The sequence below is a fragment of the Winogradskyella ludwigii genome (assembly GCF_013403985.1).
Classification (GTDB): Bacteria; Bacteroidota; Bacteroidia; order Flavobacteriales; family Flavobacteriaceae; genus Winogradskyella; species Winogradskyella ludwigii.
In genome coordinates this window covers 461374-692059 of the sequence record NZ_JABFDF010000001.1, presented here as the reverse complement: position 1 = coordinate 692059, position 230686 = coordinate 461374, and the positions used below count along the sequence as shown (strand labels likewise).

176 protein-coding genes, 2 tRNA genes and 1 riboswitch (2 of these 179 running past the window's edge) are annotated in these 230686 nt (G+C 32.9%); of the genes, 89 read left to right on the top strand and 89 right to left on the bottom strand.

The features are described from left to right. Positions 1-444, top strand: partial view of a metallophosphoesterase family protein gene (locus HM981_RS02880; RefSeq protein WP_179337075.1) — the 3' portion only. Its footprint begins 288 nt before the window's first position; only the last 444 of its 732 coding nucleotides appear in the window; its start codon lies beyond the left edge, outside the window; it ends in the stop codon at positions 442-444. Here the strand turns inward: HM981_RS02880 and HM981_RS02875 are convergent, their stop codons facing one another. The 13 genes from HM981_RS02875 to HM981_RS02815 form a co-directional block, all read right to left on the bottom strand. Beyond that, the gene (locus tag HM981_RS02875) at positions 445-1212 is read right to left on the bottom strand and encodes a TIGR04283 family arsenosugar biosynthesis glycosyltransferase (RefSeq protein ID WP_179337074.1); all 768 of its coding nucleotides are present in this window, start codon (positions 1210-1212) and stop codon (positions 445-447) included. A gap of 33 nt (positions 1213-1245) precedes the next feature. Beyond that, positions 1246-2115, bottom strand: a complete 870-nt coding sequence (locus HM981_RS02870) for a DUF547 domain-containing protein (RefSeq protein WP_179337073.1) — start codon at positions 2113-2115, stop codon at positions 1246-1248. A gap of 30 nt (positions 2116-2145) precedes the next feature. Continuing rightward, the gene (locus HM981_RS02865; protein WP_179337072.1) at positions 2146-3054 is read right to left on the bottom strand and encodes a sterol desaturase family protein; all 909 of its coding nucleotides are present in this window, start codon (positions 3052-3054) and stop codon (positions 2146-2148) included. Positions 3055-3118: 64 nt separating this feature from the next. Further along, a complete protein-coding gene (locus HM981_RS02860; RefSeq protein ID WP_179337071.1) occupies positions 3119-3931 on the bottom strand; it encodes a purine-nucleoside phosphorylase in 813 nt (270 codons plus the stop codon). Continuing rightward, a complete protein-coding gene (locus HM981_RS02855; protein WP_179337070.1) occupies positions 3924-4553 on the bottom strand; it encodes a TIGR04282 family arsenosugar biosynthesis glycosyltransferase in 630 nt (209 codons plus the stop codon). The genes HM981_RS02860 and HM981_RS02855 overlap by 8 nt, the downstream gene beginning before the upstream one ends. Beyond that, on the bottom strand, positions 4546-5040 hold the full coding sequence (locus HM981_RS02850) for a rhodanese-like domain-containing protein (protein ID WP_179337069.1): 495 nt from the start codon (positions 5038-5040) through the stop codon (positions 4546-4548). Before HM981_RS02850 ends, HM981_RS02855 begins: the two co-directional genes overlap by 8 nt. A gap of 30 nt (positions 5041-5070) precedes the next feature. Further along, positions 5071-5898, bottom strand: coding sequence for a metallophosphoesterase family protein (locus HM981_RS02845; protein ID WP_179337068.1), 828 nt, complete (start codon positions 5896-5898; stop codon positions 5071-5073). Positions 5899-5923: 25 nt separating this feature from the next. Continuing rightward, positions 5924-7264, bottom strand: a complete 1341-nt coding sequence (locus tag HM981_RS02840; protein WP_179337067.1) for a sodium:solute symporter family transporter — start codon at positions 7262-7264, stop codon at positions 5924-5926. Between the two features lie 6 nt (positions 7265-7270). Then, complete coding sequence (locus tag HM981_RS02835; RefSeq protein WP_179337066.1) at positions 7271-8713, bottom strand: SusD/RagB family nutrient-binding outer membrane lipoprotein; 1443 nt, start codon at positions 8711-8713, stop codon at positions 7271-7273. A 9-nt stretch (positions 8714-8722) separates the two neighbouring features. Further along, complete coding sequence (locus tag HM981_RS02830) at positions 8723-11917, bottom strand: SusC/RagA family TonB-linked outer membrane protein (protein ID WP_179337065.1); 3195 nt, start codon at positions 11915-11917, stop codon at positions 8723-8725. Between the two features lie 89 nt (positions 11918-12006). Further along, positions 12007-12687 (bottom strand): TIGR04282 family arsenosugar biosynthesis glycosyltransferase, encoded by a 681-nt coding sequence (locus HM981_RS02825; RefSeq protein WP_179337064.1) that lies wholly within the window; start codon positions 12685-12687, stop codon positions 12007-12009. Between the two features lie 35 nt (positions 12688-12722). Continuing rightward, complete coding sequence (arsS, locus tag HM981_RS02820; protein ID WP_179337063.1) at positions 12723-13778, bottom strand: arsenosugar biosynthesis radical SAM (seleno)protein ArsS; 1056 nt, start codon at positions 13776-13778, stop codon at positions 12723-12725. Between the two features lie 56 nt (positions 13779-13834). After that, positions 13835-14170: an arsenosugar biosynthesis-associated peroxidase-like protein gene (locus tag HM981_RS02815; RefSeq protein ID WP_020895861.1), complete on the bottom strand. Its 336-nt coding sequence runs from the start codon at positions 14168-14170 to the stop codon at positions 13835-13837. Between the two features lie 175 nt (positions 14171-14345). Here HM981_RS02815 and xdhC point away from each other — a divergent pair, with 175 nt between their 5' ends. Continuing rightward, positions 14346-15125: a xanthine dehydrogenase accessory protein XdhC gene (gene xdhC / locus HM981_RS02810; RefSeq protein WP_179337062.1), complete on the top strand. Its 780-nt coding sequence runs from the start codon at positions 14346-14348 to the stop codon at positions 15123-15125. 160 nt (positions 15126-15285) lie between these two features. Here xdhC and HM981_RS02805 read toward each other — a convergent pair whose 3' ends face one another. The 14 genes from HM981_RS02805 to HM981_RS02740 all read right to left on the bottom strand — a co-directional run bounded on the left by HM981_RS02805 (position 15286) and on the right by HM981_RS02740 (position 38482). Then, entirely contained in the window at positions 15286-16719 is a 1434-nt protein-coding gene (locus tag HM981_RS02805; protein WP_179337061.1) for a DUF6986 family protein, read from the bottom strand. Between the two features lie 89 nt (positions 16720-16808). After that, positions 16809-17678 carry a 2-oxo-4-hydroxy-4-carboxy-5-ureidoimidazoline decarboxylase gene (gene uraD, locus HM981_RS17405; RefSeq protein ID WP_218846253.1) on the bottom strand — a complete coding sequence of 290 codons (870 nt, stop codon included), beginning with the start codon at positions 17676-17678 and terminating at the stop codon, positions 16809-16811. A 5-nt stretch (positions 17679-17683) separates the two neighbouring features. After that, positions 17684-19087 (bottom strand): urate hydroxylase PuuD, encoded by a 1404-nt coding sequence (locus tag HM981_RS02795; protein ID WP_179337060.1) that lies wholly within the window; start codon positions 19085-19087, stop codon positions 17684-17686. Positions 19088-19092: 5 nt separating this feature from the next. Continuing rightward, entirely contained in the window at positions 19093-20091 is a 999-nt protein-coding gene (gene alc, locus HM981_RS02790; RefSeq protein ID WP_179337059.1) for an allantoicase, read from the bottom strand. Next, complete coding sequence (gene allB, locus HM981_RS02785) at positions 20088-21428, bottom strand: allantoinase AllB (protein WP_179337058.1); 1341 nt, start codon at positions 21426-21428, stop codon at positions 20088-20090. The genes alc and allB overlap by 4 nt, the downstream gene beginning before the upstream one ends. Positions 21429-21441: 13 nt before the next feature. Beyond that, positions 21442-22017, bottom strand: coding sequence for a GNAT family N-acetyltransferase (locus HM981_RS02780; protein ID WP_179337057.1), 576 nt, complete (start codon positions 22015-22017; stop codon positions 21442-21444). Positions 22018-22026: 9 nt separating this feature from the next. Beyond that, positions 22027-24351 carry a xanthine dehydrogenase molybdopterin binding subunit gene (locus HM981_RS02775; protein ID WP_179337056.1) on the bottom strand — a complete coding sequence of 775 codons (2325 nt, stop codon included), beginning with the start codon at positions 24349-24351 and terminating at the stop codon, positions 22027-22029. Next, complete coding sequence (locus HM981_RS02770; protein WP_179337055.1) at positions 24344-25753, bottom strand: FAD binding domain-containing protein; 1410 nt, start codon at positions 25751-25753, stop codon at positions 24344-24346. Before HM981_RS02770 ends, HM981_RS02775 begins: the two co-directional genes overlap by 8 nt. A gap of 164 nt (positions 25754-25917) precedes the next feature. Beyond that, positions 25918-26391, bottom strand: a complete 474-nt coding sequence (locus HM981_RS02765; RefSeq protein ID WP_179337054.1) for a nucleoside deaminase — start codon at positions 26389-26391, stop codon at positions 25918-25920. Positions 26392-26549: 158 nt separating this feature from the next. Next, positions 26550-28835 carry a translocation and assembly module lipoprotein TamL gene (tamL, locus tag HM981_RS02760; RefSeq protein ID WP_218846250.1) on the bottom strand — a complete coding sequence of 762 codons (2286 nt, stop codon included), beginning with the start codon at positions 28833-28835 and terminating at the stop codon, positions 26550-26552. Between the two features lie 2 nt (positions 28836-28837). Then, the gene (locus tag HM981_RS02755; RefSeq protein ID WP_179337053.1) at positions 28838-33916 is read right to left on the bottom strand and encodes a translocation/assembly module TamB domain-containing protein; all 5079 of its coding nucleotides are present in this window, start codon (positions 33914-33916) and stop codon (positions 28838-28840) included. A gap of 264 nt (positions 33917-34180) precedes the next feature. Next, positions 34181-35188 (bottom strand): alpha/beta fold hydrolase, encoded by a 1008-nt coding sequence (locus tag HM981_RS02750; protein ID WP_179337052.1) that lies wholly within the window; start codon positions 35186-35188, stop codon positions 34181-34183. 79 nt (positions 35189-35267) lie between these two features. Then, entirely contained in the window at positions 35268-36566 is a 1299-nt protein-coding gene (locus tag HM981_RS02745; protein ID WP_179337051.1) for an O-acetylhomoserine aminocarboxypropyltransferase/cysteine synthase family protein, read from the bottom strand. A gap of 142 nt (positions 36567-36708) precedes the next feature. After that, a riboswitch (SAM riboswitch) is annotated at positions 36709-36832 on the bottom strand. A gap of 102 nt (positions 36833-36934) precedes the next feature. Continuing rightward, entirely contained in the window at positions 36935-38482 is a 1548-nt protein-coding gene (locus HM981_RS02740) for a hypothetical protein (RefSeq protein WP_179337666.1), read from the bottom strand. A 147-nt stretch (positions 38483-38629) separates the two neighbouring features. Between HM981_RS02740 and HM981_RS02735 the strand changes: the two genes are divergently transcribed. The 5 genes from HM981_RS02735 to HM981_RS02715 all read left to right on the top strand — a co-directional run bounded on the left by HM981_RS02735 (position 38630) and on the right by HM981_RS02715 (position 45689). Next, positions 38630-39805 (top strand): 2-isopropylmalate synthase, encoded by a 1176-nt coding sequence (locus tag HM981_RS02735; protein WP_179337050.1) that lies wholly within the window; start codon positions 38630-38632, stop codon positions 39803-39805. A gap of 76 nt (positions 39806-39881) precedes the next feature. Next, positions 39882-41270 (top strand): 3-isopropylmalate dehydratase large subunit, encoded by a 1389-nt coding sequence (leuC, locus tag HM981_RS02730; protein ID WP_179337049.1) that lies wholly within the window; start codon positions 39882-39884, stop codon positions 41268-41270. A gap of 81 nt (positions 41271-41351) precedes the next feature. Continuing rightward, positions 41352-41942, top strand: coding sequence for a 3-isopropylmalate dehydratase small subunit (gene leuD, locus HM981_RS02725; RefSeq protein WP_179337048.1), 591 nt, complete (start codon positions 41352-41354; stop codon positions 41940-41942). Positions 41943-41983: 41 nt separating this feature from the next. Further along, positions 41984-43102 (top strand): 3-isopropylmalate dehydrogenase, encoded by a 1119-nt coding sequence (gene leuB, locus HM981_RS02720; RefSeq protein ID WP_179337047.1) that lies wholly within the window; start codon positions 41984-41986, stop codon positions 43100-43102. 4 nt (positions 43103-43106) lie between these two features. Next, entirely contained in the window at positions 43107-45689 is a 2583-nt protein-coding gene (locus tag HM981_RS02715) for a phosphoenolpyruvate carboxylase (RefSeq protein WP_179337046.1), read from the top strand. 436 nt (positions 45690-46125) lie between these two features. Here HM981_RS02715 and HM981_RS02710 read toward each other — a convergent pair whose 3' ends face one another. Together HM981_RS02710 and HM981_RS02705 are read right to left on the bottom strand one after the other, a co-directional pair. Continuing rightward, entirely contained in the window at positions 46126-47325 is a 1200-nt protein-coding gene (locus HM981_RS02710) for an ammonium transporter (RefSeq protein ID WP_394351700.1), read from the bottom strand. Between the two features lie 140 nt (positions 47326-47465). After that, positions 47466-48494: an outer membrane beta-barrel protein gene (locus tag HM981_RS02705; protein WP_179337044.1), complete on the bottom strand. Its 1029-nt coding sequence runs from the start codon at positions 48492-48494 to the stop codon at positions 47466-47468. Between the two features lie 440 nt (positions 48495-48934). Here HM981_RS02705 and gltB point away from each other — a divergent pair, with 440 nt between their 5' ends. Next, positions 48935-53449: a glutamate synthase large subunit gene (gene gltB / locus HM981_RS02700; protein ID WP_179337043.1), complete on the top strand. Its 4515-nt coding sequence runs from the start codon at positions 48935-48937 to the stop codon at positions 53447-53449. Positions 53450-53453: 4 nt separating this feature from the next. After that, on the top strand, positions 53454-54917 hold the full coding sequence (locus HM981_RS02695) for a glutamate synthase subunit beta (protein ID WP_179337042.1): 1464 nt from the start codon (positions 53454-53456) through the stop codon (positions 54915-54917). Positions 54918-55063: 146 nt separating this feature from the next. On the opposite strand, the gene argH is transcribed toward HM981_RS02695, so the two are convergent. The 16 genes from argH to ilvD all read right to left on the bottom strand — a co-directional run bounded on the left by argH (position 55064) and on the right by ilvD (position 73711). After that, on the bottom strand, positions 55064-56338 hold the full coding sequence (gene argH, locus HM981_RS02690; RefSeq protein WP_179337041.1) for an argininosuccinate lyase: 1275 nt from the start codon (positions 56336-56338) through the stop codon (positions 55064-55066). Between the two features lie 97 nt (positions 56339-56435). After that, entirely contained in the window at positions 56436-57497 is a 1062-nt protein-coding gene (locus HM981_RS02685; protein ID WP_179337040.1) for a M20 family metallo-hydrolase, read from the bottom strand. Then, entirely contained in the window at positions 57494-58270 is a 777-nt protein-coding gene (argB, locus tag HM981_RS02680) for an acetylglutamate kinase (RefSeq protein WP_179337039.1), read from the bottom strand. Before argB ends, HM981_RS02685 begins: the two co-directional genes overlap by 4 nt. A gap of 62 nt (positions 58271-58332) precedes the next feature. Beyond that, positions 58333-59268 carry a Rossmann-fold NAD(P)-binding domain-containing protein gene (locus HM981_RS02675; RefSeq protein WP_179337038.1) on the bottom strand — a complete coding sequence of 312 codons (936 nt, stop codon included), beginning with the start codon at positions 59266-59268 and terminating at the stop codon, positions 58333-58335. A gap of 61 nt (positions 59269-59329) precedes the next feature. Beyond that, positions 59330-60472 carry an aspartate aminotransferase family protein gene (locus HM981_RS02670; RefSeq protein WP_179337037.1) on the bottom strand — a complete coding sequence of 381 codons (1143 nt, stop codon included), beginning with the start codon at positions 60470-60472 and terminating at the stop codon, positions 59330-59332. Next, on the bottom strand, positions 60469-61269 hold the full coding sequence (gene proC / locus HM981_RS02665; protein ID WP_179337036.1) for a pyrroline-5-carboxylate reductase: 801 nt from the start codon (positions 61267-61269) through the stop codon (positions 60469-60471). The genes HM981_RS02670 and proC (HM981_RS02665) overlap by 4 nt, the downstream gene beginning before the upstream one ends. A gap of 76 nt (positions 61270-61345) precedes the next feature. After that, the gene (argC, locus tag HM981_RS02660; RefSeq protein WP_179337035.1) at positions 61346-62329 is read right to left on the bottom strand and encodes an N-acetyl-gamma-glutamyl-phosphate reductase; all 984 of its coding nucleotides are present in this window, start codon (positions 62327-62329) and stop codon (positions 61346-61348) included. A 54-nt stretch (positions 62330-62383) separates the two neighbouring features. Then, on the bottom strand, positions 62384-63565 hold the full coding sequence (locus HM981_RS02655; protein ID WP_179337034.1) for an argininosuccinate synthase: 1182 nt from the start codon (positions 63563-63565) through the stop codon (positions 62384-62386). Further along, entirely contained in the window at positions 63558-64187 is a 630-nt protein-coding gene (locus HM981_RS02650) for a GNAT family N-acetyltransferase (RefSeq protein WP_179337033.1), read from the bottom strand. Before HM981_RS02650 ends, HM981_RS02655 begins: the two co-directional genes overlap by 8 nt. A 427-nt stretch (positions 64188-64614) precedes the next feature. Beyond that, complete coding sequence (locus tag HM981_RS02645; RefSeq protein WP_179337032.1) at positions 64615-66207, bottom strand: NADP-dependent glyceraldehyde-3-phosphate dehydrogenase; 1593 nt, start codon at positions 66205-66207, stop codon at positions 64615-64617. A gap of 81 nt (positions 66208-66288) precedes the next feature. Continuing rightward, positions 66289-67557, bottom strand: coding sequence for a threonine ammonia-lyase (gene ilvA / locus HM981_RS02640; RefSeq protein WP_179337031.1), 1269 nt, complete (start codon positions 67555-67557; stop codon positions 66289-66291). Positions 67558-67582: 25 nt separating this feature from the next. Beyond that, the gene (locus tag HM981_RS02635) at positions 67583-67885 is read right to left on the bottom strand and encodes an antibiotic biosynthesis monooxygenase family protein (RefSeq protein ID WP_179337030.1); all 303 of its coding nucleotides are present in this window, start codon (positions 67883-67885) and stop codon (positions 67583-67585) included. An 85-nt stretch (positions 67886-67970) separates the two neighbouring features. Next, the gene (gene ilvC / locus HM981_RS02630) at positions 67971-69473 is read right to left on the bottom strand and encodes a ketol-acid reductoisomerase (RefSeq protein ID WP_179337029.1); all 1503 of its coding nucleotides are present in this window, start codon (positions 69471-69473) and stop codon (positions 67971-67973) included. 108 nt (positions 69474-69581) lie between these two features. Continuing rightward, entirely contained in the window at positions 69582-70112 is a 531-nt protein-coding gene (gene ilvN / locus HM981_RS02625; RefSeq protein ID WP_179337028.1) for an acetolactate synthase small subunit, read from the bottom strand. A 68-nt stretch (positions 70113-70180) separates the two neighbouring features. Next, entirely contained in the window at positions 70181-71917 is a 1737-nt protein-coding gene (gene ilvB / locus HM981_RS02620) for a biosynthetic-type acetolactate synthase large subunit (protein WP_179337027.1), read from the bottom strand. 114 nt (positions 71918-72031) lie between these two features. Further along, entirely contained in the window at positions 72032-73711 is a 1680-nt protein-coding gene (gene ilvD / locus HM981_RS02615; RefSeq protein ID WP_179337026.1) for a dihydroxy-acid dehydratase, read from the bottom strand. 535 nt (positions 73712-74246) lie between these two features. Here ilvD and HM981_RS02610 point away from each other — a divergent pair. The 11 genes from HM981_RS02610 to HM981_RS02560 all read left to right on the top strand — a co-directional run bounded on the left by HM981_RS02610 (position 74247) and on the right by HM981_RS02560 (position 93898). Further along, complete coding sequence (locus HM981_RS02610; protein WP_179337025.1) at positions 74247-77054, top strand: helix-turn-helix and ligand-binding sensor domain-containing protein; 2808 nt, start codon at positions 74247-74249, stop codon at positions 77052-77054. A 250-nt stretch (positions 77055-77304) separates the two neighbouring features. Further along, positions 77305-80331 carry a SusC/RagA family TonB-linked outer membrane protein gene (locus tag HM981_RS02605; protein ID WP_218846244.1) on the top strand — a complete coding sequence of 1009 codons (3027 nt, stop codon included), beginning with the start codon at positions 77305-77307 and terminating at the stop codon, positions 80329-80331. Between the two features lie 12 nt (positions 80332-80343). After that, positions 80344-81879 carry a RagB/SusD family nutrient uptake outer membrane protein gene (locus tag HM981_RS02600; RefSeq protein ID WP_179337024.1) on the top strand — a complete coding sequence of 512 codons (1536 nt, stop codon included), beginning with the start codon at positions 80344-80346 and terminating at the stop codon, positions 81877-81879. A 6-nt stretch (positions 81880-81885) separates the two neighbouring features. Beyond that, positions 81886-83598: a LamG-like jellyroll fold domain-containing protein gene (locus tag HM981_RS02595; RefSeq protein WP_179337023.1), complete on the top strand. Its 1713-nt coding sequence runs from the start codon at positions 81886-81888 to the stop codon at positions 83596-83598. 110 nt (positions 83599-83708) lie between these two features. Then, on the top strand, positions 83709-85091 hold the full coding sequence (locus tag HM981_RS02590) for a glucoamylase family protein (RefSeq protein WP_179337022.1): 1383 nt from the start codon (positions 83709-83711) through the stop codon (positions 85089-85091). Positions 85092-85095: 4 nt separating this feature from the next. Next, entirely contained in the window at positions 85096-86454 is a 1359-nt protein-coding gene (locus HM981_RS02585; protein WP_179337021.1) for a glucoamylase family protein, read from the top strand. A 17-nt stretch (positions 86455-86471) separates the two neighbouring features. Further along, positions 86472-87275 (top strand): carboxylesterase family protein, encoded by an 804-nt coding sequence (locus HM981_RS02580; protein ID WP_179337020.1) that lies wholly within the window; start codon positions 86472-86474, stop codon positions 87273-87275. Positions 87276-87277: 2 nt separating this feature from the next. Then, positions 87278-89620: a beta-glucosidase BglX gene (gene bglX / locus HM981_RS02575; RefSeq protein WP_179337019.1), complete on the top strand. Its 2343-nt coding sequence runs from the start codon at positions 87278-87280 to the stop codon at positions 89618-89620. 38 nt (positions 89621-89658) lie between these two features. Next, positions 89659-90600: an alpha/beta hydrolase gene (locus HM981_RS02570; RefSeq protein ID WP_179337018.1), complete on the top strand. Its 942-nt coding sequence runs from the start codon at positions 89659-89661 to the stop codon at positions 90598-90600. 2 nt (positions 90601-90602) lie between these two features. Beyond that, the gene (locus HM981_RS02565; RefSeq protein ID WP_179337017.1) at positions 90603-92450 is read left to right on the top strand and encodes a family 43 glycosylhydrolase; all 1848 of its coding nucleotides are present in this window, start codon (positions 90603-90605) and stop codon (positions 92448-92450) included. Between the two features lie 71 nt (positions 92451-92521). Next, entirely contained in the window at positions 92522-93898 is a 1377-nt protein-coding gene (locus HM981_RS02560; RefSeq protein WP_179337016.1) for a sugar porter family MFS transporter, read from the top strand. 215 nt (positions 93899-94113) lie between these two features. Here HM981_RS02560 and HM981_RS02555 read toward each other — a convergent pair whose 3' ends face one another. Together HM981_RS02555 and HM981_RS02550 are read right to left on the bottom strand one after the other, a co-directional pair. Beyond that, positions 94114-94263, bottom strand: coding sequence for a hypothetical protein (locus HM981_RS02555; protein WP_179337015.1), 150 nt, complete (start codon positions 94261-94263; stop codon positions 94114-94116). A 297-nt stretch (positions 94264-94560) separates the two neighbouring features. Then, positions 94561-94636: transfer RNA gene (locus tag HM981_RS02550), tRNA-Phe, on the bottom strand. A gap of 288 nt (positions 94637-94924) precedes the next feature. On the opposite strand from HM981_RS02550, the gene HM981_RS02545 reads away from it, so the two are divergent. The 7 genes from HM981_RS02545 to HM981_RS02515 all read left to right on the top strand — a co-directional run bounded on the left by HM981_RS02545 (position 94925) and on the right by HM981_RS02515 (position 102869). Next, positions 94925-95653: a type III pantothenate kinase gene (locus tag HM981_RS02545; RefSeq protein ID WP_179337014.1), complete on the top strand. Its 729-nt coding sequence runs from the start codon at positions 94925-94927 to the stop codon at positions 95651-95653. Further along, positions 95653-96975, top strand: coding sequence for an outer membrane protein transport protein (locus HM981_RS02540; RefSeq protein WP_179337013.1), 1323 nt, complete (start codon positions 95653-95655; stop codon positions 96973-96975). Before HM981_RS02545 ends, HM981_RS02540 begins: the two co-directional genes overlap by 1 nt. Positions 96976-96990: 15 nt before the next feature. After that, a complete protein-coding gene (locus HM981_RS02535; protein ID WP_179337012.1) occupies positions 96991-98391 on the top strand; it encodes a hypothetical protein in 1401 nt (466 codons plus the stop codon). Then, a complete protein-coding gene (lptC, locus tag HM981_RS02530) occupies positions 98391-98960 on the top strand; it encodes an LPS export ABC transporter periplasmic protein LptC (protein WP_179337011.1) in 570 nt (189 codons plus the stop codon). Before HM981_RS02535 ends, lptC begins: the two co-directional genes overlap by 1 nt. Before the next feature lie 19 nt (positions 98961-98979). Beyond that, a complete protein-coding gene (locus HM981_RS02525; RefSeq protein WP_179337010.1) occupies positions 98980-99168 on the top strand; it encodes a hypothetical protein in 189 nt (62 codons plus the stop codon). 3 nt (positions 99169-99171) lie between these two features. Then, positions 99172-100461: a hemolysin family protein gene (locus HM981_RS02520; protein WP_179337009.1), complete on the top strand. Its 1290-nt coding sequence runs from the start codon at positions 99172-99174 to the stop codon at positions 100459-100461. A gap of 260 nt (positions 100462-100721) precedes the next feature. After that, complete coding sequence (locus HM981_RS02515; protein ID WP_179337008.1) at positions 100722-102869, top strand: peptidylprolyl isomerase; 2148 nt, start codon at positions 100722-100724, stop codon at positions 102867-102869. A gap of 108 nt (positions 102870-102977) precedes the next feature. Here the strand turns inward: HM981_RS02515 and HM981_RS02510 are convergent, their stop codons facing one another. Continuing rightward, positions 102978-103907, bottom strand: coding sequence for a GYDIA family GHMP kinase (locus HM981_RS02510; RefSeq protein WP_218846241.1), 930 nt, complete (start codon positions 103905-103907; stop codon positions 102978-102980). A 38-nt stretch (positions 103908-103945) separates the two neighbouring features. Next, positions 103946-105262 (bottom strand): hydroxymethylglutaryl-CoA reductase, degradative, encoded by a 1317-nt coding sequence (locus tag HM981_RS02505; protein ID WP_317167166.1) that lies wholly within the window; start codon positions 105260-105262, stop codon positions 103946-103948. Between the two features lie 225 nt (positions 105263-105487). On the opposite strand from HM981_RS02505, the gene HM981_RS02500 reads away from it, so the two are divergent. From HM981_RS02500 to HM981_RS02485, 4 genes are all read left to right on the top strand, one after another. Further along, on the top strand, positions 105488-107689 hold the full coding sequence (locus HM981_RS02500; RefSeq protein ID WP_179337006.1) for a S9 family peptidase: 2202 nt from the start codon (positions 105488-105490) through the stop codon (positions 107687-107689). Between the two features lie 56 nt (positions 107690-107745). Next, positions 107746-109308: a peptide MFS transporter gene (locus HM981_RS02495; protein ID WP_179337005.1), complete on the top strand. Its 1563-nt coding sequence runs from the start codon at positions 107746-107748 to the stop codon at positions 109306-109308. A gap of 72 nt (positions 109309-109380) precedes the next feature. Next, complete coding sequence (locus tag HM981_RS02490) at positions 109381-111501, top strand: peptide MFS transporter (protein ID WP_179337004.1); 2121 nt, start codon at positions 109381-109383, stop codon at positions 111499-111501. Between the two features lie 83 nt (positions 111502-111584). Then, positions 111585-112139 carry a thioredoxin family protein gene (locus tag HM981_RS02485; protein ID WP_394351693.1) on the top strand — a complete coding sequence of 185 codons (555 nt, stop codon included), beginning with the start codon at positions 111585-111587 and terminating at the stop codon, positions 112137-112139. 7 nt (positions 112140-112146) lie between these two features. Here HM981_RS02485 and HM981_RS02480 read toward each other — a convergent pair whose 3' ends face one another. The 4 genes from HM981_RS02480 to surE are packed head-to-tail and all read right to left on the bottom strand — an operon-like array spanning position 112147 to position 116675. Continuing rightward, positions 112147-114177 carry a ComEC/Rec2 family competence protein gene (locus tag HM981_RS02480; RefSeq protein WP_179337003.1) on the bottom strand — a complete coding sequence of 677 codons (2031 nt, stop codon included), beginning with the start codon at positions 114175-114177 and terminating at the stop codon, positions 112147-112149. 31 nt (positions 114178-114208) lie between these two features. Next, positions 114209-114718, bottom strand: coding sequence for a C40 family peptidase (locus tag HM981_RS02475; protein ID WP_179337002.1), 510 nt, complete (start codon positions 114716-114718; stop codon positions 114209-114211). A gap of 24 nt (positions 114719-114742) precedes the next feature. Continuing rightward, complete coding sequence (gene lpxB, locus HM981_RS02470; RefSeq protein WP_179337001.1) at positions 114743-115873, bottom strand: lipid-A-disaccharide synthase; 1131 nt, start codon at positions 115871-115873, stop codon at positions 114743-114745. Positions 115874-115901: 28 nt separating this feature from the next. Then, positions 115902-116675 carry a 5'/3'-nucleotidase SurE gene (surE, locus tag HM981_RS02465; RefSeq protein WP_179337000.1) on the bottom strand — a complete coding sequence of 258 codons (774 nt, stop codon included), beginning with the start codon at positions 116673-116675 and terminating at the stop codon, positions 115902-115904. A gap of 261 nt (positions 116676-116936) precedes the next feature. On the opposite strand from surE, the gene HM981_RS02460 reads away from it, so the two are divergent. Together HM981_RS02460 and HM981_RS02455 are read left to right on the top strand one after the other, a co-directional pair. Next, positions 116937-119114 carry a carboxy terminal-processing peptidase gene (locus HM981_RS02460; RefSeq protein ID WP_179336999.1) on the top strand — a complete coding sequence of 726 codons (2178 nt, stop codon included), beginning with the start codon at positions 116937-116939 and terminating at the stop codon, positions 119112-119114. An 8-nt stretch (positions 119115-119122) separates the two neighbouring features. Beyond that, entirely contained in the window at positions 119123-120217 is a 1095-nt protein-coding gene (locus HM981_RS02455) for an ABC transporter permease (protein WP_179336998.1), read from the top strand. A gap of 1 nt (position 120218) precedes the next feature. On the opposite strand, the gene yihA is transcribed toward HM981_RS02455, so the two are convergent. Continuing rightward, positions 120219-120836, bottom strand: a complete 618-nt coding sequence (gene yihA / locus HM981_RS02450; protein WP_179336997.1) for a ribosome biogenesis GTP-binding protein YihA/YsxC — start codon at positions 120834-120836, stop codon at positions 120219-120221. A 191-nt stretch (positions 120837-121027) separates the two neighbouring features. Then, positions 121028-121792 carry an alpha/beta fold hydrolase gene (locus HM981_RS02445; protein WP_179336996.1) on the bottom strand — a complete coding sequence of 255 codons (765 nt, stop codon included), beginning with the start codon at positions 121790-121792 and terminating at the stop codon, positions 121028-121030. A 285-nt stretch (positions 121793-122077) separates the two neighbouring features. Here HM981_RS02445 and mraZ point away from each other — a divergent pair, with 285 nt between their 5' ends. From mraZ to HM981_RS02370, 15 genes are all read left to right on the top strand, one after another. Next, on the top strand, positions 122078-122545 hold the full coding sequence (mraZ, locus tag HM981_RS02440) for a division/cell wall cluster transcriptional repressor MraZ (RefSeq protein ID WP_179336995.1): 468 nt from the start codon (positions 122078-122080) through the stop codon (positions 122543-122545). After that, positions 122532-123428: a 16S rRNA (cytosine(1402)-N(4))-methyltransferase RsmH gene (rsmH, locus tag HM981_RS02435; RefSeq protein WP_179336994.1), complete on the top strand. Its 897-nt coding sequence runs from the start codon at positions 122532-122534 to the stop codon at positions 123426-123428. Before mraZ ends, rsmH begins: the two co-directional genes overlap by 14 nt. A 100-nt stretch (positions 123429-123528) precedes the next feature. After that, positions 123529-123849 carry an FtsL-like putative cell division protein gene (locus HM981_RS02430; RefSeq protein ID WP_179336993.1) on the top strand — a complete coding sequence of 107 codons (321 nt, stop codon included), beginning with the start codon at positions 123529-123531 and terminating at the stop codon, positions 123847-123849. 57 nt (positions 123850-123906) lie between these two features. After that, positions 123907-125865, top strand: coding sequence for a penicillin-binding protein (locus tag HM981_RS02425; RefSeq protein ID WP_179337662.1), 1959 nt, complete (start codon positions 123907-123909; stop codon positions 125863-125865). Continuing rightward, positions 125862-127325, top strand: coding sequence for a UDP-N-acetylmuramoyl-L-alanyl-D-glutamate--2,6-diaminopimelate ligase (locus tag HM981_RS02420; protein WP_179336992.1), 1464 nt, complete (start codon positions 125862-125864; stop codon positions 127323-127325). The genes HM981_RS02425 and HM981_RS02420 overlap by 4 nt, the downstream gene beginning before the upstream one ends. A 13-nt stretch (positions 127326-127338) precedes the next feature. Further along, positions 127339-128580: a phospho-N-acetylmuramoyl-pentapeptide-transferase gene (gene mraY, locus HM981_RS02415; RefSeq protein WP_179336991.1), complete on the top strand. Its 1242-nt coding sequence runs from the start codon at positions 127339-127341 to the stop codon at positions 128578-128580. A gap of 96 nt (positions 128581-128676) precedes the next feature. Continuing rightward, positions 128677-130008, top strand: coding sequence for a UDP-N-acetylmuramoyl-L-alanine--D-glutamate ligase (gene murD, locus HM981_RS02410; RefSeq protein ID WP_179336990.1), 1332 nt, complete (start codon positions 128677-128679; stop codon positions 130006-130008). A 74-nt stretch (positions 130009-130082) separates the two neighbouring features. After that, on the top strand, positions 130083-131288 hold the full coding sequence (locus HM981_RS02405) for an FtsW/RodA/SpoVE family cell cycle protein (RefSeq protein ID WP_179336989.1): 1206 nt from the start codon (positions 130083-130085) through the stop codon (positions 131286-131288). After that, on the top strand, positions 131288-132382 hold the full coding sequence (gene murG, locus HM981_RS02400; protein WP_179336988.1) for an undecaprenyldiphospho-muramoylpentapeptide beta-N-acetylglucosaminyltransferase: 1095 nt from the start codon (positions 131288-131290) through the stop codon (positions 132380-132382). Before HM981_RS02405 ends, murG begins: the two co-directional genes overlap by 1 nt. Next, positions 132382-133728 carry a UDP-N-acetylmuramate--L-alanine ligase gene (gene murC / locus HM981_RS02395; protein WP_179336987.1) on the top strand — a complete coding sequence of 449 codons (1347 nt, stop codon included), beginning with the start codon at positions 132382-132384 and terminating at the stop codon, positions 133726-133728. Before murG ends, murC begins: the two co-directional genes overlap by 1 nt. Beyond that, on the top strand, positions 133721-134443 hold the full coding sequence (locus tag HM981_RS02390) for a cell division protein FtsQ/DivIB (RefSeq protein ID WP_179336986.1): 723 nt from the start codon (positions 133721-133723) through the stop codon (positions 134441-134443). Before murC ends, HM981_RS02390 begins: the two co-directional genes overlap by 8 nt. Positions 134444-134446: 3 nt before the next feature. Next, a complete protein-coding gene (gene ftsA / locus HM981_RS02385; protein WP_179336985.1) occupies positions 134447-135778 on the top strand; it encodes a cell division protein FtsA in 1332 nt (443 codons plus the stop codon). Between the two features lie 111 nt (positions 135779-135889). After that, on the top strand, positions 135890-137833 hold the full coding sequence (gene ftsZ, locus HM981_RS02380) for a cell division protein FtsZ (protein ID WP_179336984.1): 1944 nt from the start codon (positions 135890-135892) through the stop codon (positions 137831-137833). 163 nt (positions 137834-137996) lie between these two features. Next, a complete protein-coding gene (locus tag HM981_RS02375) occupies positions 137997-138446 on the top strand; it encodes a GatB/YqeY domain-containing protein (protein WP_179336983.1) in 450 nt (149 codons plus the stop codon). A 39-nt stretch (positions 138447-138485) separates the two neighbouring features. Continuing rightward, positions 138486-138559, top strand: a tRNA-Arg gene (locus HM981_RS02370). A 237-nt stretch (positions 138560-138796) separates the two neighbouring features. Here HM981_RS02370 and HM981_RS02365 read toward each other — a convergent pair. The 3 genes from HM981_RS02365 to HM981_RS02355 all read right to left on the bottom strand — a co-directional run bounded on the left by HM981_RS02365 (position 138797) and on the right by HM981_RS02355 (position 143833). Further along, positions 138797-139717, bottom strand: coding sequence for an SdiA-regulated domain-containing protein (locus HM981_RS02365; RefSeq protein WP_179336982.1), 921 nt, complete (start codon positions 139715-139717; stop codon positions 138797-138799). A gap of 125 nt (positions 139718-139842) precedes the next feature. Next, the gene (locus tag HM981_RS02360; protein ID WP_218846237.1) at positions 139843-141981 is read right to left on the bottom strand and encodes an FUSC family protein; all 2139 of its coding nucleotides are present in this window, start codon (positions 141979-141981) and stop codon (positions 139843-139845) included. A 262-nt stretch (positions 141982-142243) separates the two neighbouring features. Then, on the bottom strand, positions 142244-143833 hold the full coding sequence (locus HM981_RS02355) for an FMN-binding glutamate synthase family protein (protein WP_179336981.1): 1590 nt from the start codon (positions 143831-143833) through the stop codon (positions 142244-142246). A gap of 365 nt (positions 143834-144198) precedes the next feature. Between HM981_RS02355 and HM981_RS02350 the strand changes: the two genes are divergently transcribed. Together HM981_RS02350 and HM981_RS02345 are read left to right on the top strand one after the other, a co-directional pair. Then, on the top strand, positions 144199-146577 hold the full coding sequence (locus HM981_RS02350) for an outer membrane beta-barrel family protein (protein ID WP_179336980.1): 2379 nt from the start codon (positions 144199-144201) through the stop codon (positions 146575-146577). A 58-nt stretch (positions 146578-146635) separates the two neighbouring features. After that, positions 146636-147430 carry a gluconate 5-dehydrogenase gene (locus HM981_RS02345; protein ID WP_179336979.1) on the top strand — a complete coding sequence of 265 codons (795 nt, stop codon included), beginning with the start codon at positions 146636-146638 and terminating at the stop codon, positions 147428-147430. A 103-nt stretch (positions 147431-147533) separates the two neighbouring features. On the opposite strand, the gene HM981_RS02340 is transcribed toward HM981_RS02345, so the two are convergent. The 6 genes from HM981_RS02340 to HM981_RS02315 all read right to left on the bottom strand — a co-directional run bounded on the left by HM981_RS02340 (position 147534) and on the right by HM981_RS02315 (position 157865). Then, entirely contained in the window at positions 147534-148118 is a 585-nt protein-coding gene (locus tag HM981_RS02340) for an outer membrane beta-barrel protein (RefSeq protein WP_179336978.1), read from the bottom strand. A 224-nt stretch (positions 148119-148342) separates the two neighbouring features. Then, the gene (locus tag HM981_RS02335; protein ID WP_179336977.1) at positions 148343-149383 is read right to left on the bottom strand and encodes a nucleotidyltransferase family protein; all 1041 of its coding nucleotides are present in this window, start codon (positions 149381-149383) and stop codon (positions 148343-148345) included. A 31-nt stretch (positions 149384-149414) separates the two neighbouring features. After that, entirely contained in the window at positions 149415-150551 is a 1137-nt protein-coding gene (locus tag HM981_RS02330; protein ID WP_179336976.1) for a hypothetical protein, read from the bottom strand. Between the two features lie 15 nt (positions 150552-150566). Then, the gene (locus HM981_RS02325; RefSeq protein WP_179336975.1) at positions 150567-150728 is read right to left on the bottom strand and encodes a hypothetical protein; all 162 of its coding nucleotides are present in this window, start codon (positions 150726-150728) and stop codon (positions 150567-150569) included. Between the two features lie 421 nt (positions 150729-151149). Further along, positions 151150-153426 carry a T9SS type A sorting domain-containing protein gene (locus HM981_RS02320; RefSeq protein WP_179336974.1) on the bottom strand — a complete coding sequence of 759 codons (2277 nt, stop codon included), beginning with the start codon at positions 153424-153426 and terminating at the stop codon, positions 151150-151152. Positions 153427-153632: 206 nt separating this feature from the next. After that, positions 153633-157865 carry a beta strand repeat-containing protein gene (locus HM981_RS02315; RefSeq protein WP_179336973.1) on the bottom strand — a complete coding sequence of 1411 codons (4233 nt, stop codon included), beginning with the start codon at positions 157863-157865 and terminating at the stop codon, positions 153633-153635. Positions 157866-158625: 760 nt separating this feature from the next. Between HM981_RS02315 and gmd the strand changes: the two genes are divergently transcribed. The 7 genes from gmd to cysQ all read left to right on the top strand — a co-directional run bounded on the left by gmd (position 158626) and on the right by cysQ (position 164847). After that, complete coding sequence (gene gmd, locus HM981_RS02310; RefSeq protein ID WP_179336972.1) at positions 158626-159741, top strand: GDP-mannose 4,6-dehydratase; 1116 nt, start codon at positions 158626-158628, stop codon at positions 159739-159741. Between the two features lies 1 nt (position 159742). Next, on the top strand, positions 159743-160693 hold the full coding sequence (locus tag HM981_RS02305; RefSeq protein WP_179337660.1) for a GDP-L-fucose synthase family protein: 951 nt from the start codon (positions 159743-159745) through the stop codon (positions 160691-160693). Positions 160694-160697: 4 nt separating this feature from the next. Beyond that, on the top strand, positions 160698-161138 hold the full coding sequence (locus HM981_RS02300) for a DUF2061 domain-containing protein (protein ID WP_179336971.1): 441 nt from the start codon (positions 160698-160700) through the stop codon (positions 161136-161138). Continuing rightward, positions 161135-161734 carry an adenylyl-sulfate kinase gene (gene cysC / locus HM981_RS02295; RefSeq protein WP_179336970.1) on the top strand — a complete coding sequence of 200 codons (600 nt, stop codon included), beginning with the start codon at positions 161135-161137 and terminating at the stop codon, positions 161732-161734. The genes HM981_RS02300 and cysC overlap by 4 nt, the downstream gene beginning before the upstream one ends. Then, positions 161731-162636, top strand: coding sequence for a sulfate adenylyltransferase subunit CysD (gene cysD, locus HM981_RS02290; RefSeq protein ID WP_179336969.1), 906 nt, complete (start codon positions 161731-161733; stop codon positions 162634-162636). Before cysC ends, cysD begins: the two co-directional genes overlap by 4 nt. Before the next feature lie 84 nt (positions 162637-162720). Next, positions 162721-163977: a sulfate adenylyltransferase subunit 1 gene (locus tag HM981_RS02285; RefSeq protein ID WP_179336968.1), complete on the top strand. Its 1257-nt coding sequence runs from the start codon at positions 162721-162723 to the stop codon at positions 163975-163977. A gap of 81 nt (positions 163978-164058) precedes the next feature. Further along, complete coding sequence (gene cysQ / locus HM981_RS02280) at positions 164059-164847, top strand: 3'(2'),5'-bisphosphate nucleotidase CysQ (protein ID WP_179336967.1); 789 nt, start codon at positions 164059-164061, stop codon at positions 164845-164847. Positions 164848-165068: 221 nt separating this feature from the next. On the opposite strand, the gene HM981_RS02275 is transcribed toward cysQ, so the two are convergent. Then, entirely contained in the window at positions 165069-165746 is a 678-nt protein-coding gene (locus HM981_RS02275) for a DUF1919 domain-containing protein (RefSeq protein ID WP_179336966.1), read from the bottom strand. A gap of 576 nt (positions 165747-166322) precedes the next feature. Between HM981_RS02275 and HM981_RS02270 the strand changes: the two genes are divergently transcribed. From HM981_RS02270 to HM981_RS02160, 23 genes are all read left to right on the top strand, one after another. Beyond that, positions 166323-167609 (top strand): MATE family efflux transporter, encoded by a 1287-nt coding sequence (locus HM981_RS02270; protein WP_179336965.1) that lies wholly within the window; start codon positions 166323-166325, stop codon positions 167607-167609. After that, complete coding sequence (locus HM981_RS02265; protein WP_179336964.1) at positions 167602-168177, top strand: acyltransferase; 576 nt, start codon at positions 167602-167604, stop codon at positions 168175-168177. The genes HM981_RS02270 and HM981_RS02265 overlap by 8 nt, the downstream gene beginning before the upstream one ends. Positions 168178-168180: 3 nt before the next feature. Further along, on the top strand, positions 168181-169164 hold the full coding sequence (locus tag HM981_RS02260) for a hypothetical protein (RefSeq protein ID WP_179336963.1): 984 nt from the start codon (positions 168181-168183) through the stop codon (positions 169162-169164). A 309-nt stretch (positions 169165-169473) separates the two neighbouring features. Continuing rightward, entirely contained in the window at positions 169474-170724 is a 1251-nt protein-coding gene (locus tag HM981_RS02255) for a lipopolysaccharide biosynthesis protein (protein WP_179336962.1), read from the top strand. A 5-nt stretch (positions 170725-170729) separates the two neighbouring features. Further along, complete coding sequence (locus HM981_RS02250) at positions 170730-171773, top strand: polysaccharide pyruvyl transferase family protein (protein WP_179336961.1); 1044 nt, start codon at positions 170730-170732, stop codon at positions 171771-171773. A 147-nt stretch (positions 171774-171920) separates the two neighbouring features. After that, positions 171921-173066: a glycosyltransferase family 4 protein gene (locus tag HM981_RS02245; RefSeq protein ID WP_179336960.1), complete on the top strand. Its 1146-nt coding sequence runs from the start codon at positions 171921-171923 to the stop codon at positions 173064-173066. A gap of 13 nt (positions 173067-173079) precedes the next feature. Then, positions 173080-173796: a hypothetical protein gene (locus tag HM981_RS02240; protein ID WP_179336959.1), complete on the top strand. Its 717-nt coding sequence runs from the start codon at positions 173080-173082 to the stop codon at positions 173794-173796. Then, positions 173793-174815: a glycosyltransferase family 4 protein gene (locus tag HM981_RS02235; protein WP_179336958.1), complete on the top strand. Its 1023-nt coding sequence runs from the start codon at positions 173793-173795 to the stop codon at positions 174813-174815. Before HM981_RS02240 ends, HM981_RS02235 begins: the two co-directional genes overlap by 4 nt. Next, positions 174799-176115: a hypothetical protein gene (locus HM981_RS02230; protein ID WP_179336957.1), complete on the top strand. Its 1317-nt coding sequence runs from the start codon at positions 174799-174801 to the stop codon at positions 176113-176115. The genes HM981_RS02235 and HM981_RS02230 overlap by 17 nt, the downstream gene beginning before the upstream one ends. Further along, positions 176115-177314, top strand: coding sequence for a glycosyltransferase family 4 protein (locus tag HM981_RS02225; protein WP_179336956.1), 1200 nt, complete (start codon positions 176115-176117; stop codon positions 177312-177314). Before HM981_RS02230 ends, HM981_RS02225 begins: the two co-directional genes overlap by 1 nt. Continuing rightward, positions 177295-178293, top strand: a complete 999-nt coding sequence (locus HM981_RS02220; protein WP_179336955.1) for a glycosyltransferase family 4 protein — start codon at positions 177295-177297, stop codon at positions 178291-178293. The genes HM981_RS02225 and HM981_RS02220 overlap by 20 nt, the downstream gene beginning before the upstream one ends. Before the next feature lie 2 nt (positions 178294-178295). Next, positions 178296-178970 (top strand): acyltransferase, encoded by a 675-nt coding sequence (locus HM981_RS02215; protein ID WP_179336954.1) that lies wholly within the window; start codon positions 178296-178298, stop codon positions 178968-178970. A 4-nt stretch (positions 178971-178974) separates the two neighbouring features. Beyond that, positions 178975-180120 carry a glycosyltransferase gene (locus tag HM981_RS02210; RefSeq protein WP_179336953.1) on the top strand — a complete coding sequence of 382 codons (1146 nt, stop codon included), beginning with the start codon at positions 178975-178977 and terminating at the stop codon, positions 180118-180120. A 320-nt stretch (positions 180121-180440) separates the two neighbouring features. Then, positions 180441-181298, top strand: a complete 858-nt coding sequence (locus HM981_RS02205) for an NAD-dependent epimerase/dehydratase family protein (RefSeq protein ID WP_179336952.1) — start codon at positions 180441-180443, stop codon at positions 181296-181298. Between the two features lie 2 nt (positions 181299-181300). Further along, the gene (locus HM981_RS02200; RefSeq protein WP_179336951.1) at positions 181301-182662 is read left to right on the top strand and encodes a hypothetical protein; all 1362 of its coding nucleotides are present in this window, start codon (positions 181301-181303) and stop codon (positions 182660-182662) included. Beyond that, a complete protein-coding gene (locus HM981_RS02195) occupies positions 182659-183180 on the top strand; it encodes a putative colanic acid biosynthesis acetyltransferase (RefSeq protein WP_179336950.1) in 522 nt (173 codons plus the stop codon). The genes HM981_RS02200 and HM981_RS02195 overlap by 4 nt, the downstream gene beginning before the upstream one ends. Continuing rightward, the gene (locus HM981_RS02190; protein WP_179336949.1) at positions 183173-183994 is read left to right on the top strand and encodes a glycosyltransferase family 2 protein; all 822 of its coding nucleotides are present in this window, start codon (positions 183173-183175) and stop codon (positions 183992-183994) included. The genes HM981_RS02195 and HM981_RS02190 overlap by 8 nt, the downstream gene beginning before the upstream one ends. Then, on the top strand, positions 183994-184935 hold the full coding sequence (locus HM981_RS02185; protein WP_179336948.1) for a UDP-glucuronic acid decarboxylase family protein: 942 nt from the start codon (positions 183994-183996) through the stop codon (positions 184933-184935). The genes HM981_RS02190 and HM981_RS02185 overlap by 1 nt, the downstream gene beginning before the upstream one ends. 264 nt (positions 184936-185199) lie before the next feature. Then, entirely contained in the window at positions 185200-185955 is a 756-nt protein-coding gene (locus tag HM981_RS02180; protein WP_179336947.1) for a glycosyltransferase family 2 protein, read from the top strand. A 77-nt stretch (positions 185956-186032) separates the two neighbouring features. Next, a complete protein-coding gene (locus tag HM981_RS02175) occupies positions 186033-187142 on the top strand; it encodes an MraY family glycosyltransferase (protein ID WP_179336946.1) in 1110 nt (369 codons plus the stop codon). Between the two features lie 115 nt (positions 187143-187257). After that, a complete protein-coding gene (locus HM981_RS02170; protein ID WP_246286091.1) occupies positions 187258-187995 on the top strand; it encodes a polysaccharide biosynthesis/export family protein in 738 nt (245 codons plus the stop codon). 106 nt (positions 187996-188101) lie between these two features. Continuing rightward, positions 188102-190333: a GumC family protein gene (locus tag HM981_RS02165; protein ID WP_179336945.1), complete on the top strand. Its 2232-nt coding sequence runs from the start codon at positions 188102-188104 to the stop codon at positions 190331-190333. 93 nt (positions 190334-190426) lie between these two features. Continuing rightward, positions 190427-190846 (top strand): CBS domain-containing protein, encoded by a 420-nt coding sequence (locus tag HM981_RS02160; RefSeq protein ID WP_179336944.1) that lies wholly within the window; start codon positions 190427-190429, stop codon positions 190844-190846. A 101-nt stretch (positions 190847-190947) separates the two neighbouring features. Here HM981_RS02160 and rpe read toward each other — a convergent pair whose 3' ends face one another. From rpe to tamL (HM981_RS02090), 14 genes are all read right to left on the bottom strand, one after another. Next, a complete protein-coding gene (gene rpe / locus HM981_RS02155; protein WP_179336943.1) occupies positions 190948-191610 on the bottom strand; it encodes a ribulose-phosphate 3-epimerase in 663 nt (220 codons plus the stop codon). Positions 191611-191643: 33 nt separating this feature from the next. Beyond that, positions 191644-192048 (bottom strand): BLUF domain-containing protein, encoded by a 405-nt coding sequence (locus HM981_RS02150; RefSeq protein ID WP_179336942.1) that lies wholly within the window; start codon positions 192046-192048, stop codon positions 191644-191646. Between the two features lie 268 nt (positions 192049-192316). After that, complete coding sequence (locus HM981_RS02145; protein ID WP_179336941.1) at positions 192317-193180, bottom strand: sigma-70 family RNA polymerase sigma factor; 864 nt, start codon at positions 193178-193180, stop codon at positions 192317-192319. A gap of 95 nt (positions 193181-193275) precedes the next feature. Then, on the bottom strand, positions 193276-193650 hold the full coding sequence (locus HM981_RS02140) for a hypothetical protein (RefSeq protein ID WP_179336940.1): 375 nt from the start codon (positions 193648-193650) through the stop codon (positions 193276-193278). Positions 193651-193727: 77 nt separating this feature from the next. Continuing rightward, positions 193728-194927, bottom strand: a complete 1200-nt coding sequence (locus HM981_RS02135) for a glutamate-5-semialdehyde dehydrogenase (protein ID WP_179336939.1) — start codon at positions 194925-194927, stop codon at positions 193728-193730. Positions 194928-194949: 22 nt separating this feature from the next. After that, the gene (proB, locus tag HM981_RS02130; protein WP_179336938.1) at positions 194950-195729 is read right to left on the bottom strand and encodes a glutamate 5-kinase; all 780 of its coding nucleotides are present in this window, start codon (positions 195727-195729) and stop codon (positions 194950-194952) included. A gap of 3 nt (positions 195730-195732) precedes the next feature. Beyond that, the gene (gene proC, locus HM981_RS02125) at positions 195733-196539 is read right to left on the bottom strand and encodes a pyrroline-5-carboxylate reductase (RefSeq protein ID WP_179336937.1); all 807 of its coding nucleotides are present in this window, start codon (positions 196537-196539) and stop codon (positions 195733-195735) included. A 274-nt stretch (positions 196540-196813) separates the two neighbouring features. After that, positions 196814-198250 carry a glycosyltransferase gene (locus HM981_RS02120; RefSeq protein WP_179336936.1) on the bottom strand — a complete coding sequence of 479 codons (1437 nt, stop codon included), beginning with the start codon at positions 198248-198250 and terminating at the stop codon, positions 196814-196816. A 224-nt stretch (positions 198251-198474) separates the two neighbouring features. Next, positions 198475-200727 (bottom strand): polyribonucleotide nucleotidyltransferase, encoded by a 2253-nt coding sequence (locus HM981_RS02115; protein ID WP_179336935.1) that lies wholly within the window; start codon positions 200725-200727, stop codon positions 198475-198477. Between the two features lie 232 nt (positions 200728-200959). Beyond that, positions 200960-201229: a 30S ribosomal protein S15 gene (rpsO, locus tag HM981_RS02110; protein ID WP_179336934.1), complete on the bottom strand. Its 270-nt coding sequence runs from the start codon at positions 201227-201229 to the stop codon at positions 200960-200962. Positions 201230-201600: 371 nt separating this feature from the next. Then, the gene (locus HM981_RS02105; protein WP_179336933.1) at positions 201601-202140 is read right to left on the bottom strand and encodes a hypothetical protein; all 540 of its coding nucleotides are present in this window, start codon (positions 202138-202140) and stop codon (positions 201601-201603) included. A gap of 130 nt (positions 202141-202270) precedes the next feature. Next, on the bottom strand, positions 202271-203128 hold the full coding sequence (gene accD / locus HM981_RS02100) for an acetyl-CoA carboxylase, carboxyltransferase subunit beta (protein WP_179336932.1): 858 nt from the start codon (positions 203126-203128) through the stop codon (positions 202271-202273). 282 nt (positions 203129-203410) lie between these two features. Next, positions 203411-204478, bottom strand: a complete 1068-nt coding sequence (fbaA, locus tag HM981_RS02095) for a class II fructose-bisphosphate aldolase (protein ID WP_179336931.1) — start codon at positions 204476-204478, stop codon at positions 203411-203413. 189 nt (positions 204479-204667) lie between these two features. Further along, complete coding sequence (gene tamL / locus HM981_RS02090; RefSeq protein ID WP_179336930.1) at positions 204668-207214, bottom strand: translocation and assembly module lipoprotein TamL; 2547 nt, start codon at positions 207212-207214, stop codon at positions 204668-204670. Between the two features lie 192 nt (positions 207215-207406). Here tamL (HM981_RS02090) and HM981_RS02085 point away from each other — a divergent pair, with 192 nt between their 5' ends. Further along, complete coding sequence (locus HM981_RS02085; protein WP_179336929.1) at positions 207407-208135, top strand: TrmH family RNA methyltransferase; 729 nt, start codon at positions 207407-207409, stop codon at positions 208133-208135. Here HM981_RS02085 and porT read toward each other — a convergent pair. Beyond that, positions 208129-208845: a type IX secretion/gliding motility protein PorT/SprT gene (gene porT, locus HM981_RS02080; RefSeq protein ID WP_179336928.1), complete on the bottom strand. Its 717-nt coding sequence runs from the start codon at positions 208843-208845 to the stop codon at positions 208129-208131. The genes HM981_RS02085 and porT overlap by 7 nt on opposite strands. A gap of 1 nt (position 208846) precedes the next feature. Beyond that, a complete protein-coding gene (gene ubiE, locus HM981_RS02075; RefSeq protein WP_179336927.1) occupies positions 208847-209578 on the bottom strand; it encodes a bifunctional demethylmenaquinone methyltransferase/2-methoxy-6-polyprenyl-1,4-benzoquinol methylase UbiE in 732 nt (243 codons plus the stop codon). Positions 209579-209808: 230 nt separating this feature from the next. Here ubiE and trkA point away from each other — a divergent pair, with 230 nt between their 5' ends. The 4 genes from trkA to HM981_RS02055 all read left to right on the top strand — a co-directional run bounded on the left by trkA (position 209809) and on the right by HM981_RS02055 (position 213483). Further along, on the top strand, positions 209809-211158 hold the full coding sequence (gene trkA / locus HM981_RS02070) for a Trk system potassium transporter TrkA (protein WP_179336926.1): 1350 nt from the start codon (positions 209809-209811) through the stop codon (positions 211156-211158). A 9-nt stretch (positions 211159-211167) separates the two neighbouring features. Continuing rightward, entirely contained in the window at positions 211168-212670 is a 1503-nt protein-coding gene (locus HM981_RS02065) for a TrkH family potassium uptake protein (protein WP_179336925.1), read from the top strand. A gap of 161 nt (positions 212671-212831) precedes the next feature. Then, on the top strand, positions 212832-213080 hold the full coding sequence (locus HM981_RS02060) for a hypothetical protein (protein ID WP_179336924.1): 249 nt from the start codon (positions 212832-212834) through the stop codon (positions 213078-213080). 133 nt (positions 213081-213213) lie between these two features. Continuing rightward, positions 213214-213483: a hypothetical protein gene (locus HM981_RS02055; RefSeq protein ID WP_179336923.1), complete on the top strand. Its 270-nt coding sequence runs from the start codon at positions 213214-213216 to the stop codon at positions 213481-213483. A 71-nt stretch (positions 213484-213554) separates the two neighbouring features. Here the strand turns inward: HM981_RS02055 and HM981_RS02050 are convergent, their stop codons facing one another. Both HM981_RS02050 and HM981_RS02045 read right to left on the bottom strand, forming a co-directional pair. Next, a complete protein-coding gene (locus HM981_RS02050) occupies positions 213555-214739 on the bottom strand; it encodes a pyridoxal phosphate-dependent aminotransferase (protein ID WP_179336922.1) in 1185 nt (394 codons plus the stop codon). Positions 214740-214774: 35 nt separating this feature from the next. Continuing rightward, positions 214775-215869 carry a fatty acid desaturase family protein gene (locus HM981_RS02045; RefSeq protein WP_179336921.1) on the bottom strand — a complete coding sequence of 365 codons (1095 nt, stop codon included), beginning with the start codon at positions 215867-215869 and terminating at the stop codon, positions 214775-214777. A gap of 144 nt (positions 215870-216013) precedes the next feature. Between HM981_RS02045 and rsmG the strand changes: the two genes are divergently transcribed. Further along, entirely contained in the window at positions 216014-216640 is a 627-nt protein-coding gene (gene rsmG / locus HM981_RS02040; protein WP_179337658.1) for a 16S rRNA (guanine(527)-N(7))-methyltransferase RsmG, read from the top strand. 79 nt (positions 216641-216719) lie between these two features. Here the strand turns inward: rsmG and HM981_RS02035 are convergent, their stop codons facing one another. From HM981_RS02035 to pruA, 3 genes are all read right to left on the bottom strand, one after another. Further along, positions 216720-216965: a T9SS type A sorting domain-containing protein gene (locus HM981_RS02035; RefSeq protein ID WP_179336920.1), complete on the bottom strand. Its 246-nt coding sequence runs from the start codon at positions 216963-216965 to the stop codon at positions 216720-216722. Between the two features lie 13 nt (positions 216966-216978). Continuing rightward, complete coding sequence (locus HM981_RS02030) at positions 216979-218670, bottom strand: T9SS type A sorting domain-containing protein (protein ID WP_179336919.1); 1692 nt, start codon at positions 218668-218670, stop codon at positions 216979-216981. 150 nt (positions 218671-218820) lie between these two features. After that, entirely contained in the window at positions 218821-220446 is a 1626-nt protein-coding gene (pruA, locus tag HM981_RS02025) for an L-glutamate gamma-semialdehyde dehydrogenase (RefSeq protein ID WP_179336918.1), read from the bottom strand. A 144-nt stretch (positions 220447-220590) separates the two neighbouring features. On the opposite strand from pruA, the gene HM981_RS02020 reads away from it, so the two are divergent. Beyond that, the gene (locus HM981_RS02020; protein WP_179336917.1) at positions 220591-221625 is read left to right on the top strand and encodes a DUF6695 family protein; all 1035 of its coding nucleotides are present in this window, start codon (positions 220591-220593) and stop codon (positions 221623-221625) included. Between the two features lie 124 nt (positions 221626-221749). On the opposite strand, the gene apaG is transcribed toward HM981_RS02020, so the two are convergent. The 3 genes from apaG to HM981_RS02005 form a co-directional block, all read right to left on the bottom strand. Beyond that, on the bottom strand, positions 221750-222136 hold the full coding sequence (gene apaG, locus HM981_RS02015) for a Co2+/Mg2+ efflux protein ApaG (RefSeq protein ID WP_179336916.1): 387 nt from the start codon (positions 222134-222136) through the stop codon (positions 221750-221752). Positions 222137-222197: 61 nt separating this feature from the next. Beyond that, complete coding sequence (locus tag HM981_RS02010) at positions 222198-223574, bottom strand: pyridoxal phosphate-dependent decarboxylase family protein (RefSeq protein WP_179336915.1); 1377 nt, start codon at positions 223572-223574, stop codon at positions 222198-222200. Between the two features lie 69 nt (positions 223575-223643). Next, positions 223644-224894, bottom strand: coding sequence for a type IX secretion system plug protein (locus HM981_RS02005; protein ID WP_179336914.1), 1251 nt, complete (start codon positions 224892-224894; stop codon positions 223644-223646). Positions 224895-225330: 436 nt separating this feature from the next. Between HM981_RS02005 and HM981_RS02000 the strand changes: the two genes are divergently transcribed. Together HM981_RS02000 and HM981_RS01995 are read left to right on the top strand one after the other, a co-directional pair. Beyond that, the gene (locus HM981_RS02000; RefSeq protein ID WP_179336913.1) at positions 225331-228681 is read left to right on the top strand and encodes a hypothetical protein; all 3351 of its coding nucleotides are present in this window, start codon (positions 225331-225333) and stop codon (positions 228679-228681) included. A gap of 186 nt (positions 228682-228867) precedes the next feature. Next, a protein-coding gene (locus HM981_RS01995; protein ID WP_179336912.1) for a T9SS type A sorting domain-containing protein crosses the window boundary here: on the top strand, positions 228868-230686 show its 5' portion. Its footprint extends 1382 nt past the window's final position; 1819 of the gene's 3201 nt are visible here — the first part of the coding sequence; it begins with the start codon at positions 228868-228870; the stop codon falls past the right edge of the window.

Genomic DNA, 230686 nt, shown 5'->3' with positions numbered 1-230686 from the left:
GATGGGTTTTCTAAAGACCAAAAATTAAAGCATCTCGATTTTTTTGAAAGCATGCCTTTATATCATATAGATACTGAAAACCGATTATTTGTGCATGCAGGTTTTACCTCTATGTATGGTGTTGAAAAGGAAATTGATATAAGAAATTTCTATTTCGATAGAACGCTTTGGGAAATGGCATTAACCATGGATAAACATATCAAGAAAGATTCAAAAATTTATCCAAATCGCTTAAAGCATTATTCTGAAATTTATATTGGTCATACTCCAACTATTAATTTTGGAGAAGACAAACCGATGAATTGTGGTAATGTTTGGAATGTAGATACAGGAGCAACCTTTACAGGAAAATTATCTGCTATAGATATTGATACAAAAGCAATTTTTCAGAGTGATAAAGTAATGGATTTGTATCCTGATGAATTGGGACGAAATAAGAAATAGTTAACAAACATACTTCTTATAATAAGCCAATAGCTCATCAGCCGAAGCACCAAACCATTTTTTTACATAAATAGTCCAAAAATGATATTGTAGTTTCCAAATACCATGTTTTCGGTAAAGTCTTGCTGAAGTTGTTAGTTTTTTATTGATGACTGAAAATTGATTACGAGCGTACAATTCATTAATCAACATGTTGTCTTCATAGATAATATAACTTTCGTTATAACCACCAATTTCGTCGAATAAGTCTTTAGTGAGAAACTGACTTTGGTCTCCGCCTCTACAAGCTCGCCAATGAAATTGTGTTAACCAACCTGCTGTTTTTAACCACCAATGATTACTATCAAACTGCATTCTAAAGCAACCTGCTTTTTGTCCGTTTTTAACTTCGTTAATTATAAGTTGATCAAAATTTTGAGGTGGAAAAGAGTCTGCATGAAGAAAATATAAAATAGTTCCTTTAGCGTATTTTGCGCCAGAATTCATTTGTTTTGCTCTTCCTTTTTCTGAACGTATTAAGTTTATACGAGTTTGAGCTAAGTTTCTTTTTAAGAAATCGGTGTCAAGCGGAATCACTTTTGGTACCGCATTCTCAACGTTGTTAGAGCTAATAAATTTAGAAACAATGGCTTCAGTATCATCTGTACTTCCTCCATCAACAACTGTAATGTCAACAATATTTGTTGCTGTTGAGTTTGTTGTAAGGTGTTGTAATAGAGACCCGATTGTTTCTGCTTCGTTAAATACCGGAATAATTATACTTATCATATATCTACTTACGTAAAACAAATAGAAATAGTTTTATTCATTCAAATTCCAATCGTAATCTTTAAAACTCTTTTTAGCTGAATTTGATATTTTCACATCAGAATATTGGTTAAGAAAATCAATTAAACTTCCGTTAGTTTCAAAATCTTTTTTAAACCATTTAAAGATTCTAGAGATTTTTATTTGTTCTTCTGAAAGTTCATTTTTTGTAGTATCGGCTAAAAACTCTTTGGTGGCATTAGTTAATTGATCCTCTAATTTTGAAGCTGTAAAAGCCGTATTTTGTAATTTAGGACATGATATTGAAGCGCACACAATAGCAAAATGAATTCTAGGTTCATCCATACTTCTAAGTATTTTATGCTCAATATCATTTAAATTTTGCCAATTATCACCCAATTTCCATAGACGCTGATCCCAAGGGTCTTTAATATCTTTAATACTTTTTGTTGGGTAATTTCTGAGGATTAAATCGATGGTTAAAGCGTTGTATGCGTTAATCCAATAAGCTAGTTTATCATTCTTAGTCCAATCGTCCTTAGGCTGATTGGTTTTTAATAATTCAATATAACTTTGAAGTGTTTTATAATCGCCTTTTAGACCTTTATAATCAACATTTCCATTAGCTGAAACGAATTTCTGAAGTAGATTATTTAAAATAGAATGATCAAAAGCTTCAGTGTAAATAGTTTCTGTGGTCTCAGTAATGCCATTGTCGCTTATGGTTCCATCTTCGCCTAAACTGATTTCGATAGCATTATTTGCGTTAGTTGTAGTCGAAGGAATTTCAATCGTATTTCTAACTTCTACATTACCATTAGAATCATTTTGTAGGGTTTTTTGCGCAGCAGAACAAGATGACGTAAATATTATAGTGATAATTAATGCTGATAAATATTTCATATATAAAATGTGTTTAATAATAAGCTTAAGTTATTCTGAAGCTTTAGATTTTCGCTTCTTTGAAAATGCAGGATATACAGATTGTCCAATAAAATCTTTAGGGAAAATATCATCGTCTTCAAATCCTAGTTCTATATCTCTTCCATCATGCGGAATGTAATCTGTTTTAAAAAGATAATCCCAAAGACTAAGTGTAATACCAAAGTTAACTCCAAAGCGTTCTCCTTCTGGTAATTCTTTTACATGATGCCAAATATGCATTTTAGGATTGTTAAATACGTATTTCAAAATCCCATAATCCCAACCTAAATTGGCATGATTAAGATGGCCAACAGCAATACTAAAGAAATGAACAATAGCAACATCTTGTGCGTCAAAACCACCAATAATGGCAATAGGGATATATAGCATTGATTTATACATAATAGGTTCCATCCAATGGTAACGTAAATGTCCTGCAAATCCCATTTCTTTTATGCTGTGATGTACTTTATGGAAATTCCAGAGCCATTCAAAACGATGTAATAAGCGGTGTGTATTCCATTGTACAAAATCTGAAACGATAAAAAAGATAAAGAGCCCTAACCATCTTGGTAATTCATCTACATCAAATAATTGAAAGCTAGAAACGGATAATCCTACCAGGCCTAAAACATCATTAAATAATTCTGAAACTGTATTGGTTAAAGAGATTAAGACAATAAGGTTTAACAAAAAGAAATTGAAAAACATGTAAAATGTATCTAACCAAAAATCTTTTCTAAAAAGGGCTTGTTCCTTTCTCCATGGAAAAGCAATTTCTAAGATCCATACTAAAACAGAAATAAGAATTAGTCCATAAAAAAAGTTGTCCCAATGGTAAATGTCAATTAGCTCATATTTGAGATAATTCCAATAATCGGAATAAGATTTTGTAAATATGTCTAGGTATTTTTCCATTCAAGTCTAAAAAAAAAAGGGGCTTTTAATTCTTTACTCTTTTGTTGCTAAAATCTGTTTGAGCTTACAAATCTTTTATTAATTTTTTAAATAAGGTTATCATATTGGGCTCTGCTTTACCTGCCATAGCAATTATTTCAGAGATATCAACTGGTTTTAGATTATTTGGGTCACACTCATCAGTTAAAACAGAAACGGCAGCCACTTTTAAGTTAAGATGATTGGCAACAATAATTTCTGGAACGGTACTCATTCCAACAGCATCTGCTCCTATAATTTTAAGCATTCTATATTCAGCACGTGTTTCTAATTGCGGTCCAACAACACTAGCATAAACACCTTTATGTAATCTAATATTATTTTCTTTTGCGATATTTTCAAATTTAGAATTGATATCTGCATCATAAGGTGCACTCATGTCTGTAAAACGTTCTCCTAATTCTGAAACGCCTTTAAAAGCTAAAGGTGAACTTCCTTGGAGATTAATATGATCGTCAATAAGCATTAACTCTCCTTTTTTATAATCGAGATTTATAGCGCCAGAGGCATTAGAAACCAACAGAGTTTTAATGCCTAGTTTTTCCATAATTCTAACAGGAAATGTAACGTCTTGTAAGCTGTAACCTTCATAAACATGAAAACGGCCTTGCATAACCACTACTTTTTTACCTTCTAAAATGCCATAAATAAGTTTGCCTTTATGAAACTCTACTGTGGCAGTTGGGAAATTAGGAATGTCATTGTAGCTTGCCTCGGCAAGAATTTCAATCGCATTCACCAACTGCCCTAAACCTGTTCCTAAAATGATACCAACTTCAGGATTATTAAAACCTTTACTCTTTAAATATTCGGTGCTTTCTGATATTAATTTAATCATTGAGTTGTTGTATTTTTTCTTGTAATTCTATGTTAGATTTATAAAATTCTGAAGCAATTAAATCTTCATAAGTATCAATATCGTTTAAAATATCTAAGGTACTAACTGTAACGTTATTTTTATGTAACTCTTGTAACGTACTTTTTAATAAATGAGGTTGACTCCAAGGTTTATTGGTAAAAATAGAAGTGTTTAATTTAGACATTCCTACTAGATAATAACCTCCATCTTCAGCAGGTCCAAAAACAACTTCGCTTGTGTTTAAAGCATCTATTCCTTTTGTAATGTGAGTGGAATTAATATCTGGTAAATCAGAACCAATAAGTACTATTTTTTCATAACCAGCAGCAAAGCCTTCCTTAAAAGCATTGAGCATACGCTCACCTAAATCGGATCCATGCTGAACTGTTTTAAACTCATTTTTCCATTGCGTATCTACAACAGCATTAGAAAAATAAATGCGTTTATCAAAATCTAGTGTTTCTGTGGCTTTTTCTGTGATTTTAACCAACTCCGTGTACACATCAAAAGCACCATAGTCACCAATAGTTTTTGCGAGTCTAGTTTTAACAGTTCCTAGTTTTATGTTTTTTACAAAAACAATAACGAGTGATTTATTCATAGATTTTAGTGCCTTTTAATAACCATTTACTCCAGTCTTCAGAGTAAGCATGTATAAGTTCTGTTTCCTTTTCTTCGGAATTAAATACGGAGAAATTATTATTTTTCCATTCAAAAATACCACCAAATAAATTGTAAACATTGGTGTAGCCTTTCTTTTTGAGTTGTTCTGCAATGTCTTCTGAACGAATGCCTACAGAACAATATACTACAATTGTTTTTGATGTGTCTGGTATTGCTTTTAACACGGTGTTTAAATCAAAATGATCATAGCCAACATGCATTGCGTTTTTTATGTGACTTACTTTGTATTCTGCAATTTCTCTTGCGTCTAATAAAATGGCCTCTGTTTTAGGCATCGCCAATTCTTGAGCAGAAATATAAGGAACACTTTCTTTATTATGAGTTTTTAATAACTCATGAAGTGTTTCTTGGCTATTTCCAAAAAATCCTAAAAGTAAAAATATTAATATTAAGAAGTTTCGCATTGCTGTTTAGTGTGCGTAATTTGATTAACCTTACAATTCTATTGTTTTGCCTTGTTGTCGTTTTTCTAATTCAGGCAAAATTTCCATATTGTCCCAAATTCCCGAAATAATAGTTTTTGCATAGGATTCGGGTAATAATCCGTTTAGCATTAATTTATTAGTGAGCAAATGATTATAATCTAACTTACGAAAATTTACCTGCAAAGGTTTTACCGAATCCTCCAAAATAGCAAACCAAACATTCGGTTTTCCATCATTAGCAGGCATGCCAATGACACCAGGATTTATCCAACGTTTATCATTGTTTTTATGTTCGTAAGGTAGACCACAATGACCAGCAATAATGACGTTAGTTTCTGTAGCTTCAAAATTAGAGTTTTTAGTAGCCCACGGTGTCGATTTAAAAATAAATTCTGAAACATTAAAATACGAACCATGTACGACGGTTACCTTCTGATTCCCAATGGTGAATTTTATATGGTCTGGAATCGTTTCAAGATAGTCAAGAGAATCTTTTGAGAGTTTGCTCTTAGCATACGGATACCATTGTTGCGAAAAACTATCGCATCGCGACCCTTCTCTAAAATCGCAACCACAATCGTCTTCATCATCACGTAATTGTATTTCTACATTACCAACAATGCTTTTAGCATTCCAATTTTTAAAAGTTTGAATGGTTTCTTCGGGTTGTGCGCAATAGCCAATAATATCACCAGTGCAAATACAATTTTCAGGTGGAATACCTTCAGATTCTGCCACAGCAATTAGTGCTTCAAGGGCTTGAAGATTACTGTAAACACCACCAAAGAGTAGTACTTTACCTGATAATTTCCCTATGTCAATTATGTTTTTATCCATAACATTTTCCACGAAAGTGGACATCTTATTTATTTGATTTTAACCATTTCGGTATGAAATATAAAATATTACAACTTAAAATTCCCCAAATATTCACCCAAAGTAAATCGGCATACTTGCCTTCTGTAAAAATTAAGGCTTCCGGAAACACATTAAAAACCAATGTAAATCCAAATACTAATCCGGTAATAACGCTCAGGTAGAAACTCATTTTGGGCACTTTGATATTCCAAAACAGAAAGATGGGTGTTAAACCAATAACCATGGTGCCAGATATGGTGGTTGCTGATAAAATTTCGGCTTCAAGAAAAACAGGAAGTGTGCCTAAAATCGCTATGGCAGCCATAGATGCTCTTCCAAAAGTTAAATCGTTAACCATGCCTAAATCAATCGCTAATAATTTTGAAAAGGATGAAAATGTTGAGTCTAGTGTTGAAGCGGCTGAGGTAATCATTATAAAATTAATGACTAATAAAATAATCACACCAAAGGCTTTACCAACTTCTACGGCGGCTTGTCCTTTAAAACCTTGGGTTTGCGCATAGACACCAATGACGCTAAATAGTATAATGCAAATAGCACCTAATAAACTCGCCCATAAAAAACTTTTACGCGTGACTTTTGGAGAACTAATAAAGGCTCTGTCGGTTAAAACTGGGTCGTGAAATGGATAACTAAACGATTGGATAATGGCTGCGAAAAATAGGTTTAAACCTAACTCAAAACTCCAAGTTCCAGAAGTGACGACATCATTGACGCTAAAAGTTTCTATTGAAAAGATATTCCATAGAATTACCATAAGTAGAATACTAAATAATACCATCTGAATCACATCAGTAAAAATAGAACTACTCAAACCGCCTTTTATCGCATAAGCTAATGTCAATATGGTGAAAACTATTATTGCTTTGTAATAGTTAGAACTTCCTGTTTCACCAAAATAACTACCAATAACCATGGTATTACTCCAGACTTCATTAAATAAACGAATAGCAATTAAAATTGAAAACAAAGCCATAGCTCCTTTTCCGAATTTGGTAATTAAAAATTGATGAATACTTTTAAATCCACCAACAACGCGCATTTTGTAAATCAATAAACCAGCGACAGCAAAGGATAGGTAATAACCAGCATACGCAACACCACCAACAATACCAAAGCTTAAGCCTAAATTGGCTGCATTGGTAATGCTCTTGGCAAAAATCCAAGAAATAATAAGGCTTCCGGTAAGCACTAAAGCGTTTGGTGCTTTCCTTTTATGAACCGCCTTAAAAAATTCGTCTGTAGTTTTTGCTAATGGCGATAATACAAAGAGTAGTAAACTCGATGCAATTATCAATGTCCATTGCCAGTTAATTATATCCATGTATGTTTATTCATTCCACCAAACTGGCACGTTTATACTATTGTTATTGGTTGCATTGGCAGCAACACTGTAATTTTCGAAATTTAAAGCGGTTTCTTCTGCAGGATAAGGCATTCTTATTGGAATTATATCGTTGTTTAAACTTGCGGAAATAGTTTGCAATTCAGGGAAACCTGTTCTTCTGTACTCTATCCATCCTTCGTAACCATTAATAATATTTGCAATCCATTTCTGTGTTAAGATTTGTTCTATTGGGTTTGACCCAAAAGCATTATAAGCGGCAGGGCCAGAAAGGTAATCTGTAGGTAATTCCGTGTGCCAATACTCAAACGCTAAAGTAACTCCAGCGTTGTATAACATCTGTGCATCTGCATTGATAAAACCTTTGGCAGCCGCTTCGGCTAAGGCAAATTGTACTTCCCAAGCGGTTATAAAATTAGCATCTAAAGTTGACGTATCTTCTCTGAAAGCTGTGCTTGCTAAAGAATAATCTGCTAAAGCAATAGAGGTCGAAGATGCATCAATACCATTTAATAAACCATTAAATTCATTAGTGCTTGAATTTGAGAACGGACGAAATAAACTTGAAAGTCTCGTGTCATTTAGACCCACTAAAATATCTTCCATAGTTTCGGACAATACAAAATTGTTAAAATCTCCAATTCTTAATTGTGCCAATCTAAAACTGTTTGGGTCTGTGTTTGTAAAATTGAAAATAGCATTTTCACTGTTTGAAGTGATATAATTGCCTTCATCAAAAAGCGTTTGTAAATCACTAGAAACATCTACTTTATCTGAAATACGAACTAAATTTTTGATTTTTAAAGCATTCGCAAATTTTATCCAAGCGTCTAAATTGCCATCAAATAAAATATCGCCTTCCAATGGAATCACATCAGTATAGGCTTCAATAGCCGCAATGCCTTTATCTAAATTATCTAATATACCATTTTCATTAAGATAGATGTCTTCTTGTGAATCGTATGCTGGTGTTACCGTGCCTTCAACACCATTGAACGCTTCAAAATAGGGAACGTCTCCAAATAAATCAGTTAAACCAGCAGCCATATAGGCTTTTAAAATTAATGCAGGACCTTCATAAACAGCAAAGGTTTCTGTTGTTCTAGCTTGATTTAGGATAATTTCATTATCTCTCAAATTGGTATAAAAAATAGGCCAAGGATTACCTCCTAATTGTGGTGATTTTAAAGCATGTCTATCAAATAAATTGAAATCTAAAGCGGTTCTATGTTGTGCTAATAAATCGCCGGCAACAAAGCCTTCGTAACTCATGTTTTCTCCAAAATCGTAAATAACCTGTCTTAGCAACAAACTCGGTTGGACCGAACTGGGTTGGTTTGGGTTGGTATTTATGTCTTCAAAATCTTTGGTACAACTCATCGTTGTTGCAATAAATAAAACAGAAAGTATATATGTGAAATTTTTCATGTTGCTTTTTTAAAAATTAAATCCGGCTTTAAAACCAATACTTCGTGTTGTAGCATAACTCATGTCTTCAACACCATTTACAAATCCATTACCTTGAACGGCTAATTGTTCTGGGTCAAAATGCGGATTTTCGGTAATTGCAAATAAGTTGTTTCCAACTAAGGAAAGACTAATGTCAGCACCTTCTTTCAAACCTAAAAAGTCATCTTTTATATTAAAAGTATAGCCAATAGCGAATTGGCGTAGCTTCAAAAAGGAAGCGTCATAAACATTATTTTCTTCATGATTTCTATCGTAAAATTGTCGGTAATAACTTTCTGCAGTAATCGCAACGGTATTTGCTTGTCCTGTATTTACATTGACACCTTGTGCAACAATTCCGGCATCTGGTCGGTAACTCGTTTCTGCTAGTTGACCACCAACATTTCCTAAAGCGCGTGTTCTAGATACAATTTCGCCTCCTTGTCGCCAATCGAATAAAAAGCTCATATTCCAATTTTTATAATTGAAATTGTTACTCCATCCTAATGTAAAATCTGGATTATAATTTCCTAGTTTTTTTAAGTTGTCATCGGCAATGTAGTTACCATTATCATCAATTAAAAATTCATCATTTTCATTTTTTAGATAACCAGTTCCGTAAAAATCTCCAACACGTCCACCTTCTTCCACCTGAAACCAAACCGTTTGGTTGGCGCTATCATAAATTCTACTATAAGCAAGTGTTAACCTTCCGTCCGACTGTGGCAAGTTTTTAATAACAGAGCGATTAGTGGCGAAGTTAAACGTGCTATTCCAATTGAAATTATCCGTTTGAATTGGTGTAATCCCTAAAACAATTTCTACACCTTGTGTGTTTACATTTCCGCCATTAACTACTTGTTGGCTGTAACCAGAAGAAATGGCAACAGGTAAAGAAATAATTTGGTCCTTTGTATTGGCATTGTAATACGTAAAATCGAATCGTAATCTATTATCTAAAAATCGTAAATCTGTACCAAACTCATAAGAGGTGGTGCTTTCTGGTTTTAAATTGGCATTGGGAATAAAATCTTGGTCGCTAAAAGTAGGTTCGCTATTGTATGGTGTTTGTGATACAAAAGCACCAGAAGTTTGGTAAGCACTTGTGTCGTTTCCTACTTGTGCCACACTCGCTCGCAGTTTTGCAAAAGATATGGCAGTTGGTAATTCCACAACATTAGATAGTATAAAACTTGATGACATTGAAGGGTAGAAAAACGAGGTTCCATCTACCGAAAAAGGTGTGGCTAATGCACTAGACCAATCATTCCGTCCTGTAATATCTAAGAATAAAAAGTCTTTATAACCCAGTTTTGTAATACCGTAAAATGAGTTGATACGCTTTTCACTTTCAAATTGAAAGACTTCAATAGGTGAAGCTGCATTGTTTAAATTGTAAATTCCGGGTTGTGCCAAACTAACCGTTTGTGATTGTTTAGTGGTTGCGATTTGATTCAATCTATTTCCACCTAAAAACACATCTACAGAAATATTATTAAACTGATTTTTATAGTTGATTAAAAAATCGGTATTCACTTCTCTAAACATGACATCGTGCTCTGCATAAGCACCATTACTGAAGCGATTACTACTATACGCTCTGCGTAATTCACGCTTTTCAGTACTATAATCCATTCCTGTTCTTAAGGATATGCTTAAATTTTTAGTCAGTTCTTTTTTAATGGATAGATTTCCAAAAATACGGTCGCGATTAAAGGAATTTGTATTCTCATTTAAAATGAAATACGGATTATCAAAAAATGTGTAATTAAATGAATATTGTTGTGTCCCTTCTAAACCAGGTTGCCAATAATTTTTAAGATTTTCTATATTTAAAGAGCGTGGTCCCCAAGCAACAAGCGAATAATTGGCATTTTCACTTCCATAACCATTAGCAGGTCTATTGTCACTATTAGAATTTATATAACTGAAAGATGAATTAATTTCCGTATTGTCACTTGGTTGAAAGTTTAATTTAGCAGAAATGGTTTGTCTATCTAAATTAACACCAGGAATAATTGATTCACTTCTTAAATCGGTGAAAGATAATCGGTAATTTCCAGAATCGAACCCATTAGAAACTGAAATATTATTAATGGTTGTAACACCAGTTTCGTAGAAATCTTTTAAGTTATCTGGATTCGATTTAAAAGGTGTTGCTGTGATGTCTAAACCATCGTAAAGCGCAGTATCTCCACCTCTTACAAAAGTGCCGTTTGGTAATTGCACAGGACTATCAAATTGCGCAATCAACAAACCAGCATCTAAACGTGGTCCCCAAGAATAGGTAATATTATCATTGATACCACCACCAAGACCGTCAACATATTCAAACTGACCAGAATTACCTTGACCATATGAATTTTGAAATTCAGGTAATGTAAAAGCTGTGTCTACAAAAAGCGAGGAATTAAAACTAACGCCTAAACCTCTTTTGTTTTTTCCGTTTTTGGTTTCAATAACAATAACACCATTAGATGCTCTTGTGCCATATAATGCTGCAGCACTTGGCCCTTTTAAAACGGTAACAGAACCAATATCATCAGCATTCACTTCCATACCACCATTTCCAAAATCAATTTCTTGAAATCCGGCTGCAGCTTCATTGGTGAAATTAAAAACCGTTTCGTTGTTAATCGGCACACCATCAACCACAAATAAAGGGTTGTTATTAGAAAAAGACGCTTCGCCTCTAATCGTAATTTTAGATGAAGATCCAACGCCTGTGGCACCTTGTGTAACCGTTACTCCAGCTAATTTACCTTGTAAGTTGTCTAGGAAGTTCACTGTTTTTACTTCCGTTAATTTTTTAGAAGAAATGGCCTGGACAGCATAACCTAATTCTTTGGTATCTCGCTCTAAACCTAATGCGGTAATTACGACTTCATCTAAAGCAGCAGAATCTTCTTGTAATTCAATATTGATAATTGTTTGATTTCCTATTTCAATAGTTTGTGTTTTAAAGCCTAAAAATGTGTAGGTGAGTTTATCTGTAGTTGAATGAACGACTATTGTGTAGGTGCCATCATCGCTTGAGATAGTTCCATTGCCGTTGCTAGATGAAATGTTTACAAAGGGCAAAGGTGTTTTAGAATTGGCTTCGGTAACTGTTCCGGTAATTGTAATTTGAGCATTACTGAAAAAGCAAAAGCATAACAGTAAGCATAGGTAAATGTGCTTCATATGTAGACCACAAAACGTGGCTATTTTTTAAAATGAGAGATTATTTAATTGAAAAAATCTTTAGGTATTAATGACATTAAAACCCAATTCTAAATATGAAGTAAGGCAGGTGAGCCTTTATTGTAGTGTTTGTTTAAAACGGTATTGCCTTGAAAAACAGAGGCGACTATTGCAATTGTTTTTATTTTTTTTAGAATTTTTAAAAGCAGTTTTCTAATATTGAAATCTAAAGATTTAAAACTTTTTAAGACCAATTCTATATCTGAAGTGTCATCAATATCTGTTAGCGTTTCTAAATAGGAAACACTTTCATTTTGTTGTTGTAATTCTTGATGCAAACAGCGTCTTAATTTAGACGTCTGCCAAGGTAAATTTTGGATGTCTGTTTTACTGAAATGTGCTTTTTTGAAACCCATTAAATAGAATCCTCCATCGGTTGAAGGTCCTAAAACATAATCTGAATTCTCTAATTTATCTTTGGCTTTTACTATAAGATTAGCGGTAAGGTTGGGGATATCATTACCAAGTGTTATAACATTTTGAAACCCTTGGTTAAAAACGGTTTCAATAGCATTGGTAAAACGTTCTCCAAATGAATGTCCTTTTTGCGCTTTCTCAGAAATATGAAAATAAGGTAAACCCGCTTTTTTTACTGTTTTTACAGTATCAGAATCAAGCAAATTAAAGAAGTCAGAAGAAACAACTGATTTTGACGTCAATTGTTTTTCTGCTGAATTTGCAAAGATTAATATGGCGGTTTTGTTCTTCATTATTTATTCCTGCGAAGGCATGAATCTTAATTTGTTTATGCAACAACCCCTTGGCAACTACTTCCTGCTCCAGCAGTACAACCATAGCAATGTTGAGAAATAACGATGTTTCTTCCTTCTAATAATTCTTCGTTAAAATCTGAAATATGTCTCGATTTGCTATTTACGGGTAACTCTAGCATCTGATTAAAATCACAATCAAATAAATAACCATCCCAACTAATCGATAAGGTATTGGTACACATCACATTTTCTACGGCAGCCGGATTATAAGCCTCGACTAAAGAATACATATAATCTTCGTAGTTTTCTGAAGCGATTAAGTAATCTAAGAATCTAGCAATTGGTAAATTCGTAATCGCAAATAGATTATGAAATTCAATTCCAAAATCGTCCATCAATGCCTTTTTAAAATCCTTTTCCATAGCCACTTGGTCACCAGGTAAAAAAGCTCCAGACGGATTGTAAACTAAATCTAGTTTTAGATCACTTCCTGGCATTCCGTAACCCACGGCATTTAATTCTTGTAAAGCTTTTATAGATTTATCAAAAACACCATCACCACGTTGTTTATCCGTTTTTCCACGTGTCCAGTGTGGCATAGAACTTACCACATGTACATTATGTTTTTTAAAGAATTCTGGCAAGTCATAATATTTTTTGTTTGCTCTAATAATGGTAAGGTTAGAACGTACAATGAAATCTGTAATACCAACTTTAGCAGCTTCTTCTACAAACCATCTAAAATCAGGATTCATTTCTGGTGCTCCACCAGTTAAATCTAGCGTGTGCGCACCTGAGTTTTTTATGACTTCAAGACATTGTCTCATGGTATCTCTGGTCATTATTTCTTTTCGATCCGGACCAGCATCTACATGGCAATGGTCGCAAACTTGATTACACATGTAGCCAACATTAATCTGTAGAATTTCTAGTTTTTTAGCTTTAATTGGAAATTGACTCGTTTCTGAAATCTTATCTTTAAAGGTTGGTAATTCACCACTTTTAAAGATACCATTAGAGAGTATTTCTATTTGTTTATTGCTTTGCGCTAAATCGTTTCCGAGTTTTTTTAGGGACTTTGTTGCCATTAATCGTTTCTCTTGTTTGTAATTCTTACGAAATTAATGCGGTTGAGGTTTTTATCTTAACCGTCTAATTTGTTGACTTTATTCATCATTTGTACACCATGTACTAAAGTGGCGCCGCTTTTTATGGCTGCACCAACATGTATGGCTTCCATCATTTGCTCTTTAGTAATGCCACGTTGTAATGTGTCTTTTGTATAGGCATCAATACAATATGGACACTGTTCTGTATGCGCTACAGCTAAAGCTATGAGTGATTTTTCACGAGCAGTTAAAGCGCCTTCTTCAAAAACTTTTCCGTAATAATCGAAGAATTTTGTTCCTAATTCTTCACTCCATTCTGTGATTTTTCCAAATTTGCGTAAATCCGCAGCATCGTAATATGGTTTTGACATATAGTTGTATTTTGATTAAAAAAATCAATATACAATCTTATGTCGAAGTTAAATCCTAAAGATTACAGAAAATTTTAAAAGTTTGATTGCTATTAAAAGGTTTGACTCTAGTTTTAGAGGATAATACCATTTATATCAAAAAAACCTTACTTTTAAATTCTCTTTTTTATTAGAAATGCAAAACTGGATTGAATTACTTTTTGAATTTAAACAAAAGCAAATACCTGTTGCCTTTATAACGGTGACCAAGTGTTTAGGGTCAACTCCTTGTGTGGTAGGTTCGCGTATGCTTGTGACTGAGAACAAACATATTCACGGAACTATAGGAGGTGGGAAACTTGAATTTAAAGCCATAGACGAAGCTATCGTTGCTTTAAAAGAGAATAGAATTATTGAATCGACTTATACTTTGGGACCCGAATTTGAACAATGTTGTGGAGGAAAAGTGGAATTTATTATAGAACCTATGAATCAATCACCAGAATTATTTTTATTTGGAGCAGGCCATATTGGTGTAGAAATCTGTAAGCTTTTAGTCGATACGCCTTTTAAAGTGAACTTAATAGATTCGCGTGAAGAATGGTTTTCTAATTTAGAATTAGATAAAATTGTAACGACGCATCAAGTCAATGAAACTGATTTTAAATCTTTTAAAGAAGTGGTTAAATGGGGAAGCAATTGTTATGTGTTAGTGCTCACACATAATCACGCCATTGATTTTGATTTGATAACTATGGCTTTGCAAAATGAAACTAAATTTTTAGGACTAATAGGAAGCAAAACAAAAAAAGTGCGATTCAATACTATGTTGATTAATGAGATGCATATTCCTGAAGGAATGATAAATGTGGTGTGTCCAATAGGATTAGATATTGGTGGAAATACACCAAAAGAAATTGCGATTAGTGTAGTAGCACAATTACTTCAAGTGCATTATAAAGCAACTGCGGAATAGTTGGTTTCCAATAGGTATTCTCGCGACTTGTTATTACTGAATCGATATTATTATATCACTATATAAAAATATTCCACATCATACAATTACATTTGTAACTCTAGTCTGTGGAATACCTATTTTGAAATTGAAATGAGATTCCTGTTTTCACAGGAATTTGTTATTTTAATTTAGCTCTTCTATCTTTTAAGATTTTCGCAAAAGAACGTGTTCTTATTTCGTCTAAAGTTAAACCTGTAGCTAATACTTCATCGACAGTTATAGCACCACTATTCAATGCTTTTAAAAAGTAATTTAAAAGACCTTGTCCAGTTGCAGCATCATCAAACGTATCACCAATTAAAGTGGCTTGTGCAGCTTTTTCAACAAAAGTTCTTAAACGTATAACAGCTTCATCATAACTCTCTAAAAAGAAAGCATAAACAGCAGTGTAACGCATTGGTAATTGTGCAGGATTTAAATCCCAACCTTGATATAATCCTTTGTATAACGAATGACGAATATGTCCATAACCTTTTAACCAAGCACGATGTACAACTTTTTTGTTTTCTTTCTCTTCGGCTTTAGTTAAATCTCCACGATGTGGTCCAATAGGCATTGTGTTTGTTGCACCATCAGATAACCAAATACCTGTATGAGCTAACGCCACTTTTGTTGTGTAATGTGCAAAATCACATACGTCGTGATCCATTTCTTGGTAAGATGCTGTAATGTTATTTGAAGCTGTATAATCATAAGTCCCAAAATGTGTAGCGATACAACGGCCTTTACTTGCAGCTATAAATCTGAATAATGGGTTAGTTCCATTATGATCCATTATAGATTGCGTAGTTTCTACCATCATTTCCATTTTAAGTGTTCCAGATTCTAAATTGAATTTTTCTTCAATTAATTCGAAAAACGATACTAAGGCTATGATTTGTTCTGGAATAGTCACTTTTGGTAACATCACCACAAAATTGTTTGGTAATTTTCCGTTTGATTCTGTTAATAATGTGGTTAAGAATAAATCGAGTGTACGTTGTCCACGGTATTTTAATTCTTCTGTAAAAGGTTTAATTCGAATACCAATAAAAGGAGAAAGTGTTTGATCGTTAATACCAATTGCGACTTGTTTTGCAGCGAAAACAGCAGTTTCATCTTCTTCTTGATCTGAACGATTTCCAAAACCATCTTCAAAGTCGATTCTGAAATCTTCAACTCCTTCAGATTTTAATTTAGCAATAACTTTTTGGTAGATGTTATATGAAAATCCTGCTGGATGGTTTTTAATTTCATCTTTTGATAGGCTTTCTAATTCCTTTATCAGTTTTTCTTGCTTTTTAGTTTTTGAGGGTAATTTTTTACTTCCTTTTAATTCAAAAGCTTTACCGAATTCTATGAAATTAGGTGCATAATGTAATAATGATTTTAAAGCAATACCACCTAAAACATCTGTAGTATTAGATTTGAAAAGATTGGCACCACCATAAACCGTATGAATAGGTTGACGATCTTCTCTGTCTCCTCTGTATATTTTATTGAATGCTTGGTTTGCCGTTTTTAAATCGTTAAATATGGCGGCTTTTTTGTCTTCTGAAATACTTGTATTCATAATTTTATGTTTTAATATCATTGCGATGTCGAAGGCCTTTGTAATCTATTTTATTGTGTCTTCGATATATTAACAACGACGTCTTTATTTTAACTTCCTCTATAAGTTGAATACCCAAAAGGATTTATTAGTAATGGAATATGATAATGGCTACCATCTGTAACTTCAAATTGAATTGAAGCTTCAGGATAAAAACCATTTTGATTATTGTTTTTATAGTAGTCTGCGGTATTAAAAGTCATGGTGTAATATCCAGGAACTAAAAGTTGTCCTGGAGGCAATACATCTGGAATACGACCATCATTATTTGTAATACCAACACTCATTGGAGTCCATTGGTTATTGCGTAAACCTTTTAAAGTAATGAGCATGTGTTTTGCAGGAATACCTATAGAAGTGTCTAAAGCATGTGTGGTTAAATGACTGCTTAAATCTGCTTTTTCGGAAAGACCTTCAATCAGTTTTACTAAACGAATTACAGTGATTTTATGTTGCTCGTTCATAGCTAAATAAATTTCATCATCTGTAGAATTGTTTAATCTTGCATTTACTATTGCTAACATTTCTTTTGCCGATTTTCCGCTAGCACTAACAATAAAAATATACCCAAATTTAGCTTCGTACAATTCATTAGCCTTGGCTAAGGCTTCAATCGTTTCTATAGTAGCTTCAGCAACTTTAGATTGTTCGTTTCCTGCCCATTCAGCTGTATGTGCAAATTTTTCTTTTAAACTCTCAACATTTCCTATTTTAGGATGCCCTGTAAATGCTTCTTTAAAGTCGTCAACAGAACAGTCGTTATACCAAATAGATGCTGTTTGTTTGATGAGATCATTTTCAGAAGAAAAAGGTCTATGTTCAATCATTTTATGGACCCAAGTTTTAGAAACACAACATTGCTCTAACTTTGAAAAGGCCTCTTGTTCTGAAAGTGAATTAAGTTCTTTTAGTGTTATCATAATCTCTATTTTGGTGCTCCTTGATTCATCCAGCAATTAATCATATCGCGCTCTTCTTGAGTCATTCCTGTTTGATTATTATTAAAAGGCATATTCTTACTCACCACAGCACGTTGAAAAATCTTGTCTTTCAAATTGTAAATCTGTTCAGGTGTATCGTATTTTATGCCATTAGGTGCTACTTTCCAGACATCGTCTGTTGGGTTTGCGGAATGACAAACGGCACATCGGTTGTTAATAATGGCTTGTATTTCTGTAAACGAAACATTCTCTTGGCAGTTTTCATATTTAGGAGGTGTAGGTGCCGTCATAAATGCCATTCCAAATAAAATAACGACAGCAATTGGCATCACCCAAACTGAGAGCTCACCTTTTTCTCTAAGGTTTAGATAATGTTTTACACCAGCGGTTCCTAGAGTTATACCAATAAGTACGAGCCATTGATAGGTGTTTCCAAAAGTACTTGGAAAATGATTACTTATCATCACAAACAAAACAGGAAGCGTAAAGTAATTATTAGTGTACGAGCGTAAACCGGCTGCTTTGCCATCTTCAGGATTTGGTAATAACCCTTTTTTTGCTGCAGCGACCATGCGTTTTTGCCCAGGAATAATGGTGAAAAATACATTGGCTGCCATTAAAGTTCCTAGAAAAGCACCAAAATGAATATAAGCCGCTCTGCCACTAAATACTTGTGCATAAAACCAAGCAAATAAGAAAACTAAAGCTGTTATAGCTATCGTAAAAATTGTTTTGTTTTTGTTTAAACGTTTACATATTTGGTCGTATAAAACCCAACCAATAATTAAAGAACTGATACTAATTGTTATTGCTGTTGAAGGCAGAATATCTAAAACTTCAGGATCTATTAAATAAGAACTAGCATTAAAATAATAAACTATAGAAAGCAAGCAAAAACCAGACAACCATGTAAAATAAGCTTCGTATTTAAACCAATGTAAATGTTTTGGAATCTCTTTAGGTGCTAGTTTATATTTTTCGACATAATAAAATCCACCACCATGAACAGCCCAAAGATTTCCCGCTAATTCATCTCTTACGTTTTCAGTTCTGTTAAGTGCGTTTTCTAAAAAGACAAAATAGAATGAAGCTCCAATCCAAGCAATACCAAAAGTAATATGGATAAGTCTAACCGTTAAGTTTAGCCATTCAAAAAAGTGACTTTCGTAAATGCTTCCTTTTAAGAATAGATATAAAATTCCTATTCCACAAACTGAACCAACCACAATTAAAGCATAAAACCAATTTTGGGAGGTTTGAATGGTTTCAGCCTTTTCATAATCTCCTTTGGCATTAAGCGCTTTAATAGAATGGTTTAATTTGTAGGTCGCGGTAACAATTACCGTGAAAATTACAACCCAAGCTATAAGTAAAAATACTTCAATCATTCAGTTTATTTAATTGTTCCTAAAACACGTAACCTGCTAATGCCACCATCAGGATATATTTTTAATTTAACGTGTGTAACTGGTTGTTCTGTTGGTATAATTTCTTTTTCGAAATGATGCTCTTTATCGGCCTCCAATTTTTGTTGTGGTAATAAAGGTTTCCAATTATGCTTGCCACTTAAAACGTCAGCATCACTATCACAATTACAAACGTCAATAGCACAAGAATCTGGATAGTTGCCTTTAAAATGTTTAGTGTCTACGATGATTTTATGAATTATTCCTGAGTGTCCTAATTTTAAGATCACAAAATCCTCATTATTAGGTGTGCGGTTACGTTTGGTTTCCCAACCGTCTCCCATGTTTTTTCCAGTGGTTGGAGAAATAAGATTATCCATAACACTAAAAAACATATCGTTGCAATGCAATGCTTTTCCGCAATTGTTAACCAGGGCTAAATCAATAAGTTCGTCAGATTTTATTTTAGACCAATCTTTGTATACTTCACCATAAACTCTAAAACGTGCCACTCCACCATCAGGATAAATATGAAGACGAACATGAGTAAAGATTTTATCAGAATTAATTTCGAAAAAATGTTCACTTCCTGGATCTAAAGGCGATTTTGGTAAAATTTCTTCCCAAGGTAAATCTTCTGAATTGCTCCAGTCAGAAACATCTTCACCTAAATTAACAGCTTCAACAGAAGCAAAAGGAGGATGATTTCCTAAAAAGTGATTGGTATCGATATCAAAACCTTTAATCTTTCCTGCTGCTCCTAATTTTATAATAGCCCAATCGTGACCTGGTGTTCTTTTACGTCTAGATTCCCAGCCGTCCATCCATTTACCTCGATCTGTATATTTATCTGCAATAAAAATACCTCGACCTTCTTTAATTAGATTTTCTTTTTCAGCAAAAAAATCATCAGTTGAATATAATACTTGTCCACCGATTTTTTCTGAAGCAAGATCTGTATATTGTTTTAATGTATCTTCTATCATCTATCTTTTAATAATAATTGTCCTTGTTGAAGTGTTTTTAATGTTGAATTCTCAACCACCTGAACACCATTAACAAATGTATGAATTACTTTTCCAAAAACCGCTTCGTTTAAATATGGTGTTGCTTTATGTTGATGCTGAATTGAATCTTCTGAAATTGTAAATTCCTCAGTATCATCCCAAATAGTGATGTCTGCATCAAATCCAACAGCTAAGTCTCCTTTTTTATCATCAATTCCTAAAAACTCTGCTGGTTTCTTTGTTAATAATGGGATGAGCTTTTCAGTTTGTAATCCTCTTTTCTGACCTTCAGAAAATAAAACAGGAAGTGTGAATTGTAATCCCGAAATACCTCCCCAAGCTTTAAAGAAATCTCCACTTTCTAATTGTTTACGTTCCGGTGGAGCAGGTGAGTGGTCTGAGGCCAGAAAATTAAAACCATCGTCTAATAAAAAGTCCCAAAGTTTATTATTGTTAGCTTTTTCTCTAATTGGAGGAGCACATTTAAAAATGGGAGATTCATCAGGAATGGCTTCAGCATTAAAGTATAAATAATGCGGACACGTTTCTACGGTCAGCTTATTGGTTTCTTTTTTGCGCTTCTTAATACGTTCAATACCTTCTGAAGCCGAAAGATGAACAATATGTACTTTTATATCAAACTTTTCTTGAATCGCTATGGCTAAATCAATGGCATTAGTTTCCCAATGTTGAGGTCGTGAATGTAAATATTCTTGATAGCTTTTTGGGTTTGTAACTTCAGGAACATCATCATCAGTTAATTCACAATGAAGCAATAAAGGCATATCATATTGTTTTAGAATAGGCGCAATAGCTTCTAAATCTAGTTTTGAGACATTAGGGAATTCATCAATTCCTGAATGTGATAAAAAACCTTTAATTCCAAAAACACCCGCTTTAATTAAGTCTTCAATATCCTTTTTATTTGTTGGAATAACACCTCCATAAAAGCCACAATTGACATGAAGTTTTCCCTTAGAAGCGTCTTGTTTTAATAGAAAGGATTTTATGTTTGTAGTAACTGGACTTGCATTTAAGGGCATTTCAATTAATGTAGTCACTCCTCCTATGGCAGCAGCTTTGGTCGCTGTATCAAAACCTTCCCAATCTTCTCGTCCAGGTTCGTTAATATGAACGTGAGCATCAATAATTCCAGGCATAACGATGAGGTTATTGTAATCTAGAAAAGGAATGGTCACAGCATCATGATACCCTAAATGGATATTATGGATTTTATTATTTTTAATATGAAGTGTCGCTTCAGTAAATTGATGATCAATAAAACAACGTTTGCTGTGTATTAAAAACTCTGTCATAAGCTATATTTAATTAGGCGATATCTGATTTTAATAAACAATAAATTTCACTATCCAAAAATTGGCCATCATAATAGAAGTTCTCTCTAAAAAGCGCTTCTAGTTTAAATCCAAATTTAAGTAATAGCGATTTTGAATTACTGTTTTCGGTGTTTACATTAGCTTCGTAACTATGAAGATTGATGTTATCAAACCCAAAACGAATTATAGTATTTAAAGCTTCTGTCATATAGCCTTTACTCCAGGAATCAGGATGTAAAACATAACCGATTTCACCTCTAGAATTTTGCTTGTCAATTCTCCAAATTCCGAAATCACCTATTTGTGTGTTCGTGCTTTTTTCTATAATAACCCAAGTAATTCCGCTTTTTTCTTGAAATGCTTTAATATAACCTTCAATTCTATGTGCTGTATCCGTAGTGCTTTTTGGAATAGCGCTATCCATATATTTAGATACGTCTTTATGACTTCTAATACAAAAAAGTACTTTCGCGTCAGATTTTCTATAGGCTCTAAATATTAATCTTTCACTTTCTAATTCAGGAAATGTTTCAAAAATGCGCGTGTTAATTCGTGTTTCTTTATCCATTTAAATCCTTTAGTTATTATATAAGCCCATCAGCACTTTTTCAGGAGTCATTGGTGCATGAAATTCTAAATCATAATTAGAATTAAAAGCTTTTATGGCATTTTGAAGTGCAAAATAAGCGCCAATACCATACATTAAAGGTGGCTCACCAACGGCCTTAGATTTTAAAATGGCCATATCATTTCCTTCGGTTTCTACAGGAATGACTTCTACACTTTTTGGAACAGAAAATATATCAGGTATTTTATAAGTTGAAAGCGCGTTTGAGAGTAATTTACCTTCGTCATTATAAGCAATTTCTTCCATGGTCATCCAGCCGATACCTTGTATTAAAGCACCTTCTACCTGACCCAAATCAATACCTTCACTCATGCTTTTTCCGTAATCGTGCACGATTTTAACGGAGTCAAATTCGTAAGTGCCACGTGTGCAATCTACAGTCACCGTTGTAATTGCTGTGCCGTAAACATGATAGGCAAAAGGATGTCCTTTTTCTTTCGTTTTATCAAAGTGAATTTCAGGTGTGGCGTAATGTGCATTTTCAGTTAAAGCAACACGTTTTAACATGGCACTACTAATAAGTTCTGTCCAGGATAATTCTGATGGTTTATCATTTATAAAGACAGATTCATCTTTTAAATTAATGTCCTTTTCTGACACATTTAAGTCTTCTGAAGCTACTAGTTTTAAGCGTTCCACTAAAGCATTACAAGCCATTAAGGTGGCTTTTCCGTTTAAATCGGCTGTAGAACTCGCAGCAGAAGGCGATGTATTAGCAACACGCGTAGTATTGGTGGTTTCTATTTTGATTTTATCAATAGGAATCGAAAATACATCTGCAGCAATCTGCATCATTTTGGTATTCACTCCTTGTCCCATTTCAACAGCAGCAGTACTTATGCCAACACTACCATCTAAATAAATATGAACCAAAGCACGCGCATGATTCATTGGAGTGTTGGTAAATGAAATACCAAAGGTAATTGGCATAAACGACAACCCTTTTTTAAACGCTGTATTGTTTTTGTTGAAATCAGCAACCTCTTGTTCTAAAGCTTCACTATTAAATATGTTTTTAGCCGAATGCCATGTGTTTTTGGCTTCTACTTTTTTAGCAATTTGTCCATAGGAGAACGTATCATTTTCATCTAACAAATTCGCTTCCTGAATTTGTCTAGCTGAAACCCCAATTTCAGAAGCGGCTTTTGCAATCGCAGACTCAATAACAAACATACCTTGTGGTCCACCAAAGCCTCTAAACGCTGTGTTTGGTGGTAAATTGGTTTTACAACTCAGCACTTTGGTTGTTACGTTTGGCACATAATAACTGTTTGTGGCATGAAACAAAGTCCGTTCTGCAATCGCAGGAGATAAATCTGCTGCAGCACCAGAATTTTGTAAAAATTCCGTTTGATAAGCTAAAATTTTTAAGTCCTTAGATAAGCCAATTTTATAAGTGCTTTCATAAGGATGACGTTTACCTGTCATGCGTAAATCATCATGCCGATTCAGTATCAATTTTACCGATTGGTTTAAGTGATGAGTTGCTAAAGCTGCCATGACTGCCCAAGGTGTTGCTTGATCTTCTTTTCCGCCAAAACCACCTCCAAGTCGCGTGACATCGACTTCAATTTTGTGCATAGCAATACCTAAAACTTGTGCAATTGTTTTCTGTACAGAAGTTGGTCCTTGTGTAGAGGACGTCACTTTTATATTGCCATTTTCTAAAGGTTCTGCATAAGCTCCTTGTGCTTCGATATATAAATGTTCTTGACCGTTAGAAAAAGTTTCCCCTTCAAAAACATAGTCACAGTCTGTAAATGCTTTTTCGGTATCTCCTAAACTAAAAGAACGTGGTGCATTGATAAAACTACCTTTTGCTTTGGCTTCTTTTGCCGTGGTAATTACGGGTAAGTCTTCGATTTCAATTTCGATTAAACCTCTAGCTTTTCTGGCAATAAATTCTGATTCGGCAACAATTAAAGCAATTGGCATGCCCCAAAAATGGACGTCATGTTCTGCAAATAAAGGTTCGTCTGGAATAATACCACCAATTTCATTTTCACCAGGAACATCTTTATAAGTAAAAATACGTTCTACACCTTCCAGAGCTTCTGCTTTAGAATAATCGATGTGTTTTATTTTTCCGTGTGCTTTTGGTGAGTCAAAAACCACGGCGTGAAATGTGCCTTGTCTAATATTAACATCATCAACATATAACGATTCACCACGAACGTGTGTGTAAGAATCTAAGTTTTTAATGCTTTGTTTTAATGACAGTGAAACCGCGTCTAACTTAGTGTTTAAGATTTTATTTGATTTGTTTTTATGCATGCTGAATAAAATCGTTTAAGGTGAAATTATTGGGGAACAACTCTGTAAAATGTGCAAAAAACAATTGTCTTGCGAGCAAACGCTTATAATCACTAGTTCCGCGAACATCACTAATTGGAGTGATTTCCTTTTGAAGTTGATTGCTAGCGTCTAAAATTGTTTCTAACGTTAATGGTTTTCCTGTTAAGAAAGTTGATGTATTATGCAAGTATTTTGGAATTGCCGCAACACCACCAATAGAAACGTGTGCTTCTGAAAAGGTCTCGTTTTCTACAGAAAAATGTACGGCAGAATTGACACTTGCAATATCTAAATGTGTTCGTTTACACACTTTTTCAAAATTGAAAGAGGATGCTTTTGTAGGTAATTTAAAGCTGATTTCTTTTAGAAGTTCATCGCTCTTTAAATCGTATGTTTTATAACCTTGATAAAAGTTTTTAAGCGCAACGGTTCTTTCTTGTTGTTTAGAATTTAGGATTGTAATATCACTATTAAGTGCCAATAAAAATATAGTCATATCACCAATAGGTGACGCATTAACTAAATTTCCTCCTAAAGACGCCATATTTCTAATCTGCTCAGAAGACACCAATTTTAAGTGCTTTTTTAAATTGGGTAAACTATGGTTTAGGGCTTTATGATTCCATAAATCTGAAACTGTAGTGTTGGTACCAATCATGCAAATGCCATTTTCAATAGTGATGCCTTTTAAATAATCTTTCTCGGCAATGAGATGCACGTCGTTATCCGCTAAGTGATCTGCTTTTTGAACGTATAAATCTGTTCCTCCAGAAACATATTTTCCTTTGGGTTGATTTAAATATCGACCTTCAATGTCCTTTAGTCGTTGTGGAATGGTTTCAAAATACTCAGGAATAAATTCATTGTCAATTAACCATTTTAAAGAAGTTTTTTCTTGATGTTCTAGTTTTTCAACGACTTGGTGTGCTGCTTTTTCAATGGCTTTATAACCTGTGCATCTGCAAATATTTCCACTAATGGCATCAATAGCATTATTGTAGTTGTTTTCAGAATTTAATAACGCAAAACCTGTTAAAGCAACCACAAAACCAGGTGTGCAAAATCCGCATTGTGTTGCGTAATTTGCTCTCATGGCTTCTTGAGCTGTGGTTAATTTATTTTTAAGATTTGTGCCTTCAACCGTTACAATGTGTTTGCCATGCGCATTTCCCAATGGAGAAATACACGATGTAATACTTTGGTATTCGATGATGTCGTTGGTTAATGTGCCAACTAAAAGGGTACAAGCACCACAATCGCCTTCACGACAACCAATTTTGGTTCCTGTGAGACGTTGCTGGTAACGCACAAAATCTAATAAAGTCATTCCAGAATGTTCTGAAGTTTTTATGATTTTGTTATTTAGGATGAAGGTGATCATGTTAGTTATTTCAATTATAAATGAATTAAAAATGTAACGATAGCGTCACTTCTAATGAAATTCCTTTTTCAGAATTTTCTATCGAGAAGCTTTTTTTAGTAACAAAAGTTCTCGATACATTTCGACCCAAAAGTCGAAACACTCGAACTGACGTATTGGATTATTTAGTATTCCGTTTTATCTAGCTTTTTAGTCCATTCCTGAAATGGTTCTAATGCAACCTCACGAGCTAATTGTTCAAAAGGAATACTTCGTTCTGAATATGGTAATGGAATTTCTTTATAAATAAATTCGTCATCAAAGCCAATATTAGCAGCATCTACTTGGTTACTTCCATAATATACCTTGTCTGGTCGTGCCCAATAAATAGCGCCTAAACACATTGGGCAAGGCTCGCAAGAGGTGTAAATTTCACAACCATCTAACTGAAAAGAATCTAGGTTTTTACAAGCATCTCTAATGGCTGTAACTTCAGCATGTGCTGTTGGATCGTTGGTAGAAGTTACTTTATTATTTCCGCGACCTACTATTTTTCCATCCTTTACAACGACGCAACCAAATGGTCCACCTTCGTTGTTATTCATTCCTTTTAGCGCTGCGTTTACAGCTTCTTTCATGTATTGTTCTTTATCTGACATATAAATATGATTCTGTGTTTTTAAAAATTGGGAATTAATAAAGATATAATAATTTTAGGAATTAGATGCGAGTCGGATAGGCTTTTAGAAATCAAACCTGAGGTATATTTCTTTAAAACGTAAAACGAATTTGTCGATTTTGGTTATCTATAAAGGATTTAAAATGAATAGCCAATAGCAAAATTCAGTACAGGTTCATCTGCTTTAAAGTCCCATCGTTTCCCCTCTTCTAAGGAAGGGTCATGAAATGGTGCTGCCAAATCAAAACGAATAACAAAGCCCTGAATATCAATGTGTAATCCGACTCCAGTTCCCATTCCAAATTCATTTATAAAGTTAGATGTAAATTTATCTTCGCCATCAAAAACAGAATTGGCTTTAGAGTTCCATATATTTCCTGCATCTGCAAATACTGCACCTTTAAAAAATGAGAATAACGGAAAACGATATTCGATATTGGCTTCTAATTTAATATTTCCTGTTTGGTCCCAATATGTAGCATCACTATCATCATCGCTATCGTCATCATAAGTTCCAGGTCCTAAGGATCGTGTTTTAAAAGCTCTAACACTATATGGTCCTCCAGAAAAATATTGTTTTACATACGGAATAACTTCAGAATTCCCGTAAGGCATACCATAACCAGCGAATAGTCTTGTAGCTAAAGTTTGTGCTCTATCTTTACCAAAGTTAAGGTGAAATCTAAAATCTAGATCTGCTTTTGCATACTGTGCGTATTCTAACCCTAAAAATTCTTTGGGTTCTCCAGACGTGGTTTCTTGTCCTAACAAGCTAATAGAATTACCTGCAACATCTAAAGTAGTGTTTAGATAAAACTGATTTGGATCGTTGGTATCTACCATTTCATTATACGTGAATGAAAATGTCATTCCTGATATAAATTGTTGATCGAAACTTTGTTGCAGGTATAAATTGTCATCTAAAATAGCTTCAAATTCATCGGTTGTATTTGATAGTCTCGTGTAGCTTACAGAAATAGGATTAAACTGATAAGTAATAAATTTATTAGCATTCCAAGAATATCCAAACTGCCCACTTCCTGAAAGCAATGTGTACAATTCGCTTCTATTTAGATAATTAAGGCTGAGACTTGTTTTTGTTTTGGGAATTGAATATTTAAAGAAATCCGTGTTGATTTTTACAGGAAATAAAACACGAGGAAAAATGAGTTCGGTTGTTAATCCTAATTCCACACTGCTAAGTCCTGCATCGTCATCGCTACCAAATTGCGATTCGTAACCTAAATTAGTACTAATGTTTAATGTTTCTCCTCCTTTAAAAACATTTCGATTACTATAAGTTAATGCTAAATGAGGTCCTGTGTAATTATTAGATTTTGTAACCGCTTGTAACTCTAAACGTACGGCACGGTTGGTTAATGGTGATAGAAAAATATTAGCTTCGAGAATTCCTAAACTATCTGTGAGTAGCGAGTCTATTTCTTTATATTGAATATTAACATATTTATAGGCTCCAATTTTTGATAAGCGTCTAGCAGTGTTTTTTGACGTTTCAGGACTGTAAAGTTCACCTTCTTTTAAAGTGATGAATTCATCTAGATATTTAGGTTCTATAAAGAGTGAATCTTGTATGTAATTTTTGTTGTTGAACCGTTCTGGTTTAATGTATGTGGAATCTTGTATGTCGTAATTTGCAAGGACATTTATTTTTGAAATTCGGTAAGGAATAGTCGCTTTCTCTGGAACTTCGGCTTTTAATTTTAAAAATAAATCGAAACGTTTGTTGTCATATTGATTTGTGTCAGCTTCAAAAATGAAGAAATCTGGATTGAGGTTATAATAGCCTTTTTGCTTTAGTCGCGTATCAATACGTTGGCGTTCTAATTTCATATTAGACAAATCGAAGCGCATATTCTCTTGAAAAGGGGAACTTTTTATGACCTTTTTTATGTCTTTATAAAGTTGTGTAGGCATAGAGTCTACTTGGAAACGCTCCATTTTATAAGGTTCCGTGATTTTTAACTGATAATTAGCGGAAGCTTCATTTTCTTTTTCTTCAAAAGAAGATGTTGCAGTACTGTAGAAAAATCCTTTGTTTTCTAAACGATTTCTTAACACCGCCTCAACCTCAAAAGCGTTTACACTAGATTGATAAACGGGTTTTTCTCCAACTTGTTTATAGAGCCATTTATTAATGAATCCTGGATTCTCTTTTTGGTTTTTGTAATAATAATATAAACCCAAATGCATTCCTAAAAACTTAGAATTGGGTTCGGGTCTTAAAATGGTTTCTAATTCCGTTTTTAAATCCTCTTCGTTTTTTATGATCGAATCAGATTCAATTTCAATTTTAGCACCAGTATATAAACGTTCACCTTCAGGAATGTGTTTTGTTATACTGCATGAGTATAAAATTAGTCCGAAGAAAATAAAAGAAATACTATGTTTTAAAGTTCTATTCAAGTTTAATTCTTTTTCTGTTCAATACTTTTATCTGTAGCGTCTTGTTCCTTTTGTTGCGCTTCTTTTTCAGCTTTTGCTTTCTCTTCTTTATTAGAACGTAAAATAGCATCCCAAAGTTCGCTAAATTGGTTAAATTCTTTAGTAAATATTAAGCTAATACCACTTACTATAGTTTGACCATCTATTACATTTTCAAATTCACTTTTTCTAAAGCCTTTTAGTCGGTATCTTCCGTCTTCTGTCAATGCATATTCTAAACTTACATTACCAATTATAGGTGTTGCTTCGTCAGTACTACTGCTGCCTTGTATGTCTACATCGCTACCTACACTAACGGTTAACTTGTCGTTAAATAGCTTTTTCTTTGCAGCAATTTCTAACTCTGTACGATCTGTTGGAGAGTCTCCTTGATAATCAGTATAACTATTAAGTCCAAAATCGAGTTCAATACCAGAACTGCCTAATAATTTGTCTGAAAACGCATTAAGCTGATCAGAAACCGCATCATTTAAATTGTCTCTCGCAATCGTTGCAAAACCACCATCACTACCATCGCTACCAGAATCTGGGTAAAATCGATTAAGGACTAATAACGAAAAGACCTGTCGATTAAGTTCTCCTTCCTGCTGGCTAATTTGTTGTACTCTGGTATAAACTTGTCCGCTAATTGCTCCTTGTTCTTCTTCTGGCATATCTAAACCAAATGAAATTTTAGGTTGTAAGAGTTCTCCATCAATGTTAAGGTAAACATTAAAAGGTAATACTTCTTGGTATTTGCTTTTTACAGATGAATCTGCACCAGAAATTTGAGATGCCATTAATCCATAAGCTGAGGTTTCTAAATTATATATGGCACGTACATCTAATTTGGCATCAAAAGGATCGCCAGACCAAGTAACGCGACTTCCTTTGGCTATTAGGAATTTTCGGTTAACTAAATTGTAAAGGTTAAGTTCATAATGGCCTTCCGAAATTTCATAAGCACCAGTTAGTGTTGTTCTTCCATTAGGTTTCATGGTGAACACAAAATCTCCTTCTCCCGAAATTTTAAAATTATCACCAGTTTCTTCATCTATAATTATAGTGACTGCAGCATCTTTTCCGACGTTGAATAACGCCCTAATATCAAAACCTTTAATCGTTGCTGTTTGTTCTTCTGTTTGGGTGAGAATTGCATCTCTGTTTTCTCGATTTACAAATACAACCACACCATCACGTTCTTCTACACTAGCTACAGATGAAGGTAATACATAGGTGAAATCCGTATCTGAACCTAAAGTCAATTTAGCATCTAATTTTGGGATTTGTAAATCACCAGTGAGTTTTGCATTAGCGTCAAAAGTAACTTTGCCGTAAAATTCTTCGTTATCTTCTTTAGTGGCATTTAAGACTTGAAAATTGGTGGTTTTTACACTTAAATCGAATGTTGGATTAATAAAACTTTCGGTGCCAACTTTTCCTGAAACGACCAAAGCATTGTTGTTTTCATCACGAATGGTGAAATTAGTCATGGACAAACCTTGGTTATTAATGTTTAGTGTTTCATTAGCCATGCTAAACTTCGTGTTCAATTTGGCAACATTAAAACCGGCCTTTTTAAATGTTAGGCTGCCATCATATTTAGGATCTGACGTTGATCCTGTAACTTTAAATACACCAGAGAAACTACCTTCAGTGTCTTTAATTTCGCCCAACGATAAGGTGTTGAGGGCTTTCATTTTGAAATCGTTGATGTTAAAATCTAGATCGAGATTTGCGTTGTTGTTACTTACAGTGTAATCTCCAACGAGATCAAAATCAATATCACCACCTTTTAGTCCTGCATTAAACGCATAACTATTATCACCAAGTGAATTTCCATTAATACTCAAAGTGCCTAAATCGGTTTTAAGCATTTTAAATTGTTCAATATTTAAATTGGCTAATACACCAGCATTAGTAAAAGGATCTTCAAGAATAAAATTACCTTTTAGCAAACCTGTTGCTAATTTATATTCTGGATTTAAATAATTGAAAACCGCACTGATATCAAAATTTTCGAACTCAACAGCGATATGATCTTTTGAAACAGTCTCTAATTTATCTGTTATTTCAATAGACTGATTGTTTTTGTTGATTTTAAACTCATTGAATTCAAGGCTGTTGTTGGCAAAAATTATTTCATTGTTTTCAGGAATTGTCCAGTTTTCTTTGTTTAAAACTAAACTATCCGGATTTATGTTGAATCTTAAACGCTCACGATTACCTGTTATTTTGGTACTGACGTTCATGAGCTGTTCATCTTTATAATAACCTAAAAAGTTAAGCGCTAATTCATGGTTAGCTTGTTTACCTGTTATTATAGTTTTAGGAACATCTAAAGGACCAGCACTTATATTTTTAAACCCAAGATTGAAGCTGAAATTTTCTTTGTCTGTAAGCATAGAAAAGGCAAGACTGTCTAATTTATTACCACTATAATTAATATGTGGTGCTGTAATATTTGCTTCAAGTTTACGCGCTTTTTCATTGAAATCTATAGCAACAGCAATGGTGTCTAAATCTTGCACATTAACTAAAAAAACGTCTTTTAGTAAAGGCGACTGTGCAACTTTACCTTTCAAATTTAAATTTACAAAATCACTAATGGTATCCGAGACTACTTCATCTCTATAAAAATAACTTAAAACGTGACGTTGAACAGCTTTGCTAAAGGTTTGCGGATTGGCATTGGATTTTAAATCAATACCTAAAATCTTGTTTTTAACTGACACTGAAGTTGTGTCTTTATCCACATGAGCCAAAGCCTTTAAGCTACCAATGAGATAACTTCTATTATCATAAACTACAACGCCATCTTCGATGTTAGCACTAGCATCGTATATATCTTGGTTGCCTTTAAAATCTACCGTAATATTCATGGCCGTTTTAATATTTCGACTCATTAAACCAAGCGATTGTAGGTTGGCTCCGATAACGTTAATTTGGACATTTGCTTCAGGAGAAATAGAATCTAAAACAACATACGTATCTAGGTTTATATTCAGATTACTGTCTTTGTATTCCGAATGAATATTACCAGTTCCATTTTTAACTTCGCCATTAAGTTTAAGGTCTTTTATGGCATAATTATTAAGCTTAAATTCAGAAATTGTAGCATCTAAGGTTGCATCTAGCGTGTTAATGTTGTTTCCGCTTCCTTGAGATTTTATTTGAAGACTTAATGCTCCAAATTGCGAATCGTTAAGTAATTCGTTTACTTTATAATCGTCAATATCAATTGTGGCATCATAAGAAATTTGGTCCTTATTTTTAAAGCTACCATCAATAGTTGCTATCCCTTGAGTACTTGTTAATTTTGCTTTTGCAGAAATATCTTCAAGATTTCCTTTAAACTGAGCAGTAAGTTTAACCGCTTTAGGTAAGCTGACACCTAAATCGGCTTCATTTACAAATTGAATTAAATCAGATCGTTTTGTTACTGCTGTAAATTTCGGAATATTGAATTGAAGTGTTTCAGGGTTTGTAATATTTTGAAGTGATCCGTTGGTTGAAATTGTTGTTGTGTTTCCCCAATTTAATTTTGCGTTTGTTAAATCAATTGACGCTAAAGTACCAGAAGCATTAATGTTTCCTGTAAGTTGTTTTTTACTGAGTTTATTAAGGTATTCGTTATTTTTTAAATCGGGTTGAAATCTGAATATTTCAGATAAGGATAAACTAAGTGACGGTAAATTTACATTTACAGTGGTTGTTTCTGGACGATCTATTAGTTTTGAAAGTGAACTGTAATCTAATTGTGCAGCACCAGAAATACTGTTGTTATTTAATTTGAATTGGAAATCATCCAATTGCATTTGCTTATCTGTAGCCTTAAAGTTGATCGCTAATTGTTTAAGGTTTAATCCTGAAAATTCGTTAAAATTAAATTGTTCTAAATCGAGTGTTGCGTTCTTATCTTTTAGTGTAATATCTTTAGCTTGAAACGTAAATTCTGATAAAGCAATAGCATTTGGATTAAAAACACCGTTTTTTGGTTGCGCATTGCCAACACGATAATCGATTTGGTTATTTTCGAAATCAATTGCAGCAATATCAATTTTTAGTTGAGGCCATTCAAAAGCAATGCTTTCTGTTTTTGTGTCCTTTGGTGTGACTACTATTTGTTGAGTCATTCCATTAATTTCAGCTTCGGTTGTTAAGCTGATTTTAGAATTTTTAAGTGTAATATTTTTAAGGCTAAAATCGCTATCTGCTAAATTTATAATTGGAGATTCTGTTGAGAATTCTGAAATATTAATATCGGAAATTAATCGTTCGGGTTGTGATTCGTAATAAGCAACTACATTGTTTAATGCAATAGTTTCAAAAGCTAATTTTGGTAGAGGAGTCTCTGAAATCGTAGTGTCAATCGCTACAGGTTTCTGAATAAACTTAATGTTGGAGTCGCTAAGTTCAATGGTTGAAGCGTCAAAAATCATGTCTTCCAAATTGGTAGTTTCCATTTGGGCTTTTAACTTGCCAATTTTAAATCTAGAATCGATGCCAGCAACGGCATCATCAAAAACAATATCAAAATTGTTAAAATTTAAGTTGCCTAAAACTAGATTTAGTGGAGTAGACGTGGTGTCTGTTTCAACGGTTGTCGTATCTGTTGAGGCAAAAGCATCAATAAGAAATTGAAAATTATAACCTGTAATACTATCTTTTCTAATAATATTGGCACGTAAACCATCCCAATCTAAAGCGTCTACACCAACACCTTCTCCGCGTATCATTTTCCATAATGGAATATTGGCTTCTAATGATTTCGAGTAGACTAGAGTATCACCTTTAATGTCTTCGAGATACAAGCCATCGAGTTGTACATCGCCATCAAATGTGATAAAAAGTTTTTCTATGGCAACTTTAGTTCCTGTTTTATCAGCGACGAAATTGACAGCTTTATCTACGATAATAGATTGTCCCCAAGGACTGCGAACAAAAAGAATCACCAAAAATAAAAACAAAAGAATGCCTAACAGAACGCGTAATGTTCTGCGAAGCCAACGAAACTCTCGTTTTCTTGGTGATTTGGGTGCTTTGTTTTCGGTGTTATTCAATAGTCAAATATATACGCTTAAAAGTATTGTATTGGTCTCAATTGCAATTAATTTTAACGCTGATGGTTTAGAATTTAGTAAAAATTGTAGTGTAACTCTTTTGACTATTACTTTTGGTTTGTATTAAAATGATTAGATCAAATTATTTTTATTCTCTTTTAGTAAAAAAAATAGTATTTAAAAGATACGTGTTTTATTCTAAATATATAAATCAAAAAAGCCGAACGGTTAGTTCAGCTTTTTTTTTAATTATATTATAAATTGTTATGCAACTTGCGTCTCAAGTTTTTTATTAGATTTCAATTGCGATGAAAAAATAGGTTTCAAAAAACGTGATAATTGATCAAATTCTATTAAAAAAGCATCGTGACCGTGAACGGATTTAATTTCATGTATATTAACATTGTCTTTTACAGCTTTTAAGTCTACATAAGTATTCCAGTTTTCATCCGCTTTAAAGAACAAATCAGAGTTAATAGTAATGATATGAATATCACTTTCAATATTTGACGCTACCTCTAAAAAATCAGTTCTATTTCTCGTAATATCTATAGTTCGTAAAATCTGATTCATCAATTTATAAGCAGCAACCTGAAATCGATTTTCTAGTGCATTACCATGATAACTCAACCAAGATTCAATGTTGTAAAGTGAATCACTTTTTTTAGTGCGTTCAAATTTTTGTGTCAAGGATTCAGGCGTACGATATAAGGTCATAGCGTGCATTCTGGCATCTACTAAAGGCTGCGAAGAATTGTTTAATAAAGAATCTTGAATATGGCAATTGGCAATCACCCAATCCGTAGATTTCCAGTCGGTTGCAATTGGGATGAGATGTTGAATTAAACGTGGTTTTAATGCTGCTAATTCCCATGCAATTCCGCCACCAACAGAGCCACCTATAACGGCAAATAAATTCTTAATTTTTAATTGCTCTATGGCTAAAGCAAATAATTTGGCAATATCTCTCGCTGTAAAGTCTTTGTAATTTTCAATGCAGTTTTCTGCAATATTATCGAAGCCATTACCAAGAATATTAAACGCTAAAATGGTATAGTTATTTGTGTCTATGCATTTGTTATCTCCAATGATATCATTCCACCAACCGTCTTTTCCAACCACATTTGAGTTTCCGGTAAGGGCATGGTTGACTAAAATTATGGGAGCAGAATGTAGGGCTTTACCAAAAGTTTGGTAAGACAATTTTGCAGAAATACTTTTGCCGTTTTCCGTAATATAATTTGCAATTTGTATGAAATGTAGTTTTTCCATCTTAAATTTTATTAATTAAAACAGATGTCTATAATAATAAAGACATCTGTTCTTAAATAAACAAAACACGAAATATGTATTAATTTTGAAGTGCTTTTTGCTGCTTTACAACTGCAAAAGCTTCTTTTAAATCTTCTTTTAAATCTTCAATATTTTCAATTCCAACAGATAAGCGAATTAAATCTTTTGTAACACCTGTAGTTTCTTGTGCATCATCGCTTAATTGCTGATGTGTTGTACTTGCAGGATGAATGATAAGTGATTTTGTGTCTCCAATATTAGCTAACAACGAAAATAATCTTGTCGTGTCTGCAATGGTTTTAGCAGCTTCATAACCACCATCAACTCCAAAAGTAACCACACCACTTTGGCCTTTTGGTAAATATTTTTTAGCAAGTTCTCTGTATTTGCTACTTTCAAGTCCTGGGTAGTTAACCCATTTGACTTCAGGTTGAGATTCTAACCATGTTGCTAATTCTAGCGCATTTTCACTATGCTTCTGAATACGCAATTCTAAGGTTTCTAAACCTTGAATAATTTGAAATGCATTAAAAGGACTCAAAGCACTTCCGTAATCACGTAAACCTTCAATTCTAATTTTTGCGATGAATGCAGCGGCTCCAATAACTTCGCTATAAACTAAACCATGGTAACCTGCAGATGGTTCTGTAAATTCAGGGAATTTTCCGTTAGTCCAGTCAAAAGTGCCAGCATCGATAATAATTCCACCAAGCGATGTTCCGTTGCCAGTAATGTATTTGGTTAAAGAATGTATAACAATGTTTGCGCCATACTCAATAGGGTTTAACAATGAAGGTGTGGCAACGGTATTGTCTACAATCAATGGGACTTTATGTGCTTTTGCTTGTGCAGAAATAGCTTCGAGATCTAAAACATCTAATTTTGGATTCCCTAAAGATTCTACAAAAATAGCTCTTGTATTTTCTTGCGCTGCTTTACTAAATTCTTCTGGGTTAGAGGCATCTACAAATGTTGTTGTAATCCCGTGTCTTGCTAAAGTGACGTTCAATAAATTGTACGTTCCTCCATACAAACTGCTCGATGCAACAATATGGTCTCCAGCTCTTAATAGTGTTAATAGTGTTGTGGCAATTGCTGCAGTTCCTGAGGCGGTTGCAACAGCTGCAATTCCTCCTTCTAGTGCCGCTAGTCGCTGCTCTAAAATGTCGTTTGTTGGGTTATTTAGACGAGTGTAAATAAAGCCAGGAACAGATAGGTTGAATCTCCCTGCGGCTTCATCGGAATCTTTAAAAACATACGATGATGTTTGGTAAATAGGAACAGCTCTTGTGCCTCCTGTTTGAGTTGTGTCGTGACCTGCGTGCAACGCTTGTGTTGCAAATTTTTGTGTACTCATTTTTCTAAGTTTTTGAATTAATAATAATTAAACCAAAAGCCAAATAAGCCTCTTTGTTCTTTGACCATAGCCGAAGAGTGAAGCGTACTTAATAGAAAAATATTAAAAAGAAAATGCTAATTACAGATGGGTAATTAGTCTTGAGTTATCTATCCAATGTTTCGATTAATGAATCGAGCAATTAAGTAGAATTTAGCACCTTCTTAGTAAATCTAAGGGTTGCTAAGGCTTCATAGGGTCATTCCCTCCGCCTTTCTTGATAACATTTCAGTAAGTGTTTGAACTTTGTGAGCACAAATATTGCAATACAAAAACTACAATTCCAAATAATTCGTCAATTTTATGAGTTTTTTATGAAATTGATAGAATTATGAACTTTTCTTTGCTAAATACTTAGTTTGAATAATTTCGCTAACCGGTTTGTTTTCAATTTTACTCTCTAACCAAGAAATAATATCGAGATATAAAAATGCACGTCGCTCATAAGGATGGTCTTCAAAAGTCTTTAGAGTTTGGTGTAATTTCTTAAAAGCATTTTTCAAATCATGTGGATATATATCTTGCAATCCTCTAATAAATTTTATCATTTCCTTTTGCACTTCATGAAGTTCATTCATCTTAATTAAAAACTTATAAGTACTTCGTAAAAGGGTTTCTAAGTGGTAATCTAAGCCTGCTTCATAATGTGCGACAAGATTTAAAACTCTAGAGAAACAGAGTAAATCTTCACGCATGGATAATGTTTTATTCGAAATAATTTTATCAAGATATTTAATACAAGCTTTGTTGTTGCCAGCTCCAAATTGCAAACTCGCAAACTTGTAGTAGAAAATCATTTTATGATGCGGATCAATTCTATCGTTAAAAGGAATTAATGCTTTTTCAATCTTTGGAATTAAATCTAATCCTTCTTCAAAACTTCCATCAATAAAGTGTTGATTTATGATGTGAAAATTGGTGTAAAGAAAAACTAAAGAGGCAACATTTTCATCTTGTGGAAACGTAGGCGTATTAACAGTGGCTTCAAATTCAGAAAGTTTTTCTAAAAATTTGGGTTTGTTTCCAATATAAAATAAGGCTTCTAAAAGATAGTTGTTTCCTTTTAAAAAGAATACAGGATTCAAATTAACCATACTCGGATTCTGATGAAATAAATCAACCCATTTAGAAGCATATTTATAGCAACTTAAAAAATCTTGAAGTAAAAAACTTTGCCATAAATTAGCTTTATAGAGCCATAATTTTTCTCGAAAGCCTAAAGTTTCAATTTTTACTTTTGGAAGATGTTTATTGAAATAGTCGATGACCATATTGGCTTCTTCCTCATTTTTTATGTAACCGGTTTTTAGAATGGTGCTGTAAAGTTGAAGCGATAAGTTTGAAAGTTTACTCGCTATTACATTGAGCGCACTCAGTTCTTTCGCTTGGATAGCTAATTCATCTGCACGTGTACTTATACTTCTTGTAATGTATTGGGATTCAATAACTTTTTCAAGTTCTACGATTTCAAAGGCCGAATTCTTTTCTTCGTTTGCAATGGCCAATTCTTTGGCTTTATCTAATATTTTTAAACTTTGTTTGTATAAACCCTTGTGATATAATATGGAAGCAAAATCGAGCTGTTCTCTAATCTGTAAACGTACATTTTGATGTGATGGATTTAGCTTTAAACTAATTAAAATCTGCTTGTATAAATGCGCTTTTACATTTGCTAATTGTTGCTTTTTTACAATACCACTTTTTAAAATGGAAGCTTCATTGTATGCTTTAGCTTTATCTAATAAATTAAATAGATTCAGGAATTTTGAATCAGAATTTACACCAAGCCGACCAACATAAAGCTTAAACTGGCGTTTTTCAGATTTAGTTAAGGACTTAACTAATGAGAATAGATTATCTTTTTGGTCTTTAGTTATCAATTTAATATAGGCTTATGTGTTTGTTAATCAATAAATTAAAATATTTTTTCACAACTGAACATCGTAAAGTTACATTAAGAAAGTTATTAAACGCAAATTCAAAACATATATTCGTAAGACAATACTAAAATTATATTTTGATATATGTCAAATAACAATATACAAATCTTCGATACAACACTTCGCGATGGAGAGCAAGTTCCGGGCTGTAAATTAAATTCAGAACAAAAAGTTTTGATTGCAGCGCAATTAGATCTGCTTGGCGTTGATGTTATTGAAGCTGGTTTTCCAGTGTCAAGTCCAGGAGATTTTAAGTCTGTAGAAGCGATTTCAAAAATTGTTAAAAATGCAACGGTCTGTGGCCTAACACGTGCTGTAGAAAATGATATAAAAGTCGCTGCTCAATCTTTACAGTATGCAAAGAGAGGTAGAATACATACAGGTATTGGGACTTCTGATTCTCATATTCTTCATAAATTCAAATCCAATAGAGAAGCAATTATAGAACGTGCTTTTGAGGCTGTGAAATATGCAAAATCATTTGTTGAAGATGTTGAGTTTTATGCCGAAGATGCAGGAAGAACAGAAAATGAATATTTAGCAAGAGTTTGTGAAGCTGCGATTAAAGCAGGAGCAACGGTTTTAAATATTCCAGATACTACAGGATATTGCTTGCCTAGTGAGTATGGTGCGAAAATCAAATATTTAAAAGAAAATGTAAAGGGTATTGAAAAGGCAATTTTGTCTTGTCATTGTCATAATGATTTAGGATTAGCAACAGCAAATTCTATTGAAGGAGTTATTAATGGAGCACGTCAAATTGAATGTACCATTAATGGTATTGGCGAGCGTGCTGGTAATACTGCTTTAGAAGAAGTAGTGATGGTTTTAAAACAACATCCTTACCTTAATTTAGATACAAATATTAATACTTCTATGCTATTTGGAATGAGCCAATTGGTTAGTGATAGCATGGGAATTTATACACAGCCTAATAAGGCAATAGTTGGAGCTAATGCCTTTGCGCATAGTTCTGGTATTCACCAAGATGGTGTAATAAAAAATAGAGCAACTTACGAAATTATAGATCCTAAAGATGTTGGAGTTACTGAATCTGCAATTGTTTTAACAGCAAGAAGCGGAAGAGCTGCTTTGGCGTATAGAGCAAAAAATGTAGGCTATGAACTTACCAAATTACAGTTAGACGATGTGTACGCTAACTTTTTAAGTTTTGCAGACAGAAAGAAGGAAATCAATGATAGTGATATTCATCAAATCATTGAAACGAGTAAGGTTTATCAACAAATAATTTCAGCTTAAAATATAAAGTATTAGTGTAAAAGAACCTTAGTTTTGTAAGGCTTCTAATTACACTAATGCTAATTGAATCTCATTAATGACAACAAAAAAAACACTCTTTGACAAAGTCTGGGATGCGCATGTAGTAAATGCTATAGACAATGGACCGCAAATTCTTTATATAGATAAACATTTAATACATGAGGTTACAAGTCCGCAGGCTTTCAATGAATTGGAAGAACGCGGAATTCCTGTATTTAGGCCTAGCCAAATAGTAGCAACTGCAGATCATAACACTCCAACTTTAAATCAAGATCAACCTATAAAAGACAAGCTTTCTAGGCAGCAATTAGAACAATTGTCTAAAAATTGTAAAAAAAACGATATTACATTATATGAACTAGGTCATAAATACAATGGTATAGTTCACGTCATGGCACCAGAGTTAGGAATTACACAGCCAGGTATGACCATGGTTTGTGGAGATAGTCATACATCAACACATGGTGCGTTTGGAGCTATTGCATTTGGTATTGGTACTAGTCAGGTGGCACAAGTATTTGCGAGTCAATGTTTATTATTAACGAAGCCAAAAAGTTTAAGGGTTTCTGTTAATGGGAAATTGAAGAACGGTGTGTTGCCAAAAGATGTTATTCTTTATATTATTTCAAAACTAGGAACCAATTCAGGTACAGGTTATTTCTGTGAATACGCAGGAAATGTATTTGAAGAGATGAGTATGGAAGGTCGTATGACTGTTTGTAATATGAGTATTGAAATGGGAGCAAGAGGTGGAATGATTGCGCCAGATAATACGACTTTTGAATACGTAAAAGGACGAGAATTTGCCCCAAAAGGTGATGATTTTGAAAAGAAAGTAGCCTATTGGAAAACACTTCCTACAGATGATGGAGCACAATTTGATCAAGAATACAGTTTTGATGCCCAAGACATAGAACCAATGATTACATATGGAACTAATCCAGGAATGGGAATTAAAATTTCTGAAACAATTCCTGTAGATGAGAACCCATCATTTAAAAAATCATTGGCTTATATGAATTTTGAAGCTGGTGAAAGTTTAATCAATAAACCCATCAATTTTGTGTTCATAGGAAGTTGTACTAATTCTAGAATTGAAGATTTTAGAGTGGCAGCAGACTATATAAAAGGAAAGAAAAAAGCAAGTAATGTTACGGCTTGGTTAGTTCCAGGAAGTAAGCAAGTAGAAAATCAGATTATAGAAGAAGGGTTAAAGGCTGTTTTTGAAGATGCAGGATTCGAATTGCGTCAGCCAGGTTGTTCTGCGTGTTTAGCAATGAATGATGATAAGATTCCTCAAGGCGAGTATTGTGTGTCGACTTCTAATAGGAATTTTGAAGGTCGTCAAGGTCAAGGTTCAAGAACTATTTTAGCGAGTCCTTTGGTTGCAGCAGCAACTGCTGTAGAAGGAAAAATCATTGATATTTCAAAGCAACTAAATTGATGTTATACTGTAAGATTTCAAAAATCTTGTAGGTATTTAAAATAAATTAAAAAGAAGATATCCACTTTTGTGGGCATTACTATGGAAAAATTTACAACATTAAAATCTAGAGCCATTCCATTAAATATTGAGAATGTAGATACAGATCAAATTATACCAGCGCGTTTTTTAAAAGCAACGGACAGAAAAGGATTTGGAGATAATGTCTTTAGAGATTGGAGATACGATAAAACAGGTGAGATTAATAAAGATTTTGTCTTAAATGACACTAAATACTCTGGTCAGATACTAGTTGCTGGAGATAATTTTGGGTGTGGATCCAGTAGAGAGCATGCGGCTTGGGCAATTACAGACTTTGGTTTTAAAGTGGTTGTATCTAGTTTTTTTGCAGATATTTTTAAAGGAAATGCATTAAATAATGGATTGCTGCCTGTGCAAGTCTCTAAGGATTTTTTAAGTGACTTACTTAGTCTAGTAGTGTCTAATCCACAGACAGAGTTAGTTGTTAATCTCGAAAATCAAACGATTTCTGTTCCAGATTCAGAATTATTAGAAGATTTTGAAATTGATGCTTATAAAAAGACCTGTATGATCAATGGTTACGATGATATTGATTATCTTGTAAATAATAAAGAACAGATTGAAGCTTTTGAAGCTCATAAAATATATTAACTAAACGTAAGATTTCCGTTAATCTGGAAACAATTTTTTTGATGAAATTAAATATAGCAATTTTACCAGGTGATGGTATTGGTCCAGAAGTAACAAATCAAGCAGTAAAAGCTTTGAAAGCTATCGCTTCAGAATTTAATCACAATTTTAAATTTACAACAGCAGATGTTGGAGCTGTTGCCATAGATAAGCATAATGATGCTTTGCCAGAAAAAACATTAGAGCTGTGTAAAAATACAGATGCTATTTTGTTTGGAGCCATTGGAGATCCTAAATATGATAACGATCCATCAGCAAAAGTACGTCCGGAACAAGGTTTGCTTAAATTGCGTAAAGAATTAGGTTTATATGCAAATATTAGACCTGTTAAAGCGTATAAAACGTTGTTAGATAAATCTCCTCTAAAGAAACATATCATAGAAGGAACTGATATTTCTATCTATAGAGAATTGACTGGAGGTATTTATTTTGGGGAAAAATATTTATCAGAAGATGGTAATTTCGCTTCAGATTTATGTGGTTATTCTCGCGAAGAAATTGAGCGTATTGCACATCTCGCATTTGTTGCTGCAGAAAACAGAAGCCATAAAGTAACCTTAGTTGATAAGGCTAATGTGTTAGAGTCGTCTAGACTTTGGAGAAAAGTAGTAAAAGAAGTTGCAGAACAGTATCCAGATGTTACTCTAGACTTTTTGTTTGTAGATAATGCAGCTATGCAAATGATCTTAAATCCAAAACAATTTGATGTGATTTTAACGGAAAATATGTTTGGAGATATCATTAGCGATGAGGCTAGTGTTATTGGAGGTTCAATAGGTTTATTAGCTTCAGCTTCGGTTGGAGATAAGTATGCTATGTTTGAGCCAATTCATGGGTCTTACCCTCAAGCTGCAAACAAAGGTATAGCAAACCCTATTGCGTCTATTTTGTCTGCTGCAATGTTATTATCGCATTTTGAATTGCATAATGAAGCCGAATTAATTAGGTTAGCAGTAGAAAAATCATTAAAATTAAACATTACTACACCAGATATAAATTCGGTGATAAATACAGTGACGACCTCTAATGTTGGTGACTTTATTGAGGATTTTATTTTTAATCCAAAAGATACCAATCTTAATTTTAAGAACATTCATTTAGGTCAATCTACAATCATATAATTAAATGCCAACACAGCCAAAGCTTACTCGATTTAATCAAAACGTAATGTCAAAGTATCAGATATACAACAGTATATTTATGACATTGCCGTTTGATAGCGTTACAAAAACAGGAGCATTATTACCATTGTTCCATGAGACTTGTCAAAAAGGATTTATTAAAAAAGAAGACCCAACAACCATAGTTGAAACGTTCTTTAATAAATATCAAGCCAGACGCTCGTCTCAAAGTCAGATTAATTTGTTGTTCCGGTTTATTCAATATATAGAACGTCAAGTGGTTTTGTTTGATGCTATTGAAGATGCCTCTTTCCCTGTTGTTAATAACATGGATGGTATTGGAACGCTTCGTAATTTAAAAGAAACGGTTTCTGCAGAAGGTAAATTAGAGACGCTTAAAAAATATTTAGAAGAGTTTAAGGTTCGTATTGTTTTAACAGCGCATCCTACACAGTTTTATCCAGGTTCTGTTTTAGGAATTATTACAGATCTAACAGAAGCTATTCGTGAGAATGATTTACTTCGGATTAATGAATTGTTAGCACAGCTAGGAAAGACTCCATTTTTTAAAGATAAAAAACCATCACCTTATGATGAGGCTGTGAGTTTAATCTGGTATTTAGAGAATGTTTTTTACAAATCTTTTGGTACCATTTATGATTACATTCAGCAGAACATTTTTGATGGTAAACAAATAGAAAACGATATTATTAATATTGGTTTTTGGCCAGGTGGAGATAGAGATGGAAACCCGTTTGTTACTCCTGAAATTACGCTAAACGTAGCAAAAAGATTACGAGATACTATAATTAAGAATTACTACAGAGACGCACGTCAATTAAGACGAAAATTAACCTTTGAAGGTGTCGAAGAAAAAATTGTAGTCTTAGAAACGGAACTTTATAAAATTATTACTAATAAAACCTCAACGTTAACAGTAGAGAGTTTTGCTTCAGCATTAAAAGAGATTAAAGATGTTATTGTAGATAAGCATCAATCGCTTTATGTATCTGAGGTAAATAGCTTAATGAATAAGGTTCATCTTTTTGGGTTCCATTTTGCGAACCTAGATATTAGACAAGATAGTAGAAAGCATGATCAGTTTTTTAATGATATGGTGAATGCTTTAATTGAAAGCGGAAGCGATATTTTTCCGAGAGATTATCATGAACTACCTGAAGCAGATCAAGTTAAGATTTTATCGAAAGCGAAAGGAGAGGTTGATTTGTCTTTAATTAAAGATGAGGAAACATTAAAAGCTTTGCAGACGATGAAAGCTATTAAAACGATTCAAGAAACGAATGGTGAAAAGGCTGCAAATAGATATATTATTAGTAACAATCAAACCACTCTCAACGTTATGCAATTATTTGCAATGTTGAATTTGGTCGCTTTTCAAGATAAATTAACCGTAGATATTGGGCCGCTTTTTGAAACCATAACAGATTTAGAAAATGCACCTGCAGTAATGGAGGAGTTGTATACAAATCCTGAATATGCAGCACATTTAAAATCAAGAGGAAATAAGCAAACAATAATGCTAGGTTTTAGTGATGGTACTAAAGATGGCGGTTATTTAATGGCTAATTGGGCTATTTATAAAGCAAAAGAAAATTTAACAACAGTATCTAGAGCACATGGAATTAAAGTTATTTTCTTTGATGGTAGAGGTGGACCTCCAGCTCGTGGTGGTGGAAAAACACATAATTTTTATGCATCTCTAGGACCAACAATAGAAGATGAAGAAGTACAATTAACTATACAAGGGCAGACAATAAGTTCTAATTTTGGAACTTTAGAATCGTCTCAATATAATCTTGAACAATTAATTAGTTCAGGTATTGGTAATAGTATTAGTGAAAAAGATTTAACCATGTCTGATGAAGATAGAAGTGTTATGACAGATTTGTCAGAGCGAAGCTACACAGCATATTCTGGTTTTAAAGCACATCCAAAATTTATTTCATATTTAGAAAATATGAGTACTTTGAAGTATTATGCTAAAACTAATATTGGAAGTCGTCCATCTAAACGTGGAAAATCTGAAGGTTTAGTGTTTGAGGATTTAAGAGCGATTCCATTCGTAGGATCTTGGAGTCAATTGAAACAAAATGTACCAGGCTTTTTTGGTGTGGGTACAGCATTGAAGCATTATGAGGATGCAGGTGAATTTGAAAAAGTTCAAACGTTGTTTAAAACATCAGATTTCTTTAAAACTTTAATTGAAAATAGTATGATGTCGTTGTCTAAGTCATTCTTTGGATTGACAAGGTATATGGCTGATGATCCTGAGTACGGAGAATTTTGGACTATCATTTATAATGAATATGAAACATCTAAACGTTTAATACTAAAACTAACAGGTTACAGTGAGTTAATGCAAGAAGAGCCTGCAGGTAAAGCTTCTATTGCGGTAAGGGAATCTATAGTTTTACCTTTATTGACTATTCAGCAATATGCATTAAAAAAGATTCAAGAGCTTGAAAAATCTGGTGTTAAACCTGATGATGAGCAAATGAAGATTTTTGAGAAAATGGTAATGCGTTCGTTGTTTGGTAATATTAATGCAAGTCGTAATTCAGCTTAAGAATTATAATTTTATATAATAAAATAGCCTTCTAAGTTTTATACTTAGAAGGCTATTTTTTTTTGTCTTAAATATGTTATGTGTTATTTCTGTTTATAATAAAATAACATGGACTTAAAGCTCTGATAAAATAATTAGTAAATACGTGTTGAGGTTAAAATAATCTCTTTTGTGTAGTTTTTTATTTTAACTCAAGGTCCATTGAGTTTGTGGTTGCTTCAATGAGTGTTGTTGTGCTTATATAAGTTTTGGTTTTTGGGTTGCTTGTTTGGTTTAAAATGTAGAGGTGCTAAATTGTTCTTTTGATAGGAGTTTCTAGATACTTTGTAAAACAAAAAAGAACCTCTAAAGCATAGGCTTTAAAGGTTCTTTTGTTAGAACTAAAATTAAGATTTAAATAATAATCAAATATTATATGATTATTGTTTTTGAGAGTTTATCCTCTATCTCTTTTTCCTGGGAAAGCAATTTCGCCATGTTCAGAGAGATCAAGACCAACTATTTCTTCTTCTTCAGAAACACGAAGACCTATCGTAGATTTTAAGATTTTAAGGATAATGAATGATAATCCAACAGACCAAGCTGCATAAGCTAAAACACCTGTAGCTTGTGCACCTAGTTGTGTGAATCCACCACCATTAAATAAGCCTATTCCTGTGTCTCCATCAATTCCCCAAAGGCCAATAACAAGTGTTCCCCAAGCTCCAGCGACTCCATGTACAGAAGCTGCACCAATAGCATCATCAATTTTAAGTTTTTTCTCAATAAACTCAATAGAGAATACAACTAAGATACCTCCTATGAGTCCTGCAGCAAGAGCTCCAAATGCAGACATGTTTCCACAACCTGCTGTTATGCTTACTAATCCTGCTAATGCACCGTTTAATGTTTGAGGTAAATTTGGTTTACCATACCAGATCCATGTTGTTATTAAAGCAGCTAATCCACCAGCTGCTGCTGCTAAATTTGTAATTAAAACAACGTTAGAAGCTGCGATTGCATCTGCTCCTCCCCATGCTAATTGAGATCCACCATTAAATCCAAACCATCCTAACCAAAGTATAAAAACACCTAAGGTTGCAAGAATTTGGTTGTGTCCTGGTATAGAGAAAACTTTACCATCTACATATTTACCTATTCTAGGTCCTACCATAAATGCAGCTACAAGTGCAGCCCATCCACCAACAGAGTGTACAATAGAAGATCCAGCAAAATCAATAAATCCTAATTCAGTTAACCAACCAGAACCTTGCCATTGCCATCCACCAGCTATTGGGTAAATTAAAGCAGTCATTACTATTGAAAATATAATGTATGTTGAATACTTTGTTCGTCCTGCAATTGCTCCTGATACAATAGTTGCTGCAGTTGCCGCAAACATAGTTTGGAAGAATAAATCTGCTCCTTCACCTTGCATTAGTCCACTCCAAAAAAACCATCCATTAGAAGTGTCTCCGTACATTAATGAATATCCAACTAACCAGTATGTTAATGATCCTACACAAATGTCGAGTAGGTTTTTCATGGCTATGTTAGCTGCGTTTTTTGAGCGTGTCATTCCTGTTTCAACAAGTGTAAAACCTGCTTGCATAAAAAATACTAAGATACCAGAAAGTAGCATCCAAAGCATTCCCATGTCTCCATTGATTGCGCTTACCGCGTCTTCAACGTCTTTTGTTGTAGCCGCTACAACATCTTGTGCTACGACTAGATTTGGGAGTATTGTTAAAAAATTATCTGTCATAATTATTGGTGTTAGTTAGTGTTTTTTGTTTGTTAGAATGTATAAATAGCTGCTAATGTAAATGCGCTTAAGCTACTAGCTGCTACACCATCATTGTCTACAACATTTCCATATATACCTCCATCTGCATCAGTTAAAGAATCTAATCTAAACTCTGGCTTAATGATTAAGTTGCTATCTACAGTGTAGCTACCTGTTAATGTTAATCCTAATACGCTAGGATAATCGATACTGTCGTCATCTCCATGTAATGCGAAATATTCACCTCTTAATCCAATGCTAAAATCATCAGATGTAGCGTATTGTGGGTATAATGCAGCTCCGTAAAAACCACTTCCATCATTGTCATTGTATGCCGCGTTAATTCCTAAGAAAAATTCTTCAGAAACATCAAAACCACCTGTATAGTCAACTTCGAAACCTAATCCTCCATTGTTTCCACTATCATAGTAAAAATTTAAATATTGACCAGAATAGCCTAATTGTGCTCCGAATGAGTATTCACCAGTTGTAGAAGTGTTGTTAGTATCCCAAGGATTCATAACGGCTAACATTAAGCTAAAATCATCAGATAAAGCAAAATCTGCTTTTAAACCCATATGAGAGAAAGGTCCGCTAGAAAATAAATAAGATGTGCTGTAGTTAAAGTTTGCTGCAGGAGCAATAACTTCATAGCCTAAATATGTATTAAAACGTCCCATGGTTAAAGTGGTGTTCTCAGAAACATTCCAGTAAACGTATGCTTGGTTTACAATACCATCAACAATATCACTATTAAAAGTTGCTGCAGCACCTCTTGGTCCTGTAACTAAATCAAGAACAGCACCTACTTTACCACTTTCGTAGCTGGCGATGATGTTTCCCATGCCTAAAGCAAAACCAGTTTGATCAGCGAAAGCAGTACCAAAAGACGCTCCAACGTCGTCAGGTGCAGATATATAAGTTTGAAAATAAGCATCTACACTACCTGATACTGTGAATTTCTTTGCGACTTCAGTAGAGTCTTGTGCTGTTAATACTACTGATGCCAATAGTAATGCTGATGTTAGAATTTTTTTCATAATTATTATATTTAAATAGTTAGTTCAGTTCAAATCTATGTAATATTAAATTATACCCTAAAAAATAGAGGGTTAAAATGTAATTTTTATGAATATTCAATTTTATACCCTATAAATTTTAGGGTTAAAATTAATTTGAGCGTTTTTTTTGATATATCAATAATTTGAAATTGAGTAAATTGATTAGAAATTGTGATTTTTGTGCGCTATTTATAAAGTTTTTATGCTTTTAAAAACGATTTCTCAAGAATTTTAGAATTATGTTGAATATTATTCATTGGTTAATTAGTAGTATATCTCGTTATTATTGCAAGATTTTCATTCAAAATGCCCTTTACTAGTGATATGGGAAAATTGTTTCAACTATTTTTTTTATTAATTTTTTGCGTATATATTAGAGCATAAATAAGGGGTAAAACCCTTTTAAAATATGCTTAATTATGTTTAAAAAACAAGGCCTTTATTTACCAGAATTTGAACACGAAAATTGTGGTGCAGGATTTATCTGTAATCTTAAGGGAGAAAAGACAAATCAAATTATACATGACGCTTTAGAGATTCTTGTAAAATTGGAGCATCGAGGAGGTGTAAGTTCAGATGGAAAAACGGGAGATGGAGCAGGTTTATTAATCGATATACCTCATGCTTATTTTAAGCGTGTTTGTGGTTTTAAAGTTCCAGTTAAAGGTAAATATGCTGTTGGTATGGTGTTTTTGCCAAAAAACAGGAACCAGTATAAGTTTTGTAAAGATACTTTTGAAAAAGAAATAATAGCACAAGGACTTTCTATTATTGGATGGAGGGAAGTGCCTGTAGATTCAACACAATTAGGTGAAATTGCTCTGGCTTCAGAGCCTAATATTGAGCAACTATTTGTTGGGAAATCTAACGAGGTTTCAGAAGATGCATTCAAGGCAAAATTATATGCTGCACGGAAAATAACAGAACATACAGTAGCAAAATCTAAAATGTCACAGAGTTCATACTTTTATGTGTCTAGTTTGTCTACTAATACATTGATATATAAGGGTATAATTATGCCTGAAGATATTGGGCCTTATTATAAAGATTTACAAGAAGATGATTTAGTAACACGTTTAGCTTTAGTGCATCAGCGATTTTCAACTAATACAATGCCTACTTGGGAATTGGCTCAGCCTTTCCGATTTATGTGTCAGAATGGAGAGATCAATACACTACGTGGAAATGTTAGTAGAATGCGTGTCCGCGAAGAGATCATGAAAAGTGATGTTTTTGGACCACAAATAGATAAATTATTTCCAATTATTTTACCAGGTAAATCCGATTCTGCATCTATGGATATGGTTGTAGAATTATTAACACATACAGGGCGTTCTTTACCAGAAGTAATGATGATGATGATTCCTGAAGCTTGGGAAAAACATGCAACAATGTCTCCGGAACGTAAAGCATTTTACGATTATAATGCTTGTATTATGGAACCTTGGGATGGTCCAGCTTCAGTACCTTTTACAGATGGTAATTATATTGGAGCTTTACTCGATAGAAACGGGTTAAGACCATCGCGATATACGGTTACTAAAAGTGGGAAATTGATTATGTCTTCTGAAATTGGAGTCGTAGATATTGATCCAGCAGATGTAGAAAGTCATGGCCGTTTAGAACCAGGGAAAATGTTTTTGGTAGACATGAATCAAGGTCGTATCATCAATGATGAAGAAATTAAAAGTAAAATTGTAAGCGAGCGACCATATCAAGAATGGTTAGATAAAACAAGATTACACTTAAAAGATATTCCGTACACAGGAGAAACGTGTCCAATAGAACTATTAGATATTAAAACAAGACAACGTTTGTTTAATTATACGTTTGAAGATATTCAAGAAGTTATCACGCCAATGGCTATAGTAGGTAAAGAAGCTTTAGGGTCAATGGGGATTGATACACCTTTAGCTGTTTTGTCTAATAAACCACAGTTAATTTCAAACTATTTTAAACAATTATTTGCGCAAGTTACAAACCCACCTTTAGATGGTATTAGAGAAGAAATTGTAACAGATATTAGTTTATCGTTAGGTAAGGATAGAAATATTTTTAGCATCACAGATAGACAATGTAGAAAGTTAAAAATTCAAAATCCAGTAATTTCAAATGACGATTTAGAAAAAATAAGACATATCGAAGTAGAAGGTTTTAAAGCTGAAACTATTGAAATGTTATATCAAAAAGATAGAGGTCTTAATGGTCTAGAAGATGCTTTAGATCACATAATTGTTCAGATTGAAAAGGCAATAGTAAGAAAGACAAATATCATTATTTTGTCAGATAGAGGCGTGAGTAAGGAGTTGGCACCAATTCCTGCATTATTAGCGTGTTCTTATGTAACTCACCAAATGAATCGTTTACGTAAGCGTTCATATTTTGATATTATTATTGAATCTGCAGAACCACGTGAGCCACATCATTTTGCAACATTATTTGGATATGGAGCCAGTGCTGTAAATCCGTATATGGTAAATGAAATTATTAGAGCGCAAGTAAAAGAAGGTTTTATTACAGGTATGGATGAGCAAAAAGCTGTCGATAATTTTAATAAAGCTATTGGGAAAGGAATTTTGAAAGTGATGAATAAAATAGGGATTTCAACATTGCGTTCTTATAGAGGTTCTCAGATTTTCGAAATTGTAGGTTTTAATTCTCAGTTTGTCGAAAAATATTTCCCATACACGGCTTCAAGAATTGAAGGTATAGGCTTATATGAAATTGAAAAAGAAATAGAAAAACGATACAAGTTTGCTTATCCAAATACAGCAGTAGATAAACGTTTAGGTTTAAATATTGGTGGAGATTATAGATGGCGACGTAATGGCGAAAAGCATTTATTTAACCCAACAACCGTTGCGAAATTACAACAAGCCGTTAGGTTAAGTGATCAAGCAAGTTATGATGTATATGCTAAAGCTATTAATGAGCAGTCAGAAAACCTAATGACCATTCGTGGTTTATTCGAATTTAATAATATCGATCCTATTCCTATTGAAGAAGTAGAACCATGGACAGATATTGTTAAGCGTTTCAAAACAGGCGCGATGTCTTATGGCTCTATTTCAAGAGAAGCACATGAAAATTTAGCGATTGCAATGAATAGAATTGGTGGAAAATCCAATTCAGGCGAAGGAGGAGAAGACCGAAAACGTTTTCAGCCAGATGTAAATGGAGATAGCAGAAATTCTGCTATTAAGCAAGTTGCTTCTGGTCGTTTTGGAGTAACATCTCATTATTTATCAAATGCTAGAGAAATTCAAATTAAAATGGCTCAAGGTGCAAAACCTGGAGAAGGTGGTCAATTGCCTGGAGAAAAAGTATTGCCATGGATTGCAGCGGCAAGAAATTCAACTCCATTTGTAGGTTTAATTTCGCCACCACCACATCACGATATTTATTCTATTGAAGATTTAGCACAATTAATTTACGATTTAAAAAATGCAAATCGTGAGGCTAGAATTAATGTTAAATTAGTATCAGAAGTTGGAGTAGGGACTATTGCTGCAGGAGTTGCAAAAGCCAAAGCAGATGTGGTTTTAATTTCAGGTTATGATGGAGGAACAGGAGCATCACCTTTAACATCATTGAAACATGCAGGTTTACCTTGGGAACTTGGTTTGGCAGAAGCACAACAAACTTTAGTACTTAATAATTTAAGAAGTAGAATTGTAGTTGAATGTGATGGGCAGTTAAAAACAGGTCGTGATGTTGCCATAGCAGCATTACTAGGTGCAGAGGAATTTGGATTTGCAACAGCACCTTTGGTAGCTTCAGGATGTATTATGATGCGTAAATGTCATTTAAATACATGTCCTGTTGGTATCGCAACTCAAGATAAAACGTTGCGTAAAAACTTTAAAGGCACACCAGAACACGTTATTAATTTTTTCTACTATTTAGCAGAAGAATTACGACAAATTATGGCAGAATTAGGATTTCGGTCTATGTCAGAAATGATTGGTCAAACGCATAAAATAAATGCGAATAAAGCAATCAAACATTACAAAGCTAAAGGCTTGGATTTATCTTCGATTTTATATAGGTCAGAAGCTTACAGTAAAATGACGGTTAAGAATACAGAAAAGCAAGACCATAATTTAGATAATGTTCTAGATTTTAAAATTCTAAAAGATTCACATCGTGCGTTGTATAGAAAAGAGAAGATGACGCTTTCATACAAAATCAATAACATAAACAGAACGGTTGGTGCTATTGTGAGTAATGAGATATCAAAAATATATGGTCATTTAGGATTACCTGAAGATACCATAAATATAAATTTTGAAGGTTCTGCAGGGCAAAGTTTTGGTGCTTTTGGCGCTCACGGATTAACTTTTAAACTGGAAGGTAATACTAATGATTATTTAGGTAAAGGTTTGTCTGGAGCTAAATTGATTGTAAAGAAACCAACTAGAGCAACTTTTATTGCGGAAGATAATATCATTATTGGTAATGTTTGCTTATTCGGCGCTGTTGCTGGTCAGGCTTATATTAATGGTATAGCAGGAGAACGTTTTGCGGTTAGAAACTCTGGAGCAATAGCAGTTGTAGAAGGAGTAGGAGATCATTGTTGTGAATATATGACAGGTGGAAAAGTAGTTGTTTTAGGTAAAACAGGTAGAAACTTCGCCGCTGGAATGAGTGGAGGAATTGCTTACGTTTACGATCCTGAAAATAAATTTGTAAATGGTTTGTGTAATACCGAAACTATAGAGTTTGAAAGAATTCTTAAAAAAGATGCCAACGATTTAAAAACTATGATTGAGAAACATGTGGCACACACAGGTAGTCAATTAGGTGCACGATTATTGGCAGATTGGGAAACGAGTTTAAGCAATTTTGTACGCGTTATGCCAACAGAATACAAACGCGCTTTAAAACGTTTAGAGACAGAGGAACAAATGGTTGAAGAATTAGAAACAGTATAGGACAATGGGAAAAGTAACAGGTTTTAAAGAATTCGAAAGAAAAGACGAAAAATACACAACTGTAAAGGATCGTGTTAAAAACTATAATGAGTTTACAGTGCCTTTGAACGATAAGGACATGACTGAGCAAGGCTCGCGTTGTATGGATTGTGGAATTCCGTTTTGTCATAGTGGTTGTCCGCTTGGTAATCTAATTCCAGATTTTAACCATATGGTTCATCAAGGAGAATGGCAAAAAGCCTCATGGATATTGCATTCAACAAATAATTTTCCTGAATTTACAGGGAGGCTTTGTCCAGCACCATGTGAGCAAGCATGCGTGTTAGGTATTATTGAAGATCCTGTTTCTATAGAAAATATCGAAAAAAATATAGTAGAACGTGCATTTAAAGAGGGTTGGATAAAACCACAGCCGCCAAAAAATAGAACAGGTAAAACAATTGCGGTTGTAGGTTCTGGTCCTGCAGGTTTGGCAGCAGCACAACAATTAAATAGAGCAGGACATTTAGTTACGGTTTTTGAACGTGATGATGCTGTTGGTGGATTATTACGGTACGGAATTCCTAATTTTAAAATGGAAAAGGGCATTATAGATCGACGTATTGCGATTTTAGAAGCGGAAGGTATTGTGTTTAAAACTAACGTAAATGTTGGTGTAAATTACGATGTAAAAGAATTGAAAAAATTTGATGCTGTTGTTTTATGTGGAGGATCTACAGAAAGAAGAAGTTTACCAACACCAGGAATTGAAGCTGATGGAGTCGTGCAAGCGATGGATTTTTTAACACAACAGACCAAAGTTGTTTTTGGGCAAAAAATAAAAGATCAAGTATTGGCAACCGGTAAAAATGTAATTGTAATTGGTGGTGGAGATACTGGATCAGATTGTATTGGTACATCAAACCGTCAAGGTGCAAAATCGGTAGTTAATTTTGAGATTATGCCAAAACCACCAGGACATCGTTCACCAGCGACACCTTGGCCATATTGGCCGTTGCAGTTAAAAACGTCATCATCTCATAAAGAAGGAGTAGAGCGTAATTGGTTAATTAATACCAAAGAGTTTGTAACCAATGCTAAAGGGAAATTAACGGCTTTAAAAACGGTGAATGTGGAATGGGAAATGGTTCCAGGAGAGCGTCCAAAACTCATTGAAGTTGCAGGAACAGAAAAAACATGGAAATGTGATTTAGCATTATTAGCTTTAGGATTTACAGGTCCGGAATCAACCATTGCAGATAAATTGGGTTTGGATAGAGATGTCCGTTCTAATTATAAAGCAAGCTATGGAAAATATCAAACTAATGTGCCAAATATTTTTACAGCAGGAGATATGCGTCGTGGACAATCATTGATTGTTTGGGCAATTTCAGAAGGTAGAGAAGCTGCTCGTCAAGTAGATATTTACTTAATGGGTAAATCTGATTTGGCAACTAAAAATGAAGAAGGAGATTTAGTAGGACTATAATGAAATTAATATATAGAACCTTTCTACTACTATAAATCTTAAGGGTAAGTCTATTATTAGGGTAGAAGTAAAAGCATCTGGAAACAGATGCTTTTTTTATTTTATAAGGTTTTTAAAAATAGCCTAGAATTTGAAGTAATTACTATTTATTTCGGAAACTTAGCACGAATATCATCTAAGCATAAATTATGAATACTTCCAATATGAGAGTGTTCTTTTCCTAAATCCGGTTTATAAGTTCCAGATTGAACTTGGCTTCCAATTTTCTGATATGCTTCTCTAAAACTCATACCATCAACAACCATATTATTAATACTATCTACTGTAAATAGGTATTGATATTTTTCATCAGTTAAATCTATATCTTTCACTATGATTTGTTGAATAGAATAATTAAAGATGTCTAAAATATCCTTTACATCTTCAAATGCATTGATGATGTTTTCTTTCAATAATTGAAAATCTCTATGATAACCACTAGGTAAATTGTTTGTGATTAGTAACATTTCAGTATGTAAAGCCTGAATTTTATTACACTTTCCTCTTATCAATTCAAATACATCAGGATTCTTTTTGTGTGGCATAATGCTACTTCCTGTAGTTAATTCATCTGGAAACGTTACAAATCCAAAATTTTGACTCATATACAAGCAAATATCCATAGCAAAACGAGACATGGTGTTACATAGTCCGCCTAAAGCACTTGCAATGGCGCGTTCACTTTTTCCTCTGCTTAATTGTGCGGCAACCACATTATATTTTAAGGTTGAAAAGCCTAATTCTTTGGTGGTGATATCTCTATCAATTGGAAATGAACTTCCGTAACCAGCAGCAGAACCTAACGGATTTTGATCTGCGATTTTAGACACTGCATTTAAGACATAGACATCATCAATTAATAATTCTGCATAGGCAGAAAACCATAGACCAAAAGAGGATGGCATTGCCACTTGTAGATGTGTATAGCCTGGTAATAATTTGGTTTTATACGTGTCAGCTAAACCCAAAAGCGTGTCAAAAAACGTTTTTGTTTTGTCGTTAATAATTTCAAGATTCTCTTTGTAGTACAATTGAAGTGCCACTAAAACTTGATCGTTTCTAGAACGTGCAGTATGGATTTTCTTTCCAACTTCGCCTAAGGTTTTGGTGAGTTCGTGCTCAATTTTAGAATGTACGTCTTCAAATGAATCTTCAATGATAAACGTTCCAACTTCTATAGATTCCGCTAAAATCTTTAATCCTGATTTAAGTTGGATTAATTCATCAGAAGTTATAATTCCGATAGATTCTAACATTATAGCATGTGCTAAAGATGCTTGCACATCATATTTAGCAATATGCATGTCAATTTCTCTGTCGTTACCAACAGTGAATTGTTCTATTTTTTTATCGATTGAAAATCCTTTATCCCAAAGTTTCATCTTTTCTCTTTTTTTTGTCATTCCTGCGAGGGCAGGAATCTATTTTTTAAATTTTAGTTTGTATGTGGATTCCTGCTTTCGCAGGAATGACAGCACTTTATAATATTTTCTCTAACAACTTAATATAAATATCAATCCCTTCTTCAATTTCGGCCAAATAAATAAATTCATCTGCTGTATGAGAACGTGTGCTATCTCCTGGTCCTAATTTCAGAGAAGGACAACTTAAGACAGCTTGATCAGATAAAGTTGGTGAGCCATAAGTTTCTCTTCCAAGTTCTATTCCTGCTTCAACCAATTCGTGATTAATAGGAATTGAAGATGAATTCAATCGTAAGCTACGCGCTTTAATACTTGAGCATGGTGACTTTCTAGTTAAAATTTCTTCAATCTGTTGATTCGTGTATTTGTCATTGACACGAACATCGATAACCAAGTCAACTTCAGCAGGAATAGCATTATGTTGTTTGCCTGCGTTAATTTGAGTTACGGTCATTTTTACATCACCTAAAACAGGTGAATTTCGTGCAAACTGATAATCTTTAAACCATTTTAAAACCTCAATAGTGTTATAAATAGAGTTGTCTTTGTTTGGATGTGCGGCATGGCCAGCTGTACCTTTTACCTTGGCATCAAAAACAACTAGACCTTTTTCGGCTACGGCTAAATTCATTAGTGTTGGTTCTCCAACAATAGCAACATCAATTTCAGGGATGATACTCAACATGCTGTTTAATCCATTTGGTCCACTGCTTTCTTCTTCGGCAGAAGCCACAATAACTAAATTGTAGTTGAGATCTTTTTTGCTGTAGAAATACGTGAATGTTGCCATTAAAGAGACTAAGCAACCTCCAGCGTCATTACTACCTAAACCATATAATTTACCGTCTTCTACAATAGCTTTTAGTGGATCTTTAGTATAGCCATTGTTGGGTTTTACGGTATCGTGATGTGAGTTTAATAATAATGTAGGTTTGCTGTCATCAAAATGTTTATTGGTTGCCCAAATGTTGTGATGGTCTCTTTTAAAAGGAATCTTTTGCGTGTTAAACCATTCTTCAATAAGTAAAGCTGTGTTGTCTTCTTTTGAAGAAAATGACTGTGTTTCTATAAGTTGCTTGAGTAATGCAATCGCCTTTGTGGTAAGTTTTTCTATCATTTTGTAATGGTTGTGTGTTTGGTATTTGTATTGAAAAGCATTTCTGATTTTCCAATGCAAACTTTTTCAACGTTATGATTTATAGCGTAAAAGCAGTTGTTTAATTTGGGAAGCATGCCTTCGTAAATTATGCCGTTTTTAATTAAAGTTTGGTAGCTTTCTGTGTTAATGTTTTCAATTACTGAATCATCATTATTTACATCTTCAAGAACCCCGTTTTTTTCGAAACAATAATACAATTCTGTCTTATAAATTGAAGCAAACCCAATCGCTAATTCTGAAGCTATAGTATCTGCATTTGTATTTAGTAATTGTCCGTTTTTGTCATGTGTAATTGCGCAAAAAACAGGTGTAATATTATGTTGCAAAAGGATGTCTAGTGTTTCTGTATTCACTTGTTTTACATCACCTGCAAAACCATAATCAATAGGTTCTGTAGGTCTTTTGTTTGACACAATTGTATTACCATCAGCACCAGAAAACCCAATAGAATTACAGTTGTTAGCCTGTAATTGTGCGACTATATTTTTATTAATCTTTCCGGCATAAACCATGGTAATAATATCGAGAGTATCACTATCGGTTATGCGTCTACCTTCAATCATTGTTACAGGAATATTCATTTGGGTTGCTAATTTTGTAGCTAGTTTTCCTCCACCATGAACCAGAATTTTAGGACCTTTTATAGTCGAAAAATCTTTAATAAATGATGATAACGCATCGTCGTTATCAATGATGTTTCCTCCTATTTTTATGATTTTTAGTGTTTTCATTTAGTGCTCGCGAAATCGAGTATCTTTTTATTTAAACTTACTTATTTTAAACCTGCTAAGTCTTATAAATTTTCAAGTATCTGCTTCAACACAATTTGTGCTGCATAGGTTCTGTTGTTGGCTTGTTTTATAACGACAGATTGATCACTATCTAAAACAGCATCTTCAACAACTACATTTCGTCTTACAGGTAAGCAATGCATAAATTTTGCATGACCTAATTTAGCTTTCGTCATCATCCAATTCTCATCATGGTTTAGTACTTTTCCGTAGTCTTTATAACTGCTCCAGTTTTTGACGTAAACAAAATCGGCATCCTTTAAAGCTTCTTCTTGGTTGTAGTTTATTGGTGTGTCTTTGGTGATTTCTTCATTTAGTTCATAGCCTTTAGGGTGTGTAATGGTTAAGTCAACTTCTAAATTTTGCATCATTTCTATAAACGAATTAGCTACCGCTTGAGGTAATGCTTTTGGGTGTGGAGCCCAAGACAATACTATTTTTGGCTTTACTTTTTCTGTAAGCTCAGTAATCGTAATCGCATCAGCTAAGGCTTGCAGTGGATGTGCTGTAGCGCTTTCCATATTTACAATGGGAACGGTTGCGTATTTTTTAAAGCTATTAAGAATATATTCCGATTCGTCTTTCGTTTTGTCTGTTAAACTAGGAAATGCTCTCACAGCAATGATATCTGCATATTGTGAAATCACTTGGGCAGCATCTTTTACATGTTCAGATTTGTCCATATTCATTATGGTTCCGTCTTCAAATTCTAAATTCCAAGCGTCATTAACGTTTAAAATCATAACGTCCAAACCTAAGTTTTTCGCTGCTTTTTCAGTGCTTAAGCGTGTTCTTAAGCTTGAATTGAAAAATAACATGACCAAGGTTTTTCGTTTTCCTAATTTTGAAAATTCAAAAGGATTCATTTTTAATAAAATGGCATCCTTAATCGTTTCAGAAAGGTTTGGTATATCTTTTATTTGGGTATAATTTTTCATATTCATTTCCCACGAAAGTGGGAATCTCATTAATTAAACTTTAATTTTAAGGTTTTTCAAATTAGTCCTTATTTCTTTCTTTCAATTCGCTTTCTAAAGCCTCAAAAAACAAATCAACATGTTCTTTTTTGATTGTTAAAGGCGGAAGAATTCTAAGTAAATTCGGATGCTTTGCACTTCCAGTAAAAATATGCTGATTAAAAATCAACTTTTTACGAAGTTCAGCAATTGGGAAATCGAATTCTAATCCCAACATTAAGCCTCTTCCTTTTATATTTTTTATTTCTGAAATTGTATTTGCTTTATCTATAAAATAAGCTGAAATCTCTTTTGCGTTTTGCATGAGGTTCTCTTCTTCAATAACTTCTAAAACAGATAATGATGCAGCACAGGCGAGATGATTTCCTCCAAAAGTGGTTCCTAATAAACCAAAAGAGGCTTCGAAAGATGGATGAATTAAAATGCCTCCAATCGGAAATCCATTTCCCATGCCTTTGGCTATAGAAATAATATCTGGTGTAATGTTGTGTTTTTGAAAAGCAAAGAAATCTCCAGTTCTCCCAAAGCCAGATTGAACTTCATCTGCAATTAATGCCGTATTATATTGTTTGCAAAGTTGCTCTAAACCTTGATAGAATTCCGTTGTGCTTTGGTCTAATCCTCCAACCCCTTGGATAAATTCTACAATCACAGCACAGGTTTCATTTTGTTTTAAAATAGTTTCAACAGCATTTAAATCACCTAATTCTACAAAATCAACTTGTTGTTGGGCATTAATTGGTGCTACAATTTTTGGATTGTCGGTTGCAGCAACGGCTGCAGATGTTCTACCATGAAAAGAATTTTTAAACGCTAATACTTTCTTTTTTCCATTATGGAAAGATGCCAATTTTAAAGCGTTTTCGTTGGCTTCTGCTCCAGAATTACATAAAAACAATTGGTAATCTTTGCAGCCAGAAAGGGCTTCCAATTTCTCGGATAATTCTACTTGTAAAGGGTTTTGAATTGAGTTGCTGTAAAATCCAAGTTTTTCAACTTGATTGGTGATTGCAGACACGTATTTAGGATGCGAATGTCCAATAGATATCACTGCATGACCACCATATAGATCTAAGTACTTGGTATTGTTTTTGTCATAAACAAACACGTCTTGTGCCTTTACAGGTGTGATATCGAATAATGGATACACATTAAATAAACTCATATCTGTTCTTTTTTAATATTACTAATCTTGTTAAATGAAGCCACCATACCTTGAATTAGAGACGAACTTAATCCTTTGTGCTCCATCTCGTTTAAACCTTCGATGGTACAACCTTTTGGTGTGGTAACTCTATCAATTTCTTCTTCAGGATGATTCCCTGTTGTAATTAATAAATTGGCAGCACCTTCGCTAGTGTACATTGCCAATTCTTGTGCTTCTTTTGCATCAAAACCAAGTTGAATAGCGGCTTGTGTTGTTGCACGAATAAGTCGCATCCAAAAAGCGATTCCGCTAGCACAAACTACAGTTGCAGCTTGCATTTGAGATTCTGGAATAGCTAACGTGTGACCTAAACGGTTAAAAATAGCTTCGGCAATTTGAATACGCTTTTTACCTTTTTCATTACTACACAGACAAGTCATAGATTTACCAACAGCAATCGCTGTGTTTGGCATTGCTCTTATAACAAATTGATCTGTACCAACTATGGCTTCAATTTTTGGAATTAAAAATCCAGTTATTGTAGAAATTAAAACATGATTTTCTGTTAAATGAGGTTTTATGTCATTCAATATCTTTTCAAAATGTGTTGGCTGTACGGCAAATATTAAAATGTCAGATTGCTTTACGGCTTCAATATTATCTGATGTTAATATTACATTTTTATAACCATCCAAATCTTGAATATCATTCAAATTTCTTTTGGTTAAGTATAGTGTGGTAATGGCGTTATTAGTGATTAATCCTTTGGCTATAGATTTCCCTAAATTCCCTGTTCCTATGATTGCTATTTTCATATTTATTGACCGCGGAAGCGGTTATCTTTTTGATTAAACTCTATTCTAATTAAAACCTGACAGGTCTGAATATGTGTTAAAAATAGTTAGCTTTTAATTGTAATCCTTCTGTTTCTTCATATCCAAACATCAAATTCATGTTTTGAATGGCTTGTCCGGAAGCACCTTTTAATAAATTATCGATAACGCTTGTTACTAGTAATTTATCTTCATGTTTATGTAAATGAAGGATACATTTGTTGGTATTTACGACTTGTTTTAAATGAATGTCTTCGTCTGAAACAAAGGTGAAAGCAGCATCTTTATAAAATTCAGAATACAGTTTTTTTGCATCTTCTAAACTGCCATCGAACTTTGTGTAAAGTGTAGCGAAAATTCCTCTTGAAAAATTTCCGCGATTAGGCATAAAGTTGATATCAGAGTTAAAATCTCCTTGTAATTGATTTACCGTTTGATTTATTTCTCCTAAATGTTGATGTGTGAATGCTTTATAATGCGAAAAATTATTGTCTCTATATGTAAAATGTGTCGTTGCAGAAAGTGAGGTTCCTGCTCCTGTAGCACCAGTTACAGCATTAATGTGTACATCGTTTTGTAAAACTTCAGCTTTTGCTAATGGTAATAATGCCATTTGAATTGCTGTTGCGAAACAACCGGGATTCGCAATATAATTTGCTTTTTTTATCGCTTCTTTATTTAATTCTGGTAAACCATAAATGAAGGTTTTTCCATTAAAGACTTTATCTTTTGTTAATCTGAAATCATTACTTAAATCAATAATTTTAGTAGAATCAGAAAAACTATTTTTCTCCAAAAACGCTCTAGAATTACCATGACCTAAACACAAGAATAATACATCGATTTCGGGGTTTATTTCATTTGAAAATAGTAAATCAGTTGAGCCTAGTAAATCTTGGTGAACTTTACTGACTTTATTACCTGCATTAGATGTACTATAAATAAAATCGATTTCTACTTTAGAATGATGAATCAATAAACGTATTAATTCTCCTGCTGTATATCCAGCTCCTCCAATGATTCCTGTTTTTAATTTTTTCATTGTAATCTATTTTGAGACCTGCAAGGTTTTATAAACCTGTTAGTTAGGTCGTGTCTAATTATTTACTTGTTGATAAATCTTATTCTGATTACCAAAAATTTTAATAAATCCTTTCGCTTCATCTGCACTCCAACCTTTATTTTCTTCACCATAACTTCCAAACTTCGCACTCATTAAATCGTGTTTAGAAGAAATGCCATCTAATGAGAAGTGATATGGTTTCAATGTTACAAAAACATCACCAGAAACCATGTCTTGACTGCTTTGTAAAAAGGCTTCCATATTTCGCATAACTGGATCTAAATATTGACCTTCGTGTAAATGCATACCATAGAAGTTAGATAAATAATCTTTGTGTTGCAGTTGCCATTTGGTCAACGTGTGTTTTTCTAATAAGTGATGTGCTTTAATGATAACTAGGGCTGCAGCAGCTTCAAAACCAACACGCCCTTTAATTCCAACAATAGTATCTCCAACATGAATATCTCTACCAATAGCATAAGCAGAAGCTAAATTGTTTAAAACTTCAATATTAACTTCAGGGCTGTTTTCTTCTCCGTTAACAGCTGTTAATTCACCTTTAGAAAATGTAAGCACTACTTTTTCAGGGTCAGTATGTTTCAATTGTGAAGGATAAGCAGATTCTGGTAATGGTTTTTCTGAAGTCAATGTTTCTTCTCCACCAACACTAGTTCCCCAAAGTCCTTTGTTTACTGAATATTTTGCTTTGTTCCAGGACATATCGATTCCGTTTTCTACTAGGTAATCAATTTCTTGTTGTCTAGTTAATTTGCCATCTCTAATTGGGGTGATGATTTCTATTTCAGGAGCAATAGTCTGAAAAATCATATCAAAACGCACCTGGTCATTTCCGGCTCCTGTGCTTCCGTGTGCTATATATTTAGCGCCAATACTTTTTGCGTATTGTGCAATTTCAATGGCTTGGATAATACGTTCAGCACTAACAGATAAAGGATATGTGTTATTTTTAAGTACGTTTCCGAAGATTAAATACTTAATTACTTTATCGTAATACGATGCAATGGCATCAATATTTTTATAAGTAGAAACTCCCATTTTATAGGCGTTGCTCTCTATTGTTTTTATTTCATCGTTAGTAAATCCTCCTGTATTCACACTAACGGCGTGAACATCATAACCGGCTTTACTTAAACTTACTGCACAGTAAGACGTATCTAATCCGCCACTATATGCTATAACTAATTTTTTACTCATCTTTTTTGTCTTTTTTTAAAAACATGTTTTGTTTTATTAGCTTTAATCTTGTCCAAACTTTTTTATCATGATCATGATTTTCGGTTTTTGGAACTTCAGCCTTTTTAGGATCATATAACATGCCTGTGCATAAGCACATTTTTTGTTCTGTTCTTGTTAGTACATCGAAATTTTTACAGGTTTGGCAACCTTTCCAAAACGATTGGTCATCTGTTAATTCTGAAAACGTTACAGGTTTGTAACCTAAGTCGCTATTCATTTTCATAACCGCTAAACCAGTAGTGATGCTAAATACTTTAGACTCTGGATATTTAGTTCTAGAATGATCAAAAATGACTTTTTTAATCTGTTTTGCAAGACCTAGATTTCTGAAATCCGGATGAACAATAAGTCCAGAATTAGCAACAAATTTTCCATGACTCCAGGCTTCGATATAACAGAAGCCTGCAAATTTATCACCATCTAATGCTATAACAGCATTACCATTTTCCATTTTGGTAATAACATATTCTGGTTTACGTTTTGCAATACCAGTACCTCTAACTTTAGCAGCTTCGGCAATAGTTTCGCAAATAATTTCTGCATATATACTATGCGATTTATCAGCAATAACAATTTTCATTGTAATTGGTTTTTAATTATAAAATGTATTAATTTTTAGTTTTGAAAGCAGAACCGGACTCACCTAAGTTCTATAAATAGAAGTGTACCCTTACGGGCGACGAGGAAAAAAGCGGCGCACAATACTATGATTATCGGTAGCGATAATTAAAGTTTGAGAAAGGCTTTTGAAAGTTGAGTTGTACACAATAAAAAAATAAAAATGAATATAGAGTTTGTTGCTGTTGTATAAAATTAGCGACGTCGATTTAACAAGCTTAAGCTTGCAGGTCTGGGTGTTCTATATTTGCGTATTAGTGTAAACATAAATCGAATCTACGTATTAAATTTATAACTATAGTATTTATAAAGATGATTTACAATATAATTACGGATTTCTAAAATTATTGAGATTAAAATTGTAAATATCTTAGTATTAGTGTTTTTATTTAAAGTATGTAGTCCGTACTTACAAAATTTGACGCTCTTGAGTCTAATAAATCTTTTAAAATAGCATTGTTATAATCATTGTCTTTAGAGGCTACAAATGTTCTTATTGAAAACGAACGCAAAGCATCATGAACACTTAGTGTTGCTACAGCAGAATCTTTACGTCCTGTAAAAGGATAGACATCTGGTCCACGTTGGCAAGAGCTATTTAAATTTACACGGCAAACTAAATTTACTAAAGTATCTATTAATGGTGCTAATGTTTTTACATCTTTACCAAATAAACTGACTTGTTGCCCATAGTTAGATTCTGCCATATCATCTAAAGGTTCTTCAATATCTGAAAATGGAATTACAGGAATTACAGGTCCAAATTGTTCTTCTTGAAAAACACGCATGTCTTTTGCTACAGGATATAAAACGGCAGGAAAAATATAATTTTCAGTAGTTTCTCCTCCTTTAGTATTTATAACTTTTGCACCTTTCTCTAAGGCATCGTTAATAAGATCTTGTATATATGCAGGTTTATCTGTTTCTGGTAATGGTGTTAATTTAGCACCATCTTCCCATGGATTTCCAAATTTAAGAGCATCGACTTTTGCCGAAAAACGTTTGTTAAATTCTTCTATGATATCCTCATGTACATACAATACTTTTAATGCTGTGCAACGTTGACCATTAAAAGAGGTGGTTCCAGCAATACACTCATCAATGGCCAAATCTAAATCGGCATCCTTTAATACAATCGCAGGGTTTTTGGCTTCTAGACCTAAAACTAAACGCAGTCTATTACTTTTTGGATGTTGATTTTGTAAAGCATTGGCAGATTTACTATTCCCAATTAACGCTAAAACATCTACTTTTCCAGATTGCATAATTGGAGCTGCGACAGTTCTTCCACGACCGTAAATAATATTTACAACTCCTTTTGGAAAACTATCTCTAAAAGCTTCTAATAATGGTGAGATTAATAAAACACCATGTTTTGCAGGTTTGAAAATTGCCGTATTTCCCATTATTAAAGCAGGAATTAATAAGGCAAAAGTTTCATTTAAAGGGTAATTATAAGGCCCTAAACAAAGCACAACACCTAAAGGTCCTCTTCTAATATGTGCGTTAACTCCTGAGCTTTTTACAAATTTAGCGCTGTCGCGATCCATTTGTTTGTAATCTTCAATGGTATCGTAAATATACTCTACAGTTCTGTCGAATTCTTTTTGAGAGTCAGGTAAGGTTTTTCCAATTTCCCACATGAGAAGTTTTACAACCTCATCACGTTTGGTTTTCATTTGCTCTACAAACTTTTCCATACAAGCAATACGATCTACAACTTTCATTGTAGGCCATAAACCTTGTCCTTTGTTGTATGCTAAAACGGCAGAATCTAAAGCTCTTAAAGCTTCTTTTTTTCCTAAAGTAGGAATAGAGCCAAGAAGTGTAGGTTGGTATTCTGCAGTTGATGAAATTGTTGAATATACTTTTGAAAATTCTCCTCTCCAAGGTATTAATGAACCTTCTACTAGATAAGTGTTTTGTTCTACTAAATTTTTAATTTGAAATTGCTCTGGAATCTCTGTAAATTCTACACTCATAATTTCTTGGTTTGAACTATTAATTAGTGCTAATAAAGATACGAATATGAAACCGTATACTCGATTAAATCTATGTTAAGCTTATACTAGGAATTGAAATAAATCGGGTTTATCATTGAGATAATCTCCATAAAAATTATGAAGCTTCATCTTGGTAATTAATGGTTCTAAATCTGCTGGTGATTTTAGTTGTAAGCCAACGACAGCCACATCGTTTTCTCGATTCGCTTTTTTAGTATATTCGAAATGTGTAATGTCATCGTTTGGACCTAAAATATCAACTACAAAATCTCTTAAAGCTCCTGTTCTTTGTGGAAACTTAACAATGAAATAGTGTTTTAGATTGGCATAGAGTAGTGCGCGTTCTTTAATTTCTGCAGTTCTAGTAATGTCATTATTACTTCCGCTAATAACACAAACCACATTTTTACCTTTTATTTCTTCAGAAAATTGCTCTAAAGCAGATAGACTTAGTGCTCCTGCTGGTTCAACAACTATAGCTTCTTTATTATATAAGTCTAAGATGGTCTGGCAAATTTTACCTTCATCTACAGTGACCACACGATGTAGAGTTTCTTTACATATAGCAAAATTTAAATCACCAACGCGTTTTACGGCAGCTCCATCTACAAAATTATCTATAGTTTTAAGTTCGGTATTTTTGTTTTCTCTAATTGAAGTTAGCATTGCAGGTGCTCCTTTTGGCTCCACGCTAATAATTTTTGTTTGCGGTGATAATATCTTAAATACAGAGGATAATCCAGCAGCAAGTCCGCCACCACCAACAGGAACAAAAACATAATCAATAGGGTGTTCTTTTGCTTGGTCTATTATTTCTAAACCTACAGTTGCTTGTCCTTCAATAACTTTTTCGTCATTAAAAGGATGAACAAAAGTTTTGTTTTGTTCTTCGCTTTGCTTCATGGCAGCATGATAAGCATCATCGAAAGTATCTCCAATTAAAATGATGTCTACATAATCTTCACCAAACATTTTTACCTGTTCAATTTTTTGATTAGGTGTTGGTGTAGGCATGAAAATTGTGCCTTTTATTTTTAATAATTTACATGATATTGCCACACCTTGGGCATGATTTCCGGCACTTGCGCACACAATTCCATTTTCAACTAAAGAAGAGTCTAAAGACGAAATTTTATTATAAGCTCCTCTAATTTTATAAGATCTAACTTCTTGTAAGTCTTCTCTTTTTAGATAAATGTTGGCTTCAAAGTCTTTAGAGTATCTTACATTTTTAACTAAGGGTGTTACAGAAGCAATACCTCTTAATTTTTCTGCTGCAGCTTCAACTGCTTTTAATGTTGGTCTGTATGTGGTTTTGGTTTCTTCCATGCGTTCTTCCCACAAAAGTGAGAATCTATTTTTTGTTTTCTATTATAGTTTCATAATGTTCAACAGTTGGAAAGGGGTCATAATAATTATGTAAGAGTGCTTTCCATTTAAGGTATACTTCAGAGGTTCTAAATCCTATGTTGTGATCTTCGATAGTTTCCCAATCGACGAGTAGTATATATGTATTACTTTTTTCTATACATTTTCTCAATGTATGACCTTTATATCCTTTTATTGAACTTATGTATTTGCCAGCTTTTAGAAAATCGTGTTCAAATTGTTTTTCTAAGTTTTCTTTAATATGTAGAGTGGCAACTTCTAATATCATAATTCAAGTTTATATTAAAAATAGACCTGTCAGGTTTTATTTTGACTATGCTTAGCCAATATGAAACTTGACAGGTCTAAAATATCTATGCTAAAACTGGATCTTTAGTTTCAACATCTGATTTTATAACTTTCATCGCTGTCATCGCTGCGCGTAAACGTTGACCAACTTCTTCAATAGGATGATTTCTTATGGCATCGTTAACTGCAATTAATTCTAAATTATCTACACCATTTGACGTTGAAAATGGTTTTCCGATAATATCAGTACTCACTGTTTTCATAAAATCAGTTAATAATGGTTTACAAGCATGATCAAATAAATAGCAACCATATTCTGCTGTATCTGAAATTACTCTGTTCATTTCAAATAATTTCTTACGTGCAATAGTGTTTGCTATTAATGGTAATTCGTGTAAAGATTCGTAGTAAGCAGAATCTTCAATAATACCAGCGCTAATCATAGACTCAAACGCAAGTTCTACTCCAGATTTTACAAAAGCAACTAATAATACGCCGTTATCAAAATAGTCTTGTTCAGAAATATGATCTGATGTTAACGCTGTTTTTTCAAATGCTGTTTCACCAGTTGCAGCTCTCCATGATAATAAATTAACATCATCGTTAGCCCAATCTTCCATCATAGTTTTGGAGAAATGTCCAGAAATAATATCGTCCATATGCTTCTCAAATAATGGACGCATAATGTCTTTTAGCTCTTCAGATAATTGATAAGCTTTTATTTTAGCAGGATTAGATAAACGATCCATCATATTGGTAATGCCACCATGCTTTAAGGCTTCAGTAATAGTTTCCCAACCAAACTGAATTAATTTTGCTGCATAACCAGGTTCAATACCTTCTTCAACCATTTTGTCAAAAGATAGAATAGCTCCTGTTTGTAATAAGCCACAAAGAATGGTTTGTTCTCCCATTAAATCTGATTTTACTTCAGCTATAAAAGACGATTCTAGAACACCTGCACGATGTCCTCCTGTTGCAGCAGCATAAGCTTTTGCTTGGGCCCAACCTTTTCCTTCTGGATCATTTTCAGGATGAACAGCTGTAAGTGTTGGTACACCAAAACCACGTTTGTATTCTTCTCTTACTTCAGTTCCAGGACATTTTGGAGCCACCATAATTACAGTGATATCTTCACGAACTTGTGTACCTTCTTCAACAATGTTAAAACCATGAGAATAACTTAAAGTCGCTCCTTTTTTCATAAGAGGCATCACTGCTTTTACAACGTTTGTATGTTGCTTATCTGGTGTTAAGTTTAAGACTAAATCTGCTTCTGGAATTAATTCTTCATACGTGCCTACAGTAAAACCGTTAGATGTCGCATTTTTATAAGACTCACGTTTTTGGTCAATAGCAACCTGACGCAGTGTATAAGAAATATCTAATCCAGAATCGCGCATATTTAAACCTTGGTTAAGACCTTGTGCACCACAACCAATAATTACGATTTTTTTGCCTTTTAATGCGTTTACTCCATCTTCAAACTCTGAAGCGTCCATAAAACGACATTTTCCTAATTGCTCTAATTGTTCTCTTAATGGTAATGTGTTGAAATAATTTGACATTGTTTTTAGTTTTTGTTTAAGAGAAGAGAAATCATAAAAGAGAAATAAGATACTTTAGAAGGTCCTTAATTTTACTCTTTTCTTTACTCTAAACTTATTTTTAATTTTTTAGTGTTGCAACGCTGTAAGCATTGTTGATATTTTCATTTCGTCTTTAGTAACAGCAATACGTCCTGAACGCGTAAATTGCATGATTCCAAAAACAGATAATTCTCGGTGTAATAAATCGATTTCTTCTTTTCTTCCTGATTTTTCAATAACGAAGAAATCACGATTTACAGTGACAATTCTTGCATTACTTTCTTTAATTATATTCTGAATTTGACGTTCATCAAATAATAAATTGGATCTCATTTTAAAAATACAAGATTCTTGATAGATGATTTCATCTTCAGTATGATAGTAAGCCTTAATAACTTCGACTTGCTTTTCAATCTGACCTTGAATCTTTTTCATTTGAGATTCTGTAATATTAACTACAATTGTGAATCTTGAAACCCCTTCAATTTCTGAAGGAGATGTATTTAAACTTTCAATATTCATGTGTCTTCTTTGGAATATTGCTGAAATCCTATTCAATAATCCAATGTTGTTTTCCGTGTAAATTGAAACGGTATATTGTTTTGTTTCTGTACTCATTTTCTTGATGCTTTAGCTGTTTGCCTTTAGCTCTAAACTCTTTTGTGTTTTATCTCTTTATTGTGCTGTTATTCCAGTCTTATATCTGAAACACTCGCTCCTGTTGGTATCATAGGAAATACATTGCCTTCCTTTTCTACTCTAACTTCTAAGAAATAAGGCCCTTCACAGTCTATCATTTCTTTTACCGCAGCTTTTAAATCTTTTCGTTCAGATACTTTTTGTGCTTCAATATGATAACCTTTTGCAATGGCAACAAAATCTGGGTTTACCATTTCTGTAGATGCATAACGTTTGTCAAAAAATAGTTGTTGCCATTGGCGAACCATCCCAAGGAACTCGTTATTTAGTACCACAATTTTAACAGGTGTTTTTTGTTGAAAAATGGTTCCTAATTCTTGAATATTCATTTGGTAACCACCATCTCCAGCAATCATAACAACTTCACGATCTGGAGCTGCCATTTTTGCTCCAATAGCTGCAGGTAATGCAAATCCCATAGTTCCTAAGCCACCAGACGTAATATTACTTTTGGTTTTGTTGAATTCTGCATAACGACAAGCAATCATTTGATGCTGACCAACATCACTAACGATTGCAGCATCTCCTTTGGTTTGAAGGTTGATTTCTTTCAACACTTCTCCCATGGTTAAGCCTTCTTTTGTAGGATGTAAATCGTCTTTTATTACTTTTTCGTATTCTATGGCATACAAATCCTTGAATTTTTGATGCCACTCACTATGAGACGCTGTATTTAATAGAGGTAAAAGCTTCTTTAAGCTGTCTTTAGAATTTCCTAAAACGGCTACATCTGTTTTTACATTTTTATCTATTTCTGCAGGATCTATATCAAAATGAATCACTTTAGCTTGTTTAGCATAAGATTCTAAATTTCCTGTAACACGATCATCAAATCGCATTCCGATAGCAATTAATACATCACACTCATTGGTTAAAACGTTTGGTGCATAATTACCATGCATACCAACCATACCTACATTTAAAGGATGAGATGTAGGAATCGCAGAAGCTCCTAAAATGGTCCAAGCAGAAGGAATACCTGCTTTTTCAATAACGGCTTTAAATTCTTCTTCGGCTTTTCCTAAAATAACACCTTGTCCCCAAACTATTAATGGTTTTTTTGCATTATTAATGAGTTCTGCTGCACATTTTAATGAATTTTCATCGGTATTTGGAACGGGTTTATAACTTCTTACTCCAATACATTTTTCGTATTTAAAATCGAATTCTTCAAACTGAGCATCTTTAGTTATATCTACTAAAACAGGTCCTGGCCGTCCACTTCTAGCAATATAAAATGCTTTTGCTAAAGCTTCAGGGATTTGAGATGCTTTTGTAACTTGACAATTCCATTTAGTAACAGGTGTAGAAATACCTACAATATCCGTTTCTTGGAAGGCGTCACTCCCTAATAAATGTGATCCTACTTGACCTGTAATACAGACCAAAGGAGTAGAGTCTATTTGTGCATCTGCAATACCAGTAATTAAATTGGTTGCACCTGGGCCAGAAGTCGCTATAGCAACACCAACTTTTCCAGAAATACGAGCGTAACCTTGGGCAGCGTGTGCTGCTCCTTGCTCATGACGAGATAAGACGTGATGAATTTTGTCTTGATACTTATATAATTCGTCATAAACTGGCATAATTGCTCCACCAGGATATCCATATAAAATATCAACACCTTCAGCTAATAAACATTTGATTACAGCTTCGCTTCCAGAAATACGTTCTGTAGTTTCTGAACTTTTAGTTTGGTTTTCTATGGTTTGAGTTTCTTTCATGTTTTTACTTCCCATGAAATGGGAATCTCATTTTTAAAATCTGTACAACGAACTCTTAGGTTGCGTAGATTGGTTATTCAATTCTTATCTTTTTTATTTCTGCTTTCTCAGAAATTAGAATTCATCTGTTACACATCCTTTTGATGCAGATGAAACGGTTTTTGCATATTTATAAAGCACACCACGTTTGAATTTTAAAGCAGGTGCTTCCCATTTTTGACGTCTTCGTTGAAGTTCTACTTCTGATACTTCAAGTGATATTGAATTCGTTTCTGCATCAATAGTAATAATGTCACCATCTTTTACAACGGCAATTGTACCGCCTTCTTGAGCTTCTGGTGTAATGTGGCCAACAACAAATCCGTGAGTTCCTCCAGAGAAACGGCCATCTGTAATTAATGCGACATCTTTACCTAAGCCAGCTCCCATTATTGCAGCAGTTGGTTTAAGCATTTCTGGCATTCCTGGTCCACCTTTTGGGCCTTCATATCTAATAACAATAACATCGCCTTTTTCAACTAATCCATCTCTAATACCATCATTTGCGGCATATTCTCCTTCAAATACTTTGGCTTTACCTCTAAAGCATAAACCTTCTTTGCCTGTTATTTTTGCAACACTACCTTCTGTAGCTAAGTTGCCGTAAAGCATTCTTAAGTGTCCTGAAATTTTAATAGGCTCTTCTATAGGTTTTATAACATCTTGTCCTGCTTTTAAATCTGGAACGTCCAATAAGTTTTCTGCAATTGTTTTTCCTGTAACGGTTAAACAATCTCCATGAATTAAGCCTTTCTTTAAAAGATATTTTAATACAGCAGGAATTCCTCCAACAGCATGAACATCTTCCATAAGGTATTTTCCACTTGGTTTTAAATCGGCTAAAAAGGGTGTATTATCACTAATATCTTGAAAATCTTTTAATGTAAAATCAATTTGAGCAGCTCTAGCAATTGCTAAAAAGTGTAAGACTGCATTTGTAGAACCACCTAAAATGGTGACTAATCTCACGGCATTTTCTAAAGACTTTCTAGTAATAATATCTGAGGGTTTTATATCTTTTTCTAATAATAATCGTAAAGCTTCTCCGGCTCTTATTGATTCTTCTTTCTTAGCGTCGCTTAATGCAGGATTGGAAGAGTTGAAAGGTAAAGTCATTCCTAAAGCTTCAATAGCAGAAGCCATTGTGTTTGCAGTATACATTCCTCCACAAGCACCAGCTCCAGGGCAGGCTTTTTCAACAATGTTTTGATATTCTGTTTCGTCCATGGTTCCAGCAACTTTGCTTCCCCATGCTTCAAAAGCCGAAACAACATCCAATTTTTTTCCGTTGTGACAACCTGAATCTATTGTGCCACCATAAACCAAAATACTCGGTCTGTCTAAACGAATCATTGCAATTAAAGCTCCTGGCATGTTCTTATCGCAACCTACAACAGTTACTAATCCATCGTAACTCATAGCTTGTACTACGGTTTCCATAGAATCTGCAATTATATCTCGTGAAGGAAGTGAGTAACGCATTCCAGGTGTTCCCATAGAAATACCATCGCTAACACCAATAGTGTTAAAGATTAAACCAATAACATCTTCGTTTTTTGTGCCTTCTTTAACTAGTTTAGCTAAGTCGTTAAGGTGCATGTTACAAGGGTTACCTTCGTAACCTGTACTTGCAATTCCTACAATAGGTTTAAAGAAATCTTCTTTAGTCAATCCAATGGCATGCAACATGGCTTGAGCAGCTGGTTGCGTTGGATCTTGAGTAACTGTTTTACTGTATTTATTTAATTCGCTCATAGTTTTATTTTGGCAAAAATTATTTGCAATGTCTAAATTACTTTATATGTATAGTATTAGTAAAAGGATAATAATAATTAATCTAAATTCAATTGTTGTGTGATTGGTATAACCTATTGTTTATTAGGTTTTTAGAGTGTATTAATTATGATGTTCAAAATTTTATTTTGTACAAAAAAACCTTCCGAATTACTGGAAGGCTTGAAATAAATTTATGTTTTATTTTTATTATAGCTTTCCTTGACTTCGAGAAATAATTTCGATGCGAATTATAGATATAATATTAATGACGTATTTTTTCATATTGTAAACCAAAGGTTATAATTTATTTTGTGACATCAAAATTTCTAATGGTTTAAATGCTTGTTTTCAAGAATGTTTCTATTTTAAGACATTATCTAGGAAATTTCATTGGTGGTATTCTTTTATATTTGTGTGTTTGTCTCAATAGGATGTGGTGCTTTACTTGTGTTTTTTCTTATGGGAAGTGAGTCGTTAATTTAATTATTATCATAAATTTTGGTATTTTAATAACATGAATAAACTATTTGTCGTTTTTACCTTCTGTCTGTTATATGCTACGCAATGCTATGGTCAATTTGCGCCAAGTATACATAATTACACCTTAGCAGAATATAAGGCTGGTAACCAAAACTGGGATATTACTAGAGCAGATGATGGTAAAGTTTATGTGGCTAATAATAGTGGTTTATTAGAGTATGATGGTTTAATTTGGAAATTTCATCAATTACCCAATACTACCATTGTACGATCAGTATTGGCAGTAAATGATATGGTTTACACAGGGTCTTATGAAGAGTTTGGTTACTGGGAGCGCGATAAATTTGGATCTCTAAATTATCATTCATTAAGTGATACTATATTAGATGTTATTTCTCCTAATGAAGAAATATGGGAGATTGTAAGCTTTGATGATAAAATTATCTTTAGATCATTCTTAAATATATATGTCTACGATTTTGAAAGTGTAATACAATTAAGGCCTGAATCTGTTATTATTTCATGTAGTGTTATAGAAAATGATTTATTTATAAGTACTTTAAATGAAGGTATATTTTTATTGAAAGATAAAACCTTAGAGCCTTTTTATTTTAACGAAGCGTTATTAGATACTAAAATTGTCTCTATCAATAATTATAATGGAAAACTCTTGTTAATGACCTCTTTAAAAGGAAGTTATTTTTTAGAGAATAAAAAATTAACACCAACTGGTTTTAGTATTAATAATCAAATCCGATTACACCAATTAAACACGTTTTCTATATTAAGAAATGGCGATATGGTTTTTGGGACTATAAAAGACGGTGTTTTTTTAACCGATAAAAATGGTGACCTTAAATATCACATTAGTAAAGAAAATGGACTGTTTAATAATACCGTTTTAGGACAATTTTTAGATGATACAGATAACCTTTGGTTAGGTTTGGATAATGGTATTGCTAACATTGAGCTTAATAGTTTAAATTACTTTTTTAATGATGTGTCAGGTAAATTAGGTGCTGTATATGATGTTGTAAACTATAAAGGTGATATTTATGTAGGAACCAATACAGGGCTTTTTAGATTAGATAAAAATCAAAACTTAAATTTTATAGAGGGCTCTCAAGGGCAGGTTTGGGATTTAGAAATTGTAGAAGGGGAGTTATTCTGTGGTCATAATGAAGGAACCTTTATTGTAGATAAAGACAAACTAACGTTAATATCTAATTATACTGGAGGTTGGACAATTAAAAAAGTTCCAGAAACAGAACAAACCTATATACAAGGAACGTATTCTGGTTTGGTAAAGTTTGAGAAAGTTGCGGGGAAATGGAATGTGAAATACCTAGGTGAAACTACAATTCCCTCACGATTCTTAGTTTTTGAAAATCCAACGACAGCTTGGGTCGCTCATGCAACAAAAGGGGTTTCTAAATTACATTTTGATGCGAATTATGATACAATAACCTCAGTGAAGAATTATCAAGATAAAGGCATCAATTCTAATTTTAATGTGCGCGTTTATAATATTAGAAATAATATAAGTTTTAAAACGAATGAAGGTTGGCAACGTTATGAACCTATTTTAGATTCCATTATTCCTTATGATTTACTTAATGAAAGGCTAGGTGAAAATAGTTATATTATTTCAGAAGATGATACGGAACTTTTTGCTCTAAAAAACAAAGGAGGATTTATAAAATTCACATCTTTTGATGATCCATATAAAGACTTTTTTTTAAATGATGTGTTTCTTAAAAATAGATATATCGTTGGCTATGAGAATGTATCTAAACTTAGTGATTCTGTTTATGCTTTAAATTTAGACAATGGCTTTATGCTTGTCAATAGCACATCGAATGCTAATATTGAGTTACATAAGCCAATCGTTGAGTCCATTAATATTAGTGGAAACCTTATTGCTATTAATAATATAGAGTCCGACGGGTTGGGTTTTGATTTTAAAGAAAGTTTAGCTGTAGAATTGTCATCTTCAAAATCGCTAAATCATCATTTCGAATATATTGTTATAGAAGCAGACGATGAGGTTAATGATAGTTTGTGGTACGGGATAGATGGTAATAAGGTTGAACTTTCCAATCTTACAGATGGTAATTATAACATGCTGTTTAGAACGAGCGATAATGCAGGTAATGCATCTCCAATTAAATTATTGCATATAGAGGTTTATCCACCTTGGTATAGAGATACAGCTGGTTATGTCTTGTATTTCCTTTTCGCGTGTTTAATTATATTTATATTTTATACGCTTCACCATAAGAAAATAGCAAAAGAACAACGTTTAATAAAAATCAAATATCAAAAGGAACAACAAAAATTACTTAGAGAACAAACTTTAGAGAATGAAAAACATATTGTTCAGCTTAAAAATGAATCCTTACAAAATGAGATTAAATTAAAAAGTAAGCAACTAGCAAATAATGCTATGGCCTTGGTTAAGAAAAATGAGACACTTCAAGATATCAAAAATGATTTGATGGTAAACAAAGAAGGATTTAATAATCATTATTCTTACAAAAAGATTGTAAAGAAATTAGATAATTCAATTGTCTTAAAAGACGAATGGGAGGTTTTTGAAAATAATTTTAGTCAAGTTCACGATGAATTTTTCGAAACTTTAAAAGCTAAACATTCTGCACTCACTCCTAAAGATTTGAAGATTTGTGCCTACATCAAAATGAATCTTTCCTCTAAAGAAATCGCTCCACTTATGAATATCTCAGTTAGAGGGGTCGAAACACATCGATATCGATTAAAAAAGAAGTTAGATTTAGAAAATGATATTTCTTTAGTCGATTATTTGTTAAATATCAAAAATTAGACGTAATAATTCACTTTATCTCATTAATTCAATACGTCATTACTACGTCATTGTGTTAATCTTCTTCTCACTACAACGTTTTTTTTATAGCTTTAGAGTACGTCACAGCGAGTTTTATTAACATTTTTTAACCTTCTTTATTAGTTGTGGTGTATTTAAAATGTAAATAGAATTTAAGAGCTCTTAGTAATAGGTTATAACTTCGTAATTGAATTAACTAATCTCTATAATTAAAAATTAAACAATCTATATGAAAACAAAAATTAGTCTATTGTTGATGTTGTTTTTTTCAATCTGTTCTTTTGCACAACAGATAGAAATTAATGGAATTGTAACAAGTGAGAGTGATGGTATGCCTTTACCAGGTGCCAGCGTCATAATTAAAGGAACTAGTAGAGGAACCACTACTGATTTTGATGGTAAATACATAATAAAGGCGGAAGCTGGTGAGCAAATTGAGTTCAGTTATGTAGGTTTCGTAGCACAGGTAATTACTGTAGGTGATAAGGCGGAATTAAATGTTGTTTTAACTGATGATGTGGCTTCGCTTAGTGAAGTTGTTGTTGTAGGTTATGGAACTCAGAAGAAAGCAGACTTAACAAGTGCCATTTCTACCATTAAACCAGAAGAATTACAAAAAACTCCCTCAGCTCAGATTGCTCAGAGTTTCCAAGGTAAAGTTGCAGGTGTGCAAGTTAGTAGTTTAGGATCTCCAGGAGAAACGCCAGAGATTATTATTAGAGGTACCAATTCATTATACGGTAACTCTTCACCGTTGTTTGTTGTGGATGGTGCTTTCTTTGATAATGTAGATTTTTTAAACTCTAGTGAGATTGAAAGTGTATCAATATTAAAAGATGCGTCTGCTTCTGCAATATATGGTGTAAGAGCTGCAAATGGTGTGGTTTTAATTACAACTAAAGGTGGTCGATTTAATAAGAAAGCAGAAATTACATTTTCTACTTACTATGGTATGCAGACTGCTCAGAATGTATTAAAAATGGCAAACTCAGAACAGTTTGTAACGTTTGCACAAGAGTCTGGTTCTGCGGCTGAAATTTCTAGCGTTGAGCAAGCTATACAGCGCTTTGGTCGTAGTAGAGTGAATCCTAATATACCAAATGTAAATACAGATTGGTATGATGAGGTACTTAGAGTTGCTTCTATAGAGAATCACGATTTCCAGGTAAATGGAGGTGGCGAAGATGTTTCTTATTCTGTTGGTGGAAACTTTTTTGCTCAAGATGGTATTCTTGATATGAAAAACAGTTACGAGCGTTTTAACGTTAGAGCAAAAGTAGATGCTAGAGTTAATGATTGGCTTAATGTTGGAGGAAACATGTTATACAGTAATGCTGTAAAATATGATGATGAAGCTTCCGCTTGGCAATTAACTTATTTCGCAGTGCCTATTTTACCTTTGTATGATAATAATTTTACAGAAGCAAGTCCGTTACCATACTCAGATGCAAGAGAGATTGGTTATAGAAATGCGCAAAACCCATTTACGCTATTGGATAATTCTGATAGAAGAGGAGAGCGAAGAAGAACTGTCGCTAATTTTTATGCAGATTTTAAATTAATACCAAAACAATTAAGCTTTAAGACTAGTTTGTCTTATAATTATTTAGGAGTTAATGAGCGTATTGTTTCTTTACCATATTATGTTACGGATGATTATCAGAGAAGTATTAATCAGTCTTCAATAACAAGAAATAACGCTGTTACGGAAAATTACATTTGGGATAATACGTTAACCTATACAAATTCATTCGGAGAACATGATGTTACTGTTTTAGCCGGAATGTCATTTAGAGATGATTACGGAAGAAACTTTGGTGCTTCTGGTAATTTTGATCCTAACGGAGCTTTTATTAGAGGTAATGATAAAACGTGGTATTTAGGAAATACATCAGAAGATAGTAGAACAGCATACGACGGAGGAAGTCGTTCTTATGGTTTCTCATATTTTACTAGAGCTCAATACAAACTTAAAGATAAGTACTTAGCTTATGCAACATTTCGTGCAGAAGGTAGTAATAAATACGATGAAACATATGTGTATTTACCTGCATTTGGTTTAGGTTGGGAATTGTCTAAAGAGTCTTTTATGGAAAATATAGATTTTATAGATTATTTTAAACTTAGAGCAGGTTGGGGTAGATTGGCAAATGATGCCGTACCTGCAAGTATTCCTCAAAGTGCGTCCACGATTTCAACTGTTTTTGACGATACTTTAGTAAATGGATTTCAGTTTTCTACAGCATCTGATGATTTAGATTGGGAATATACCGAAGAGTTAAACCTTGGTATATCTTCTAACTTCTTTAATAACCGTTTGTCTTTAGAAGCAGATTATTTTATAAAGGATACCGAAAATCTAGCTATTCCAGTGTTGCCTTTAATAGGTACAGATGTAAGTTATCAAAATGTAGGTTCATTAAGAAATAAAGGACTTGAATTAGCTGCGACTTGGAATGGTAAAATATCAGAAAATTGGAGTTATACTATTTCAGGAAACTTTAGTACACTAGATAATGAAATTACAAGTCTTGAGGGGCAACCTTATATCGATAGAGGTACAGCAGAAGCACGTCAGCGTTTAGTTGTTGGTCAGCCAATAAATGTATTTTATGGTTGGGAAATAGAGGGTGTTTATCAAAATCAAGCAGAGATTGATGCAGATCCAGTTGCTCAAGCAGCTATTGCAGATGGTACAGATATTAAGCCTGGTTATTTTAAATATAAAGACAATAATTCAAATGGTGCTTTAGACGCTGAAGATAGAGAGTACCTAGGATCACCAGTACCAGACTATTATTACGGCGGTAGTTTAGGTCTTAAATACAAGGCTTTTGAATTAAATGTTTCTTTTTATGGTCAAGGAGGAAACGTGATTTTGAACACAAACCGTATGGAAGTCCTCAGAACTCAAGGGCGTAATATAGATGCACAATTAGCTGTTAATCGCTGGCATGGTGAAGGCACAACCAATGAGTTCCCGTCATCAGAAGGCTATAGAAATGTTTGGAATCAAAGATTGTCTAAGTTCTTTTTACAAGACGGTGACTTCTTCAGAATACAGAACATTCAATTAGCTTATACCTTAAGAGAGAAAAATTTACCTGAGATGCGTTTCACCTTAACGGCAGATAGACCTTTTCTTTCAACTAAAAGCTATGACGGTTTTAATCCAGAAGTTGGATTTGATGGTAGAGATACTCAAACATACCCAACACCTTCAGTTTATACATTTGGTGTAACAGTTAAACTTTAAAAAAATTAGAAGATGAAAAATATATTTAATATAAGATTGATTTTATTCATATTACCTGTTTTCATGTTTACTTGTGAAGATCAGTTAGATGAACAACAAGAACTAGTCGTTGTTGCAGATGATATTGATTACTCTAGTGCAGATGGTGCATTAGGTGCATTAGTTGGTGCTTATCAAAAGTTTAACGACATTGGCTGGGAGCAAATTCCTTTATTATCTGTAAGAGGAGATGATGTAAACGCTGGTGGTCTTGGTGATCAGCAGGGTTTTGCAGATACAGATAATTTTGTTTACGACAATAATTTTTGGATGTATAATGTGTTTTTTGAAAATTGGGCTCAAGATATTCTTCAAATTACAGCTCAAATAGAACAATTAGAAAAGTTTAGAGCTGCAGGTGTAGATTCAGATTTAATTGATCAATACGTTTCAGAATGTAGAGTTTTAAGAGGTTTTATAACTCTAGAGCTTTCTAGAATGTTTGGAGATGTATATAAGATTGAGACTACAGATCAGACGCAAATTCAAGTGCTTCCTAAAGATGAATTAATGGTTTGGATATCAGACGAAATGGACGAGTCAATTCCTTATTTGTTAGATATTGCACCTAACCAAAGAGTAGATTTGCCAGGTGGTATTACTAAATACACAGGTTTATCGGTAAAAGCTATGGCTAATTTAGAGGTTGGTAATTACCAAAATGTTGCTGATGCAGCAGGTGAAATTATTAATTCTAATCGCTTTCAGCTTTTCGATGATTATTATCATCTATTCAAGCTTGATGGAAAGTTAGCTAATGAAAATATTTTAGAAATTCAATATTCAGATTTTGGCCAGGCATCAGGAGAAAATTTAAGTCATTTATTTGCTTTTTATGGACCAGAAAATTGGACCGCTGCTGTGCCAGAAGCAGGAAGCGGTTGGGGATTCTATGAACCAAGTTTTAAGTATATTAAGTTCATGTTAGATAGAAACGAAACTGTGCGTTTAGAAACAAGTGTGTTATTTACAGATAGAGGTATTGCAGAACTTCAGACAGATCCTGCTTATGCTACATTACCAAGTTGGATATCTAATACAACAAGAGATGGAGATATTATAAATGATTATACAAGAGCATACTTTTCTAGCGGTAAGCATTATTTACCGTCTATAGAGTTAACTGAAGGAAGAATTGATTATGGAACCAATAAAAACTATACAGTTATCAGGTATTCTGAAGTATTATTAATGTATGCTGAAGCACTAACAAGAGGAGCGTCTGGTTCTGCAGGTAGTGCAGATAGCGCTGTAAATGAAGTAAGAAATCGTGCTGGTTTAGGTAATTTAAGTGGAGTAACTAGTGATCAGGTAATGGACGAGAAATTTGCAGAGTTAGGTATGGAATGGGGAATTAGATTCTATGATATGGTTAGACTTGGGGAAACTGAAGAATTGAGCTACGATGGAAGAAATTTCACCATGGATAAAGCCTTTTTACCTTATCCACAAGCGCAATTAGATCAGAGTTATATTCTTAATGATTACAATCAAAACCAAAACGACTAAGACATTATGAAAAATATATTATTAAAAACAGTAGTAATTTTTACGATGCTTTTCTTAGCATCATGTGATGAAGGTATAGATCCAATCACTGAAATAGATCCGGGTCCAGATGCAGGAGCTCCAGTTGTTACGGTGACGTATCCAACAGAAGGTACCGAAATTAATAGTTTAGATTTAATTGTACCAATCACTATTAAATTCAAAGTTGAAGATGATATTGAAGTTGGTAGTGTCGTTTTAAGCTTAGATGGAGTAGAGATTTCTAGTTATGATACCTTCTTGGATTATAGAATAGTTAATGAGGAATTTACATATGATAGCTTATCAAGTGGTGAGCATGTGTTAACGGTTACAGGAACTGATATAGTAGGAAATGTTACAACAGTTACTGTAAACTTTTCTAAAGCTCCTCCATATGAAGCTTTATTCGCAGGCGAAGTATTTTACATGCCATTCGATGATACTTTTACAGAGCTTTTATCTATAACTGAAGCTTCAGAAGTTGGTACACCAACTTTTGCAGGAGAACACTTTGATGGTACTAATGCTTATAGAGCAACTGAAGATTCTTATCTAACATTTCCTGTAGAAGATATGTTTGGTAGTAATATGAGTGGTGCATTTTGGTATAAAGTTAACGGAGATCCAGATAGATCTGGGATTTTAACTGTCGGAAATGATATTCCGGAAAATAGAAATCAAGGGTTTAGATTATTTAGAGAAGGTAGTGCTACAGAACAACGTATTAAATTAAATATTGGTACTGGTGATGCAGATAGCTGGAATGATGGAGGTGTTATAGATGTAACTGCTCAAGAGTGGGTTCACGTGGCTTTTACAATTTCACCAACAGAAACAGTTATTTACCTTGATGGTTTACCTGTGAATTCGACTATACCAGGCGGAGCTATAGATTGGACAGGTACTACAGGTATTACTATTGGTTCAGGTGGAGAAACGTTTGGTTATTGGGGACATGAGTCTGATGATAGTGTTATGGATGAACTTCGTTTATTCAATACAACGTTATCTCAAGATGAAATCCAAAATATGATTAACGTCACTAATCCTTACGAGCCAGCATACGTTGGGGAAACGTTTTATATGCCATTTAATGGATTTAATACTGAATTTGTAAGTTTAAATGAACCTACAATGGTTGGAGCAACGGGATACTATGGTGAAGGTTACGAAGGTTCAAATGCGTTTATGGGAGCTACAGAGTCTTACTTAACATTTCCTATAGACGGATTGTTTGGTGCTGATGCTTTTAGTGCTGCATTTTGGTACAAGGTAGATGGAACACCAGATCGTTCGGGAATATTAGTTGTTGGAAATGATACTCCAGAAAATAGAAACCAAGGCTTCAGATTATTTAGAGAAGGTAGTGCTACAGAGCAACGTATTAAAGTTAACGTCGGAGTTGGTGATGGTGAAAGCTGGAACGATGGTGGTGTTATAGATGTTACAGCAGGAGAATGGGTACATATTGCTTTAACCGTTTCTGATACTGAAAGTAAAATTTATTTTAATGGTGTAGAGCAACTTTCATCTACTTTAGGTTCTAGTATTGACTGGACAGGTTGTTCAGACATAACTATCGGAGCTGGAGGTGAAACGTTCAGTTATTGGGGACACTTATCGGATTTAAGTGGTATAGATGAATTAAGATTGTTTAATAAAGCTTTATCTCAATCTGAGATCACAGATATGTTATAAAAATTGATAATTTAAATGAGTTAGTCTATTAATTTTTTAATGATCTCTTACTTTAATTTTAGCGGCATTTTAATCACTAAAATGTCGCTAAATTATTACTTATAATTCAAATGAAATATTTACATAAAATAGTAGTCATAGGCTGTTTATTTTGTCTTATGGTTGGGTGTAAATCCAATACTAAAAATGACGATGTAAATGACGTTGAAGTCATATCTAATGATACAGATGTTGTTGAAGGTTTTCGTAACAATACTCTGCTCGATACCATTCAGAAACAAACCATAAATTATTTTTGGGAAGGTGCAGAACCAAATTCTGGTTTAGCTAGAGAGCGTTTACATATGGATGATGTTTATAATTTATCACCTAAAAGCACAGTAACTACAGGCGGAAGTGGTTTTGGTGTTATGGCAATATTAGTTGGTATTGAAAGGGGTTACATTAAAAAAGAAGACGCTTTAAATCGATATTTAAAGATTGTCAATTTTCTTGAAAAAGCAGATCGTTTTCATGGTGCGTGGTCACATTGGATCGATGGAGAAACAGGTAAAGCATATCCTTTTAGTAAAAAAGATGATGGTGGTGATTTGGTAGAAACGGCCTTTTTAATTCAAGGATTATTAACCGTTTCAGAATATTTTGATGGTAATACTGAAGAAGAGAAACAACTAGTCTCTAAGATTGATGAACTTTGGAGAAGTGTAGAGTGGGATTGGTATACTAAAAATGGTGAAGACGTTTTGTATTGGCATTGGTCACCAAAGTATGGTTGGGATATGAATTTTCCTGTAGGTGGTTATAACGAATGTTTAATAATGTACGTTCTTGCAGCAGCCTCACCAACACATCCAATTAGTAAATCTGTCTACGAAAAAGGTTGGGCTAGAAATGGCAAAATTGTGTCAACTAACAAATATTACGACGAAGATCTTGTTCTTAATTATTATGAACACGATAATCACACTATTGGACCCTTATTTTGGGCGCATTATTCTTACTTAGGATTAAATCCAACAGGTTTGTCAGATCAATATGCAGATTATTGGAAGTTGACTCAAAATCAAGCTAAAATTCATTACAAATATGCTGTAGATAATCCAAAAGGATTTGAAGGTTATGGCGATAGTCTTTGGGGATTAACATCAAGTTACTCTATGAAAGGCTACTATGGTCACAGACCAGAAAATGATCTAGGAGTAATTTCTCCAACAGCAGCGTTGTCATCATTTCCATATACGCCAAAAGAGAGTATGAATGTGTTGGAGAATATTTATAAAAACCATGATAGTTTAGTGGGGAAATATGGTCCTTATGATGCTTTCAGTTTTGAAGATAATTGGTCTACACCACGATATTTAGCGATAGATCAAGGGCCAATTCCTGTAATGATTGAAAATTATAGAACAGGTTTATTGTGGCATTTATTCATGAAAAATAAAGATGTAAAATCAGGTTTGGATCGCTTAGGTTTTAAGTATAAAAAAGATTAACAATATGAAGTTTTTAAAATTATTAATAGTCGTGTTTTTCTTTGTTAGCTGTGGGTCAGATGATGGTCCAGGTTATCAGGAACCTTATAATCCAAGTGATGATGATCCTGTAGTTGAAGAATTAACAGACGAAGAATTATTAGACCTAACCCAAGAAACGACTTTTAAATATTTTTGGGATTATGCGGAATCTAACTCAGGTGCAGCCAGAGAACGTTATCATCCAAATGATCCTTCAAACAGTCAGAATGTAGTTACTACAGGAGGCAGTGGATTTGGATTAATGGCAATATTGGTTGGTATAGAAAGAGGTTATATTTCAAGAAGTGAAGGCTACGATAGATTAAGTCAGATTTTAAATTTCTTTGAAAATGCAGATCGTTTTCATGGAGCTTGGCCGCACTGGATTAATGGAGTAAACGGTGACGTAATTCCATTTAGCGATCAAGATAATGGAGGTGATTTAGTGGAAACGGCACTTTTCGCGCAAGGCTTAATTTGTGTGAAAGAATATTTTAAAGATGGATCGGAAGAAGAAGCTGTTTTAGCGACTCAAGCAGATATACTATGGAAAGGCGTAGAGTGGAATTGGTATACTCAAAATCAGAATGCCTTGTATTGGCATTGGAGTCCAGACAATGGTTTTTCAATTAATCTAGAATTAAAAGGTTACAACGAAACATTAATCGCTTTTATTTTAGGAGCAGCGTCAACAGATTATGCTATTACACCAGAAGTATATAACGAAGGTTGGGCGAGTAATGGAGGTATCGTGTCTTCGGCAAGTCAATATAATATTCCATTAATTTTAGATCATGCAGGATCAGGGACAGGTCCTTTATTTTGGGCACATTATTCATTTTTAGGATTAAACCCAACCAACTTAACAGATCAATATGCTAATTATTGGGATTTAAATGTCAACCATACCAATATCAATTACCAACACTGTGTTAACAATCCAAACAATTATATAGATTACGGTGAGAATTGTTGGGGCTTAACAGCTAGTTATAGTCGGAATTCAGATGGATCTACAGGATATTCCGCACATAGTCCCCAAAATGATTTAGGTGTTATTTCACCTACGGCAGCTATTAGTTCCATGCCTTACACTCCAGAAAAATCACTTGAAGCACTACATTATTTCTATAGTAAGAAAACGATATTATTAGGATCTGCAGGCTTTTATGATGCCTTTAGTCCACAATACAATGATTGGGTCACTGAAAGATATTTAGCAATAGATCAAGGGCCAGAAATTATTATGATAGAGAACTATAGAACTGGACTTTTGTGGAATTATTTTATGCAAAATGAAGATGTTCAAAATGGTCTTAATATATTAGGTTTTTCCTATTAAACTTAAAAAATAGAATCATGAGAAATTTATTTTTAATCTTAATTTTTAGTCTCACATTTTTGAATTCAGTTAGTGTAATCGCACAGCAAACCGAATCGTCAAAAGATTTGTTCTCGTATGAACATCATATGGTTAATGACGATACGCTAAATTACAGAATGCTTTTGCCTAAGGATTTTGACGAATCTAAAACCTATCCATTAGTACTAATGCTTCATGGAGCCGGCGAACGTGGTAACGATAATAAAAAGCAATTAGCTCATGGTAGTCAATTATTTTTAAAGGAAACAACACGAGATTCGTTTCCTGCAATAGTAATCTTTCCACAATGCCCTCAGAATGATTATTGGTCTAAATTAGATGCAGATCGCTCTACAAAGCCAATTACATTTAAATACAAATACAATGAAGCACCAACTACTGCAATGGCATTAGTCATAGATTTAATGACAAAGATGGTTGCCAAACCTTATGTAAAAACCGATCAGGTTTACGCAATGGGATTATCAATGGGAGGTATGGGAACTTTTGAAATTATCTACCGAAATCCTAAAATGTTTGCAGCTGCAATTCCTATTTGTGGAGGTGGAGATCCAGAATCTGTAACAGCTTATGCGAAAACTATTCCACTTTGGATTTTACATGGTGCTAAAGATGATGTGGTAGATCCAAAGTTATCATTAAGCATGGCATCTGCAATAATTACGGCAGGCGGATTTCCTAAACTTACCTTATACGATTTTGCAAACCACAATAGTTGGGATCCAGCTTTTGCAGAACCAGAACTTTTAAAATGGCTTTTTTCAAATACTAAATTATAATAATGAAGAGATTAATTAACGTACAAACTATCGCAATTGCCGTGATGGCAATAACCCTAGCAAGCTGTAATTCTAACAATACTACAGAGATTAAATCGACGTCAGATACAGAAAACCCTTTTGCTTCAAAAGTAGATTCAATTTTAGAATTAATGACTATTGACGAAAAAATAGGACAACTTAATCTGCCAACTTCAGGCGATATTACAACAGGAGCTGCTAAAGGCTCTGATGTAGGAAAGCGAATTGAAGAAGGTAATGTTGGTGGTTTATTCAATATAAAGACAGTCGAAAAAATTTACGAAGTTCAAAAAATCGCTGTTGAAAAAAGCAGATTAGGAATTCCGTTAATTTTTGGAATGGACGTGATTCATGGTTACAAAACAACATTTCCAATTCCTTTAGGTCTATCGAGTTCTTGGGACATGGAAATGATAGAAAAAACGGCTAGAGTTGCAGCTACAGAAGCAAGTGCAGATGGTATAAATTGGACATTTTCGCCAATGGTAGATATCTCTAGAGACCCACGTTGGGGACGCGTTTCTGAAGGAAATGGAGAAGATCCATTTTTAGGAAGTAGAATCGCTGAGGCAATGGTTAAGGGATATCAGCAAGATGATCTAAGTGAGAACAATACCTTAATGGCATGTGTAAAGCATTTTGCATTATATGGAGCGCCAGAAGCTGGTAGAGATTATAATACGGTAGACATGAGTCGTATTAGAATGTATAATGAATACTTAGAACCGTACAAAGCAGCTGTAAATGCAGGTGTTGGTTCTGTAATGGCATCGTTTAATGAAATAGATGGTGTGCCAGCAACAGGAAACAAATGGTTACTTACAGATTTGTTGCGTGATGACTGGGGTTTTAATGGCTTTGTTGTTACAGATTATACTGGGATTTACGAAATGACAGAACACGGCATTGGTGATAAATACCAAGTTTCAGAACAAGCTTTAAAAGCCGGAGTCGATATGGATATGGCAGGTGATTCTCCTTCGATACCTGCTGCTTTTGTAAAAACATTAAAGGAATCTTACGAAAACGGTAAGGTGTCTATGGATGATATTGATACGGCTGTAAGACGCATGTTAACTGCTAAATTTCAGTTGGGTTTATTTGATGATCCATATAAGTATTGTGATGTTAATAGATCAAAAACGGAAATTTTCACACTAGAAAATAAAGCATTTGCACGTAAAGTTGCGGCAGAATCTATGGTGTTACTTAAAAACGAAGAACAATTATTGCCTATTAAAAAGTCTAGTACTATAGCGTTAATTGGTCCATTGGCTAAAGCAACTAATAATATGGCTGGGACTTGGAGTGTGGCGACAGATCAAGAAAAATCGAACTCTGTTTTCGATGGTTTAACAGAAGTTATTGGTGATAAAGGAACATTGTTGTATGCAAAAGGAAGTAATATAGATTACGATTTAGATCTCGAAAAGCGTGCTACAATGTTTGGGAAAGATATTCCAAGAGATGGACGTACAGATAAGCAATTGTTAGATGAAGCACTTCAAATAGCTGCGAAATCAGATGTTATTGTTGCAACTATTGGTGAATCTGCAGAGTTTAGTGGAGAAAGTAGTAGTAGAACAGATTTAGGAATTCCGCAAGTACAAAAAGATTTATTAAACGCTTTATTAAAAACAGGAAAGCCTGTAGTTTTAGTACTGTTCACAGGAAGACCTTTAGTGTTAGTAGAAGAAAACGAAAATGTACCAGCAATACTTAACGTTTGGTTTCCTGGGAGTGAAGCAGGTTTAGCTATTTCAGATGTGTTATTTGGAGATGTTAATCCATCAGGAAAGTTAACGGCAACTTTCCCCAGAAATGTTGGTCAAGTACCAATTTTTTACAACCATAAAAACACAGGACGACCTTTAGGAAATGATCAAGGTAAATTTGAAAAGTTTAAAAGTAATTATATGGATGTTCGTAATGAGCCTTTATATCCTTTTGGGTATGGTTTAAGTTATACAAGTTTCGATTATTCTAACTTCTCAACTAATACCGCTTCAATTGGTATGGACGGAACTGTTGAGGTTTCTGTGGATGTTACTAATTCTGGTGATTACGATGGTAAAGAAGTGGTACAGCTTTATATTAGAGATGTTGTTGGTTCCGTAACAAGACCAGTAAGAGAATTAAAAGGTTTTCAAAAAGTTGAAATTAAAAAAGGCGAAACAAAAACGGTAACTTTCAAATTAACCGTTGAAGATTTAAAATTCTATAATTCAACATTAGATTTTGTAGCAGAACCTGGAGCGTTTCAGGTGTTTATAGGTGCAAATTCAGATACTAAAATGATGAAAGCATTTGAATTGACTAAATAATATTACCATAATTGATTAATAGCAACCCTATGCCACATATGAATTTTAAGTGCAAATCCCTATTCTTATTGTTATGTGTGGCTTTTTCATGTCAAATTGTTGCTCAAAATCAGGTGATTAATTCAGATGTTAAGGTTTCTGGAAATCAAATTAATTTCAAAACTTATACTTATGCTATAAAGGGAGTAGATACCTTAAAAATGGACGTATTCACGCCTAAAAATATTAAAACATCAGATTCACTTCCTGTGTTATTGTGGATGCATGGTGGTGGGTTTTCAGGTAGTCATCGAGCGTATCCAGATGATAGTAATTTGGTTAAATATGCAGCTGAAAAACAAAATTATATAGGTGTTTCTATCGATTACCGTTTACTTAGAAAAAATAAAACTACGGGATTTGGTTGCGATTGTACCAAGGATGAAAAACTAGAAACTTTTAAACAAGCTGCAATCGATTATTTAGATGCTGCAAAATTTTTAGTTGAACATGCGCATAAGTTACAAATTGATCCAACTAAAATTATAGCAGGTGGAAGTAGTGCGGGAGCGGAGGGAATGCTAAATGCCGTGTTTATGAAGGATTATTTTGTTAAGAATAAAGAAGTATACGCTAATGCGAAATTTGCAGGTGTGTTTGCCTGTGCAGGTGCAATTGTTGATGCGAGATATATTACTGAAGAAAATGCAGTTCCAGCAGTTTTATATCACGGAACAAAAGATAATTATGTGCCTTACGGAAATGCATCACATCATCTTTGTGATGCTAAACAACCTGGTTACTTTAGGTTAGATGGTTCTGCAATTATTATTGAAAAGTTAGAGGCATTAGGTATAGCATATTCTTTCAATATAGTTAAAGGTGGTGGTCATGAGATTGCCCGAATTCCTTTTGAAGATTTAGAGAAGGTATTCCACTTTTTTGAGCAAACGATGCTAAATAAAGAAGTCATTCAAACTAAAATTATAAGAACTAAATAAGCATGAAAAAATTACTTTTTCTATTCACAATAGCATTTCTTTTTTCGTGTAATAACGATAAGAGTCAGCATTCAGAAGAACTTTCTAATACCAAAGGTAAATCAGAATTAATAAAAGGACTTGACACCTATATCAATCCATTAGATATAGATTACACCTATATGGTTTACAATTCAACCCAAAATAAATCGTACCGTTCAGGTGCAGATCCAGCGGTTATAGAATTCAAAGGAGAATACTACATGTTTGTAACGCGCTCTTTTGGGTATTGGCATTCTAAAGATCTTATCAATTGGAATTTTATTAAGCCGCAGCAATGGTTTTTTGAAGGTAGTAATGCACCAACAGCTTTTAATTACAAAGATTCGTTAGTGTACTTTGCTGGTAATCCTTCTGGTTACGGAAGTATTCTTTACACAGATAATCCAAAAGAAGGGAAATGGACACCAACCGCATCTATATCTACGAATATTCAAGATTCAGAATTATTTATAGACGATGATGGTGAAACCTACCTGTATTGGGGCTCTTCTAATGTGAATCCACTTCATGTAAAAATGTTGAATAAAGACGATCGTTTTTTAGAAACAGGAGTTCAGAAAGAATTATTCAATCTTGTTGAAGAAGAACATGGATGGGAACGTTTTGGGGAAAACAACTTTCATCCTACTTTAAAAGAAGGTTATATGGAAGGAGCTTCCATGACCAAACACAATGGAAAATATTATTTACAATACGCAGCACCTGGCACACAATTTAATGTATATGCAGATGGCGTTTATGTTGGAGACACACCACTTGGACCTTTCACATATATGAAAAATAATCCTATGAGCTTTAAGCCTGGTGGATTTACAAATGGTGCGGGACACGGAATAACGGTAAAACAAACCAATGGACAATATTGGCACTTTGCCACGATGGCGCTGGCCTCTAATTCGCAATGGGAACGTCGTTTGTGCATGTTTCCTACTTATTTTGATGCCGATGGTTTAATGTACACCAATACTGCTTATGGAGATTATCCGCGTTTTGGTTCTAGTCATCCTACAAAAGCAGGACAGCACAATGGTTGGATGTTGCTGTCTTATAAAGGAGATGTTACGGTGTCGTCTTCATTAATGCAGATTATGAAATTTACATCGAATGATGACGAAGTAAAAGTTACAGAATTACCGCTCGAAAAAGATAAGAATGGTGAAATAACGTCTAAAATATTAACGGATGAAAACCCTAAAACATTTTGGGTCGCAGAAGCTAATGACGATAAACAATGGATAACCATTGAAATGCAGAAGGCTGGTAACATCAATGCTTTTCAGTTGAATTTTCATGATCATGATTCTGGAATTTATACACGAGTGGAAGGGTTGAAACATCAATTTACTATCGAAGTTTCAGAAGATGGTGCCAAATGGCAAACTGTAGTAGACAGAAGTAATAGCGAAAAAGATACACCAAATGCTTACATTGTATTAGATGAATCCGTAAAGGCAAAGTATGTGCGTTATAACAATAAAAAAGTGCCTGGCGCAAACTTTGCGATGTCAGAGTTTAGAGTGTTTGGTTTAGGTCTGGGTGAAAAGCCAGCGAAGGTTTCAGAATTTGAAGTAAAAAGGCAAGAGGACCGCAGAGATGTATCATTTTCTTGGAATCCAATAGAAGGAGCTCAAGGCTATAATATTCGTTGGGGAATTGCAGAAGATAAACTCTATCAGTCTTGGCAAGTTTATGATACTAACGAACATTTTATGCGTTCTTTAGATCGTGATACACCGTATTATTTTACGATAGAAGCGTATAATGAAAACGGAATTTCTGAACAGAGTGATATAATTTTTGTAAAGTAGTTATGAAACGAGAAAGTTCAATATTTCATCAATAAATTAAAACTCTAACTAATATTAAATAAATATATAAAATGAAAAAAAGTGTTTTCTTATTATTAATTGCAGCCGTTTCCGCTTTAGGAGGTTTGCTTTTTGGGTATGATACAGGCGTAATTAATGGTGCACAATTTTACCTTACAGAGCATTTTGGTTTAAGTGATGCGTTAAAAGGATGGGTTGTTGGTAGTGCGCTTTTAGGATGTTTTGTAGGTGCTATTGTTGCAGGTCCATTGAGTATTAAAATAGGTCGAAAATGGTCTTTAATCATATCGGCTATATTTTTTACGGTTTCGGCTTATGGTTCTGGTTTGCCAGAATTCTTGCCTCAAAGTGTAAGCATGTTGGTTGTTTTTAGAATTATTGGAGGTTTAGGTATTGGTGTAGCGTCAATGAATGCACCGATGTATATTGCAGAAATAGCACCTTCAGACATTAGAGGTCGAATGGTAACCTATTATCAATTAGCAATTGTTATTGGTTTCTTTGTGGTATTCCTAGCTACTTATTTTATTGGTAACGATTTAACGGTTGCAGAGAATATAGAATTTGGATGGAGAAGAATGTTTTGGTCAGAATTGATACCAAGTATTTTATTTTTAGTTCTGTTGTTTATTGTGCCTAAGAGTCCAAGGTGGTTAGCTTTAAAAGGTAAAGAAACAGCAGCATTAGCTGTTTTACAAAAAATAAACGGAGATGAATTAGCTTCAAAAGAGTTACATAATATTAAAGCATCTCTAAATGAAACTAACGATGGTATTAAAGTGAGCTATTTTTCTAAAGGCATATTAGCAATAATTGCTATTGGTACTGTGCTTTCAGTTTTACAGCAGTTTACAGGGATTAATGCCGTATTATATTATGGAGCTGATATTTTTGAAAAAGCACTAGGTTTTGGTAAAGAAGACGTGCTTGCACAGCAAATACTATTGGCATTTGTTAATTTAATATTCACTTTCGTAGCGATGTTTACAGTAGATAAATTTGGTAGAAAACCGTTATTGTATATAGGATCTGTAGGTATGATTATTGGATTTTTGCTTCTAGGAATTACATTACAGCAAGGAAATGTAGGTATATGGTCATTAATTGGGGTATTAATGTTTATAGCATCTTTTGCATTATCTATGGGACCTGTTGTTTGGGTTTTACTGGCAGAAATGTTTCCTAATAAAATAAGAAGTGTTGCGATGTCTGTAGCTGTTGCAGCACAATGGGCAGCTAATTATGTAGTGTCTCAATCATTTCCAGTAGTTATGGGAAGTGAAATGAATAACAGTGAGCCATGGAACGGGTCATTACCTTATTACATCTTTATAGCCTTTATTTTAGTTATAGTTTATGTAACCTATAAGTTTATACCAGAAACAAAAGGAAAGTCTTTAGAAGAGATTGAAGGGTTTTGGGAGTAAAGTCTGAGTTTTAAATATTTGTTGAATAAAAGAAATCAAGGTCCCTACACCTTGATTTTTTTGTTTTAGATACTTTTACAATGACTTCTTAAACAGAATTTAAGATATAAAACTAAAAAAACCGATTCGTGAGAATCGTGTTAAGGTGGTGGGTTCTTAAGAGGTTTGTTGATTATCAGTTCACTAAAAGGTGAATCTGTGTTGTTTCAAAAAGTTTACTTTGTCTTATTCTTATCCGATAGCCCTATGTTTAGATGTTCTTCGAATAACGGTTTGTAACGTATTGATAAATCGATATCTATATACACTTCCTCTGCTGATGATAAGCCACAAGATTCTATATCCTCTAGTATCTTATTGTGCATTTCGGTTTCTTTTTTCATAAAATATATATGATTAGCTTCATGAGTCTATGGTTGAATCTTAAAGATGGTGCTCATTTGGGGTTTATATTAGTTATAAAATTAAGATATATTTTAAGATTTTTTAATTAGATGATATTCTGTTAGGAATAACTTATCAAGATTAAAGGCATTTGCTTAAAACTGAGGTTGTTCTAATATGGCGTATTAAGGAAAAAGTATTTAATAACACCCTTCTGAGTACCCTATGAAACCAAAAAACCTGTAACATTCTATTAAATAGATAGTTACAGGTTAAGGTGGTGGTGCCTCCAGGAATCGAACCAGGGACACAAGGATTTTCAGTCCTTTGCTCTACCAACTGAGCTAAGGCACCAATTGCTTTGTTAAGCGGGTGCAAATATAAACGCATTTTTATTATTTGCAAAAAGAATTTGATAAAATTTGAAATTATAAATTGATTATGATCAGTAAATGTAAAAATGAATCATAATTTAATTTAAATATATTGCGATAGTAGTATTTGTAAGGTTCAAGTGTAGAGTTAGTTATATTTTGTTTTTTTTGTTAAAATTAGATTTCATTATATGTTGAAGAATAATTTAAGTAGTAAAAAAAATGATGATTTTTTTGATGTATTTTTGATCAAAATATAGAATTCACTATGAATCTGATCGTAGATGTGGGAAATACGTATGTTAAGTTTGCTGTTTTTAAGTCAGGAGATTTAATTTACAAACAGAATTTTAAGCTCAATGAGTTTAAAGAACAGTATCAAACGCTAAAAAATGACTTTCCTGAGTTAAAAAAAGCAATTATTTCTTCTGTAGGTCATTTATCCAAAGATCAAATTGAACTTATTACTAAGGATTTAAATGTAATTGAGTTATCAACAGAATTAAAATTCCCATTTAAAAATAGTTACAGTACACCAAAAACATTAGGGGTAGATCGTATTGCCTTAGTATGTTCTTCTGTGAATCAATTTCCTAATAAAAATGTTTTAATTATTGATGCAGGCACTTGTATCACTTACGATTTTATAACCAAAGACAATGAGTATCTTGGTGGTGCGATATCTCCGGGATTGAGACTGCGTTATAAAAGTTTAAATAATTTAACAGCAAATCTTCCGTTATTAGAAACTAAGTTGCCAACTAAACGCGTTGGAGACTCTACAGAATCATCAATTCATTCTGGTATAGTTAACGGAGTGATTACAGAGATAAATGGTATAATGGATCAATATCAACAAGAATATTCAGATTTAACAGTTATTTTAACAGGAGGAGATACCAATTTTTTGTCAAACCAATTAAAAAATAGCATATTTGCGAATTCAAATTTTCTATTTGAAGGTTTAAATTTCATTCTAGAATATAATTCAAAATAATGATAAAACGATTTATTGTAATTTGTATTACAATCATAAGTTCTTCAGCTTTTGCTCAACAAGGCTCTGGTTCTCCATATTCATTTTATGGTATTGGAAGTCTTAAGTTTAAAGGTACAGTAGAAAACCGTAGTATGGGAGGTATGGGTGTTTACTTAGATAGTATTCACGTTAACTTACGAAACCCGGCAGCTTATGCAGGAAAGCCTATTAATGGACCTTATTTTAATGGGGAAAGTAGACCTGTGAAATTTGCTGTAGCTGGTACCATGTCTGATACCAACTTAAAAAGTAATTCTGGTGAAGCAAGCGCAAACAGTACCATATTTGACTATTTAGCCATTTCAGTTCCTGTTGGTAAATTTGGTTTTGGATTTGGGTTATTACCATATACTTCAGTAGGCTACCAACTCGATGATATCAATGATGATAGTGTTGTGGTAAACCGTTATACTGGCGAAGGAGGTTTAAATAGAGTATTTGCAGGTTTAGGATATCAAATTAATGATAAGCTAAGCTTTGGAGTAGATTTTAATTATAACTTCGGGAATATCCAAAATAACGCTATAGAAATTGCATACGCTTCAGACGGAGATGTTGTACAGTATCAAACTAGAGAATTTAATAGATCAGATTTAAGTGGTTTAAATTTAAACTTTGGCTTATCATATAAAACTATGGTTAGTGATAAATTAGAGCTTTCAGCTACGGCAACTTATGCACCTGGAAGTAAGCTTAATTCAGATAATACAAGATCTTTTTCTACAGTGACTTTAAATGGATCTACTTTAGATGTTGTTGCGGTTTCTAATACAATTGACGCAGACTTAGAGGCGGAAGACCTAGACAAAACAAAATTAACGTTGCCTTCAACAATGACAATTGGTATAGGACTTGGTAAACCTAAATCATGGTTTGTTGGAACAGAATATACATATCAAAGTTCAAGTGATTTTTCTAATCCTGTGTTTTCTAGTGAAGCTTCAACTTTCGAAGATGCTTCCAAAATTGCTGTTGGTGGATTTTATATTCCGGACTATAATGCCTTTTCTGGTTACTTTAAACGTGTAGTATATAGAGCCGGATTTAACTTTTCTAATTCAGGTTTAGTTGTAAAAGAAGAATCAATTAAAGAGTTTGGCATGTCTTTTGGAGTAGGATTACCAGTCGGGAGACGTAGTTTATTCTCTAACGCCAATTTAGGCTTAGAATTTGGAAAAAGAGGAACAACGAACAAAAATTTAATTCAAGAGAATTTTGTAAACTTCAATGTAAGTTTATCTTTAAACTCTAGATGGTTTGAACAAAAGAAATATAACTAAAAAACTTATTTAAAGATGAAGACGAGAATTACAATACTATTACTAACACTTTTTATGAGTGTTAACTTAGGATTTGCTCAGGATGATGCTCAAGAAGAGTGTATGAATAACTTATCAATCTTTGATAGTTATGTAAAAAGTAAAAAATACGATGATGCTTATGGTCCTTGGAAAATTGTAAGAGAAAAGTGTCCTAAGTTTAATAGAGCAATTTATGCACATGGAGAAAAAATCCTAAAGCATAAAATCGAAAACTCTACAGGAGAAGAGCAAATAGCACACATCAATGATTTAATGCTGTTATATGATCAAAGTAGAGAGTATTATGCTTCTAAATACGATCTTGGTGAAATTTTAGTTGATAAAGCTAACTTGGCTTATAAGTATAGAAAAGAGCTTAGTAAAACAGATGAGCAAATTTATGCGATGTTTGATGAAGCTTATACCAAAGATGTTAAGAACTTTAATAGCGCAGTAGGTCTTTATACTTATTTTTCTTTAGCTGTAGATATTTATGATGCAGGTGCAAAAACTCCAGCAGATGCTCAAAAAATGTTTGATAAGTATGATGATGTTTATGAGGTTATAGAAAATCTTATGGAAGGTTACACTACAAGATTAAACAAGCTTGCAGAAAAAGAAGAAGCTGGAGAAACTTTAACTAAAAAAGAAGGACAATACAAAGCGAGTTACGAGTCTAATCTTGATGTCTATGAAACTAAAATTTTATCTAGTATGGATAAGAAGTTAGGTGATAGAGCTAATTGTGAAGTGTTAATCCCACTTTATCAAAGAGATTTTGAAGAGAATAAAAATAACGAAGTTTGGTTACAAAGAGCAATGAACCGTTTATACGCTAAAGAATGTACAGACGACCAAATGTTTATTACAATTGTACAACAGAAAAACGCTATCAATCCTAATGCAGATACAGCTTATTATTTAGGTGTATTAAAAGAAAAAGAAGGTAAAATTTCTGAAGCAGAAGGTTTCTATAAGCAATCTTTAGAATTACAAACAGATCCATTAAAGAAATGGAAATTAGTAATGAGGATTGCTGAGAAAAATTACAAGAGAGGTAGTTTTGGTAAGGCAAGACAACAATATACAGAAGCTTTAAGATTGAATCCATCTAATGGAGGGCCACACTTAAGAATAGCAGCGATGTACGCTAAAAGTGCAAATAACTGTGGAGATACTAACTTTAATAAAAGAGCAGTTTTTTGGTTAGCAGCAGATGAAGCAGAAAAAGCAGGTAGAGTAGATGGAAGATTAAGATCTGTAGCGGCTAAAACGGCAGCAAGTTATAGAGGTAGTGCTCCTTCGAAATCAGATATTTTTCAGTGTAGTTGTTCAGGTACAGTTATCAAAGTTGGTTGTTGGATAGGTCGTTCAGTTACTGTTCCAAAAATCTAATGAGAAAATCTAATTTATATCATATAAAAAACGTAGTCATAGCAATTGTTGTGACTACGTTTTTTTCATGTAATAATAATTTTGAAGAAGTTCAAAAAGTTGGTGTGCTTCAAAATCAACCTGTTGGTGAAGCAGAGGATATAGATTTAAAGTACACCGAAGTTAAAGAAGATACAGTAAATTTATTAGCCAATCTTTTAAGTCCTAAAATGCTAGATTACTCTAATAGGAGTTTTGCGTTTTCAGAATTCCCTAAAGGTATAGAGCTTAAAATTTATGATAAAGATAATAAGCAGACAACCATTACGTCTAATTATGCTATTTCTTACGCCGACACCGATATTATTGACTTACGCGGCAATGTTCAAATTGCAACGCATGAAAAAGATACTTTGTTTACTGAGCAATTGTATTATAATAAAAAGTTAGAGTGGCTATTTACTAATGAACCATGGATATATGGAACATTACATGGTATTGGTTTTGATTCGGATAAAGAATTCAAAAATTTTCAGATGTTAGAAATGGGAGGCGACTTTGAAGTCGATAATAACAGTACCTTTGATTAATAATCATTTTATATAATACATGAAAATACAAAAGATATTTCACTACGCTTACATCATTTTTGCAGTGCTTTTTATATATGATGCGATTTCTAAATGGACAGAAAATAGAAATGGAGCATACATGTCATTAGTTTTTGCAGCATTGGCAACGTTTATGTTTTTCTTTAGAAAGCGTTTCAACAAAAAGTTTGAAGACCGAAATAACTAATTTATGACTGCAGATATAGTCATAATTATAACTACACTTATACTTTCAGCCTTTTTTTCTGGTATGGAAATCGCATATGTGTCTGCTAATAAAATTCATATTGAATTAGAGAAGAAACAAGGTGATTTTTTAGGGAAAATATTAAGTAAGCTTACAGCAAGACCTTCTAAATATATTGCTACGATGCTAATAGGTAATAATATTGCCTTGGTTATCTATGGTTTTAAAATGGGAGATGTTTTGGTGCGATGGTTTCAATCTATGTTGCCATCAGATAGTACAACGTTGACTTATTTGTTTACGGATTTACAATTACTGACCCAAACTGTAATTTCTACTTTAGTTATTTTAATTACAGCAGAATTTTTACCAAAAGTCTTTTTTCAGATTTACGCCAATACGTTTTTAAAGGTGTTTGCATTTCCAACGTACTTATTCTATGTCTTGTTTTCTTGGGTTTCAGATTTTATTCTTTGGATCTCAGATGCGGTTTTAAAATATATTTTTAAAGCTGAAGGTGAGGATGTGGTTTTAGCAATGACTAAAATTGAATTGGGTAATTACATTACTGAGCAAATGGAATCTGTAGATGATCATGATGTTGTAGATAGTGAAATTCAGATTTTTCAGAAAGCATTAGAATTTTCAGATGTAAAAGCGCGAGAGGTCATGGTGCCACGTACAGAAATTACATCTGTAGATATTTCAGATTCTATTGAAAACTTAAGACAACTCTTTATAGATTCAGGCCGAACAAAAATCATTGTTTATAAAGATAGTATCGATGATATTTTAGGTTATGTGCATTCGTTTGAATTATTTAAGAAGCCAAAAACTATTAAATCTATTATTATTCCAGTAGGCTTTGTGCCAGAAACCATCCTTATTAAAGATGTCCTAAATATCTTAATTAAAAAACGTCGAAGTATGGCTGTGGTTATTGATGAGTATGGAGGTACTTCAGGAGTGATGACGGTTGAAGATATTATAGAGGAATTAGTAGGGGAAATTGAAGATGAACACGATACTGTTGAAATGATAGAAGAACAACTCAGTCATAATACATACAAGTTTTCAGCACGATTAGAAGTCGATTATATTAATGAAACCTATAAATTAAATCTTCCTGAAAGTGAGAATTATGAAACTTTAGGTGGTTTGATTGTAAACGTCACAGAAGAAATTCCACAAGAAAAGGATAATGTACAAATCGAAAATTTTAAATTTACCGTAACCGAAGTCTCTTCAACCAAAATAGACGAAGTAATTTTAAAGATTCTAGACGTAGATTAATTAGAATCTAATATTTACAAGGCTATGTTTTGTTTGGTATTCTAAATGTGTTTAATAACGAATCTTAATTTAGTCTCAATTTATTTAAAAACCTAAGTTGTTTCAGTCCACTAAAGCTTAGTTATAGCACTACTTGTTAATAATATTATTGATAAAGCTTTCAACACTTATAAAAACTACACTTCTCCTTTTATTATTTACTAGAATATACTATTTTCGCACACTTATTTACACTAAATTAAAGACTATACAAAAAGACTATGGCAGTTTTAAATAAAATTAGACAACGCTCACTGATATTAATATTAGTAATTGCATTAGCGTTATTTTCATTCGTAATTGGAGATTTATTCAAAAACTCTGATGCTTTAACCGGAGGATCACAAGATGTGGTGGCTACGATTAACGGAACAGATCTTAATCGAAATGAGTTTCAGCAAAAAGTAAAGAGCTATCAAGATAGATCTGGAGGTAGACAAACTTCTACACAATCTATGAATGCAATTTATAGCCAAGAACTTCGTAGAATCGTTTTACAGTCAGAATTTGAAGAATTAGGATTATCTGTAGAAAAAGATGAAATGAGAGACTTGTTAAAAACGAGTTTTTCTTCATACCCAGAATTTCAAGACGAAAATGGAAACTTTGATGTAAATCGTTTAAATGCATTTATTGCAAACTTAAAAGACTTAGAAGGAGACACTGCACCACTTGGAAACTTCTTAGTAAATTATGAAAGTTGGACTATCAATGAACAAACTATAGCCGCAAATGCTATTCAGCAAACATATTACAATATGATTAAAGCTGGTGTTGGTACAACAATCTCTGAAGCAGAAGAAGAGTATTTTGGTGATTCAAAAACTGTAGATATTAAATATGTACAAGTACCTTATACAACAATCTCAGATAGTTTAGTAACAGTTTCAAAAAGTGATATTAGTGCTTACATTAAGAGTCATGAAGATCAGTATAAAGTGGATGCTAGTAGAGAAGTTGTCTATGTAGAATTTAAAGAGGAAGCTTCAAAAGCTGATGAAGACAAAATTAAAACGGACTTATTAGCTTTAAAAGCTGATAAAGTAGAATATAATGAGAATAGTAAAAACAACGAAACTATTACAGGTTTCGATGCTACCACTGATCTTGAAGAGTTTGTTAACTCAAATTCAGCTATAAAATATAACGATTCATTTTTAAGAGCAGCAGAATTACCTGCTGTAGCTAAAGATACGTTAATGAAATTAGCCGTAGCTGATTATTACGGACCTTATAAAGATGGTGAGTTTTATAAGTTATCTAAAATTGTTGCAACTCAGCAAATGGCTGATTCAGTAAAAGTTCGTCATATCTTAATTCCTTTTGTAGGTGGTCAAAGAGCAGATGCTTCAGTAACTAAAACACCAGAACAAGCTAAGGTAACAGCAGATAGTATTTATGCTAAAATTCAATCAGGGACTAAGTTCTTAGATTTATTAGATTTATCTTCTGATAAAGTAAGTAACGAAGAAAATGGTGAAATAGAATTTGATTACAGAGCAGGAATGGCACCAGCATTTAAAGCTTATGCTTTTGATAACAAAGTAGGAGATATAGCGGTTGTACAAACCTCTTTTGGATACCATATTATTGAAATATTAGAACAGAAAAGTTTTAATAAAGCTATTAAAGTAGCAACAGTTGCTACTAAAATTGAGCCTTCAGATCAAACACTTCAAGACGTTTTTAATAAAATGTCTAAATTCGAAATTGCAGCTAGTGAAGGTGATTTTAATGCTTTAGCTAAAGAGCGTAATTTAGTTGTGAAACCTATTACGTTTAAAGAATTAGACGAAAATATTCCAGGTTTAGGAAGTCAAAGAGAAGTGGTTCGTTGGTCTTTTGAAGATGATACAGAAACAGGTGATTTTAAAAATTTCCCAATTTCTAACTTCGGTTATATCATTGCTAAGGTTGTAGAGAAAAAGGAAAAAGGATTAATGAGTACAGAAGATGCTTCTATCACTGCATTACCAGAAATAAGAAAAGAAAAGAAAGCGAAATTAATTCGTGAGAAGTTAACAGCGACTACAGTTGCTGATATTGCTAAGAATCAAGGTCAGAGTGCAAGAACTGCAGCAGCAGTAACGTTAAATAACACAACCTTATCTGGTGCTGGTGTAGAGCCTAAAGTTATTGGCGCAGCATTTGGTTTAGCAGAAGGTGCAACGTCTAAGCCTATCGATGGTACTAAAGGAGTTTATGTTGTTGAATTGGTTAAAGTAAACGAAGCAACAAAATTAGATAATTATACTGCTATTATTAATAGATTGAATTCTGAACGTAGAAGTTCAGTACAAACAAAAGTATTTACGGCATTAGAGAATGCTGCGGAAATAGAAGATAATAGAGCAAAAACGGTTTATTAACCGGAATTGATATAAAAGTATTTAAATGGCTTTGCAGAAATGTGAAGCCATTTTTTTTGTGCGCTCACTTGAGATCTGAGATGCTGTGTTGAAAAAATTAGTTTTTGCCTAACCTTTGTTTAAAACCATATCCGAATAAGGAAGTACAGTATCAAATCCTTTTGCATTAAAGTAGTCGGTAGGATTAGTCCCTGAGGCAACCAAAACAAAATCTCCTCCCCAAGCTCCTAAACTTTTTACAGATCCTTTAAAGTCTATAAATAATCGCGTCTTAATTGGGTCTTGCTGTATGAGGTTTGCTATAATCAATTCATGCATTTCAACCAAAACCTCAAAGTCCGAAAGTGATTTGCAAACACTCATGGCTTCAGTTATAGAATTGATCTTGTTTATTATATTAGAGCTGATTTTACCTAAGGTTTTATAAGCCAAAATGCCATCTCTGCTATTTTGTTTTTGGTTGAGATAAACAAAATAGAGGTGGTTTTTAAATTTTGGTTTAAATGTAACAGGTTTTACTGATGGGTTTTGTTCAAGTTTGAGTTGAAATGTAATAGGAGTATCATTTTCAGCACAGGCAATATCATAACCACTACCGCCAAAAGTTTGTTCTAACAATTGGTAAGCATCAACACGTGCCCAATTCGCAATATTATTAATTAAAGTAGACGATGTACCCAAACCCCAAAGTCTATTAAAATCTTGATGTGTTGTAATTGTATAACCTTGTTTTGATGTTAAAAACTCTGGATTTAAATGTTGAGTAGCTTTTAATATTTGAATTAATCGGTTCTTTACATCATTATTAGAGTCACTTTTTTTCTCAATCTCATCGAATGTAATAGAACATTCAAACCAAACGTCTCCTAATTCATTAAAACTCTTCCAATCAATTCTATTAGAATCATTTTCTTCAATAACTAAACTCTGTCCATATTTAGTAGGAATAGCTAATGCCTTCGCACCATCTAAAACGGCATATTCAGCAGTTAGTAATAATTTGCCGTTACTTCTGTATGTTTCTGGTTTGTTAATCAAAGTGCCTTATTTAGTTGAAGGTTGGTTAATGAATTTAATTAAGATCTTATCTTTTCAATAGCTTCAACAACCGAGCTATGAGTAACTACATGAGTTTTAAAATGTTCTACAAGTCTTACTTTTTCGGCTTCTGTAGCTTCAAACTGATTTAATATATTCATAAGGTGCATTTTCATGTGTCCTTCTTGAATTCCTGTTGTTGTTAACGATTTTAAAGCTCCAAAGTTTTGAGCTAAACCAGCAACTGCAACTATTTTCATCAAGTCTTTGGCGTTTGGTTTTTGAAGCATTTCCATGGCAAATTTCACTAAAGGATGTAAACTTGTTAAGCCTCCAACGGTTCCTAAAGCTAATGGAATTTCAATCCAAAATTTAAATACACCATCTATAACAGCACAATGCGTTAAACTAGAATAACTTCCATTTCTAGCTGCGTAAGCATGTACTCCGGCTTCAACAGCTCTAAAGTCATTTCCTGTTGCTAAAACTACGGCGTCAATGCCATTCATAATGCCCTTGTTGTGCGTGACTGCTCTAAAAGGTTCTATTTCGGCAATAGTTACAGCTTGTTTAAATTGTTTTGCGAATTCTTTCGGATTTGGGATGTCTTTACTCTTTAAGTCTTCAATCTTGCAAGACACTTCTGCACGTACTAAGCATTGTGGTACATAATTAGAAAGAATACTCATAACAACATTTAAGTGGCCTTTTAAATATAGCGCTGCTTCTCGTTTTAGAGTTTGTGCAAACTGCTCTAAACAGGAGTTAATGAAATTGGCTCCCATGGCATCAAGCGTTTCAAAAGTAGCATGTAATTGGTAATAGTTTTCTAAGTCTGCTGTTTTATCTTTTAAGACAATGTCTAAAATACCACCACCACGATTTTCCATGTTTTTGGTAATGTGTTTAGAATCGTCAAAAAACTTCTGTTTAATAACCTCATTGATATAGATCTCTAAGTCTTTACTGTCACCATCGTAAGTAAAATGAACTTGTCCAATTTTTTCAGTAGATAAGACTTCAGCTTTAAAGCCACCACGTTCTAACCAAAATTTAGCAGCTTTACTTGCTGCTGCTACTACGGAACTTTCCTCAATAGCCATAGGAATGGCATAAAGCGTCTCGTTAATTAAAAAATTAGGAGCAACACCTAATGGTAAATAGTAATTGGTAATGGTGTTTTCTATAAACTCATCGTGCAATTTTTGCAGTTTTTCGTCAGAATTCCAATAACGTTCAACAAGTGCTTTTGCGTTTTCTTTATCTGCGAAATAGGTATTTAGAAGCCAGTCAATCTTTTCAGATTTTGAAAGCTTTGAAAAGCCAGAAATAGTGTTTGGCATGTTGGTTTTTATTTTTGAAAAACAAAGATACTAGGATTGGTATAAAATGGCTGCATTATTGATTTTAAATGCCGATTTACTGTTAATAATATCGATTTTTTGCATAATTTTTAGTAAACTTGGCATTGCCTTATTAAAATATGAAATTTAGGAATCACGCTTGCTAAAACAGTTTTATTTAAAAGAATGATTAATAGCAATTAGCAGGTGCCTTTTGAAAACAATAAATACAAATACATGAAATTAAAACAGGTTGCAGCCATTTTTGGCTTTTTAATAACTTCGTTGGTTTTTTGTCAAGAAAAACAAATTACACTTCAAGAGATTTGGAGCGGTCAGTTTAGAACACAAGGTATGGAAGCTTTGCATTCTATGGCAAACGGAAATCAGTATTCGGTTTTAAATTTTGATAGAGAAACTAGAACTTCAACCATTGATATTTACGATTATAAGACTTTGAAAAAAGTAAAAACCTTGTTGTCTTCTGCTAATATATCAGAGATTCGAGGTTTTTTTGATTATTCATTTAATGCCGACGAGTCTAAAATAATTTTAACTTCTAAATCACAGCCGGTTTTTAGACGATCTACTCTTGGAGAATATTACATCTATGATATCGCGTCAAAAAAGGTAACTAAAGTGTCGGATGATTTGGTTCAAGAACCAACCCTGTCTCCTGATGGTACTAAAATCGCTTATGGTTTTGAAAATAATTTATATGTAAAGGACTTAACATCTGGAAATGTAGACCAAATCACTACAGATGGTGAGAAAAATAAAATTATCAACGGCATTACGGATTGGGTTTATGAAGAAGAATTTAGTTTTGTAAGAGCTTTTGATTGGAATGCAGCTAGTAATCAAATTGCATTTATAAGATTTGACGAATCTAATGTTCCTGAGTTTTCAATGGATGTTTATGGTTCAGATTTATACCAAACACAACATGTGTTTAAATATCCTAAAGCAGGTGAAGCCAATTCTAAAGTGTCTTTACATTTATATGATGTTAATTCTAAAAGTGTTACAGAATTAAAAGTAGATAAAACATATGAAGACTTTTATATTCCAAGATTAGAATGGACTAAAGAAGCGAACATACTTAGTGTTCAGTTCATGAATCGTCATCAAAATGAATTAGATCTTTGGATGATTGATACTAAAAGAATGACCTCAAAAATAGTCCTAGCAGAAAAAGACAAGGCTTATATTGATGTCACGTTCAATTTAACATTTTTAGAAGATAATAGTTTTATTTGGACGAGTGAGCTAGATGGTTTTAACCATATATATCATTATGCTAAAGACGGAAAGCTTATTAATCAAGTTACCAAAGGCAATTGGGAAGTAACCAATTATTATGGTTTTAACGACAAGGCAAATACTATTTATTACCAATCAACTGAAAATGGTTCTATAAATAGAGATGTATATGCTATAAAATTAAATGGAAAAAGCAAAAAACGCCTGACGCAAAAGGAAGGAACAAACGATGCGTCATTTAGTGCAGATTTCACGTATTTTATCAATACATTTTCTAGTGCAACAACGCCTCAAGAATATACGCTGTACAATTCAAAATCTGGTAAAATTGTAAAGCAGATTAAGGATAACAAAGCGTTAGTAAAACAATTGGAAGGCTATGTGATGTCTAAAAAGGAATTTAGTACCATTTCAGTAAATGGTAACGATTTAAATATGTGGACCATTAAGCCCGCTAATTTTGATGCTACTAAAGAATATCCTTTGTTTATGTATCAGTATTCTGGACCAGGATCACAGCAAGTGGCTAACCATTGGAATGGTACAAACGATTATTGGTACCAGATGTTAGCACAAGAAGGTTATATTGTGGTATGTATCGATGGAAGAGGAACAGGATTTAAAGGAGCAGATTTTAAAAAAGTAACTCAAAATGAATTGGGTAAATACGAAGTAGAAGATCAAATACAAGCAGCTAAGCAATTAGGAGACTTAGATTATATAGACGCATCTCGAATAGGAATTTGGGGTTGGAGCTATGGAGGTTTTATGAGTAGTAATGCCCTTTTTAAAGGAAATGATGTCTTTAAAATGGCAATTGCAGTTGCGCCTGTTACAAGCTGGAGATTCTATGATTCTATTTATACAGAGCGTTATATGACTACACCTCAAGAAAATCCAAGTGGTTATGACGAAAATTCACCAATAAATCATGTTGATAAATTGGAAGGAGATTTTCTGCTAGTTCATGGCACTGGTGATGATAATGTACATGTGCAAAATACCATGCGTATGGTTGAAGCTTTAATTCAAGCAGATAAGCAATTTGATTGGATGCTTTATCCAGATAAGAATCATGGTATTTATGGAGGCAACACTAGACTTCATTTGTATAAGAAGATGACCAATTTTATTCATAAAACTTTAGGTGATAAATTGGAAACGACTAAGAACTAAAAAAAACACATATTTTAGATTAAACTAACTACTAACTACTAACTAACTATAAAATCATGTCAACTACGATCAAACAACCGCATCAAAAAGAACTATTTGGGCATCCAATAGGTCTATATGTTTTATTCTTTACAGAGATGTGGGAGCGTTTTTCTTATTATGGAATGCGAGCTTTACTTGTAATCTATATGATTGCACAAGCCAATCATAAAGATGGTCCTGGTTTAGGTTGGACAGAGCTAGAAGCGTACCAATTATATGGTTGGTATGTAATGTTAGTCTATGTGGTTTCTATTCCCGGAGGTATTTTAGCAGATAAGGTTTTAGGGCAGAAAAAAACGGTTATGCTAGGTGCTATTATTCTAGTTTTAGGCCATGGTACATTGGCAATCGATGCGCCTTGGGCATTCTTTGTAGGTTTAGGATTAATCATTTTAGGAGTTGGTTGCTTAAAGCCAAACATTTCTACAATGGTTGGTGGTTTGTATAAGAAAGGAGACATTAGAAGAGATAAAGGATTTTCAATTTTTTATATCGGAATAAATCTAGGATCCTTATTAGCCACTTCAATTATAGGTATTGTTGTAGCAAAATGGGGATGGCATGCTGGTTTTGGTTTGGCTGGTATTGCAATGTTATTTGGACTGATAGTTTATATCTTTGGACAAAAATATATTACACACGTTGGAAATAAACCAACAGTTGAAGAGAAAAAAGATGATGTTTCTATAGTGAAAATATTTTCGAATATTTTTAAATCACCAATGCAATTAGCAATTTTTGTAGCGTTACTAGCATTTTCAATATATATAGGTTTTACAAAAGAAGGTGTAGATCATTGGGGTTATGGAGCGTTGTTTATATTCCTTTCTTTTGTTGTTGGGTTAATGATGATGATATTTAAAAGCTTAGAGACTCAAGTACTAAAAGATCGTTTCCTTGTGTTGTTATTATCATTCTTATTAGTCATCGTGTTTTGGGGAGCTTTTGAGCAAGCAGGTGGATTAATGAGTGTTTATACCGAACAGAAAACAGACAGAATGTTGTTTGGATGGTTAGTGCCAACACCAATGTTTCAAGGGTTAAATGCTGGGTTTATTATATTACTTGCCGTATGGATTGCAAATATTTGGGCAAAACGTAAACTAAAAAATAAAGAAGCTTCTTCATTATTTAAAATGGCAACAGGTACTATTATTATGGGTCTAGGTTTTGTGTTTATGATTTTTGCAGTAAGAGAATATGAAGCAAATGGAAGCTCAGGAATGCAATGGTTAGTTTTAGCCTATTTATTTCATACTATAGGAGAATTATGTTCTTCGCCTGTGTCTTTATCATTTGTTACAAAATTAGCACCAGTAAAATACGCATCATTAATGATGGGATTATACTTTGCAGCAACAGGTCTTGGAGGTAAAGTAGCAGGAATCTTAGGAGAGAAATCTGAGAGCTTTGGAGAATATGCGATCTTTACAGGTATTGTAATCTTCACCGTTACCTTTGGTCTTTTAGTAATTGCATTGTTGAAACCTCTTAAACGATTAACTCATGGCGCAGAAGATAATGAAGTTGAAATGCATACAGAAGAAGCCGAAGGTTTCGAATTAGCAGAGAATTAAAAAATAATTAATAATAATCCCTTGTAAATTAATTTTTACGAGGGTTTCCTTTTTAACTAAACTACTTTTTTTATGAATACTGATATTGAAAACCTGTTTAAAGACAAAGTTATTGGTCATCCAGCAGGATTATTTGTATTGTTTTTTACTGAAATGTGGGAACGCTTTTCGTTTTATGGAATGCGTGTATTATTAGTGAATTTCCTTACTATGGCAGCTATTGGCTATAATCCAGGTTGGGAATGGACAGTAGAGAATGCAGGAGCTCTTTTTGGAACTTATGCGATGTTATTATATATCACACCAATTATAGGTGGTTGGATTGCTGATAAATATACAGGTTACAGAACTGCAGTTATTATTGGGTCGTTAATAATGACGGCTGGTCATGCTTCCATGGCTTTAGAAACCGAGTTCTCATTGTACTTTGGGTTGTTTCTTTTGGTTGTTGGTACTGGTTTCTTTAAACCAACAATGACCTCTATTATTTCTGATATGTACAAAAAGAACCCAGAAAAGAAAGATGGTGCTTATACTATTTATTACATGGGTGTAAATGCAGGTGCCTTTTTCGGAATGATGCTTTGTGGTTATTTAGCTGAAAAAGTAGGTTGGGCTTATGGATTTGGATTAGCAGGAATTTTTATGCTATTAGGAACGATTCAGTTTTGGTTAGCAGGTCCTTTATTTGGAAAAATTGGAGCGAAGCCATCTAAAGTGCATGAAGTTGAATTACCTCAGAATATTAATGAAGAAAGTGTTGAAATTACAACTGAAGAACAAGAGGAACGTCCTAACCCATTTACGACTTTAGATAAAGTATTAATTGTTTTAGCATCAATCTTAGGTTTAGGCTATGCAATTAATGATCCAATGTCTAAAATTGCAGGTATCGATATGTTCTCCTTTTTACAGATAGGTGATTTTGAAGGTCAGTATACGGCCGTTCTATTTGCCTTAGCAATGTTTTTAATATTAGTGATAGGTCGTATTTTAAGATATACAGCAGTCGTAAGAGATAGAATGATTGCATTTATTGTTTTTGCATTCTTTACAGTTTTCTTTTGGATGTCTTTTGAGCAAGGCGCATCATCATTAGTAATATTTGCTAGAGATAATGTAGATAGATTATTAAGTGGAAGTTCAGCAACAATATTCAATATTGTAAATACATTGCTTACGGTAATTCCGTTGATTATCATTTCTTATGTGCTTTATATATTATGGAAGAAAACATTTAAGAAAATACCAGGTTCAAATATTGTTTTGGTATTTTGTTTTGTCTTAATGTGGGGAATTGTAGGATGGATGTTAAATAGAGATTTCAATACTACGGCTTATGATGTAAGTTATAGTGCTATTGAGCAGCCAGAGTTAGATAATAAAGGTGAGCAGGTTAAAAATGACAAAGGTGTATTGCAGTTTAAATACACTCCTGTTACTCAAAGTACAGTTACAAATCCATCACAAAAAATTGTAACTAAAACAATTACTGTAGGTGAGCCTTATGCAGATTATAAAGTAGGTGATAGTAAAATTCTTATTAATAAAAACAAAGAGTTAACGGAATTCTCATTTGTATCTTCAGATGAAAAACAAGCTGAATTAATTGCTAATGCAAAAGACTTAGGAAGAGATACTGGCTTTGTGAGTGCAACGGTTACAAAAGTAAGAGAGAATGAAGTAGAAATCACAGTGTCTTGGTTTAGTATTCTAAACTCATTCTTTATTATCGTATTTGCTTCGTTCTTTTCTAAATGGTGGGAAAGTAAATACAATCCAAGCGCGGCAACAAAGTATGCAATCGGATTATGTACAATGGGTCTTGGTTTTGGATTACTTGCCTTTGGAGCTTTCGGACTAGTAGATGGTGTAAAAGTAAGTATGGTTTGGCTAATTTTAGCATATCTATTCCATACGCTTGGTGAACTCTGTCTGTCGCCTGTTGGTTTATCTTATGTTAGTAAATTGGTGCCAGGTAGGATGATTGCCTTAATGTTTGGGATGTGGTACTTAGCCATTGCAATTGGTAATAAATTAGCAGCAGTAGTTGGCGGACAAATTGAAAATATTACTAAGGAATATAGCCTATCTACGTTCTTCTTAATATTTACTATTGTGCCGGTTATCGCTGGACTTATAATATTTGTATTAAATCCGGTATTGAAAAAATTAATGCATGGTGTACGTTAACTAAAACAGTTAAAAATATCTAAAATGCTCCTGTTTAGGAGCATTTTTTGTAAGTTCGGCTCATTCTTTGCAACAAATTGAATATGATGATAAAAAAAATTACAATTGGACTAATAGCTATTTTTGCGTTTTCATTAACAGCAATAGCACAAGAAATTAATTGGGTAACTATGGACGAGGCTTTAGAGCTTCAGAAGACAGCACCAAAAAAAATATTTATGGATGCTTACACCACTTGGTGTGGTCCATGTAAAATGTTAGATAAGAATACATTTCATAATGCAGACGTTGTAGAATATGTAAACAAACATTATTATGCTGTAAAATTTAATGCAGAAGGTAATTCTGCTGTTACTTACAAAGGTAAAACTTACGGAAACCCAAATTACGATGCAACCAAAGCCAATAGACGAAATAGTGCGCATGATTTTGCTAGAGTATTGGCAGTTCAAGCTTATCCAACTATGATATTTTTTGATGAGGAAGGAAATACCATTTCACCAGTTACAGGGTATTTAAAGCCACAACAATTGGAGTTGTATTTAAAAATATTTCATACAGATAAGTATAAAGAAATGACCACGCAAGAGCAGTTTAATGAACATTACGAGGCCTTTAAACCAACCTTTAAAGAATAGATATTAGTTATTTTATAATAAATGCTCCCTTTTCATTAGTTTGATGGAAAGGGATTTTTTTATGCTCACAAGTGGCCTTCCAACGTTTTAAATACGATTTGTAATTACTCGCATCAGCAATTATTTGTTCTGGCTGTAAACTATCTATAACTCGGTTGAGATTGAATCTTGGAGAATTACGTAGCAGGATATATTGAGGCTTAAACGTTAATCCTTTATAAACGGCTAAACTATCAATCACTAAAATAATCTTGTTCTTGTAATGATACACAGGTTGTAAATTATCGGTTATGACAGTATCAATAGTTTCCCCAACTCTATAATTTTTTATAGTATAATTAGATTTCAATTGAACAGAATCTAAGTTGTGAGATAAAGTTAATTTTGTATCCTGTTTTTCGCCAATCATGGAATAACGACTCTTGTTAAATATTACAAAAGCATCGTTATGAGCTTCATATTTATTGTAAAAAGAAGCCGTTTGAAGTCCAATAATTGTAATTAACCCAATTGCAATCCATTTAAAATTTCGAAATTTATACACTTGAACAAAAGATGCAATAACAGCATAAGAGCAAATCACTTGAAGTATGGTAAACGGAATGTCTTCCAGTAGAAAGTCTTCAAATTGAGCAACCCAAGCTATAAAATTATTTAAACTATCTATAACGTAACTATAAGCGACGACTATAAAGTTGGGTAGTATATTGATTAGCGCTAACACGATGATTAACAAACCAAAACCTAGAATGAAACCTAAAAACGGAATTACAACTAAATTTGAAATAAAGAATAAACCTGGAAACTGATGAAAATAGAACAAACTAATAGGGACAACTCCAGCTTGGGCAGCCAAAGTCACAGTAAAAATTTGCCAAGGTTTATCTATAATCCAATATTTTGGTTTCCAAAGTTTATAAATAATGGGTTGTACGCTTACAATACCAAGAACTGCTAAATAACTCATTTGAAATCCTACAGCAAACAAAAATGTAGGCTTAAACAAAAGAATTATAAATGCCGATATCACCAACGTATTATAAATATTGGTAGACCGTTTTAAATGCATTGCAATGCTAATAATACTAAACATCATAACAGCTCGTGTAACTGAAGGTGACAAACCTGCAATGATTGCAAAACTCCAGAGAATGATAACCAAAATTAAGGGTCTAATAAAATTCCCGTACTTAAGATAGAGTATCGGGCTAAAGACAAAATTGAGAATTAATAATATAATGCCAATGTGTAAACCTGAAATTGCCAGAATATGAATAGTCCCAGAATTGACGTAATTATTATAAACGGTTTTGTCTATAGTTTGTCGCTGTCCAAGTAATAATGCATTCATAATACTGAGTGCGTCACCTTTAAAACCTGCTTCAATTAGTTTAGAATTAATTTTAGTTCTTACAGCATCTGCATACCCATAAATAGTAGATTTAGAATCTGAAAGCTTTAAAATGTTACTAGAATTAAGGTAGAGTTGATGATACACTTGTTGCAATTCTAAATACTTACTATAATCAAATTGATAAGGATTTAATGGTTTCTGAATGGTCTGTAATTCAGTTGAAGTAAAAAAGACATCATCGACATTAATAGGGTTGTTAAGACTATCTCTCCTAATATTAATCAGCAGATGACCACTTGCAACTTCATTATTAAATGATTTTAGAGTAACAATATACTTGTCGTTGTAAAGGTCAGGTTTTAAACGTTCTTTAATTTGAAAGACAACAGAACTATAGGGTTCATCAGAATCAAAGTTGGTGTAATGTTCAGGTCTTAACGTTTCATCTTGAAGATTATAAGATAGGATTCCAACTCCAATCATAGCAATAAAGGCTATGCATCCAAAAAATGGTGATCTATTAATTTTTGATTTTAAGACCAACCAATAAATACCAAGTACTATAACTAGTACAATTGTGGCATATAAAACTGTTAGAAAACTTAGCGTTAAGTAATGAGCTAAAAGGATTCCAAAGACCAAAAAAATGGTTAATTTTATTATAGTGAAATTTAGTAACTTCATGAACGTGAGTTACTAAGGTAGTCAAATCTATCTAAAGTACACGCCTTGCTTGTACAAAAGAAAAGTACCAGTACTTTTCTGCAATAGAAGAGATCATAACACCTCTACTGCTTGAGGCATGTAAAAATTCTACATTGCCAGTTCTAACATTGGTAACAATACCTACATGATTTACTTTACGACTGTTTTTGTTAGTTGCAAAAAACACCAAATCTCCAACATTAACCGCTTTTAAATCTACCCATTCTCCAGTGCTTTTAAGTCCTGATGTGGTTCTAGGTAAAACAACATCATATTTTTTATAACTCGTGTAAATTAAACCAGAGCAATCCATGCCTTTTTTTGTGGTGCCTCCATATTTATAACGTGTACCATCAAAAGTTTTAGCATATTTTACAATAGATTCAGCTTCAGCAGAAGGTTTTGCTGCTTTGTTAACTTTTACAGAATGTGTCTGCTTTTTTTTGCTTGAATATGTCTTTTTTGATTTACAGCTGCTAGCTAATAAAAGTAGGATTATAAATGGTAGTAATTTTTTCATAATAAGTTGGGGACGCTTCTATTTTTATTTGTTTTTAATCTCGTCTTGTTTTATCGCGTTGTAAATTAATTTCGCTGTATTCTCACTAGCACCTCTTCCTCCTAGAATCTTTTCTAATTTGTAATAATCTAAAAAGAGTTGTTCTCGTTTTTTGGCATCTAGAATTGCAGTTAATTCTTTTTTTAATTGATTTTTGTTTAAATCTCCTTGAATCAATTCAGTAACCACTTCACGATCCATAATTAAATTAACTAATGATATATATTTTAAAGTAATAATTCGTTTTGCAATTTGGTAAGAAATAGCGTTTGCCTTATAACATACCACTTGTGGTACTTTAAACAGGGCGGTTTCTAATGTAGCAGTACCAGAAGTAACTAAGGCAGCAAAAGAAATACTCAGCAAATCATACGTTTTATTAGAAATGAAATGAATATTTTTCTTCTTTATAAACGTTTTGTAAAATTCAAAATCCTGACTAGGAGCTCCAGCAATAACGAATTGATAGTCTTTAAAATCGTCAACCACACTTAACATTACACCAAGCATTTTTGTGATTTCTTGCTTTCGGCTTCCTGGTAATAAGGCAATAATAGGTTGGTTACTAAGTTGATGTTCTTTTCTGAAAACGCGCTCATCAATTTGAGGTCTATCTGCAATAGCGTCAATTAAAGGATGACCTACAAAATTAACGTCGTAATTGTATTTTTTATAAAATTCTTTTTCAAAAGGTAAGATGCAGTACATAGCGTCTATATCTTCCTTTATTTTTTCGACTCTACTAGCTCTAGAAGCCCAAACCTGTGGAGAAATATAATAATGTGTTTTGTAATTGATAGCTTTTGCCCATTTTGCAATCCTGAGATTAAAACCAGAATTATCAATAAAAATAATGACATCTGGCTTAAACTTTTCAATATCAGTTTTGCAGAATTTTATATGTCCTAAAACTTTTCTAAGATTAAGAATTACTTCAGCAAATCCCATGAATTGGCGTTCCTTATAATGCATCACTAAGTCTCCGCCTACATTTTGCATAAGGTCGCCTCCCCAAAATCGTATGTTTGCTTGAGGATCTTTTTTATATAAAGCTTTCATGAGGTTAGAACCATGCAAATCTCCCGAAGCTTCCCCAGAAATGATATAATACTTCATTTATTTGGACTTATTTTTTATAAAGGTTTTAATCATTCAATTTCCAAGTATTTAAAGTCTGAATAGTATGGTGAGCAGTTAAATCAAAATGAACAGGTACCACTGAAACATAACCGTGTTCTAAAGCCCATTCGTCAGTATCTTGGCCTTCATCCATATTTACAAACTTACCCGTAAGCCAATAGTAATCGCGACCCATTGGGTTAGTACGTTTATCAAATTCTTCTTCCCAATTGGCGCGGGCTTGTCTACAGATTTTAATGCCTTTTATAGCCTTTTCTTCTAAATTAGGAAGATTTACATTTAAAACCACACCATCAGGTAAGCCATTTTTTAAGACTTGTCTTGTTATGGTTTCTATAAACGATTTACAATGTTCAAAATTAGCATTCCAGTTATAATCTAATAGTGAAAAACCGATTGCAGGAATTCCTTCAATACCAGCTTCTAAGGCGGCACTCATAGTGCCAGAATAAATAACATTTATAGACGAATTTGAACCATGATTAATTCCTGAAACACAAATATCTGGTCGTCGTTCTAAAATTTCATTTACAGCGAGTTTTACACAATCTGCAGGAGTTCCAGAACAACTATATTCAGGTTGTTTTCCATCTATGGTTACCTTTTCAATATGTAAGGTAGAATTGATGGTTATAGCATGTCCCATAGCACTTTGCGGACTATCAGGTGCAACCACAACAACATCACCTATTAAGTTCATAACAGAAATTAAGGTTCTTATGCCAGGAGCAGTTATACCATCATCGTTGACAACTAGAATTAAAGGACGTTCAGCCATTTTAAGCAAGGGTTTATTGAGTTGTAAAAATAGTAAAAAGCTAGCGTATTTTGGATAATATCGTCTTTAACAAAAAATTAGTGCTTCGATTTTTTATGGCACGGTTTTTTCATCTATTTTAGTGGAATATTGAAAAGCCTACTTAATCAGAATTAAATAAAAGAAAAATGAATAGGCTAAATTACTATCACTTCATTGATGATAGTAAGTTATAAGTCGAGCACATTTTATCAGAATTTGAAATAAAAAGAAAAAAGAAGAATGAAAGGGAATTATAAGTTTTTGTTACTAGCATTATTGATCGCGTTTGCGTCATGTAGTTTTACAAGTAAAAAGTTTGAAGATCCAGATAAAGATAAATTGCTTATTCAATTGATTACTTATCTGTTAGATCAAGGTCATTTTGAGCCTAAGGATATTAATGATGATTTTTCAGAGAATGTCTTTGATGATTATTTAAATAATCTAGACCCATTTAAACGTTATTTTTATGCCTCAGATATTAAAGAATTTGAAGCTTACAGAGATGAAATTGACGATCAGATTAAGGCTTATGATGTATCGTTTTTCAATTTAACGCATGAGAGATTATTAGAGCGTATTGCAGAGTCTAAGGAATTGTATACAGGTATTCTAGAAAAATCATTTGATTTTTCAAAGGAGGAAAGCTACAATGCAGATTATAAAGAGCTCACTTATGTAGCTAACAAACGTGAGATGAAAGAGCGTTGGAGAAAACAACTTAAATTTTCTACCATTGCAAATTACGATGATGGTGTTGTAAAATATGAAGTAAGTCTTGATCCTGATGCAATAGCAGAAGGCGATTTTGTGAGTTCTAATAAAAAATCTAAATCAGAAAAGGCTAAAACGATTAAAGAGTTAGAAACGGAAGCACGTTTATTAACTAAAAAATCACTTGATGAACTTTATGATTATATTGAAGACAGAACACGTAACGATTGGTTTGCAGTTTATATAAATGCCATTGTAGAAGAATTTGATCCTCATACATTTTATTTCGCACCAGAAGATAAAGAGCGTTTTGATAGAGATATTTCAGGAAAATTTGAAGGTATAGGTGCTCGTTTACAAAAGAAAGTAGATGGTATCATGGTAAACGAAATTATTAGTGGTGGTCCGGCATGGAGAGCAGACGAGCTAGAAGTTGGCGATCAAATATTAAAAGTGAAACAAGAGGATGAAGAAGAGGCTATTAATGTTGTAGGTATGCGTTTGGATGATGCAATTAAGTTTATCAAAGGTCCTAAAGGAACTGTTGTAACCTTATCATTAAAAAAGGTAGATGGTACTATTAAGGATATTTCAATTACTCGTGATATTGTAGAATTAGAAGAAACCTATGCGAAATCTTCAATAGTTGAAAAGGAAGGAAAAACTTTTGGAATTATCAACTTACCTAAGTTTTATATCAGTTTTGAAGATTATAACAAACGAAATGCAGCTTCAGATGTTAAGCAAGAAATTTTAAGATTAAAAGAAGAAGGAGTAGAAGGCTTAGTTATGGACTTAAGAAATAACGGAGGAGGTTCTTTACAAACCGTTGTTGATATCGCTGGTTTATTTATTGAAGAAGGTCCTGTGGTACAAGTAAAAACAACAGGAGAAGCTAAAGAAGTGCTTAGTGATAAGGATAAAGCAATCATTTGGGATGGACCATTGGTTATTTTGGTAAATGAATTATCGGCTTCGGCTTCAGAAATTTTAGCTGCGGCAATGCAAGATTACAAACGTGCAGTAGTTATTGGAAGTAAGCAAACTTATGGAAAAGGAACAGTGCAAACTGTGATGGATTTAAACCGAATGGTTAAGAATAATACCAAAGGCGATATGGGCGCTTTAAAGTTTACAACACAAAAGTTTTACAGAATTAATGGTGGCTCTACACAGCTAGAAGGCGTTAAGAGTGATGTTGTTGTTCCAGACCGTTATAGTTATATTGATATTGGAGAGAAAAATCAAGAAAACCCATTGCCTTGGGATAAAATTGATTCTGCTGATTACAGTGTGTGGGAAAATTATTTCGACTATGAAACTACAATTAGTAATAGTAAAGCACGAATGGCAAATAATACACAACTGAAACTTATTGATGCCAATGCGCAATGGGTTAAGAAAATAAGAGATAGAGAATCATATTCTTTAAATTATGAGACTTATAAAAAGGAAATGCAAATAAATGAAGAAGAAGCTAAGCGTTTTTCTAAGCTTTCAGAATATGAAACGAATCTAACATTTACGTCTTTACCTTATGAAATGAAACTTATGGATGCCGATTCTATCTTAATGGAAAAACGTGATCGTTGGCATAAAGCTTTAGCTAAAGATGTTTATGTTGAAGAGGCTATTAATGTTTTAGATGACATAAAAATGTCTTATACTATTAAAAATAAGGTTGCTAATTCTGTGAAGAATTAAGGTCATAAATGAGCAATCAAAGTAATTCATTATCCAAACTAGCGCTTCAAAAGTTTAAAAAAAACTTTTGGGGCGTTTTTAGTATACTTATTATTGCTTGTATTGGCTTAACTTCTGTTTTTGCGTATTTATTAGCTCCAGATGCTTCAAAGAATGCTAATCAGATGCATTTGTCAATTCATTCAGAATTACCTGGTTTTGAGGTGCAAATGTTAACCATTCCATCAAGAATTGAATCTGAGCAAAACTTCTTTTCAAAACTATTTTTCGGAAAACTCAATACAGATACAGAAATTCCTATTCAATCTTACCAGCTAAAAAATGATGTTTTACATTATGTAGAATATGCATCAGATGGTTTGCAAGGTCAAGAGAAACAAATCGATTTATCTCGATTTCCAAATTCAGACTATAAAGACTATATCGCTAATAGGAGATTCACTTTTGGAACAGATAAATATGGAAGAGACTATTTAAGTCGTGTATTAATAGGTTCACGAATTTCCTTTTTTATTGGTTTCGTAGCTGTCTTTATTTCATTAATTGTAGGACTTTTAATGGGAAGCTTAGCGGGTTATTATGGAGGAAAAGTAGATGCTTTTATCATGTGGGTAATTAATATCACATGGTCTATTCCAACATTATTGTTAGTTATTGCTATTACTTTAGCATTGGGTAAAGGCTTTTGGCAAGTTTTTATTGCGGTAGGCTTAACAATGTGGGTAGAAGTTGCTAGAGTGGTAAGAGGTCAGATGATTAGTGCAAAAGAAATGCAATATGTTACCGCAGCTAGAGCTTTAGGTTACAAAGATTATAGGATTATAACAACACACATATTACCTAATATTTTTGGTCCCTTAATTGTTATTTCAGCGGCTAATTTTGCCGCAGCTATTTTAATAGAAAGTGGTTTGAGTTTTTTAGGTATTGGAGCACAGCCGCCAATGGCAAGTTGGGGAGCAATGATTAAAGATCATTATAATTATATTATTTTAGGTAAACCGTATTTGGCTTTAATACCAGGACTTTGTATTATGCTCTTGGTAATGGCGTTTATGCTAGTTGGTAACGCTTTGCGAGATGCGCTAGATGTAAAGACTTAAGTTAATTATTTGCGCGAAGTTCTTCAATCTCTTCGTTAGTACTACCTATAAAATTTAAAACCTCGTCTTTACCTATGTTTTTTGATGCCGAAGTTATAAAGTAAGGTGGTAATTCAGTCCAAGACTTAAGCAGTTCTTGACAATATTCATCTACTTGGCGCTCAATTGCTTTAGGTTTTAACTTATCAGCTTTAGTGAAAATGATTCCAAATGGTATTTCACTTTCTCCCATATATTCCATAAATTCTAAATCTATAGGCTGAGGTTTATGTCTTATATCTACTAATACAAAAGCAGAAACCAATTGTGTGCGTTGCTCAAAATAATCAGTTATAAACTTCTGAAATTTCTTCTTAGAAGATTTTGAAACACGAGCATACCCATAACCTGGTAAATCTACTAAGTACCAAATGTCGTTAATAAGGAAATGATTGATTAATTGTGTTTTTCCAGGTCTTCCAGATGTTTTAGCTAAACTTTTTCGGTCCGTTAGCATATTAATCAATGAAGATTTACCAACATTACTTCGGCCTATAAAAGCATATTCAGGTAAGTTGTTTTTTGGACATTTAGTAACTTCAGAATTACTAACTACAAATTCGGCTGATTTTATTTTCATCTTTAGTTCTTGCAGAAGCAAGAATCTTTTTAAATCCTATCTGTCTATTTAGACATCTTCCCGAAGGGAAGTGAAGATTGGTTAAACTTTAATATTACTGTAAAGAACACAGATTGTTCTTTTATTTTTTTTGGTACTTAAATGTAACCTAATAGTGCTGTATAAAATAGTGGCTGGTAATAACGAAGTTATTAAAACCCACGTTTCTCAAACCATTTCATTAAAATCTCATTAAATTCATCAGGATGTTCCATCATGGCAGCATGCCCACATTTATCTATCCAAAACAATTCAGAATCGGGTAACAATTCATTGAATTCTACGGCGACTTCAGGTGGTGTTACGCTATCGTTTTTTCCCCAAATGATACAAATAGGTGTATTCATTTTAGGAAGATCTTTAGCCATATTATGCCTGATAGCACTTTTTGCAATAGCTAAGGTTTTAATAAGTTTGTTACGATCGTTTACGGTTTCATAAACTTCATCAACAATTTCTTTTGTGGCTACAGCAGGATCGTAAAATACTTCTTGTGCTTTCTTTTTCATGACTTCGTAGTCACTACGTTTTGTGTAACCACCTCCCATAGCGCTTTCGTAAAGACCTGAACTACCTGTAATAACAAGTGCTTTTATCTTTTCTGGATGCAGATTTGTATGGTATAAGCCAATGTGTCCACCAAGAGAATTTCCTAATAAAATAACATCTTTTAAACCTTTGTATTCAATGAAATCTTTGAGGTAATTAGCAAAGCTTTTCACGTTGGTTTTAAGGAGTGATTTGGTATAGATAGGAAGTTCGGGTATAATAACTTTATAACCATTAGAACTGAAATAGTTAGTTACACCATCAAAGTTACTTAGCCCTCCCATTAAGCCATGCAACACAATAATTGGTGTGCCTTCGCCTACTTCAATATATCTAAAATCCTTTTCTTTTTTTAAAAGGTGTGCCATGTGCAAGTTAGTACTTATGTATTCTAACAAATATAACCAAATCCTTTAGAATAGAAATAATAAGTAAAAAATATCGATTTTTTTTATGAGAAAAGTGCCAAATCGATTGTTGATAATATTTACCACCAACATAATATTGGCTCCAAAGTGGAATTCATTGCTGTTCGAATAATTGCGACAGGTTCTATCTGAAAACTTATCAACAAATGTGGTAGAATGTGGTAAAATGTGGTGATTTTTTCAATATATTTGAATAATAATCGTTAAAGTAGAAAGTAAAGTCTTTTGAATTCATTTATAGGAACATACGAATGTAAAGCTGATGCCAAAGGAAGGTTAATGATACCTGCTATGCTTAAAAAGCAGTTGTCATCAGCTTTGCAAGATGGTTTTGTTTTGAAGCGTGCTGTTTTTCAGCCGTGTTTGGAGTTATATCCGATGTCTGAATGGAATAAAATGATGGAGAAAATTAACAAGCTTAATCGTTTTAAGAAAAAGAACAATGATTTTATTAGGCGTTTTACTGCAGGAGTAAAAATAGTAGAGGTAGATAGTACTGGTCGTTTATTAATTCCGAAAGATCTAATTGGTTTTTCTGGTATTAGTAAGCAAGTGGTTTTAGCTTCTGCGGTTAATATTCTTGAGATTTGGGATAAAGATAAATACGAACAAGCTATTGATGATGCGGCTTCAGATTTTGCTGATTTGGCCGAAGAAGTAATGGGACAAGACGACGAAGATGGATTATCATAATGCAGTATTACTTAAGGAAACAGTCGATGGTTTAGCAATTAAACCAGATGGTGTTTATGTAGATGTCACTTTTGGTGGTGGAGGTCATAGTCGAGAAATTTTGTCAAGATTAGGTCCAAATGGAAAGTTATATGCTTTTGATCAGGATAAGGATGCGCTCGAAAATAAAATCGAGGATGACCGATTTGTACTCATTAATGAGAATTTTAGATTCGTAAAACGATTTTTAAGGTTTTATGGAGTAAAAGAGGTTGATGGTGTGTTAGCAGATTTCGGAGTGTCATCGCATCAATTTGATGTTGCTGAACGTGGTTTTTCTACACGTTTTGAAGCCGATTTAGATATGCGTATGAATCAAGATAGCAAGTTATCTGCTTTTGAGGTTATCAATGATTATGAGGAAGAGCAATTAAGAGCTGTGCTTTTTCAATATGGTGAATTAAGAAATGCTCCTGCAATGGCAAGAGTAATTGTTGAAGAACGTAAGAATGCAGAAATAAAAACAAGCGAACAGTTAAAAGCGGTGTTAAAACAGTTTTTAAATCATCAAAGAGAAAATAAAGTATTAGCTCAGATTTATCAAGCGATTCGTATTGAGGTGAATCAGGAAATTGAAGTGCTTAAAGAGCTTTTAATTCAAACTCCTGAAATTTTAAAGAAAAATGGACGCTTAAGTTTTATCTCTTATCATTCTCTCGAAGATAGGTTGGTAAAGCGTTTCATTAGAAATGGATTGTTTGAAGGTGAGCCAGAACGCGATATGTTTGGCAATTTTGAAGTGCCATTGAAAAAGGTAGGTGGATTGGTTGTTCCTTCTCGTGAAGAAATAAAAGTTAATAATAGAGCGCGAAGTGCAAAGCTTCGAGTTGGAAAGAAGTTATAATTGAAGCTAGTGGCTGAGTGTTGGTCACTGAATGTAGTTATAGTGATTCAGGATTAAATTCAATAAAAAAAAATAGATTCTTGCTTGTGCGAGAAATAGCATGAAAAAAAATATCTACCACATATTAAGGGGTAAGTTTCTGATTAGCGATGATTCGTTTAAGAATTGGCGTATTATCATTTTTATATCGTTTTTGGCCATCTTCATGATTGCGAGTTCGCACAGTGCAGATCAAAAGGTTTATGAGATTGCGAAACTTACCAATGAGGTTAAAGAAATGCGATCAGCGTTTGTAGATAAGCGAGGGAAATTAATGCAGCTTAAAAAAGAGTCATTTGTAGAAGCTGAAATGAAAATAAAAGGAATTGGAATTTCCTTAAATCCACCAACAAAAATAATAGTAAAATCACAACAGCAATAAGCTTTGGCAGTAACAGAAAAAAACATATTAAACAGATTGTATTTCGTGGCAGGCTGCATGTTTGTCTTTGTCTTGGCTGTGGTGTTCAAATTAGTGAGCATACAGTTTATTCAAGGTGATGAATATAGAGCACTTGCAGAAAAACGAACGATAGAGGATTTTGATATTCCTGCAAATCGTGGTAATGTGTATTCTGCAGATGGTAGTTTGTTAGCGACTTCAATACCTAAGTACGATATTAGAATTGATGCTGTTCAGGCAAAAGATGCAACGTTTGAAAAGTATATTGGTGCTTTAGCAGATTCGCTTCATGTTTATAAAGGAAAGCCTGTTTCTTATTACAAGAATATAATTCGTAGAGCACGAAAAAATAAAAATAGATATTTCCTATTGGCTCGTAATATTAGCTATTCAGACTATATCCGAATGCGCAATTTTCCTTTATTAAACCTGGGTGCTATAAAAGGTGGGTTAATTGTGGAGCAAACCACAAGACGTGAACATCCAATGGGTGGTATTGCGGAGCGTACTATTGGTTATGAGCGTCAAGACGAAAATGGAAATTTTACTAGGCCAGGAATTGATGGTGCTTTTGGTGTTAAGTATTTACAAGGTACAAATGGTAAGCGTCGTAAACAGAAAATTGGTAATGGACAATGGAAGCCTATTACGGATTACGATCAAGTTGAGCCTCAGGATGGCTATGATGTTTATACAACCATCGATGTCAATATTCAGGATATAGCACACCACTCTTTATTGAAACAGTTAGAGATTTATGAAGCAGATCATGGCTGTGTGGTAGTTATGGATGTTAAAACGGGAGAGATTAAAGCCATTTCTAATTTAGGAAGAAACAAAAAAGGCGGCTATTATGAACGCTTAAATTATGCGGTTGGAGAGAGTCATGAGCCTGGCTCTACCTTTAAGGTTATGGCAATGATGGCGGCTTTAGAAGATAAAGTTATAGATACATCAACTGTTGTAGATACTAAAAAAGGAAGAAAGTCTTTTTATGGTCGTGTAATTACGGATTCTGGTAATGGTTATGGTGAGATTTCTGCAGCAAGAGCTTTAGAGGTGTCTTCAAATATTGGTATGGCAACTATTATAGATGAGCATTATTCAAAACAACCAGAGAAGTTTTTAGACAGATTGAGTTCTTGGAGGTTAGATAAAACTTTAGGTGTTGCTATTATCGGAGAAGGAAAACCAGATATACCAAAACCTGGTGCTTCAAACTGGAGTAGAAATGCTTTGCCTTCTATGGCTTATGGTTATAATTTAAGAATGACCCCGTTACAGACTTTAGCTTTTTATAATGCTATTGCAAATGAAGGAGAGTTGATAAAACCTCGATTTTTAAAAGCAGTGAAGTCATTTGATAAGGATATTGAAGTGTTTAAAAAGGAGGTGCTTGTTGAAAAAATATGCTCAGACCAAACGTTAAGTGAAATTCAAGACATACTAAAAAATGTAGTAATTCGTGGTACAGGTCGTCGTATGTATTCTGAAACGTTTTCTATGGCAGGAAAAACAGGGACAGCTAGAACTGATTATGCCAATTATGAAAAGTGGAGAAAAGATAAGAAGTATGTGTCGTCTTTTGCTGGTTATTTTCCTGCGGATAATCCTAAATACTCGTGTATTGTAGTTATTCATCAACCTAGTACAAAAGTTGGTTTTTATGGAGCTGATGTTTCTGGTCCAGTATTTAAAAGAATTGCACAAAAAATATATACAGATACACCAATTATAGATGAGGTTGAAACGCTGGATTTTAAAGACAATTTAGTGAATGAAGAGTTTGAAAGTTATTTTGAAAATGCTCGAAAATACAAAGCGTTAATGCCAAGTGTCGTAGGAATGCCAGTAATGGATGCTATTGCTTTATTAGAGAATTTAGAAATTGGCGTTAAAGTGGAATTAAAAGGAAATGGTGTTGTAAAAAATCAATCGGTAGAAAAACATCAAAAATTACAAACTAACCAAACTATTGTTTTAGTAGCATCATGATGATATTAAAAGACATATTATATAAGGTTACTATTAATGCAGTCGTTGGCAGCACTAATATTACTATTGGTGGAGTTGAGTTTGATTCCCGTCAAATAAAAGAGAATGACGTGTTTGTGGCTATCACTGGTGTTATTTCAGATGGTCATAGTTATATAGAAAAAGCAATTAAAGATGGAGCTACAGCGGTTGTTTGTGAAACGCTTCCAGAAAACCTTCACGACAATATTACATATATTGAAGTAGAGAGTTCAAATAAAGCTTTGGCTTATATGGCAGCTAATTTTTATGGTCATCCTTCTGAGAATTTAAAACTCGTTGGAGTGACAGGGACAAACGGGAAAACAACGGTTTCGAGTTTGTTGTATCAATTATTTAAAAAAGCAGGTTACAAAGTTGGGTTGTTGTCTACTGTAAAAATCATGGTAGATAATACCACTTATAAAGCAACACATACCACACCGGATTCTTTAACTATCAATAGATATTTAAAGTTGATGAATGATGAAGGTGTTGAATTCTGCTTTATGGAAGTGAGTTCGCACGGAATTCATCAGAGTAGAACTGAAGGTTTAAAGTTTGAAGGCGGAATTTTCACCAACCTGTCTCATGATCATTTAGATTATCACGATACGTTTGCTGAATATAGAGATGTTAAGAAATTGTTTTTTGATCAGTTGCCAAAAGAGGCTTTTGCGCTAACCAATATCGATGATAAAAATGGCTTGGTAATGTTTCAAAACACAGCAGCCAAAAAATATACGTATGCCTTAAAAAATTATGCCGATTACAGAGCGCAGATTTTAGAAAATGAATTTAGCGGTTTGTTATTAAAGGTAAATGATAGTGAATTGTGGACACGATTAATTGGAAGTTTTAATGCTTACAATATTTTGGCTATTTACGGAACGGCTGAATTGTTAGGTTTAGAAAAAGATGAAATTCTAAGATTAATAAGTGAGCTCGAAAATGTAGCAGGACGCTTTCAGTATTTTATCTCAGAAGGGCAAATTACCGCGATTGTAGATTATGCACACACACCAGATGCATTAAAAAATGTATTGCAAACCATAAATGATATCAGAACTAAAAATGAAGAACTAATTACGGTTGTGGGTTGTGGTGGAAATAGGGATAAAACAAAGCGACCAAAAATGGCGCATATAGCTTCGGCTTTAAGTACTAAAGTGATTTTTACAAGCGATAATCCGCGTAATGAAGTGCCTGAAACTATTATAGAAGACATGGAGAAAGGGGTTGAACCTTTGAATTTTAAAAAGACGTTGTCTATAACAAATAGAAAACAAGCGATTAAAACGGCTTGCCAAATGGCTGGACCAAAAGATATAATTCTAATTGCAGGTAAAGGGCATGAGAATTACCAAGAAATTAAGGGAGAACGCTTTGATTTTGATGATTATAAAATTATTCAAGAGTATTTAAAACAATTACAGAAATAAATAACAACCTAGAATGCTGTATTACCTATTCGATTATCTAGAGCAACAGTTCCAATTTCCTGGAGCATCACTTTTTGGGTTTATAACCTTTAGAGCGGCTATGGCAATTATATTGTCATTGTTGATTTCTACAATTTTTGGTAAGCGTATTATTCGTTTTTTGCAAAAACAGCAAGTTGGAGAAACCATTCGTGATTTAGGATTAGAAGGTCAAGTTGAAAAAGCAGGAACACCAACAATGGGTGGAATCATAATAATCTTGGCAACTTTGATTCCTGTATTGTTATTAGCAAAGCTTGAAAATATATACATCATCCTTTTAATTGTAACTACACTTTGGATGGGAACTATTGGGTTTATTGATGATTATATCAAGAAATTTAAAAATGACAAAGATGGGTTAAAAGGGAAGTTCAAGATTCTGGGCCAAATTGGTTTGGGTATTATTGTTGGTGCAACTTTATTTTTTCATCAAGACGTTACTTTAAAAGAGAAATTGCCAATTGCGCAACAAAATGAATTACGTATTGAAAATCCAGACGTACAAGCTTCAAAATTATTTAAAGCAGAAGAGAAGTCAACAAAAACAACGATTCCGTTTTTAAAAGATAATGAGTTTGATTACTCAGATTTAATTACTTGGATTAGTCCAGATTTAGAGAAATACACGTGGCTCGTATTTATTTTGGTTAGTATCATTATTATCACAGCAGTATCAAATGGCGCAAATCTTACGGACGGAATCGATGGACTTGCAGCAGGAACATCGGCCATAATTGTATTGACGCTAGGGATTTTTGCTTGGGTTTCTAGTAATATCGTTTTTTCGGGATACTTAGATATCATGTATATCCCAAGGGCTGAAGAAATTACAATTTACATCGCGGCATTCGTCGGAGCATTAATAGGGTTTTTATGGTACAATACCTATCCAGCGCAAGTATTTATGGGAGACACAGGAAGTCTAACCATTGGAGGTATTATAGCGGTTATAGCCATTGCAATAAGAAAAGAATGGTTAATACCAGTATTGTGTGGCATATTCCTAGCAGAGAATTTATCAGTTATTTTACAAGTTAGCTATTTCAAATACACGAGAAAAAAGTTTGGAGAAGGGCGACGAATTTTTAAAATGTCTCCTTTACATCATCACTATCAAAAATCAGGATATCACGAAAGTAAGATTGTAACTCGTTTTTGGATTGTAGGAATCTTGCTTGCTATTATAACGATAGTAACCTTGAAGATAAGATAGATGAGTTTGTCATTCCTGCCAAGGCAGGAATCCACAATGAAAGTAGAATAAAAGTAGATTCCTGCCTTCGCAGGAATGACAAAAAGGATTAATGAAATGAAAAGACTTGTAATTCTTGGTGGTGGCGAAAGTGGAGTGGGAACAGCGCTTTTAGGAAAAGCTAAAGGATACGAGGTTTTTGTATCAGACAAAGGAAAGATTAAAGAAAAGTATAAAGACGTTCTTTTAAATAATAAGATTGAATTTGAAGATGAGCAGCATACAGAATCAAAAATTCTGAATGCAGACATCATCATGAAAAGTCCTGGTATTCCAGATAAAGTGGCTTTGGTAAAACAAATTCGTGGAGCTGGAATTACAGTAGTTTCAGAAATTGAATTTGCTTCAAAATTTACTGATGCAACATTAGTGGCAATTACAGGAAGTAATGGTAAAACAACAACTGCTACATTAACGGATCATCTATTAAGACAAGATTTAGATGTTGGTTTAGCAGGGAATATAGGAGATAGTTTCGCGAAGCAAATTCTAGAAAAGAATCATGATAATTATGTGTTGGAAATTAGCAGTTTTCAATTGGATGACATCATTGATTTTAAACCGAAAATTGCGATTATAACCAATATCACACCAGATCATTTAGATCGATACGATTATAAGTTTGAAAACTATATCGCTTCAAAATTTAGAGTAGTAGAAAATCAAACTGAAGACGATTATTTTATATATGATGCAGATGACGAAGTCATTTTAGAGTATATGAAAACGCATCCAATTCGATCGAGGAAATTGCCTTTTTCTTTAACACAAGTTATTGAACAGGGAGCATATTTAGACCATAACAAGATAATAATAACAATAGATAATAATAAGATAACTATGACAACAGATAATTTAGCATTAGAAGGTAAGCATAACGTTAAGAATGCAATGGCTGCTTCTACTGTTGCGCATTTACTTAAGATTAGAAAACAAACGATTCGTGAAAGTTTAGAAAATTTTCAAGGTGTTGAGCATCGTTTAGAGCATGTGTTGAAAATTAACAAAGTACAATATATCAATGATTCAAAAGCAACAAATGTAAATGCAACATATTTTGCTTTGGAAAGTATGGATGCGCCAACAGTTTGGATTGTTGGAGGTGTAGATAAAGGGAATGAATACAGAGAGTTGTTTCCGTTTGTAAACGAGAAAGTAAAGGCTATAATTTGTTTAGGTACAGATAATGCTAAGCTCATGGAATCTTTTGGAAATATGGTAGATGTTATCATAGAGACGGAATACATGAGTGAAGCAGTGAAAATCGCATATAAACTTGCTGAAGCTGGTGATAATGTGTTATTGTCTCCTGCATGTGCTAGTTTCGATTTATTCGAAAACTATGAAGATAGAGGACGACAGTTTAAAAATGCTGTAAGAAATTTATAAAAAACGATCGTTCCTATGAAAGTAGAAGCTGATATTAAAAATTAATACATAATAAAGTACTTGTCTTAGCTAAGATGTTAAATCAGAAAACACAAAACATATTCAAACAAATAAAGGGAGATAGAGCCATTTGGGCTATAGTCACGTTGTTGTCTATATTTTCATTTTTGCCTGTGTATAGTGCTGCGAGTAATTTAGCTTATCATGGTGGAAATACCAGTACGTTTTCGTTCTTTATAAAGCATTTTATGCATTTGTTTTTGGGCTTTGTGATCATGTTTGGTATTCATAAAGTACCCTACAAATATTTCCGTGGCTTGTCTATGGTTATGGTTCCAATAGTGTTTGTGTTATTATTAGTTACAATGCTTCAGGGAACTACAATTGATGGTGCTAATGCGAGTCGTTGGATACAGATTCCTATAGTTAATATGTCGTTTCAAACGTCAACATTGGCAGCTGTGGTTTTAATGGCTTATGTCGCACGTTATTTGTCTAAAATTAAAGATAAAGACGTGAGTTTTAAGGAATCATTATTGCCACTTTGGGGACCCGTTTTTTTAATCCTGATTCTTATTTTACCAGCAAATTTCTCTACAACGGCTATAATGTTTACTATGATTATGATGTTGGCATTTATTGGTGGTTATCCTATAAAATACCTTTTAGTGATTATAGGTACAGGAATACTTTCGTTGACGTTATTTATTCTTGTGGCTAAAGCATTTCCAGACGCGATGCCTAATCGTGTAGATACTTGGATTAGCCGAATTGAGAATTTTGCGAATGGAGAAGATACAGAGGCAGATTATCAAATTGAAAAAGCAAAAATTGCTATTGCAACAGGAATTACACCATTAGGACCAGGGAAAAGTGTACAGAAGAATTTTTTGCCACAGTCGTCTTCAGATTTTATTTTTGCGATTATAATTGAAGAATATGGATTGTATGGAGGTATCTTTTTATTAGTGCTGTACTCGTGGTTGTTATTTAGGATTGTTATTGTGAGTCAGAAATCAGATACCATATTTGGTAAATTATTAGTTTTAGGTGTTGGCTTACCTATTGTATTTCAAGCCTTAATTAATATGGCAGTTGCTGTAGAATTATTTCCGGTTACAGGTCAAACTTTACCATTAATAAGTAGTGGTGGTACATCTATTTGGATGACGTGTTTGGCTATAGGAATTATATTAAGTGTTAGCGCAAAACGTGAAGAATTAAAAGAACAAGAAGAATCAGAGGATAATCCTTTGTCTATTTTAAGTGAAGCAATTTAATGAGTAACTACAAATTCATATTATCAGGTGGAGGCACAGGAGGACATATTTATCCTGCAGTTGCTATTGCAGACGAATTAAAGTCGCGCTATCCAGATGCAGAATTCCTTTTTGTTGGTGCTTCAGATCGTATGGAAATGGATAAAGTGCCACAAGCTGGTTATAAAATCGAAGGCTTATGGATTTCTGGAATTCAACGCAAATTGACTTTAAAGAATTTAGCATTTCCTTTTAAGCTGATAAGTAGTTTGTTGAAATCTAGAAAAATTATAAAGAAGTTTAAACCAGATGCAGTTATTGGAACAGGTGGTTTTGCAAGTGGACCTTTATTGCAGGTGGCGTCTTCAAAAGGAATTCCGAGTTTAATACAAGAACAGAATTCATTTCCAGGAATCACCAACAAGTTACTTTCAAAAAAAGTGAATACTATTTGTGTGGCTTATGAAGGGTTAGAGAAATTCTTCCCAAAAGATAAAATTAAACTGACAGGAAATCCGATTAGAAAAGATTTGCTAGAAGTAAAGAATAAACAAGTTGAAGGTAAGAATGCTTTCAATTTGAAAGAAGATAGACAAACACTTTTGGTTTTAGGTGGAAGTTTAGGTGCAAGGCGCATCAACCAATTAATTGAATCTAATCTCGAATTTTTTGAGGCTAAAGGTATTCAAGTAATATGGCAATGCGGAAAATTGTATTACGATCAATATAAGAAGCATAATGAATTGCAAAATGTACAAGTTCATGCGTTTTTAAATCAAATGGATTTGGCTTATGCAGCTTCAGATATAATCATTTCTAGAGCAGGAGCAATTTCGGTTTCAGAATTGTGTATTGTAGGAAAACCAGTTGTTTTTATTCCGTCACCAAATGTGGCAGAAGACCATCAAACTAAAAATGCAAAATCGGTTGCAGATAAAAATGCAGCGATTTTAATAAAAGAGAAAGATTTGGATACTGATTTTCAAAATGAATTTTCAGAATTAATTTCAAACCAAGACAAGCAAAACGAATTAAGTAAAAATATCAAAGCTTTAGCCTTAGTAAATGCGACTAAGGATATTGTGGATGAAGTTGAAAAATTATTAAATAAATAATGAATTTCGGTAGTATAAATAACGTCTATTTTATTGGTGTCGGAGGCATAGGAATGAGTGCGATTGCGCGTTATTTCGTGGCTAATGGTAAGCAAGTAGCTGGTTATGACAAAACGCCAACCGAAATCACTAATGCGCTTGAAGATTTAGGAGTTCAAATTCATTTTGAAGATAATATTGAAAAGGTACCTAGTGCATTTTTAAACCCAGAAGACACACTTGTGGTGTACACTCCTGCGATTCCAAAGGGTCATTCGGAATTTAATTATTTTAACACGAAGCAGTTCAATGTTTTAAAACGTTCTGCGATTTTAGGAGAAATCACAAAGCAAACAGTTTGTTTGGCTGTTGCAGGTACGCATGGTAAAACAACCACGACAAGTATTTTGGGTCATTTATTAAAGGTGTGTAATGCGCCTGTTACGGCATTTTTAGGTGGAATAGGAGAGAATTATAATTCTAATTTAATTATAAACGGAACAGAAGTAACGGTTGTAGAAGCAGATGAGTTTGATCGTTCATTTTTAACCTTATCGCCAGATTTAGCGTGTATCACATCAATGGATGCAGATCATTTAGATATTTATGGCAATGCTGAAGAATTGGTAAAAACGTTTAAGGATTTTACGGAATGTATTAAGCCAAATGGGAAGCTATTTGTGAGAAATGGTTTGCCTCTAAAAGGGATTACGTATGGCATTGAAGATGATTCTGATTATAGCGCACAAAATATAACCATAGAAAATGGTAGTTATGTTTTCGACTTAAAAACTCCAAGCGGAATCTATAAAGATTTAAAATTTAGTTTACCAGGAAGGCATAATTTGTCCAATGCTACAATTGCAATGGCTATGGCTTTAGATTATGGTTGTTCAGTTAAGGAGCTTTCTAAAGGTTTAGAATCTTACAAGGGAGTAAAACGACGATTTACGTATCAGATTAAAACGGACGATTTTGTTTTTATAGATGATTACGCGCATCACCCTGAAGAAATTAAAGCCGTTTATCAGGCAGTTAGAGAAATGTATCCAAATAAAAAAGTATTGGCGATTTTTCAACCCCATTTATTTACTAGAACAAAAGATTTTGTAGATGAATTTGCAGAAAGCCTTTCTAAATTTGATGAATTATTGCTTTTAGATATTTATCCAGCAAGAGAATTGCCTATTGAAGGAGTAACCTCAAAATGGCTTTTTGATAAAATAAATAATCCGAATAAAAAATTAATTCAAAAGTCTCATATAATTGATGAGATAAAAAAATCTGATGCTCAAATCGTTTTAACAATTGGAGCCGGAGATATTGGAGCGGAAGTTAAACACATAAAAGAAGCGCTCTATGTTTAAAATTAATTATAACTATATTAAGGTCATCGTTTTAGTGGTTTTGGTGAGCTTTTTATTCGCGTTTTCTAATCAAAGAAATAAGACTAGAAAAGTGAGTGAGCCTAACATAATATTCTTGGGCGAAAACAAATTATTTATAACAGATACAAATGTTAGTAAATTGTTAATACAAAATCAAGAATCGGTCTCAAATCAACCTAAAGAAATTATAGATTTGAACAAATTAGAATCTGCCCTGAAATCTAATCCAATGATCAAGCAAGCGGAAGTGTTTATGTCAGTAAACGGTGAGCTTTCAGCTGAAATTGAACAAAAAAGACCTATAGCTAGAGTTAACACTAATTCATCTTATTATATAGATGATGAAGGTGGCTTTATGCCTTTGTCCTATAATTATACGGCAAGAGTACCGTTTGTTACAGGAAATATTGAGAAAAATCAGCTCAAAACAGTCTTTCAATTTGCAAAAACTGTAGACGAAGATGATTTCTTAAAGAAACATATCATTGAGATTCGTCAAAACGACGATAAAACCATTGATTTTAAAATTCGAAAAAATGATTTTATTGTTCATTTAGGAACTTTAAATCAGCTCGAAAAAAAGATAAATAATTTTAAAGCTTTTTATCAAAAAGCATTAAAAGACAAAATTTTAGGCGACTATGCGGTAGTTAATCTAAAGTTTGATAAACAAGTTATTTGCACCAAAAAGTAAACCATGGAAAAGCAAAATATTTCGGTAGGTCTAGATATAGGAACCACTAAGATTGTGGCCATGATTGGTCGCAAAAATGAGTACGATAAAGTTGAGATTTTAGGTTTAGGTAAAGCCAAAAGTATGGGAGTGCATCGTGGTGTGGTTAATAATATCACCCAAACGATTCAGTCTATTCAACAAGCTGTGCAAGAAGCAGAAGCTGCGGCTTCCGAGAAAATTGATCAGGTTACCGTTGGGATTGCTGGTCAGCATATTCGTAGTTTACAACATAGTGATTATATCACGAGACCAAATTCTGATATAGTTATTGATGAAGAGGATATAGATCGTTTAATTAACCAAGTTCATAAGTTAGTTATGCTGCCTGGTGAAGAGATTATTCATGTTTTACCACAAGAATTTAAAATTGATGGTCAATCTGAAATCACAGAGCCCATTGGTATGTATGGCGGACGATTAGAATCTAATTTTCATGTTGTAGTTGGTCAGGTGTCTTCAATTAGAAATGTTGGGCGTTGTATAAAAAGTGCTGGTTTAACGTTAGAAGGTATCACGTTAGAACCTTTAGCTTCTGCAAATGCAGTATTAAGTAGAGAAGAGAAAGAAGCAGGTATTGCGTTAATTGATATAGGAGGTGGAACCACAGATTTAGCGGTTTTTAAAGACGGCATTATTCGTCATACAGCAGTTATACCTTTCGGTGGAAACGTAATTACTGAAGATATTAAAGAAGGCTGTTCTATTATTGAAAAGCAAGCCGAACTTTTAAAAGTGAAGTTTGGGTCTGCATGGCCAGGAGAAAATAAGGATAATGAGATTGTATCTATTCCAGGATTAAGAGGAAGAGAACCAAAAGAAATTACTTTAAAGAATTTATCTAAAATTATTCATGCTAGAGTCGTGGAAATTATAGAACAAGTTTATGTTGAAATAAAAAATTACGGTCACGACGAGCAGAAAAAGAAATTAATTGGAGGTATTGTTTTAACAGGTGGCGGAAGTCAGTTAAAGCATTTAAAGCAATTAGTTGAATATATCACAGGTATGGATACCAGAATAGGTTATCCTAACGAGCATTTGGCTGGTGATAGTGACGAAGATATTGCAAGTCCATTATACGCAACAGCAGTTGGTTTAGTAATGGATGGTTTAAAACGTCAAGAGCGTAAAAAAGAAGAAGAAATTGAAGAGGAAGTAATTGCAGAATTAGAAGAGGAACCTACAAAAACAATAGTAGATGAGCCTGTAATTCCAGAGCCCATAAAAGAGCGGCGTTCGTTTTTAGATAAATTAACAGAGGGTGTTAAAAAGTTTTTAGATAATGCGGAATAACCGTATTTATATTCAAACTTATTAGATTAGAATAAATTAAGAGTACTGTATGAGCCGTTAATAACCTGTTTATACTTATAAAGAATAGAATAATAGAAAACCCATAATAAAATGAGTAACAGCAACGAATTTGGAAACATTTCATTTGATTTGCCAAAGCATCAATCAAACGTCATAAAAGTAATTGGTGTTGGTGGAGGTGGTAGTAATGCCATCAATCATATGTTTCAACAAGGTATCAAAGGAGTTGATTTTGTAATCTGTAATACAGATTCTCAAGCATTACATAACAGTGGTGTTCCAAACAAAATACAACTAGGTGTTAATTTAACAGAGGGATTAGGTGCAGGAGCCAATCCAGATGTTGGGGAAGAAGCTGCAATAGAAAGCTTAGAAGACATTCGACGAATGTTGGATACCAATACTAAAATGATATTTATCACTGCAGGAATGGGTGGTGGTACAGGTACAGGAGCAGCACCAGTTATTGCTAAAATGTCTAAAGAACTTGATATTCTTACTGTTGGTATTGTTACTATGCCTTTTCAATTTGAAGGTAAAATGCGTAACGAGCAAGCGCAACGTGGTATCGAAAAATTACGTCAGCATGTAGATTCATTAGTTGTTATTAATAATAATAAACTTCGTGAAGTTTACGGAAACCTTGGGTTTAAAGCAGGTTTCTCTAAAGCAGACGAAGTATTATCTACAGCCTCTCGAGGTATTGCAGAAGTTATAACACATCACTATACTCAGAATATTGATTTACGTGATGCTAAAACCGTTTTAAGTAATAGTGGAACAGCGATTATGGGATCTGCTACAGCTTCTGGTCAAACTAGAGCGCAAGAAGCGATTATGAATGCTTTGGATTCTCCATTACTTAACGATAATAAAATTACAGGTGCCAAAAACGTATTGTTGCTAATCGTTTCTGGTTCTCAAGAAATTACTATTGATGAGATCGGAGAAATCAATGATCATATTCAAACTGAAGCAGGTCATGGAGCCAATATAATCATGGGTGTTGGTGAAGATGATGAGTTACAAGAATCTATTTCTGTAACTATTATTGCAACAGGATTTGATATCGATCAGCAAAATGAGATTTCTAATACGGAAACAAAAAAGGTTATTCACGCTTTAGAAGAAGTTAAGGAAACAGGTATTAGTACACCAGAAAAAGTGCCTGCTATTATTACTCCAGATATCGTTTTAGAAGAAGTAAAAGAAGCACCAATTGTACGTCATACTTTAATTGAAGATGATGTAGAAGATGTTAAAACGGAATCTAAAGTCCAAGAAAATGAAGGAACGGATTTAATAACTACTACAGATTTCTTAAGAAATATGAATGTGGTTTATGATGAAGTTTTAGATTCAAAAGCAGAAGCTACAATTGAGCCAGAGGACTTTGTTATTACTCCTATAGTTAATAAAGCCGAAGAAACAATTGAAGAAGTACAAGAAGAGCAAATCACATTTTCATTCGATTTACCTTTAGCTAAAAAAGAGCCAGAACAGGTTGAAGAGCCAAAAGCTGAAGAAAAAATGTTCTTTAGCTTAGATGAAGAAGTTAAAGAAATAAAGGTTAATGAACCGGTTGAAATTATCCCAGTAACTGAGGTAAATAACGAAGGTGAAAAGCGATATGCTTTAGATGATTTTGAAACATTTGAATCAACTATTAATACCAAAAATGAAAAAACAGAAGTAAAGGAAGAAATTGTTTTTGAAAAGAAAACACTTCCTGTTCGTGAAACTGCAGAAATAAAAGAGGAAGAGATTGACCCAATGAACAGTCCTATCTCTGAGTTACTTGTAGCTCGTGCAGATGAGCGTAGACGTAAAATGAAAGATTTCAATTATAAGTTTAATAACGCTAAAATAAATGAAATTGAAAAAGAACCTGCTTACAAAAGACAAGGTGTTAATTTAGAAGATGCGCAGCATTCTTCAGAAACTAGAACTTCGAGAATGTCTGTTGGAACCGACGAAAACGACGACATACAGTTAAGAAGTAATAATTCATTTTTACACGATAATGTAGATTAATAGCAAGTTTAATTTATGGTGTAAAATACCAATGTCTGGTCCAAAAAGTGAGTATAACTTTTTGGACTTTTTTTTGGCTTAAATTTTAGAGGTTATGTCTTATTCTGCATAAGCTATGAGAATCTTTTTACTATCTTCGCAGTTCTTATTAAAGCAACATATTATGAGTTTACAAGTAGATGTTATGACTGCGATGAAAGCAGCAATGAAAGCAAAAGATCAAACAGCATTGGCTGCTTTAAGGGCTGTAAAATCAGAATTATTATTAGCACAAACGGCTTCAGGTTCTAAAGAAGAGATATCTAAGGACGAAGAAATAAAAATCTTGTCTAAAATGGTAAAGCAGCGTAAAGATAGTGCTGCTATATTTTTGGAGCAAAACCGAAATGATTTGGCAGATCCAGAAATAGCACAAGCAGAAATAATTAGTCAGTTTTTACCAGCACAACTTTCTGAAGAAGAAATTTCAGAAGAAGTCATGAAAACAATTGCAGCAACTGGTGCAGAAGGCATGAAAGATATGGGAAAAGTAATGGGAATGGTAAGTAAAGCCTTAGCAGGAAAAGCAGATGGTAAAACAATTTCGAGTATTGTAAAAGCGAAATTATCATAAGACAATAAAAAAATAGTCCTGTTTTTACAGGAAATCAATGGCTGCGTAGTTCAACTGGATAGAATATCAGATTTCGGCTCTGAGGGTTGGGGGTTCGAATCCCTTCGCGGTCACGAATAAATAGTTTCAATAGAAAAAACGCCAAGCTAGCTTGAGCGTTTTTTTTGTTGAAACTATTTTCAAGACGGAGCTTAAGGGATGCGCAGCAATCCCCTAAGCTTCGTGTTGTTTTAAAAGAATAGATTGTAAGCTCGCTTGAGCGTTTTTTTGTTGCGCTAGAGTTTTCAATCTAGAACTTAATGGGAGTAAAACGATTGTTAGGTTTTATGATGTTACAATATCATAAATACTTAGTTTTTTTTAGTACTTTTCTTAGACTCTTTTATCTGAATTTCAATAATGTTAGCTTTGCTGTCTGTCGCTTCGTTAGCAATAAATAAACGTCCATCTTTACTAAAAGCAATACCTTCTGGTTGAGCAAATTTACGTTTATCTAGTTCATGCACTTTTAATACTTTTCCTTTACTATTTAAGACCAGTAGCTTTGGCTTTTTACCTTCTAAGATGTAAATATCTTTTGTTTTTGGATGAATAGCGATATCCGAAGGGTTAAAAGTCTTTTCTATTTTTTTATGTCTATATTCTTTAAATATATCGGCCTTTAAATCAATTTTAACAAATGGTAAACTATCCATTTGTTTGGTGTTTAACGGAATTTGATAGATAGATTTAAAGTGTTTGCGCCCAAGGTCTTCATCTTTTGGTATGGTAAGTAATCTATTATTTTGCTTATCAAAAGTTAAGCTCTCTATGTTATTATCTTCGTTAAAAGGGGTTTCAAATTTTGAAATTTCACGATCTTCAGAAACGTAGTTTTTTATTTCATAAATTACTCCATCGCTACGCATGACATAAGCATCATCTTTATTTAAGGTTAAAGCTTCATAATCACCAGAGCCTGCAAATTTTATTCGGTTTATAATTTTATTCTTACTCACGTCATAAATAAAAAGAATGCCGTCTTCATCTTGGATACATGCAAAAACATTATTACTAACCCAATAAAGTCCACTGATTTCATTTAAACTCTCTGGTAAGTTATAGGTGTTTTTAATTTTGTAAAAGGGTGCATATTTGGCATCAATATTAGCACTTCTTTTAACCAGCGCATTAGTTACTGGTATTTGCAAAGCCAGCATTATAATACCAAAGCTGGCTACAAGGATAGCTGTAATGTTAGATTTAAGTTTTTTTAAAGTGTTTTTAAGCATAGATGTAATTTAATAAAATCAATCCATAAAGCCCTTTAATAGGTGTAGATATTGACACTAAATTAACATTTTAGGGACTTCCATTGGTCTATTATATTAAAATAGCATGGTCGTAGAGTGATGGCTTATTCTTTTAATTTATAGGTTAATTTTAGCATTTTTTCACTCAGACTATATAACCAATAAAGTTGTTCCCAAATTAAATGTGCTTCTTTGTGCGTGTGTTCACTATCGAATTTTTGTATTGTATCATTTATAAGTCTATGTACTGGAAACGTAAATGGTTCAGGTGTAAATGTTGAAGAGCTAGTTTTTGAACTCTCAAAATTAATAACTTTTAATTGCGAGCAAACATCATCAAGATTAGCTATTATTTTATCTGAGATTAGTATAAAATCTTCCGAAACTTTTGTTGTTGAATAGTTTTGAATGTAAGTACTCAACGACGCTAGAGAGGCTAGAAAAGAATGATTAATAACCACTAGTTCATAAATATCGTCAATATGATTTTGTTTAGATTCTGGTTCTTGTGCCATACGCTGAAATGCAGAACTTAAATTCGAAGTTTGTAAAAACGCGTCTTTTCTATTTACTTTTAAGCTTGTTGGTATTGCACCTTTTTTCTGATAATAGTTGCTAATAGATTTAAAAAATGTGGTATTAGCTTTTAAACTATCTTTTATATTATCGCCAATATCCATAAACGACCAAGCAGGTAAAAGCCAACGCATGGCCATAAATGAAATTACAGCACCAATGAATGTATCTAAAACTCTAAACTGTATAACTTTTATAATTTCAGGCTGTAAAATGGCATAGATAAATATAACACTGAGCGTTATAAACGTTGCAGATGCTTTGTAGTTTTTCTGCACCATGGAAAATGCAATGACTAATGACAGAATACCAATAGCTCCGTAAACATAAGGATCATGCACTAAAAGTACTAACGCACTGGCTAAAACGGCACCAATTAAGGTTCCAATCATACGATCTTTAGAACGGGTTTTTGTAAGTCCATAACTTGGACGCATTATTACTATAATGGTAAGTATAATCCAATATGGATTCTGAAAATCGAATAATAATCCAATACCATACCCTAACATTACAGTTAGAGCTAACCGCAGTGAATGTTTGAAAATGGTAGATTTTAAACTGAAATTTCTAAGTAGTAATTTAGGATTGTAATCTTGCGATTCAATGAAACGTTTTAATTTGTCTTTTTTTATATAATCTTCAGAAGTCAATTCAGGATTTCCTAAAAGCCATTTTATTTTCTTTAGTTTTTCAAATTGTTTCTTTTGGTAATCCAAGAAGTTTTGAAGCATTAAATAGTTTTCGTAGTCTTCAAGATGATCTTCTATTTTTAATTTCAAGATGTCATTTTCGAGAACTTTAAAAGCATCAGAAAGTATTTTGTTAGGTGGGAATTGACTTGGTTTGTTAAGGTTTTTTGCAATGGCACACAATTGACGCGACAATTCGGATAATAACTCCTGAAAATCAGTTTTAAATTCAGCATGAACTTCAAAAAGCGCATCCATTTTATCATAATTTACAGGGTTGGCAATGGCAGTTTCTAATAGTTCTATTAATTGAACAAAAACCAATAAACGTTTGCCATGATAGTTAGACTTTCCTGAACTTTTACGTGATGAAATCAAGATTTCTCGTAAGGTAGCATGATGCTCAGTAAGTTGACTTTGTACTGTCATTAACTGAGTTTGCAAATCTGTTCGGTTGGGTTGTTCGCCTATAAGTTGTCTTCTTATATTTAAAAAATTAGACGTCAGTATAAAAGTTTCAGTTAAGGTTTCTTTGGTTTGGGCTTTTGGATTCATATAAAACCAAAGTGTAGATAATACCAAATACCACAAGCCACCAACACCAATTAGCAGTGCATATTCGTAGACTTCCAAAGTTTCTGAAGTATGAGCAAAACTCAAAACCAAAGCCAATAAGCCTGAAAAGCTAATTAAGGAAGCTCTAAAACCATAAATTGAAATGAAAGCAATACTAAACGTTAATAACCCTAAAATAGGAAAGAGGAAGAAATTTGAAATATTAAGGTAACCTCCAATAAAACTAATTATAACCACTAAAATAGCAGAAAAAAGAATACCAATTTGTTTATGTTTAAGACTCCCACTTACGTCGCTTGGAGAGCACCAAAAGGCACCAAAACATAGCGCAAGTCCTATTTCAAAATGATTAGTTGTGAGGCCTAAAACAATAGGAGTCGTCACAGCAATACCAATCAATACAGCTTTTGAAAAGCTAGTGCTTTTAAAGAACTCTATTAATTCTTTGGTTTGTTTTTGTATTAACTTAAAAATGGGATTAATAATTTTAGGGTTGCACGTAAAGGTACAACTTGAATAAATACGCTCGCTATATTTTTGTGTTGGAAATAAGGTAGGTGATGAAGATTGTAAAACGTACTTAAAACGACTTCAGCATAAAAATTTAGAACAATTTTTATGCTGAAGCTATGTCAAAAAAAATAATATAATTATTTAGTAATTATTTCATAATACGTGTAAGCTGAAAAAATTTCTTATAATCATCAGGTATAGTATCAATGTTTAATAATGATCCTTCTTCAATTGGAGGATAGATATCATGGTATGTTTTTACATCATAAAGTCCAACCCTTTTACTAATATGATCACGTGTTAATTCCGCCGGATTATTAAGTCCTGCAGCAGCGACAAGTTCCAGAAAACTATGAATTGTTGCTTCGTGATAGCGTTTTGCTCTTGGTGCTTTATCTTCTACAACTAACCCTTTTACTAAAGATGGGTTTTGAGTTGCAACACCAACTGGACACGTATTAGTATTACATTGTAATGCTTGAATACAACCAATAGACAACATCATAGCACGTGCACTATTACAGCCATCTGCACCTAAGGCTAAAGCTCTAGCCATGTGGAAACCTGTGATTATTTTTCCAGCAACAATAACTTTAATGTCTTTTCTAAGTCCAAAACCAACTAAAGTATCATGAACAAAAATAAGACCTTCACGTAATGGCATTCCCATAGAGTTAGAAAACTCAACAGGTGCAGCACCTGTTCCTCCTTCTCCACCATCGACAGTGATAAAATCAGGAAGAATACCTGTAAAAATCATAGCTTCACAAAAATCCATAAATTCTTGTTTTCTACCAAGGCATAATTTAAAACCAACAGGTTTTCCATCTGAAAGCGCTCTCAATTTTTTAATAAAATTCATAAACTGAATAGGATCAGAAAATGCAGAATGCGAAGGTGGAGAATGTACTGCAACTCCAGGTTTTACATGTCTTATTTTAGCAATCTCTTCAGTGTTTTTTGAAGCTGGTAAAATACCACCATGACCAGGTTTGGCACCTTGAGATAGTTTTATTTCTATCATCTTAACTTCTGGTCTTAAAGCATTCTCTCTAAAAGTAACGTCATTAAACGTACCATCATCATGCCTACAACCAAAATATCCTGTACCAACTTGCCAAATTAAATCGCCACCATGCTCTAAGTGATAATTACTTATAGCACCTTCGCCTGTGTTATGTGCAAAATTCCCCATTTTAGCACCTTTATTTAAAGCGAGAACTGCATTTTTACTTAACGATCCAAAACTCATAGCAGAAATGTTCAGTAAGCTCGAAGAATAAGGTTGTTTACAGTCTTTACCACCAATTATCAAACGAGGAAATTCACCAATATCTTTTGGATTATGTTTGGCATACATTGAGTGTTCTAGCCATTCGTAACCAGAATGATATAGATCCATCTGTGTGCCAAAAGGTTCTGTGTCGTTCTCTCCTTTGGCTCTTCGATATATTAAAGATCTTAAGATTCTGTTTAGAGGTCGTCCTTGCGTATCTGTTTCAACAAAATATTGCATTATTTCAGGTCGTATAGATTCTAAAATATATCTAAATCGACCTAAAAGTGGAAAGTTACGTCTTATCGTGTGTGAGGTCTGAAAAATATCGAAAAGCCCCATTATAATTAATGGTCCTAATATTAGAAAAAACCATAGTGCTGGTAGCCAAATTTGAGCTAGTCCTATTGTTGCTAGTGTTAGCACTATAGAAATTAAAATAAAATATTCACGAACTTTCATATTGTTAATTTTAAGAAAGTGCAAAGATAGTATTACGTAATCAAATAAAACATTATAGATTAATAGTTTGTTATTATAGACCTGATGTTTTTAGAAATCAACATCTATTGTAATATAAATTCTGGTTGTGATAAAACGTTTTAAGATAGGGTTTTACCTGAATTAGTAATAATAAATTAAGCTTTGGTTCTACTGCAAAATGGTAAGGCTATAGATTCAAAAAACGATACCTTTGTTAGTGTCTTTTCACGGTTTTGGAGTTGTTCTTAGTGCTATATATTTTCGTGATTTTCACTGAATACTGTAATTTCTTGCTGTTAATGTATAATTTAGACAGGTTAAGATTTAAAATAACTTAATACATCATGAATATTTTTATAAAACAATCACTTTACTTAGGACTATTAATTATGTCTAGTATTGGATTTTCTCAGGATGATGATGTTGAGGTTTTTGGAGTTTTAGTTGAAGAAGACAATTCTCAACCAATTCCTTATGTGACTATTGCGCTTTATGATATAGATACTAAAGGTATAATTTCAGGAACCACAACAGATGAAAACGGTAAATTTAGTATCACCACAGATTCATCTAATTTTTATATCGAAATAAGTTTTATGGGCTATAAAACTAAAAAAATCTCTGATTTTAAAGTTAAAAATGCTAAAATCGATTTAGGCATCATTAAGCTTTTAGAAGACAACGAAGTGCTTGATGAGGTTCTTATTACAGGTGAAGTGTCCAAAACGGTGTTTAAGTTAGATAAACGTGTGTTTAATATTGGTAAAGATATTAGCAGCACAGGTGCAAGTGCATTAGAGGTACTAAGTAATGTGCCTTCCGTAAACGTTAATATTGAAGGTGAAGTTAGTTTACGTGGCAGTTCTGGTGTTCAGATATTAATCAACGGAAAACCATCGGTTTTAGCAGATGAATCTAGTAATGCTTTAGGAACTATAACAGCAGATATGATTGAAAGTATTGAAGTTGTTACCAACCCTTCCGCTAAGTACGAAGCCTCAGGAACAGCTGGTATTTTAAATATTATATTGAAAAAAGAAGAGAAAAAAGGATGGAATGGTTCTGTATCTGCTAATACAGGAATTCCAGATAACCATAGTATTGGTTTAAGTCTTAATCGTAGAACAGAAAAGTTTAATTTATTTACTCAAATGGGAGTTGGGTACCGTTCCTTACCGCGAGAAAATGAAGCCATAAATAGGGATTTAATTAGTGATGAAGTTGTTTTTAGTGACGGTACATCTTACAGAAATGAAACATTTTATAACCTAACTCTAGGTACAGATTACCATATAAACGAACGAAATGTGATTACCTTATCAGGGAATTTAGCTTATGAAATTGAAGATCAACCGTCAGATACAAAATTTAGATTTTTTGATTCTACTAATTCACTTGTGTCAAGTTGGTTAAGAAATGAAACAACGGAAGCCACAAATCCAAAGTATCAATATGAGCTAAATTATAAGACACAGTTTGACGACGACGATGAGCATTCATTACAATTTAGTGCATTAGGACGGTTTTTTGGGAAAGATCAATCATCTCAGTTTGTAAATACAATGTTATCTGGAACTGACGTTGGAAGTGATCAGCAAACAGAAACAAATTTTCAACAATCAGATTATACATTTAAGGCAGATTATACAAACCCTTTATCTGAAACTTATACAATTGAAGCAGGAGCTCAGTATGTGATTAATGATGTAGGCAATGATTATGAAGTTAGAGATTTAACAGGGGGAAGTTATGTTGTTAATAACGATCTTACCAATAATTTCGAATACAATCAAAAAGTATTAGGAGTCTATTTTACGGGATCTTATGAACTTGAAAAATGGGGATTAAAAGCTGGTTTAAGAATAGAAAATACCGATTTAAATACTGTTTTGACAAATACAAACGTATCCAATTCTCAAAAATTTACAGATTATTTCCCATCCTTGCACTCCTCATATAAAGTAGGTGATAATACCTCATTTCAGGCAGGATATTCAAGACGAATCTTTAGACCAAGGTTATGGGACTTGAATCCCTTTTTTAATATAAGTAACAATTTTAATATTCGTCAAGGAAACCCAGATTTGCAACCTGAGTTTACAGATTCTTATGAGTTAACTAGTATTTATAGACTAGGTAAAGCATCTTTTAGCTCTAGCATCTACCATAAATACACGACCGAAGTTGTAGAGCGTGTATCAACTTTTAACGATAACGTAACTATTACCACACCTCAAAACATTGGTACAAACGCTTCTACTGGTTTTGAAACCAATGGAAAATACAGCCCAAACAAATGGCTCACATTTACAGGAGATTTTAATTTTAATTATTTTGATCGCGTAGGTACGTTTCAATCACAATCGTTTGATTTCTCTGGTCGCCAATGGTCATCACGATTAGGTTCTAAAATTGGATTGCCAGCAGATATTGATTTAGAATTAACAGGGAATTATCAATCTGGTTACGAAACTATTCAGGGAGATGTAACAGGTTTTGCGTATTTAGATTTAGGAATCCGAAAAAAAATATTTAAAGGAAAAGCCATTGCTAATTTAGGCGTACGTGATTTATTTGAATCTCGAATTTCGGAAAATACAGTATCTCAGGCAACCTTTGAGACTTATACTTTTAGTAAAAGAGGTCGTTTTATTACCTTAGGTATAAGTTATGGTTTTGGTAAAGGCGAAGCCATGACGTATTCTGGAGGAAGACGACGATAGTTACTATTTTTTCATATTTTTAATACATACCATAATAGAACTCATAACAAATTAGAAAATGTCAATTAATTTATTCGATTTAACAGGAAAAGTAGCTTTGGTTACAGGTTCAACTCATGGATTAGGAATGGCGATGGCAAAAGGTATAGGTCATGCTGGAGCAAAAGTGATCGTTAATGGAAATTCATCTCAAGATAAGTTAGATAAAGCTGTAAGCGATTATAAGGCTGAAGGTATTGATGCATATGGTTACTTATTTAATGTAACTAATGAAAAAGAAGTACAAAATGCAATATTAAAGATTGAAACTGAAGTTGGTGCTATAGATATTTTAGTAAATAATGCAGGTATTATTAAAAGGACGTCTATTATAGATATGGAAGTTGCAGATTTTGAAGCCGTAATAAATGTTGATTTAGTTGCTCCGTTTATAGTTTCTAAACACGTAGCAAAAGGTATGATAAATAGAGGTGGAGGTAAAATAATTAATATTTGTTCTATGATGAGTGAGCTTGGTAGAGATACTGTCAGTGCTTATGCTGCTGCTAAAGGTGGTTTAAAAATGCTTACAAAAAGTATGGCTACGGAATGGGCGAAATATAATATTCAAACTAACGGAATAGGTCCAGGCTATTTTGCAACAAGTCAAACAGCTCCAATTAGAAAAGAGGGTCATCCGTTTAACGATTTCATTATAACAAGAACACCTGCTGAGCGTTGGGGAAATCCCGAAGACTTACAAGGAGCAGCAATATTTTTAAGCTCTAAGGCTAGTGATTTTGTTAACGGTCATATTATTTATGTAGATGGAGGCATATTAGCGACCATTGGTAAACCGGCTAATGAGTTGTAATCTTAATTTATATTGAATAAAATTTTAAGGTATAATTTTTAATAGGAAAATAAAAAGAGCTCACAATTGTGAGCTCTTTTTATTTAATATATATATAACTTAATTATAACTTAATTATAAGTTGTAAGTGATATTGGTAATGATTATTGTCATAACCACTATCTGAGTGGTTAAATGCAAATTTAGCGATAGTTTGAGCTCTTAAGCCAATAGTTCTATATCTGTTTAACCAAAATAAAACACCACCACCAAGGTTTGCTGATATATTAGTTTCATCTATATGAAAGAAACCGATACCTGCATCAGCGTATATGTCAAACCATTCGGCTTTTCTACCAAAAATGTGTTCTCCAAAATAATACTTTAAATTCGTATCGATAGATAGATAGTTGTAATCTTTTTCAAGAGGTGTGTTTGCTGAGAAATCAGCTCGAGAACTAGTATCAAAACCATTAAAAGTTATTGATTGTTCTATAGCAAGTTTTTCAGACCAGTTAAATTCAAGAGCAACAGAAATAGGTGTTTTATAACTCCAATCTTCTGGGTCATTAAATGGAGACTGTGTTCCTAATGTATTAATAGCATTAACTCCGACACTTAAATATAAGTCACCTTTATCTCTACTTCTTTGAGCAAATGAATTTAAAGTAAAAGCTAATAATAATGTTAAGAAAAATATTTTTTTCATACTAAAATAATTTAGGCCAAAGTTAAACTTTATGAATTATAAAACAAATAATAGTGGTAAAGTTATCATAATTATACTCAAAAAAAATAATGTTTAGCGAAATTGGCTTATTTTAAAGGCTTTTTGGCTTTTTTTGATAAAAAAACACTCCATTTTTTACAAACCTTCTATCGTTTCTATTGTGTTCGTTTTCAAAATTATAGCGTCAATGGAGGACTTTAACGTCAAACGGATGTTTTGTTTCGAAATATTTTATTAAAAATATGTTTTGTGTAGTACTTATTTGTACACAATAAAGTTATACGATGCCCAATAAAATTCAGACTAAATTTAATATGTTTAATAAATCCATTAATTGGGTTAAATGATACTTGAGTATTGTGAGAAAATCTGATATATTTCATATACGTATTAGCAGGTATATGAGAGAAATCTTTGAAATAATTCTGACTTAATGCCACATATGATTGTCCATATTTTGACTTCAATAGATTTGAAATGAATGTTGGGTCTTTATGTTTTTTTAAGATAATAAGATCATAAATAGATTTTAAGCTTAGTGAATTATAATAATGTCCATTGTCATTAACTTGTTTAGCTAATATTTGATGCGTACTCATAACATCTGCATTTGGAATTGAGATATTATCTATAACTAAATTTGATGTAAATATAGATGGGATATCTATTAAAGACCAATACTTTTTATTGAGTAGCTGAGAATGAAGTTCAATGGCTGCAATGTAATGATCAGAAATTAATCGGTCTAAGTGTCTATAATCTTTTTGCTTATAAGCAAAGCCTGAGGTTTTGTTATAACCATTTGTTTTTAAGAGTTGAAAAGCATCATTAATTTGAGAATCTTTCACTAAAATATCGATATCTCCAACCATGCGTTCTGCATTGTCCTGAAAACAACCCAGGGCTAGAAGTGCAGAGCCTTTTAAAAATACATATTCTATAGCGTGTTGGTTTAATAATTGTGCTATGAAATTTACTTGTTTTAGTATTGATTCGTTTCTACTTCTATTTATTGCAGTTAATTCTTCTAGGTAAACATTTAATTCTGAAGGAAGTACATGTAAAAGTTTTTTTTCTCTTAACCGACAATAAATCGCAGGCAATACTAAATGTTTACTACCTTCTATTACAATAGCATCCCAATTAAAAGATGAATTGCGAAGTGTTTTTTCTAATTCTGAATTTGAGACTTCAAAACTTAAAATATCAGCAATATAATGATGTGTAGTAGTTAAATTATCCATAGTTGGCATACAATTCTACTAAGATAGGCTATTAATATAATTTGTTAAGTCCTTTGAATAGTTCTGAAATTTCAGCAGACACGCTCGCAGTATCACTGTAAGTTAATTGATAGAGCTTTACATCCTTTAACCAATTCAGAAATTGTTCAGCATGCTTTGGGTTTGGAGATAACCAAGAATCTTCAATAATAGTTTCTAAAATTTCTTTAACTGATATATCCTCTAATTTAGTTTTAGAGTTGGGAGTGTAGTTCACTAAAATAATCGATCGACAAGGATAATGATCTTTTTTAGGCTTAACACAAGGTACATACTTTAAGTTCCCTTTGCTTTTATTAAAATTTACAACAGGTAGAGTTTCAAAATTATTAACTATAGGTTGTAATATATCAAAGGCTCCTTTTTTAATTGAAATTGCTGAAGGATTATAATATATCTGTTCGTTCTCTGAGAGTATTGGTGATACATCATCGGCTAACAAATCAAAACCATTTGATGCTAGTAATGCACATAAGGTGCTTTTTCCTTTTCCAGATTTTCCAACAAATAGAATAGAGGATTCGCCGTCTGTAATAGTCGATCCGTGAAGCGTGCCAATCCAATCATGCTCTGTTTTATTGTGCAACGTACAGAGTAATTGCATAATAAATTTACCTTGAATATGGTGATAATCTTTTTTAGGAACGCAAGAAATTAATTGCTCATCCATAAATAAGCACAGTTCGTCATTTTCTAAATAGATATCGAACGTCGTATGGACTTCTTTATAATTCTCAATGCAGTATTGAGAAATAGCGGGATGAATTGTTTTTAAAACGAGTTCTGAATCGAAATAAATTTGAACTGTTTTATCACCGAAGTTATAGTGTTTAGAGATGTGACGTTTTGATGAGTCTAAAGGAACCAATAATTTGTTCTGCGTAGATGTAGGTCTATTGCAGTCTTCTAGATACTTTAATAACGCTTCAGAGATCTGTACTTTATCAATGTTACTTACGTCATCTGAAAGTGTCGCCAAAAAATCATCTTGAGTACTAGAAGCTAAATATGAATCTAAAAGTAACTTAAACTCAGGACTATTAACACTATAACTATTAGATATAGCATACCATAATACCCAATATTCACCAAACAATTTTTCATGCATTGGTGCTAAGTTAGTATTCAAAATATAATCAATAAATTAGCTGAATGGATCTCCTCCTGCATCAGGTGGTGATTGTGCTTGTGACTTAAGTGGATTTAAAATCACAAAAGTACCTACTGCTGTAATTGCAGCATATTTACCCATTTTTGCAATGGCTTGTTTACGAGTGATTTGATCTGAGTTGTTTTCTTTTTTCATGGCTTTTGCCCTAAATTTGAGTTCAAAAATAATAAATTAATTTATTTATCAACCTAAAATAGTTAAAGGTTTCTAAATAAATACAATTTTGTTCGAAATAATGCTACTTTTCTATGAATAAAACAAAAAACATAGGTGTTTTAATTCAAGAAAAACATAATTATATTAATACTTACGTAATTATGCCGTGAAAGGTTTTAATTAATATTTATAACAACTATTAATGATGCTTTATAAACTAATACTTCACGTCTAATTTCGATTAATCGGCAATATATACATATTTTAGATAAATAGGTTAAGAATTTAAGTTATAATTATTTTCTAATTAGTGTTTTATAGCCTTAATCTAATTTGTTTTTTTTATACATAACACTTAAAAAGCGCATTTAATAAATGCGCTTTTTAAGTGTTAAGAAACTTATTTTATAATAATTTTCTGTGTCTTATTTTGTTTACTATTTGTCAATTTAATGATATAAACACCTTCGTTTAAGTGTTGCACGTTAATCGATTGAGAACTATTGGTGTTTTGTAAAATAGAGTTGTTTACCATGCGTCCTTGTATATCGTAAATGGTCGCGGTCGTAGTTTCTACTAATTGACCAGCAATAACAAGCGTCTTTTCATTTTGATTACTATAAATATTTAACTTATCTAAGCTGTTGTCTATTGTAGATAACGTAGCATTTAAAATTTGTAAGTAAAAACGGCCTGTGCCACTTAAGTTGGTACTTGGTGTTAATATGTAATCTCCAGAGTTTAGCAACGTATACGTATTAGCAACAGTATCTTCTAAATATACTTGTGTTGAGTTAGATAAGTGAGAGGCGTCTATGCTAAACGTTATCGCTTCTCCTTGGTTGGAGTTAACACCTAATGGAATAGAAACAGAAGTTAGATCTGTATTATCAATAGCTTGTAAAGCCATAGATCTCCCTGTGTTTTCTTCAACTAAATGAGAATAGATAGGGTAGTTTTCTGAATCTTCACCATATACAACAGCATCATAACCTGGATCTAAACCTAAACTAGCATTAGTATTAAAGAAAATACTAGTAGAATAGGTTTCAGAACCAATTAGGTTTAATTTAAAGAATTCACTCTCATTAGACGTTCTACCAGTAATATAGTCATCATCTCCACTAAATGTACGCATAGCAGGCGTGAATTCTACATTTCCTACAGTTCCATTCGAGGCTACAAAAAAGCCTTGACCTGGTGCTATATTAAAGTTTTCGCCAGCTAATGCAGCAATAGTAGCTTTATTAATAACCGTAAAATTACTAGTTGTTGGTGCTGCTCCTGTATAGAGTCCGCTATTGTAAGCATAAATAGCCACTGCAGAAGCATCTAATAAGGCGGTATTGGTAACATTTAAAAATAGATCTGCATCTACATAACTTGGATAAGGATTACCAATAAGGTTCCATTCATTTCCTAGGGCAGGACTAACTATTGGAAAAGTTACAGTGCCATTATCAGGAGTTCCTGTGAAGGTTAAAAGGTCTCCATTATCTGTCGCTGCTCTATAGCCTTTCGCTTTAAGTAGGACATCCGTTGCTCCCATTGAAAAGTTTTCGTAAGCTGAAGCCGTAATATTGTTATAAGGTGCAAAAGCGTAATCAGTACCATTATCTGCTATATCAGTTGCATTGGTTCCATTTGTAATAAAGGAATCAAATGTTAAGCCTGTTGGCATCAATGGAAGTGAAATTAAATCGTTTCCACCACTAGAAGCGCTACCAATTGTGTTTACATAACGCTTATAACTAATATTTCCTGAAGCAGTGGTAGTTAATAGACTAGAATAAGAATTTGAAATCGATTGAAGTTCAAAATAGCCATTGTTTTCAAAATCACCATTTACAGTAAGAGATTTACCTGCAGAAATAGAACCTCTTCCTCCTGGAGCCATGGCAATATCTCCTGTTACACTATAATCACCGTCATTAATAGTAATATAAGCATATGTTGTATTGGCTACAGGATTAGCATTTACAAGTTCATCCATTATAGGTTGGTTTTTATTATCGACCGGATTACAGTTAGCATTGGTTAAACCAATACCTCCAAAATATCCAGAAAACGTACTTCCCGAAATCGAAACTGGATAGTTAACGTCGTTAGCTCCAAAAAAACCACCATTATAAGACATATACATTGAGAAATAAACACCTTTAGCACTATCTATGTTTGCAATAGGTATTCTTATTTCTAGAGCTGTACTTGTGGTGTATTGATTAAAGCTAGATGTTAATCCACTTGTTTGATCGTCCCAAGAAGCGCCTGTGTATTTATGATGAAAAGATTCACCTAAACCGTTATTTCTAATCACAAATCTATGATCTGCATTAAAAGGCATAGTAGGTGTGTTACTATCCCAATTTAGTCCTGATGTACTTCCGTTTCCAGAGGTTAAACTAGGTTTAGGATCCGTGTCTAAATACACGGTGTAATGGTCATAATTATTAAAGATGTCACTGTTCACCCTAAAGGCTGCGAAGTACATATAAGTATCATCAAAAGTAACATAGTAATCTACATTATCTCCGCCGTATATTTTTTCGGCAGTATTGAAATCATAACTATTACCAGAAAAAGTTACAGTATGATTAGATTGACTATAAGTAAAACTGGATATGAATGTTACTAATAGTGTAAAAATAAGACGTGAATTTAGAGGGTTGTTATTCATGAGAAAGTCATTATGTTGTTAGATTTCAATTTAGTAGTGGTAAATATAATCGACTAATTAATAATGTGATTCACGAAAACGTTTGCGTGTTAATAAATTGTTGTGTTTTAGTGTTTATAATTCTGAATTTGTAAAAATAAGCACAAAAAAAAGCGCATTCTATAATATTAGAATGCGCTTTTTACTAGTTAAGTGAGTTTTTAGTATTATCTAATTATAACTTTCTGAGTCTTGTTCTGAGATCCATTAGCTAATTGAATAATATAAACACCTGCATTTAAATGTCTCACATCAATAGATTGTGAAGAACTATTATTTTGTAATACTGAAGTATTTACAACACGACCTTGAATATCGTAAATCGTAGCCTTTGTTGCATCTACTAACTGACCAGCAATAACAATCGTCTTTTCGTTTTGGTTGCTATAAATATTTAATTGATCAAAGTTATTATCTATTGTAGATAACGTAACATTTGAAACTTGTAAGTAAAAACGACCTGTACCACTTAAGTTAGTGCTAGGCGTTAATGTATAATCTCCAGAATTTAGTAACGTATATGTATTAGCAACAGTATCTTCTAAATATACTAGTGTTGAACTAGATAAGTTAGAGGCGTCTATACTAAAAGTAATCGCTTCTCCTTGGTTAGCGTTAACACCTAATGGAATAGAAACAGACGTTAAATCTGTAGGGTCGATAGCTTGTAAAGCCATTGCTCTTCCTATGTTTTCTTCAACTAAATGAGAAAATATAGGATAGTTTTCTGAATCTTCACCATATACTGCAGCATCATAACCAGGATCTAAACCTAAACTTGCGTTTGTATTAAAGAATATACTTGTAGAATATGTTTCAGAACCAATTAAGTTTAATTTAAAGAATTCACTGTCATTAGACGTTCTACCATTAATATAATCATCATCTCCATTTAGAGTACGCATAGCTGCTGTAAACTCAATAGTTCCTCCTGCAGCATTTGAGGCTACAAAAAAGCCTTGACCAGGTGCTATATTAAAGTTCTCTCCAGTTAATGATCCGATAGTAGCTTTATTAATAACCGTAAAATTACTATTTGTTGGTGCTGATCCTGTGTAAATTCCGCTGTTGTAAGCATAAATAGCCACTGCAGAAGCATCTAATAAGGCGCTATTTGCAACACTTAAAAATAGATCTGCATCTACATAACTAGTGTATGGATTACCAATAAGATTCCATTCGCTTCCTAAAGCAGGATTAGCTATTGGGAAAGTTACAGTGCCATTCTCAGGAGTTCCTGTAAAAGTTAAAAGGTCTCCATTATCTGTAGCAACTCTATAACCTTTAGCCTTAAGTAACACATCACTTGCTCCCATAAGGAAATTCTCATAAGCTGAAGCCGTAATATTATTATAAGGAGCAAAAGCGTAATATGTACCATTGTCTGCTATTTCAGTAGCATTATCTCCATTTGTAATAAAGGTATCAAATGTTAAACCTGTAGGCATTAATGGAAGTGAAATTAAATCGTTTCCTCCGGTACCTGTACTAAGCGTGTTTACAAAACGCTCGTAGCTTACTGTACCAGAAATTGTGCCATCTGAAATTAAACTTGAAAAACTATCTGAAGCCGACTCAAGAGTTACAGTAGTCGCCGTTAAGGTAATTCCTGTATTTATAGTTAAGCTAGCACCAGGATTTACAGTAACTGTGTTTGCTGTAATATCAGTAGTCATTGTAACATCTCCAGAAGCAATAATTATATTATCTAAAGCTGTTGCTGCTCCTGTAGGATCACTTGGAGACCATGTGCCATTATAGATATATGTAAAGGAATATCCTGTTCCAGGTGTACCTCCATCAATATCTGAGGCTTCCCAATTAGAACCTAATGAGTTATCACTAGATAAAATAGGTAATTCTAAAGAAGGGCCATCACCATCTGGGTTTGTAGGCCAAGGAGAGCCATCATCATAAGTTACTGTGTCTATTGTTATGTCATCACCACTTGGATCAAAAACAATAGAGATAGTTGCCGAGCTATTAATTAAATTATTAGAGTCATCAGTACCTGCTGTTGCAGCAGGTGTTGCAATTGTACTCACATCTGGTGTAAAAGGATTTTCATTATTAAATTGGTTATCTCCATTACTACCTAATGCGATTGTTAAATAGCTTCCTGAAGCAATCAGAGTTCCACTAAAATCGAAGCTATTAGAACCATAATTTAATTCCCAATCAGAATCTAGTGTAATATCATTTCCTGAGGCATTGTAAATTTCAATCCACTCATCATCACTTCCTGAAGAATTATACATGATTTCAGAAATAACAAGGTCTCCTGCAACAGGTATAATAGCGTCACTAGCTGAAATAGTTAAATCAAAAGAATCAATGCTACCAGTTGTAGCAGAACTTCCTCCTGTTACGTTTTGAATTTCAAAAGTTAAGGTTTCATCTCCTTCAATAATAGCATCATCCGTTACTGTTATAGTTACGGTTTGATTTGTGTTTGTACCTCCAGCAAAGGTTACCGTTTGAGTTGTATAACCATCTATATCTGCAGTATCTCCAGTAACTAATACCACGTCAAAGGTCGTATCACTTGCAGCATCTTCATTTGTAATAGAGAATTCTAAGTCGTAGGTACCAGCATCTTCTAAAACTGTTGTAGATGTAGATGTAAATTGTACTGATGTGTCTGTACTTGCAGCTATTACATTAATAGTGTAATCTTCATAACTAGCATAACTGCCAGTATAACATGGTGTTGGTGTTGCTGAGTCAGCGCCACCAATTCTTAAACGATGCTGTCCTAATGGAGCAGATACAGGAATCGTAAAGCTGGCATTTAAAGTCGTTGGTTCAGCATTAGTCGATGTACCAGAATAAACTTCTTCATCAGTATCATCAAAATCACCATCATCATTATAATCAACCCAAATTTTAGTAACGTAAGTGTAACCTGTGTCATATGTAATAGCACAAGTAACCATTTCACCTTGAATTAGATCAGTAGATTGCGCAGAGTAATCGCCATAATTATCAGTTTCTGTGTTGGAATCATTATCAATAGTTCCCATAGTTACATTTATAATTCCGCTTCCATCAACACTAGATGGATTTGGATCACAATATGTTAAATTAGGTACTGTATTAGCTGTGACTCCTGCGCTCCAAGTTGTAGCATTACGAGCAAATACCTCAAAATGATAGGTTGTACCATTAGTTAAACCAGTTACAGTTACTGATGTACCAATACCTTTATAAACAGCATACTCACCAGTACCTAAATCTGCGCTAGAACCAAAAGTAGCATTAGCGGTGTAAGCAGAACCATCACCTGTTGGTGTAACCGTTACTGCAGACGTTTCTTTAGCTATTACTAAAATTTCATCGAAACAACTACCATTAGACCATGTTAAATCTACTTCTTCGTTACCTGCTGTAGCTGTAAATGTATTGACTTCAGAAGGTGTCGAACATTCTGTTGTAAAGCTGCCTGTTAATTCAGTTAACTCATAACAAATATCCGTAGTGTTGTATTCATAAACAGCAACATAATAGGTGGTTGCCTCACTTAAGCCAGTAATACTTACTGAGCTTGTTGCTGAGCCTGACTGCACCACATAATTCCCAGTCCCTATTTGGTCTCCAGAAGTAAAAGTCGTGCTGCCTATGTAAGCAGTTCCACTATCAGGATCTGTATCAACAGCTGAGCCTTCTTTTACTAGAACTAATACTTCGTCACCATTTCCACCGGTCCAGTTTAATGTTGCAGAAGTTGTTCCTAGAGCAGTTGTGTTATATAATGATGCTTGAGTTGTTGGAGCACTACAGGTTGCAGCGAAGGTGAAATCTGTTGTAACAAAAGTTTGAGATGAACCTGAGGTAGCCCAATTAGCTGAATCATATATTAAAGATAAATAAGTAGTCTTATCTTGTCCAGCTCTTGTTCCAGTATAAATACCATTATCTCCGCCATAATATATAGCGTTTGTTCCTATTGTTAATCCAGTACCAGTTAAAGTGCCAGCATCACCACTATCTTCTCCTGCAAAACCTAGTATACTATAGGTTCCACTACTGTATGTGTTAGTAGATGTTTGATACAGAAAAAAGCCATCACCACTATTACTAAAAATTAAACTACCAGCTCTTTGGCTAACTGTCCCTCCTGTACTTGTACCACTTGTATCTATTGTAAATACAGTACCAGCAGTTATTGCTGGTGTAATCCATTCGTAAAAACCTTCCCCTGAATTAAATGAAGAACCTCCCCATTCCTCATCTGTAAAGAAAACGGACTCGCCTGAAGGGATATCCTCTAGAGCAACGATAAGAACTTCCTCGTCATCAACACTAAGACCAATGATAGCTAAATCACCAGGTGATAATGTTTGTCCAAACCCTAAACTCCCAATAAATAGAGTAATTAAAAATAAGTAAATGTGCTTCATGTGTTAAATTGTTTTAGTTTTAGATTGAAATGCAGATTATAGAATAAGTAGATTTAAAGAAAATACTTACAAAATAAAGCTGTACAACAATATAAAACGCTATTAATGGTTAAAGTTGGGAAATCCCCCGTAAACCCCTTTATTATAGGGGCTGACAAATATAATAAAAGATTTTTTTTGACTTTTAAGTCACAGGTTAATAAATGATTAACCTCATATTAAGATTCTATTTTACTTTATATTAAGTTGTTGTTTATCAATAATTTACGTTTTATTGGTTTTCTGGTTTTTATCAAATTGATGATTTGAAGGTGTTATTTTTGAGTATTACTTAAAAATAAAGGTTAAATATTTAAGTTTTATAAATGGTTAATACAATGCTTTAAATTATGTACGAAAAGCTAGAATAAAACAGAATTAAATATTAATAAATACTTAACGCTATATTTGGACATCGGTTTATTGCTTTAGTCACTATTTTGTTGTGAATAAAGCAAAAGGAAAATACTTTGGTTTGATGAGTGATTAATAAATTGGTACTTAAATTAAACATGATATGTAATGAATAATTATAAGGTACTAATGTATTAGTTTGAATAGTTTTTTTTGATGCTATTTATTTGTAATCTTTTGTAACAGAAACGACTTTCGAGATTTCAATTGAGATTTTAAAGTACAAAAAGAAGTACAAGTCTGATATTTTATTAGATTTGCAAGTTGAAATAATATTTAATTTTTATCTATTTATTTTATAATTTTTATGAATAAAGTTGCATTTATTACAGGAGTTACAGGCCAGGATGGAGCCTATTTAAGTGAGTTTTTATTGAAAAAAGGATATGAAGTTCACGGTTTAAAACGTCGTTCATCATTATTTAATACCGATAGAATCGATCATTTGTATCAAGATCCTCACGTTGATCATAAAAATTTCTTCTTGCATTACGGAGATATGACGGATAGTACAAATCTTATTCGTTTAATAAAAGAAATTCAACCAGACGAAATTTATAATCTGGCAGCAATGAGTCATGTGGCTGTGTCTTTTGAAATTCCTGAATACACTGGTAATGCAGACGGTTTAGGAACGTTACGTATCTTAGATGCTGTGCGTTTATTAGGTTTAGAGAATAAAACAAGAATTTACCAAGCTTCCACATCAGAATTATACGGAAAAGTACAAGAAGTTCCACAATCTGAAACAACACCATTTTATCCACGTTCTCCTTATGCTGTAGCTAAAATGTACGCCTATTGGATTACCGTAAATTATAGAGAAGCTTATAATATGTATGCTTGTAATGGGATTCTGTTTAATCACGAATCTCCAATTAGAGGAGAAACTTTTGTAACGCGTAAAATTACAAGAGCCGTATCTCGAATAGCACTTGGGTTACAAGATAAATTTTACTTAGGAAACTTAGATGCACAAAGAGATTGGGGACACGCCAAAGATTACGTACGTATGATGTGGATGATTCTTCAAGCTGATGAAGCAGAAGATTGGGTTATTGCAACAGGTAAAACGACTAGAATTCGTGATTTTGTTAGAATGAGTTTTGCAGAAGTAGGCATAGAGCTTGAATTTAAAGGAGAAGGAGAAGAGGAAAAAGCGTATATCGTAAAATGTAACGATCCTAAGTACCAAATAGAAATAGGAAAAGAAGTTTTAGGAGTTGATGCGCGCTATTTTAGACCAACAGAAGTTGAGTTGTTAATTGGAGATGCTTCAAAAGCGAATAAAAAATTAGGTTGGGAATGTCAATATAACCTAGACGATCTTGTAAAAGATATGATGCAAAGTGATATTAAGCTCATGAATGAACAGCAATACCTTGAGGATGGAGGCTATAAAACCATGAATTATTTTGAGTAATATCACAAAAGATTCAAAAATATACATAGCAGGTCATCGTGGTATGGTGGGTTCTGCTATTTGGAGAGCACTTGAAGCTTTAGGGTTTACGAATCTTATAGGTAAAACAAGTAAAGAACTGGATTTAAGAAACCAGCAATTAGTAACAGATTTTTTCAACAATGAAAAACCCAATATTGTTATTGACGCTGCTGCTAAAGTAGGTGGTATTTTAGCAAATAATGAGAATCCTTATCCATTTTTAATGGAAAACCTACAGATTCAAAATAACCTTATTGATGCTGCTCATAAGGCAGATGTTCAGAAGTTTGTTTTTTTAGGAAGTTCTTGTATTTATCCAAAGTTTGCACCACAACCGTTAAAAGAAGACTATTTATTAACGGATAGTTTAGAACCAACAAATGAGTGGTATGCTATAGCAAAAATAGCAGGTGTTAAAGCTTGCCAAGCTGTAAGAAAGCAATATGGTAAAGATTTTGTGAGCTTAATGCCTACCAATTTGTATGGTCCAAATGATAATTTCGATTTGCAAAGTTCACATGTGTTGCCTGCAATGCTAAGAAAGTTTCATGAAGCTAAAAATAACGAGAATGCCTCAGTAACATTATGGGGAAGTGGGACACCAATGCGTGAATTTTTACATGTAGATGATTTAGCACAAGCCGTAGTATTTGCAATAGAGAATGTACTTCCAGAATATTTGTATAATGTTGGTACAGGTACAGATGTCACTATAAAAACGTTGGCTGAAACGATTCAAAATACGGTTGGTCATAATGGAGCAATTGAATGGGATAGTTCAAAACCAGACGGAACACCGAGAAAACTAATGGATAGCTCTAGGTTAAGAGCTTTAGGTTGGGAGCCTAAATATACTTTAGATATGGGTATACAAAATGCGTATGATTGGTTTCAGTCGCATCAAGAGGATTATAAAACGGTAAAACTTTAATAGTTTGAAATTTAGTAAACGACATCTTGCTAAAACAATTACATGGCGTATTATAGGCACATTAGATACGTTTCTATTGTCATGGTTAATATCTGGTAATATTAAGTTCGGCTCTCAAATAGCACTTATGGAGCTGGTAACCAAGATGGTTCTTTATTATTTGCATGAACGCGTTTGGTTTAAATCAAAAATAAAATCATCTAATAAGCGTCACATATTAAAAACGTTTTCATGGAGGGCTGTTGGAACGGTTGATACTTTTATTTTAGGGTGGATCGTTACAGGAAATCCTTTAACAGGATTAAAAATTGGTGGAGCTGAGGTTCTTACGAAAATGTTATTGTATTTTGGACACGAGAAACTTTGGTATCGTATTGATTTTGGATTGGACCAAAGAAATAGAAGAAAACGATTAAACGCATTGAAAAACTCTAAAGAATTATGAGCTTAAATACGGTTAGGCACGATTATAAAATCAGTAAAGCAGACCGCGAGAAGCAGCATGGTCATCGCTCTTTTCTTTTATGGTTTACTGGTTTGTCTGGTTCTGGAAAATCTACATTGGCTAATTTAGTGGAAATGGAACTTTATAAAAAAGGAATTTCGACTTTTAGTTTAGATGGTGATAATATAAGGCAAGGTATAAATAAAGACCTTAGCTTTGCACCAGAAGATCGTACAGAAAATATTAGAAGAATAGCAGAAGTTGGTAACTTAATGGTAAATGCAGGTGTAGTAACTTTAGCTGCTTTTGTTTCCCCTTATATTAAGGATAGAGAAAATATTAAAACGATAGTAGGTGCTGAAAATTTCATAGAAATTTACGTAAATACATCATTAGAAGAGTGCGAGCGAAGAGATGTTAAAGGACTTTACAAAAAAGCACGCGCAGGAGAAATAAAAAATATGACAGGGGTTTCGGCACCTTATGAGGCTCCAATTCATCCTGATATTGAAATTATTACAGATCATCAACCGATTGAAGCATCGGTTAAAAGCATATTAGACATTATTGTTGAAAAATTAAAAATTGAAGAATGAGCAACTATATTATTAACCACTTAAGAGAATTAGAATCTGAAGCGATCTTTGTTATTAGAGAGATTGCAGCACAATTTGAAAATCCTGTATTATTGTTTTCAGGAGGTAAAGATTCAATACTATTAACACATTTAGCAAAGAAGGCTTTTTTTCCGGCAAAAATTCCGTTTCCTTTAATTCATATTGATACGGGTCATAATTTTCCAGAAACGATTGCGTTTAGAGATGAATTAGTTGAAAAATTAGGTGTAACCCTTGTTGTTGGTTCTGTTCAAGAAGCCATTGATAAAGGTCGTGCTAAGGAAGAAACAGGTGCAGATGCGTCTCGTAATTCACTTCAAATTGTGTCACTTTTAGATACACTTGAAGAATATAAAGTTGATGCTGCCATGGGTGGTGCTAGACGAGATGAAGAAAAAGCACGTGCAAAAGAACGTTTTTTCTCTCATCGTGATGAGTTTGGACAATGGGATCCAAAAAATCAAAGACCTGAATTATGGAATTTATTCAATGGTCGTAAAAATTATGGAGAGCACTTTAGAGTGTTTCCAATTTCAAACTGGACAGAAATGGACGTTTGGGAATATATTAAACTTGAGAATATTGATTTACCTATGCTTTATTTTTCTCACCAACGCGATTGTGTGGTTAGAGATGGTGTGATTTTGGCAAATTCAGAATTTATAAAATTAAAAGAAGGTGAAGAGGTTGTGAATATGACTATTCGTTACCGTACTTGTGGAGATATGCCAATTACTGGCGCTGTAGAATCTACTGCAGATGATTTAGATAAAATCATAGAAGAAATTGCAACAACACGTACAACAGAACGTGGTGGTCGTGCTGATGATAAACGTGCCGAAACAGCAATGGAAGATCGTAAAAAACAAGGTTACTTTTAAAATATAAATTAGGTTAAAACTTTATGTGTCGGCTGGTTAACAGCTGACTATAAATGATAAACTAATAACTAACAACTATTACAAATGGATTATCAAGATATAGAATTATTACGTTTTACAACTGCAGGAAGTGTAGATGATGGAAAAAGCACATTAATTGGGCGCTTACTCTACGATAGCAAATCAATTTTTCAAGATCAATTAGATGCGGTTGAAGCGTCTAGTAAAAGTAAAGGTTTTGATTATGTAGATTTATCGTTGCTTACTGATGGATTAAAATCGGAACGTGAGCAGGGAATTACTATTGATGTGGCTTATCGTTATTTTGCAACTCCAAAGCGTAAATTTATCATTGCAGATACACCAGGTCATATTCAGTATACGCGTAACATGGTTACTGGTGCATCTACAGCTAATTTAGCTATTATTCTAGTTGATGCACGTAAAGGGATGTTAGAGCAAACACATCGTCATGCATTTATAGCATCATTATTACGTATACCACATGCTATTGTATGTGTTAATAAAATGGATTTAGTAGATTATAGCGAAGAAGTGTACACTCAAATAGTGGCTGACTTTAAGGCTTTTTCTTCAAAATTAGATATAAAGGATATTCAGTTTATCCCTATTTCTGCTTTAAACGGAGATAATGTGGTTAACCGTTCGGAAAACATGGATTGGTATGATGGTAGTACGTTAATGTATCATTTAGAAACCGTTCATATTTCTAGTGATCATAACTTAGTAGATTGTCGTTTTCCTATTCAGTCTGTGATTCGTCCTCACACTATAGAACACCAAGATTACAGAGGTTTTGCAGGTCGTATTGATGGAGGTATTTTTAAACCTGGAGATAAGGTTAAATCATTGCCTTCAGGATTTGTAACTACAATTAAAACAATTGAGCTTAATGGAGAACAGATCTCAGAAGCATTTGCTCCTATGTCTGTTACCATGACCTTAGAAGATGAAATAGATAACAGTCGCGGAGATATGATTGTTCGTGAAAATAATGTTCCTGAAGTTGGTCAAGATATCGAAGTTTTAGTGTCTTGGATGAGTACAAAGCCAATTCAAGCACGTACCAAAGTGGTGATAAAGCATACTACGAATGAAACCGTAGGTATGGTAAAGGAATTAAAGTATAAAATAGATATTAATACCTTACATCGTATTGAAGATATCGATAAGGTTGAAATGAATGATATTGCACGTTTGTCAATAAGAACTGCTAAACCAATATTTTTTGATGCTTATAAAAAGAACCGTCAAACAGGAAGCATTATAATTATTGACGAACAAACCAATGAAACTATTGGTGCAGGAATGATTATTTAAGCTAAAAGTTGTCAATGTCCCGCGATGAAAATTTAGAGATATTTTTAAACGAAACCAACTGTATATTAACGTTACGAGAAAATGAACAAACATTTAAAGATTGCTATAGAAGCAGCATTAGAGGCCGGTAAGTCTATTTTAGAAATATACAACACTGATGATTTTGCTGTAGAATTTAAAGGAGATAATTCTCCCTTAACTAAGGCTGATGTGGCATCTCATAATGTTATTGTAAGCTATTTAGACCAAACAGGTATTCCTGTATTGTCTGAAGAAGGAAAGTCTATACCTTATTCAGAACGAAAAGATTGGAAGCAGCTATGGATTGTAGATCCCATAGATGGTACTAAAGAGTTTATAAAACGTAATGGTGAGTTTACGGTAAATATCGCTTTAATAGAAGATCAAAAGACAAGTTTAGGTGTTGTATTTGTACCTGTTTCTGGAGAACTTTATTTTTCAAGTACAACGCTAGGAGCATTTAAAATTACAGTGAATCTTAACGATTATAATATCGATGATTTTATTGCGCAAAGTGTAAAACTGCCAATGCAACGAGAAGATAAAACGTTTACAGTAGTAGCAAGTAGGTCGCATATGTCTAAGGAAACTGAAGATTATGTTAGCGACATGCGTAAAAAACATGGCGATGTAAACTTGATTTCTAAAGGAAGCTCATTAAAATTATGTATGGTTGCGGAAGGTACTGCAGATTGTTACCCTAGATTTGCGCCAACGATGGAGTGGGATACTGCAGCAGGTCAAGCTATTTGTGAGCATGCAGGTTTTGAAGTTATTGATTGGGATACAAAAAAAAGGATGTTATATAACAGAGAAGAATTGTTGAATCATTGGTTTTTGGTTAAGTAATTTAAAGTATTATCACTTTATAAAATTAGCTAATTGTTTTGAGTAAAATTAATAATGGTTAGCTGATACAGAAATAAGATTAAAGAATAAACTAGAATAATGCTTTTTAACTCTATAGACTTTGCTATTTTTCTGCCGGTCGTTTTTTGTAGAAACTAAGAAAGCCAAATTTAAAAATTTAGTTATTTTAGAATAACGACATCTAAATTTGATATTTACATCTATTTTCTATAAACTATATTAACTATAGACTTTATTTTACTATAAAAGTTTTGTTCTATTATTCCAGAATTTACCCACTTTAGTATGTCGATATATTTATACGAATGTCTGTATAAACTAACACCATCAGGAACAGATTGGTTATTCTCGTTTTCTATTAGCTGAAAATGATTTTTTGTATCGAAATTTTTAATTCCAAAGGATATTTTATTTTTAAAAGGTAACTTATGAAATCTACGAATAATATTTATATCTGTTAAGTCTCTGTCGCAAATCTTAAAAAAATAGTTGTTTTTATTCGTTACTTTTTTCATCCTCTCTAACCTTCTGTTCCACTTAGACAATGCTTCGTTTTCATCTTTATAATGCATAAAATGCACTTCGATATCATTAAGTAGTCCTATAGGGTATAAAATTGTTGATTTATTCCATTTAGACTGAGGTATAAAAGACAATTCGTAATTAATATAATTATCAAAATTCTCCAAAAGTTCGATATAATCAGGTCCGTAGATAAATAATCCAACAAAAGGGGTGTTATATTTTACACCAAGTCGATTATAAACCTCAGCTCCCCAGCAGTTATTTGAGATAATTACAAAATTTTTATTTTTGTATATCCTTCTATCTATTTTTTCCGTGAGTCCTACTAAGGAATTTTTTAGCTTACTTTTCATTTATATACTTATAGCTAATTTACTATTATTTTCTGTGTTAAAACCAAACGTTTATTCTGAAAACGATAAAATTATCAATTTTAATTGAATGAAGCCTTTTAAGTAAAAGATTAATCTTGATAAATAAAATATAAATGGTAGATGAAAATGGTATTGTGATTAAATTCTGATATAATCAATAAATAATTTTTTTGAATGAGCGTACGTAACTATTATTAAAAATAATAAAGAAGATAGATTTGGTGAGTTAATGTTTATATAATTAATTAACGGCTTATTCTTAGGGGTATAATAAGTTGAGATAGTTGGAATATCTGCATTATCACACTTTTCATTAGATTAATTTGCGTGTCGTGGTGATTTATGTATTTTTGTTTGATAAATAGTAATATTGTTTTTCGCTATTTAAAAGTTACTTTAAGGGCTTACAATTTTCCTTAAAAATGATATAATAAGTACATGTTAGATGTAAATCCTTTATATGCGTACTATATGGGATTTTTTCAAAAAAAATATTTATTTAGATTAAAAAATATCATAACATTTCCTCTAATTTAAAGCCCTTCATGTGCTACAATGAAATTTTTATTAAATAGCTCTGTTAAACATTGGCTAAAACTTCTAACAATAACAGGTTCAGCTCAGATATTGGTACAAGTATTAGGTTTTGTTGGTGGTATACTCGTAATTAGGTTGTTACCTGTCGAGGAGTACGCTTGGTATGTATTGGCTAACACAATGTTGGGTGCTATGACGGTTTTGGCAGATGGTGGTATTTCTCAGGGAGTTATGTCTGAAGGGGGCAAGGTCTGGCAAGATAAAGTGAAGTTAGGAAAAGTATTGGCTACAGGTTTAGATTTGAGACGAAAATTTGCCATCTTTAGTTTGATACTAATGGTTCCAATATTACTGTATTTTTTGATAAAGAATAACGCTAGTTGGATTACATCAATATTTATAGCATTATCATTAATTCCTGCTTTTTATGCCAGTCTGTCTGATACATTACTGCAAATTGTTCCAAAACTTCATCAAAATATAGGTGCTTTACAGAAAAATCAAGTAAAAGTAAGCCTCGGACGTTTAGTTTTGCTTTTTGCGACATTGTTTATCTTTCCGTTAGCGTATGTGGTGATCTTAGCGAACGGTATTCCAAGAATATATGGGAATATAAAGTTGTATGAAATCGCAGGATCTAATGTGGAGATAGGGCAAAAACCCGATCTTGTAATTAGGGGAAGAATTGTAAATATGGTAAAAAGAATTTTACCAGGTGCAATTTATTACGCCTTTAGTGGACAATTGATAATTTGGTTAGCTTCTATTTTTTCTAACACAACGTCTATTGCGTATTTAGGTGCTTTGGGTAGGATAAATATGCTTTTGTCTTTATTTACTGTTATTATTAATATGTTAATAATACCGAGATTTGCAAGATTGGAGTCTATTAAAATACTTTTGTTAAAACGGTTAATTCAAATTTTAGGTGTCACTATTACAGCAATGTTAGGCTTCTTACTTATTGTTTATATGTTTAGAAGTCAAATATTATGGGTGTTAGGCGAAAGTTATAAAGACCTAGAATTTGAATTAGTCTTAATTATAATTTCTGGAGTTTTAAATTTACTAGCAGGTGTATGTTTTTCTCTATATGCTAGTAGAGGCTGGGTACTAAAACCAATGGTTACAATATCTGTTAATGTGGGAGTCACTGTATTAGGTGTTTTTATGTTAGACATAAGTACTTTATCCGGATTATTATACTTAAACATAACTATTGGATTAATAGCATTTTTAACCAATGGGGCTTACATTTTTTTTAAAATTATCAAATTAAAATCATACCAACGAACAGATGAGTAAATCATATTATGGGCCTAGCCAATTCGGTAAAATATATTTTAAAATTAAACAAAAACGTCTTTGGTTAAAACTATATATTTTAAAATTACGAGGATTACAAATAGGGCGCGATAACACGATTGGTAAGATATATGCTAATTGGCCCAATAGGTTAATTATTGGTGATAACTGTGATATACAAGATAATATTAGTTTTAGAATAGTTCACCCTTTTAAAGAAAGCAATTATATTAAACTTGGAGATCATATTTTTATTGGTGATTCATGTGAATTTAATTGCAGTTCAAAAATAATTATTGAGAATGATTGTTTAATTGCTAGTAATACTACTTTTGTAGATACTGGTCATGCTTATAAAAGAGATAAAAAAATAAAAGATCAAGCCGTTTTAAATACCCAAATTATTATTAAAGAAGACGTGTGGATAGGGACTTCTTGTAATATATTGAGTGGAGTAACCATAGGTAAAGGAGCTGTTATTGCTGCAGGTGCTGTTGTAAATAAAGATGTACCTGAATATGAGGTTTGGGGAGGTGTACCAGCTAAATTTATAAAAAAAAGAATGTAGTCAATGAAACTTATAAATAATCATGTAGTAACATTATTTGAAGGTAATTACCACTATGGTGTTGCTGGCTTATGTAATTCTTTGCATAAACAAGGCTTTAATGGAGATGTTTTTGTTGGGTATCGCGGAGAGTTACCAGATTGGACACTTAAGGCTGAAAATAATAAAGAAATAGGTTGGGATAACGCTAAGTCTTTAAAAGTGAGTGGGTCTATGACGTTACACTTTTTACCATTGACAACAAAGTATAGTTTAACCAATTATAAACCTGATTTTTTAATTGAACTATTTGAAAATAAAAACCTAAATATAGATAGTCTCTTTTATCTAGATCCAGATATTACAATTAATAAACACTGGGATCATTTTATGCAATGGATTGATGCAGGTGTGGCACTCTGCGAAGATGTGAATTCACCAATTCCGGAGCATCATCCAAGACGTGTGGGATGGAAAAATTATTATACGAAATTTAACTTAGATTTAAATTTTAAAACAGAAATGTATATAAATGGTGGTTTTATAGGTTTAAAAAGAGATGACATTCAATTTTTAAAAACATGGAAATTAGCTCAAGAGTACATGGGTGAGAAGATAGGTGGATTAGAACGCTCTATTTTTTCTAAAGGACCTGTTAAATTAGAACAGGTGCAAGGCTTTAATATTTTTGATAAAACGGATCAAGATGCACTTAATATAGCCATAGAAACTAGTTTGTTAAAAGTGAGTATAATTGGGAAAGAAGCTATGGCATTTAATGTAGGTTATAATATTATGTATCATAATTTAGGTAATCCGAAACCTTGGAATAATAATTATTCTAAAGAATTTTTTGCAGGAAACAAACCGTCTTTAGGCGATTATCATTTTTGGAGGTGTGCAAATTCTGAAACATTACGGCCTTATGCCAAACAAACTATTATGTGGAAATTATTTTGGATAAAAGTTTATCGATTTTTGTCTAGATTTTATGGTGCGAAAAAATGATTTTTGATTATCGTAGTAAGATATCGTTGTACCAATACAATCTTAAGACCATTATACTCATATACAATTATTTTACGATATAAAATATCAGATTTTTACTATTGAAAGTTAGTGTGCAGTTCAGTGTTTAATGCTGTTATCGACTAATTAAACTAATAAAATTTGTTTTATAAAAAGTGATCCCTAAGCACAATTCTTTCTTAAGAAACAAGTATTAATTGATGTTGCTAATTTTAGTTTAATTAATGTTGAAGCTTTAAAAAAAAGAAATATTTATTAAGCATTAGGTATACTTTTAAAATAATCTACTTGAATAATTCTATAAAACATTGGGTTAAATTAATAAGCATAACAGCATCTGCTCAGGTTATTGTGCAGGCATTAGGTTTTGTTTGTGGTATCTTAATAATAAGACTTCTGCCAATTGAAGAGTATGCCCTATATATATTAGCTAATACCATGTTGGGTACCATGACTGTTTTGGGTAATGCAGGTATTGACCAAGGAGTAATGTCTGAGGGAGGTAAAGTTTGGCAAGACAAGAATAAGTTAGGAGCTGTACTAATTACTGGTTTAAACTTAAGGCGGAAATTTGCTATTTGTAGTTTAATGCTAACAACCCCAATTCTATTATACTTGTTAATAGGTAATGGAGCAAGTTGGCTAACCTCTATTATGATTTCGCTATCGCTTATTCCTTCTTTTTATGCGAGTCTATCCGACGGTTTGTTGCAAGTTGTACCAAAACTCAATCAAAATATAAAATCTTTACAGAAGAATCAAGTTACAGTTAGTATTGGTAGAATTACATTATTGTTTTTAACCCTATTTGTATTTCCTTTTGCTGTAATTACTATTCTTGCAAATGGTGCGCCAAGGGTTTACGGAAATATAAAACTTAGAAAGATAGCAAAGGAACATGCTAATCTTGAACAGGTACAAGATCCAGAAGTTCAAAAAAATATTTTAAAGATTGTTAAACGCATTTTACCAGGATCTATATATTATGCGATATCAGGTCAGCTCGTTATTTGGCTTGTTTCTATATTTGGAGATACGGAATCAATTGCAAAATTAGGAGCATTAAGTAGGCTTACAATGTTAATTACCTTTGTCGTAATTATGATAGATTATGTTTTGGTACCACGATTTTCAAAACTTAAAAATAATAGACATGTATTAATTAAGGAGTATTTTACAATTCAAGTTGTTTTATTAGTTGTTTCGTTTATTATTTTATGTGGTACTTTTGTCTTTAGTGATTATATACTGTTTGTTTTAGGGGATAATTATGTAGGATTAAATAATGAGTTATTTTTAATGGCTGTAAATGGTTGTGTTTTATTATTCAGTATATCAACTAATAAGTTAATGTCATCACGAGGTATAGTTTTGTCTCCAGTGTTTTTTATTATCTTCATGATAATTATTCAATTCACTTTTGTTTTTCTAGTTGATTTAAAATCATTAGACGGAATTATCATCTATTCAATATTAACGACTATACCAATATATCTAATTAGAATAATATATTTTTTGATACAAATAAGGAAATCATGAGTTTTTTGAATAAAATAAAAATTTTTACGAAAAGAGCGTATTTCTTAAATCATTTTCCAAGTCTTTTAAGTGTTATATTTTCAAGAAAAAAGAAATTGATTTATTATGGTTTCTTAGGTGATGGTAACTTCGGTGATGAAATGGTGTTTATGGCAACAAAAAATCTATTTAAAGACTGTGTTGTTATTCCCTATCAGAGACATATGCCATTTATGATAAAGCTGTATTGTAAATTATTTAATGATAATATAAATGGTATTATTATTGGAGGCGGTACAATTATTAGATCATTTAGTGCTGATAAAATTTACTACAAAAAATTAGTATCTCAAAATAAGCCTGTTTTTTTTCATGGAACAGGTGCTGATGAACACTTAATGGATAAAGTTTTTTGGCCTTCAATTTTAACAAGCGATTTTTATGGTGGTTTAAGAGGTCCGCAATCTCAGCTTGCTTTAGAACAAATAGGATTTAATTTTAAACAAATCGGTGATGCGGGTTTATACCTTAAAGAGAGTGCTAATCCTGTCAAAAAAAAGAAGGTGATCATTGTCAATTTTGGTACTCATAAAGCATTACAAGTTTTGCTTTATAGTAGAAGCCAAATTATTGAGTTTTTAAAAGAACAAGTGACTAAAGATTATAAAATAGTGTATTTGCCTCTACATTCTATCGATTTTGATTTAGGAAAATCTCTAAGAGTAGAAATTCCTGAGTTAGAATTATTAGATATTGCTACTTCATATAAAAAGACATTAGAATTAATGAGTGAAGCAGAATTTTGTGTTGGAGAACGATTGCATTATGTTGTTATGAGTATATTGGCTAATACTAATTTTATCTCTATAAATTATGATGACAAACATGCTGATTTCTTAAAATCACTTGATTTAGAAAATTTTGGATTTTCACCTAATAATATAACAACAAAGATCATTAATGAAAATTTTGATAATCAAATAAGTTTGATAAATTGGGCTGGTGTTAATGCTAATATTGAAAGGCTTAAATTGATTCATGATAGTGAAAGAGATCTTTTTTTGGATTAGTACTTAGATAAAATAGATCTTATAGTTTATTCGTATTGTTTAATGGGGTGTTTAAAAAATTGCAATAATTGAAAAATTATCACATATTGATTTACAAAGAGAAGCTATATTTACAAGTAATATAATTATGATGAATAAAATTAGTTAATGAAACATAAAAAGATATTACTCATTACCAATAATTTCCCACCCATTAGCTGTGGTGTTGGTGATTACACCTATAATATAGGAAAAGAATTTATAAATGAAGGCCATGATGTTGCAATAATATGTCGTGACGACAAACGTATATCAGACTATTGGAATAAAACAAATGAGGGTTTCACTGTTCATACAGCAGGAGGGAATTGGACAATTGAAGATTGGAAAAAAGTGTTAAATTTAGTATCTAAACTTTCTGTAGATAATTTGATTTTTCAGTATGTACCTGGTTCTTATAATAAATATACTGTGCCTTTGTCTTTATTATATTTTTTTAATAAATTAAAAAAAACAGAAGTTAAAGTTATAACTACTTTTCATGAAACTTATGTAAGATATAATTGGTCGCATCCCAAATACCTGTATGTAGCTTTAGGACAACGAATAATTGCAAGGCATGTTGCGAAGAAAAGTGATAAGCTTATTACTAGTATCGATCGTTATAAAGACCAATTAGAAAGATGGAATTCAAATATTAATCTAATTCCAATTGGTTCAAATATTATACCTGTTGAGGTACTGATTTCTGATATTTTAGAGGTGCGTAAAACTATAGCACCTAAAGGTGAAACTGTATTTTGTACCTTTGGAAATCGAAATCATGAATTGCTTTTAGAATTGTTTAAAAAGATTTTGAACATAAAACCTGAAAGTACGTTACTTATTATAGGTAAAGTTAATGCAGATTTAAGTACCCTGACCAAAAGTGTAAGAAATCAGATTTATACTACAGGTTTTTTAGAGGCTAACGAGGTTTTTAAATATTTAAAATCGAGTAATGCGTTTATCATGTTAGATAAAGTTGGAGAAAAAGGTAATGGAGGAACCTGTAATAAAAGTGGTTCACTAGCGGCTGGGTTTGCAGCAAAACTTCCTGTTTTTGCAACTAAGGGTGATATGACCAATAGATTATTGATAGAAGAAAGTGGAATTGAATTTATACCATATACTAATATTAATAAAGCAGCAGAACTTATAGTAAGCCATATGGAGAATGAACAGTATAGAGCAAAGAAAATAAAACAATCAGAAATTTTTTATTTAAAATTCCTGAGTTATAATAAGATAATTACAGAATACCTTAAATTTTAATATAGAAATAATTATGGATAATGTCGTTTATATTGTTGCGGGAACGGAACGTTCTGGGTCAAGTCTGCTCTCAGCATTACTTGCAGGTTCAGGAGCAAAATTTAATATGCCAATTGTAGAAGATTGGTATAGAGGTTCAGGGGCTTATGAGCATGAAGATTATATGCAGTTAATAAAGCATGTAAAGAGATCATTATTCTTTAAACGCTTTTCAGATAGGTTGAGTAATCGTGAAAGAAAAAAAGCTATAGCGATTGCTAAAACGCTTTTTAAAAGTGCAAAATTTGTGAAATATCCGCCATTTTCCGAACATGTAGCAAATATTGTCAAAGAAGCAGGTTTTGAGCCAGTTATAATACTAATTTATCGTAAGTTTAGTGATTATTTAAGGAGCAGTATGATTAAAAGTGGAGGAACGTTTAATGAGCATAAGCAAAATTATATAAGTGTTAATCAAACTTGTTTTTCTCAACTATTTATTTTTGGAGGTTGCGCAATATCTTATGAAGAACTTATGGATTTAAAAGACGTTAATTGGGCTAATAGGTTGGAAAGACTATGTGGTTTAAGTGAAAAAACGTTATTAGAATTCAGATCTAAAACAGTGAAAGAGTTTACTAATATTAATCAGATTCCACAATTAGACGATGAAGCAGAACGTTTATATCAATTAATAACAAACCATAAGGACGACGTAATTATAGGAGAGAAGCAAAAATTGCATTCATGAAAATATTAATTTATACATCAGTTTTTTATCCATCAACAGGAGGTATGGAGACTGTCGCTGAGGTATTAGCAAATGAATTTTCTCTATTAGGGCACGATGTGTCGGTGGTAACTAAAACAAAGTTAGGTTCTGGCAAAAAGAAAAATAATTGGGCTTTTCCTGTATACTATGACATCTCTTTTAAAAAATATTGGACATTGTTACATGATGCAGATGTTATCTTACATAATTGTATAAGTTTGAAGCAGGTTTTTCCAGATTGGTTCTATTATCGTAAGGTATTTGTAATTCACCATACCTGGTATAATAAGAACGTGAATGGAAAACTAGTATTATCGTCTTATTTAAAGCGTTGGGTGAGTCGTTGTGTTCATAATTGTTTCATTAGCAAAGCTATTCAAGACGATTTAAATATACCTGGAAAAGTTCTATCTAATCCTTATGATAGTGAGTTGTTTAAAGTGAATAATAATGTTCACAGAACAAAAGAGTTAGTGTTTTTAGGTAGATTAGTTTCAGATAAAGGTGGTGCTATTCTTTTAGAAGCATTATTACAATTAAAACCTGAATTTACGCCTAAACTAACAATAATAGGTGATGGTCCTGAAAAGCTATCTCTCGAAAACTATGCAAGTAAATATTTGCCAGGACAAGTTGAATTTTTAGGTAAATTACAAGGGGAGAAATTAGCGTTAGTATTAAACGAGCATCAACTAATGGTAGTGCCTTCTCTTTGGGAAGAACCTTTTGGAGTCGTTGCCTTAGAGGGTATTGGTTGTGGTTGTTTAATCATAGGATCAGAAGGTGGTGGTCTAAAAGAAGCCATTGGAGATTGTGGTTGGACTTTTCCTAACGGTAATATCGATGCCTTGGCAGAATTGCTACAGAAGGTTTTAAAAAAACCACAGCAATGGAGTCAATTACAAGAGTCGATGCCTTTGCACTTATATAAGCATCAACCTTCACAAATAGCTTCGGATTATTTAAATTATTTTAAAGAACATGTTAAAACAACTTAGGGCATTTATTAATCCTAAAAACATTTTACCAAAAACTTCAAATCCTGAATCTAAAAGTATTCGTATAGGTTTATTGGCAATTCTTGTTTTTACGGTTTTTAATGGAGCAATACGTAAATGGATATTTAACGCAGGAGCAATAGGTAGTGTAATTTTATTATTACAAATATTTGTGCCTATACTATTTTACTATTTAGTAGCTCGTAGTAATCTGCCTAAATTAAAAAAAGCACCAGTGATTTGGCTGTTATATTTGTTTTATGTGTGCCTTACCGCTATCAACCCCATGAATAAAACAGTATATCATGGCATTTTTGGTGTATTACTGCACACCGGTTATTTTTTACTTTGGTTGGCTTATTTACAGAAAAATCAATGGATGGAGCTAGAAAAACTAGTGCCAATGTTATTGTTAATATTAGTTATTGAATTTGTCTTAGCAAGTTTCCAATATGCCTTGCCAGGGACACATATTTTAAATATACAAGCTGGTGGAGGAGCTAATAATGCCATTGTAGGTGATGCTGTAAGAGTATCAGGGACCTTTAGTTATATTGGCGGCTTTCAGGTAATGATTCCATTATTTGCTTGTCTTGCTTGGTTCATGATGTTGCGTCATTATGCTACTTGGTTGATTTTTGGAGTGTTAGGGTTAGGGCTTTTGATGGCTTTTATGAGTGGCTCCCGTGGTGCTGTAGGATTTTTTTTAATGTATGTGGTGATAGCCATTTTTCTTTCAGGAAATACTATTAATTCGCTTTTTAAACTAATAATTCAAGGTGGTTTAATAATTACGCTCGTAATATTTTTTGCACCGTCGTTTCAAAAATCAGGCATTAACAGTTACAACAATTTTAAAGATCGTGTAGAGAATACAGATCAAGTAGATGACCGCGTTGCAGGAAGTTACGAGCAATTACTTCATTTTAGAGGGCGTTATCCCATATTTGGGTTAGGTTTAGGGGCGACTTATCAAGGGGCAAATGCATTATTTGGGACGTCTAGCTACGTTAAAGAATTTGGAGGTTATGAAAGTGAATTAGAGCGTGTAGTGCTAGAAGGGGGGTTTGTTTTACTTTTTTTAAGAATAATATTGGTACTCGTACTTTTAAAAAACACAGAATATTTGCCTTTCTTAGGAAAAGCCTTTTTCTTTGTGGTGTTTATGAATTCTATGATGACTTTTAATGTGTACCAAGGTGTATTTTTTGTTTTAGGAATGTTGCTGGTAGATCGTGGTTATTATTTAAAACAACTAGAACTAGAACAAAATGACACAGAATTATTAAATATAATGTAATGAAGATAGATGTATCACAACCAGGAAGGCAACATACGCATTTGTTATTACAAGCTTTAGAACATCAAGGTATATTAGGTAAGTTCTATACCGTATTTGCATCTAATAAATTAGGAGTTCTTACAAAAGTACTACCTGTTAAGTTGAAAGCTCAACTTCGAAAGCGCTTTTTTGCGCAAATACCTAGCAATAAGATTGCACATCAACCTAAGTTGTTTTTAGATGAAAAGTTTGGGAAGATAAGTACTGAGGTAGATTTAATTAAAAAGGTTTATGAGCCTTTTGATCAACGCGTGTCAAGATCTGTTAAGCACACTAAGTCAGGTATTTTAATTGGTTACGAAAACGCGAACGTAAATACTTTTAAAGCTGCTAAAGCAAATGGAATTACAACAGTTCTTGACTTGGCACAAATACATCATGGGAGCATTGAAGAGATTCATAAAAATTTCGGATTTTTAGACCGTAGTTATACACCTGAGGTACTGGATTTTATTAACAGTCGTAAGACTGAAGCATTAAGATATACAGATTATATATTTACACTATCTAGTTTTGCAAAAGATAGTTTAACGGCGAATGGTGTACTTGATAAAAAAATTCATACCGTGAATATTGGTATTCATCTTCAAAACTTTTATCCTAAAAAGAAGTACAACCAAAACTCTAAATTTCGCTTTTTGTTTGTTGGTACTATTACGAGGCGTAAAGGTTTGGAGCTTATCTTTGAGGCTTATAAAGCACTAAATTTACCAGATGTGGAGTTAGTACTCATAGGTCCTATGGCAAATGGATCAGAATTATTAGAGCGTTATAAAGGTTTATATAGTTACTATCCCTTTATGCACCACGAAGAACTAGCAACACAGTATAGAGAGGCAGATGTGTTTGTATTTCCATCATATTTAGACAGTTGGGCGCAAACAGTTGTAGAGTCTATGGCTTGTGGTACGCCTGCAATTGTATCGGAAAATACAGGGGCTAAAGATGCTGTGATTCAGGGAGGTGGTTTTATTGTGCCAACAGGTGATTTAAATGCTCTCAAAAATAAAATGTTGCATTTTTATAAAAACAGAGATGAATTAGAAGAAAAGGGACGTAATGCAGCAAAAATTGCTTCTAAGTATACCATAGAGAATTATCATAATCAAATAATTAATGCCCTGAAACATATTGAAAATGAAAAAAATAAGGGTTAATTATATTTTTAGAAAACGAGGGGCTAGTCATAATAGTATTGAAGAGTTGTTTCAAAGTATTATTAGACATTTACCGGAGGAAATTGATGCTAATATTGTAGAGTTACCCTATGAAGGTGCTTCTCTTAAATCTATTTGTTTAAATATTTGGCATGTTTTTTTTTTAAAAGGTATTATACATATTACAGGTGATGTCCATTATATTGGAATAATTCCATTCAAAAAAACCATACTAACGATTCATGATGCTAATATTTTTAGCTTAAACAAGCATAGTGCCATTCAGCAAAAAATGTTAAAATTATTATGGTTTGTTCTTCCAGCTATTTTTGTTAAGAAAATTACAGTCATATCAGAGTTTACTAAAAAGCAATTATTAAGTATTTACCCCAAGGCAATAAAAAAAACGGAAGTAATTTATAATCCGGTAAACCCTATTTTAAAATCTGAGCCTAGGAGTAATTTATCTAAAAAGCCCATCGTATTGCATCTAGGAACTAAAGAACACAAAAACTTAACGAATACTGTAAAAGCGCTGTCAAATTTTGATTGTGAACTATATATCGTCGGTCATATGGATCAAAAGCAATCAGAGTTAGTAAACACTTATTCTATAGATTATACAAATTTTAGTAATATTGCTTTTGATAAAGTTAAAGATTTATATGAAAAATGTGATGTAGTCAGTTTTCTGTCTTTTTATGAAGGATTTGGAATGCCAATAATTGAGGCTCAAAAAGTTGGTAGAGCAATTATTACTAGTAACCAATGTTCAATTCCTGAGATTGGTGGTGATGGAGCGTTGTTTGTAGATCCAAATAATATAGAAGCTATATCAAGGGCATTTGAAAAAGTTTTTTATAAAGATAATTTTCGATCTGAACTTATCAATAAAGGTTACGAAAATGTTAAAAAGTTTAGTATGTATAGAATAAGTGCTAAGTATTGTCAATTATATAAAAGTATTGAAAAAAAATAGAAATGAAAGTAAAAGCTTTAATTCAAATATTAATTTTATTTTTCCCTTGGTCGATTAGACGAAGGATCTTAAATAGTTTATTCAATTATAAGATTCATAAATCGGCTAGTATTGGAAAATCGTTTATTTTTTCAGATAAATTAATAATGAAAGAACACTCTAAAATAGGTCATTTTACGTTTTGTAATAACATTGACGGTTTAGAATTAGGTGAATATGCTAGAATCGGCACTTTTAATTATATTACAGGATTGACCATTAAGAATCGGAAATTCTTTATACACAGAACAGATAGGAAATGTTTGCTCGAAATTGGGAAACACAGTGCTATAACAAGTAGGCACTTTATAGATTGCACTGATAGGGTAAAAGTTGGTGAGTTTACAACTATTGCCGGAATTAGATCTCAAATTTTTACGCACAGTATTAACATAAAGGAGAATATACAAGATTGTAAGGCGATAGAAATTGGATCTTATTGTTTTATGGGTACAAACTCTACTATTCTGCCAGGGTCTAAATTGCCTGATTATAGTGTTTTAGGTGCTGGTTCCGTTTTAAATAAGAGTTATGAAGAAGAGTTCACTCTTTATGGAGGTGTACCTGCAACTGTAATTAAAAATATGTCTAAAGATGACACTAAATATTTTAATAGAACCACAGGATTTGTAAGCTAATATTATGAAAATTGATCATATTATTCCATCTATTGATATTTCCACTGGTGGCCCAGCAAGAAGTGTGACACACTTAGTAAAAAGTTTATGTAAAACAGATGATAGTTTAAATATTTGGCTACACACAGGTAAAAGTGAAAATCCTATTATTTCAAACTTTCACGTTGAAAATGTAAATCTTAAGTTTTATGACTTTTACAAAAGTGGTAGATTTAAGGGATTTAATAAGGCATTATCTTTAGAACAAACGGATTTGTTTCATGGTCATGGTGTATGGCAATTACCTGTACATCAAATGGCGAGTTATACTCAAAAGCATAAGGTTCCTTATATTATCACACCAAGAGGTATGCTTGAGCCGTGGTCACTAAATCAAAGTAAGCTTAAAAAACAAATTGCATTGAGACTGTTTCAAAGTAAAGATTTGAGATTAGCATCGTGCATTCATGCTACTGCTAAATCTGAAGCTGATAACGTTAGAGCATTAGGTTACAAAAATCCAATAGCAATAATTCCGAATGGTATAAACTTAGAAGAGTTTCCTATATACAACAAGCAAATAGCAGAAAAACGAAAAGTATTATTTTTGTCTAGAATTCATGTCAAAAAAGGGATTGAATTATTAATTGAAGCTTGGAAAGAATTAGATGTTTTAATTACTAAAGGATGGGAGGTTGAAATTGTAGGAAATGGAGACCAAACCTATATTGATAGTTTAAAGTCTTTAATTATTTCATTAAAATTAGAGAACTCCATAACGATTTCAAAACCAGTTTTTGGCGATGAAAAACTTAAAAAATACCAAGAAGCTAATGTATTTGTTTTACCAACTTATAGTGAAAATTTTGGAATTGTAGTTGCAGAGGCTTTGGCATCTAAAGTACCGGTAATAACAACAAAAGGAACTCCATGGGAAGAGTTAAATACTCATAATTGTGGACAATGGATTGATATCGGAAAAGATCCTTTAAAAGAAGCCTTAAAAGAGATGTTAACTACATCTCAAGAAGAATTGCAAGAAATGGGTGAGAATGGAAGGCAATTGATAGAAAAAACTTACAGTATGGAAGCAGTAGCAGAACAGATGCTGCAATTATATCAATGGTTATTGACAAAAAAAGATAAACCAGAATTTGTAGATGTTTTATGACAACAGTAGATTTGTCTGAATTTAAGAGTGAATTATAACGAAAGAACCAAATAGCTCATTTTATTTGGAATATGTTTTGTTCAATTTTTTCAAAACCATTGCCTAAAATTATTGGTGATAATAAATGGAAAATATTTGGGTCTAAAACAGACAATAAAACTATTGTGTGTTTTAGATTGAAAATTTTTAAGTCATGGTATTTAGAAATGGATGCATAATATTCTTTTAACCTTGCAAATAAATTGTGTAATTTTGGACGATAGAGATCTTAAATCGAGGATTGCGTCAACCTGAAATCTCAGACTAAATTTAACATTAAAATGAAAACTAATATTTTACTTTTAGGATCTAATAGTTTTGCTGCAACCGGATTATTGCAAAAATTAACTCTCGATGGTTTTAATGTTGACATTTTTGCACGAGGTAAAGAAGGACGATCTGAAAATATTGTATCTGGGGACATTATGGATTTAAGTGCTAACAAGTATTTAAATACTAGCTATGATATAATAATTAATTTCATCCTTATTAAGGATTCCGATGTTACAGAGAACATTTGTTTTGCAAAAGAATTAATAATGTGTTGTGAAAATAAAAAAGTGAATCATTTAATTCATATTTCATCAATTAGTGTTTATCCAAATAATTTAGAATATGTTAACGAAGAATCACTGATTGAAGCAGATTATAATTCAAAAGGAGTATATGCAGCAAAAAAAGTAGCAGTGGATAATTATTTAACTTCTACTTCAAATAAAAATCTGCATATTTCATATGTTCGTCCGGGATTTATATTAAGTAATGATAGAAAACCACCTCTAACTGGGATATTGAAAAGACTCCCATTAAATTTTGGTTTGCTTTTGGGTAATAAAAAAACAACACTACCAGTAGTTGAAAGGGAAATATTTCAAAAGTCTATAATTAAAATTTTAAATTTAGATCAACATGTGGAAGTGCATTTAATTTTAAACAATAGCACTAAATATAAGTTTATAAAAAAAGCATATAATTATCGTATAATAACGCTCCCTAAAAGATTTATTTTAGTGTTGGCAAATGTAAGCCTTAGAATTGGCATTTTTAGCAAAAAACAAGTTGTTCAGATTAGTGGGCTGTTCAAAACAACAGTATTCGACCCAAGCAAGACAGAAACAAATTTAAAGATTAGATTTTAATTATGAAAATAGCTGTATTTGGGGCAGGTGCATATGGATGCTATACAATTGATGCTCTGATAAAAAAATTTCCTGAAGCTCAAATAACCTTATTTGATGTTGGCAATTCTCATATAAAATCAGAAAAAGAGATTGGTTACTTGACAAATATGTTAAGCACTTATTATTCTGGTTTGGAAAAGGGACGTTTCTTTGGATTAGGAGGAGCAACTTCAAGGTGGGGTGGGCAACTTTTAACGTTTACTAAAAATGATTTTAAAAATCCAACACCATTTTTATCAGATATTGTTAAACTAAACGTCAAGTATCAGGAAATAATATTTAAAAAATTCGGGATACATTCTGAATTTAAAGAGACAAAAATAACAAATAATTTATTTATAAAGAAAGGTGTTTGGTTAAGCTATTTTAATAGAAACTTATTTAAGTATTTTAAAATAAATAAAAGAAAAAATGTAGTCATTAAAAGTAATAGCAGGGTTACTAAACTAATACTTAACAACAATAAAGCTGTTACAAGAGTTATATACAAGCAGGGAAACATTGAAAAAGAGGACTCTTTCGATTTTTATTTTTTAACTACAGGTGCCTTTGAAAGTAATCGTATTCTCTTGAATTCCGGATTGACTGATATGGATGAACTTCCTTTTTCGGATCATTTATCACAGAAGGTATTCAAAATAAAAGATTCAACAATTATACAGGGAGAAGATTTTGCATTTAAAGTTAATGGGTCGTCATTGATAACAAAACGCATTATTGGAGAAATTGATGGAATTTCTTTTTTTTCCAATCCTATTTTTAATTCCGAATTTTCGTTTTTTCAAGATTTAAAAAAGGTTCTTTTTAAAAGGAAATTGAGCTTTAAAATCATTAAAAATATAATATTAGAATTACCGAGTTGTTTGCAATTTATTTATTGTATGCTTGTTAAAAAGAAGATATATGTGCACAAAAATGAATGGTATCTTTATATTGATATTGAAAATCCAATAAATAAAAGTTTTATAAGTTTAAGTAAAAATCAGGACAAATTTGAAGAAAAAGGATTAGATGTTAGCTTTTTTATTGATGAGAATGCCGTAGATATTTTTGAAAAGGCAAAAGAAATGATTAAAGATTACCTTATCAAAAATGAAATAAACTTTGAAGAATGTGTTAGTACTATTCAGGTAGAAAAGAGTGAAGATACTTATCATCCTTTTGGTATCATGAGTAGCTTTAACTCGATGGATGAGTTTTATAATCAGTATGAAAATTTCTGTTTTTTCAATACAGGTATTCTGCCAAGGGCAGGGGGTATAAATACCACTGCGTCCGTTTTTCCTTTGATCGAAGAATTTATCAATAATTATATGGAATGAAATTATCTTTAAAAAATAAATTATTAAGAATTTTTTGGAATATTATTTGGCAATGCTTTTTTCGGCCGTTTTCTACGAAATTGTTTAATCCTTGGCGTCTATTCCTTTTGCGCTTGTTTGGTGCTAAAGTTCATCGTAAATCTGGTGTATATGCCTCATGTAAGGTTTGGGCTCCATGGAATTTAGAGTTAGAAGAAAATGCTTGGTTAGGACCTCATGTTAATGTTTATAATGTTGCTTTAATTAGGCTAGGTATAAACGCTACTGTTTCTCAATATACATACCTTTGTTCTGCTTCGCATGATATTTATAGTTATGAACATACATTAATAGCAAAACCTATTATAATACAGCGGCAAGCTTGGGTTGGAGCCTCTGCATTTATAGGTATGGGAGTTACTATAGGTAAAGGAGCCGTTGTGGGCGCAACGGCATCTGTTTATAAGAATGTAGAACCGTGGACAATTGTTGGTGGTAATCCGGCTAAATTTATTAAAGAAAGAAAATTAAATGGATAATAAAATACCAATATCAGTCATTGTTTCTGTTAAAAATGAAGAGTTGAATCTTCCTGATTGTTTAGATAAACTTAAGTCGTTTTCCGAAGTAATTGTAGTTGATTCCATGAGTACTGATAAAACTCCGGAAATTGTGAATTCTTATAATTATCAGTTGGTTAACTTTAATTGGGATGGTAAATTCCCTAAAAAACGGAATTGGACGTTAAGAAACGTGGAGTTGAAAAATGATTGGTTACTATTTTTAGATGCAGATGAAATACTTACCCAAAGTTTTATAGATGAAATTAAAACAATTATTACCAATACTACTCATAATTCGTTTTGGTTAAATTATAATAATTTTTTTATGGGAAAGGAGCTGAAGCATGGTGATAAAATGAAAAAGCTCGCGCTTTTTAAGAAAGGCTATGGTGAATATGAAAAGATAGAAGAAGACAGTTGGTCTAATCTAGATATGGAAATCCATGAGCATCCCATAATTGAAGGATCTGCAGGAACTATAGTAAGTCCTATTATTCATAATGATTACAAAGGGTTAGAACATTATATATCAAAACATAATGCTTATTCTTCTTGGGAAGCTAAGCGATACTTGTCTTTACAATCTAATAATTTGGACAATTTTACGAAGCGACAAAAGATTAAATATACATTGATAAATACTGGTTTATTGCCTTTTATTTATTTTTTCTATTCGTATTTTATAAAACTAGGTATATTTGACGGAAAATCAGGTTATTATTTAGCGAAGTATAAAGCAAACTACTTTTTTCAAATACAAACAAAAATTAAAGAATTAAAAACGAAGTAATGAAAAAAATATTAATTACAGGAGGTGCAGGTTTTGTAGGATCACATTTATGTGAACGCTTACTAAACGAGGGTAATGAGGTCATCTGTTTAGATAACTACTTTACGGGTTCTAAGAATAATATTGAACACCTTATGGATCATCATTATTTTGAATTAGTTCGACACGATATTATTAACCCTTACATGATAGAGGTTGATGAAATTTATAACTTAGCCTGTCCAGCATCACCGGTACATTATCAGTACAACCCCATAAAAACAATAAAGACGTCAGTAATGGGCGCTATTAATATGTTAGGTTTAGCTAAACGTGTTGGGGCAAGGATATTACAAGCATCTACTAGTGAGGTCTACGGAGATCCTAATGTGCATCCACAAACTGAAAATTATTGGGGACATGTAAATCCAATTGGATTGCGTTCTTGTTATGACGAAGGGAAACGTTGTGCAGAAACGTTATTTATGGATTATCAGAACCAGAATCAAGTAGATATTAAAATTATACGAATTTTTAATACGTATGGCCCAAGAATGCACCCTCAAGACGGTAGGGTTGTATCTAATTTTATAGTTCAAGCCCTTAAAGGAGATGATATTACAATTTACGGTGATGGTAAGCAAACCCGAAGTTTTCAATATGTCGATGATTTAGTAGAAGGAGCAGTGCGCATGATGAACAGTCGCGACGGATTTTCAGGCCCTGTGAATGTTGGTAACCCAATAGAATTTACGATGTTAGAATTGGCTCAAGAAGTTATTGATTTAACAAAGTCAAAATCTAAAATCACTTTTATGCCTTTACCACAAGATGATCCTATGCAGAGACAACCTGATATTAGCTTAGCTAAAAAAGAACTGAATGGTTGGGAGCCTAAAATAAATTTACGTGAAGGTTTAGGGCATACCATTAAGTATTTTGACGACTTATTAAAATCTTAAAAATAAAAAAGCACACTAAGACTATGGTATTGTCATGAGATAGTATACTAATCTTATGTTGTTTATAAGATTTAATGTTAAAATATTATTTGTTTTGGCTATGCTTTTTTAGTATATTGTAATGTTTGATTAGGTTCAGCTATCGGTTCTATCAACTAATTTTACACCTCTATATTAATGGTTTTAAAAGTTTGATATTTTAAATTAGTTTGGTAATAAAAAAAACTGAGATTGACTGTTAGTTCATAATTGAATAAGTATTAAATGAAAGTTTCCATAATTACAGCAACATACAATAGTGCTGAAACCATAAATGTTTGTTTGAGTTCTGTTTTGAATCAGTCCTATAATAATATTGAGTATATTATAGTTGACGGAGGCTCAAGTGATTCTACTATTTCAGTTATTGAGAAAGAAGTTGAGAGAAACGCAAACATTATTTTTAAATCAGAGCCAGATAAAGGTATTTATGATGCTTTAAATAAAGGGGTTCAGAGAGCCACTGGAGATATCGTTGGCTTTGTACATTCGGATGATTTTCTTGCGGATTCAACTATTATAGCTAAGATCGTAGATAAATTTAACTCAGAAAAAGTGGATGGTGTTTATGGAGATTTACACTATGTAGCTTTTGATAATACGGATAAGATTATTCGTAATTGGGTCAGTGAACCGTTTAATAAAAAGTTATTGAAAAAAGGCTGGATGCCTGCACATCCCACTTTGTTTTTGAAAAAACAGATTTATGACACGTACGGATCATTCAGCCTAAATTATAAAATAGCAGCAGATTATGATTTTATTTTAAGGATTTTTAAACAAGAGAGATTAACGTTTTTCTATTTAAATGAAACAATCATTAAAATGAGAGTTGGAGGAGTAAGTAACAATAGTCTAAAGAATATTATTCAAAAAACTAAGGAAGATTTAAAGGCCTTAAAAAGTAATAATATTGGTGGTTTTGGAGTTGTTTTATTTAAAAATATTTCAAAAATTAAACAATTTATCCCTAAAAATTAAGGTTTAATTAATCTTAACAATTAAACAATATAGGTTTGTGATTTTTATTGCAAATTTAAATTTAGAATACTAAGTATATGGTAAAAGAACTACTTGACAATTTTAACCCTATTAATTATATTGGGTGGTTAGCTTTAGTTGCTGCTTTTATATCAATGGTTGTATCCGCGACAAGCTACCCTGCAATTCTTAATGTGGCCAAAGCAAAGAATTTATTAGCGACTTCAGATTCTAGAAGTAGTCATTCCGGAAGTGTACCAAATTTAGGTGGTATAGGTATTTATCTTAGTATCGTTGTTGCAATTACATTTATAGGTGCTTTACTAGATACAAAATCGTTGTTATTGATCTTGGGAAGTATAACATTACTCTTTTTTCTAGGATTGAAAGATGATATTCTTGTGTTGTCCCCACTTAAAAAATTTACAGGTCAACTACTCGCCGCATCATTATTAATAATTTTTACAGACACACGTATATTAGGTTTATCAGGGATATTAGGAATAACGATTTTACCATATTGGCTATCTGTAATATTCACATTATTTGTTTATGTTTTAATTATCAATGCCTTTAATTTAATAGACGGAGTAGATGGTTTAGCAGGCTCATTAGCTTTGATGGCAAGTATTGCTTTTGGTTACGTGTTTTATAGATATGAAGATATTAGTATGGTGGTCTTGGCAGCGTCTTTATGTGGTGCTCTTATTCCGTTTTTGTTTTTGAATTTTTCTAAACGAAACAAGATGTTTATGGGCGATACAGGCTCAATGATTATAGGGTTTATAATTGGTGTATTTGCTGTACGATTTATTGGTGATTCTGAAGGAGTAAATTCTAGTAGTTATAATAGTTCATCTCCTATATTAGTTTTAGCATTCTTGTTTTTTCCGTTGTTAGATACGTTAAGAATCTTTTTTATTCGCTTAGTGATTCATAGGAAAAGTCCTTTTGCAGCAGATAAAAACCATTTACACCATCGTTTTTTGTCTTTAGGGTTTTCTCATAAGCAAACTACAGCGGTTATTGTCTTTGTCAATAGTATGCTAATTTTTTCTACATATTGCTTTCGAAACTTCGAGATTCATATTCAATTGTGTATACTATTAACTATAGGTACTAGTCTATACTCTCTTTATTTTATTTATGATTGGTTAAAGACAATCAATAAAAATAAAACACGATAATTCTGATTAATCGCGTTGTAAATTAATCCTTTGTGGATAGTTTTATTGCCCTTATATTTGTTCGAATATTAAATGATTTATAATAATGATTAAATTGAAACCGATTTTCATTTTAATGTGCTGTTTATTTGCGTGTTCCTGTGTTAGTAAGAAGGAGATTTTATATTTACAAGATGCAGAGGCTTTTGCAGAAAAGGATATTACTTATACAAACTCTAAAATTCAGCCTAATGATGTATTAAGTGTTGATATTGGGGCACTTATACCAGCTTCAACTATTCCTTATAATAAAGGAGGAAATAGTTCATCAGGATCTAGTAGTGTAGAGATATTACAATTACAAGGATATTTAGTATCTGAAGAACTAACCATTAATTTCCCTGTATTAGGTATTCTTAGTGTCAAAGATAAAACGACTCAAGAGTTTGCATTATACTTAAAGAATCTTTTGGAAACAGGTGGTCATCTCAAAGCACCAACAGTAGATGTGCGTTTGTTAAATGCGAAAGTGACTATTTTGGGTGAAGTCAAATCTCCAGGTACTTTTAATTTTACGGAACAAAATATTACGCTACTACAGGCTTTAGGCTATGCTGGCGACTTAACAATTAATGGAAAACGGGATGATATATTGGTGATGCGTGATGAACTAGGTATCCGACAGATCTCACATATTGATTTAACCTCTGCAGAATGGCTAGAGAGTCCTTATTACTTTATTAAACCTAATGATGTGATTGTTATCAATCAAAATGATCCAAAAGTAAAAACTGCTGGCTATATTCCTAGTCTTACAGCCCTTTTAGGTGTAATGACCGTAAGTTTATCATTAGTTCTTTTACTAACAAATTAAATCAGTATTCAATTTGGAATTGTCAGCGATAAAAAAACAACAGGATCAGGGTGAAACTATAAAAACACAAATTCGAAAATATTTACGTTATTGGATTTGGTTTGTCTTGGGAGTTATATTAGCGTTTATTGGAGCATATCTTTATCTGCGTTACACACCTAAAGTGTATAAATCTAGTGCTAAGATTAAAATTTTAAATAAGACTAAGGGTCTAGAGCTACCTTCTGAAGCTTTTATATTTAACCGTTCTAATATTAACCTAGAAAACGAAATTGAGGTTATAAAATCGTATAGAATCATGGAGCAAGTCGTTGATAGACTTGGTTTAGATAAACGATTTTATGAAGAGGGTAATGTCTTAACAACGGAGATAGATCGCTTGCCTTTTCAATTATTGCTAAATGATAATCAGAATGAAAAATTAAATGCGAAATCTTATTTGATTAGTATAAACACGGATGCCTTTGAAGTTGTCGCAGGAAATCAAGCAGACGTTTTGGTTTTTCCTAATTTTGATACTAAACTAACTAGTCACAATCTACCTTTTGAATTAAGTATGTTAGATCGCTCTAAAGTATCGAAGCTACAAGGTAAAACTTTTAAGGTGATTTTAGGTTCTGCTAAAGTTATGACGAGTGGTTTAAAAAACTCTATTGGTATTAATATGCTTGGTGCTAGTGATTTGCTTGAGTTAACTTATGCAAGTCAAAGTATCGCTAAAAATGAGCGTATTTTAAATACATTAATTGAAGTTTTTAATGAGGATGGTATCAACGACCGTCAAGACATTTCTAGACGAACCATAGACTTCATTGACAAACGTTTTTTATTATTAGCCGAGGAGTTAGACTCTATTGAAACAGGTATTAGTGATTTTAAACGAAAAAGTAACCTGGTTACGGTAGAATCTGACGCTGCCTTAGGATTAAGTCAAAGAACACTTTCTGAAAATGAGCTTTTCAGTGTTGAAAGCCAAATAATTTTATCCGATTTATTAGATGAGGATATAACCAATCCAAATAATGATTCAGATTTATTGCCTTCTAACATAGGTCTAACAAATACGAGTGTTAATGAATTAGTTAATACTTATAATACTCTCGTTTTTGAACGTGATAATTTAATCGCAAGCGCAGGTGAAAATAATCCAGCTGTGATTATTTTAAACCAAAAGCTTAAAGATTTAAAAGCTAATATTTATATGTCAATCACATCATATAAACTACAACTACAAGCTTCGAAGAAGCAATTGATGGGTAAAAACAGCAAATATGCGAGTAAAGTATATAGTTTGCCTGCTAAAGAAAAAATTATACTTGAGATAAAACGACAACAAGAAATTAAGCAAACCTTGTATTTGTTCTTACTTCAAAAACGAGAGGAAGCAGCAATTAATTTAGCCATTACTGAACCTTCTATAAAAGTAGTTGAAGACGCCATTTCTTCAGGAATACCAATATCCCCGAATTCCAAAAATATTTATATTATGGCTGTTTTAGCGGGGCTTTTGATTCCTTTTGGAATTATTTACGCAATCAACCTCTTAGATACGAAAGTAAGAGGTCGAGAAGATATTGTAGAGATAAACTCTCAAATTCCTGTAGTAGGTGAATTACCTAAAGTAAAGCAAGAAGATCTTGTTTTTAGTGATCCTGATGATAATTCTATACAGTCTGAAGCTTTTCGGATTTTAAGCTCAAATGTAGATTATATATTACCTGTTAAAGAAGGAAAAAAAGGGAAGGTGATTTATTGTACCTCTACGATTAAGGGAGAAGGAAAAACATATGTTAGCCTAAATTTATCGCTAGCATTGTCAAGTATAAATAGAAAAGTATTATTGATTGGTGCAGATTTAAGAAATCCACAAATCCATACACACATAGCTGAAGATAAACATAAACCAGGATTATCTAATTATTTACATGACGTTAACTATAACTGGAAAGATTCTATAATAAAAGGTTTTGATAAACATCCTAATCACGATATTATTCTATCAGGAAGTATTCCTCCAAATCCAGCACATTTATTAACCAATGGCCGTTTTGAGAAGCTAATTGAAGAAGCGAAACTTGAATACGATTATGTTATAGTGGATACTGCACCAACGATATTGGTAACAGACACCATGCTTATATCTCAATTAGCTGATGCTACTATTTACTTAGTAAGAGCTAATTATACTGAAAAGAATTTATTAAATTTCTCTAAAGGTCTGTTTGAGTCTGGTAAGTTGAAAAACGTAGCTTATGTTCTTAATAGTGTAGATACTCAGAAATCATATGGCTATGGTTATAATTATGGTTATAATTATGGTTATGGAAGTAAAGCTTAAGAAAAATCTTTATGCACCTATTAAGTGACATTTATCATACTTTCTAATAGTTTTATAAGGTACTTTTAGTAGTGAATTATAAAACTAGAAGTCATGAAAGATTTAGCACTAATATCTACAATAATGTCAACTAATATTATCGCTTTAAATAGAGATGATGATTTGGAAACGGCAGAGCTATTATTTAAAAGATACAAGATTAGACATATTCCTGTTGTTAAAGAGGAGGTTGTTATTGGGATGTTAAGTTATACAGATTTGTTAAGAATTAGCTTTGCAGATGCCGTAGATGAAACCGAAACTGATATTGAAACCTTAGTATATAATATGTTTACTATCGATCAGGTAATGGCAAAGAATGTAGTTACAGTGCCATCTGATTCAACAATAAAAGAAGTGGCCCAAATATTAGCAACTAAAGAGTTTCATGCATTACCTGTTGTAGACAATGGATTATTGGTAGGCATTGTTACCACCACAGATTTAATAAATTACTTATTAAAACAATTGTAGCAACTAATTCTAAGATTAAAATAAGTTGCTACAATTAAAGTTGTAAGTGTTTTTACATCACTCTATATCTTTATGTAATATACTTTTTGACTTCTAGTTTCTTAAGAATTAGCAATATTTTTTAAGGTTTTAATTGTTTCTGTAGGATTATCACTTTTAAAAACATGGCTTCCAGCGACAAAAGTATCCGCTCCGGCTTCAACTAGTTTTTTTATGTTTTTATCAGTAACTCCTCCATCGATTTCAATTCGCGTATCTAATCCTTGTTCGTCTATCATCTTTCTTAGTTTTTTTACGCGTTTATAAGTGATATCTTCAAATTTTTGTCCACCAAAACCAGGGTTTATAGACATCAATAAAATCATATAACATTCCGGAAGAATATCTTCTAACACGTTAAGAGGTGTTGAAATATTAAGAACAACGCCTGCTTTGCAACCTGCATCCTTAATTTGTCTTAGTGTGCGATGTAAATGCACTGTAGATTCATAATGCACTGTAATGATATCGGCACCCACTTTTGCAAATTCTTCGATATAGCGCTCTGGCTTTTCAATCATTAAATGAACATCTAAAGGTTTTGTTGCATGTTTTTTGATCGCAGCAATTACAGGCATACCATATGATATATTAGGAACAAAATGACCATCCATAACATCAATATGAAACCAATCGGCATCACTATTATTAACCATTTCTGTATCACGTTGAAGATTGCCAAAATCGGCAGCGAGCATTGAAGGAGCAATTAATTTTGAAGCCATAGGTAATTTTGATTTAATAATATATTTATGAAATTAAAGTTCTTTATTTAATAAGTCCTGAACTAAATTCTCGATGATCTTAAAATTGTCAGAACCATCATTTTTATTTAAATATTCTTGAAACCCATATAAGGCATCTAAACTACTTATTGTTGCGTATCCTAATCCAAAATCTGCAAATGAATACTTATCAATTTCAGTATTTAAAAGCTCTTTAATGTTGCCATGCCTTGAGTCTCTTTTGATAGATTGATAAAGTGTATTTACAATTGTACATTCTCCTTCCAATATTTGAAAAAAAGTAGTATCTCTATAAATTAAAATGCCTTTAATCTCTTGCTTATTATTGTTTTGCCTTGTGTTGTAAAACAAAGACTCAATATCAATAATTGTATTTCCGGAATTGGATTTACTTTTATAGCAAATAGTTTTAAGCATTTCGTAGTTCTTTTTACAAAGAAAGGGAATAGTTTATGATCTCTTGTTAATTTTTTTTAAAAAGTGAACCCACGGTAATCAGCCGTGGGTTCTTTCATCAATCAAAAAACGAACAGTTATGTTGTAACTGTTGTTACCTTTATCAGGTTAGTCGTTAAAGGTACAAATTACTAACGTGATTATGTCTTTATTTTTATCATTTAGGTTTCACTTCGAGTAGGGAAATCAGTTTCAAATAAGCTAATTTGTTACCTAATCATAGTTAACATTAACCTAAATATGTCTTTAATATTTTACTCCTAGAGGTATGTTTTAATCGTCTAATAGCTTTTTCTTTTATTTGTCTTACACGTTCACGCGTTAAATCGAATGTTTCACCAATCTCCTCAAGTGTCATTGGATGCTCGCTGGCTAATCCAAAATATAAACGGATAACATCTGCTTCACGAGGCGTTAACGTTTCTAATGCGCGCTCAATCTCTGTTCTCAATGATTCATGTAATAAATCACGATCAGGATTTGGAGATTCACCACTTCTTAAAACATCATACAGGTTTGAATCTTCACCTTCAACAAGAGGTGCATCCATACTGACGTGACGTCCAGAGTTTTTCAAAGACTCCTTAACATCGTTAATAGTCATATCCAATTCTTTTGCGATTTCTTCAGGTGAAGGTGGTCGCTCATGGCTTTGCTCTAAAAATGCAAATGTCTTATTAATTTTATTAATAGAACCAATCTTGTTTAAGGGTAAACGAACAATACGAGATTGTTCAGCTAATGCTTGTAATATAGATTGTCTAATCCACCATACAGCATAAGAAATAAATTTAAAACCACGTGTTTCATCAAAACGTTGTCCAGCTTTTATTAAACCTAAGTTACCTTCATTAATTAAATCTGGTAACGTTAAGCCCTGGTTTTGATATTGTTTTGCAACGGATACCACAAAACGTAAATTAGCCTTTGTTAGCTCTTCTAGTGCTCGTTGATCACCTGCTTTAATACGTTGTGCTAGTTCTACCTCTTCATCTGCGGTTATAAGATCTACCTTACCAATTTCTTGTAAATATTTATCTAAGGAGGCAGTTTCCCTATTGGTAACCTGCTTGGTAATTTTAAGCTGTCTCATTTGATTTTAAGATTTGTACAATTTATTTACAACAACGTGTTGCTTATATTATACGTTCAAAAGCAATTAAATGTTACACAATAATAGTAATATTTTTAAATCTTTAATAGTTTAATAGTACCAAGATTTATATCATCTATGGTTTCATTTGTAAATTTATAATGACCACGTGTGGTAATTAAACGAAATCTAAAAGATTTTATCTGACTCAATGTATTTAAAAACAACCATTTTGATTTTAGTAATCGTGGTTTATGTGACTTTAGACTTAAATCAAAAACATGCTTCCGCCCTTCTTTTTCCGCAACAATGTCTGGTGTTACATTGATGTCGCTACCTTTTTTGTGATAAGATTTTGGAGATTCATAACCTTCAATATCTGCTTTGATGTTAGAGTAACCTAAATTTTCGAGATAGGAAATGGACTGATTCAACTCTTCTTCGTACTTCTCTTTGTCTTGTGTTATCATAGCAAATAATATAACGATTTATGTTGAGAAACTAAAGGATTTTAGGATAAATATTTGACAGATAGCTTATTGAGGTTTTAGACTCTCACTTGTCCATCACCATAAACATAGTATTTATTGGTTACCAATTGATTTAAGCCTAAAGGACCGCGATGATGTAGTTTATCTGTACTAATTGCTAACTCAGCTCCAACTCCCATTTGACCTCCATCTGTAAATCTTGTTGAAGCATTATGATAAACTGCAGCACTGTCTACGTTATGCATAAACTGCATGGCTTCATCAGTTTGTTCTGTTATAATGGCTGCAGAATGTTTTCCTGAATAGGTGTTGATAAGGCTAATAGCTTCTTCTACAGAGTTAACTTCACCTATTAATAATTTTAGTGCTAAAAATTCTTCGTACCAAATATCATTGTTTGAAACGGTTTCTTTATGTTTTAAAATGCCCGAAACTTTATTATCTACTATAATTTCTACCTCATGTTGTTCTAGTTTCTCTTGAAGCATTTTTAATTTAATTTCATACTCAGGAAGATTTTTATTGATTAACACTTTATCTAAAGCATTACATCCTGAAATTTTATCTGTTTTTGCATTGATAATTACATTTACAGCTTTACTCCAATCGGCGTGGTCGGAAACATATAAAAAGTTGTTTCCACGTCCACTAACAAGTACAGCACATGTTGCATGTGTTTTTACAAAGTTAATTAGTCGTTCTCCGCCTCGAGGCACAATAAGATCTAATGGTTCTGTTGGGTTTTTAAGAAAATCTTGGGTTTCTTCACGTTTTAAGTGAAGTAGTTTAATCCACTCTTTAGACAGTCTGTTTTCTTCTAAGGCTTCATGCCAGCATTGTTCCAAAATAAGATTACTGTTCAAGGCTTCTTTTCCACCTTTTAATAAAATTTTATTGTTGGCTTTAAATGCTAATACCGCAGCTTCAATAGTTACATCTGGTCGCGATTCATATATAATAAGAATGGTGCCAAATGGAGCAGTGGTATTTACAATATTTAAACCATTTTTTAAGGTACGATTTGTTATTTCTTGTCCAACAGGATCGTTTTGATGCATTACAGCTTTTACGGCTGCAATCATCTCATCTATTTTTTTATCATTTACAATTAAACGATCATAAAGCGCTTGGTCTTCTTTTTGAAAAGCTTCTAAATCTTTTTTATTCGCTTCAATAATGGAATCTCTTTCACGACCTAAAATCGTTATCATTGATTTTAGAACCTTGTTTTTTATGCTTGTTTGTAATAATTTCATTGTATGATTTTTTAAGTTTCGGTTAAGCACAAATAAATTTTGTACCAACTTTCTTATTATTGATGATATCTATAATTACATTTTCCTTTTTACCGTTAGCGATGTAAGTTGGGATATCTTTGTTTGCAGTGCCTTTAGCTATTCTTAATTTTGAAGCCATACCACCACGTCCTTCACCTTCTTTTTTGTTAGATTCTTGAACGTATTGTTCTACATTCTGGTTAGACTTAACTTCATTTATTTTAATAGAGTCATCATCATCTGGATGTCCTGTATATAAACCATCAGTATCCGAAAGAATAATTAATCGGTCTGCATCTAGAAGTTCTGCCACTAAACTTGCGAGCTCATCGTTATCAGAGAACATTGACATTGTTAATGAAACGGCATCATCTTCATTTGCAATTGGGATTACACCTTCAGCAAGTAAACCTTCGTAACAATTAATCATATTTTTACGATGTTTACCGATATCAAAATCTCGTTTCGTAGCTAGGACTTGTGCACAACGCATACCATAGTCGTGAAAAAGACTGTAATAATGCCTCATCATTCTTGGTTGACCTACTGACGAATAGACTTGCCTTCTTACGGACTTGTCTTTAATGTTAGTTTCTCCTAATATTTCCATTCCTGCCATTGCAGAACCAGAGGATACCAGGATAACCATAATATTTTCTTCATATAAAACAGAAATTTGTCTTACCAATTCACGAAGTACTGGTCCTAAAATTCTATTGTCTTTATTTGTTAGTACGTTGGTTCCTACTTTTACAACCACTCGTTTTATATTGTCGCTCATATATTATTTGTCTTTACCCAATTCTACAGCTCTATCAAATGCAGCATAAGCGGCATCTTCTATTAACTGTTTTACATTATTGTCGTCCATAGAATCAATAGCAGCTTGGGTTGTGCCTCCTTTTGATGCTACTTTAGCGATCCAAGATTCTGGTGATATATCGTTTTGGTTGAAAAGTTCTATAGCTCCCTCAAACGTACTGCTTACTAGAACTTTAGAATCGTCATCAGAAAAGCCCATTTTTTGAGCGGCTTCCAACATAGATTGCATAAAGTAGAATACATAGGCTGGTCCACTTCCTGAAATACCTGTTGAGGCATCTATAAAGTTTTCAGAATTAACATGAATTGAAGTTCCTGTTGTATCTAAAAGGTTTCTTATCATTAGTAATTCTACTTTAGAAACTGTTTTAGATTCGGTGTAAGATGTGACACCTTTTCCTACTTGTGCAGGTAAATTAGGCATCGTTCTAACTACTTTTTTTGCATCTAATTTTTGTTGAATAGTATCTATAGTAACACCAGCCATCAAGGATACAAAAATTTGATTATCGTTTAACATTGATTTCATATCTTTAAATAATCCATCACTGTGATATGGTTTTACGGCAATAAATACAATGTCTGCTTTTGGTAAGCAATCCTCTAAACGATCTAAAACTTTAAATCTTGAATCTTTACGTAATACAGCTATTTTTTCAGGATCAGTATCATATATTCTCAGTTTATGCTTACTTAATAATGGCGATTCTGCCATACCTTCTGCATAGGTTAAACCCATGTTGCCTGCTCCAATTACTAATACTCTCATTTTATTTGTTGAATTAATTCAACTTAATTACCGCAAGGACTATACAGAAGTGCCAAAACTAATTATTGATTTAAAGAATTGTGATATTCTAAATCATTTGTGTAAATAATTGAGATACCAAAAATGTCTCGTAGATTAACCTAAGGAAATGAAAATCTTAAGATTTGCGTTTACTCGTGAAACTGACAGGCTGTCGGTGACAAATTGGGTTTTATGCATAAAAAAACCTACCAAATTTTATTTTGATAGGTTTTGAAACTTTATTTTATTGATTTTACTTCTGTTCTGCCAAACCACGTGTTAACCAACCTCTTCTGTTGGCTGTTGCAATTGCATAAGGTGTAATCCAAAATAGAGCGAATGTAAATACAATACTATAGGTATAAGCCCAAAAGCCTTGAGTTGTTTTATACTGACTTGTGAAAAATAGAACTGAAAATGATGAAACCACCATAATAGTCACAAGCGTAGATCCTAAAAATAATAAAGGATGAACTAACACAAAGAATAACATTGAGATTAATAATGGATAACTCATTATTATTTTTACAAATTGACTAATAAATAAAATTCGTGTTCCTGTTTTTCCTTTAGCTCTAAAATTAGTGAATACGTATTTGGCCATTTCTAAATTTTCTCTCACATTACTTCTTCCCCAACGAATAAACATTTTATATAAACCGATGTATTGTTCTGGAACATTGGTGTAAGCCACAGCGTTTTTTTGAAATAAGACGTGTTTACCTTGCTTAATTATCATGTTAGTCATGGCTCTGTCTTCGCCAATATCTGATGGCTGTCCCATAAATGTTTGGTTAATCCATTCAGGTAAACAGGCATGCACTGCTGTACTTCTGTAAGCAGCTAAAGCGCCAGGTGTACATAGTACAGAATTCAAATTACTTTCAGCAGAACGCACAAATTCAAAACTCATTACAAAACTTACATCCAACATTTTTGGAAGCATTGCTTTTTTATTGTTTAAAACTCTGATGTTTCCTGCTACAGCACCACAATTTTCATCTTTAGTAAAAGGACTCACTAAATTTCTAAGTGTATCTTCTGTTACTATTGAATCGCTATCTACGGTTACATAAATATCTCCTGTGCCTAAATTGAATCCACGATAAAGTGCATGACGCTTTCCTTGGTTTTTAGGTTGTTGGTAAATCTCTAAACGATCTCCTAATTGTTTTTTAGCATCAAGCATCCAAGTCCAAGTATCGTCTTTACTACCATCATCAATAGATATAATTTGTATTTTATCTTTTGGATAGTTGCTATTATCTAAGCTCATTAAGGTATCCCAAACTTGTTTACCTTCATTATAAGCAGGAACAATTACTGTAATGGTTGGTAATTCTTTATCAGAAACAGATGCAACAGGCTTGTATTTGTAGTAGTTGTAAGCTTTGTAGACGAAAAACAAGGCTTTAGAAGCTAATAGAATAGTTGCAGAAACTATAAATGTGTATCCTATAGTTGAACTCATTCTATTGGCATTAAACTCTTCAAAATCGCCATAAAAAACAGAAAGGAAATACACACCCATAAGCAAAAGACAAAAAGTACTAAATAGTACAATTTTATTATTAGGGTTTTCTGTTTTTGATTTACTATTTAGAAATAAGTTGAAGCTATCAGATATTTTTTTTGTTCTACTTTTAGTGTTCGAGTGAACAGATTTTGAGGATGATTTTTTTGACGCCATAGATTTTGTTGTAGATTGATTAACTAAAACAGATGTACGTAGATTATTACAATTTGGATTTTTTTTGAGTTTTATTTAACATTAATAAACAGTATCATAATAGTATAAATTAATCAATTAAAGGTGGCAAGTGTTTGTAAATCAGTTTTGTTTTTGATGTAAAAAAAAATCCTTAAATAGAATTTTCTATTTAAGGATTTAATAAAATATAGTATTAAAAGAATTTAATCTTCTTTTTTATCTTCTCTAGGCTTACGATCATCACGTTTGTTATCACGTCCGCGATTATCTCTTCCTCTATTATCACGTCCACCAGAACGTTTATCATCTCTTGGTGGTCTTGCAACATAACCTTCTGGTTTTGGCAAGATAGCTTTACGAGATACTTTTTCTTTACGAGTTCTTGGATCTTGTCCAAAATACTTCACATCAAAAACATCTCCCATATTAACAACGTCAGATACATTTTCTGTACGTTCCCAAGCTAATTCGCTTACGTGTAATAAAACTTCGTTTCCTGGTGCATCCATATACTCAACAACAGCACCAAAATCTAACATTTTGATAACTTTTACTTCGTACACGCTACCCACTTTTGGCTTAAATAATATAGCATCAATTTTTGCCATAACAGCATCAATACCTGTTTTACCAACACCTAAGATTTCAACAATACCTTCTTCAGTCACTGGATCTTCGTTAATAACGATTGTTGTCTCAGTTTCTTTTTGCATTTCCTGAATCACTTTTCCACCAGGTCCAATTAAGGCTCCAATGAATTCATTAGGTACACGTCTTGTTACCATTGTAGGTGCATGTTCTTTTACATCTGCATTAGGTGTATCAATAGTATCTGTTAATTTACCTAAGATATGTAAACGACCATCACGTGCTTGTTTTAGTGCATTCACTAAAATCTCGTAACTTAATCCTTTTACTTTAATATCCATCTGGCAAGCAGTAATACCTTCAGAAGTACCAGTTACTTTAAAATCCATATCTCCTAAGTGATCTTCATCACCTAAAATATCAGATAATACAGCGTATTTTCCAGATTCTGCATCAGAAATTAATCCCATTGCAATACCAGAAACTGGTCTAGTCATTTGTACACCTGCATCCATTAGTGCCATAGTACCAGCACATACAGTTGCCATAGAAGAAGAACCGTTAGATTCTAAAACTTCAGATACAACACGCACAGTATAAGGACAATCTGCAGGAATCATTCCTTTTAAACCACGTTGTGCTAAATTACCATGTCCAACTTCTCTACGAGATGTTCCACGAATTGGTCTAGCTTCACCTGTACAAAAAGGAGGGAAGTTATAATGTAAATAGAAATTCTCCTCACCTTCGTAAGATGGCATATCTATTTTGTTAGCATCTCTAGAGGTTCCTAAAGTTACTGTAGCTAATGCTTGAGTTTCTCCACGAGTAAAGATTGAAGAACCATGTGTAGATGGTAAGTAATCTACCTCACACCAGATTGGTCTAATCTGGTCAGTCTTACGACCATCTAAACGTAAACCTTCATCTAAAGTTAAATCTCTAATTGCAGCTTTTTCAGCTTTACGGTAATAATCAGAAATTAATCCACCATAATCTGCTGTTTCTTCTTCAGAAAAAGAAGCTTTAATATCTTCTTTAATTTCTTTAAATGCAGCAGTTCTTTCATGCTTAGAAGATCCTGCTTTTGCTATAGCATATACTTTATCGTATGCCATATCACGTACTTTCTTCTCTAAATCTGCATCTGTTCTTGCTGCTTCGTATTCACGAGTTTCTTTCTTTCCAAATGCTTCAGCTAATTTTAACTGTGCAGCACATTGTACTTTAATAGCTTCGTGTGCAAACTTAATAGCGTCAGCCATTTCGTCTTCAGAAATCTCATCCATTTCACCTTCAACCATCATTACAGAATCAGCTGAAGCTCCAATCATCATATCGATGTCAGATTCTGCCAATTGTGCTCTTGTTGGGTTGATAATAAATTCACCATTAATACGTCCAACTCTTGCTTCAGAGATAGCACATTCAAAAGGAAAATCTGATAATTGAATAGCTGCTGATGCTGCTAATCCTGCCATGGCGTCTGGCATAACGTTTTCGTCATGAGACATTAACTGTATCATCACTTGCGTTTCTGCTGTGTAATCTTTTGGGAATAATGGACGTAATACTCTGTCTACTAAACGCATAGTTAACACTTCGCCATCACTTGGTCTTGCTTCTCTTTTAAAGAAACCACCAGGATAACGACCTGCAGCTGCAAATTTCTCTCTGTAATCTACCGTTAACGGTAAAAAACCAAGATCTTTTTGTTCGTAATTGGAAACAACTGTACATAACATCATACATTTTCCTGATGTTACAACAACAGAACCGTGTGCCTGTTTTGCTAATTTTCCGGTTTCGATAGTGATTTCTCTACCATCTCCAAGGTCTATGACCTCTTTAAATACTTTTGGAATCATAAATGTTTTTTAAATTCTAATTCTAACGCATTATTGCTCGTTAGAATAATGTTAAACAATGGTCGTTGTGTTGCTGTTGTTGTGTAGTAGTTGTGTGTGACCAATGAAAAACCGTTAGACCTGAACTGAATTCAGGATCTAGCTTCTTCAATTTTGGTTTTTATACTCGTCCAAAATCGAGTTGTTTTTATACCAAAAAACCACGCTGTTAGGCGTGGTCTTTATATTGAGATTATTTTCTTAATCCTAATTCTTTAACTATCGCACGATATCTTAAGACATCTTTCTTAGTTAAGTAATCTAATAGGCTTCTTCTTTTACCTACTAACTTTACTAGTGAACGCTCTGTGTTATAATCTTTACGATTTTGTTTTAAGTGCTCAGTTAAATAGTTAATTCTGTAAGTGAATAAAGCAATTTGCCCTTCTGCAGAACCTGTGTCCTTTGCATCTTTACCATGTTTTGTAAAGATGGCTTCTTTTTCTTTTTGATCTAAATACATTCTAATATTATTGTAAATGATTGTTATGTATACGAAAGCTCTTCTTTCGAGCGGCAAATATACTATTTTTTTGTGATCTATAATTTTTTTTATTGACTTTTTGTTAGGCTTAAAACCATATAATTATGCCAATTGAGATTTACAATATAATCGAATGGCTCGGTAAAGGTTGAACTATGTTACGTTATAAAGATGAGATGTTTAAGTCGTTGAGTGAATTTCTCTAATGCTTATGACGTTTTATGTTCATCTGCTCAAACATCTTTAAGAATATGGCTAACGTAAATTTTGATTAAAACTTATGAATTACACAAAGCCTCCCAAATTATTTTGGAAGGCTTTGTGTAAGGATTGTAATAAATTAAATCGTGTTATATAATATCGATTGTTGCTGTAAGATCTACATTTAAAATAATATCAAAAACGACAGGTGTTGCACTAACTGTTCCTGATAAAGTTGCAGTAACAGAGATATCGTTCTCTAAGGTATTAGCGATAGCGTTAATAGCGCTAACATCAGAAATCGTATAAATTGTATTATCACTATCTGATTGTTGAAGATTTATGTCAGAAACTGAAATAGTTGTACTACCAAAAGTTAGTAATCCATCTGTTAATATAGCTCCTTCTGCTCCAGAAAAGTTATCGATTTCGTAGGTTATTGAATTGATGGTAACATCTTGTATTAAGTCTAAATTGTCTTGAATGTCTTGATTGGTAGAAATGTCTATGTCTGTGGAAACATTTAAACTTGCTGGCATACCTTCAGTATCTTCAGGGATAGAAATATTAAAAGTACTTGAGAAATTTTCAGAAACATCGAATTCTGTTAATTCGTCTAAGCTTTCGCAAGAGAATACTGTAGCTACGAGTAGTAATAAAACACTAAATTTTGTTATAATTTTCATCATTTTGAATTGTTTTTGTTTCCTTTTAGTGTCTTGGAAAACAGAAAGGTAAACATGATTTAGGTCGAAATGTATTAAATAAAAATTAAAACACAAAAAAAGAGGTTATTTAAACCTCTTTTTTTGTTTTCTTTTAAGCTCTTATGGGCTGATTTTTTATTAAATCAATATATAAATTGACTTGTTTTTTTAGATTTTTTCGATGTGTAATAAAGTCTAAGAAGCCGTGTTCTAATAAAAATTCAGAAGTTTGAAAGCCTTCAGGTAATTCTTTTCCTGTAGTATCTCTTACAATTCTTGGTCCTGCAAATCCAATTAGTGCTCCAGGCTCTGCAATGTTAATATCTCCTAACATCGCAAAAGATGCTGTTGTACCACCTGTTGTTGGATCTGTACATAAAGATATGTAAGGAATACTAGCATCTGCTAATTGTGCTAGTTTTACAGAAGTTTTAGCTAATTGCATTAATGATAATGCTGCTTCCATCATTCGTGCACCTCCAGATTTACTAATAATCATCAAAGGTGTTTTGTTTTTTAAGGCATAGTCTGCTGCTCTGGCAATTTTTTCACCTACAACACTTCCCATTGAGCCTCCAATAAAACTAAAATCCATACAGGCAATCACTATGTCTTGTCCATTAGATTTACCTACTGCAGTTCGTACTGCATCTTTGAGGTTTGTTTTTGCTTGTGCAGCTTTTAGGCGATCTGGATACTTTTTAGTGTCTTCAAACTTAAGAGGATCTTTAGACGTTAAATTAGCATCTAACTCTTTAAATTTATTGTCGTCAAACAAAATTTGAAAATACTCATTACTCCCAATTCTTACATGGTAACCATCTTCTGGGCTCACATAAAAATTTTGTTCTAATTCTTTTGTATCTATTATTTTTCCAGTTGGAGATTTATACCAAAGTCCTTTAGGAGTATCTTTTTTTTCTTCTGTAGAGGTATGAATACCTTTATCTTTTCTTTTAAACCAAGCCATATCTATTATTTAGGTTTAGTATCCATTGAGTACTTACTTCGACAATCGTAGTAAGATATCTAGGATAGGTTTTAGGTTTACGATTTTGAAATCTTAAAATTTCTAATCGTTGTTTTAGTTAGTTATATTTTGCTATTGCAAAGTGCACAAAATTACCATTAATTTAGTGAAACCCCAAAATTGAAGGAGCCAACTAAATAGTTTAATTATACACGACACATAAAAACCCATTAAAACTCTGATTTTGAGTTCTAATGGGTTTCTAATAAATGTTTAAAATAATTATAATGTATCTACATTATTTAAATCCTCAAATGCTTTTTTAAGTCTTGCAACAAAAGCATCTTCTCCTTTACGTAACCAAACTCTTGGGTCATAGTACTTTTTGTTTGGTACTTCAGGTCCATCAGGATTACCAATTTGAGTTTGTATATAATCTTTTTTCTCTTGCACGTAATCTCTAACACCGCTTAAAAATGCATATTGCATATCTGTATCAATGTTCATTTTAATTACACCATAGCTAATTCCTTCTCTGATTTCTTCAACTGTAGAACCAGATCCACCATGGAATACAAAATCGATATGGTTATGTTCAACACCATATTTTTCAGTAATATATTCTTGAGAATTCTTTAATATTTTTGGAGTTAATTTTACATTTCCTGGTTTGTAAACTCCATGTACATTTCCAAAAGCAGCAGCAATAGTAAACTGATCACTTACTTTACTTAACTCTTCGTAAGCGTAAGCTACTTCTTCAGGTTGTGTGTATAATTTTGATTCATCAACATCACTGTTATCTACACCATCTTCTTCACCACCTGTAATACCTAATTCAATTTCTAAAGTCATACCCATTTTACTCATTCGAGCTAAGTATGTTTTACAAATTTCAATGTTTTCTTCAATTGGCTCTTCAGAAAGGTCAATCATATGAGAACTATATAAAGACTTTCCTGTTTCTTTAAAGTGCTGTTCACTTGCATCTAATAAACCATCAATCCAAGGTAATAATTTTTTAGCACAATGGTCTGTATGTAAAATTACAGGCACACCGTAAGCTACTGCTAATTGATGCACATGTTTTGCTCCGGCAATGGCACCTTGAATAGCTGCGTTTTGACCTTCGTTACTTAGGCCTTTACCTGCATTAAATTGAGCACCTCCATTAGAGAATTGAATAATAACTGGTGCGTTTAAATCTCTTGCAGTTTCTAAAACAGCGTTAATAGTGTTAGAACCAATAACATTTACAGCAGGTAAGGCAAAGCCTTTTTCTTTAGCGTAATTGAAAATGTTTTGAACTTCTTTTCCTGTAGCAACTCCAGGTTTGATATTATGACTCATAATTATTATATTGAAAATTTATGTATCAAAAATACATAAATTTTGAGTATTTATTAAGCCTTATCTGTTATATAATACCGAAAACGTTATAGTTTTAACAGATTTCTGTTTTTTGATTTTCAGGAATTAATTTGAAGCTTAAGTTTTTAATTATGAATTGCTTAATTATTATAATTAATAATAATAGAGTTAAAAAGGGTAGTTAATACCAATGTTGTAAACGGCATTTCTAAAGTTGTATTCTCTAAACCATCTGTTGCTTTCATCTTGAGATGGATCATAGGTTTTAAAACCAATATCGAAACGTAATACAAAGAAATCAAAATCGTATCGTAAACCAAAACCAGATCCTATAGCAATATCTTTTAAGGAGTCAAGGTTTGTTAATGTAGCATCTTCGTCAGTAACATTATCTAAAACATTCCAAATATTCCCAGCATCTACAAAGACAGCACCTTTAAAGGCACCAAATAAACTAAAACGTTGTTCTGCACTTAAATGAAGTTTAAAGTTAGCTTCGTTAAACTCATCTGTGCTTTTAGAGCTTCCAGGACCTAAATTATAAGCCGTCCAAGCCCGATTATCATTTGGTCCACCAGCAAAAAAACTTTCTGCAAATGGAATACTGTTAGCGTTTCCGTACGGAATTGCAATACCAGCATAACTGCGGAACGCCAATACATTTTTGTTGCCTAAATCTATATATTTAATGTAATCAATTTCGGTTTTAAAATATTGAGAAAATGCAACATCAAAGACTTCGTAATTTCCAGCATCATTTTTAGATGAGCCAATAAGGTTAGAGATATTAGATAAAAGGTTGCCAGCAAGCTCAAAGCGTAATTTAAGAATTGAGAAGTCATTGTCAAAAATATTATTTCGTTTATCTTTTTTGTAATCAAAACTTGTAGAAACAATAAGGTTGTTTTCTGTGAGTCGTTCTTTTCGTTCGTTAATATTATTTACGGTTAAATAATCATCGTCACTAGATACTAAACTGGTATTGCCAGACAGCACATCATCGATAAAAACTTCTGCAGGATCATATTGATTTGACCCTAAATCGTCATCGGATAAAAAAGCATCACTAGCAATATAATTGATATCGCGAGCAATTGAATTTAAACTAATAAAAGAATTATCGTAAACACCAAAGTAGTTGCTAGTATTCAGGTTTTTAACAAAATTAATATTAAATAATTCTAATTTGTTGGTTACCGATTTTGAAGGGTACCAATTATAACTGAATATTCCGGAAAGCGATTGTTTATCTAATCCAATATTTTGTTGACTCGTAGCAGATAAATTTATAGCTGTGCTTGGAGACATGTATTTAGGGATAATCTTCCCTGTTTTAAACGGGCTGAGTAGTCTTGGGATGGTTAATCGAATATTACCACCAAATTCATTAATATCAAAAAAAGCATCATCAGGATCGTTACGGGATTTAGAGGCTCCAATGGCTGCTATTCCTGTTATTTCTAAAACTTCTGCTCCTCTAAAAATGTTTCTTATTTTTAATCCTGAACTAAATGAAAATCCTATACTTTGAATATTACTTTGATTAATATCAGAATCAAAACTCAACGCATATTTCTTTTTAGGTTCTAAAAATATATTCGCAGTAAGTGTGGTATCACTTTCATTTTCAATAAAATCTATATTTGGATACCTAAACATTTGAAGGTCGTTAAGGTAGCGTGATGTTCTACTTTGAGCTAAAGCACTGAATTTTTTTCCTTTGGCAATAAAAATGGCATCTGTAAGTGCTTTGGGTTTATATCTCAGTTTTCCTTTGCTATAAAGATTAAAGCCTTTAAATGTGGTGGTGTCTGAAATTGCTTCAAATCGATTCTCAAAATTATCATCGGTAAAAATGTTGACTTCTTTTATTTTATAAACTTTAAACGGAGTTGTCGTTGTAGAATCGTCTCCTCTGATTGTTCTGTTGGCTATAATTAAATCAGTATGTATTTTGTGATTGGTGTTAATGGTATCCATTTCAAAACGGATATAATCTTGTCCAAAATAATAAAAACCAGAGTTACGCAAATAGGTATTGATGCGATCTCGCTCATTTTCATAATTTTCTTCATCGTATTGTTCACCTTTCTTAAGTAAACTGTTTTTGCTAAATTCACTGTAAAGCGAATCAATTTCAGGGCTGCTTATAAACGGTCTCAGAGAATCTAAAATATAAGGTGTCTTTTTTTTAACCTTATAAGTTACTTGTGCCAATTTATTACTGTCTTTTACAACATCATAACTTATTTCATTGTTAAACCAGCCTTTGCTGTAATAGTATTTTCTTAGATTACTCGCTGTTTTAATCGTTTTATCTTCATTGTAAATTACAGGAGCTTCACCAGTACGTTTTAACCAAGCGTTAAAATTACGTCGCGATTCCATTAATTTATCAAATTGCTTTTTAGATAGGAGTGCTGTTTTTCGTTTTACTTTAGAAGAATCACTTAAAACATTAGCGTACAAAATGGAATCTATATTAGGCCTCGCAAGATTGTATATGTGAAGTTTTAAGGGAAAGCCTAAAAACTTTCGCATTCCAGAATTCGTCTTTTGTTCAATTATATTATTAATACGTTCATTACTAACATGAGTACTATCTTCTAAAATAGTAGTGTTGCTAACAAGGTAGTCACCGTCTTTTACACGTTTTACAACATTACAAGAGCACAACAATAAGACACATAGCAAAAGTAATATGCGACGATACATTGAATTTTGGTTGGTAATAGATGTTAAACTAAACTTTTGCAAACTTAAAATAGGTGTCTTGTTTATGAGTATTGAATGAAACAAAAATAATACCATTTCTTCTTTAGAAATAGTATAGTCACGTTAATTTCGAAACGTTATTAAATCAAAAAAGGTTTACTTTGTATTTTATGTAAATGTAAATACATTTTAATGGTATCAAAGAATCAAATAAAGTTAATTAAAAGTTTAGATCAAAAAAAGGCGAGACAACAAAATGGTTTATTCATTGTTGAAGGCATAAAAGGAATTTCAGAGTTTTTAAAGTCAGACTATATTCTGAAGAATCTTTTTACCACAAAATCAATTTTTGAAGCTCCAACAGCATTAACGACTGAAATTTCAGAAGCCGAATTAAAAAAAATATCAGGACTTAAAAACCCAAATACAGCTTTAGCTATTTTTGAAATTCCAAAACAGAAAGTGTCTCATGAAAAAGGTTTAATAGTCGCTTTAGATGCTGTACGAGATCCTGGGAATTTAGGGACTATAATTAGGCTTTGTGATTGGTACGGAATTAAAGATTTAGTTTGTAGTATAAATACTGTAGATTGTTATAACGCTAAAGTGGTCCAAGCAACAATGGGCTCTTTAACTCGTGTAAATATTCAGTATTTAGATTTACAAGAGTATTTAGACACAAATAAAACCGTTGTATTTGGAACATTCTTAGCAGGAGAAAATATCTATACAGCAACGTTGCCAGAAGAAGGTGTTATAATCCTTGGAAATGAAGCCAACGGAATATCTGAAGCTATAGAAGCAAAAGTGACTAGAAAAATAACCATTCCTCAATTTGGAACCACAAAAGCAACAGAAAGTTTAAACGTTGCAAATGCGACGGCAATTTTATTAAGCGAATTTAGGAGACGCGTTTATTGAAACGTAAAGTTAATAAAAACACCTCTCGTTTGCATTTTTGAAATGTTTCCTGTCCATGGACTGTTAGGATCGGCATCTCTAATAATTTCGTCATTCATAGCAAAAACGCCACGAATAGAGGGTGTGAATTTAAAGTAGAGTAAATACAAATCTATACCGAAACCAAGTTCGTAGAAATATGTATTTTTTTTCATTCTAAATTCTCCAGAACTATTATCGTTTGGATTGTCTTGATTACTAGATAGGTTTAAAGCTGTAGAAACACCTCCAATAATAAAGGGTTTAAAGTTATTGATTCGCTTTGTAGATATTTTTAATAAAAGCGGAATATGAACATAAGTAGATTTTACCTCTCTAAGCAAATCAGAATCATTAAAATCTACTCCTTGAAAATAGCTCTCATCATAGCGTATATTTCTTGTTGTAAAGAAAACACCTGGCTCTAATCTTAAATTCATATAATCATTAATACGAAGATCACCAACAAGTCCCAAATGAAATCCAAAAGAGTCATCAACGAGAATATCTTTTAGGTCTTCATTGTAGTCAAAATTAAAGTCGTATTTGTTAAAGCCTAGAAAATAACCCCAAGTCAACAACTTTTGATCAATATTATCTATAGGATTAGTTACTTTTTCTTTAGTAAAAAGTTGTGCAGACGTACTTTGGATTGCTAATAAAAATACTAAAAGGACAAGAATTCGCTTCATATTATGCTTTAGATGCTGAGTAAATAGTTGCCACACCCATTGTTTGTGGCAAGTCTTTGACATTTATAAACCCAATTTTTCGTAAAATATTGTTTAAAGCTTCACCATAAGGAAAAACAGAAGCAGATTCACTTAAATAACTATAGGCTACTTTATCTTTAGAAAAAAGTTTTCCAATAGTAGGCATAATTAGTTTCGTGTGAAATTTATAACCAGCTTTGTAAATAGGATTTGTAGGCACTGAAGTTTCAAGAATAACAAAAATACCATTTGGTTTAAGCACTCTTAGGATTTCGGCAAGGCCTTTTTCAAGGTGTTCAAAATTACGAACGCCAAAAGCTACAGTAATCGCATCAAAGGTGTTATCTTCAAAAGGTAAATCTTCAGAATCACCAATAACCATAGAAATAAGCTTGTCTAAACTCTTATGATTAATTTTTTGACGACCAACCTCTAACATGCCATCGCTAATATCTAATCCAATAATTTCTTTAGCGCTTGTAGTGGCTAGGCTAATAGCTAAATCGCCCGTTCCTGTTGCAATGTCTAAAATGTTTTCAGGATTGGTTTTAGCAACCAAGTCTACCACCTTATTTCTCCATTTTATGTCTATCCCAAAAGAGATCACGCGATTTAAGCCATCGTATTCTTTTGAAATCGTATCGAACATTTTAGTAACCTGAACTTTTTTAGATTGGTCACTATTCTTGTATGGATTTACTTTTTCAGCCATAAAAATTTTTTGCAAATATATGGATAAGTTACAAGGACTTAAAGTTGGACGTATTTAAAGTTAAAATAAATATACATGATATTATAATGATTAAAAAAATGTTACGCGTAAATTGATTAAGAACTTATCACTTTTACTCGTACCTTTCATTTTAAATACTTTAGGCAGCTATTAACTTATAACTTTAAGGACTTATAAGTATATTTGCATGCTTATTTCAAAGATATACAATGAAAATTATTATCGCAGGTGCAGGTGAAGTAGGATTTCATTTGGCAAAATTATTATCTTACGAGTCCCAAGAAATCACTTTAATTGATACAAAAAAAGATAATTTAGCCTATGCTGGAGAACATCTGGATATTAGGACTATAAAAGGTGATGCAACGTCTATTGCTGTTTTAAAGGATGCGCGTATTGATACAGCATCGCTTTATATTGCTGTTACGTCTTCAGAAACTACAAATATTACAGCTTGTGTATTAGCAAAACAATTGGGTGCAAAACGTACGATTGCACGTATTTCTAACACAGAATTTATAGATAATAAAGAAACTGTAGGATTTTCAAAATTTGGTATAGACGAGTTAATTTCTCCTGAGTCTTTAGCTGCTTCAGAAATAGAATTACTATTAAAGCAATATGGCTTTAATGATACTTATGAGTTTGAAGGAGGTGCGTTAACCATGTTAGGACTGCGTTTATCTAGAACCGCAACTTTTCTCGATAAAACAGTAAAACAAGCTGCGGAGTTATATTCTGAATTGCATTTTATTCCTATAGCGATACAGCGATTAGGAACGCAATACACAATTATTCCACGTGGTGATACGATTTTTAAAGAAGGTGACAAAGTTGTCTTTATGACTTGTAAAGGTGGTGGTGAAGAATTATTTCAATTATCAGGAAAGGTTAAAGTTGATATTAAAAATGTTATGATTCTTGGCGGAAGTCAAATTGGTTATAAAACGGCTAAAGATCTTTGTTCTAATAAATTTAATGTAAAATTAATTGAAAGTAGACGCTCTAAAGCGGAAGACTTAGCAGATGAGTTGCCTAATGCTTTGGTTATTTGTGGTGATGGTAGAAACGTAGATATATTAGATGAAGAAAATGTATCTGATATGGATGCGTTTATTGCGGTAACAGGTAACTCGGAAACAAATATTATGTCTTGCCTTTTAGCAAAATCTAAAGGAGTAAAGAAAACCATTGCTTTGGTGGAGAATATGGATTATTATCAATTATCACAATCCATAGGAATTGATACCTTAATCAATAAAAAATTATTAGCAGCAAATAATATCTTTAGATACATTAGAAAAGGTGAAGTAGTCGCAATGACTAAGTTAACAAACATGAATGCTGAGCTTTTGGAGTTTGTAGTAAAGCCAAAATCTAAAATAACCAATAAGGTCATTAAGGATTTAAAGTTTCCAAAATCGGCTATTATTGGAGGTGTTATTAGAGATGGACACGGATCAATACCGTTAGGAAGTTTTAAAATAGAAGCCGGAGATCGTGTTGTTGTTTGTTGTTTGCCGCGATCTATTTCTGAAGTAGAACGATTTTTCTCATAGATTAATACCATGTCTCGAATTAAACTTAATTATAAAATCATTTTTCACTTTTTTGGACTGCTATTGTTGTTTAATGGTGGTTTCATGCTTATTTCAACCTTAATAAGTTTTATTTATAAAGATGGTGTAACGCTTCAATTGTTTATGGCAGGTCTTGCAACTCTGCTCATAGGAGTGTTGGCTATGTACAGAACAAAAGACCATCGTAAGGAAATGAATAAGCGAGAGGGATATATTGTTGTGGCTTTTGGGTGGATAGTGATGTCGCTTTCAGGAACTCTACCATATGTTGTTACCGAGGCGATTCCTTCTTTTACAGATGCTTTTTTTGAAACCATGTCTGGTTACACTACAACTGGTGCTAGTATTTTAAATGATATTGAAGTGATACCTGAGGGTGTGCTTTTTTGGAGAAGTACAACACATTGGATTGGTGGTATGGGAATAATTGTACTAGCTATCGCGATTTTGCCTTTGCTTGGTGTTGGTGGTATGCAATTGTTTGCTGCAGAAGCTCCAGGTCCAGCTGGTGATAAACTACATCCCAGAATTACAGATACAGCAAAACGTTTATGGCTTATTTATGTAGGTTATACCGTTGCAGAAACTATTCTGTTACAACTTGCAGGTATGTCTTTCTTCGATGCAATTAACCATGCCTTAAGTACGTTGTCTACAGGAGGTTTTTCTACGAAAAATTTGAGTGTAGCGTATTGGAATGATAATCCTGCAGTGCAATACATTATCATTTTCTTTATGTTTTTAGCAGGGACTAACTTTGTGTTGAGTTATTACTTGTTTAAAGGTAAAGTTTCTAAAATTTTACATGACGAAGAGTTTAAACTCTACTTCAAATTTATCGTTATTTTTACAGTCATAGCAGCACTTTTAATTTATTTTAGAGCAGATGTTTCAAAATCGTCTATAGACCATCCCATGGTTTTAGGTGAGGCAGAAAGTGCATTAAGACATGCCATGTTCCAAGTGTTAAGTGTTATTACTACCACTGGTTTTGTTTCTGCAGATTATACACTTTGGACTCCCTTTTTAACCGTTTTCTTTTTTGGGATGATGTTTTTAGGTGGTTCAGCCGGAAGTACTTCTGGTGGTGTAAAAGTAGTACGTCAATTAATTTTAATAAAAAATAGCTTTTTTGAATTTAAACGCGCATTGCATCCTAATGCGATTTTACCTGTGAGATATAACGGGAAATCGGTATCTAAAGATATTGTATTTAATGTTCTAGGTTTCTTTATGCTTTATATGCTATCGTTTATTGTTGGTGCTTTAGTCTTTTCTATGTTTCAGATGGATTTTGCTTCTGCCATTGGACTTTCTGCATCTAGTTTAGGAAACGTTGGACCTGCTTTAGGTGATTTTGGACCTGTAAATAACTATTCTGCATTACCACCTTTAGGAAAATGGTGGGCGTCTTTTTTAATGCTTATTGGTAGATTGGAATTGTTTACAGTTCTGATATTATTGACACCTTTCTTTTGGAGGAATAGATAAATTTTTAACTTTTTTCGATTTTTTTTCAAATTTAGCTAGCCTATATTCTCATTAATAATTTCTAGGTTTTGATGATTCATTTTTATGATGCGTTGAGAAACAAACTGTAACATTTATAGGGATTGTACGTCTTACTTGTATAACCAATTAAATTATCAATCATGGAATTATCAATCAATCAAGCATTAGAATTTGTACCAGAACCCATTGTGGTTTCTCACTTTACAACCAACGGCTTATTAAATTCAAATTACAAATCTATTGTAAAAAAGAATTTTAAAAAATCATCTTCAAAATCTGTATTTGGAATTAGACAACGCATTAAGGCAGCTCAATTCCGAAGTGTAAATCACATAGCAGCTATTTTAAAATTGTCTGTATTTGCCATTGTTCTAATCGCATTATTCTAATAGCGATTAGAACGTCACACTAAATTTTTCAATTAGTACATTAACCGTTCTCTTTTGTGATTGTAATCACATAATAGATTTGATGAGGTGGTTTCAGTGTACGCTTATTTTAACCTTTTAAATCTTAGAAATTATGTCTGCAGGAGCAATGAACATCAGTGTCAGAAACAATTTAAATTTACTCTCTAAACGCGTTAGATTAAGACATAGACTTGGTGGGTATAATCCAGATGTGAAAACCGAATATAACCTCCCTAAAGCAACAACTAAGCAATTAAAGGCTATAGCTAAACGATTAAAACAAGAGCGTAAAGTTAGAATGCTAAAAGTGATATTATGTACCGCTGTTGCCTTTGTTTTACTGCTATGCGTATTTATATATTCAGTAGGTGGTATTATTTAATCTAATAGAAAAGACCTGTTAGGATTTTTAAATCTTAACAGGTCTTTTATTAAATCTTATTTTTTACTTATCTAGCTTAAGGCAGCCTTGATACGACTAACCGCTTCTATAATATTATCTTGAGATGCAGCATAAGAAATACGAATACAATCTGGATTACCAAAAGCTTCACCAGTTACTGTAGCAACTAAAGCTTCTTCAAGTAAAAACAATGAAAAATCCGAAGCATTATTAATTGTTTTACCTTTAATTGTTTTACCAAAATAAGCAGAGATATTTGGGAATACGTAAAATGCGCCTTCTGGTTCATTAGTTTTAAATCCTTCTATATCGTTTAGTAAACCAAGAATAAGTTTGCGTCGTTCTTTAAACTCATCAACCATATATTTTATACTAGATGGTTCTGCTTCTAAAGCGGTAATTACGGCACGCTGTGCTATACAATTAGCTCCACTAGTAATTTGCCCTTGCATCTTGTTACAAGCTCTAGCGATCCAATCTGGTGCTCCAATATAACCAATTCTCCAACCTGTCATAGCAAAAGCTTTTGATACTCCGTTTACAGTAATTGTTCTGTCGTACATATCATCAAATTCTGCCATACTAAAATGACCTCCTACAAAATTAATGTGCTCATAGATTTCATCTGAAACCACATAAATGTTAGGGTATTTCTGTAAAACATCTGCTAAAGCTCTTAATTCTGCTTTACTGTATACAGAGCCACTTGGGTTACAAGGAGAACTATACCAAATCATTTTTGTTTTTGGTGTAATGGCAGCTTCCAATTGTTCGGCTGTCATTTTAAAATCATTTTCTATTGAAGTTTGAACTTCCACAGGAACTCCATCACTTAATTTTACAATATCACTGTAACTTACCCAATAAGGACAAGGTAAAATAACTTCGTCTCCAGTATTTAGCATTACTGAAGCAATATTTGCTAACGACTGTTTTGCACCTGTTGATACTACTACTTGTGGCAATGTATAGCTAAGGTTATTGTCGCGTTTAAATTTATTGATAATTGCTTCTTTCAATTCTACATAACCATCTACAGGAGTATAGCTATTGTAGTTTTGATTAATAGCTTCAATTGCAGCATCCTTAATAAAATCAGGCGTATTAAAGTCTGGCTCACCTAAACTTAATCCAATTATGTCTTTTCCTTCTGCACGTAGCTCTCTGGCTTTTGCTGCCATAGCAAGTGTAGCTGATGTTGCTAGGTTATTAATTCTATCTGATAGTTGGTTCATCGTAAAATATTAATGGTTTTAAACTGAAAGTTTTATTAAGCCATAGTTGGCTTTCTACCTAATTCTTTTAATTGTTGATAATGCTCAGTAATCGCTTTCCACATAGAATTGTATTCATTATATGGTAAACTAAATTCATGTGCAGTCTCACGTACTATTTTCGCTATATTTTTGTAGTGTACATGACTTATGTTAGCGAACAAATGATGTTCTACTTGTCTATTTAAGCCTCCTGTATAAAATTCTACAATCCAACTTTTAGGTGAAAAATTAGAAGTTGTAAATAATTGGTGAATTGCCCAAGTATTTTTCATGTTTCCATTTTCGTCTGGCATTGGCATTTCCGTATTAGGCATAACATGTGCTAATTGAAAAACAACACTAAGAATCATTCCTGCAGTATAATGCATAATCAAAAAGCCTATTAATACTTGCCACCAAGCATAACCTAGAACTAAAGGTAAAACCACCCAAATAGAATAGTAAAGTATTTTCCCAATAATTAATTTTGTCCATTGTGAAGCAGGACTAGGGAAATCTCCGTAAGATAATTTTCTTTTTAGGTATTGGTACGTTTGTTTAAAATCTGTTGTGATTGCCCAATTAACCGTTAATAATCCGTAAAGTAAAAACGCATAATATTTTTGATACTTATGAATTTTTAGCCATTTAGCATGTTTAGAAAAACGAATTATTCTTCCAGCATCAATATCTTCATCATGACCTTGAATATTCGTATAAGTATGGTGCAATACATTGTGTTGTACTTTCCAATTGTAATCGTTACCAGCTAAAATGTGTATGCTGCTTCCCATGAGTTTGTTTACCCATTTTTTGCTAGAAAATGAACCATGATTAGCATCATGCATTACATTCATACCTACGCCAGCCATTCCAATACCAATAACCATCATGCAAATGACTTGCAGCCAGGCAGGTAAACTAACAGTTAATAATAATACTAATGGACCAAGTAATAATGTAAACATTATTATAGCCTTTGTATATAACGTCCAGTTGCCTGTTTTTTTTATGTTATTTTCTTTGAAGTAACTGTTAACGCGTTTGTTTAGGGTTCTAAAGAACTTCGCAGAGTCCGTTCTAGAGAAGGTTACGGTTTTTTTTGACATGTATTATATTATTTATGATATAACGTAAGGGATTGAAATTCATTATAACGGAACAAAGATAGTTAATAATTAAAAAGTAACCATTATTGACTAACGTTAAATTATACAGATTAAAATTAAGTACTTTTGTGCAAATTATTAGAAATGGAATTGATCTTAAAATATTTCCCAAACTTAACTGAAACGCAAATCCAACAACTTGAAGCCTTAGAAGGATTGTATAAGGATTGGAACAGTAAAATTAACGTGATTTCTCGCAAGGATATTGATGAGTTGTATTTAAGACATGTTTTGCATTCTTTAGGTATAGCCAAAGTGATAAACTTTGCAGAAGGTACATCTGTTTTAGATGTTGGTACAGGTGGAGGATTTCCTGGAGTGCCTTTAGCGATATTATTCCCAGAATGTCAATTTCATTTGGTAGATAGCATTAATAAAAAACTAAAAGTTATTAATGCAGTGGCAGAAAGTATAGAACTTACTAATATAAAAACTACACATAGTAGAGTAGAGGCTATCGATGAAACTTACGATTTTATTGTAAGTAGAGCTGTTACTACAATGCCGGAATTTACCACCTGGGTCAAAGGGAAGATTTCTAGAACTCAAAAGAATGAATTAAAAAATGGAGTGCTTTATTTAAAAGGAGGCGACTTAACAGAAGAGTTAAAGCAATACAAGACTGTTAAAGCTTTTTTATTGTCGGATTATTTTGAAGAACCATTTTTCGAAACGAAAAAAGTAATTCACTTACCATTGAAGTATAAATAGTTTAGATTTATATAATAAAAGGATATAAAAAAAACCGTTTGAAATTAATCAAACGGTTTTTTTATAAATAATAATCTCGTTATTTTTTCACAATCTTTTTAGTAATAGTATTACCAGACTCACTAGTAAATCTTAAGATATATGGTTGAGTAGATAAATCTGAAAGATCAATGGTATCACCTCCAGAAATAATATTTACTTGCTTAATGCTTCGTCCTAATAAATCAAAAATTTCAGCAGATAAATCTTCGTTAGAAGAAACATTTAATTCATTTTTAACACTTGTAGGATAAACTTCCAAATATTTAGAGTGTACAATTTTCAATAACGAAATAATCCTAATTATTTACAATAAATTTAGTTGTAAAAGACCTACTATTCTCTCCTAAGACATTTAAGATATAAAAGCCCGAAGTTAAATCTACATTTATAGCTGTTCTATCTGTTAATTCTCTGGTTGAATTATAAACAATTTTTCCGGTTAAATCGCTTATCATGATAGTTGCGATACTATTTAAATTAGAACGTAAAACCAATTCGTTTTCTATAGGGTTTTTCTCTAATGAAATAGTGAAAATTTCATTGTTTAAAACACTTAAAGGTGGGCTTAATATTTCACTTAGGGCAAACAAAACATTTGCCTCAGTAAGTTGTACATGTGGCTCATTGTTATCTGGTAAGTACGTATTAACAAATGGAGATGTTGAAAGGTTAATTGAAGCATGCCAATCAATTTCATCATTAGCAAATTCTAAAGCCAAAGCACTTACAGAAGGAATATAGCTAAACTTGTCAATTTGTAGGCCTGCTAAAAAATCAGTAGCGATATCTCCTCCTCCTGAAATACCACTTGTTAAAACAGAGAGATCAAACAAACCACCAGGAGCAGCATCTACTCCGTCAAAATTTGTGGTACTAGAAATTGCTATGGATTCTACATTAGGAAGGATTGGTGGTGCAAGTGGTGCGAAAAAACGGCTTACTTGACCTGAGGTTCCTGCAGCTGGTGTCATGTTAATGTCAATTTCAACATTAATTAGAATGTTTCCAAAAGGTCCAGGTATTGTTACAGGAATAGCCGTATCCACAATAGTAAAACCATTAGTAACCACTGTGCCACTATTTCCAATTGCAAAATAGGAGCTTCCTATTCCACTACCATTAATTATAGCAACATTTCGTGTATTTTGTGGAAATCCACCTGTAACTAAACCATTTATATTAGTTTCAAATTGTGTTCTAAAAGGATGTGGTTCGGCTAGTGTGAGGTTAGAATCAAAATCAACAAGACTTCCACTGTCTAAATGAGATTCAAAATGATCTACTAATAATTGTCTTGATGCAGGAGATTGTAATAGTGTTGTAATTATAGGTTGAATTTCTACTACAGGATTAAAATCATTATAAGCTAAATAGTTTAATTGATGTTGAAAACCAATAGGAACATTAGCTCCAAGATGAGGTGCATCAAAAGAAATATAAAGTCTAGTATCTGCATCTTGGGAATTAGCTTCCATATAATTTAGAGCGTAACGTGCTACTAAACCACCCATACTTGGACCAATAATTACATTTTGATCAGGGCTATTTAAAGCTTTATCTGTATTAATAATATCAATTAATTCTACTAAAAGCATCGCGTTTCGTTCTATGAAATCTGTGCCTCCATCAATAGTAACTCCATCTGCAATTCTTGTATAGATAGGGAAGTTTAATATGATGACATCAAAGCCTTGTCCACGCAATTGATCTGCTAAGTTTTCTGTGCCAGATGTGCTATCAAAATCTAATAGGCCATAGATGCCATTGATGTCTCTGGTGTCACCTGTATCAAAGCCATCAACAACAATGATAGGTTTATCTAAAATATTATCTGGACTTAAGAAAACCTCATACTCACCCTCTCCCGCGTAAGTTATAGTTTCTCCATAAGCCGATAAATCAAGGGGTTCGGTAGATGTTATAGACTCAATTTGAGCCAACAAAAGTGTTGGTAAAATTAAGGTGACAAAAAAGTAATATTTTTTCATAAGATCAAAATTTGAATTATTATGTTGAAAAGATACAACGATTGATTTATAAAACTCTGATTGTGAATGTAATTTATAATGAAAATAAAAAAAAATCCTTAAAAGCAAAAAGCTTCTAAGGATTTAATTATTAAGTCTTATTGTAAATATTTAGCCTAAAAAAGGATATCTGTAATCTGTAGGTGTTACAAAAGTTTCTTTTATTAATCTAGGAGATACCCAACGTAATAAGTTTTGAGGACTTCCGGCTTTATCATTTGTTCCAGAGGCTCTAGCTCCACCAAAAGGTTGTTGTCCAACAACAGCTCCAGTTGGTTTGTCATTAACATAGAAATTTCCAGCAGCATTCTGAAGGGCTTTGGTAGCTTCTTCAACAGCATATCTATCTCTAGAGATAATAGCACCTGTTAACGCATATTCGCTAGTCTCATCTACTAGTTTCAATGTTTCTGTATATGCATCGTCTTCATACACAAATATTGTAATTACAGGGCCAAATAACTCTGTAGACATTGTTGTGTATTTTGGGTTGGTAGTTAAGATTACCGTAGGTTCTATAAAATACCCTTTAGATTTATCATAATTACCACCAGCAATAATTTCAGCATCGCTATCAGCTTTGGCGTCATCTATATATTTCGCTAATTTATCAAAAGAACCTTCGTGGATTACGGCGGTGATAAAGTTACTCATATCTTCAGGCGATCCCATTTTAAAAGATTCCATATCTTCAATTAGATATTTTTTTACATCAGCCCAAATTCCTTTAGGAACATATGCTCTAGAAGCAGCACTACATTTCTGACCTTGAAATTCAAAAGCACCACGAGCAATAGCAGTTGCTACTTGTTTCGCGTCTGCTGTTTTATGTGCAACTATAAAATCTTTTCCTCCTGTTTCACCAACAATTCTTGGGTATGTTTTATAGTTATGGATGTTATTTCCTATTTGTTTCCATAATTCTTTGAAGACATGTGTAGAGCCAGTGAAGTGTAAACCAGAAAAATCTGGACTTGCCAAAACAGTATTTGTAATCATTACAGGATCTCCAAAAACAACGTTAATTACACCATCTGGCACACCTGCTTCTTTAAAAATATCCATGATTACTTTTGCAGAATAGACTTGGCTATCACTAGGTTTCCAAACCACAACATTACCCATTAAAGCCATACAAGCAGGTAAATTACCCGCAATTGCTGTAAAGTTAAAAGGAGTTACTGCGTACGTAAAACCTTCAAGAGGTCTGTATTCTACGCGGTTCCATGCTGCACTTGTACTTTCTGGTTGTTCCATGTAAATGTCAGACATAAACTGAACATTGAAACGTAAAAAGTCAATCAGTTCACAAGCGGCATCAATTTCAGCTTGATATATATTTTTAGATTGTGCTATCATTGTAGCAGCGTTAATTTTTGCTCTGTAAGGACCAGCAATTAATTCTGCAGCTTTTAAGAAAATACCAGCACGTTGTTCCCATGGAGTTTGTGACCATTCTTTTCTAGCTTCCAAAGCTGTAGAAATAGCAGCGTCAATATGTTTTTGTTCTGCAATATGATATTCACCTACAATATGTTGGTGATCGTGCGGAGGCGACATGGTTCGGGTGTTTCCAGTTTTAACGTCTTCACCATTTATATATAAAGGGACTTCAACCTTAGAATTAAACATTGATTTATAAGCTTCTGAAACAGCTTTGCGTTCTGGAGAACCAGGTGCATAAGACATCACAGGTTCGTTCACTGCTACTGGTACATTAAAGAATCCTTTTCCCATAATATGTTTGTTTTTTATGTTTGAAATTTGAAAGTGCAAAGGTACGATTTTTATAAGATATTATTTCTTTCAAGCGTTATAGTTGTGTGAAGATTAGAAGCATAATTTTTGTAAGTTGCTCATTTTAATTCCGACTTTTTTTCTATGTATAAAAACACTGCTTTTATTTTAACACTTGCTTATCCAGATACTGTAGTAAGAATTTCGGACGAAAAATTAGTACCTTATTTAAGATATATAAATGTTGGGTGCGAAAATTATGTACGTGCTGGGCATGCAGCTTTGGTTCTCATTGATAAGGAAAAAGGAAGTTTGGAGTATTTTGATTTTGGGAGATATACGTGTCCACAAGGTTATGGTCGTGTTAGAGGAGAGCTAACAGATAATGAATTAGATTTTCCGTTAAAAGCAGAAGTAAAAGACAATGAACTCATTAATTTAAATGAAATTTTATCTTTTCTTGCGACCAATCCAAAACTAACTCATGGAGAAGGGAAACTTGTAGCTTCAGTTTGTAAATCTGTAAATTATAAAGACGCCAAGGCTTATATTATGAAATTACAAAATAGCAATGATGTTAGGTATGGAGCTTTTTTAAAAAAAGGAAGTAATTGTGCACGTTTTGTAACGGATACTTTAATTGCATCAATTAGCGATAAGAAGAAAAAAAAGCAATTAATTAAATCTAAATTATTTACACCAAGTACTGTGAGTAATGTAATGCTTGCAAATACAGAATTTGCGGCATTTGAAGTTTCAGAGTTGGGCACAATTACAGAATTCACCTCTACATCTAAAAAAGAAAGCAGACGTTGCTTTTTAGATAATTTAAATGGTTATCAGCCTAATTTAGTAGGTAATATAAGACCTAAAGCTGTAACAGGACTTTCTAATAATGCTCAATGGTTAGGAGGAATTGGTGCAGGTGTATGGTTTGAAATTTATGATTTAAGTCATGTGAATGAATTTCGTTTAAGACGGATTTCTCCTTACGGTAATGTTGATTGTGATGGAGTTTTTAAAATTGATTCTGATGGTTTTGATATCAATGTTGAATATCAATTTGTGCATTATTCCAATTGCTTATATATTCATGTAGAACAAGATTCTAAACGTTATCGTTTCGATTTTGTGGAAAATTTTAAGATGGAATTAGAAGAGAAGCATCACGAATTATAATTTATGTATTTAGGAGATCCGAAATTGTCTTGATTATATTGATCTGTGATATCTAGTACTTATAGAATTTGAGAGTCCTATGAAGCGACTAAGAGTTCAACTACTAGAAAAAAAAGATAACAATTTAGTTTAAGGCAAAAGGTGCACTCAATTTAAAAGAAGGAATGTAAACTTTAAATGTGTTTGTTTTTGTGAGATTTACCATATTATAATGCCCTTGCATAGCGCCAAAAGGCGATGTTAAAAGACAGCCAGAATTGTATGTGTGCGATTCTCCAGGTTTTAAAACTGGTTTTTTCCCGATAACGCCTTCGCCTTCAATGATCTCTTCATTGTTTAGGGCGTCTAAAATTTTCCAATGTCTAGAATTTAATTGAACAGAATCCTTGCTTTGATTTTCAATAGTTACTTTATATCCAAAGGCAAAGTGCACTTTATAATTTTTATAAAATGTGCCTTCAAAATTAGTTTCTACAGAAATTTTTATTCCGCTTGTAACTTGTTGTACCATGAGAATTAAGAATTATTTTACTAAAATAGCAATTTTTTTGAATGAATCCTTATAATTTTTGTTATGTGGTTGAAACTTTTAGCGAATGAGTCAAAACAAATGTTTCTAACGTTTCAAAAAAGTTTAAAATATCATTTTTGTCTAATAAGCTGTTGATTGTCACCATTCTGATAAATTCATTATTATTGAAAGTGCCAAAACCAACCATAAGTTCTGAGTTCTCATATAGCGCTGTACATAATTCATTTGCAGAAATACCTTTATAATTAAAGCATACAGAAATAGAGTTGTCAAAGCTATAAAGTGTGTAATCTTTATGTTTGTTAATATAGTCTCTAGCTATTTGAGCCATTTCAAATTGTTTATCTACAATTTTTTCAAGTCCATTTGTTCCAACAGATTTCCATAGGGTCCATAGTTTTAAGGCGTCATTTCGTCTTCCGCATTGTAACGATGTTTTACCTAAGTTAAAGTCATCACCATCTGTTTGATACAAATAATCGGCTTCGTTAGAAAATGAATGGTGTAATTGATCTTTGTGTTGTGTTACTATTATTGAGCAACTTAAAGGGGTACCTAGCATTTTGTGAGCATTAACACTGAAAGAATCAGATAATTCTAACCCATGTATTAAATGTTTGTATGTTTTGCTGAAAATGACTCCGCCACAATAGGCACCATCTACATGTAGCCATAAATTATGTGTTTTACAGACTTTACTAATCGCTTTAATATCATCAAAGGCACCAAGAACAGTTGTTCCTGCAGTTGCATTTACAAAAAAGGGCTGTAAACCATTAGAAATGTCTTGGAGGATGAGTTCTTCTAAATGTTTGGAAAGCATTTCTCCTTTAGAATTGGTGTTTACTAAGCGTACTTGATTTTTGCCTATGCCAGTTAATGCTGCATTTTTAGCTATTGAATAGTGTGATGCTTCAGAAGTGTAAAGTGTCATTGGTTTTGATAAACCTTCTGCTCTTATGGTTTCATTTTTAAAATCCCTTGCCATGATTAGCGCCATCATATTACTCATAGATCCGCCTGGTGCTAATGTGCCATCGCTATCTTTTGAGTAACCAGCCAATTCGCAAATGTTTTTAAGAACTTGCTTCTCAATACCAACTTGTGGACCCGCAACTTTATAAGTGTACATGCTGTTGTTTAGCATTACAGCAAGCAAGTCACCTAAAGTAGCTTTGCCAATTCTTCCGCCAAATAATTGATTAAAGAATGATTTTGATGCTGTTTTAGGTGTGCTTTTAATGACTTTTTTTAAGGTGTCTTTAAAAACATCGTCCATTACACCGTTTTGGTTTAATGATAAATCTATTTGATTATATAATTCTGAAGTAGGAATTGGTTTTGCAACAGGTTGATTTGTTTCTTCTTTAAAAAGTTCGTCACATAGTTCAGAAAAAAGGGCAATGTCATTATGCATGTTAAAAGTTGTTTAATGAGTTAAAGATAGATGCGGCTTTAGTCTTAATGATTTAAAGTTACTTACAATTTAATTCGTAATGTCAACAGAAGAAGCTTCTCCAAAACCAATGAGGCGATCATAACGAGAGCCAAGATCTCTATAGTAAACCAAAACTTTATAATTGTTCTCTGTTTGCCAGAAATTGCCGCTGATCACTCCTTCGTCTAATTGACCAGTTTGTTTATCCACTGCAATATGTTTATAGTTGTAAAAACCTTGTTTTAATAGCATTATTGATTCGTAACGTTTACTCTCTGTATTATAAATCATTTGAGTTAGTGGTTCAATCGTATACGCATTGAAATTACCGTAAATATGAATGTTTTTGTTTTTTAATTCATCATGTAATAATGAAAAATGAACCATTACATAGTCGGCTTCTATATCTGGGTTGGTTCGATCTATAACTGTGACTAAAAAATTACCGTTAATATCCGGATTGTAGGTGTATGGTCTATCTTTTCTAGATATGTTAGTGTACAGGTAATTGTGATATAATTCTTCTAAGTCTATATATTGTACACCAACGTTTGCCGCTCTAACATCCTTATTTTCAAAAAACAAATATTCGTTTCCTCCCCAAAATGCTGATTTTGTATCATAACGGTAAATAAGTTCATTGCCTAAAACGTATTGTGGTTTTAAGTCTGAAATAGCCGTGTTGAGGTTGTTATTCTGGATGACTAATGTTTTGATCGTTTCTAAAGGGTTATTTAGATTAGTACCATCGGTTGAAATAATGATATCTACAGATTGTTTTTCTGCAATAACTTTAACATCTCTAGAGCGTTTGACACTAACACCAACATTGGTTAATTCTTCATAGATCATGAATTTTCTGCTAAACATGAGTTCGTCGTAATCATCGTAAATAGAAATCATATAATTCCCACTTTTTAATAAGGCGCGTGTTTGAGTATTAGGTATGGTTAAGTTATAATGCGAGTAAATTTGATAAGTATTGAAAGAGTTTTCATAACTTAAGATTCTCTGATTATCTAAGCCTTTTAAGTATTCGGGTTTTGATAAGCTTGAGGTGGTCCAATCGAAATTAAAATGCTCAATAACATAATAGAAATCTTCCTCATTCCCAGTTAAAGCATCAAACTCTAATTGTAACGTTTCTCCAAGTTTTAAAACAGGTAATTGTCCTTGGGTGGTGTTACTCTTAAAAGTAATTGTTTTTATAAAATCGGGAGGGTTTAGCTCTTCGGCTTGAGCGAAAATAAAAAAAGGAAATCCAATAATGAATATAATAAAGTGAATCTTAGAGGGCATATGTGCTCGTTTTGAGATGTAAATATAAACAAATTTAATCCCAAAAATACAGAAGAAATGCAAATGGGATTAATAGTTTAATTGCATTAAAATCAGTTGTGTGTATCTTCTACAACTATAAAAATACACAAAAACGGATATATCTGCTTTTTGCCGAATATTTTGTAATTGGTAGATTTTTGGATAAAAATAATCAATTATAACAGTTGGTTCTTGTTATTAAAAAAGTATTGAAAGCTACATTATTGCTGCTTTTTAACCTTGAAAAGTGCTTTACGTCATAACAAAATGCATTTTATCGAGTATTTTTTACGTAAGAACTGTTTTTTTTCGTATCGTTGCACTTAATTAAGAACTTTGTCATCCCTCTAAGAACATATTAATTTAAATTATTTATTAGTCCATTATTTTTATTCGAATAAACGAATTCATGTTAATGAACGTATTTAAAATTGTACTTATGGTATTAAAAGTTACACATAGAGCCTTTGAGGCTAAGACAGCTAATGTATTTTTATTAGTTGCATTTCTTTTTTCAACTCTCAGCGTTTTTTCTCAAACAATTACAAGTGTTATCCCAACCCGTATTACTAGTGGTTCGGAGGTGACAGTTCTTGGAACTGGTTTTCTTTCTGTAGATGTTAATGATGTGGCTATTACAGATATTCTTATTGAACCGGGAAGTGTTGAAATTGTTTCAGATACGGAAATTATCTTCACGATCAGTAATGTATATATTACTACATCAGGTGGTGTTTTGGTTACGCTTCCAACGGGTGGGAACAATGATGATATTGAAGATCAGTTAGGAAAAAGCCTTACGATAGGGAATGGTAGTGGGAGTGTTCCTATTATTGCGTCAGATCTTATAGATTACATTAAGCCAACACTTAAGGAATATCGGAATGACAGCGAAATTGAGATAGACGAGATATTTACAGATTGGGATTATAATGGTAATGGCTACTATAGGTCAAATTGGTGGGATAATGCAGATGAGTCAACTTATCCCAGTGATAGACATGATTTGTTGGCTTTTACAATTGATGGAGTTACTTATTCAACCGGAGTTAATGATGCTTTGTTAGATTTAAAATCGATAAGTTATACAGCTCAAAATTATCAAGCTTATTCTACTAATGGTATTACAGGGTTTCCGCACAGGGATAATTATCTTTTAATGGCAGATGAAATAGATGGCGCTATTGATGCCACTATTTTAAATGCTCAAGTAAGTGCCACGGCTTATGATGTTATAATTGATGGTGTAAACGGTCTAGATTTGGGTACGGGAATTGCTAATTTCAATAAAGAGGCGAGTGTTAGGTTTTTTAGTGGTAATGGTATTTTTGGGGCCGTAAATGATAATATACCAGATTTAGTGATCACTCAAATAGCGAATTCAAATGGTAACTTAACTGATGTCTATTATTATGCTGATCTAGATGGTAATATCATAGGTAGACCTGTTAGGTTAAGAATAGATTCTGAAGCAGATAGGCTTTTTAAGTGGGGTTTGGATTTGTATAATATGAATAATTCAGTGCCATATGACATATCTTACCCTACGAGTACTGCTTTTCAAGGGGGGTTAAAAAGATTATTTCGAATGGTCGGACTTAAATTGAGCGATTTTGAAATTGATAATAATTCTGCTGGTACTAATTATATTGGAGATATAAATAATATCAATATGTTAGCAGGAGGCTCAGCGGATATGGCTTTTATGGCTTATAATAAATCGGCTTTTGATATAAAATCTCCTAAAATTGATAAATTCCCATTATCTCGTAATATTTGTAGGTTAGATACTAATAATTCTATTGAGTTTAGTGCACTCGGAGTGATTGAGGGAGGAGCTACTTTGTCTCCAGTTGATCCAAATGAAACTATAGAGTATCAATGGTACAAGGATTATGTAGCAATAGCAGGCGAAACATCGAGTAGTTATACATTGTCGGGAGTAATTAGTTCAAGTGACCTAGGTAGCTATAAAGTAAGAGTGTCAAATGGTTATGGTGCTGTAGATTTGCCTTTTACCTTAAAGGAAGGAGGAACACCAACGTTTTGGAATGGTACTACTTGGGAGCTTCCACCTGCATTTATTACAGCAGGAATAACGGTTGATGATGATGAACGTAACTTAATCTTCAATGAAGACTATAATGAAGATGTAGATTTAGAAGGTTGTGATTGTCGTGTGCTAAGAGATCGGGAAGTTACTATAAAGGAGGGTAAAACACTTAAGCTTTATAAAGAGCTTGTGGTAGAACAAGATTTAGACATATATGACGAAAATAATATTTATGTAGAAACCATACCTGCAGGTCAAATAACTTTTAAAGATGATGCAAGTTTGGTGCAAACTAAAGCTGTAATAACAAATGCAAATAGCGGAGCCATTGTATTTGAGAGAGCTACAGAAAACCTGAACATTTCAGATTATATTTATTGGTCTTCACCTGTGGATGGTTTCGATATTGGACACGTTCCGGGATCGAATTCATATAGTTGGGATGTAAATGCAATAAATAGTTTCGGAACAAGAGGAAATTGGAGTGCGGCATCGGCATCGATGGATACAGGTATTGGTTATATAAAGCGAGTGCCTTCAGATGTTGATTTTGTAACAAGTTTTGTGGGAGTGCCAAATAATGGTGCTATCAATGTTGTAGTTGAAAAATCTGATGATTCAGGTAGGCCAGATCCAGAAGATAGTCATTGGAATTTAATCGGGAATCCGTATCCGTCGTCTATAGATGCAAGTACATTTCTAGCTGCAAATGTTAATTTAGAAGGAAATGTGCAAATATGGACTAGAGGTGAGGGTATTATTAGAGATAACTCTTCTGCAGATCCTTATTACCAAGATTTCGGGTATAATTATGGTGATGAGTATGTTACGTATAATGGTATGGGCGCTACTCCTGAAGGTTTTGATGGTAAGATTGCGTCAGGACAAGGATTTTTCGTACAAGTTTTAGATTCATCACCGGCAACATCTAATGTTGTTTTTAATAACGCAATGCGATATGACGGTGCAGAAGAAACTTATGATAATAGTCAATTTTATAGGTCAGGTAATTCAGAGGTGAATACTGACGGAGAGGTTGAAAAACAGTTAATTTGGCTAGGGCTAGTTGATGAAAGTAATACGTCTAAAGTCGCGCTTGTAGGTTATGCTGATGGTGCAACAAATGGCATTGATCGTTTGTATGACGCCCAAAAAATCGGTGAAGGTATGAGTATTTACTCTGTATTAGAAGATAAGAATATGATCATCCAAGGGCGTTCTTACCCTTTTGAAGGTAGTGACACAATAGCTATAGGTGTTGAGTTGCCTGAAGATGGTATTTTTAAAATTGCTATTGATAACGTAAAAGGAAGTGTTTTTGAAAATGATGAACAAGGAATTTATTTAGAAGATACTTACCTTAATGTTGTGCATGACTTAAGAGATACTCCATATAGTTTCACTGGTGTTGAAGGTGTTATCAATGATAGATTTGTTTTAAGATATACGCCAAGTCAATTACTCTCTGTTGCTGAGCAGACTGAACTAGACGTTTTTATGTATATAAAGGACAAAAGATTGTACGTGAAATCATTAACAGATATTGAGTCTATAGTGTTGTTTGATATTACAGGGAAACAAGTCGCAACTTACAAATTAGATAAAAATGTTAGCCGTGAATTTAACACGTCATTTCAATATCCGAGAGGAGCTTATATGGCGCTTCTCAAAATGGAAAGCGGTTTTACGGTAGGAAAAAAAATAATGAATTAATTATAGATTTTACTTTTTCTAACTAACATTATATTTAAAACAAAAATTTTGTTATTTATTGTGACTTTTACTTAATAAAGGGTTCTAAATAATAAAGAATAGATTTTTAAAATTTTAAAACGTCCAAACTTACTATTAAACATTGACAGAAGGCCAAAAGGGGGTAATGTCAGAAAATTAAAACTTATGAAAAAAAATACAATTAATTTTATTAAGACGATTAAGTCGTTTAAAACCTTTGCCATTATAGCATTTTTAATGTGTAGTGGTGGTTTGTTCGCTCAAGCAATTACGGATGTGTTTCCAACTAGAGTGACTAAAAAATCAGAAATTACTCTAATTGGTAGTAACTTTTCTGAAACTACAGCTATTACTGTAAATGGTATCTCTATTGGTAATGTTACATTAGTTAGCTCAACAGAAATGACTTTTGAAATCACTCAAGAGGGATCGGTTGATGTTATTGGTAATATTTTAGTTGGTGGTGTTGCCTCTGCTTTTAATGTTGAGTATGTAGTTCCAACTGAAAAAGAATTAAAAAATGGGCCAACAAGTAATATTACTAAAATCACCGAAATTTTCACAACGCACAATGGATTTTGGAGATCTTCTGAATATAAAAACAATCCTAATGGTGTAGGTCAATGGCCTAATAATAATCACGATTTATTAGCTTTTACTTATGACAGTGTAACATACTCTACAGGAGTTAATGATCAATTATTGACAGATAATGGTGTTGTGTTTAGTGAGCAATTATTCTTTGCTTATACTACTGACGGTGTGTCTGGTAATACACATGCTTTAAATTATTTAGCAACAGGAGATATGATTGATGGTGAAACTAATGAAGGGTTAGCTATAACCTCAGAAAATATTTTAGGAACTACGGTTTATGATGCTATTACTGATGGTGTGAACGGATTAGATTTAGGAACAGGGATAACAAATTTTAATCAAACGGCTGATGTTCAATTTTTCAGTAGTGGTGGAAATTTAGGTTCAATTAATGATGCAATACCTGATTTTTTAGTAACGCAAATTGCAAGTGCTGGTAGCACAGATATATATTATTATGCAGATGCCTCAGGAAATGTTGTAGGAAGACCTATAGAGCTAAGTATTAGGGAAGAAGCTGGAAGTGATGGTGATGCCTTATTGTCTTTTTGGAGGTTAGATCTTTATAATTTCCCAAATAGTACAAATTACGGTGTAGCAACTCCGACTACAAGGGCTTTTGGTTCAGATGAAAGACGACCATTACGTATGGCTGCTTTAAAAATGGATGAGTTTGGAATTGATGTTAATAATGTGAGTGATATTAACAATATCAATATGGTTGCAGGTGGAACATCTGATTTGGCTTTTTTAGCATATAATAGAGGGTCTTTTGATATAAAGACACCTGTATTTACGCAGTTTCCAGTTTCGAGATATATTTGTAGATTTCCTAATAGTTCAGTAATTACCTTTTCAGCTACTGCAGAGCTTTCAGGTCCAGCAACTGGTGATCCTTTGGAAACATTATCATATCAATGGTATAAATATAATACACTTATTCCAGGTGCGACTAATAGTACTTACACTTTGACAGGTGCTATTCAATCCTCTGATTTTGGTACTTATAAGGTGAAAATTTCTAATGGTTATGGAGCGGTTGTTGCTCCGGTAAGATTAATTGAGGGAGGTACACCTACTTATTGGGATGGTGTTGAATGGACACTTCCTCCAGCTTATGCTAACTTAGGAATCACGGTGACTGATACGGAAAGAGAATTGGTGTTTTCGCAAGATTTTAATCAAGAAACTGGTGTTTTGGAAGGTTGTAGTTGTAATGTTCCGGAAGGAAGTAATGTGATATTTGAAGCCAATACAACTCTTAAACTTTATAATGAGGTTAAAGTTGAGAATGGTGGAACTTTAACATTTGAAAGTGATGCGAGCTTAATTCAAACAAGAGATGTTGGTGCTAATAATGTTAACAGTGGTTCGATTATTTCGAAAC

What these genes read in the sequence shown, in the direction of transcription:
- HM981_RS02495 (WP_179337005.1), top strand. Translation starts at nt 107,746, where the DNA reads ATGTCAACTACGATCAAACAACCGCATCAAAAAGAACTATTTGGGCAT.
- HM981_RS02005 (WP_179336914.1), bottom strand. Translation starts at nt 224,894, where the DNA reads ATGCCCTCTAAGATTCACTTTATTATATTCATTATTGGATTTCCTTTT.
- HM981_RS02145 (WP_179336941.1), bottom strand. Translation starts at nt 193,180, where the DNA reads ATGAGACAGCTTAAAATTACCAAGCAGGTTACCAATAGGGAAACTGCC.
- HM981_RS02150 (WP_179336942.1), bottom strand. Translation starts at nt 192,048, where the DNA reads ATGCTTAAAACTATTTGCTATAAAAGTAAATCCAATTCCGGAAATACA.
- HM981_RS02490 (WP_179337004.1), top strand. Translation starts at nt 109,381, where the DNA reads ATGAATACTGATATTGAAAACCTGTTTAAAGACAAAGTTATTGGTCAT.
- HM981_RS02275 (WP_179336966.1), bottom strand. Translation starts at nt 165,746, where the DNA reads ATGAAAAGTAAGCTAAAAAATTCCTTAGTAGGACTCACGGAAAAAATA.
- ilvN (WP_179337028.1), bottom strand. Translation starts at nt 70,112, where the DNA reads ATGAGTACAGAAACAAAACAATATACCGTTTCAATTTACACGGAAAAC.
- HM981_RS02420 (WP_179336992.1), top strand. Translation starts at nt 125,862, where the DNA reads ATGATGATATTAAAAGACATATTATATAAGGTTACTATTAATGCAGTC.
- HM981_RS02010 (WP_179336915.1), bottom strand. Translation starts at nt 223,574, where the DNA reads ATGCATAATGACATTGCCCTTTTTTCTGAACTATGTGACGAACTTTTT.
- HM981_RS02350 (WP_179336980.1), top strand. Translation starts at nt 144,199, where the DNA reads ATGAATATTTTTATAAAACAATCACTTTACTTAGGACTATTAATTATG.
- HM981_RS02210 (WP_179336953.1), top strand. Translation starts at nt 178,975, where the DNA reads ATGAAAATTGATCATATTATTCCATCTATTGATATTTCCACTGGTGGC.
- HM981_RS02875 (WP_179337074.1), bottom strand. Translation starts at nt 1,212, where the DNA reads ATGATAAGTATAATTATTCCGGTATTTAACGAAGCAGAAACAATCGGG.
- rsmG (WP_179337658.1), top strand. Translation starts at nt 216,014, where the DNA reads ATGGAATTGATCTTAAAATATTTCCCAAACTTAACTGAAACGCAAATC.
- ilvB (WP_179337027.1), bottom strand. Translation starts at nt 71,917, where the DNA reads ATGAAAGAAACTCAAACCATAGAAAACCAAACTAAAAGTTCAGAAACT.
- HM981_RS02055 (WP_179336923.1), top strand. Translation starts at nt 213,214, where the DNA reads ATGTCTGCAGGAGCAATGAACATCAGTGTCAGAAACAATTTAAATTTA.
- leuC (WP_179337049.1), top strand. Translation starts at nt 39,882, where the DNA reads ATGACAACAAAAAAAACACTCTTTGACAAAGTCTGGGATGCGCATGTA.
- HM981_RS02215 (WP_179336954.1), top strand. Translation starts at nt 178,296, where the DNA reads ATGAAAGTAAAAGCTTTAATTCAAATATTAATTTTATTTTTCCCTTGG.
- porT (WP_179336928.1), bottom strand. Translation starts at nt 208,845, where the DNA reads ATGAAGCGAATTCTTGTCCTTTTAGTATTTTTATTAGCAATCCAAAGT.
- rpsO (WP_179336934.1), bottom strand. Translation starts at nt 201,229, where the DNA reads ATGTATTTAGATCAAAAAGAAAAAGAAGCCATCTTTACAAAACATGGT.
- HM981_RS02555 (WP_179337015.1), bottom strand. Translation starts at nt 94,263, where the DNA reads ATGCACAATAAGATACTAGAGGATATAGAATCTTGTGGCTTATCATCA.
- HM981_RS02430 (WP_179336993.1), top strand. Translation starts at nt 123,529, where the DNA reads ATGAAAAAAAATATCTACCACATATTAAGGGGTAAGTTTCTGATTAGC.
- ilvA (WP_179337031.1), bottom strand. Translation starts at nt 67,557, where the DNA reads ATGGAAGAAACCAAAACCACATACAGACCAACATTAAAAGCAGTTGAA.
- HM981_RS02270 (WP_179336965.1), top strand. Translation starts at nt 166,323, where the DNA reads ATGAAATTTTTATTAAATAGCTCTGTTAAACATTGGCTAAAACTTCTA.
- murD (WP_179336990.1), top strand. Translation starts at nt 128,677, where the DNA reads ATGAAAAGACTTGTAATTCTTGGTGGTGGCGAAAGTGGAGTGGGAACA.
- gltB (WP_179337043.1), top strand. Translation starts at nt 48,935, where the DNA reads ATGTTTAAAAAACAAGGCCTTTATTTACCAGAATTTGAACACGAAAAT.
- HM981_RS02340 (WP_179336978.1), bottom strand. Translation starts at nt 148,118, where the DNA reads ATGAAAAAAATATTTTTCTTAACATTATTATTAGCTTTTACTTTAAAT.
- cysD (WP_179336969.1), top strand. Translation starts at nt 161,731, where the DNA reads ATGAGCAACTATATTATTAACCACTTAAGAGAATTAGAATCTGAAGCG.
- HM981_RS02535 (WP_179337012.1), top strand. Translation starts at nt 96,991, where the DNA reads ATGAAGACGAGAATTACAATACTATTACTAACACTTTTTATGAGTGTT.
- HM981_RS02485 (WP_394351693.1), top strand. Translation starts at nt 111,585, where the DNA reads ATGATGATAAAAAAAATTACAATTGGACTAATAGCTATTTTTGCGTTT.
- proC (WP_179336937.1), bottom strand. Translation starts at nt 196,539, where the DNA reads ATGAGAGTATTAGTAATTGGAGCAGGCAACATGGGTTTAACCTATGCA.
- HM981_RS02120 (WP_179336936.1), bottom strand. Translation starts at nt 198,250, where the DNA reads ATGGCGTCAAAAAAATCATCCTCAAAATCTGTTCACTCGAACACTAAA.
- HM981_RS02315 (WP_179336973.1), bottom strand. Translation starts at nt 157,865, where the DNA reads ATGAAGCACATTTACTTATTTTTAATTACTCTATTTATTGGGAGTTTA.
- HM981_RS02205 (WP_179336952.1), top strand. Translation starts at nt 180,441, where the DNA reads ATGAAAACTAATATTTTACTTTTAGGATCTAATAGTTTTGCTGCAACC.
- HM981_RS02830 (WP_179337065.1), bottom strand. Translation starts at nt 11,917, where the DNA reads ATGAAGCACATTTACCTATGCTTACTGTTATGCTTTTGCTTTTTCAGT.
- proB (WP_179336938.1), bottom strand. Translation starts at nt 195,729, where the DNA reads ATGAGCGACAATATAAAACGAGTGGTTGTAAAAGTAGGAACCAACGTA.
- HM981_RS02235 (WP_179336958.1), top strand. Translation starts at nt 173,793, where the DNA reads ATGAAAATATTAATTTATACATCAGTTTTTTATCCATCAACAGGAGGT.
- HM981_RS02650 (WP_179337033.1), bottom strand. Translation starts at nt 64,187, where the DNA reads ATGAAAATTGTTATTGCTGATAAATCGCATAGTATATATGCAGAAATT.
- proC (WP_179337036.1), bottom strand. Translation starts at nt 61,269, where the DNA reads ATGAAAATAGCAATCATAGGAACAGGGAATTTAGGGAAATCTATAGCC.
- leuB (WP_179337047.1), top strand. Translation starts at nt 41,984, where the DNA reads ATGAAATTAAATATAGCAATTTTACCAGGTGATGGTATTGGTCCAGAA.
- HM981_RS02175 (WP_179336946.1), top strand. Translation starts at nt 186,033, where the DNA reads ATGGTAAAAGAACTACTTGACAATTTTAACCCTATTAATTATATTGGG.
- lptC (WP_179337011.1), top strand. Translation starts at nt 98,391, where the DNA reads ATGAGAAAATCTAATTTATATCATATAAAAAACGTAGTCATAGCAATT.
- ftsA (WP_179336985.1), top strand. Translation starts at nt 134,447, where the DNA reads ATGGAAAAGCAAAATATTTCGGTAGGTCTAGATATAGGAACCACTAAG.
- HM981_RS02580 (WP_179337020.1), top strand. Translation starts at nt 86,472, where the DNA reads ATGAGAAATTTATTTTTAATCTTAATTTTTAGTCTCACATTTTTGAAT.
- HM981_RS02285 (WP_179336968.1), top strand. Translation starts at nt 162,721, where the DNA reads ATGGATTATCAAGATATAGAATTATTACGTTTTACAACTGCAGGAAGT.
- HM981_RS02560 (WP_179337016.1), top strand. Translation starts at nt 92,522, where the DNA reads ATGAAAAAAAGTGTTTTCTTATTATTAATTGCAGCCGTTTCCGCTTTA.
- HM981_RS02375 (WP_179336983.1), top strand. Translation starts at nt 137,997, where the DNA reads ATGAGTTTACAAGTAGATGTTATGACTGCGATGAAAGCAGCAATGAAA.
- HM981_RS02480 (WP_179337003.1), bottom strand. Translation starts at nt 114,177, where the DNA reads ATGAAGTTACTAAATTTCACTATAATAAAATTAACCATTTTTTTGGTC.
- HM981_RS02325 (WP_179336975.1), bottom strand. Translation starts at nt 150,728, where the DNA reads ATGAAAAAAGAAAACAACTCAGATCAAATCACTCGTAAACAAGCCATT.
- HM981_RS02825 (WP_179337064.1), bottom strand. Translation starts at nt 12,687, where the DNA reads ATGAAGAACAAAACCGCCATATTAATCTTTGCAAATTCAGCAGAAAAA.
- HM981_RS02000 (WP_179336913.1), top strand. Translation starts at nt 225,331, where the DNA reads ATGAACGTATTTAAAATTGTACTTATGGTATTAAAAGTTACACATAGA.
- HM981_RS02355 (WP_179336981.1), bottom strand. Translation starts at nt 143,833, where the DNA reads ATGAAAGTTCGTGAATATTTTATTTTAATTTCTATAGTGCTAACACTA.
- HM981_RS02065 (WP_179336925.1), top strand. Translation starts at nt 211,168, where the DNA reads ATGTCTCGAATTAAACTTAATTATAAAATCATTTTTCACTTTTTTGGA.
- HM981_RS02750 (WP_179337052.1), bottom strand. Translation starts at nt 35,188, where the DNA reads ATGGAAAAACTACATTTCATACAAATTGCAAATTATATTACGGAAAAC.
- HM981_RS02645 (WP_179337032.1), bottom strand. Translation starts at nt 66,207, where the DNA reads ATGAGTGTAGAATTTACAGAGATTCCAGAGCAATTTCAAATTAAAAAT.
- HM981_RS02265 (WP_179336964.1), top strand. Translation starts at nt 167,602, where the DNA reads ATGAGTAAATCATATTATGGGCCTAGCCAATTCGGTAAAATATATTTT.
- HM981_RS02045 (WP_179336921.1), bottom strand. Translation starts at nt 215,869, where the DNA reads ATGTCAAAAAAAACCGTAACCTTCTCTAGAACGGACTCTGCGAAGTTC.
- HM981_RS02335 (WP_179336977.1), bottom strand. Translation starts at nt 149,383, where the DNA reads ATGGATAATTTAACTACTACACATCATTATATTGCTGATATTTTAAGT.
- HM981_RS02475 (WP_179337002.1), bottom strand. Translation starts at nt 114,718, where the DNA reads ATGAAAAAATTACTACCATTTATAATCCTACTTTTATTAGCTAGCAGC.
- HM981_RS02815 (WP_020895861.1), bottom strand. Translation starts at nt 14,170, where the DNA reads ATGTCAAAACCATATTACGATGCTGCGGATTTACGCAAATTTGGAAAA.
- HM981_RS02020 (WP_179336917.1), top strand. Translation starts at nt 220,591, where the DNA reads ATGTATAAAAACACTGCTTTTATTTTAACACTTGCTTATCCAGATACT.
- HM981_RS02770 (WP_179337055.1), bottom strand. Translation starts at nt 25,753, where the DNA reads ATGATCACCTTCATCCTAAATAACAAAATCATAAAAACTTCAGAACAT.
- HM981_RS02525 (WP_179337010.1), top strand. Translation starts at nt 98,980, where the DNA reads ATGAAAATACAAAAGATATTTCACTACGCTTACATCATTTTTGCAGTG.
- HM981_RS02840 (WP_179337067.1), bottom strand. Translation starts at nt 7,264, where the DNA reads ATGGATATAATTAACTGGCAATGGACATTGATAATTGCATCGAGTTTA.
- trkA (WP_179336926.1), top strand. Translation starts at nt 209,809, where the DNA reads ATGAAAATTATTATCGCAGGTGCAGGTGAAGTAGGATTTCATTTGGCA.
- HM981_RS02500 (WP_179337006.1), top strand. Translation starts at nt 105,488, where the DNA reads ATGAAATTAAAACAGGTTGCAGCCATTTTTGGCTTTTTAATAACTTCG.
- HM981_RS02600 (WP_179337024.1), top strand. Translation starts at nt 80,344, where the DNA reads ATGAAAAATATATTTAATATAAGATTGATTTTATTCATATTACCTGTT.
- HM981_RS02520 (WP_179337009.1), top strand. Translation starts at nt 99,172, where the DNA reads ATGACTGCAGATATAGTCATAATTATAACTACACTTATACTTTCAGCC.
- HM981_RS02655 (WP_179337034.1), bottom strand. Translation starts at nt 63,565, where the DNA reads ATGAGTAAAAAATTAGTTATAGCATATAGTGGCGGATTAGATACGTCT.
- arsS (WP_179337063.1), bottom strand. Translation starts at nt 13,778, where the DNA reads ATGGCAACAAAGTCCCTAAAAAAACTCGGAAACGATTTAGCGCAAAGC.
- HM981_RS02365 (WP_179336982.1), bottom strand. Translation starts at nt 139,717, where the DNA reads ATGCTTAAAAACACTTTAAAAAAACTTAAATCTAACATTACAGCTATC.
- HM981_RS02705 (WP_179337044.1), bottom strand. Translation starts at nt 48,494, where the DNA reads ATGAAAAAAATTCTAACATCAGCATTACTATTGGCATCAGTAGTATTA.
- HM981_RS02745 (WP_179337051.1), bottom strand. Translation starts at nt 36,566, where the DNA reads ATGAGTACACAAAAATTTGCAACACAAGCGTTGCACGCAGGTCACGAC.
- HM981_RS02685 (WP_179337040.1), bottom strand. Translation starts at nt 57,497, where the DNA reads ATGATAGAAAAACTTACCACAAAGGCGATTGCATTACTCAAGCAACTT.
- HM981_RS02735 (WP_179337050.1), top strand. Translation starts at nt 38,630, where the DNA reads ATGTCAAATAACAATATACAAATCTTCGATACAACACTTCGCGATGGA.
- HM981_RS02850 (WP_179337069.1), bottom strand. Translation starts at nt 5,040, where the DNA reads ATGCGAAACTTCTTAATATTAATATTTTTACTTTTAGGATTTTTTGGA.
- uraD (WP_218846253.1), bottom strand. Translation starts at nt 17,678, where the DNA reads ATGATAACACTAAAAGAACTTAATTCACTTTCAGAACAAGAGGCCTTT.
- HM981_RS02860 (WP_179337071.1), bottom strand. Translation starts at nt 3,931, where the DNA reads ATGATTAAATTAATATCAGAAAGCACCGAATATTTAAAGAGTAAAGGT.
- accD (WP_179336932.1), bottom strand. Translation starts at nt 203,128, where the DNA reads ATGGCTTGGTTTAAAAGAAAAGATAAAGGTATTCATACCTCTACAGAA.
- cysC (WP_179336970.1), top strand. Translation starts at nt 161,135, where the DNA reads ATGAGCTTAAATACGGTTAGGCACGATTATAAAATCAGTAAAGCAGAC.
- HM981_RS02445 (WP_179336996.1), bottom strand. Translation starts at nt 121,792, where the DNA reads ATGGCACACCTTTTAAAAAAAGAAAAGGATTTTAGATATATTGAAGTA.
- ilvD (WP_179337026.1), bottom strand. Translation starts at nt 73,711, where the DNA reads ATGAGCGAATTAAATAAATACAGTAAAACAGTTACTCAAGATCCAACG.
- HM981_RS02835 (WP_179337066.1), bottom strand. Translation starts at nt 8,713, where the DNA reads ATGAAAAATTTCACATATATACTTTCTGTTTTATTTATTGCAACAACG.
- rpe (WP_179336943.1), bottom strand. Translation starts at nt 191,610, where the DNA reads ATGGCTTCAAAATTAATTGCTCCTTCAATGCTCGCTGCCGATTTTGGC.
- HM981_RS02240 (WP_179336959.1), top strand. Translation starts at nt 173,080, where the DNA reads ATGGATAATGTCGTTTATATTGTTGCGGGAACGGAACGTTCTGGGTCA.
- HM981_RS02585 (WP_179337021.1), top strand. Translation starts at nt 85,096, where the DNA reads ATGAAGTTTTTAAAATTATTAATAGTCGTGTTTTTCTTTGTTAGCTGT.
- HM981_RS02780 (WP_179337057.1), bottom strand. Translation starts at nt 22,017, where the DNA reads ATGGATAAAGAAACACGAATTAACACGCGCATTTTTGAAACATTTCCT.
- allB (WP_179337058.1), bottom strand. Translation starts at nt 21,428, where the DNA reads ATGACAGAGTTTTTAATACACAGCAAACGTTGTTTTATTGATCATCAA.
- ubiE (WP_179336927.1), bottom strand. Translation starts at nt 209,578, where the DNA reads ATGGCTGAAAAAGTAAATCCATACAAGAATAGTGACCAATCTAAAAAA.
- argC (WP_179337035.1), bottom strand. Translation starts at nt 62,329, where the DNA reads ATGAAAAAATTAAAAACAGGAATCATTGGAGGAGCTGGATATACAGCA.
- HM981_RS02320 (WP_179336974.1), bottom strand. Translation starts at nt 153,426, where the DNA reads ATGAATAACAACCCTCTAAATTCACGTCTTATTTTTACACTATTAGTA.
- gmd (WP_179336972.1), top strand. Translation starts at nt 158,626, where the DNA reads ATGAATAAAGTTGCATTTATTACAGGAGTTACAGGCCAGGATGGAGCC.
- HM981_RS02635 (WP_179337030.1), bottom strand. Translation starts at nt 67,885, where the DNA reads ATGATATTAGAAGTTGCCACTCTACATATTAAAGAAAACTTAGAAAAA.
- HM981_RS02710 (WP_394351700.1), bottom strand. Translation starts at nt 47,325, where the DNA reads ATGGGAATGCTTTGGATGCTACTTTCTGGTATCTTAGTATTTTTTATG.
- HM981_RS02775 (WP_179337056.1), bottom strand. Translation starts at nt 24,351, where the DNA reads ATGCATAAAAACAAATCAAATAAAATCTTAAACACTAAGTTAGACGCG.
- yihA (WP_179336997.1), bottom strand. Translation starts at nt 120,836, where the DNA reads ATGAAAATAAAATCAGCCGAATTTGTAGTTAGTAATTCTGAAGTTACT.
- argH (WP_179337041.1), bottom strand. Translation starts at nt 56,338, where the DNA reads ATGAAACTTTGGGATAAAGGATTTTCAATCGATAAAAAAATAGAACAA.
- apaG (WP_179336916.1), bottom strand. Translation starts at nt 222,136, where the DNA reads ATGGTACAACAAGTTACAAGCGGAATAAAAATTTCTGTAGAAACTAAT.
- cysQ (WP_179336967.1), top strand. Translation starts at nt 164,059, where the DNA reads ATGAACAAACATTTAAAGATTGCTATAGAAGCAGCATTAGAGGCCGGT.
- HM981_RS02455 (WP_179336998.1), top strand. Translation starts at nt 119,123, where the DNA reads ATGAGCAATCAAAGTAATTCATTATCCAAACTAGCGCTTCAAAAGTTT.
- HM981_RS02260 (WP_179336963.1), top strand. Translation starts at nt 168,181, where the DNA reads ATGAAACTTATAAATAATCATGTAGTAACATTATTTGAAGGTAATTAC.
- HM981_RS02060 (WP_179336924.1), top strand. Translation starts at nt 212,832, where the DNA reads ATGGAATTATCAATCAATCAAGCATTAGAATTTGTACCAGAACCCATT.
- HM981_RS02170 (WP_246286091.1), top strand. Translation starts at nt 187,258, where the DNA reads ATGTGCTGTTTATTTGCGTGTTCCTGTGTTAGTAAGAAGGAGATTTTA.
- HM981_RS02865 (WP_179337072.1), bottom strand. Translation starts at nt 3,054, where the DNA reads ATGGAAAAATACCTAGACATATTTACAAAATCTTATTCCGATTATTGG.
- HM981_RS02870 (WP_179337073.1), bottom strand. Translation starts at nt 2,115, where the DNA reads ATGAAATATTTATCAGCATTAATTATCACTATAATATTTACGTCATCT.
- HM981_RS02185 (WP_179336948.1), top strand. Translation starts at nt 183,994, where the DNA reads ATGAAAAAAATATTAATTACAGGAGGTGCAGGTTTTGTAGGATCACAT.
- HM981_RS02105 (WP_179336933.1), bottom strand. Translation starts at nt 202,140, where the DNA reads ATGATGAAAATTATAACAAAATTTAGTGTTTTATTACTACTCGTAGCT.
- fbaA (WP_179336931.1), bottom strand. Translation starts at nt 204,478, where the DNA reads ATGAGTCATAATATCAAACCTGGAGTTGCTACAGGAAAAGAAGTTCAA.
- HM981_RS02670 (WP_179337037.1), bottom strand. Translation starts at nt 60,472, where the DNA reads ATGAGTTTATTTAATGTGTATCCATTATTCGATATCACACCTGTAAAG.
- rsmH (WP_179336994.1), top strand. Translation starts at nt 122,532, where the DNA reads ATGGATTATCATAATGCAGTATTACTTAAGGAAACAGTCGATGGTTTA.
- HM981_RS02845 (WP_179337068.1), bottom strand. Translation starts at nt 5,898, where the DNA reads ATGGATAAAAACATAATTGACATAGGGAAATTATCAGGTAAAGTACTA.
- HM981_RS02390 (WP_179336986.1), top strand. Translation starts at nt 133,721, where the DNA reads ATGTTTAAAATTAATTATAACTATATTAAGGTCATCGTTTTAGTGGTT.
- HM981_RS02675 (WP_179337038.1), bottom strand. Translation starts at nt 59,268, where the DNA reads ATGAAAAATTATACCCAAATAAAAGATATACCAAACCTTTCTGAAACG.
- HM981_RS02855 (WP_179337070.1), bottom strand. Translation starts at nt 4,553, where the DNA reads ATGAATAAATCACTCGTTATTGTTTTTGTAAAAAACATAAAACTAGGA.
- HM981_RS02135 (WP_179336939.1), bottom strand. Translation starts at nt 194,927, where the DNA reads ATGAAATTATTACAAACAAGCATAAAAAACAAGGTTCTAAAATCAATG.
- tamL (WP_179336930.1), bottom strand. Translation starts at nt 207,214, where the DNA reads ATGTATCGTCGCATATTACTTTTGCTATGTGTCTTATTGTTGTGCTCT.
- alc (WP_179337059.1), bottom strand. Translation starts at nt 20,091, where the DNA reads ATGATAGAAGATACATTAAAACAATATACAGATCTTGCTTCAGAAAAA.
- HM981_RS02590 (WP_179337022.1), top strand. Translation starts at nt 83,709, where the DNA reads ATGAAATATTTACATAAAATAGTAGTCATAGGCTGTTTATTTTGTCTT.
- HM981_RS02200 (WP_179336951.1), top strand. Translation starts at nt 181,301, where the DNA reads ATGAAAATAGCTGTATTTGGGGCAGGTGCATATGGATGCTATACAATT.
- HM981_RS02715 (WP_179337046.1), top strand. Translation starts at nt 43,107, where the DNA reads ATGCCAACACAGCCAAAGCTTACTCGATTTAATCAAAACGTAATGTCA.
- HM981_RS02225 (WP_179336956.1), top strand. Translation starts at nt 176,115, where the DNA reads ATGAAGATAGATGTATCACAACCAGGAAGGCAACATACGCATTTGTTA.
- lpxB (WP_179337001.1), bottom strand. Translation starts at nt 115,873, where the DNA reads ATGAAGTATTATATCATTTCTGGGGAAGCTTCGGGAGATTTGCATGGT.
- HM981_RS02765 (WP_179337054.1), bottom strand. Translation starts at nt 26,391, where the DNA reads ATGTCAGATAAAGAACAATACATGAAAGAAGCTGTAAACGCAGCGCTA.
- HM981_RS02190 (WP_179336949.1), top strand. Translation starts at nt 183,173, where the DNA reads ATGGATAATAAAATACCAATATCAGTCATTGTTTCTGTTAAAAATGAA.
- HM981_RS02140 (WP_179336940.1), bottom strand. Translation starts at nt 193,650, where the DNA reads ATGATAACACAAGACAAAGAGAAGTACGAAGAAGAGTTGAATCAGTCC.
- HM981_RS02345 (WP_179336979.1), top strand. Translation starts at nt 146,636, where the DNA reads ATGTCAATTAATTTATTCGATTTAACAGGAAAAGTAGCTTTGGTTACA.
- HM981_RS02795 (WP_179337060.1), bottom strand. Translation starts at nt 19,087, where the DNA reads ATGATTGAAGTATTTTTACTTATAGCTTGGGTTGTAATTTTCACGGTA.
- HM981_RS02695 (WP_179337042.1), top strand. Translation starts at nt 53,454, where the DNA reads ATGGGAAAAGTAACAGGTTTTAAAGAATTCGAAAGAAAAGACGAAAAA.
- HM981_RS02540 (WP_179337013.1), top strand. Translation starts at nt 95,653, where the DNA reads ATGATAAAACGATTTATTGTAATTTGTATTACAATCATAAGTTCTTCA.
- murG (WP_179336988.1), top strand. Translation starts at nt 131,288, where the DNA reads ATGAGTAACTACAAATTCATATTATCAGGTGGAGGCACAGGAGGACAT.
- HM981_RS02425 (WP_179337662.1), top strand. Translation starts at nt 123,907, where the DNA reads ATGTTTGTCTTTGTCTTGGCTGTGGTGTTCAAATTAGTGAGCATACAG.
- HM981_RS02610 (WP_179337025.1), top strand. Translation starts at nt 74,247, where the DNA reads ATGAATAAACTATTTGTCGTTTTTACCTTCTGTCTGTTATATGCTACG.
- ilvC (WP_179337029.1), bottom strand. Translation starts at nt 69,473, where the DNA reads ATGTCAAATTATTTCAACACATTACCATTAAGAGAACAATTAGAGCAA.
- HM981_RS02595 (WP_179337023.1), top strand. Translation starts at nt 81,886, where the DNA reads ATGAAAAATATATTATTAAAAACAGTAGTAATTTTTACGATGCTTTTC.
- leuD (WP_179337048.1), top strand. Translation starts at nt 41,352, where the DNA reads ATGGAAAAATTTACAACATTAAAATCTAGAGCCATTCCATTAAATATT.
- HM981_RS02220 (WP_179336955.1), top strand. Translation starts at nt 177,295, where the DNA reads ATGAAAAAAATAAGGGTTAATTATATTTTTAGAAAACGAGGGGCTAGT.
- ftsZ (WP_179336984.1), top strand. Translation starts at nt 135,890, where the DNA reads ATGAGTAACAGCAACGAATTTGGAAACATTTCATTTGATTTGCCAAAG.
- HM981_RS02050 (WP_179336922.1), bottom strand. Translation starts at nt 214,739, where the DNA reads ATGAACCAACTATCAGATAGAATTAATAACCTAGCAACATCAGCTACA.
- HM981_RS02605 (WP_218846244.1), top strand. Translation starts at nt 77,305, where the DNA reads ATGAAAACAAAAATTAGTCTATTGTTGATGTTGTTTTTTTCAATCTGT.
- bglX (WP_179337019.1), top strand. Translation starts at nt 87,278, where the DNA reads ATGAAGAGATTAATTAACGTACAAACTATCGCAATTGCCGTGATGGCA.
- HM981_RS02085 (WP_179336929.1), top strand. Translation starts at nt 207,407, where the DNA reads ATGGTATCAAAGAATCAAATAAAGTTAATTAAAAGTTTAGATCAAAAA.
- HM981_RS02565 (WP_179337017.1), top strand. Translation starts at nt 90,603, where the DNA reads ATGAAAAAATTACTTTTTCTATTCACAATAGCATTTCTTTTTTCGTGT.
- HM981_RS02030 (WP_179336919.1), bottom strand. Translation starts at nt 218,670, where the DNA reads ATGAAAAAATATTACTTTTTTGTCACCTTAATTTTACCAACACTTTTG.
- HM981_RS02515 (WP_179337008.1), top strand. Translation starts at nt 100,722, where the DNA reads ATGGCAGTTTTAAATAAAATTAGACAACGCTCACTGATATTAATATTA.
- HM981_RS02460 (WP_179336999.1), top strand. Translation starts at nt 116,937, where the DNA reads ATGAAAGGGAATTATAAGTTTTTGTTACTAGCATTATTGATCGCGTTT.
- HM981_RS02245 (WP_179336960.1), top strand. Translation starts at nt 171,921, where the DNA reads ATGAAACATAAAAAGATATTACTCATTACCAATAATTTCCCACCCATT.
- HM981_RS02195 (WP_179336950.1), top strand. Translation starts at nt 182,659, where the DNA reads ATGAAATTATCTTTAAAAAATAAATTATTAAGAATTTTTTGGAATATT.
- HM981_RS02545 (WP_179337014.1), top strand. Translation starts at nt 94,925, where the DNA reads ATGAATCTGATCGTAGATGTGGGAAATACGTATGTTAAGTTTGCTGTT.
- HM981_RS02570 (WP_179337018.1), top strand. Translation starts at nt 89,659, where the DNA reads ATGAATTTTAAGTGCAAATCCCTATTCTTATTGTTATGTGTGGCTTTT.
- argB (WP_179337039.1), bottom strand. Translation starts at nt 58,270, where the DNA reads ATGAAAACACTAAAAATCATAAAAATAGGAGGAAACATCATTGATAAC.
- surE (WP_179337000.1), bottom strand. Translation starts at nt 116,675, where the DNA reads ATGGCTGAACGTCCTTTAATTCTAGTTGTCAACGATGATGGTATAACT.
- HM981_RS02405 (WP_179336989.1), top strand. Translation starts at nt 130,083, where the DNA reads ATGTTAAATCAGAAAACACAAAACATATTCAAACAAATAAAGGGAGAT.
- pruA (WP_179336918.1), bottom strand. Translation starts at nt 220,446, where the DNA reads ATGGGAAAAGGATTCTTTAATGTACCAGTAGCAGTGAACGAACCTGTG.
- HM981_RS02805 (WP_179337061.1), bottom strand. Translation starts at nt 16,719, where the DNA reads ATGAATACAAGTATTTCAGAAGACAAAAAAGCCGCCATATTTAACGAT.
- HM981_RS02115 (WP_179336935.1), bottom strand. Translation starts at nt 200,727, where the DNA reads ATGATTCCAAAAGTATTTAAAGAGGTCATAGACCTTGGAGATGGTAGA.
- mraY (WP_179336991.1), top strand. Translation starts at nt 127,339, where the DNA reads ATGCTGTATTACCTATTCGATTATCTAGAGCAACAGTTCCAATTTCCT.
- xdhC (WP_179337062.1), top strand. Translation starts at nt 14,346, where the DNA reads ATGCAAAACTGGATTGAATTACTTTTTGAATTTAAACAAAAGCAAATA.
- HM981_RS02230 (WP_179336957.1), top strand. Translation starts at nt 174,799, where the DNA reads ATGTTAAAACAACTTAGGGCATTTATTAATCCTAAAAACATTTTACCA.
- HM981_RS02180 (WP_179336947.1), top strand. Translation starts at nt 185,200, where the DNA reads ATGAAAGTTTCCATAATTACAGCAACATACAATAGTGCTGAAACCATA.
- HM981_RS02160 (WP_179336944.1), top strand. Translation starts at nt 190,427, where the DNA reads ATGAAAGATTTAGCACTAATATCTACAATAATGTCAACTAATATTATC.
- murC (WP_179336987.1), top strand. Translation starts at nt 132,382, where the DNA reads ATGAATTTCGGTAGTATAAATAACGTCTATTTTATTGGTGTCGGAGGC.